This is a genomic window from Anabaena sp. WFMT (assembly GCF_051781005.1).
GTDB lineage: Bacteria > Cyanobacteriota > Cyanobacteriia > Cyanobacteriales > Nostocaceae > Anabaena.
Window position 1 is genome coordinate 115,343 of record NZ_JBPWOA010000016.1, and the last position, 170,744, is coordinate 286,086.

141 protein-coding genes, 1 tRNA gene, 2 pseudogenes and 1 other annotated feature (1 of these 145 cut by a window edge) are annotated in these 170,744 nt (G+C 40.2%); of the genes and pseudogenes, 62 read left to right on the forward strand and 82 right to left on the reverse strand.

Going from position 1 to position 170,744, the window contains the following annotated elements; all coding sequences use genetic code 11:
* Both ACSQ6I_RS08105 and ACSQ6I_RS08110 read left to right on the forward strand, forming a co-directional pair.
* A protein-coding gene (locus tag ACSQ6I_RS08105) for a DUF433 domain-containing protein (protein ID WP_438889843.1) crosses the window boundary here: on the forward strand, window positions 1-447 show its 3' portion. The gene continues 255 nt to the left of window position 1, outside the view; 447 of the gene's 702 nt are visible here — the last part of the coding sequence; its start codon lies beyond the left edge, outside the window; its stop codon occupies window positions 445-447.
* A complete protein-coding gene (locus ACSQ6I_RS08110) occupies window positions 444-899 on the forward strand; it encodes a hypothetical protein (protein ID WP_438889844.1) in 456 nt (151 codons plus the stop codon). Before ACSQ6I_RS08105 ends, ACSQ6I_RS08110 begins: the two co-directional genes overlap by 4 nt.
* A 106-nt stretch (window positions 900-1,005) precedes the next feature.
* Here the strand turns inward: ACSQ6I_RS08110 and ACSQ6I_RS08115 are convergent, their stop codons facing one another.
* Window positions 1,006-1,437 carry an NUDIX domain-containing protein gene (locus tag ACSQ6I_RS08115; RefSeq protein ID WP_438889845.1) on the reverse strand — a complete coding sequence of 144 codons (432 nt, stop codon included), beginning with the start codon at window positions 1,435-1,437 and terminating at the stop codon, window positions 1,006-1,008.
* Between the two features lie 141 nt (window positions 1,438-1,578).
* Here ACSQ6I_RS08115 and malQ point away from each other — a divergent pair, with 141 nt between their 5' ends.
* The gene (gene malQ, locus ACSQ6I_RS08120; protein ID WP_438889846.1) at window positions 1,579-3,087 is read left to right on the forward strand and encodes a 4-alpha-glucanotransferase; all 1,509 of its coding nucleotides are present in this window, start codon (window positions 1,579-1,581) and stop codon (window positions 3,085-3,087) included.
* 272 nt (window positions 3,088-3,359) lie between these two features.
* Here the strand turns inward: malQ and ACSQ6I_RS08125 are convergent, their stop codons facing one another.
* The gene (locus tag ACSQ6I_RS08125; RefSeq protein ID WP_438889847.1) at window positions 3,360-4,157 is read right to left on the reverse strand and encodes a helix-turn-helix domain-containing protein; all 798 of its coding nucleotides are present in this window, start codon (window positions 4,155-4,157) and stop codon (window positions 3,360-3,362) included.
* A 26-nt stretch (window positions 4,158-4,183) separates the two neighbouring features.
* Window positions 4,184-4,948 carry a pseudouridine synthase gene (locus ACSQ6I_RS08130; RefSeq protein ID WP_438889848.1) on the reverse strand — a complete coding sequence of 255 codons (765 nt, stop codon included), beginning with the start codon at window positions 4,946-4,948 and terminating at the stop codon, window positions 4,184-4,186.
* Between the two features lie 133 nt (window positions 4,949-5,081).
* Here ACSQ6I_RS08130 and ACSQ6I_RS08135 point away from each other — a divergent pair, with 133 nt between their 5' ends.
* Window positions 5,082-5,795, forward strand: a complete 714-nt coding sequence (locus tag ACSQ6I_RS08135; protein ID WP_438889849.1) for an LmeA family phospholipid-binding protein — start codon at window positions 5,082-5,084, stop codon at window positions 5,793-5,795.
* Between the two features lie 21 nt (window positions 5,796-5,816).
* Here ACSQ6I_RS08135 and ACSQ6I_RS08140 read toward each other — a convergent pair whose 3' ends face one another.
* Window positions 5,817-6,701, reverse strand: a complete 885-nt coding sequence (locus ACSQ6I_RS08140) for a phosphatidate cytidylyltransferase (RefSeq protein ID WP_438889850.1) — start codon at window positions 6,699-6,701, stop codon at window positions 5,817-5,819.
* A gap of 143 nt (window positions 6,702-6,844) precedes the next feature.
* A complete protein-coding gene (gene cbiT, locus ACSQ6I_RS08145; RefSeq protein ID WP_438889851.1) occupies window positions 6,845-7,447 on the reverse strand; it encodes a precorrin-6Y C5,15-methyltransferase subunit CbiT in 603 nt (200 codons plus the stop codon).
* Between the two features lie 158 nt (window positions 7,448-7,605).
* Here cbiT and ACSQ6I_RS08150 point away from each other — a divergent pair, with 158 nt between their 5' ends.
* The 4 genes from ACSQ6I_RS08150 (at window position 7,606) to tatA (ending at window position 12,319) form a co-directional block, all read left to right on the forward strand.
* Entirely contained in the window at window positions 7,606-8,985 is a 1,380-nt protein-coding gene (locus tag ACSQ6I_RS08150) for a serine/threonine protein kinase (RefSeq protein ID WP_438889982.1), read from the forward strand.
* A gap of 171 nt (window positions 8,986-9,156) precedes the next feature.
* A complete protein-coding gene (locus tag ACSQ6I_RS08155) occupies window positions 9,157-10,551 on the forward strand; it encodes a serine/threonine protein kinase (RefSeq protein WP_438889852.1) in 1,395 nt (464 codons plus the stop codon).
* A gap of 157 nt (window positions 10,552-10,708) precedes the next feature.
* Window positions 10,709-12,106, forward strand: coding sequence for a serine/threonine protein kinase (locus ACSQ6I_RS08160; RefSeq protein ID WP_438889853.1), 1,398 nt, complete (start codon window positions 10,709-10,711; stop codon window positions 12,104-12,106).
* Between the two features lie 39 nt (window positions 12,107-12,145).
* The gene (tatA, locus tag ACSQ6I_RS08165) at window positions 12,146-12,319 is read left to right on the forward strand and encodes a twin-arginine translocase TatA/TatE family subunit (RefSeq protein WP_438889854.1); all 174 of its coding nucleotides are present in this window, start codon (window positions 12,146-12,148) and stop codon (window positions 12,317-12,319) included.
* Window positions 12,320-12,359: 40 nt separating this feature from the next.
* Here the strand turns inward: tatA and cphA are convergent, their stop codons facing one another.
* The gene (gene cphA, locus ACSQ6I_RS08170; RefSeq protein ID WP_438889983.1) at window positions 12,360-15,062 is read right to left on the reverse strand and encodes a cyanophycin synthetase; all 2,703 of its coding nucleotides are present in this window, start codon (window positions 15,060-15,062) and stop codon (window positions 12,360-12,362) included.
* A gap of 172 nt (window positions 15,063-15,234) precedes the next feature.
* Entirely contained in the window at window positions 15,235-16,098 is an 864-nt protein-coding gene (locus tag ACSQ6I_RS08175; RefSeq protein WP_015214722.1) for a cyanophycinase, read from the reverse strand.
* A 743-nt stretch (window positions 16,099-16,841) separates the two neighbouring features.
* On the opposite strand from ACSQ6I_RS08175, the gene trmD reads away from it, so the two are divergent.
* The 8 genes from trmD (at window position 16,842) to argH (ending at window position 23,754) form a co-directional block, all read left to right on the forward strand.
* On the forward strand, window positions 16,842-17,564 hold the full coding sequence (gene trmD, locus ACSQ6I_RS08180) for a tRNA (guanosine(37)-N1)-methyltransferase TrmD (RefSeq protein WP_438889855.1): 723 nt from the start codon (window positions 16,842-16,844) through the stop codon (window positions 17,562-17,564).
* Window positions 17,565-17,588: 24 nt separating this feature from the next.
* Window positions 17,589-18,077, forward strand: coding sequence for a 2-C-methyl-D-erythritol 2,4-cyclodiphosphate synthase (ispF, locus tag ACSQ6I_RS08185; protein WP_438889856.1), 489 nt, complete (start codon window positions 17,589-17,591; stop codon window positions 18,075-18,077).
* Between the two features lie 34 nt (window positions 18,078-18,111).
* Entirely contained in the window at window positions 18,112-18,597 is a 486-nt protein-coding gene (locus ACSQ6I_RS08190; RefSeq protein ID WP_438889857.1) for a hypothetical protein, read from the forward strand.
* 51 nt (window positions 18,598-18,648) lie between these two features.
* Window positions 18,649-19,275 carry a PIN domain-containing protein gene (locus ACSQ6I_RS08195; protein ID WP_438889858.1) on the forward strand — a complete coding sequence of 209 codons (627 nt, stop codon included), beginning with the start codon at window positions 18,649-18,651 and terminating at the stop codon, window positions 19,273-19,275.
* A gap of 25 nt (window positions 19,276-19,300) precedes the next feature.
* Complete coding sequence (locus tag ACSQ6I_RS08200; protein ID WP_438889859.1) at window positions 19,301-21,085, forward strand: ABC transporter substrate-binding protein; 1,785 nt, start codon at window positions 19,301-19,303, stop codon at window positions 21,083-21,085.
* An 82-nt stretch (window positions 21,086-21,167) separates the two neighbouring features.
* Window positions 21,168-21,962 carry a nickel pincer cofactor biosynthesis protein LarB gene (gene larB, locus ACSQ6I_RS08205; RefSeq protein WP_438889860.1) on the forward strand — a complete coding sequence of 265 codons (795 nt, stop codon included), beginning with the start codon at window positions 21,168-21,170 and terminating at the stop codon, window positions 21,960-21,962.
* 99 nt (window positions 21,963-22,061) lie between these two features.
* The gene (locus tag ACSQ6I_RS08210) at window positions 22,062-22,274 is read left to right on the forward strand and encodes a hypothetical protein (RefSeq protein WP_438889861.1); all 213 of its coding nucleotides are present in this window, start codon (window positions 22,062-22,064) and stop codon (window positions 22,272-22,274) included.
* Between the two features lie 94 nt (window positions 22,275-22,368).
* Complete coding sequence (argH, locus tag ACSQ6I_RS08215) at window positions 22,369-23,754, forward strand: argininosuccinate lyase (protein ID WP_438889862.1); 1,386 nt, start codon at window positions 22,369-22,371, stop codon at window positions 23,752-23,754.
* Window positions 23,755-24,034: 280 nt separating this feature from the next.
* Here argH and ACSQ6I_RS08220 read toward each other — a convergent pair whose 3' ends face one another.
* Complete coding sequence (locus ACSQ6I_RS08220; protein WP_015214714.1) at window positions 24,035-24,214, reverse strand: hypothetical protein; 180 nt, start codon at window positions 24,212-24,214, stop codon at window positions 24,035-24,037.
* 481 nt (window positions 24,215-24,695) lie between these two features.
* Between ACSQ6I_RS08220 and ACSQ6I_RS08225 the strand changes: the two genes are divergently transcribed.
* Together ACSQ6I_RS08225 and ACSQ6I_RS08230 are read left to right on the forward strand one after the other, a co-directional pair.
* On the forward strand, window positions 24,696-25,163 hold the full coding sequence (locus ACSQ6I_RS08225; RefSeq protein WP_015214713.1) for an NUDIX hydrolase: 468 nt from the start codon (window positions 24,696-24,698) through the stop codon (window positions 25,161-25,163).
* Between the two features lie 269 nt (window positions 25,164-25,432).
* Window positions 25,433-26,248 carry an alpha/beta fold hydrolase gene (locus ACSQ6I_RS08230; RefSeq protein WP_438889863.1) on the forward strand — a complete coding sequence of 272 codons (816 nt, stop codon included), beginning with the start codon at window positions 25,433-25,435 and terminating at the stop codon, window positions 26,246-26,248.
* A 40-nt stretch (window positions 26,249-26,288) separates the two neighbouring features.
* On the opposite strand, the gene ACSQ6I_RS08235 is transcribed toward ACSQ6I_RS08230, so the two are convergent.
* The 3 genes from ACSQ6I_RS08235 to ACSQ6I_RS08245 all read right to left on the reverse strand — a co-directional run bounded on the left by ACSQ6I_RS08235 (window position 26,289) and on the right by ACSQ6I_RS08245 (window position 28,046).
* On the reverse strand, window positions 26,289-26,789 hold the full coding sequence (locus ACSQ6I_RS08235; protein ID WP_438889864.1) for a type II toxin-antitoxin system VapC family toxin: 501 nt from the start codon (window positions 26,787-26,789) through the stop codon (window positions 26,289-26,291).
* Between the two features lie 8 nt (window positions 26,790-26,797).
* Window positions 26,798-27,172: a hypothetical protein gene (locus tag ACSQ6I_RS08240; protein WP_438889865.1), complete on the reverse strand. Its 375-nt coding sequence runs from the start codon at window positions 27,170-27,172 to the stop codon at window positions 26,798-26,800.
* Window positions 27,173-27,257: 85 nt separating this feature from the next.
* Window positions 27,258-28,046, reverse strand: a complete 789-nt coding sequence (locus ACSQ6I_RS08245; protein ID WP_438889866.1) for a pantothenate kinase — start codon at window positions 28,044-28,046, stop codon at window positions 27,258-27,260.
* A 110-nt stretch (window positions 28,047-28,156) separates the two neighbouring features.
* On the opposite strand from ACSQ6I_RS08245, the gene ACSQ6I_RS08250 reads away from it, so the two are divergent.
* The 3 genes from ACSQ6I_RS08250 (at window position 28,157) to ACSQ6I_RS08260 (ending at window position 32,493) form a co-directional block, all read left to right on the forward strand.
* On the forward strand, window positions 28,157-29,905 hold the full coding sequence (locus tag ACSQ6I_RS08250) for a diflavin flavoprotein (protein ID WP_438889867.1): 1,749 nt from the start codon (window positions 28,157-28,159) through the stop codon (window positions 29,903-29,905).
* A gap of 111 nt (window positions 29,906-30,016) precedes the next feature.
* Window positions 30,017-30,421 (forward strand): endonuclease domain-containing protein, encoded by a 405-nt coding sequence (locus ACSQ6I_RS08255; RefSeq protein WP_438889868.1) that lies wholly within the window; start codon window positions 30,017-30,019, stop codon window positions 30,419-30,421.
* Window positions 30,422-30,780: 359 nt separating this feature from the next.
* Complete coding sequence (locus ACSQ6I_RS08260) at window positions 30,781-32,493, forward strand: diflavin flavoprotein (RefSeq protein ID WP_438889869.1); 1,713 nt, start codon at window positions 30,781-30,783, stop codon at window positions 32,491-32,493.
* Window positions 32,494-32,536: 43 nt separating this feature from the next.
* Here ACSQ6I_RS08260 and ACSQ6I_RS08265 read toward each other — a convergent pair whose 3' ends face one another.
* Together ACSQ6I_RS08265 and ACSQ6I_RS08270 are read right to left on the reverse strand one after the other, a co-directional pair.
* Complete coding sequence (locus ACSQ6I_RS08265) at window positions 32,537-32,794, reverse strand: BrnA antitoxin family protein (protein ID WP_438889870.1); 258 nt, start codon at window positions 32,792-32,794, stop codon at window positions 32,537-32,539.
* Window positions 32,795-33,522: 728 nt separating this feature from the next.
* Window positions 33,523-33,666 (reverse strand): hypothetical protein, encoded by a 144-nt coding sequence (locus ACSQ6I_RS08270; RefSeq protein ID WP_438889871.1) that lies wholly within the window; start codon window positions 33,664-33,666, stop codon window positions 33,523-33,525.
* A 227-nt stretch (window positions 33,667-33,893) separates the two neighbouring features.
* Here ACSQ6I_RS08270 and ACSQ6I_RS08275 point away from each other — a divergent pair, with 227 nt between their 5' ends.
* Window positions 33,894-34,457, forward strand: coding sequence for a Uma2 family endonuclease (locus tag ACSQ6I_RS08275; protein ID WP_438889872.1), 564 nt, complete (start codon window positions 33,894-33,896; stop codon window positions 34,455-34,457).
* A gap of 111 nt (window positions 34,458-34,568) precedes the next feature.
* On the opposite strand, the gene ACSQ6I_RS08280 is transcribed toward ACSQ6I_RS08275, so the two are convergent.
* Entirely contained in the window at window positions 34,569-34,907 is a 339-nt protein-coding gene (locus tag ACSQ6I_RS08280) for an RNA recognition motif domain-containing protein (protein WP_438889873.1), read from the reverse strand.
* A 399-nt stretch (window positions 34,908-35,306) separates the two neighbouring features.
* Window positions 35,307-35,849, reverse strand: coding sequence for a phycobiliprotein lyase (locus ACSQ6I_RS08285; protein WP_438889874.1), 543 nt, complete (start codon window positions 35,847-35,849; stop codon window positions 35,307-35,309).
* A 588-nt stretch (window positions 35,850-36,437) separates the two neighbouring features.
* Between ACSQ6I_RS08285 and ACSQ6I_RS08290 the strand changes: the two genes are divergently transcribed.
* The gene (locus ACSQ6I_RS08290) at window positions 36,438-37,778 is read left to right on the forward strand and encodes an efflux RND transporter periplasmic adaptor subunit (RefSeq protein ID WP_438889875.1); all 1,341 of its coding nucleotides are present in this window, start codon (window positions 36,438-36,440) and stop codon (window positions 37,776-37,778) included.
* A 15-nt stretch (window positions 37,779-37,793) separates the two neighbouring features.
* The gene (locus tag ACSQ6I_RS08295) at window positions 37,794-41,009 is read left to right on the forward strand and encodes an efflux RND transporter permease subunit (RefSeq protein WP_438889876.1); all 3,216 of its coding nucleotides are present in this window, start codon (window positions 37,794-37,796) and stop codon (window positions 41,007-41,009) included.
* A 271-nt stretch (window positions 41,010-41,280) separates the two neighbouring features.
* On the opposite strand, the gene ACSQ6I_RS08300 is transcribed toward ACSQ6I_RS08295, so the two are convergent.
* Both ACSQ6I_RS08300 and ACSQ6I_RS08305 read right to left on the reverse strand, forming a co-directional pair.
* The gene (locus tag ACSQ6I_RS08300) at window positions 41,281-42,336 is read right to left on the reverse strand and encodes a glycosyltransferase family 4 protein (RefSeq protein WP_438889877.1); all 1,056 of its coding nucleotides are present in this window, start codon (window positions 42,334-42,336) and stop codon (window positions 41,281-41,283) included.
* 481 nt (window positions 42,337-42,817) lie between these two features.
* On the reverse strand, window positions 42,818-43,756 hold the full coding sequence (locus tag ACSQ6I_RS08305) for a glycosyltransferase family 2 protein (RefSeq protein WP_438889878.1): 939 nt from the start codon (window positions 43,754-43,756) through the stop codon (window positions 42,818-42,820).
* A gap of 237 nt (window positions 43,757-43,993) precedes the next feature.
* Between ACSQ6I_RS08305 and rplS the strand changes: the two genes are divergently transcribed.
* From rplS to rplL, 8 genes are all read left to right on the forward strand, one after another.
* Entirely contained in the window at window positions 43,994-44,356 is a 363-nt protein-coding gene (gene rplS, locus ACSQ6I_RS08310) for a 50S ribosomal protein L19 (RefSeq protein WP_015214696.1), read from the forward strand.
* 151 nt (window positions 44,357-44,507) lie between these two features.
* Window positions 44,508-44,580: transfer RNA gene (locus ACSQ6I_RS08315), tRNA-Trp, on the forward strand.
* Between the two features lie 188 nt (window positions 44,581-44,768).
* Entirely contained in the window at window positions 44,769-44,990 is a 222-nt protein-coding gene (secE, locus tag ACSQ6I_RS08320; RefSeq protein ID WP_013190422.1) for a preprotein translocase subunit SecE, read from the forward strand.
* The gene (nusG, locus tag ACSQ6I_RS08325) at window positions 44,990-45,619 is read left to right on the forward strand and encodes a transcription termination/antitermination protein NusG (RefSeq protein ID WP_323313565.1); all 630 of its coding nucleotides are present in this window, start codon (window positions 44,990-44,992) and stop codon (window positions 45,617-45,619) included. The genes secE and nusG overlap by 1 nt, the downstream gene beginning before the upstream one ends.
* Before the next feature lie 6 nt (window positions 45,620-45,625).
* Window positions 45,626-46,051 carry a 50S ribosomal protein L11 gene (rplK, locus tag ACSQ6I_RS08330; protein ID WP_438889879.1) on the forward strand — a complete coding sequence of 142 codons (426 nt, stop codon included), beginning with the start codon at window positions 45,626-45,628 and terminating at the stop codon, window positions 46,049-46,051.
* A gap of 128 nt (window positions 46,052-46,179) precedes the next feature.
* The gene (rplA, locus tag ACSQ6I_RS08335; protein ID WP_438889880.1) at window positions 46,180-46,896 is read left to right on the forward strand and encodes a 50S ribosomal protein L1; all 717 of its coding nucleotides are present in this window, start codon (window positions 46,180-46,182) and stop codon (window positions 46,894-46,896) included.
* A gap of 60 nt (window positions 46,897-46,956) precedes the next feature.
* Window positions 46,957-47,123, forward strand: a sequence feature (ribosomal protein L10 leader region).
* A gap of 116 nt (window positions 47,124-47,239) precedes the next feature.
* Window positions 47,240-47,818, forward strand: coding sequence for a 50S ribosomal protein L10 (gene rplJ / locus ACSQ6I_RS08340; RefSeq protein WP_438889881.1), 579 nt, complete (start codon window positions 47,240-47,242; stop codon window positions 47,816-47,818).
* 82 nt (window positions 47,819-47,900) lie between these two features.
* Window positions 47,901-48,290: a 50S ribosomal protein L7/L12 gene (gene rplL, locus ACSQ6I_RS08345; protein WP_438889882.1), complete on the forward strand. Its 390-nt coding sequence runs from the start codon at window positions 47,901-47,903 to the stop codon at window positions 48,288-48,290.
* A gap of 126 nt (window positions 48,291-48,416) precedes the next feature.
* On the opposite strand, the gene ACSQ6I_RS08350 is transcribed toward rplL, so the two are convergent.
* The 16 genes from ACSQ6I_RS08350 to ACSQ6I_RS08425 all read right to left on the reverse strand — a co-directional run bounded on the left by ACSQ6I_RS08350 (window position 48,417) and on the right by ACSQ6I_RS08425 (window position 69,890).
* Window positions 48,417-50,258, reverse strand: a complete 1,842-nt coding sequence (locus ACSQ6I_RS08350) for a protein kinase domain-containing protein (protein ID WP_438889883.1) — start codon at window positions 50,256-50,258, stop codon at window positions 48,417-48,419.
* Window positions 50,259-50,427: 169 nt separating this feature from the next.
* A complete protein-coding gene (locus ACSQ6I_RS08355; RefSeq protein WP_438889884.1) occupies window positions 50,428-51,735 on the reverse strand; it encodes a hypothetical protein in 1,308 nt (435 codons plus the stop codon).
* 896 nt (window positions 51,736-52,631) lie between these two features.
* The gene (locus tag ACSQ6I_RS08360; RefSeq protein ID WP_438889885.1) at window positions 52,632-53,078 is read right to left on the reverse strand and encodes a hypothetical protein; all 447 of its coding nucleotides are present in this window, start codon (window positions 53,076-53,078) and stop codon (window positions 52,632-52,634) included.
* Between the two features lie 195 nt (window positions 53,079-53,273).
* Window positions 53,274-53,495 carry a hypothetical protein gene (locus tag ACSQ6I_RS08365; RefSeq protein WP_438889886.1) on the reverse strand — a complete coding sequence of 74 codons (222 nt, stop codon included), beginning with the start codon at window positions 53,493-53,495 and terminating at the stop codon, window positions 53,274-53,276.
* Window positions 53,496-53,756: 261 nt separating this feature from the next.
* The gene (locus ACSQ6I_RS08370) at window positions 53,757-56,411 is read right to left on the reverse strand and encodes a tetratricopeptide repeat protein (protein WP_438889887.1); all 2,655 of its coding nucleotides are present in this window, start codon (window positions 56,409-56,411) and stop codon (window positions 53,757-53,759) included.
* A 509-nt stretch (window positions 56,412-56,920) separates the two neighbouring features.
* Window positions 56,921-58,294, reverse strand: a complete 1,374-nt coding sequence (locus ACSQ6I_RS08375) for a calcium-binding protein (RefSeq protein WP_438889888.1) — start codon at window positions 58,292-58,294, stop codon at window positions 56,921-56,923.
* 298 nt (window positions 58,295-58,592) lie between these two features.
* Window positions 58,593-58,859 carry a hypothetical protein gene (locus ACSQ6I_RS08380; protein ID WP_438889889.1) on the reverse strand — a complete coding sequence of 89 codons (267 nt, stop codon included), beginning with the start codon at window positions 58,857-58,859 and terminating at the stop codon, window positions 58,593-58,595.
* Between the two features lie 226 nt (window positions 58,860-59,085).
* Window positions 59,086-59,424, reverse strand: a complete 339-nt coding sequence (locus ACSQ6I_RS08385) for a hypothetical protein (protein WP_438889890.1) — start codon at window positions 59,422-59,424, stop codon at window positions 59,086-59,088.
* Between the two features lie 384 nt (window positions 59,425-59,808).
* A complete protein-coding gene (locus ACSQ6I_RS08390) occupies window positions 59,809-60,591 on the reverse strand; it encodes a peptidylprolyl isomerase (protein ID WP_438889891.1) in 783 nt (260 codons plus the stop codon).
* 123 nt (window positions 60,592-60,714) lie between these two features.
* Window positions 60,715-60,912, reverse strand: a complete 198-nt coding sequence (locus ACSQ6I_RS08395) for a hypothetical protein (protein ID WP_438889892.1) — start codon at window positions 60,910-60,912, stop codon at window positions 60,715-60,717.
* A gap of 62 nt (window positions 60,913-60,974) precedes the next feature.
* Window positions 60,975-62,510 carry an HlyD family efflux transporter periplasmic adaptor subunit gene (locus ACSQ6I_RS08400; RefSeq protein WP_438889893.1) on the reverse strand — a complete coding sequence of 512 codons (1,536 nt, stop codon included), beginning with the start codon at window positions 62,508-62,510 and terminating at the stop codon, window positions 60,975-60,977.
* Between the two features lie 135 nt (window positions 62,511-62,645).
* Window positions 62,646-65,708: a peptidase domain-containing ABC transporter gene (locus ACSQ6I_RS08405; RefSeq protein ID WP_438889894.1), complete on the reverse strand. Its 3,063-nt coding sequence runs from the start codon at window positions 65,706-65,708 to the stop codon at window positions 62,646-62,648.
* A gap of 659 nt (window positions 65,709-66,367) precedes the next feature.
* On the reverse strand, window positions 66,368-66,997 hold the full coding sequence (locus ACSQ6I_RS08410; RefSeq protein WP_438889895.1) for a 2OG-Fe(II) oxygenase: 630 nt from the start codon (window positions 66,995-66,997) through the stop codon (window positions 66,368-66,370).
* 164 nt (window positions 66,998-67,161) lie between these two features.
* Entirely contained in the window at window positions 67,162-68,034 is an 873-nt protein-coding gene (locus tag ACSQ6I_RS08415; RefSeq protein ID WP_438889896.1) for a fructosamine kinase family protein, read from the reverse strand.
* A gap of 246 nt (window positions 68,035-68,280) precedes the next feature.
* The gene (locus tag ACSQ6I_RS08420) at window positions 68,281-69,558 is read right to left on the reverse strand and encodes a M16 family metallopeptidase (RefSeq protein ID WP_438889897.1); all 1,278 of its coding nucleotides are present in this window, start codon (window positions 69,556-69,558) and stop codon (window positions 68,281-68,283) included.
* A gap of 200 nt (window positions 69,559-69,758) precedes the next feature.
* Window positions 69,759-69,890, reverse strand: coding sequence for a hypothetical protein (locus ACSQ6I_RS08425; protein WP_438889898.1), 132 nt, complete (start codon window positions 69,888-69,890; stop codon window positions 69,759-69,761).
* A 366-nt stretch (window positions 69,891-70,256) separates the two neighbouring features.
* On the opposite strand from ACSQ6I_RS08425, the gene ACSQ6I_RS08430 reads away from it, so the two are divergent.
* Window positions 70,257-70,706: a DUF29 domain-containing protein gene (locus tag ACSQ6I_RS08430; RefSeq protein ID WP_438889899.1), complete on the forward strand. Its 450-nt coding sequence runs from the start codon at window positions 70,257-70,259 to the stop codon at window positions 70,704-70,706.
* 128 nt (window positions 70,707-70,834) lie between these two features.
* Here ACSQ6I_RS08430 and ACSQ6I_RS08435 read toward each other — a convergent pair whose 3' ends face one another.
* Window positions 70,835-71,554, reverse strand: coding sequence for a hypothetical protein (locus ACSQ6I_RS08435; protein WP_438889900.1), 720 nt, complete (start codon window positions 71,552-71,554; stop codon window positions 70,835-70,837).
* Window positions 71,555-71,713: 159 nt separating this feature from the next.
* Between ACSQ6I_RS08435 and crtD the strand changes: the two genes are divergently transcribed.
* Entirely contained in the window at window positions 71,714-73,228 is a 1,515-nt protein-coding gene (crtD, locus tag ACSQ6I_RS08440; protein WP_438889901.1) for a C-3',4' desaturase CrtD, read from the forward strand.
* A 156-nt stretch (window positions 73,229-73,384) separates the two neighbouring features.
* Here the strand turns inward: crtD and ACSQ6I_RS08445 are convergent, their stop codons facing one another.
* Both ACSQ6I_RS08445 and hslO read right to left on the reverse strand, forming a co-directional pair.
* Window positions 73,385-75,466: a chromosome segregation ATPase gene (locus ACSQ6I_RS08445; protein WP_438889902.1), complete on the reverse strand. Its 2,082-nt coding sequence runs from the start codon at window positions 75,464-75,466 to the stop codon at window positions 73,385-73,387.
* A 155-nt stretch (window positions 75,467-75,621) separates the two neighbouring features.
* Window positions 75,622-76,527 carry an Hsp33 family molecular chaperone HslO gene (hslO, locus tag ACSQ6I_RS08450; protein WP_438889903.1) on the reverse strand — a complete coding sequence of 302 codons (906 nt, stop codon included), beginning with the start codon at window positions 76,525-76,527 and terminating at the stop codon, window positions 75,622-75,624.
* 221 nt (window positions 76,528-76,748) lie between these two features.
* Here hslO and ACSQ6I_RS08455 point away from each other — a divergent pair, with 221 nt between their 5' ends.
* Window positions 76,749-77,135, forward strand: a complete 387-nt coding sequence (locus ACSQ6I_RS08455) for a hypothetical protein (protein WP_438889904.1) — start codon at window positions 76,749-76,751, stop codon at window positions 77,133-77,135.
* A gap of 111 nt (window positions 77,136-77,246) precedes the next feature.
* Here the strand turns inward: ACSQ6I_RS08455 and ACSQ6I_RS08460 are convergent, their stop codons facing one another.
* Both ACSQ6I_RS08460 and hisD read right to left on the reverse strand, forming a co-directional pair.
* The gene (locus ACSQ6I_RS08460) at window positions 77,247-77,675 is read right to left on the reverse strand and encodes a universal stress protein (RefSeq protein ID WP_438889905.1); all 429 of its coding nucleotides are present in this window, start codon (window positions 77,673-77,675) and stop codon (window positions 77,247-77,249) included.
* 176 nt (window positions 77,676-77,851) lie between these two features.
* Window positions 77,852-79,177 carry a histidinol dehydrogenase gene (gene hisD, locus ACSQ6I_RS08465; RefSeq protein ID WP_438889906.1) on the reverse strand — a complete coding sequence of 442 codons (1,326 nt, stop codon included), beginning with the start codon at window positions 79,175-79,177 and terminating at the stop codon, window positions 77,852-77,854.
* A 402-nt stretch (window positions 79,178-79,579) separates the two neighbouring features.
* Between hisD and rpsT the strand changes: the two genes are divergently transcribed.
* From rpsT to ACSQ6I_RS08490, 5 genes are all read left to right on the forward strand, one after another.
* A complete protein-coding gene (gene rpsT, locus ACSQ6I_RS08470; protein WP_438889907.1) occupies window positions 79,580-79,876 on the forward strand; it encodes a 30S ribosomal protein S20 in 297 nt (98 codons plus the stop codon).
* Window positions 79,877-79,949: 73 nt separating this feature from the next.
* On the forward strand, window positions 79,950-80,735 hold the full coding sequence (locus ACSQ6I_RS08475; RefSeq protein ID WP_438889908.1) for a TatD family hydrolase: 786 nt from the start codon (window positions 79,950-79,952) through the stop codon (window positions 80,733-80,735).
* Between the two features lie 867 nt (window positions 80,736-81,602).
* Entirely contained in the window at window positions 81,603-84,962 is a 3,360-nt protein-coding gene (rpoB, locus tag ACSQ6I_RS08480) for a DNA-directed RNA polymerase subunit beta (protein ID WP_438889909.1), read from the forward strand.
* A gap of 118 nt (window positions 84,963-85,080) precedes the next feature.
* Complete coding sequence (locus ACSQ6I_RS08485; protein ID WP_438889910.1) at window positions 85,081-86,958, forward strand: DNA-directed RNA polymerase subunit gamma; 1,878 nt, start codon at window positions 85,081-85,083, stop codon at window positions 86,956-86,958.
* 155 nt (window positions 86,959-87,113) lie between these two features.
* A complete protein-coding gene (locus ACSQ6I_RS08490; RefSeq protein WP_438889911.1) occupies window positions 87,114-91,241 on the forward strand; it encodes a DNA-directed RNA polymerase subunit beta' in 4,128 nt (1,375 codons plus the stop codon).
* Window positions 91,242-91,359: 118 nt separating this feature from the next.
* Here the strand turns inward: ACSQ6I_RS08490 and ACSQ6I_RS08495 are convergent, their stop codons facing one another.
* Window positions 91,360-91,740, reverse strand: a complete 381-nt coding sequence (locus ACSQ6I_RS08495) for a hypothetical protein (RefSeq protein WP_438889912.1) — start codon at window positions 91,738-91,740, stop codon at window positions 91,360-91,362.
* A 380-nt stretch (window positions 91,741-92,120) separates the two neighbouring features.
* On the opposite strand from ACSQ6I_RS08495, the gene ACSQ6I_RS08500 reads away from it, so the two are divergent.
* From ACSQ6I_RS08500 to ACSQ6I_RS08515, 4 genes are all read left to right on the forward strand, one after another.
* On the forward strand, window positions 92,121-92,444 hold the full coding sequence (locus ACSQ6I_RS08500; RefSeq protein ID WP_438889913.1) for a hypothetical protein: 324 nt from the start codon (window positions 92,121-92,123) through the stop codon (window positions 92,442-92,444).
* A gap of 81 nt (window positions 92,445-92,525) precedes the next feature.
* Window positions 92,526-93,071 carry a GIY-YIG nuclease family protein gene (locus ACSQ6I_RS08505; protein ID WP_438889914.1) on the forward strand — a complete coding sequence of 182 codons (546 nt, stop codon included), beginning with the start codon at window positions 92,526-92,528 and terminating at the stop codon, window positions 93,069-93,071.
* 128 nt (window positions 93,072-93,199) lie between these two features.
* Window positions 93,200-94,693, forward strand: a complete 1,494-nt coding sequence (locus ACSQ6I_RS08510; RefSeq protein WP_438889915.1) for a protein kinase domain-containing protein — start codon at window positions 93,200-93,202, stop codon at window positions 94,691-94,693.
* A 98-nt stretch (window positions 94,694-94,791) separates the two neighbouring features.
* Window positions 94,792-95,163, forward strand: coding sequence for a Dethiobiotin synthetase (locus tag ACSQ6I_RS08515; RefSeq protein WP_438889916.1), 372 nt, complete (start codon window positions 94,792-94,794; stop codon window positions 95,161-95,163).
* 134 nt (window positions 95,164-95,297) lie between these two features.
* Here the strand turns inward: ACSQ6I_RS08515 and ACSQ6I_RS08520 are convergent, their stop codons facing one another.
* From ACSQ6I_RS08520 to ACSQ6I_RS08550, 7 genes are all read right to left on the reverse strand, one after another.
* A complete protein-coding gene (locus tag ACSQ6I_RS08520; RefSeq protein WP_438889917.1) occupies window positions 95,298-95,909 on the reverse strand; it encodes a hypothetical protein in 612 nt (203 codons plus the stop codon).
* 262 nt (window positions 95,910-96,171) lie between these two features.
* Complete coding sequence (locus ACSQ6I_RS08525; RefSeq protein ID WP_438889918.1) at window positions 96,172-97,203, reverse strand: zinc-dependent alcohol dehydrogenase; 1,032 nt, start codon at window positions 97,201-97,203, stop codon at window positions 96,172-96,174.
* A 170-nt stretch (window positions 97,204-97,373) separates the two neighbouring features.
* Window positions 97,374-99,587 carry a CHASE2 domain-containing protein gene (locus ACSQ6I_RS08530; protein WP_438889919.1) on the reverse strand — a complete coding sequence of 738 codons (2,214 nt, stop codon included), beginning with the start codon at window positions 99,585-99,587 and terminating at the stop codon, window positions 97,374-97,376.
* Window positions 99,588-99,599: 12 nt separating this feature from the next.
* The gene (locus tag ACSQ6I_RS08535) at window positions 99,600-100,346 is read right to left on the reverse strand and encodes a DUF928 domain-containing protein (RefSeq protein WP_438889920.1); all 747 of its coding nucleotides are present in this window, start codon (window positions 100,344-100,346) and stop codon (window positions 99,600-99,602) included.
* Window positions 100,347-100,643: 297 nt separating this feature from the next.
* Window positions 100,644-101,801, reverse strand: a complete 1,158-nt coding sequence (locus ACSQ6I_RS08540; RefSeq protein WP_438889921.1) for a beta-ketoacyl-ACP synthase — start codon at window positions 101,799-101,801, stop codon at window positions 100,644-100,646.
* A gap of 83 nt (window positions 101,802-101,884) precedes the next feature.
* The gene (locus tag ACSQ6I_RS08545) at window positions 101,885-102,673 is read right to left on the reverse strand and encodes a peptidylprolyl isomerase (RefSeq protein WP_438889922.1); all 789 of its coding nucleotides are present in this window, start codon (window positions 102,671-102,673) and stop codon (window positions 101,885-101,887) included.
* Between the two features lie 202 nt (window positions 102,674-102,875).
* Window positions 102,876-103,445 (reverse strand): photosystem I assembly protein Ycf4, encoded by a 570-nt coding sequence (locus ACSQ6I_RS08550; RefSeq protein ID WP_438889923.1) that lies wholly within the window; start codon window positions 103,443-103,445, stop codon window positions 102,876-102,878.
* Between the two features lie 595 nt (window positions 103,446-104,040).
* On the opposite strand from ACSQ6I_RS08550, the gene psbD reads away from it, so the two are divergent.
* Window positions 104,041-105,096 (forward strand): photosystem II D2 protein (photosystem q(a) protein), encoded by a 1,056-nt coding sequence (gene psbD, locus ACSQ6I_RS08555; RefSeq protein ID WP_438889924.1) that lies wholly within the window; start codon window positions 104,041-104,043, stop codon window positions 105,094-105,096.
* Window positions 105,080-106,468 carry a photosystem II reaction center protein CP43 gene (gene psbC / locus ACSQ6I_RS08560; RefSeq protein WP_438889925.1) on the forward strand — a complete coding sequence of 463 codons (1,389 nt, stop codon included), beginning with the start codon at window positions 105,080-105,082 and terminating at the stop codon, window positions 106,466-106,468. Before psbD ends, psbC begins: the two co-directional genes overlap by 17 nt.
* A 223-nt stretch (window positions 106,469-106,691) precedes the next feature.
* Here the strand turns inward: psbC and ACSQ6I_RS08565 are convergent, their stop codons facing one another.
* The 4 genes from ACSQ6I_RS08565 to fabI all read right to left on the reverse strand — a co-directional run bounded on the left by ACSQ6I_RS08565 (window position 106,692) and on the right by fabI (window position 111,317).
* Window positions 106,692-108,125: an SLBB domain-containing protein gene (locus ACSQ6I_RS08565; protein WP_438889926.1), complete on the reverse strand. Its 1,434-nt coding sequence runs from the start codon at window positions 108,123-108,125 to the stop codon at window positions 106,692-106,694.
* Window positions 108,126-108,724: 599 nt separating this feature from the next.
* Window positions 108,725-109,699 (reverse strand): ABC transporter ATP-binding protein, encoded by a 975-nt coding sequence (locus ACSQ6I_RS08570; RefSeq protein WP_438889927.1) that lies wholly within the window; start codon window positions 109,697-109,699, stop codon window positions 108,725-108,727.
* A gap of 136 nt (window positions 109,700-109,835) precedes the next feature.
* Entirely contained in the window at window positions 109,836-110,432 is a 597-nt protein-coding gene (hisB, locus tag ACSQ6I_RS08575; protein WP_438889928.1) for an imidazoleglycerol-phosphate dehydratase HisB, read from the reverse strand.
* 108 nt (window positions 110,433-110,540) lie between these two features.
* Window positions 110,541-111,317 carry an enoyl-ACP reductase FabI gene (gene fabI / locus ACSQ6I_RS08580; RefSeq protein ID WP_438889929.1) on the reverse strand — a complete coding sequence of 259 codons (777 nt, stop codon included), beginning with the start codon at window positions 111,315-111,317 and terminating at the stop codon, window positions 110,541-110,543.
* Window positions 111,318-111,696: 379 nt separating this feature from the next.
* Here fabI and ntcA point away from each other — a divergent pair, with 379 nt between their 5' ends.
* The 3 genes from ntcA (at window position 111,697) to ACSQ6I_RS08595 (ending at window position 114,702) form a co-directional block, all read left to right on the forward strand.
* On the forward strand, window positions 111,697-112,368 hold the full coding sequence (gene ntcA, locus ACSQ6I_RS08585; protein WP_015214649.1) for a global nitrogen regulator NtcA: 672 nt from the start codon (window positions 111,697-111,699) through the stop codon (window positions 112,366-112,368).
* Between the two features lie 357 nt (window positions 112,369-112,725).
* Window positions 112,726-114,216 (forward strand): DUF3084 domain-containing protein, encoded by a 1,491-nt coding sequence (locus tag ACSQ6I_RS08590; RefSeq protein ID WP_438889930.1) that lies wholly within the window; start codon window positions 112,726-112,728, stop codon window positions 114,214-114,216.
* A gap of 42 nt (window positions 114,217-114,258) precedes the next feature.
* Window positions 114,259-114,702, forward strand: a complete 444-nt coding sequence (locus ACSQ6I_RS08595; protein ID WP_438889931.1) for a pre-16S rRNA-processing nuclease YqgF — start codon at window positions 114,259-114,261, stop codon at window positions 114,700-114,702.
* Window positions 114,703-114,723: 21 nt separating this feature from the next.
* Here the strand turns inward: ACSQ6I_RS08595 and ACSQ6I_RS08600 are convergent, their stop codons facing one another.
* The 3 genes from ACSQ6I_RS08600 to ACSQ6I_RS08610 form a co-directional block, all read right to left on the reverse strand.
* Complete coding sequence (locus tag ACSQ6I_RS08600; RefSeq protein WP_015214646.1) at window positions 114,724-114,987, reverse strand: DUF3146 family protein; 264 nt, start codon at window positions 114,985-114,987, stop codon at window positions 114,724-114,726.
* A gap of 240 nt (window positions 114,988-115,227) precedes the next feature.
* Window positions 115,228-117,678 (reverse strand): hypothetical protein, encoded by a 2,451-nt coding sequence (locus tag ACSQ6I_RS08605; RefSeq protein WP_438889932.1) that lies wholly within the window; start codon window positions 117,676-117,678, stop codon window positions 115,228-115,230.
* A gap of 219 nt (window positions 117,679-117,897) precedes the next feature.
* Window positions 117,898-120,054: a polyribonucleotide nucleotidyltransferase gene (locus ACSQ6I_RS08610; RefSeq protein WP_438889933.1), complete on the reverse strand. Its 2,157-nt coding sequence runs from the start codon at window positions 120,052-120,054 to the stop codon at window positions 117,898-117,900.
* 568 nt (window positions 120,055-120,622) lie between these two features.
* Between ACSQ6I_RS08610 and ACSQ6I_RS08615 the strand changes: the two genes are divergently transcribed.
* From ACSQ6I_RS08615 to ACSQ6I_RS08630, 4 genes are all read left to right on the forward strand, one after another.
* Window positions 120,623-123,838, forward strand: a complete 3,216-nt coding sequence (locus ACSQ6I_RS08615; RefSeq protein ID WP_438889934.1) for a DEAD/DEAH box helicase — start codon at window positions 120,623-120,625, stop codon at window positions 123,836-123,838.
* Between the two features lie 108 nt (window positions 123,839-123,946).
* Window positions 123,947-124,873 carry an Rpn family recombination-promoting nuclease/putative transposase gene (locus ACSQ6I_RS08620; protein ID WP_438889935.1) on the forward strand — a complete coding sequence of 309 codons (927 nt, stop codon included), beginning with the start codon at window positions 123,947-123,949 and terminating at the stop codon, window positions 124,871-124,873.
* A gap of 262 nt (window positions 124,874-125,135) precedes the next feature.
* Window positions 125,136-125,987 (forward strand): SWIM zinc finger family protein, encoded by an 852-nt coding sequence (locus tag ACSQ6I_RS08625; protein WP_438889936.1) that lies wholly within the window; start codon window positions 125,136-125,138, stop codon window positions 125,985-125,987.
* A 358-nt stretch (window positions 125,988-126,345) separates the two neighbouring features.
* Complete coding sequence (locus ACSQ6I_RS08630) at window positions 126,346-127,194, forward strand: SPFH domain-containing protein (protein ID WP_438889937.1); 849 nt, start codon at window positions 126,346-126,348, stop codon at window positions 127,192-127,194.
* A 99-nt stretch (window positions 127,195-127,293) separates the two neighbouring features.
* On the opposite strand, the gene folP is transcribed toward ACSQ6I_RS08630, so the two are convergent.
* The 3 genes from folP to ACSQ6I_RS08645 all read right to left on the reverse strand — a co-directional run bounded on the left by folP (window position 127,294) and on the right by ACSQ6I_RS08645 (window position 130,126).
* A complete protein-coding gene (folP, locus tag ACSQ6I_RS08635) occupies window positions 127,294-128,142 on the reverse strand; it encodes a dihydropteroate synthase (protein ID WP_438889938.1) in 849 nt (282 codons plus the stop codon).
* 95 nt (window positions 128,143-128,237) lie between these two features.
* The gene (gene tpiA, locus ACSQ6I_RS08640) at window positions 128,238-128,963 is read right to left on the reverse strand and encodes a triose-phosphate isomerase (RefSeq protein ID WP_438889984.1); all 726 of its coding nucleotides are present in this window, start codon (window positions 128,961-128,963) and stop codon (window positions 128,238-128,240) included.
* Window positions 128,964-129,304: 341 nt separating this feature from the next.
* Window positions 129,305-130,126 (reverse strand): class I SAM-dependent methyltransferase, encoded by an 822-nt coding sequence (locus tag ACSQ6I_RS08645; RefSeq protein WP_438889939.1) that lies wholly within the window; start codon window positions 130,124-130,126, stop codon window positions 129,305-129,307.
* Window positions 130,127-130,476: 350 nt separating this feature from the next.
* Here ACSQ6I_RS08645 and ACSQ6I_RS08650 point away from each other — a divergent pair, with 350 nt between their 5' ends.
* Window positions 130,477-133,422: a GAF domain-containing protein gene (locus tag ACSQ6I_RS08650; protein WP_438889940.1), complete on the forward strand. Its 2,946-nt coding sequence runs from the start codon at window positions 130,477-130,479 to the stop codon at window positions 133,420-133,422.
* A 232-nt stretch (window positions 133,423-133,654) separates the two neighbouring features.
* Here the strand turns inward: ACSQ6I_RS08650 and ACSQ6I_RS08655 are convergent, their stop codons facing one another.
* The gene (locus ACSQ6I_RS08655; RefSeq protein WP_438889941.1) at window positions 133,655-135,397 is read right to left on the reverse strand and encodes an EAL domain-containing response regulator; all 1,743 of its coding nucleotides are present in this window, start codon (window positions 135,395-135,397) and stop codon (window positions 133,655-133,657) included.
* Window positions 135,398-135,840: 443 nt separating this feature from the next.
* Here ACSQ6I_RS08655 and ACSQ6I_RS08660 point away from each other — a divergent pair, with 443 nt between their 5' ends.
* Window positions 135,841-137,298, forward strand: coding sequence for a GTP-binding protein (locus tag ACSQ6I_RS08660; protein ID WP_438889942.1), 1,458 nt, complete (start codon window positions 135,841-135,843; stop codon window positions 137,296-137,298).
* Window positions 137,299-137,336: 38 nt separating this feature from the next.
* Here ACSQ6I_RS08660 and ACSQ6I_RS08665 read toward each other — a convergent pair whose 3' ends face one another.
* The 8 genes from ACSQ6I_RS08665 to ACSQ6I_RS08700 all read right to left on the reverse strand — a co-directional run bounded on the left by ACSQ6I_RS08665 (window position 137,337) and on the right by ACSQ6I_RS08700 (window position 142,541).
* Complete coding sequence (locus tag ACSQ6I_RS08665) at window positions 137,337-138,335, reverse strand: permease (RefSeq protein ID WP_438889943.1); 999 nt, start codon at window positions 138,333-138,335, stop codon at window positions 137,337-137,339.
* A gap of 12 nt (window positions 138,336-138,347) precedes the next feature.
* Complete coding sequence (locus ACSQ6I_RS08670) at window positions 138,348-138,590, reverse strand: thioredoxin family protein (protein ID WP_438889944.1); 243 nt, start codon at window positions 138,588-138,590, stop codon at window positions 138,348-138,350.
* Between the two features lie 304 nt (window positions 138,591-138,894).
* On the reverse strand, window positions 138,895-139,752 hold the full coding sequence (locus ACSQ6I_RS08675; RefSeq protein ID WP_438889945.1) for a DUF6920 family protein: 858 nt from the start codon (window positions 139,750-139,752) through the stop codon (window positions 138,895-138,897).
* A gap of 46 nt (window positions 139,753-139,798) precedes the next feature.
* Window positions 139,799-140,461, reverse strand: coding sequence for a GIN domain-containing protein (locus ACSQ6I_RS08680; RefSeq protein ID WP_438889946.1), 663 nt, complete (start codon window positions 140,459-140,461; stop codon window positions 139,799-139,801).
* A 31-nt stretch (window positions 140,462-140,492) separates the two neighbouring features.
* A complete protein-coding gene (locus tag ACSQ6I_RS08685) occupies window positions 140,493-141,017 on the reverse strand; it encodes a hypothetical protein (RefSeq protein WP_438889947.1) in 525 nt (174 codons plus the stop codon).
* Between the two features lie 48 nt (window positions 141,018-141,065).
* Window positions 141,066-141,743: a DsbA family oxidoreductase gene (locus ACSQ6I_RS08690; protein ID WP_438889948.1), complete on the reverse strand. Its 678-nt coding sequence runs from the start codon at window positions 141,741-141,743 to the stop codon at window positions 141,066-141,068.
* A 12-nt stretch (window positions 141,744-141,755) separates the two neighbouring features.
* Window positions 141,756-142,292: a cytochrome b6-f complex iron-sulfur subunit gene (gene petC, locus ACSQ6I_RS08695; RefSeq protein WP_438889949.1), complete on the reverse strand. Its 537-nt coding sequence runs from the start codon at window positions 142,290-142,292 to the stop codon at window positions 141,756-141,758.
* A gap of 36 nt (window positions 142,293-142,328) precedes the next feature.
* On the reverse strand, window positions 142,329-142,541 hold the full coding sequence (locus tag ACSQ6I_RS08700) for a YgaP family membrane protein (RefSeq protein ID WP_438889950.1): 213 nt from the start codon (window positions 142,539-142,541) through the stop codon (window positions 142,329-142,331).
* Between the two features lie 297 nt (window positions 142,542-142,838).
* On the opposite strand from ACSQ6I_RS08700, the pseudogene ACSQ6I_RS08705 reads away from it, so the two are divergent.
* A pseudogene (locus tag ACSQ6I_RS08705) lies at window positions 142,839-143,325 on the forward strand (DUF4079 domain-containing protein).
* 297 nt (window positions 143,326-143,622) lie between these two features.
* On the opposite strand, the gene ACSQ6I_RS08710 reads toward ACSQ6I_RS08705, so the two are convergent.
* The 6 genes from ACSQ6I_RS08710 to ACSQ6I_RS08735 all read right to left on the reverse strand — a co-directional run bounded on the left by ACSQ6I_RS08710 (window position 143,623) and on the right by ACSQ6I_RS08735 (window position 150,623).
* Window positions 143,623-144,129, reverse strand: a complete 507-nt coding sequence (locus ACSQ6I_RS08710; RefSeq protein ID WP_438889951.1) for a rhodanese-like domain-containing protein — start codon at window positions 144,127-144,129, stop codon at window positions 143,623-143,625.
* A gap of 45 nt (window positions 144,130-144,174) precedes the next feature.
* Window positions 144,175-144,447, reverse strand: coding sequence for a hypothetical protein (locus tag ACSQ6I_RS08715; protein ID WP_438889952.1), 273 nt, complete (start codon window positions 144,445-144,447; stop codon window positions 144,175-144,177).
* A 142-nt stretch (window positions 144,448-144,589) separates the two neighbouring features.
* On the reverse strand, window positions 144,590-144,745 hold the full coding sequence (locus ACSQ6I_RS08720) for a lmo0937 family membrane protein (protein ID WP_438889953.1): 156 nt from the start codon (window positions 144,743-144,745) through the stop codon (window positions 144,590-144,592).
* A 545-nt stretch (window positions 144,746-145,290) separates the two neighbouring features.
* Window positions 145,291-145,740, reverse strand: coding sequence for a pyridoxamine 5'-phosphate oxidase family protein (locus ACSQ6I_RS08725; RefSeq protein ID WP_438889954.1), 450 nt, complete (start codon window positions 145,738-145,740; stop codon window positions 145,291-145,293).
* Between the two features lie 43 nt (window positions 145,741-145,783).
* Window positions 145,784-148,585 (reverse strand): cation-translocating P-type ATPase, encoded by a 2,802-nt coding sequence (locus ACSQ6I_RS08730; RefSeq protein ID WP_438889955.1) that lies wholly within the window; start codon window positions 148,583-148,585, stop codon window positions 145,784-145,786.
* Window positions 148,586-148,961: 376 nt separating this feature from the next.
* The gene (locus ACSQ6I_RS08735) at window positions 148,962-150,623 is read right to left on the reverse strand and encodes a mechanosensitive ion channel (protein WP_438889956.1); all 1,662 of its coding nucleotides are present in this window, start codon (window positions 150,621-150,623) and stop codon (window positions 148,962-148,964) included.
* 461 nt (window positions 150,624-151,084) lie between these two features.
* Here ACSQ6I_RS08735 and ACSQ6I_RS08740 point away from each other — a divergent pair, with 461 nt between their 5' ends.
* The gene (locus ACSQ6I_RS08740) at window positions 151,085-151,825 is read left to right on the forward strand and encodes a DUF429 domain-containing protein (RefSeq protein ID WP_438889957.1); all 741 of its coding nucleotides are present in this window, start codon (window positions 151,085-151,087) and stop codon (window positions 151,823-151,825) included.
* A 120-nt stretch (window positions 151,826-151,945) separates the two neighbouring features.
* Here the strand turns inward: ACSQ6I_RS08740 and ACSQ6I_RS08745 are convergent, their stop codons facing one another.
* The 5 genes from ACSQ6I_RS08745 to ACSQ6I_RS08765 all read right to left on the reverse strand — a co-directional run bounded on the left by ACSQ6I_RS08745 (window position 151,946) and on the right by ACSQ6I_RS08765 (window position 160,778).
* Window positions 151,946-153,268, reverse strand: a complete 1,323-nt coding sequence (locus ACSQ6I_RS08745; protein WP_438889958.1) for a hypothetical protein — start codon at window positions 153,266-153,268, stop codon at window positions 151,946-151,948.
* A gap of 17 nt (window positions 153,269-153,285) precedes the next feature.
* Window positions 153,286-154,191, reverse strand: coding sequence for a hypothetical protein (locus ACSQ6I_RS08750; RefSeq protein WP_438889959.1), 906 nt, complete (start codon window positions 154,189-154,191; stop codon window positions 153,286-153,288).
* Window positions 154,192-154,276: 85 nt separating this feature from the next.
* A complete protein-coding gene (locus tag ACSQ6I_RS08755) occupies window positions 154,277-156,790 on the reverse strand; it encodes a dynamin family protein (protein WP_438889960.1) in 2,514 nt (837 codons plus the stop codon).
* Between the two features lie 678 nt (window positions 156,791-157,468).
* Window positions 157,469-160,033, reverse strand: coding sequence for an alpha-glucan family phosphorylase (gene glgP, locus ACSQ6I_RS08760; protein WP_438889961.1), 2,565 nt, complete (start codon window positions 160,031-160,033; stop codon window positions 157,469-157,471).
* A 490-nt stretch (window positions 160,034-160,523) separates the two neighbouring features.
* Window positions 160,524-160,778: a TIGR03643 family protein gene (locus ACSQ6I_RS08765; protein WP_438889962.1), complete on the reverse strand. Its 255-nt coding sequence runs from the start codon at window positions 160,776-160,778 to the stop codon at window positions 160,524-160,526.
* 260 nt (window positions 160,779-161,038) lie between these two features.
* Here ACSQ6I_RS08765 and ACSQ6I_RS08770 point away from each other — a divergent pair, with 260 nt between their 5' ends.
* The 5 genes from ACSQ6I_RS08770 (at window position 161,039) to ACSQ6I_RS08790 (ending at window position 166,570) form a co-directional block, all read left to right on the forward strand.
* Window positions 161,039-161,362 (forward strand): hypothetical protein, encoded by a 324-nt coding sequence (locus ACSQ6I_RS08770; RefSeq protein WP_438889963.1) that lies wholly within the window; start codon window positions 161,039-161,041, stop codon window positions 161,360-161,362.
* 565 nt (window positions 161,363-161,927) lie between these two features.
* Window positions 161,928-162,053, forward strand: a complete 126-nt coding sequence (locus ACSQ6I_RS08775; RefSeq protein ID WP_438889964.1) for a hypothetical protein — start codon at window positions 161,928-161,930, stop codon at window positions 162,051-162,053.
* Window positions 162,054-162,719: 666 nt separating this feature from the next.
* Window positions 162,720-163,418, forward strand: a complete 699-nt coding sequence (locus tag ACSQ6I_RS08780) for an acyltransferase (protein ID WP_438889965.1) — start codon at window positions 162,720-162,722, stop codon at window positions 163,416-163,418.
* Window positions 163,419-163,728: 310 nt separating this feature from the next.
* Complete coding sequence (locus ACSQ6I_RS08785; protein ID WP_015209277.1) at window positions 163,729-163,845, forward strand: photosystem II reaction center protein I; 117 nt, start codon at window positions 163,729-163,731, stop codon at window positions 163,843-163,845.
* A gap of 205 nt (window positions 163,846-164,050) precedes the next feature.
* Window positions 164,051-166,570, forward strand: coding sequence for a DUF3769 domain-containing protein (locus ACSQ6I_RS08790; RefSeq protein ID WP_438889967.1), 2,520 nt, complete (start codon window positions 164,051-164,053; stop codon window positions 166,568-166,570).
* Window positions 166,571-166,664: 94 nt separating this feature from the next.
* Here the strand turns inward: ACSQ6I_RS08790 and ACSQ6I_RS08795 are convergent, their stop codons facing one another.
* From ACSQ6I_RS08795 to ACSQ6I_RS08820, 6 genes and pseudogenes are all read right to left on the reverse strand, one after another.
* Window positions 166,665-167,066, reverse strand: coding sequence for a helix-turn-helix domain-containing protein (locus ACSQ6I_RS08795; protein WP_438889968.1), 402 nt, complete (start codon window positions 167,064-167,066; stop codon window positions 166,665-166,667).
* A 139-nt stretch (window positions 167,067-167,205) separates the two neighbouring features.
* On the reverse strand, window positions 167,206-167,484 hold the full coding sequence (locus ACSQ6I_RS08800) for a type II toxin-antitoxin system HigB family toxin (RefSeq protein ID WP_438889969.1): 279 nt from the start codon (window positions 167,482-167,484) through the stop codon (window positions 167,206-167,208).
* A 330-nt stretch (window positions 167,485-167,814) separates the two neighbouring features.
* Window positions 167,815-169,404 (reverse strand): B12-binding domain-containing radical SAM protein, encoded by a 1,590-nt coding sequence (locus tag ACSQ6I_RS08805; RefSeq protein ID WP_438889970.1) that lies wholly within the window; start codon window positions 169,402-169,404, stop codon window positions 167,815-167,817.
* A 159-nt stretch (window positions 169,405-169,563) separates the two neighbouring features.
* A pseudogene (locus tag ACSQ6I_RS08810) lies at window positions 169,564-169,869 on the reverse strand (SWIM zinc finger domain-containing protein); the annotation flags it as partial.
* 7 nt (window positions 169,870-169,876) lie between these two features.
* Window positions 169,877-170,452, reverse strand: a complete 576-nt coding sequence (locus tag ACSQ6I_RS08815) for a hypothetical protein (protein WP_438889972.1) — start codon at window positions 170,450-170,452, stop codon at window positions 169,877-169,879.
* Between the two features lie 62 nt (window positions 170,453-170,514).
* Window positions 170,515-170,744, reverse strand: a 230-nt coding sequence (locus ACSQ6I_RS08820) for a hypothetical protein (RefSeq protein WP_438889974.1), incomplete at its 5' end; no start/stop codon positions are given.

Consider the following 170,744-nt stretch of genomic DNA (forward strand, 5'->3'; position numbering starts at 1 on the left):
CTAGATAACGTAAGAAAAGCTCTCGATTACATTGATGAGCATTTTCAAGTACCACACCCCTTAGCGCGTGAAGAATTCCGAACTGATGGTGTTGACTTATTTATTGAAAGATACGGTTCTCTAATTAACGCATCTAAAGCTAGACAAACAGACATGAAAGAAGCTTTAAATGCTCATCTTGAACGCATTGAACCTGATGATACTGGATTAGCAATCAAATTTTATCCTTTCACTCGCTCTCACGAGGAAGATAACCCTCGTATTGTTGTTATTGACCCTCGCATTGCTTTTGGTCGTCTTGTAATTGCTGATACAGGAATTACTACAAGTATTTTGGCAGAAAGATTAAAGGCTGGTGATTCAATCGAGGATCTGGCTGATGATTACGACTGCGACCCCATGATAATTCAAGAAGCTATCCGTTGTGAATTACCTGCTGCTGCATGACCGAACCTCAATCAATTACCTTTTTCATAGATAGATGTTTGGGTAAAAAATCTATTCCAGAAATACTCCGCACAGCAGGTATCACTGTTGAGATTCATGATGACCATTTTGAAAAAGGTGCTTTAGATGTAGATTGGCTACCACAAGTAGGTGAAAAAGGCTGGATTGTGCTAACGAAAGATGACAGAATCAGCAAAAATCAATTAGAACGAATTGCTGTAGCACGCGCTCAAATAAAAATGTTTGTACTGGCCTCACAAAACCTACAGGGGAAAGATATGGCTGCAATCTTTCTCAAAGCAATCGTCCCCATGCAAGAATTTGTCCGCAAACATCCTGCTCCATTTATCGCCAAAATCTATCGTGATGGCAAAATTAACCTGTGGAAAGACAGTAAGGAATTATTGGCAGAATTAAAGATTTTTGATGAATCTATCTCATCTGAGTCTTAACTAGTAGTCTGTCAAGAACTAATTGACTAATAAAAAAATTTTCCTTCTTCCTTTTTCCTTCTCCCCTCTTCCTTCGCGTCCTTCGCGCCTTCGCGGTTCGTTTCTCTTATCCTAATCTTGGACGAATCCCATAATTTCTATACCGCCAATAATCGCGCAAAATGCGATCGTGGTCAAAACACAAATTACCAGGAACAGACCAAGGCTCAAAAATACCCACACTCTTAGCATCATCACCCGCTAAAGGCTCACCCGTTGCAGTAGCCAAAAACACAATACTGATCGTATGCTGACGAGGATCACGACTGGGGTCAGAATATACCAACAACTGTTCAACCAACTCCACCTTTAAGCCTATTTCTTCCTCAGCCTCGCGCCGTGCTGCTACCTCCACCGGCTCACCATAATCGACAAAGCCACCTGGTAAAGCCCATCCTAAAGGCTGATTATGGCGCTCAATTAATACAATCGGTCGATGCGGTCTATCAATTAATTCGATAATAATATCAACTGTCGGCGCAGGATTCCTGTAACTCATATTTGTGAATCGTTATTTTTACCAATCTTCCCATTTCTTTACCGTTGTTTCTATTTCTTAATGAACAACAACAGTCAACGCTGACTATGCCATGATAAATTCGATGCGTGTTTTTACAGATTCCTATATTTCAGGTTCATTATGCCTTTTCCTAGATCAAGCGGTATTTTGTTACATCCAAGTTCCTTTCCCAGCCGTTTTGGTATCGGGGATTTAGGTTTAGAAGCTTATCGTTTTATTGATTTTCTCAAAAATAGTTATCAGCAATATTGGCAAGTTTTACCTCTTGGCCCTACTGGGTACGGTAATTCTCCTTATATGTGCTACTCAGCAATGGCAGGAAATTACTTTTTGATTAGTCTAGAAAAACTGGTAGATGAGGGTTTTTTAACTGAAGCTGATTTTGCTAATTTACCAGAATTTCCAGCAGATAAGGTAGATTTTGAGCGAGCTATCCCTATTAAAGTTAATCTGCTCAAAAAAGCTTGCGAAAGTTTTAAAACTCAAGCAACTGCTATCCAACGCAAAGCATTTCATCATTTTTGTAACACCAAAGGCTATTGGCTCGATAATTATGCCTTATTCATGGCGCTTAAAGATGCCCGAAATGGTGCAAGTTGGCACACTTGGGAACCAGAACTGGCAAAAAGAGAACCAACAGCACTATCCCAGATAGAACGAGAACTCACAGATGAAATATTTTATTACAAGTTCGTCGAATATGAGTTTTTCCGGCAGTGGTCAGAATTGAAGAATTATGCCAATCAAAATGGGATAGATATTATTGGTGATATCCCGATTTATGTAGCTCATGATAGTGCTGATGTGTGGGCAAATCCCGATAATTTTGCTTTAGATGCAGAAACGGGTGAAGCGGCTTTAATGGCGGGTGTACCACCTGATTATTTTAGCGCTACGGGTCAATTATGGGGCAACCCGGTTTACAACTGGGAGGAGTTGCAAAAGCAAGACTTTAAGTGGTGGGTGCAACGATTTGAGGCGATGTTAGATTATGTAGATATCATCCGCATTGACCATTTCCGGGGTTTTGAGGCTTATTGGGCTGTACCTCAAGGGGAAGAAACTGCTGTTAATGGTGAATGGATTGAAGCCCCTGGGATAGCTTTATTTGAAGTCATTAAACAGAAGTTGGGTAAGTTACCAATTTTGGCGGAAGATTTAGGGATTATCACACCTGCGGTAGAAGCACTGCGGGATCAGTTTGAGTTTCCGGGTATGAAAGTTTTGCAGTTTGCTTTTGGTTCTGATCCTGGTAATCCGTTTTTACCCTTTAATTACCTGCGTAATTCTGTAGTTTATACTGGTACTCATGATAATGATACGACCGTAGGCTGGTTTAATAGTGCCAATGATTACGAAAAGCAAAATTTGTTGCTTTATTTGGGATCTATTAGTCCTGATGGGATAAACTGGGATTTAATTCGATTAGCTCTGAGTTCCATCGCTAATCAAGCGATTATTCCTTTACAGGACGTTTTAGGATTGGGGACTCAAGCAAGAATGAATTTTCCCAGTACTGCTGAGGGAAATTGGGATTGGCGTTATCAGGCAGATGTTTTGAGTGGGGAATTGTGCGATCGCTTGCAAAATCTTACCAAACTCTATGGACGCGCTCCTAGAAATTCCTGATCAGGTCATCATAAGTGCTTACTGTAAATAATAGTAGGCTGGCATTACTCAAAATTCAGTAATCTGATCAGGGGCTGGTTTAACTTAGTTGCTATGCAAACATCAAAATAATTCTTCGTTCGTAATCACAATCAGTGTTAGCTCTGGGCTGATCACTAATTACACACCACCTTAATTCGTGATTATGGTAAGGGTTTGTACCCTATTCAAATTACGAATTACGAATTACGAATTACGAATTAAACCAGCCCCCTCACTAAATTCAGCACTTTTTAAGACCTGAATTTAGCCGCAATCCTGATTTCTTCCACTTTCCCTGTTTTTCCCATTTGTTTGGGTTTTTGCTGATTGACACTCATCAAAACACCACCAGCATTATTAGTTTTCACTGTGAGTTCCTCAGAGGCTTTCCAATTGCGGTGAGATCCTTCCGGTAAAACCCCCTCAAACTCGGTTTTACCATCAGCGACAACACGAAGCCAAGATGATGACTTCAACGTCACACCAATCTCTACTGCTTTATCTTCTGAAGTACTGCTACTAAATTGGGTTTTCTGCAACTCATTGGCTTGGAGTCTTTCTGTTGTTACATCAGAGTTACTTTCTGCCTTTTGTTGATTTTGGTTATTTGCTTGCAAAGCGGCCTTGTTCAATAATTGAGATAAGCCGTTGACAGAGCAGATAATCAGAAAAATGTAAAGTAAGTAAAGATGAAGAGGACGTAATTGAGCAACAGGTTTAGGTTGCCAGCTGCTTTGTAAACTCACCTGTTGAGAACCGAGGGGAAATTTGCTGGCTAATTCTGCTCCCTTCAGCCCTAGTGCATCAGCAAATTGCCTGATTAACCCCTGTATATAAATTGGTTCTGGTAAATCGTTTAAATCACCTGTTTCAATTGCGTGCAGCAGTCTTCGGGGAATTCTGGTCATTACCACAATTTCGTCTAGGGATAAACCCTGTTCTTGACGCAATGAACCAAGTTTATTGCCCAATTGGGTCAATTTTTCTACTTGTAATTGCTCTATTGACGGTTTGCTCGAATTTTCATCTTTCCTTCTCAGCCATTTCATGATTTCCCTACACTCCTTAACTCAACTTAATTGTTAATAGGTATCCGCTTTATCTGCTTGTTTAAAAAAATAATCTCTTCTGGTGTGAGATGACGATAGTCACCTAAACCGAGAAAACCGCTTTTTGATGTTTGTAATTGAATTGAACCTATGGCGGTGCGATGTAGTTGGATAACAGGATATCCTAATTGTTCAGCCACACGACGAATCTGGCGATTTCTTCCCTCCTGTAAAATAATTTCTAATTTGCTTTGGTTAGCTAAACTTTCAATTAAGCATACTTTAGCAGGTCGTGTTTTTCTATTGTCCAGAACTACACCTTTACGCCACATCCCTAGAACTGCTTCTGGGGGATTTCCTTTCACCACAACATGATATGTCTTAGAAATATTATGACTAGGATGAGTTAGCGCAAATGTCAAGTCCCCATCATTTGTTAATATCAATGCGCCTGTAGAGTCTGCATCTAAACGCCCAACCGGGTGAATACCTAAACCTTTTTGTAATTTTGGCGGTAGTAGCTCCAAAACAGTAGGTCTTCCTTGGGGATCATCGCAAGTAGAAAGTACACCAGCTGGTTTGTGTACCAACAAATAAATTAAAGACGGACGCTGGCTTTCAGAGACGGGTGTACCATCAATGCAGATTGTGTCTCGTTGGGGATCGACTTTTTGACCTAAATGTGCCAAAATCCCATTTATCTGCACTCGTGATTGTTTAATCATTTCTTCGGCCTCACGTCGTGAAGCTATCCCCAATTGAGAAATAATTTTTTGTACCCGTGCCTCCATGTGAAAATTGCTTCTTCCTTTAATACTTAAACTTAAATATTGGCATTTTGTAGTTAATAGTCATAAGTGCTACAGTTAAGAACTGTTTAAGGTTTGTGAATTTTTAAGCAAATACAGGCAATAAAGTTGTTAAATGACAGATAAAAGTTCCCCCGTTACGAATGGGAAGAAAATACGATTAATCACTCAAGTTCTGACTACAGCAATCAAGCTATGGCTGAGAACTCAATTAACTCAAGTATCTCAGATTGAGGTCGAGATTGGATCAAGCGATCGCCAACTCCTTTCTGGCTGTATCCCCTCGGTATCTATTTTTGCGACTAATGCAGTTTATCAAGGTGTTCATGTTACAAGGGTTCAACTTTGGGCAGAGAATATACGATTAAATATTGGAGCAATACTTAAGGGTAAGCCACTAAAATTGTTAGAAGTAGTACCAGTAGTTGCTGAATTGCTAGTAGAAGAACAGGATCTTAATAACTCCCTCTCATCTGAATTATTATCGACTGCTTTAAATGATGTACTGGTTAAATTATTACCAGAAGAATGCCAAAAATCCAAGCCCATTGCTTGGCAGGAAATTACCCTTGACAATCAGCGCTTGATACTGTTTGGTGTTTTATTACTTGAGAGCGAACCAACTGTCATAGAAATTTCTATGGGTTTAGAACTACTTAATGGGCAAGAGTTACAATTGTCACAAATTCAAATTAAATCAAATCAGGAAATTATTGGTGAAAGTAATTCTAAATACCATTTAGATTTAGGATCAGATGTCGATATCAAAGAAATAACTTTTACATCTAGTCAATTAGTATGTCATGGACGAATTAACGTCAACCCGTAAACTACTTGATTCGATAAACATTTACGCCCACTTACTTAGCAGTAGCGTCACGAAATAGTAAACTAAAGGAGCCGTAAAAATATAACTATCAGTACGGTCTAATATCCCACCGTGACCGGGGATCAATTGTCCTGAATCTTTGACTCCCGCATCTCGCTTCAACATAGATTCGGTCAAGTCACCTAAAAGACTAGCAATACCGATCAATAAACCCAATGCTGAACCAGTAATCAGGTAGTGAGGTAAATCGAGAAAATAAGCTCCTGCTAGGGCTACTATAACGCTGCCTGTGATCCCAAATACGGCTCCCTCTACAGTTTTTTTAGGGCTGATATCCGACAAACGAGTTTTACCGAAAAACTTGCCAATCACGTAAGCACCGATATCAGCAGCCCAAATACATAAGAAAGTCAGAATTGTAAATGTTAAACCTTGTGGTAGAGCGGTTAAATTTCCCTGGGTTAAAACATCGTTCCAGTTGCTGGGCCAGTAACCACCAAAGGGAAGATTGCTAATAGATAGACTATCGAGATTTCGCAACCTCACCCAGTAACTAGGTAAATAACCTACATAAAACAGCCCCATAATAGAAGCAGAAATATCAGCAATGGTGGCTAATTGGGGTTGAAACAGCAGATAAAAACAAATCAGTGTACCTGCTATTGGCATGACAGCATCAGCTAAACTGCTATCGAGAGTGCAAATTGCTAATAAAATTTGGCTGACCAATATGGTGGTTTTAGCAGCAGGAGCTATACCTCTGGCGCGTACTAAATTAAAATATTCTTGTTGACCTAAAAAGACAACGATCGCGATCGCCACAGTAAAATACCAACCACCTAATAGGGTTGCAGTCAAAGCAAGAGCGATCGCAACAATTCCACTAATAATTCGAGACCAAGGCATAATATTATTTTGGATTTGAGATTTTGGATTTTGGATTTAGTCCAAAATCGACCCTGGGAGGGAATATCAGACCCATAGAACTCTGTAGTTCTAGAGGCTATTCCCGATAAATTGGGAAGCCCCGTCCTATACGGTGGGGTAGTTCACTCTAGTTTCTCACCACTGAGAATAAAAATGGGATCAGCCGCTACAAAGGTTTGTGAAAAGCCTCGTGTTTCTAAGCGGTTAACAGCCGACTGCACAACTTCGATATTTCTAGCTCTTAACTGAGAAAAGCTTTGGGAAATAGCATACAGACTTTCTAGATTAGCAGCTGTAGCCACAACTCGACCGGATGTAGGTAAATAACGCCACACGGCTTGTAAAATATCCTGAATAGTGCGCCCTCCTTCAATGCAGACGCGGTGAGGAGCGAGCTTGATATCATGTAAACATTCAGGGGCGCTACCTTCAATTACCTCTACATTTTTGACCTCAAAGCGATCGCAGTTGCGTTTAATTAAGTTAGCAACTTCTTCATCTCTTTCCACAGCTATTACCCGTCCCTGTGGACATAGCAACCCCACCTCAACGGGAATCGTACCCGTCCCCGCACCAATATCCCATAACACCGAATCTGGTTTTAGTCGCAGTTGAGAAATCAACAGCAATCTTAATTCTCGTTGACTCAGAGGAATACCTGGTAAATTCTCAAATAATTCATCAGGAATACCTGGACTAATGTAAGGCCAAAGTTGGGAAGGCATAAAAGATTCAAAATAATAAAAGGAGTCAGAAGTCAGCCCTTCGGCTTCGCTCAGGGCAAGGAGTCAGGAGTCAGGAGGTATAAGAAAGCGAAATATTTCCTGTTTCCTTGCTTAAACCAAATCAATTTATTTTGCAAAACTACTTATAAACAATCATGATGAATAGCGAAATATTAGGAAATCGCTACGAAATTCAACAGCAGTTAGGCAAAAAAGCCGGACGACGGACTTTATTAGCGCGTGATTTAACAACTGGTGAATTAGTAATTATCAAATTACTCTCTTTTGGTAGCGACTTTGAATGGGATGATCTCAAGCTGTTTGAGCGAGAAGCCGAAACCTTAAAATCTTTATCACATCCCTGCATACCTCGCTATCTCGACTATTTTGAGGTAAATTCACCCACTTATAAAGGATTTGCTCTCATCCAGACTTATATCCCAGCCTCAACTCTAGAGCAATACTTACAAACTGGACGGACTTTTACAGAAATTGAAGTCAAAGCGATCGCTTCATCAGTTTTAGAGATTCTCATTTATCTACATGGGTTATATCCGCCTGTTATCCACCGTGATATTAAGCCTAGCAATATTTTGTTAGGAGAGCGATCGGGTAATAGTGTCGGTCAAGTGTATTTAGTTGATTTTGGCTCAGTCCAAACAGTCTTAGCCGCAGAAGGCTCAACCCGCACAGTAGTTGGTACTTACGGCTATATGCCACAAGAGCAATTTGGTGGGCGCACCGTTCCAGCTTCTGACCTTTATAGTTTAGGCGCAACTCTGATTTATTTAGCAACAGGTACTCAGCCAGCAGATTTACCCCAAAAAAATTTTCGCATTCAATTTCAGCAACTTGCTAACCTCAGTCCCACCTTGACTAACTGGTTAAAGCAAATCACAGAACCAACTTTAGAAAAGCGTTTTCCAACTGCAACCGAAGCACTCACAGCTTTAGAACAGCCACAAGTTCCTCACAGCACCGCTTTAACTATTGGTAAACCAGCGGGTAGTAAAATTCAATTAACTAAAAATGAAGAATTTCTAGAAATTACCATTCCCCCAGTTGGCTTTCAATCGTCAATGATGTTCTTAGGATTCTTTGCAGTAGCCTGGAATTCATTTATCTTAATTTGGACTATTGGCGCTCTTTCTGCCCCCTTTCCTGCCAACATTCCCTTTGCTTTATTCTCCCTACCTTTTTGGGGCGTTGGCTTTTCTATGATCTACGGTATATTGTACGGCTTATTTGGCAGTGTCAAACTACGTATAGATTACCAACAAATATTTCTTCATCATCAATTGGGGAAATGGAAAATTCCTCATCGTCGTTCAGCTTCTAGAGAAAGTATTAACAAACTGGTTTATACACCGAAATATTTTACTAAAGACTCTGACGGGGATAAAACTCAAATACCTGCAAAATTAGTGATTTGGGCAGGAGTAGAAAAATTTGAGCTTGATGTTAATAATGCCACTATCAAATCCGAAGCAGAATTAGAATGGTTAGCCCATGAATTGAGCCATTGGTTAAAAATATAAATCACCAGTTTGCAGGGGTTTAGCAATGTTAACCCCCTACTTGTGAAGGCAAGTAATAGGTTATAGGAAACAGATTTTTTAGATAATTTTCGGAATTTCTCTTCACTTACTTGGCCTTTAATAGTTATCTAATCCATGATAGATTTGTGACAACAACTGGGGTGTAAACTTATGGAAAATATCTTAGCCAATCGCTATGAAGTTCAAAAGCAGTTAGGCAAAAAAGCTGGACGACAGACCTTGTTAGCAAAGGACTTGAATACTGAACAACTAGTAATTGTCAAGTTACTTTCTTTTAGTAGTGATTTTCAATGGGATGATTTGAAATTATTTGAGCGAGAAGCAGAAACCTTAAAATCTTTATCTCATCCCTATATACCCAGCTATTTAGACTATTTTGAAATCAACTCATCTGAATTTAAAGGATTTGCTCTCATCCAAACTTATATCCCCGCTAAAACCCTAGAACAATACTTACAAATTGGACGCAAATTTACAGAAACTGAACTTAAGGAGATAGCTTCATCAGTTCTAGAGATTCTTATTTATCTCCACGGCTTAAATCCACCTGTAATTCACCGTGATATTAAGCCTAGCAATATTTTGTTGGGAGAGAGATCGGGCAATAGTGTCGGTGAAGTTTATCTAGTAGATTTTGGTTCAGTCCAAACTGTGATGTCTTCAGAGACGGTTACAAGAACAATTGTTGGGACTTATGGTTATATGCCACAAGAACAATTTGGTGGACGTACTGTTCCAGCTTCTGACCTTTATAGTTTAGGTGCAACTCTGATTTATTTAGCAACAGGTACTCAGCCAGCAGATTTACCCCAAAAAGATTTTCGCATTCAATTTGAACAAATTGCTCATCTTAGTCCTAGTTTGACTAATTGGTTGAAGCGGATTGCAGAACCAAGTTTAGAAAAGCGTTTTATTTCTGCAAGTGAAGCACTCACAGTTTTAGAACAGCCACAATATACCGATATCACAGCTTTAACTGTTGATAAACCAGCAGGTAGCAAAATTCAAGTTATTAAAAATGAGGAAGTTCTGGAAATAACCATGCATTCAGTAGGGTTTAAACCGTTAATGATATTCTCCTATTTATTAACCGTAGGTGGGAATTTATCTATCTTAATTTTGACAATTATATTTCTTTCCGACCCTTCTACTCGCAATTTCAGTACTTTGATCGCGCTACTCGTGTTCATACCCTTGGGTCTTTACATGATTTATGGTCTCATAGACGATTTATTTGGTAGTTTAAAAATATGTATAGATAACCGACAAATTATTCGTGATCATTATGTGGGAAAATGGCGAATCAGCCGTCGTATTTTAGTCCGTCGAGAAAGTATAAATAAACTTGTTTATATACCCAAATCTATCATTCAAAATGTTAAAGGGGTTAATAGAATGCAACTACCAGAACTGGTGATATGCGTAAAAGAGGAAAAATTTGCATTTAATGTTAATGGCACTACTATCAAATCTGAAGCAGAATTAGAATGGTTAGCTCATGAATTAAGCAATTGGTTAGGTATAGAAATAAGTCGTAATTTATAATAGTCCGTCCGGCACGCAGCGCGAACTTAATTCATAATTAAAAGACTCCTGCTTATTCCCTATTTCCTGCAACAAACGGACATGATATAACGTACTTGGCGATCACCCCTTACCTGAGCCATGATGGATTTGTTACAGCAACTGGGGGTGTAAACTTATGGAAAATATCTTAGCCAATCGCTATGAAGTTCAAAAGCAGTTAGGCAAAAAAGCTGGACGACAGACCTTGTTAGCAAGGGACTTAAAAACTGAAGAACTGGTAATTGTCAAGTTACTTTCTTTTAGTAGTGATTTTCAATGGGATGATCTCAAGCTATTTGAACGAGAAGCCGAAACTTTAAAATCTTTATCCCATCCCTGTATACCCTGCTATTTAGACTATTTTGAAATCAACTCACCTGAATTTAAAGGATTTGCCTTAATCCAAACTTATATCCCAGCTAAAACCCTAGAACAATACTTACAAATTGGACGCAAATTTACAGAACCAGAAGTTAAACAAATTGCTAAAGATGTACTCAATATTCTCGTTTATTTACATGGCTTAAATCCACCAGTAATTCACCGTGATATTAAGCCTAGTAATATTTTATTAGGAGATAGAACTGGTAATAGTGTCGGTGAAGTTTATTTGATAGATTTTGGCTCAGTACAAACAATTTTAGCAACAGAAGGTACAGGAACAAGAACTATTGTGGGAACTTATGGTTATATGCCACAAGAACAATTTGGAGGAAGAACTGTACCCGCTTCCGATCTTTATAGTTTAGGATGCACAATCATTTATTTAGTGACTGCTTCCCATCCCGCAGATTTGCCAGAAAAGGATTTTCGTATTCAATTTGAAGAAGTCACTAATCTGAGTCCAAATTTTACTAACTGGTTAAAATTAATGATTGAACCCAGTTTAGGAAAACGGTTGCGTTTTGCAAATGAAGCAATCACAGCTTTGGATAAACCACAGTATTTAACACAAACCAATACTAATTTAACTTTCAAAAAACCAACTGATAGTAAAATTAAATTGACCAAAAATCAGGATTTTATAGAAATTATTATTCCACCAGTTGGCTTAAAAGTATCTACATTAACATGGTTTTTAAGTAGCATTTTGCTAGTTTTTACTAATTGGATTTATCTGGCTTTGTACATCCAATATTCAGTAATGAATACATTCATTTTGACGATATTATTGATATTTTTAACAGCAGGATTGATATCAATATATAAGTTATTTTTTCGCTTGTTTGGCAGGATAAAATTAGTGATAAATCAACATCAAATTACATTAATTCGTGAATTATTTGGCACAAACATAAAAGTTCCTAAACCAGCGACAAAAGAGGATATTTGTCTAATACAAAGAATTAGGAAACCTGTTTATAAAGATCTTCGTGTTAGTACATTAGAAATTAAAGCTCAAATTATAATTTGGGCAGGTAAAAAGAAAAAATTTATTATTGGTAATGATAATGATTTAATATCTGAACCGGAACTTGATTGGCTGGTACATGAACTAAGTGAGTGGTTAGATATACCAATTAGGACAGAATAAATCTTATAGTTAGTTACAGTGGCTTAAAAGGAAACTTATATGTTTGGACTAGGATGGCCAGAAGTAGCGATTATTGCCATAGTTGCAATTTTGATTTTTGGACCCAAGAAAATTCCCGAACTTGGTAGCGTATTGGGAAAAAGCCTCCGGGGTTTTAAGGAAGAAATGAAAAATTCCGATGACGAGACGAAATTAGAACACGAAGAAAGATAATCACAAGTAGAGACGGGTTGATTCGCGTCTCTACTGTGGACTACAGTAGCGTATTGACCACAGAAGAAGGTGCTACTCCATTTGGGGAATCGTTAATAGTTGTTGTTGAGTTTTGTGGTTGTATTTCTTCCTGTACACCCCGCACCTTAATTAACTTAATCGCCCGGTTAACACTTTCTGGCAAAATGACTACCAGACTACCATCAGGAGCCATATCTAAGGCTTTGTTAATGGCTTGGGTTTCATCTAGAATTGATTCAAAGCGGCAATTAGGCTTGGCTTGAGTAATGCCTTGAGTAATCAAATCAGCAGCTGAACCGCGTAGCCGACCTCTGGTGTCATCATCCTCTTTGATAATGATGTAATCAAAGATATTTGCTGATAATTTACCCAGAGTCACAAAATCTTCGTCACGGCGATCGCCAGGACCACCAATGACACCAATTCTCTGTCCAGTCGTCCAATTACGCACAAATGATCCCAAAGCTTCATAACTAGCAGGATTATGGGCATAGTCCACCAAAGCGTGGTATTTACCCAAATCGAACAAATTCATTCGTCCCGGCGTTTGACTAACTGAAGCGCGGAAAGTCTTTAAGCCAGCCCGAATTTGCTCTATCGTTACATTCTGCACAAATGCTGCCAAACTTGCGGCTAAAGCATTGGCAATCATAAATGGCGCTTTTCCGCCCATTGTCAAGGGGATATTTTCGGCTCTTTCTATACGGTGTGTCCAATCTCCTTTGGCAATTGACAGATAGCCATTTTCATACACTGCTGCCACTCCTCCCTTTTGGATATGCTTTCGCACCAATTCCGAGTCTGGGTTCATGGTGAAGTAGGCAATATTGGCTTTAGTTTTTTCTGCCATGGCGGCAACGCGGAGATCATCAGCATTGAGAACTGCATAGCCATCAGGGTATACAGCTTCTGCAACTACACTTTTCAGGTTAGCTAACTGCTCAATGGTATCAATATCACCAATACCTAAATGATCCGCAGCTACGTTTAATACCACACCCACATTAGCCGACTCAAAACCTAAGCCAGAGCGAAGAATACCACCACGAGCCGATTCAAGTACAGCTACCTCAACAGTTGGGTCTTGGAGAATCACATGGGCGCTTTGGGGTCCGGTGTTATCTCCTGCCTCTACTAAATAATCACCGATGTATGTGCCATCAGTGGTCGTATAACCTACTACTTTGCCTGTCTGCTTATAAATATGTGCTAACAGGCGGGTTGTGGTAGTTTTGCCATTAGTACCTGTGATGCTGAGGATGGGAATTCGGCTGGGTTTTTCGTTGGGGAACAGCATATCCATGACTGCACCAGCAACATTACGGGGAGTGCCTTGACTGGGAGCGACGTGCATTCGGAAGCCAGGTGCGGCGTTAACTTCCACAATTACAGCATCTACCTCCCTGAGAGGGCGGCTAATATCCGAGGTAACAATATCTAAGCCTGCAATATCTAAACCGATAATTCTCACTACTCGTTGGGCTAACCAAACGTTTTCCGGGTGGATTTCGTCAGTGCGGTCTACAGCACTACCACCTGTACTGAGGTTAGCGGTTGCCCGTAGATAACAAATTGTTCCTTTGGGTGGCACACTGTTGAGTGTGTAGCCTTGCCTTTCTAATAATTGGTAACTGGTACGGTCTAGCTCAATTTTGGTGAGGACGTTATCGTGACCTTCTCCGCGATTGGGATCTTGGTTAGTTTCTTCAATTAGGTCACTAATGGAAGATCGGCCATTACCAATTATGTGAGCTGGTACCCGTTCAGCTACTGCGACAACTTTGCCATTTACTACTAGTACCCTGTGGTCGCGTCCGACATAATAACGCTCAACAATAATAGAACGGGAAACTTGTCTGGCTGCTTCATAGGCTGCTTCAGCTTCATCCCAACTGCGGATATCAATGGTGATACCGCGTCCATGATTGCCATCTAGAGGCTTGATCACGATAGGATAACCGCCAACATATTCAATAGATTCTTCCAAGTCGTCTAGGAAGTTGATGACTGTACCTCTGGGAACAGGTACACCGTTAGCAGCAAGGATGCGTTTAGTGGCTTCTTTATCACAGGCTAGTTCTACACCGAGAATGCCTGTGTTATCGGTCATTGTTGCCTGCATTCGCTTCTGGTTGACACCGTAGCCCAACTGAATCAGAAAGCGTGCGGCTAAGGGCATCCAAGGAATACCTCTTTTTTCTGCTTCTTTGACAATGGCTTCTGTAGAAGGACCTAAAGAAGCTTCACGCAAGAAGTCTTTCAGGTCTTGGATATCTTGCTCTAGTTCTGCCTTGGGATAACGACCCCGATCAACAATGCTTTGACATAGCCGTACTGCTGCACGTCCTGCATAACGTCCCGCTTCCTCATTTATGTACTCAATCACTACCTGATAAACTCCAGGTGTGGCAGTCTCACGGGTGCGGCCAAAACCTACGTGCATTCCAGCTAATTCTTGGAGTTCTAAAGCTACGTGTTCTACGATATGACCCATCATTGTGCCTTCTCGTACCCGCATCAGAAAACCACCACGACAGCCAGGAGAGCAATAATGACCCTCCAGACTTGGCAGCGCCTCAACTAATCCTTCATAAAAGCCGGAGATTTCATTTGAGGGCATCTCAGCCAGGTTTTCGAGATCTAGGCGCATGACGATCAGTTTATGGCGTCGAATGCTCCAGTAGTTTGGGCCGCGTAAGGTCTGGATCTTGAGGATTCTCATGGGAATAGGTAGATGGAGATTCGGAACCAAAATTCTAGTTTCTTACTGGAATTGACCGCTAAACTGTTCATTACAAACAGTTTTTTCTTTTCAGATAGTAATTGTTTAAATCTGGTGGGAGTAAGAAATAAAGGCGCGGTCAAGTCAGTGTAACCTCAGATACTCTATACCGTCAGCTGGAGATCCGATGCACAGCAGGTAAAACAGTCCGTTGGTAAAGATGGAAACGATCTCCGTAACTGAGGATATGTAAGCGTAAATTATGCACAGTTAAGGGTTCATTGGCACTGACATGAGGTTCGTTGGTATGGGTAAGTTCTGTGGGATCAACAATTGTGACGCTGCCTTTGCCCATGACTTGCAACCAACCGTCACGTTCAAATACAGCACAAGTGTCTTCATCAATGCCAATGCCTAGACGATCGGGATGTGCTGCGATCGCACTAATTAAACGTCCCATACGATTTCGGTTGTGAAAGTGCTGATCAACAACAACTTCAGGAATGAATCCTAAACCCGTTGCCATATCAACTAGGGAACGATTGGGTGCTTCACCACTCCCACCACCAGCAATCATGTGATGTCCCATCACTGCCGCTCCCGCACTTGTACCTGCTAAAGTCAATTGTCCAGCCCTTACCCGCTGCCGGATAATTTCCATTGCTGGTGTGTCTGACAGGACACCACAGAGACGTAATTGATCTCCCCCTGTTAAAAACACCCCTGTACAGGCTTCTAAGGATGCTTTAATTTGTGGGTTTTCGCATTGTTCCCGTTCTCGAATGTCTAAAATCTCAACCTTTTCAGCACCCATTTCTTCAAATATGCGAATATACCGACCACCAATAATGGCCGGTTCGCGGGAGGCTGATGGAATAATTGTAATATACGCCTTGCTAGCACCGGCACGAGCAACAAAAGTCCGCAGGATTTCGCGTCCGTGAACTTTGTCTTCTGCGCCTCCGATAACTAGAACAGCGGTTTTAGTTGCTTGGGGTGTCCTCATTTCCAGCGATTTAGCTTTTAATTGCTGCATTGTGTTTCTCCGGTCAACAACTTCAGAAGCCATCGCCTTGGACGGGTTTCCAAGGCACTCCGTTGGGCGGGCAATGCCCGACTTGAAGGAAGTGCCGTCGGCTTGTGGCGAATGGCGGGTGAATTTAACAAGGTTTACTAGCCTGTTGATTTTCGCCCTTTGCTTCTTTGAGAGGACACTTTTGATAAGTGTGGAGTGGCTAAAGCCCTTTTGCTACTCTTCTCCGATCGGAGACGTTACCAAGTGGCTTGCTTCCCTGGAAGGGTGCGGGTAAGGCTGTCACCTGAGACGGGCTAACCGTACTTTAGTGCTTTCTCACCTTCTCTCCAACTTCTCACTTAACGCACACGATACCTCAGTTTTCATGTGTCCGTTGCTGTTCCTCATCGCCAGAACCTTGTTTTTTGCCTATCCACTTGTTCCAGATTGGCAAAATAGTACTAGGGGCTAGATTTATCCTCTGGATTTGGGGCAAGCAGGTCTTGACACTCTTATTTCTGAGGATGGCTCGATGCATCCTGGAAGTTGTTAACTTTGGTTGGATTATTAATTTAAATTTAGTTGTGACAATATTTAAACATAAATTAAGTAATTAGAAAAACTTTTGATCGCACCAAAAAATATATAGTTCTGGTACTTTTAGATACTATTGATTAAGTTTCTCTATGGTCTTACCTCTCTTTGACTGCTTTTGTTGGCTAGATATTTAAATCTTAGTTTAGTGTCCTTGAATACGAATTACTGTGCGTTTTGATATAGTTACGCTTTTTCCTGACTGTTTTAGCTCGGTTCTGAGTTCCGGTCTTTTGAGTAAAGCCCTAACCAAACAGATTGCCCAAGTGCATCTGGTTAATCCCAGGGATTTTACAACTGATAAGCATCGGAAGGTCGATGATGAACCCTACGGTGGGGGTGTAGGGATGCTGATGAAGCCTGATCCCATTTTTGCGGCTGTGGAGTCGCTGCCGACTTTACCACGCCGAGAAGTGATTTTAATGAGTCCTCAAGGTCAAACCATAAATCAACCTCTGTTGCGCGAATTGGCGACCAATTACGACCAATTGATAGTGATTTGTGGACATTATGAAGGGGTGGACGACAGGGTGCTAAATTTAGTCACTCGTGAGGTGTCTTTGGGTGATTTTATTCTGACTGGTGGAGAAATTCCGGCTATGGCTTTGATTAATGGGGTGGTGCGTCTGCTACCGGGAACGGTGGGTAAGGTGGAATCTCTCAAAGCCGAAAGTTTTGAGGAGGGGTTATTAGATTTTCCCCAGTACACTCGTCCAGCCAATTTTCGGGGTTGGAAAGTCCCAGATGTGCTGCTGAGTGGAAATCATGCGGAAATTGCTAAGTGGCGTTTCCAACAACAAATTCAACGTACTGCTTCCCGCCGTCCCGATTTGCTGGAACAATGGCAACAGGAGAAGCAGGGGGGCAGGGAGCAGGGGGCAGGGGAGGAATGACTAATGACCAACGACTAATAACTAATGACTATGAACATCAGAATTGGTAATGGCTACGATATTCACAGATTAGTGAGCGATCGCAATTTAATTTTAGGCGGTATTCACATTCCTCATGAACTCGGTTTGTTAGGACACAGTGATGCTGATGTGCTAACTCATGCCATCATGGACGCGATGCTAGGCGCTTTATCTTTGGGGGATATTGGTCATTATTTCCCCCCCACAGATCCTCAATGGGCTGGGGCTGATAGTCTTGTACTATTAACCCAAGTACACCAGCTAATTCGTGACCAAGGTTGGAAAATAGGCAATATTGATTCTGTGGTTGTTGCAGAACGTCCGAAATTAAAACCTCATATTTCTAAAATGCGAGATAGGTTAGCAGCAGTTTTAGAAGTAGAACCCAATCAAATTGGTGTTAAAGCTACTACTAATGAAAAATTGGGGCCAACTGGGAGAGAAGAAGGTATTTGTGCTTATGCTGTAGTTTTGTTGGTGGCGAGTGATTAGTTAAATTATTTACTGAACTAGAGGAAACAATGATATGGATATCAAATTTTCTGATAATATTCCACAATATCTCCCTGACATTGTGTTTAGGAACAGGAATGAAAATATTGTTTTATTAGTTGAAACAAAAGCCGAAAAACTAGAAAATATTTTCAAGCAAAATGCTATTTCTCAATTAAAAACATACTATTTGCAGAATATTAAACAGGATATAAAAAAAGATATTCCTTTCGGTATGTTAGTTGATTTGGAAGAAATTAATATTTTTTCATTGACTGAAGAGCAAAATATCAAAGATTCAATATCTCTGAAAACAAATGATATACTCAGCATCTACGATCCGGAATTTAGTCAAAAAAGAATATTTAATTTTCATCTAGAAACTCTTGTTCAATCTTGGCTAAGAGATTTAGCATATCATTGGAATTCAGATAGGCCACCAGCATATAATGAAGTAGCCAAAATTGGGTTGTTGTCATTAATAGAAGGAGAAGAACATACTTACATAATTAGGAAGTGAGTAACATATTTACACTTAGATAATTTTTATTAGGTTATTAGGAAAATTTAGGTGCTGATACTATACATAGAAACTAATATTATCATGGCTGTCGCCAAAGGAAGAGACTTAGAAGCAGAAAAGTTACTGCGTGATCCTCTTCCATCAATGCGTATGGCCATACCTGCTATTTGTTATATTGAAGCAATTAATACATACAGGAAGGATAAGGAATATCAATTAAAATTTCAAGCAGAAATGGATAAACAAATTAACGAATCAATACGTGATCAAACATCTATTCACGCTAAATCTTTTTCTCGGCATTTACAAAAAGCATCAATTGAAAACACACTATTATTAAATAATATTCAAAACCGTTTCTCTGAAATCATAAATTTATTAATTGAAAATGCAGAAAATATAAATTTTAATGGCAGTATAATTAAGGCAATTTCAGAGCAGATTTTCCTAGAGAAAGAAACTTTATTAATCAAGAATGACCTGATGGATAACTTGATATTACAGTGTATTTTGAATCATGCAAATCAGCATCCTAACCAGCGAAAAGTCTTCATAAGTGGTAACACTAATGACTTTGGGAAACAGAATGTGCAACAAATTTTAAATATTGCAGGTATAGAATACTTTGGCAATACTAAAAACTTTCTGGGTTGGTTAGAGTCTCAATCATCATAATTTAATTATTTTAGGTTAATAGGTTATGGCATTTATTAAAAACCTGGTCAATCACACAAAACGCTTTTGGGTACTCATAACTCTCCTGTCATTTACAGCGATTTCAATTACTGCTTGCAACCCAACTAAGCTGAAAAGTGATGCTGCTCAAGTCCCCCAATTAGTAACGAGTATTCTTAGTGATCCAAAAACTTTTAACTATGCGCTAAATTCAGATGCAACCAATATTTTTGGATATACTTATGAAGGATTAATTAGTCAAAATCCTATTACAGGTAAACTTGAGCCAAACTTGGCAGAATCCTGGCAAGTTTCTGATGATAAATTAAAAATTGTTTTCACTCTACGCGAGGGTTTGAAATGGTCTGACGGAAAACCACTCACGGTTGATGATGTGGTATTTACATACAATGATGTTTATTTGAATGAAGCCATACCAACAGATGTTAGAGACATTTTAAGAATTGGCAAAAATCGTAAACTCCCTATTATCAAAAAACTTGATGGCCGTCGAGTTGAATTTAGCGTAACAGAACCTTTTAGACCATTTCTGCAAAATTCTGGTGTTCCTATTTTACCTGCTCATGCTTTGCGAGAATCGTTAAAAAATAAAGACCAAGATGGGAAACCAACTTTTCTGACAAAATGGGGTGTTGATACTCCACCTGAGCAAATAATTGTTAACGGCCCTTATAAACTCGAACGTTACGATACCAGTCAACGTGTAATTTTTCGTCGTAATCCTTATTATTGGCGTAAAGATGCTCAAGGTAATCCCCAACCTTATATTCAACGTATTATCTGGCAAATTGTCGAATCAACAGATACTTCATTACTGCAATTTCGTTCTGGAGGATTAGATGCTGTAGGGGTGACACCTGATTACTTTTCTTTACTAAAAGTCCAAGAAAAACAAGGTAATTTTAAAATCGAAAATGGTGGTCCATCTACTAGTACTAGTTTTGTGCTTTTTAATTTGAACAAAGGTAAACGCGCAGGTAAGCCACTTATCGACCCGATCAAGTCACGTTGGTTTAATAGTGTAGAATTTCGGCAAGCAGTAGCCTATGCTATTGATAGACAAACCATGATCAATAATACGTTTCGTGGTTTGGGTAAAACACAAGATTCTCCAATTTCTGTCCAAAGTCCCTATTATCTTTCTCCAGAGAAAGGGCTAAAAGTTTACAGTTACAATCTAGAAAAAGCGAAGCAATTATTACTTAAAGCTGGCTTTAAATACAATGCTCAAAATCAACTAGAAGATGCTCAAGGAAACCGTGTGAGGTTTGCTTTGCTTACTAATGCAGGTAACAAAATTAGGGAAGCAATGGGTTCGCAAATTAAACAAGACTTGAGCAAAATAGGTATCCAAGTTGATTTCACGCCTTTGGCATGGAATACTTTTGTAGATAAGCTATCTAATACTCTAGATTGGGAAGCATCTTTGCTAGGTTTGACTGGAGGTTTAGAACCAAATGATGGCGCTAATGTTTGGTCTCCTGAAGGTGGATTACATATGTTTAATCAGAAACCACAAGCAGGACAAAAGCCGATAGAAGGATGGGAAGTTTCACCTTGGGAAGCAAAGATTCATGAACTTTATATTCAAGGCGCACAGGAGTTTGATGAAGCCAAGGTTAAAGAAATTTATGCCGAAAGTCAACGATTAACACAGGAGAATTTACCATTTATTTATTTGGTGAATCCTTATTCTATGACAGCTATCAGAAATCGCTTTGAAGGTATAAAATATTCTGCTCTTGGTGGTGCATTCTGGAACATTCATGAAATTAAAATTACAAAGTAGAAAATAGGGGACTGGGTAAAAGTTTTTCCCAATTACCGATTACCAATTACCAATTACCAATTACCAATTACCAAAAATTGCTGTGACTCAACCTGAAGCTTTGCGATCGCTCTTAGCAGCCGTCGCCAATGGTAAAATAACCCCAGATAGGGCATTCGACTCACTCAAAGACTTACACTATGAATCTGTAGGTGACTTTGCCAAAATTGACCACCACCGTCAATTAAGAACCGGGTTTCCAGAAGTGATTTGGGGACAGGGTAAAACACCTGATCAGATTGCTCAAATTATGGAAGTCATGCGTCAACGCGGTTCCGTAGTCATGGCCACCCGAATTGAACCAGCCATTTATGCCACGCTGCAACAGAAAGTAAAAGAACTGCAATACTACGAAATGGCGAGAATTTGTGCCATTAGTCCTGCCAGTATTGAACCAAGATTCACCGGAACAATTACTATACTTTCAGCGGGTACAGCCGATTTACCCGTAGCCGAAGAAGCCGCAGTTACAGCCGAACTTTCTGGTTTCCGTGTCCAGCGTCTTTGGGATGTCGGTGTAGCCGGAATTCACCGCTTATTGAATAACCGTCACTTAATTGATTCCGCGTCAGTATTAATTGTGGTAGCAGGAATGGAAGGGGCTTTACCTAGTGTGGTTGCAGGTTTGGCCGATTGTCCCGTAATTGCTGTTCCCACCAGTATCGGTTATGGTGCAAGTTTTTCGGGTTTAGCACCTCTATTAACAATGCTTAACTCTTGTGCAGCTGGTATAGGTGTAGTTAACATTGATAATGGCTTTGGTGCAGCAGTTCTCGCGGGACAAATTCTCCGAACTGCTGAAAAATTAAGCTTGGCATCACAGAAATATGAAAGTTGACAAAATCAAATAGAGACCGAGCGTCAATAATGCGTAATGTCGCTTAAACTTTAGATGTCATCGGCTACTGTAAATTGTCACAACCAGACCATATAAAATATGAACTACCTAAGTGTAAGTGATTCAATCTCTCAGTTACTTTGGCATTTGCCTGTAGATATCACTTTCCTCGCGCAACAAGTTCGTGATGCTGATCTTATGGGTCAGGTACAACGAAATTGGAACCACTTTGTCCAGACTGGACAAATTTGGGCTTTATTGATTGGTTTGATTATTGGCTATATGCTCAAAAGTCTAACAAGTTACGGTTAAGGTAATTTTAGATTTTAGATTTTGGATTGGTACTGAATTCAAAGTCTAAAATCGCCAATTGTGATTTCCTCTTCCTTCTAATTTATGACCGAATATGACCGAAAAACAAACTTGGAGCCAGCGGTTTGAATCCGCGTTACATCCGGCAATCGCTCGTTTTAATGCCAGTATAAGTTTTGATATTCAACTTATAGAATATGACATCACTGGTTCCCAAGCTCATGCCAAAATGCTGGCTCATACAGGGATTATTTCTCCAGAAGAAGGAGAAGAATTAGTTACAGGTTTAGAACAAGTCCGCCAGGAATACCAAGAAGGCAAATTTCAGCCGGGTATTGATGCTGAAGATGTACATTTTGCCGTAGAAAAACGACTGACTGAAATTATTGGCGATGTTGGTAAAAAGCTACATACTGCCCGTTCTCGTAATGATCAAGTAGGTACTGATACCAGACTCTACCTCCGCGACCAAATTACCCAAATTCGTCAGTATTTACGGGAATTTCAAACTGTATTACTGGAAATAGCTGAAAAAAACGTTGAAACTCTGATTCCTGGCTATACTCACCTGCAACGCGCTCAACCAGTGAGTTTAGCCCACCATCTGTTGGCGTATTTTCAAATGGCACAACGTGATGGGGAACGCTTAGGAGACGTTTATAAACGAGTGAATATTTCTCCTTTGGGTTGCGGCGCTTTAGCGGGAACTACTTTTCCCATTGACAGACACTACACAGCAAAACTATTAGATTTTGATAGTGTTTATGCTAACAGTTTGGATGGAGTGAGCGATCGCGATTTTGCGATCGAATTCCTTTGTGCAGCAAGTCTGATTATGGTTCACCTCAGCCGTCTCTCAGAAGAAGTAATCCTCTGGTCATCAGAAGAATTTCGCTTTGTCACCCTCAAAGATAGCTGTGCCACAGGTTCCAGCATCATGCCCCAAAAGAAAAATCCCGACGTTCCCGAATTAGTGCGCGGGAAAACAGGACGTGTCTTTGGTCATCTCCAAGCCATGCTAGTAATTATGAAAGGGCTACCCCTGGCATATAACAAAGACCTACAAGAAGACAAAGAAGGTATATTTGACAGCGTTAACACCGTTAAAGCCTGTTTAGAGGCCATGACAATTTTAATGCGGGAAGGGTTAGAATTTCGCACCCAACGCCTTGCCCAAGCAGTCACAGAAGACTTTTCTAATGCTACCGATGTCGCAGACTATCTAGCTGCTAGGGGAGTACCTTTCCGGGAAGCTTACAACATGGTGGGCAAAGTTGTGAAAACCAGTATAGCCGCAGGTAAATTGCTCAAAGATTTGACATTGGCGGAATGGCAACAAATACACCCAGCGTTTGCAGCCGATATTTATGAAGCAATATCCCCCCGTCAAGTAGTTGCAGCCCGTAATAGCTACGGTGGTACTGGTTTTGCCCAAGTTAAGCAAGCTATCCTCGCAGCCCGGACTCAAATCAATACTTAGTCAGTACTGAGTATTGAGTACCGAGTACCGAGTACCGAGTACCGAGTGGTGAGTGCTGAGTTGTATTCATTTTCTGCCTCCTGCCTCCTGCCTCCTGCCTCCTGACTCCTGCCTGGTCACTGAGCTTGCGATGCCCTGAGCTTGTCGAAGGGTCGAAGTGCTGCCTCCTAGTCCTAACGAAAAGACTTATTCAGCAACCCCTAAATAAGTAAGGGCGTACAAATAAAATAAATGTACGCCCGAAGATAAAACATTAATTCAAGAGTAGTTATTTAAACAGTTAATTCATTTCAGCCCCATCAACTGCTGCTGCTCCTGTTCCTTCTTCTTCTTCACTCTTAGGTGGTCTTTGTTGGAACCTTCTTTGCATTCTTCCTGTAGTCGTCCGTTTACGAAACTTTCTGGCATAAGCCTGGTTCCGTAGCGCCTTTTCTTTTTTTGGATTACGGCGCTTGGCCATATTCACCTCATGAATAAACAACAAAAAAATCGGCATCTAGGCAATATCAGCTACCGATGTTATTGATATACTTTTAGCCTAGTGCAGAAAATCAATATACTTGAAACAGTATACTAGTCTACCGTATTACAGGAGTCTATGTCAAGCTAAATTTAGAATTATTTCTGCAAAAGTGAAAATTTAGATGTAATTCATCTATCCGTGAGATTACAAGTGGTTTCTTGATTTCCACAAAAATATAGATGCGATACAAACACCTGTTTAGTTAGAGAATTAGTCAATAATTCAAACCAGCAATACATTTGAGAAATTCAGCTTTTTGGGCAAATTTTCCTGAATTTATTTTGCTAACATATAGCAATCCTAAATCATAAACCCTAGTTCTTCGACTGCGGCAGCATAGGTCTATGTTCAGTACTAGGGAACTAGAAAGTACAGTACAAAAATTTGCAGTTTAAACATCCTTGCTATTTTTACACCAGTGATCCAGTCAACACGTTCTTTATGGCACTTTGGACAAACAGTATTGGGTATTATATTTCGACATCCCATTACTGGTACTAGTGTTATCCCGATTTTACCTGATGGTCGAATTGTGCTAATTCGACGGCGAGATGATGGTTGCTGGTCTTTGCCTGGTGGTATGGTGGACTGGGGAGAGGATATTCCTAATGCAGTCCGTCGGGAGTTAATGGAGGAAACCGGACTTGAGTTATTGAAAATTCGGCGTTTGGTTGGAGTTTACTCTGCACCAGATCGAGATCCTAGAATTCATTCAATTTGTATTGCGGTTGAAGCTGAAGTACAAGGAGAAATGAAGGTTAATGACTCCTTAGAAGTATTGCAAATTCAAGCTTTTTCTCCTAGTTCCCTACCTCAACCACAGATGTCTCATGACCATGCTCGCCAGTTACAAGACTATTTAAATGGTTTAACAACATTGGCATAATAAAAGGTAAGTATTCAGGATAGAGAATACTCCAAGTCAGGAGAATAAAGGCTTTATTAGTCAAATTTGATGATTTTGATAAAATCTCACTTCTCTCTATTCTGCATTTCATAAGCATTCTGAACCGCAGGTCTGCGTAGCGTCTCCTGACTCCTGACTCCTGAATTCTTACAATAAAAGTTGGAGATTTTAGATTTTGAATTTTAGATTTAATCTGTAATCTATCATTTAATATCTAGAATCTGTTAACAGTTAGTGCATAAGTTAATATGAGTATGCTATTTCGTAACTCCCGGAGAAAACTTTCTCAAGGGCTATTGTTTTGGCTTGAAGTTGGTGAAGGAACTCCAGTAATTTTTTTGCATGGTGCTTGGAATGATAGTAATCAATGGGTATCAGTCATGCGATTACTTTCTCAAGATATCCATTGTTTGACACCTGATTTATTAGGTTTTGGTGAATCAGAAAACCCTAATATTCACCATTCAATAGATTTACAAGTAGATTGTTTAGCTGAATTACTCCAAGCTGTGAAATTAGAAAAAGTCTTTTTTGTCGGAGATTCTATAGGGGCTTGGATTGCAGCTAGTTATGCTTTAAAGTATCCAGAACAAGTATCTGGTTTAGTACTGTTAGAACCAGAGGGTGTAGGGATATCAGGACAAGAACAAAGTTGGCAAAAAATGCTGCAATTGTTTAATTGTTCACCGCTCTTAGTCAAAATTTTACGCTTACTAAAACCTTTAATTAAATTAATTGGTTGGGAACAAAAAATTACTGAAGACTTACAACTAAGACAAAAATTGTTGCAATATCCTACAGCTTGTCACTTACTATTTAACCGACAGCAAGCAGAAATTGAGGCAGAGTTATTACAAAATCGTTTGTACTCCCTAGAAGTACCTTGTTTAATTTTGCAAGGTGGTCAAGATACAGCAAATGCTTTAGCTAAAAGTAATGCTTATGCGCGACTGATTCCTAAAGCTGAGTTAAAGATAATTGCCCATGCAGAAAATAATTTACCAGAATCTTGTGCTGGGGTTGTAGCTGGATATATTCGGGATTTTGTTAAGGAAAATTGGTAATTGCTAATTTATATGGTGGCTCGTTAAAGCAAGGCTCAAATTAAACAATTTTATCTAAAGTTTGCTGCCAATCTTCGACAAATATTCCTTCGCTTGCAAATCGTGATATGTGTTTTAAATTGGTTGTCACAACAATAACTTCATCAAAACTCTTTAATTGAATAATTGCCTGAGCAGCAAGAATAACATCACCGTCTAAACTGTCATTACTTGCTGTCGGTTTTCCTTGGTTTCTTACCCATGCCCATAACTCTGCTGCTTTTCGCATTGTTTCAGGAGTTATGGGAATCAGAAACATTTGGCTTAGTGCATCGAGACGCTCTAAACTCTTTTTCTTTTCTTCTCTGATTAGTTCACGTCGAAGCTCATAGTCGGCTATTTCTGGCACACGTATTGCAGTTTTATTCTCTCGTAAAGATTTCAACCATTGCTGTACTTTTGGGTCTATTTTTGGATGGCTAACTTTACTCAATGGATGAGTATCTAACAATACAACTCTACTTTTGGGTGGTTGGATAAACGGTAATGTCATTTCACTCATTTTTGCTGCTACAGTGAAACCCTATTTTGGTTTAAAGCAGCTTCGATCTGAGGATAGTTTTCTTGATCATAATTTGATTCATCAGCCATCCATTCATCTACAAGTTCTATAATTTTTTCTAATGAATTATCATTTTCTTGTTGTGTACTGCTGACTGGTTCTATTTTGAAGGGCATTCCGATGCTGTTAGTTGATATGGGTTGTGCCTTCCCTACATAGCATATAGCAGTGGGCGTGAAGCCTAAGCTAGATTGATTTTGATAGACGGAGGATATTTTATTGTGAATCAAAGCATCAACTTTTGCCCTAACATCTAGTAGCTCCTCTACAGAAAGAGCATCTAACTGCTGCATAATAACATCAATCATTAATGTTTTAGGCATAATTTCATGAGGTGTAAACTGCTATCTCTATTCTATGCTATCTGTAACTTGTTATGTTTATTTACTTTAAAAATTCATATTTCTATTAACTATTCCCAAATAAGATTTTTCCCATTCCTAAAAAAATCAAGTTTTTTTCGGCAATTAACCTTGCTGCTATGTCTGGAAATCTGGCTTGTAAATAGGTTGTTAACAAATTACTATCTCCTCCGGTAATTACGATTTTGCTGTCAGGAAATAAAGACAACCAAGATTCTACAAAATCTTTAATTCCTGCTAACAATGTGTAAATTACTCCACTTTGAATTGCATCTGGTGTGTTCATGGCAAAACGTGGTGGTAGTTCTATTATTTCCTTAATTTCTAATAATGGTAATTGTCCGGTTTTTTGACCGAGTGTTGTTAGTTGTAAACCTAAACCTGGCAAAATTGCGCCTCCAATTAAACGCTGATTTGCATCTGTACCTGTAAAAGTCAGTGCTGTACCGGCATCAATCACTAATATGGGAAATCCCCATTTTTTGCCGGCTCCATACAAAGCAAGGGCGCGGTCAATTCCTAGAGTGGGATACATACCCTGGAGAGGGATGTTGTTTAAGGTAATTAAGCGCACATTAGGGTAAGTTTGCCAAAGTTGTGTTTGGCTAGGAACTACGGAGGCTAAAACGAGAGTTATGGGGAGATGGGGAGAGAGGAAGATGGGGAGAGAAGAAGATGGGGTAAGAGGAAAAGTATTCGTTTGAGCTAACTGTTGTATATCAAACTCTGATATATGGGGTGTATGCCAGGTTGAGTGGAGAGTTTGGTTGATAAACAAAGCCCAATGCAAGCGGGAATTACCAATCATCAATGCTAACCAACGGTTTTCGTTCACAGTTTTAAGTTTCTTAAGTCAGCCATAGGTTTTTTAAGAAAAACTAACATTCAACCCGTGTCACAATAAAGCAAGAGGAATAAATACTCATTTTGTCAAGGAGGGGAGTTATGGTGTTACTCACCGATAAACATGAAGGGCAGGGAAATCCAGCCTCGGAAAAACGGCTCACCATACAGACTGTAGAGATTGCTGAAGATACGACGGCGATTAGGTCTTTGGATTGGGATCGCGATCGCTTTGATATCGAGTTTGGTTTGCAAAATGGTACAACGTATAACTCATTTCTCATCCGTGGTGAGCAAATTGCTTTAGTTGATACGTCTCACGAAAAATTTCGTAAGCTCTATTTTGATACACTCACGGGTTTAATCAATCCTGAAGAGATAAATTATTTAATTATCAGCCATACAGAACCAGACCACAGCGGCTTGGTTAAAGATTTGCTGCAAATGGCTCCTGATATTACTGTAGTCGGTTCTAAGGTAGCGATTCAGTTTTTAGAAGATTTGGTACATCGTCCTTTTAAACGCCGAATTGTCAAAAATGGTGATCGCTTGGATTTAGGAAACGGACACGAATTTGAATTTGTAATCGCTCCTAATTTACACTGGCCTGACACCATTTTCAGCTTTGACCACAAAACCCAAACTCTCTTCACCTGCGATGCTTTTGGCTTGCATTACTGCACAGAAAGCACTTTTGATGATGACTTGGCAGCAATTGAAGAAGATTTTAAATATTACTACGATTGCTTGATGGGGCCAAATTCCCGTTCCGTGTTGTCGGCGATGAAGCGGATGGCAGAATTGAAAACTATCAAGATGATTGCTACTGGACACGGGCCGTTACTCTACCATAATGTCGAGGAACTAACCGGACGTTATCGCAGTTGGAGTCAAGGACAAACCAAAGCCGAAACACCAGTGGGGATATTTTACGTTTCCGAGTATGGCTATAGCGATCGCTTGGCGCAATCAATCGCCAATGGTATCGCTAAAACTGGCGTAGCGGTGGAAATGGTCGATTTGGGTGGAACGGTTGATTTACAAGAGTTGCGAGAGCTTGTAGGACGCTGTACAGGTATAGTTGTGGGAATGCCCCCAGCCACTGAAAACCCCTCAATTCAAGCTGCACTTAGCACCGTTTTAGGTTCTGCAAAAGAAAAACAAGCGATCGGTATTTTTGAAACCGGTGGTGGAAATGATGAACCAACTTACCCACTATTAAATCAATTCCGGGCTGCGGGTTTGAGTGTTGCTTTCCCCGTGATTGAAATTCGGGAAACACCGACAGACAACACCTTCAAAAAATGCGAAGAAGCCGGAACCGACTTAGGACAGTGGGTAACAAGAGACAAAAGCATCAAAGCCATGAAATCCCTCGGTGCTGACTTAGATAAAGCCTTGGGGAGAATTAGCGGCGGTTTGTACATCATTACTGCCAAAAAAGGCGATGTATCTAGCGCCATGTTAGCTTCTTGGGTAAGTCAAGCCAGCTTTAAACCATTAGGGTTTTCCATTGCAGTAGCCAAAGACCGAGCGATTGAATCACTCATGCAAGTAGGCGATCGCTTCGTTCTCAATGTATTAGAAGAAGGCAACTATCAACCATTGATGAAACACTTCTTAAAACGGTTCGCTCCCGGTGCAGATCGTTTTGAAGGAGTCAAAACCCAACCAGCAGAAAATGGCGCACCCATTTTAGGTGATGCCCTAGCATACATGGAATGTGAAGTAGTCAGCAGAATGGACTGCGGCGATCACTGGGCAGTATTCAGCACAGTCTACGCTGGAAGAGTATCAAATCCTGACGCACTTACAGCAGTTCACCACCGCAAAGTCGGAAACCATTATTAAATCATTCTTTCTTGTCCCCCCTCCTCGCTTGCGGGGAGGGGGCTAGGGGGAGGGGTGTTATCGCTGTGGGAAAACGATTAGAGCCTAAATAACACCAACGATTAATATCAAATGATTCAATATCATAAGATAACGGGTTTAGGAAAAGGGGTTCCTGTCCCTTGGCAAAGTCCACCAGAACTCTGGAAACAACTTAAACCTTTAGCCCGACAGATGCGAACAGAAGCCACATTAGCAGAAAACCTACTTTGGCAAAAATTAAAAAATAAGCAACTGCTAGGTTTTAAGTTTCGTCGTCAGCAGGTTATTGATAGATTTATAGTTGACTTTTATTGCCATGAAGTCAAATTAGTAATTGAGGTAGATGGCGAAATTCACAATTACACTCAAGTAGAAGATGCTATTCGACAAGAGTTTTTAGAGTCTTTTGGTTTGCGGGTGATCAGGTTTAATAATGAGGATGTTTTGTTAAGGATAGAAGGTGTTTTAGAAGAAATTTCGCGTTGGTTGCAATAAAACCCCACCCCTAGCCCCTCCCCGCAAGCCTACGGTGTACACACAAGTCTGAAAATTCCTACTAGTACTTGGTTTCGTCATCTAGTTTGAGGTTGTGCGATCGCTCTGGAAGCCTGTCATTGCGTTCGCGTTAGCGTCTCGTAGAGAGGAAGAACGACGAAGCAATCGCAAAAGCCCACCGGATTATGTGATTACTTCGCTCCGCTCGTAATGACAATTCAAGGGGTCTATAACGCCTAAAACCCTTGCAGATAGTACTTGTGTGTACACCGTAGGCAAGCGAGGAGGGGAACAAGAAGGAAGACAGACTTTTATTCATAAATTCTTGATTTGATTGAATCTTTTAAGGAAATAAAACCATGCCAGAAAATACTAAGCCCCGTGATGTTCAAATATTGCCAATTGGAACAGATACAACAATATTAAGATCGCGCAGTTGGACAAGGTTACGATTTGAAATAGAATACGCTTTAGCTAAAGGTACAACGGCGAATTCTTTTTTAATTCAAGGTGATAAAATTGCCTTAATTGACCCACCTGGGGAAACTTTCACCGAAATTTATCTCCAAGCTTTACAACAACGGATTGATATTAAAGCTGTTGATTATGTAATTCTTGGTCACGTCAATCCTAACCGGGCTGCGACATTAAAAGCTTTACGAGAAATTGCCCCACAAATTACTTTTGTTTGTTCCAATCCCGGAGCGATAAATTTAAAAGCAGCATTGGAAAATCAGGATTTACCAATTTTGGTAATGCGGGGAGATGAGACCCTAGATTTAGGTAAAGGACATGATCTGCAATTTATTCCTACACCTAATCCCCGTTATGCAGATGAACTTTGTACTTATGATCCCCAAACAGAAATATTATTTTCTGATAAGTTATTTGGGGCGCATATTTGCGGCGACCAAGTATTTGATGAAGGTTGGGAAGTCTTTAACGAAGATAGGCGTTATTATTTCGATTGTCTCATGGCTCCCCATGCCAGACAAGTAGAAACAGCTTTAGATAAATTGGCAGATTTACCAATTAGATTATACGCCACTGGTCACGGACCCTTGGTAAGATATGCCCTACAAGAATTAACCCACTCTTATCGGGAATGGACTCAACAGCAAACCAATGCTGATATGAGGGTGGCTTTGATTTATGCTTCCGCTTATGGGAATACTGCAACTGTAGCTCAAGCGATCGCACGTGGTATAACCAAAGCAGGTGTTAGTGTCGAGTCAATTAACTGCGAATTTACCGAACCCGAAGAAATCAAAGCCGCAGTTGAAAAGTGCGCCGGTTTCGTCATTGGTTCTCCCACATTAGGTGGACACGCACCCACACCAGTCCAAACAGCTTTAGGAATTGTTCTTTCTACCGCCACAAATAATAAATTAGCTGGTGTTTTCGGTTCCTTTGGTTGGAGTGGAGAAGCGGTTGATTTAATTGAAGGGAAACTCAAAGACGCAGGTTACAGATTTGGTTTTGACACCATTCGCGTCAAGTTCAAACCCAATGAAGTCACCTTACAAACCTGCGAAGAAGCCGGAACCGATTTCGCCCAAGCACTAAAACGCGCTGCGAAAAGAGCAGTTGTGGCTAAACAACCTGCAACTAATGTAGAACAAGCGGTTGGTCGGATAGTTGGTTCTCTGTGTGTAGTCACCGCTACTCAAGGAGAAGTGAAAACCGGGATGTTAGCATCTTGGGTGACACAAGCCAGCTTTAACCCTCCTGGTTTAACCATTGCGGTAGCTAAAGAACGGGCTATGGAAACTCTAACCTACACTGGTAATCAATTTGTCGTCAATATTTTGGCTGAAGGCAGAGAAATACGTAAGCAGTTCATGAAGGTTTACGCCCCCGGACAAGATAGATTTGCGGGTTTGGAAACAGAAGAAGCTAGTAATGGCGGTATTATTCTCAACGGTGCTTTAGCTTACCTGGAATGTTCTGTTCAAAGTCGTATGGAAGCCGGTGATCATTGGTTGGTTTATGCGACTGTTAATGATGGGAAAGTGTTAAATCAAGATGCTGTGACTGCTGTACATCATCGGAAATCGGCGAGTTATTATTAAGAACCTCACCCCTAGCCCCTCCGCTGTTTCGTGGAGGGGTAATTTATTTACCCATTTGGCCTAATTCTTCTCGTAATACTCGCCGTAGGGTTGCTTCTAAGGGTTCACGGCTTTGTTGAATATACCCAAGCAAAGCATCATTAATCAATGTTTGGTAATTTCCCCCACCTGCTTGGTGTACTTGCTCACGAAACCATGCCAGTATTTCATCATCTAGGCGAATTGTAATCCGAGTTTTTCCCGGTGGTGTGGGTTCAATCGCACCCCGTTTACCTTGACTAAAATTATACTCAGTTTCCATAGTTTATTCTTCCTCATATTATATGCACATTTGTACATACTAACAAAGTAGGAATGCTCAGTTAATAAAATTGTAGCGACTGTCTTAATTGTCAAGCGATCGCTTTCCTCCCCCCAAGCATCGCATTTTTGGAGTTTGGACAAAGGTGATGTAAATGCAATATGCAGGAAACTAAAAAATATATTTCATAAATTTTATTTTTATGCTATGTTTACCAGCCTTGCAAAAAAATAAAATCATTAAACCGTGTTTAATCCCTCGTTCCCAGACTCCGGCTGGGAATGCCTAATTTACATTGTACAATGTGAATAACAGAACAATTCTATTGTCTACCAGAACGAACTGCCCCCAAACCCAGAAAAAAAGCCACTTTACCCGATTTTGTGCTGGTAGTTGTGATTGTAGAATCTCAAGAAGACAAGGAAAAAATATTTGCTCGTTTGCTCGTTCCCAGACTCCGGCTGGGAATGCCTATCAGGAGGCTCTGCCTTCAACCCCAGAATACAAGCCACTTTACCCGATTTTGTAATGGTAGTTGAATCAGATCCTCATCAACGTAAAGTTAGTCAAATTCTAGAATTAGATTAACAAATTAGTTTAGATTCTACAATATGAATAACAATGTGATATATTAAAGATGTCAATAAAAAAAGGGCAGACTGTTTCGCAGCCTACCCAGGTTCATTACAAAGATACGAAAAGTAGTTACAGCTACTTAGACGTACTTTTTATTTGTTGGTATTAATCCATCTCCCTAAAATTTGCTCAATTGAACTGAGCATCAAAACACCGGAGTTAGCAGTTTCAGCGAGCTTATTAAAGATGAAAGCTAAGATAAGCAAAGCTAAAACAACTAGAACATAGTTTTTCATTCTGGTTGTTCCTTATTTTAATTTTACCTCATTCAACATTCTGCTTGATTGAGGAATTCTGCGTAAATATAAAAATTTACACTAATAACAGTATAACTCAAATTCATCAAAATCGAAAAAGTAATTTTTTTATTTGATGTGCAAAATTGTGATGCGATGAAGTTTTGCTAAACAAGTCTGTTGATTCTGAAAATTTCAACCCAGAACAATTGCACTAATAACCTGAAATGAATACCGTCACCTTAAACCTAGATCCAATTATTCGCCTTACAGATGATCAGTTTTACCAACTCTGTATGGCCAATAAAGATGTAAGCTTAGAACTTAATGCACAGGGAGAATTAATTATTGTGCCACCAGTAGGAGGAGAAAGCGGCCGTAGTGAATCTGATTTAAATTTTAAAGTCAGTCTTTGGAATCATCAAACTAAATTAGGAATAGTATTTAGTTCCTCAACAGTATTCCGACTTCCCAATGGTGCAAAACGTTCACCTGATGTAGCTTGGATAAAACTAGAACGCTGGGAAGCACTAACAGCAGAAGAACGGGAAAAATTTCCCCCACTCACACCAGATTTTATTATTGAACTGAGATCAAAAACCGATAGATTGAAAACCCTGCAAGAAAAGATGCAGGAATATATAGATAATGGTTTGCGTTTGGGCTGGTTAATTAATCCCCAAGACAAACAAACAGAAATTTACCGACCTGGAAAACCTGTAGAAATCGTTCAACTTCCTGCTGTACTTTCTGGAGAAGACGTTTTACCAGGATTTGAATTACAGCTTTAAAATTAAATTTAAAATTAAAAACCAAAAAAGTAACCCACCCCGCAGCCGGAATGGGTTACTTTTATTTAACGCAATTTAACGGTTTGGCCGATAGAGCGTCGTAGTTACTACTTAGTAGCGACCACGACCGCCGCCACCGCCGCCACCACCGCCGTATCCACCGCGACCGCCGCCGCCGCCGCCACCGCCGAAGGAACCACCACGGTCTTCTTTGGGCTTGGCTTTATTAACTTTCAAGTCGCGACCCATCCATTCAGCACCGTCAAGTGCTTCGATAGCCGCTGTTTCTTCTGCTTCTGTACCCATCTCTACGAAAGCAAAACCGCGTACACGGCCTGTTTCACGGTCAGTGGGGATCTGAACACGCTTTACAGAACCGTATTCTGCAAAGACCTGTGTTAAAGCATCCTGTGTAACTTCGTAAGAAAGATTACCTACGTAAACCGACATATTATGTCTCCAAAATCACGGGTTTGTAGAGATTTAGATTTCGGAGAGCAGTCTGTAAATACCACAAGTGGAAAGCCTGTCAATACTAACAACAAAACACTAATCGCCGAATTAATTCTCTCCACAATCATTACATATAAACCGGCTTTTTGGGTGAAAATTTCACAAAATTTTTATAAACTTTTTTATCAGCCCTTGCAAACTGCTTACTGGCTGGTATTTCAACCCAATTGGTGAGCGGTGAAGACAAGCCTAGCCAGGATAGATAAATAGAAGTTTTCCGCTAAATTATCCATTGATTCCCTCATAAGTTCCAATTTTAGCGGAGGCCAAGGATTTTATGCCTGGTTGCAGAATGAGGTTATTGAATTGCAACCAATTGGCTAGAACTGGCAACACCTAACTGCTAATCCGCTTTTCCAAGTATTGCCCAATCATCAGTTGCTCACCAGCACGGGAAATTATACTCTGTCTGGTGCGGTATTTATTACCAATGAGTTTGATTTCTTCTTCAAAGACTGAGTTGTTGTACTCAGTTCGCAAACACATGGTTTGGGGATTGGGGAAATAAAATTGGGCGGTAACTGGTTTAGTTGTAGCAAAACCGCGATCGCGATACAAAATCTTTCCCAACACACCAAACACCGTCATCCCAGTCGATTCTTTTCTGGTTGTGTGTATATCAGTGCTTTCCCAAGTGACTTTAGCACCACAAGTCAAAATCTCTAAATTTGGCAAATCATGTAACTGAGCCAGTTTTTGCAATTCATCTTCCCCCTGTTCTAAAAACCGGATGGTAATCATACTCACCATCTCTTGAGTTTCTCCTTGGGGTAGGGTGTAATAGCGCCGTTCAGATCGCCAATCACCTACTGATGCTAGGAAAAACTCTGCAATCTCCTGTTGATCAGCAGTTTGGATAATTTTAAGCGGTGATGTCACTTATTACCTTCCTCATCTAAACAGTGAATAAGTTGCTTTCGTGCCTGTATTTTTTCTGCTCCGTAAGTCCATATCCTTGTGATGATTCTGGACTTATCCTATGATGGCAACAAAGGCAATAATTGTTTACTATTTGTAATGTTTACACAAAATACTCAAAAATACTAGTCCTGGAGGCACATTTCGGATAAGGAAATAGAAATGGTAAAACCGCTAACCAATTAAGTAGAAAGAACGGCGTAAGCCTTACTGCTGATAGCACAGCATGGCAAAAGCGATGGTTTGATATTTTTGTTTTTTCATCCCACCTACTCAAATCATGACTAATTACCTATTACCTTTTGCTGACAAAATCTTTATACTTATTTTATAGTTTCTGGGATCATTAGAAATTATATACATCTATATCCTCTGGATATAGTAAAAATTCTGTCAGTTTTATTTAGTAAAAAAAGTAATTGGGGATACATAAGTAGCATGAAAAATCTAAATTTTTATCGCTATTTTTTGTCATTCGTATCTATTGAAAATTACTTGCTAATAAACTGCGATTTGAGTGCAAAGACTCCCTCAATTGGAGAAAGATTCATGATTTTGGACGGAAATAAGTCAGAAAAACAGGTGAAAAGCCCCACTTCTCTAGTTGCCAGCCCAGTCATGAATGGCCATAGTTTATTAATATTCTGTTTACTGGGATTATTGACAGCAAGTTGTGGTTCATTGCCAAAAGAATCAGCTGAAGCGCAGTCTAGGCAACCGGGTGGTAGAGAAAGAGGTAACAATGAAACTGCTGTAGATGTAGCGATCGCACAGACAAACTTATTAAGCCCCTCAGCAGAATATATAGGTAACACCACAGCATTTCGGATAGTTTCAGTGCGATCGCAAGTAGAAGGGCGACTACTAGCATTAAATCTAGACGTTGGGGATACAGTCCAACGAGGACAAATCATCAGCCAGTTAGATGATGTTCTCCTCAAGACAGGATTACAGCAAGCAGAAGCAGAACTAGCATCCCGTCAATCAGAAGTCGCCAGGGCGATGACCCAGGTAAGTAATGCAAACGCCGAAGTAGAAAAAGCGCGGTTAGAAGTAGTACAAGCCAAAGCAGATTCCCAAAGACAACAAAAATTATTGAAAGAAGGCGCAATTTCCGAACAAGTCGCCCAACAAGCTCAAACCAAAGCTCAAACCGCAGCCCAAGCCCTACAAGCCACAATTGAACAAGTCAGAACCGAAAAGCAAGCCGTCGCAGCCGCCCAAGGTATAGTATTTGCCCAACAAGCAGCAGTTTCTGCCGCCAAAGAACGCCGTTCATACTCCCGCTTAATTTCCCCCATTACTGGCATAGTCACAGAAAAAGTCACAGAACCAGGTAATCTCCTCCAACCAGGTAACGAAGTCTTAAAAATTGGTGACTTCAGTCGAATTAAAGTCGTAGTCCAAGTATCTGAATTAGAACTAGGAAAAATTCAGGTTGGACAATCTGTAAAAGTGCGACTAGATGCTTTTCCAGAGACAAATATCATGGGTAGAGTTACCCGTATTTCTCCAACCGCCGATAGTACAGCCCGTTTAGTACCCATAGAAGTAGTAATTCCCAATAGCGGTGGAAAAATTGGTAGTGGACTACTAGCGCGAGTCAATTTTACTTCTGGGACACCACAGCGAGTCGTAGTGTCACAAACAGCAATTACTGATTCCCAAAGACAAACACGACAAGAAGAAAACAATGGCAAAATATTTGTCTTGGATGAAAAAGACGGTAAACCCAAGGTCAAAGAAAGAACAGTAACTTTAGGGAAAACAGCAAACGGTAAAGTAGAAATTCTTTCTGGCTTACAACCAGGAGAAAGTTATGTTGTTCGCAGTAGTCAGCCATTAAAAGATGGTGCAGTTGTGAAATTATCAATTTTGTCAGAAAAATAACAACAAGCTGGAAAAATGCAGACAACAAACACTAACAACGGCTTTAGTATCAGTGCTATTTCTATCCGCCAACATATTGGCACACTCATGCTCACCTTGGCTGTGATTGTCATGGGCGTATTTTTCATCATTCGTTTACCTGTAGATTTACTTCCATCTATTACCTATCCCCGCATTGGGGTGCGGATAGAAGCCCCAGGGATTTCTCCAGAGGTAGCAGTTGATGAAGTCACCAAACGTTTAGAAGAGGCCTTTTCCGCGACTGAAGGTGTAATTCAGGTTTTTTCCCAAACCCGTGAAGGTCAAATTAGTTTGGATTTATACTTTCGACCGGGAGGAAATATTGACCAAGCCCTCAATGATGCCACAGCATCCTTTAACCGGTCTAGAAACCAATTACCAGATAATATTGGAGAAGCACGGGTATTCAAAATTGATCCTTCCCAATTACCTGTTTATGAATTTGCCATCACTTCACCCACCCTTAAAGGTGTTGATTTACGAGTTTTTGCCGAAGAAGAACTAGCCCGTGAATTGGGTGTGGTAGAGGGAGTTGCCGGGGTCAGTGTATCGGGAGGAGTGAAGGAAGAAGTCAGGGTAAATATTGATTTAGACCGCCTCCAAGCCGTTGGTGTGGGTTTGACAGATGTACTCAATGAACTCCAAAACCGCAACCAAGATATTTCCGGTGGTCGGATTTTAGGAACAAATTCAGAAGCTTTAACCCGGACTGTGGGACGCTTCCAAAGTGCTGATGAACTTAATAATCTTTCTTTTGAAGTATCCGCGCCAAATTCTGCTATCAAAAATCGTGTTTACTTGCGAGACTTTGCTGAAGTTATTGATGGCTCAGAAAAACAGCGAGTCTATGTTTTTCTCAATGGCGAAGAAGCAGTAAAAGTCAGCGTTCAAAAACAGCCAGATGCTAACACCATCAACGTTGTCGATGGCGTGAAAAAACGTCTAGCAGAACTGCAAAAAGGGGGTGTGATTCCTCAAGAAGCAAGTCTCACAGCTACCTTAGATGAATCGAAATTTATCCGTGATTCCATAGCGAATGTGACTACTTCTGGGTTAATTGGCTCAGGTTTAGCTGCGATCGCAGTTTTACTCTTTTTGGGTTCTCTACGCCAAACCTTTATTATTGTTGTCGCCATTCCCCTAGCATCTTTGACAGCAATTATCTTAATGGGTTTATTTGGCTTGTCACTTAACGTTTTTAGCTTAGGTGGTTTAGCATTAGGCGTGGGAATTGTGGTTGATAATTCCATCGTCATGTTAGAAAACATAGCTGAGGGAATTAATCAAGCAAAAATTCGCAATCAAGACTCAAAATTATCAGTTTCGTCAATTATTCAGCAATCTGAAGACAGCAGCCGAGAAGTAGAATCAGCTTTAGTTGCTTCCACCAGTACTAATTTAGTTGCAGTATTGCCATTTTTATTAATTGGTGGTTTTATCTCATTACTCTTCAACGAGTTAATTCTCACCATCAGTTTTTCCGTAGCGGCTTCAATTTTAATTGCCGTTACCGTTGTTCCCATGCTGACATCGCGCTTATTAAGTCTACCCTTTTCCAGTTCCCTCAATAATTTTTGGCCACTGCGGGTATTTAATAGCCGTTTTGAGGCAGCAACAAGAGCTTATAGTAGTTTTTTAAGTGGTATATTGCGCTGGAGATTGTTGACAATTGCGATCACAATTATCTTATTAGGTGGTGGTAGCTTTTGGATAGCGCCTCAACTTCCCCAAGAAATTCTCCCCCGCATCAATACCGGACAAGTCAACTTAATTGCTCAGTTTCCCCCCGGTATACCCTTAGAAACTAACCAAAAAGTCATGAAAGCTGTAGATGACATTCTCCGTCAACAGCCAGAAACGGAATATGTATTTTCTACAGTTGGCGGTTTTCTTTTTGGTAACAATAGCAGTGCTAACCCTCTGCGAAGTTCCAGTACTATTACCCTTAAACCAGGCTCAAACGTAGAGACTTATGTTGAAAGTGTCACCAAAGAATTTAGCAAGCTTAACTTAGTAGATATTCGTCTCCGTCTCACCCCTGGTCAAGTGCGGGGTTTAATTCTTAACAACTCCCCTATCCGCAACGCTGATGTTGACATCATTCTCCAAGGAAATGACTCCGACACTTTAGAACAAGCCGGTCGGGAATTATTAGCAAATTTAGAACAAAAAGCCACCGCAGTCCGTTTCCGTCCTGACGCAGATGCACGTCAACCAGAAATTCAGATATTACCCGACTGGGAACGAGTTGCAAAAGTTGGTTTAAATACCAAAGATATTGGAGACACAATCCAGACCGCAATTGAAGGTAGTATACCCACCCAGCTACAACGCAATAACCGTTTAGTTGATGTCCGGGTACAGTTAAACGAAACTTCTGTACAATCAACTTCTCAGTTAGAGAGATTACCTCTATTTGTGGAAGGTAATCAACAAATCCGCTTGAGTGATGTAGCGAAAATTGCCGAAGCTCAAGCACCAGGAGAAATTCAACGGATTAATCAGCGTCAAGTCTTCCTAATTGCGGGTAATTTGGCCGAAGGAGCAAGTCTAACTCAAGCACTAGAACAGGTAGATCAAGTCCTCAACAGTGCAAATTTCCCTCAAGGGGTGAGTCTTTTACCCAGTGCGACAGCTGAATCTAATAAAGAACTACAAAACTCGCTGCAAGTTTTAGGGGGATTAGCCATCTTCTTAGTCTTTGTCGTCATGGCTGTACAATACAATTCCCTCGTAGACCCTTTTGTAATTTTGTTTACTATTCCTCTAGCATTAGCTGGGGGTATTTTTGGGCTTTATATTACTGAAACTGCCATTGGCGCAACAGTAGTTGTTGGTGCGGTCTTGTTAGTAGGTATTGTGGTTAACAACGCCATTATTATGGTGGAACTGGCTAATCAACTTCGGGAACGAGAACATATTGACCGCAAAACCGCAATTTTAAAAGCCGCACCCCAACGTTTACGCCCTATTTTGATGACAACCATCACGACTGTTTTAGGTATGTTCCCTCTCGCGTTGGGAATTGGAGAAGGTTCAGAATTTCTCCAACCATTGGGTGTGGTCGTATTTTCTGGTTTGTCTTTAGCAACAGTGCTAACACTGTTTATTATCCCCTGTTTCTATACGTTGCTACACGATTTAATCGGTGGACGTTGGGCAAAACCCATATTTATCAGGTTGCGGATTTGGAAGAAGAAGTACCAGTAATATCTAGGACTTGCTGAAAAAGTCTTTTGGTTAGGGCTAGGAGTCAGGAGTCAGGAGTCAGGAGGAAGAATTAGAAGAAGAGAAGAATAGTCTTGAATCTGGTCAAGTAATAGGTTTTTGGTAGTTCCAACGCTTATTCCTTGCACCTGATTCACCTTTTTAACCTTCAAACTCTTGATATATCTAAGTTTTAGATTTATATGCCTAACGGCACGCTCCGCGAACAGCAAGCCCTATCTAGTAATTTATAGGGGTGTATTGCAATATGCCCCTACAGTAATTCCTGATAAACTGCCAATGTTTCCTGATTTACACGGGCAATACTGAGCGACTCTAGATTTTCCTGTGACCGATGTTTCCACCCTTGGAGGATATCTGGGTTACTTAATAGCTTAACTAAGGCTTCAGCTAAAGCTTGACTATTTTTAGCTGGTACTAAAACGCCAGCTTGACCATGATCTAAGGCTTCGGGGATGCCGTCTACCTCTGTTGCAATAATGGCAGTCCCGGCTTCCCTGGCTTCTGAAAGTACAAGGGGACATGGGTCACGGTGAGAAGCAAGAACAAAAATATCACAAGAGAGTAAGTAGCCTTGCGGTTCTGATTGGAACCCTTCAAAATGGATACGACTGCTGACAGAAGTTGCTTGTGCTTGGGTTTCAAATATTTCTTTATCGGGACCATTTCCCACTAGATAAAGATGTGCTGTGGGGAAATCCTGGGCAATTTGCTCAAAAGCAGCAATTAATTCAGTGATACCTTTACGTTTATACATTCCCGCTACAGTTGCGATCGCAGGATGTTGTAAATTTAAAGGTTGATAATCCGATATTTGTCGGGTACGAGGACTACCTAAAGTCCCATTGCGAACTACCCGCAACTTATTTTCTGGGATACCACGTCGCACCATCGAAATTTGCACAGACTTACTAACAGCAATTACCCTTTGAGCTAAACCCATCAGTAAACTAGCACGCTGAAATTCGTTATGTACTGTAGAGACTAAAGCATACTTATTTCTGAATCTTAAACTATGTGCTAAAACCAAGCCCGTCATCATATGGGCATGAACTATATCCGGCTTAAATTTTTGTACAATTTCCCGATAAGCCACTGCTGCTTTTATGATATTTACTGGCTGGCGATTTTGGTCTATTTGGTAGTGTCTAACACCAAACTTATGCAATAGTTTCTCATACTCTCCCCCACCTGAAATTATTGCTACTTCATCACCATTTTTTGCCTGCAAACACGCAAGATCAACAGCTACATTAACAATACCATTACCTATTTCTTGAATATGATTCAATATATGTATGATTCGCATAACCTGTAAAAGGCTTGTTTTAATTGTACAGTTTTTTAAATAAAATAGAAGGAAATTAAAACTCCTCCTAAGAGGATATCTAAGAAGTTTACTTCAGGCTTTTTTGTCAAGCGAAAGGAAGAATCTCAATCGTTCGTTAATTTATAAGATGCTGAAGTTTATGCCTCCCTACCCTGAAGAAAGTAAGCTAGAGCATGACATTTTACACTTCTCAGATATCCTCTAAGCTTCCTTATATCTTATTCCTCATAAGTTTTATGTTATTGTAGTTTCTATTTCTGCTCTATCATATACAAGATGATTATATTGTCTCTATTCCTATATGGGTATTTTTTGTTAGCTTTAATTGTCACCTGTAAATAAATAAAACTTTCATTAACGGCACCAATAATCAGCAATCAAATTAAAAGTAGTATGTTTTTATCCACAGTATATTGAACTCAAAATGGTACATCAATAATTGAATTACCAAAATTATTAACTAAATCAAAGGTATTCGGCGGACTGGAGAATTTCGCCATTTGAAGCGACGTATAAACCTAACTGATAGCAAAATTTTCCAAGCCTGAAAAGACAAGATGCTTAAATCTAGTATTGGTAATAAACTTTTAAAATTTCTTTGCTTGATTGCTACCAAAATCCAATGCAATTTTAAGTATTTCTGGATATCCTGAAAATCAGGTATTTTAGAGCGATGCTGTACATCCACTAATGTGTAAATTTTCTTCTTCATCAGAATATTTGTAGCTAATCGTTGCGATAAAGAAATTTTTTGATTATAAGCACCAGTCCAAATAGTACGATAGGCAAGACATTGATTTAGGAAAATAGCATCGCCAAACTGGGCGATATGAATCCATGAATCAATATCATCACAGTTAGTATTAAGTGTCGAGTCCCAACCATGTGTTTTCACCAAAGCATCACGGCGGCAAGCTACCTGGGCAGGTGTGCCAAAAGGCACAAGTTCTAGGAGCATACCGTAGTGAATATCAGCTTGCGGAATATAGCAAGCTAAACCGCTACCAGATGGTCGAGTGCGACTGAGTTCTACTTCTTTGCTATCTACTTGAGCCGCAATACAAGAACATATGACAGCATCAGGATGGATAGCAATAGCTTTTTCCATTTCTTCTAGACAATTGGGTGCTAAGTAATCGTCATCATCCAAAAACTTAATCCATTCACCGTTAGCTTTTGCTATACCAGCATTTACAGATGCAGCATGACCCTGATTAACTGGGTTACGATGGTAAACTATACTATTTCCCAAGCTTTTAACAAAAACACCTGTATCATCAGATGAGCAGTCGTCCACAACAACTACTTCACAATCAATCGTCTGGTTCAGCGCCGAGTAAATCGCTCTTTTCAGCAAATGTAAACGGTTGTAAGTGCTGATGAGAATGGTAAATTTCATAAATAATACTGAACTGAATTCAGAAATACAACAGATATTGTGATATCAACAGGATAAATTAGCGCTACTTTATTTAGTGTTCCCAATTAAAAAGCTAAAATTGACCTCTATTTTCTAAGATTTAGCTACTAAGTGTTTTCAATACAAAAAATCAACAATCGCAAATATCTGGACTGTCAGGCAGTTATGGATTTATGATTGATGATTGTGGGTTTTTTTCAGAAATATAGATAAATTATGAACGCTCAAGAGATTATCCGCTCTATTGAAGCGGAACACCTAAAATCAGATATCCCCATCATTTATGTGGGTGATACAGTTCGGGTGGGAGTCAAAATTAAAGAAGGCGATAAATATCGCGTCCAACCCTATGAAGGAGTGGTAATTGGGAAACGTAACGGCGGCATCAACGAAACAATCACCGTCCGTCGAGTTTTTCAAGGTGTGGGAGTTGAGCGAGTATTTTTGCTGCATTCTCCCAGAATTGACAACATCAAAGTCCTACGCCGTGGTAGAGTACGACGCGCTAAACTATATTATCTGCGCGATCGCGTCGGTAAGGCAACCCGAATTAAGCAACGGTTTGACCGCGCCTTGTGATTCATTCTCGCCAACCTTAGGCGAGAAATCTCAACCTGCAAGCGGCATCTGCCGCTAACTTGCATCTCAAACAAAAATAGGTTATAATCAAAGTCGAAATTGCGTTAAACTAAAAAAGTTCAGCGCAATGACTGAAACAAAGACAGCTTGTGCGCTCTTAGTTCAGTTGGTAGAACGCAGGTCTCCAAAACCTGATGTCGGGGGTTCAAGTCCTCCAGGGCGCGCTCAAAAGCAAAAAATATTGCCCGAAGCAAAAACGCATCTGTTGAACAAGCAGTCAGCGTTGATTATTTCGGGTATAATTATTTTTTACTTGCAGCTTTTTTGTTTCCATGTAAATGGGGTTGAAGCTGTAAACCTTGTCGAAAAATAGCAAGGTGTAGCTATGTAAGAAACGGGGGGAATAACGACCGTGGCCAAAAAAAATGAAGCAGAAATGCCAGAAACCGGAAATGGGTTTAGCTTAAACAACTTCTTCCAAGGAACAAAAGAAGAACTTGAGAAAGTAGTTTGGCCTAGTCGGAAGCAGTTGGTGAGCGAATCAGCAGCTGTGTTGTTAATGGTGACACTCTCCGCATCTTTGATATATTTGGTCGATGGATTGTTTGCTTGGGCAGCAAAACAGGTATTCTGATGACTTCTGCAACAGATGAACCACGGAACACTTTGCAGTCGGAGGAAGCGCTAGAAACAGCGCATAAGGAAGCACGCTGGTATGCAGTGCAAGTAGCCTCAGGCTGTGAAAAGCGCGTGAAGACAAACTTAGAACAGCGCATCCAAACTTTTGATGTAGCTGATAAAATCATCCAAGTGGAGATTCCTCACACACCGACGGTGAAAATCCGTAAGGATGGTAAACGCCAGCCAGCAGAGGAAAAAGTATTCCCTGGTTATGTGTTGGTGCGAATGTTGATGAATGATGATACTTGGCAGGTGGTACGTAACACCTCCCACGTGATTAATTTCGTGGGAGCAGAACAAAAACGTGGCACAGGTAAAGGTCGCGGTCACGTCAAACCATTACCCCTGAGTCATTTAGAAGTTGAACGCATCTTCAAACAAACCAGTGAACAAGAACCGATAGTCAAAATTGATATGGCTACAGGTGATAAGATAATGGTGCTTTCTGGTCCATTTAAGGACTTTGAAGGAGAGGTGATTGAAGTTTCGCCAGAACGAAGTAAGCTAAAAGCTCTACTCTCGATTTTCGGAAGGGATACACCAGTAGAATTGGAATTTAATCAGGTAGAAAAACAGAGCTAAATCCAAATGGCGAAGAAAGTAGTAGCGGTCATTAAACTGGCCCTGAATGCTGGAAAAGCCAACCCAGCACCGCCAGTAGGCCCAGCATTGGGTCAACATGGCGTTAACATCATGATGTTTTGTAAAGAGTACAATGCCAAAACAGCAGACCAAGCTGGAATGGTAATACCTGTAGAAATTTCGGTTTTTGAAGACCGGAGCTTTACATTTGTACTCAAAACACCACCAGCATCAGTATTGATTCGCAAGGCAGCGAAAATAGAAAGAGGCTCTAATGAACCCAACAAAAAGAAAGTTGGGAGCATCACCAGAGCGCAATTACGGGAAATTGCTCAAACCAAACTTCCTGACCTCAATGCCAATGATATTGATGCGGCAATGAACATTGTGGAAGGAACAGCCAAGAACATGGGTGTTACCATCACAGACTAAGAACTTAATAAATTTTGAGTTTTGAACACTGGGTTAAAAATTAGACTCAATCCAAAATCCAAAATTTAAAATCCAAAATTGTATCGGGGGAGAGGCTAAAAACTTCGGAATTACCCCAGGAGAAAAAAATGGGCAAGAAATTATCACGGCGCTTGCAGGCATTGCAAGACAAGGTTGAAGATAGGGACTACACACCGGTAGAAGCGTTAGCTCTGTTGAAAGAAACAGCAACAGCAAAATTCGCGGAAGCCGTAGAAGCTCATATCAGACTAGGAATTGACCCGAAGTATACAGATCAACAGTTGCGGACAACTGTTGCACTGCCTAAAGGAACAGGACAAATTGTCCGAGTGGCAGTTATTGCTAGAGGTGAAAAAGTTACAGAAGCAACCAACGCTGGTGCTGACATAGCTGGTTCAGAAGAACTGATTGAAGATATTCAAAAAGGGATGATGGACTTTGACAAGCTAATTGCTACACCAGATGTAATGCCACAGGTGGCAAAACTGGGTAAGTTGCTTGGGCCTCGTGGTTTAATGCCATCACCTAAAGGTGGAACAGTAACATTTGACGTAGCAAGTGCGATCGCTGAATTCAAAGCTGGTAAATTAGAATTCCGTGCTGATCGGACTGGGATTGTCCATGTTATGTTTGGTAAGGCAACTTTTGCGCCTGAAGATTTGTTAGTCAACCTCAAAGCTCTGCAAGAGACCATTGACCGTAACCGTCCTTCAGGAGCTAAAGGTCGTTACTGGCGTACATTGTATGTGTCCGCGACTATGGGACCATCCATTAGAATAGATATCAGCGCTCTACGAGATTTAAAACTGACTGACGCTGCATAATTTGGTAATGGTAATGGGTAATTGCTGAATATTATCGCCAATTACTAATAACCAATAACCACAATTTAATAAGCAAAGCCGGAGACAGCAGGTGCTAATAGCTTAATATCCTGCCGAGGTTACTACTTTCATGGCATAAAGTTTGACAAAAACAGTTTAACAACTGCGCCATCAAAAGTACTACTGTGAAACCCCGGCAAATGTAGCTGGGGTTTGTTGTTTTCGGCTGGTCAGGATAGAAAGTGACAGGTTACAAATTACAGGTGACAGTGAAAAGTGAACAGTAATAAGTAACTGAATCACTAGTCACTAATAAGATTTTGCCCTTGGAGGTGAAACGAGTATGGGTAGAACGTTAGAAAACAAAAAAGAGATTGTAGCTGACCTCAAAGTTTCTTTGAGTGAGTCAACTTTAGCACTGGTAATTGATTATCAGGGTTTAACAGTTGCCGAAATCACTGACTTAAGACGGCGGTTACGTCCTAGCGGTACTGTTTGTAAGGTGACAAAAAACACCTTTATGGGCATTGCCATTCAAGACGAAGAAAAATGGCAGCCTTTGTCAGAATTGCTCAACGGCGCTTCTGCCTTTTTGCTAGTCAAAGAAGATTTTTCATCGGCAATTAAGAGTTACCAAGAGTTCCAAAAAGTTACCAAGAAGACAGAACTTCGTGGTGGCGTTATGGACGGTCGCTTGCTGAAAGAAACTGATGTCAAGGCTTTAGGAGACTTGCCATCTAAGGAACAACTCATGGCGCAAATTGCTGGAGCTATCAACGCTTTGGCTACCAAAGTTGCTGTGGGTATCAACGAAGTTCCCAGTTCTTTGGCTCGCGCTATTCAGGCTATTGCTGATAAAGAACAAGGTGGTAGCACCGAAAGTACAGAAAGTACAGAAAGTGCTGAAAGTGCTAGTGAGTAATCGGTAATGGGTAATAGTTTTTTTACAATTACAAATTACCAATCATCAACAAAAAATTCAAAATTATTTAGGAGTCATATCCATGTCTGCTGCAACCGAACAAATTTTAGAACAATTGAAATCCTTGACTTTGCTGGAAGCTTCTGAATTAGTTAAGCAAATTGAAGAAGCTTTTGGTGTGAGTGCTGCTCCAGCTGCTGGTGGGATGATGATGATGGCTGCACCTGGTGCTGCTGCTGCTGAAGTAGTAGAAGAAAAAACCGAATTTGATGCAGTTCTGGAATCAGTTCCAGCTGATAAGAAGATTGCTGTCCTGAAGATTGTCCGTGAAATCACAGGTTTAGGTCTGAAAGAAGCTAAGGACTTAGTAGAAGCTGCTCCTAAGGCAATTAAGGAAGCTGTAGCTAAGGAAGCTGCTGAGGATATCAAGAAGCGTGTTGAAGAAGCTGGCGGTAAGGTAGTAATCAAGTAATTTGTAATTCGTAATTCGTAATTCGTAATTGAACTTTTAATTATGAATTATGAGTTAGTAATTATAAATTACCTTTTTATTTAAGGAGCCTAAATCAGGCTCCTTTTTTTGTGAAAGTTTGAATTTTTAACATTTTTTAGCTGATGAGGGATTGACAAAATCGTGTAAGTCTTGATCCCAAATACTAATGTAAATAAAATCGCAGTTTTGCCGCACTATTTGACCTTTAACAGAACCTTGACTAAACTGAAAATTATCTTTTTGGCGCTGTTGTATTTGTTGTAGTCCTTGCTGAATTTCTCCCGTCGCTTGTCCGCCTAGCATTCCATTCAATGTAGTCTGCATTACTTGAGGGTCTACGGATTGGGCAAAAGCTGCCTCCGTTTGGCGCAGTTTTCCAGAATTACGGTCAAATAAGTAGCCGAGATCAATTTGGTTAGGTACTACCTCATAAGTTACAGCACGGGTATTAGGCCACAAGCCTCTTAAATCTTTATTCTTACCAAGAGTTGCTTCTACGGTGCTTCTTGATGTGCCTGTAGGAAAGGCTGGTACATTTTGCCTGGTATTAGTAGTACTTAATTGCTCACGTGACTTCTTTTTTTTCTGATCTGGCTTTTTCTGAGAATCTGAGAATACTTCCGCTGTGGAAACTATATCCGGTTGCTGCTGTTGATTTTCTGGTTCTACTTGAGGTGTTGATGGAATTGGGGGTACTGGAGTGTTTTCAATAATAGGCTCTTGATCTGGTGGTGGTGTAAATGCTGTAGAGGGATTGGTTTCTGGTAGAGACTGAGAAGTGATTCGTTGCTCAGTGGAGGGAGTAGGTGTCAGCGGAGTTGGGGTTGGCTCCACCACGGGGGAAGTTGTTGGTAAGGTATTGGGAGTTTGTGATTCTATAGCAACAGTAGTTGTAGATGGCTGCTGACGGGTAATGTTAGAAATTGCTACTGCACCAATTAAACTTCCTACTAGCACACTACCAAAAATCACAGCAGGTTTTTGCCAGTTTGTGGGATTGTTCGTTTCTCTAATAAAGGGAGTTTTTGCAGGGGAAGATATTGACTGGGTTGGTTGAAGAGTAGCAGCAGGTGGACTCAGGCTAATTGTGGCGCTGGTAGCGGGAGATGGGCGAGAAATATTATGGGCTGATTTTAAAGCATAGAGCATCTTATTAGCTGTGGTGAAGCGATCGCTCGTTCGTGGTTCAATTGCCTGAGTAAGTGCGATCGCTAATTCTGGAGACATCCCAGCAGCGTATTGTTGCCAGAGTATTTGCCCCGTCTGCGGGTGAGTTTCTAATTCTTGGGGTTGTTTGCCAGTTAGCAAATAAATCGCCGTTAAGCCTAAACTATAGATATCTGTGGCGTAAACTGGACGGCCGATAGCTTGTTCACTTGGCATATATCCAGGTGTGCCTATAACTATTGATTGTACGGGATTTCCCGAAGGATTGATGACGGTACGGATGGTTTCTTTAACAGCACCGAAATCAATTAAAACAGGTTTGTTATCTTGAGAGCGCAGGATAATATTATCTGGTTTGATATCTCTATGAATGATGCCTTTGCTGTGGACATAATCCAAGACTGACAGCAAACTCAACAAAATTTCCCGAACAATAGTTTCAGATATATATCCTTTCGCTTCCACCATCTGGGTTAGCGTTTGTCCATGAATCCATTCTTGGACAAGGTAAAACTGCCCATTTTCAGGAAAGTAAGCGTAGAGTTTAGGAATTTGGTCACTAGCTTCTCCTAGATTTTCCAAGATTGCGGCTTCCCGTTCAAACCTTTGCTGAATTACATTATAGGTTTGTGGGTCATTGCTAATCGGTTTGAGTTGCTTAATAACACATCGACGACGGGAAGGCATATGGGTATCTTCTGCGAGAAAGGTTTCACCAAACCCACCTGCACCGAGTAGTTGGATAACTTGATAGCGATTGTTTAGCAGCGTTTGTTTCATGAAATCTTACACGCGAGATCCTTCCCAATGTATATCAGATACTCTGACGAAATAGCGATGGGATGTTTCCTGGTGATTTACGATTTTGCAGAAATCAATAGAGTGTGGCTCTTTTGATCAGACAATTTTAATCCTGGTATCAAGCCTAGTGTGTTTACTTAATTAAGTATTAAAGAAGAACAGAACTACAACGTACGTCAGCAAAGATGTAATCCTCAAATCCAGTAGTTTTCATGGTAGTGCCATCTAACTCAAACACAGTAAAACCATTCTTCATGTATATATTAAAGTCGCTTTTGTTGTAAGAACCAAGACAGAGTATATCGAACCCTTCACCACCATTTACTGTAGCGTCACCAAAACCTTGAACAAAGTCCTGGCCTTTACCCATTTTTATGTTGACACCACCTCCAAAACTGGAGGCTTCTAGCCTATCGTCTCCATCACCCATATTAATAATGCCGCCAAAGATTCCACAAGATTCCGTTCCGATTGCCTTGGCAATGATAGTATCGTTTCCTTTTTCAGTACGAATCTCGCCGTTAGTATTGTCAATAGCGATCGCTTTGTTAGAAGCCTTGGCTGTGGCAAAGATATTATCGGCTCCACTCCCGGTATTAACATAACCTCTAGTGTTGTCAATAGCGATCGCTTTGTCCTTTGCCTCAGCAAAAGCATTGGCAACAGCCTCAGCCAATGCTTGATTTTCAGGAGCAGCACTAGCTAAAGTAGAAGCATAAGTATCAGCAAAAGTCCCAGTCCTAGAAGTGGCTGTCGCATGGATAGTATCATTACCCTCGCCCGTAGTAATTTCGCCTTTTGTGTTATTAATACCTCTAGCAATGATATTTGCCTTAGCTAAACTTGTAGCCATTGCTCTTGCAAAAGCTGTCAGACCTTCAGACATAGGGGCTTTGCAGATAGCTTCAACTATGCCCGATGCGTCTGCATAAGCGGTAGCAACTGAGGAGATAGAACCTATGACATTGCCATAAATACCATCATTACCCTGACCGGTTTTAATTTTACCATCGGAGTTATCAATGCCGTCGGCAGTAACATTAACTTTAATGGAGGCAAAAGCATTGGTAATAACGGTAGCATCTGCGTACCTAGCAATAGCGATCGCTTGAGATACTGTTGCTGCGGTAACGGAGATATTGGCTGTTGCGGTGCCAATGACTTGATCGTCTCCTTTACCTGTATTGATACTTCCTTTGTTTTGAATACCTTCGGTAGCAACATTAGCCCTCTGACTAAATTCGGCAGAGGCAATAATAGAACTCAGGTCTTTGGCTTTTATCCCAACCAGAACTCCGAAACCAAAATCACCAGAAACAGATTCAGTACCAATGATTTGATCGCCACCGTTAAATGTATTGACAGTGGCGTTGGTGGGATTGAGGATTCCATGATTTGACCTGACTTGATCAGCGTTATTAGTAAATTTTACCTGGCTTAAATTTAAAGATCGCATGAAATCTTCCTTTTAATTGAGAACTTAATGGAAATTCGGCAAAATTTATCGACACATAAAGCCCAATATGGCTTTATGAGCAACAAGCAAGTAATGATTCAGGTGGAAATATATAGCGGTTTTCATATCAGTGAGATACATACGCAGAACTTGTAGGCACGGGTAAACACTGCCCTCAAGGTCTTGCCTCCGACTGATCAGCGCTATATATACAAAGCACACATTACACAAACAACAAATCGAACAGATACAGATGTTTTAAAACTGCTCAATTATCAACATCAAGTATCAGTAAAGGTATTTAGGATGTTTAAAGGTTTGTTGACATACCTATATCTTAAGCCTTCTATGCCCTGAGGCAAAAGAATAACACCATAGGAACATAACACCAAAATCAAATATATCAGTAGACTTATTCTGGCTGAGATTTGATATTATTTCCATCCTAACTAACCGATATCAAACCTCCACTAAACTGCATTGAAAATAAGTGTTTACTCTACTGCATCGTAAAGTAGCACTAATGTATGAGTTATTGTGGACAAAGTGGCAATATTTCTGTAGATTCTCAATTTAGTAAAAATTTTTATAAAATAGTCGATATCAATTGCTTTTTATGTCCTGTAGGATAATTACTTATAATAAATACAGCAGAATTCAGGAGTCAGGAGTAAAACTGGCTTGGTGTCTGGCTTTGAATTTAGATTCTGTACCGTATGGCTACGCCACGCAAGCTATCGGACTTCGGCGTGAGCGCTCAGTCGAACGCTGACGCTCACGGAAGCCTCATTGATCTGCAATCCGCTGTGTTTAAAAACAGATGATATTATACCTCTACTTTTAATGAGCCTCAGTTACAAATTGGGTGTGTGCGCCACCATAAACAGGTTTAAAAATTACTTTTTTGTGAGTTTGAATAATTCTCTGATCTCATCTGGATCGTTACTTATTATAGTTGTTATAGCTGCTGGAATTGTCACTCCTATTTGTTTTGCTTTAGCAAGTTGTAGGGGTTTTTCTTGATGAAATTGATATGCTTGCCAGGAATTAATCCATTTTGCTGGGCAAGCTTGGATGAGCGATCGCACTGTACTCATGGAGTCGCTAAATGCAACTTGTTGTTGATTTGAGTCTTTTAACGGTGGAACGTGAACCCCGGAGAAGTTGCCTTCTTGCTGCCACCATCGGCAATCTCTGCGAATAGAACAGGGTGGTAGTTGTTCTACTACGGTAGGCAATTTCTCGACAATTCGCACTGCTAAGTAAGTCGGCACGATAAAACCGATGTATGTTGAGTTTTGTAAAAACCGTGAAATGACGTATTGATAACTGACATCTTGCACCTTCTCAAGAAGCAGGTGGTGGGTAATGCCCACTCTACGAAATCATAAGGGTTTCGGTCTTCAATTTTTGCAATAAGAGCGTGGTGCAAGATATAAGATAAGGTATTGATTGAATTTACATTTTGTTACATGAGTATAAATTTTCCCGCTGACTTACTTAAGTTGAAAATTTTTAACACCAATTTGGTTTTTTATCTAATCAGAACAAGATATAGAACTAGAAGCAGATTGTGAAGAACTGCTAGAACTATATCTGATGTAACTACTAGAGTTATTACTAGATGAAATTTTTACAGAAACACTTTGACTAATCTCACTTTCACCATCAGAGGATTTCTTAATAAAACTTTTTAATTCACCAATAATCTTGCCATCAGGTGAGACGATTCGTTTGACTACAACTTGTTCGTGGTTCATTATCTTACTGCCTATTATTGTTGATAAAAATTTCTGCCTAAATCACCAAGAGGCTGAGGAAAATAATTATCTAATTCCCTTTATTTTTAACTTGGTAATTCAAAGCAGAAATACTTATTAAGTTTTTCTTTGGGACTACTAATTTATTTTGTCAATTGATTTGATTGACGATTCGCTTAATTACTTTACTCTACATATTTATCATATAACTTTTTTTCTGAAAAAAACAATAAGAAGAGAGATATTGTTGGTATCGTGTCCCTATATTTTTTCCTTTAAGTTGTGCTGACTGTCGTCAATTTCTCCTAAACTTGTGTAAACTTCCCCGTAGTTAGGATTGAGTTCTAAGGCTTTTTGAAAGTAAAGTTCAGCAGTTTGTAAATCCCCTGATTTTTTTCGAGCATTACCTAATTTATTATTTAATTGTGCATAGTAGAGTTTTTGTTCATTGGATAGTTTACCTTGGGCGTGTAGTGCATTGCCCAAATTCGCATCAGTTTCTATGAAGTCTGGCTTCAACTCTAGGGCTTTTTGATAGCAGTTAATTGCTTCGTCAAATAGTTTTTTTTGTTGCAGAGCATAGCCCAAGTTGTTGTAAATTGGCAGTGAGTCTGGTCGTAGAGCTAGAGCTTGACGGTAAGCTATCACTGCTTCCGAAAACTGCTCTTGCGCTAAACGTAGATTACCTAAACTGAACCAAATTTTCACAGAATCAGGCTGAAATTGACAAGCAGCACTTAGCCAGTTTTCAGCACTTTTGGTTTGCCCCAACTGCTGCGCTAACATCCCTAAACTGAATAAAGCTTCCGGGTGCTCAGGATGTTTTTCCAGTATCTGACGGTATAGCTGTTCAGCTTCGACTAGGCGATTAGCTCGTTGATATTGAACAGCAAGTTGGAGGATTTCTGACGTTTCTGCCGTACCAAATCTTCTGGGTTTGTTGACTAGTTTTAAAAGAAATTCCTCCAAGGCTCTGACTGGTTTTAAGTCGCCATATATCTTAGGTTTATTTTCAGCAACTTGCTGGGAGATGTATTGACGATATTGAGTATCTTGCCCCAGACGGACTGCAATTTTCACATATTCATCTTTAGTTGCGGCGATCATTTCTTCTATGCCCATCATTTTGAGGATGGCCATCGTATGCCGCCCCCGCATCATCTCTCCGGGAAATGTCATAACCGGAATGTTATGAGCGATCGCTTCCAGGGTAGTATTACCTCCAGACCAACCGATGCTATCTAGGAAAACATCAGCTATGGCTGTCGTTCCATCGAACGTCCTGGTATCCATGTGAGGCATAAAGATGCAATGGTTTTGATAATTCAGCCCGAATTCCTCAAAAACAAGACTCAACCGTTGACGAAAAATTTCTGTTATTCGTTTACTGGCAGGATGTTCAATAAATACAAACTTGCAATTGTCTAACTCCTTAGCAATTCTGGGAAAAACATCATCATGCTGTGGTAAATACTTGAATAAGGATTGACAGCACCAGAACATAATGTCATCATCAGCAATGCCGATATCCTGTTTAGTGATTGCTGGAGATTGAATTTCTAAAGCTGTGTAATAGATGCCTAAATTGGGCAATCTGACTAACTTCTCAGTGTAATGGTCTTGTGCATTTTCAGGTTCCATTAAATCACTAGTCAAGTAATAGTCAATAGTTGGTAGCCCACTGGTCTCCGGATGACTCCAAGATGTCATTTGAATGGGAGCAAGTCTTAAGCAACCTAGTCTCACCGTCATGGGGTCCATTCCAAATTCCAGAAAAATCAGGATGTGTAACTTGTCTTGCTCAACAATCTCAGCCCATTTCTCAATAGGCAAAGGACCTTGAGTAAATTTATCAAATGCTTTCGCGGCTCTGACAGTCTCCTGATCCTGTTGCGATCCTGTGTGATATCCAAATAATTCAAACTCACTTTTATCTAGGTTTTCTATCCAACCCTTCATTAATTTCCAACAGGAATGATCGCGAAAATATCCAGTCAGAAACCCAACACGAACTTTTTCGTTAGCTTGTAAATTGGGGAGAGATATTAGCTGGCTATATTGAGGATAGCGGCTTGACATTAACTGACAAATCATTTCCCCATAAATTTGCTGTAAATGTCGATCATTGTAACCTTGATAAGCCAGATAAAAAGGTTGCAATGAACCGATTGCTTCTGCCGCATCTGCTCTTTCTTCAGCAGTAACAATTTGATAATGGTGGGCTAAATTCTGGAGATGTTGCTGATACTGATTTCTTCTTAACTGAACTTCATCAACATTGGTATAGATAATTGGCAGTTGAGTCATACAAATGCCAAATTTAGCTAAATCATAATTAGGTTTAATATTTAAGGCTTGCTGGTAAGAAGCTACAGCATCCTCTAACTGCCCTTGTCCCTTGAGTGCATTTCCTAAATTGTAATGTGCGTCAGCCCAGTTAGGTGTAATTTTTAAAGCTTTCTGATAGCAATTTATAGCGGCTTCTAATTGATTTAGTTCTTGGAATATATTTCCCAAGTTGTTATGAGGCAGAGCCAAGTCAGGTTGAATCTTTAAGGCTTGTTGGTAGGAGGCTACAGCCGCCTCTAACTTGCCCTGTGCGAAAAAAATATTACCCAAGTCGTTATAAACTTGTGCAAAATTCGGATCAAGACTTAAGGCTTGTTTATAAATCTGGGTTGCTTCATGGAACTTTCCCTGATTCTGGAGAACATCTCCATAGTTAAGTACGATTAGATGATATAGGTCTTCTAAGGAATTTTTTGTGACTTGATCATCATGTTGGGTTTGTGATATCTGATTATATATTGATCTGTATATTGATTCAGCCTCACTCCATTGCCCTAACTGATGCTTCTGCACCGCCATTTGAATGAGAGATTTAATATTCAATTCTGAAATATTTTCGGTATTCATTATATCTGTCTTAATGCACTCTGATGAATTTGCTCTAAGAGGATGTCTGAGAAGTATCAGAATTGATCAAGATCCCCCCTTACCCCCTTAAAAAGCTACGGTGTACACACATCTTTCAAGAAGTTCGGATTTGTAGAAAGTGATTTTCCGTAACCCTTAATATTTCGTTAGTGATTCTCGATAAAGTTTGTTTATTGAGAATACATGGGAAATCCCAAAGCCTTATTTAGTCAAGGTTAAACCTTATCAAGTAAAGAATCTAGGACTTGTGTGTACACCGTAGCTTCTTAAAAAGGGGGGATAAATTACTCAAAGTCCTCCTTAAAAAGGAGGATTTAGGCGGATCTACAAGTGTTAGATACCACACGAAAAAGTGTATGGCTACTCCACGCAAGCTATCAGACATCCTCTAACTAGGATTTGATTTTTTTTGCAAGAGATGGAAAGGAATACACCCTAAAAAAATTACTAACTTTACAACAATGCGGTGCATCCTTTCCTAAACTCTGCTACACAGCAGGAATAAATGTGCCAGGTGCAAATGTACCAGTAAATCCGACTACCTGACCAATAACTTCCAAGTTGCTGCCGGACGCAACCAAAAGCAGTTTATTTCCGTTGTAATTCGCGGTAGTTATACCACCAGGGTTATTCACCTGGATTTTATCTACACCATTCTCAAAGTCTAGAATATCCGCGCGATCGCCAAATCCGACCACGTTACTGACCAGCACGCCACCTGTACCACCAGCATAGAAGTTAGCACCCGTACTCCCCAGCACAAAAGTATCTGGTGTGGGTACCCCAATAATCTCTCCCTCTGAGAATGGTACTCTTTGACCATTTATCAAAAGGTTTATACCACCAATTAACACATCGTACTCACCCGATTGACCGCCACCATTGAGGATGTCACTACCAAATCCACCAACAAGGGTGTCATTACCACCACTTCCCAAGAGTACATCATTGCTACCAAAATCCACTAAAGCCAGATTTAAATCTGCGTTAGGATTAATACCCCAGCCACCATAACCACCATCAATATAGTCATTGCCCAATCCTCCGTTGATGGTATCATTACCGCCACCACCAAAAATACTGTCATTACCTGATCCTGCATTAATGGTGTCATTGCCATCAGGGTTGTTAGGGTCGTCACTATAACTGATAAAATTCCCTCCAGTGTCTACATCTGCGTAAAAGTCTCCAAAAATCCGATCATCTCCCACACTTCCAGAGATGGTGTCGTTTCCACTCTCCCCTACGAATAAGACAAGACCACGGGGAAGGTTAGGATCATTGGTCGGGTTTCCATTGATTCCATTGGATATGTCGTCATCGCCAGATCCTCCATAGATGGAGTCATTGCCATTACCACCTCTCAGGGTATCATTGCCGCTTCCTCCATCAAGTAAGTCATCACCAAACCCCGCATTCAAAAAATCAGCCCCAGCGCCCCCAAAAAGGAAATCATTCCCAAAACCGCCATTAAGATTATCACTACCATCACCTCCGTTGAGGAAATCATCCCCAAAGCTACCACTCAACCTGTCATCTCCAGAACCTCCATAGAGAACATCATTATCATTGCCCCCGTCAAGGATATCATTCCCTCCTCCACCCCAGATAAAGTCATTGCCATTGCCCCCATAGAGTTGATCGCTGCCATCGTTAGGGCTTTCGGTGAATATGGGGTTGTTGGGATTAGTCAAGTCAACGGCAAGGTCGCCGGAGATAATGTCATTACCATGATCTCCTGAGATGTAGTCATTGCCAAGCAATCCCACCAAGAAATCATCACCATTAGCACCAGATATCTGATCGTCGCTAGATGTACCTTGCAGTCGATCATTATTAGCTGTTCCTTTGATGTAAACCATATATGATTTGTCTCCTAAAATATTCAACATTAGAAATATTTGAAAAGAATCGTCCCTCTTTCATCAATCTTGGCAGAGCCAAATCTGAACTCTTTATTTAACAAGGTGTTTAGCGATTTATCAAGATTTTAAAATGTTGGAAATCTTTTGTTAGCAATAAAATCTTGAAACCTTGAGAATATCTGGATTTTCAAATAAGGGAATTATTTTTTTAACCCTCACTTGAAAAGAAGAGGGTTAGCCGCTCATTAAATTGGAAATTTATTGCTGGCAAAGTGGGAAAAAAATTATCTAACCACTACTTTGAGCTTGAAGATAATGAAGAAGCAGAAGCACTAGAGGAAGTATTGCCACCAGAGGCTATTGAAATAACACGAATAGAACTGCTAGCAACGGAACCATTTGGTTGATAGCTTGCTAGATTATTAATAACAGTACCAGTGTAAGTTGAACTACCAAAGGCTGCTGCTGAAAATCTAGATATTGCTATAGCACCACCGCCATTTAAACCAATGGTAGATGTTTCAGGAATGAAGTCCAAATAATCGAGATCAGAAATTATCATCGCTTCTCACTTTTGATTTTTATACTTCTAAAAAACAAGAATTTTATTTTTATCAAAAAACTCTTTTGACTAACTGTAGAAAAAGGCTTTAGATAATCGGAGTTAGATTTTTACAAAAGTGGGATTATCTCAGTAAAAGTTGCCCTTAATTGGGCAACTTTATTCAGATGCTCATGAGCTTTTATTCGGAAAAAATTGCCCAATTAAAGACAACTTTTTAGTCTATTTAGTAGCCAGCACTAGCAACAATGATCCCAGATTGGTTGGAGCTTTGTCCAGCCTTAACTAGTTGAGAAACTGAGACTTGAGTGTTGCTTGCGTTACCGACTGCTTCGTTATCGAAAGAGACGGAAGCGGAATTACCTGTTACGGTTGAGGTAACAGCGTAAGTACCTGTCTTTGAGAAAATATCAGTAACGTTGCTGCTACCAGTAATTGCATAATTGTTGTTGAAGGTAGCATTCACATTCTTGGTGAAGTTATAAGTGTTTGGTAGAAATATCAATCCACCAACAACTTCAGCAGCTTCAACAACTTCCAAAACGTTTAAATCAGAAATAATCATTGGATTTTTCCTTGTAGATACACCTTGATGTTTGCTTTTTGTCTAGCCAATTTGTTTGCGTTGGCTATATTTCTAATATAGTTAGTTATTTAAAAAAGTCAACACTTTTTTGGAGATTTTTTTAGATAAAAACTAATAGTAACTATTTAAATAAATACAACATTTGCTAATATTTTAATTTAAAAAAAGGCACTAAAAATCTGGACAATAATTAGGTTTTTATTGCCCAGATTAGTTATAAGTAATTTTTTTAATCACTTACAGCTTATATTTAATTTAATAAACAGCACATTTCAAAAATATGAATGCACAACAAAAATTAGGTATATTTCACATTTTTAAATCACACCATAAAGGTATTGTTAATTAAACAAGCTATAAAAATTAAGCTTGTTCTATTAGTTTTTTCTGTGGTTGTACATTATCATCCGAATCTACCTTAGTAACTATCTCTAAGTACTCAATTTGTTGTTTTAACCAATCAGAAAATAATTCAGTAATGATTTTTTCCCGTAACTGCTCATCTAATTGTGGTTGAATAATTTCCTCAACCCAAATTAAATACACTCCCTTTGGTGTAGTAATTGGTTTGAGAATCTGTGGTGGTGTTGACGCAAATACAGCCGCTGCAATTTCTGGGCGAAAATCTTTTCGGTGTTGGAGTCCCTGGTATCCATACACACGACGAAGTTCTGGTTCTTGGATATATAAACGGGCTATTTCTGGAAAAGTAATTTCGTCTTCTTGCAGGGCATAAAACATTTCTAAAGCCACGTCTCTACTATCAAAGATAACTTGATATGTGACAGCTACAAAATAATCTAATTTGTGTTCATAAAAGAACTTTTCCACCTGATCTGAAAATAAATGATTAGCTAAATTTCTAGAAAGAACATTTTTATAGACTAATTCTTCAAATTCATTCACAGACAGAAGGTGTTTTTCTAACCATGTCCAAGTATCTTTAGCTTTGACGAGTTTTTTTTCTAACCGCAGTTTGTCTCCTTCTTGTTGTAGTTCTGCTGGTGTGACCGTAATTCTTCGTTCTTCGGCTGCTTCCGTAATGATTTTTTGAGTGGCGATAGTTTTCACTACATCAGGAATTTGGCAGGTAAGTTTGATGGTATGAATAATATCTGAGGTGGAAATGGTAACAGATTCAGACATAATGCAATGCCTCTATAGGGTATTTGTGATCTAAAAGCTAAATAAAAACTTAACTGAATTATTTCCTTATTAAACCCCCACTTTATAGCAGGAGTCTAGGTCACTTTGGTAGTAACAATGGTTCTATGCTGATGCAGATATAGTTGATAAATCCTTATCAATTCTTTCGGCTAGTTTGTAAGCCATTAACGGAGGATTTCGGTAGTTGCTGGCAGTTTTTCTAAATGCCCATCGTCTGGCTTCAACTTCTGATACTCCAAACTCTGCGGCTAGGTTGTGGTAAGACCAGCCATATTTCCTCATTAGCTCAATTGGGTGCATATAATAAATTTGCTCCTAGTGTGGGTTTAATAGTTATCAATGGGTTAAATATTTGACTACATTTATAAACTGTCTTTTTGCAGTTTCTGAAATGGATCTAATACAAAGTCAATTATGCGTCGCTGACGGATAATAATTTCAGCTGTTGCTGTCTGACCGGCAGTTAATAGAATACGTTTGCTACCATTTTGAATATACGGCTGATCTGGAGTGATTTCTAACTCAAAGCTTTCTACATTTCCTTGGGGTGTTTGGCTAACTTTAGAGTCGGGAGAGATGCGAGTAAGTTTCCCTGGGAGGATGCCATACTCTTGGAAGGGATAAGCATCAAACTTAATTTTGACTAGCATTCCCACCTTCAAGAAGCCACTATCTTGAATAGGTATCTGAGATTTGAGTACAAATGAAGTATTTTGAGGTGCGATTTGTGCGACCATTTCACCAGGTTGTAATACAGATCCCGGTTTAGTGATGGGTAATTGGTATATAGTTCCATTAATAGGCGATCGCACTATTCGTTGCTGCATCTGAAGTTTTATAGACTTGATCTGGCTTTGAGTTTGAGCAGTTTCTGATTGCACTGCTGTTATTTGTGTCTGTAAATCTTTTAGTTGTTCCTGACTTTTGAGTACAGTCAGTTTCCCAGCTTGGACTATACTTTGATAGTTGTTTTCTGCTTCTTGCAGTTGCAATTGTGCTTGCTTGATTTCAGACTCTAACTGAGTAATAGTTGCCTGATAGCGATTTTCTTCTTCAGCTAATTGCAATTGTGCTTGTTTAATATCTGATTCCGTTTTTTCATAGACTCGTTTGCTTTCTTGTGCTTCTTTTTTGAGTTGGTCAACTTGGTTGGCAGAAACTGCCCCATCCTCTACAAGGTTGCTAAAACGTTCTACTTGTCTTTTATCTATACTCAAACGAATTCGCACTGAGTTACGGTCATTTTGAGTAGATTTTATTTGCTGTTTAGCCTGACTAACTAATGCCTGTTTTTCTAATTTTTGGAGGGTATAAATAGTCTGTTTAACATCAAGATTTTGCTGTGCCTGATTAACTTGAGCAATTTTTTCCAATTCTTGGGATTTATTTTGTCGTTTCTGAATATTAATGGAAAATTGCAGTTGTTTTTTGAGTAATTCTAATTGCTGTTGGCGATTTTGTAGACCTTCTAACTTTGTTTGTGCCTGTTGCAATTCTGTTTGCAAAATATCAGAGTCAAGTTCTAGCAAAACCTGTCCTGAGGTTACGGTGTCGCCTTCTTTAACTCTAACAGTTTTGACACTACCACTAGCAAGACTATCTAATTTTTGTGTTGCTCCTTGAGGTTCTATCTTTCCTCTGGCACTTCCAGTTTCATCCACTTTGGAGAATACTGCCCAAGGTACACCAAGAGCCATAAATCCTATTAGCACATATAATATACCATGCGTCCAAATTCTAGGTAAAGCATTCAGCAATTCTTCTGTGCCGTAATATAAATCTTTGACATTATCTATTGTTTCTGTCTGCTCCTTAATATCTATCTCTGCGTAATCTTCATAGTTATCCCGCTCATCTTTTGGAAGTGCAGATGAGGAATTAGGAGATATATATGGCATAGTTTTATGTCCCAAAACAGTAGATGCGGTGGGGAGAAATCAATTCAACAAGAGGCAAGGGAGTAGAGAGCAAGGGGGAAAATTCCTCTGCCTCTTTTTCAAAATTCAAAAACTCCCATTCCCTATTACCCAGTTTTAACCAGCCTGAGCTAGTTGTTGTTGATTCAAATAGTAGTAATGACCTTGCTTGGCGATTAATTCATCATGAGTACCGCTTTCCACTAATACGCCGCGATCTAAAACGAGGATTAAGTCGGCATTGCGGACTGTGGAGAGACGATGGGCAATAATTACACTCGTGCGCCCTTGGAGAATTGTTTTGAGGTTGTTCTGAATAATCCTTTCTGATTCCGAGTCTAAATGACTGGTAGCTTCATCAAAAAGTAATAAACGCGGATTTCCAAGTAAAGCACGGGCAATGGCTAGGCGTTGGCGTTGTCCACCAGAGAGCATTCCACCACCTTCACCGATTTGAGATTCATAACCCAATGGTAGTTGCTGAATAAATTCATCTGCCCCTGCATATCGTGCTGCTTGAATAATTTCATTTAATGAGGCTTCTGGGTGTGCGATCGCGATATTTTCCCGAATTGTACCACCAAACAGAAATGTGTCTTGATCGACAACGCCGACTTGAGAACGGAGCGATCGCAAAGCAACACTTGTCACATCATGACCATCAATTAAAACTTTACCGTCTGTCGGTGGATATAAACCCAAAATCAATTTACTCAGGGTAGTTTTTCCAGAACCACTCCGCCCTACTAAAGCCACCATTTGCTCAGGTTTGATTTCAAAGCTGATATTTTCTAGGACGTTGGTTTTACTTTCTGGGTGATAGCGGAAGGTGACATTTTCAAAACAAATTTTACCGCGTAATTTACCCAAGTTTTGGCGGGGTTTATTGTGTAAATCTTCTTCTGGTTCAGCTTCTAAAACATCATTGAGACGTTCGGTAGAAATAATGATTTCTTGTAATTCATTCCACAATCCTGAAAGTCTTTGAAAAGGACTCAAGACGTTACCCACTAACATATTAAAAGCCATTAATTGTCCAACTGTAAGTTCTCCTTGAATGACTTGTAATGCTCCAAACCACATCAATGCGGTATTCACAAAAGTTGAAATCACACTACTGATCATCGAGAGGCGGATACCAATTACTTGAGCATTAAAACCTTTTTTAACTAAATCATTCAATAATTCCTCCCAATGCCAACGCACTGTTTGTTCAATTGATAATGAGCGCACCGTGCGAATTCCTGTCAGAGATTCGATGATATAACTGTTTTCTTTGGCTCCAGCATTAAAAACTTCTCTAGAGATGCGGCGCAAAATACCTGTACTAGCCAGCGCTACAATAAAAAATGGTGGCACAGTTACTAATACAAATAGTGCCATTTTCCAGCTATACCAAAACATCAGGCTTAAATAAACCACTAATGTCAGCATATCTAGCACAATTGAAAGCGTCTGACCTGTTAAGAAGCTTTGAATTTTCTGGTTTTCTTGGATGCGGGAAATAACATCCCCAACGTAACGGGATTCAAAATAGGATAGAGGCAAACGGAAGGTATGTTTGATAAAACCTACCAGTAGAGAAATGCTGATGCGGTTGGCTGTGTGACTGAGTAGATATGTCCGTACTCCATTCATGGCAATGCTGAACAAACCAAAAACAATCATTCCCAAACCAACAGCGTTTAAGGTAGTCAGGCTACGTTGTACCAGCACTCGGTCTAGTAATAACTGGGTGAAAATAGGCGTTACCAGTCCAAATAGCTGCATGACTACTGAAGCGATAAAGACTTCTATCAGGACTTTATAGTGGGGTTTAACTAATTCAAAAAACTTCCATAAACCAACATCATTATTTTCGACATCTTTGAATAAAGATGTAGGTTCTAGAAGTAAGGCATAGCCAGTCCAATCTGTGGTAAATTCCTGACGGGTGAGGGTGCGTTGGCCAAGTGCGGGATCGCCGACAATTACTTGCTTTTTGGTGATTTCATAGACAACGATGAAGTGTTTACCTTGCCAATGAGCGATCGCAGGTAGAGGTTGTTCTGCAAATTTATCCAGGGTAGCTTTGACGGGACGGGTGGAAAAACCAAGATTTTCTGCGGCAGATGCGATCGCTCTCAAAGAAGCACCACTACGACCAACGTTGGTCATCTCCCGCAAACGATTGACACTAAAGTATTTGCCCCAATACCTACCAATCATCACCATACAAGCAGCACCACAGTCAGAGGCACTTTGTTGGGCATAGAAAGGATAAAGTTTGCTGAGTCGTCCCCACCAATGCCCGATTTGCACTTTCGGACTGGGAAAGTAAGGGCGTGATTTTTTGGGCTTTTTTTCTGACTGGGAATCTGGCTGGGGAAAGGGAATAATTTTGGCCTTCAACTCTAACCGTTCGGTTTTAGATTTACCCTTTCGTGGCAGTTGCTTCACAGTAAAAGATGGGTCTTCAGTGAGGAATGACTCTAACTCCGGGCAATGTTCTAATGCTATTTGCCAATCTGAATTCTTGAGAATGTAAGCGATCGTTGGTTGTGTCGCTTGCCAATTAGCCCGTTTTGGTTCAGCATAAATTTTGCCAATTTCTAATGTGTTACCCTCAGAATGCAGTAGTTGACCCCGGTACAGCAGCCACAGTTTGCAATCTTTGAGTACAGGCATTTTCTCTGATGTGTTGAGATTGTGCCGTCCAAAGAGGGATAAGGCTTTGAACATCCCTGGAACTTGTGATGTGTAGGGTGGAAATTGTGAGTTCTGGCGACATAACAGCAGCAAATCCCAAAGTTCTGCACGGGCTTTTAAGCGATCGCCAATGCTAGGAGATTCCTGAATCACATCAGTTAAGCACTCGTCGCTTAAATAGCATAACTTTAAGTTTGTCGAAGCTCTAGCAATGTAAGGTTTAAAGTCCTCTTCAGGAAATAGACTCAGTTCACCATAAGATTCTCCTGCTGAGAGGGTGGTAATTAAGTTTTCAAAGTTATCCAGCAGTCTAACTTTACCGTCAAGGATAATGTAGATACCTGGTTTTACCCCTGTTGCTTGCCACAACAGCTTTGCTGGTGAGGGCTGTAATATTTCTAGTCTTAACAGGCATCTCTGAAACCAACTTTCAGAAAGTTTTTCACCCAAAATATTGGTCAGTTGTTGATATAAATCATGCTCTGAAAACACAGATTTCCCCTGAAAATTTTATAATTAAAAACATTATTTTTTAACCTTCTTATGAGAAATATTTTGGTTTCTTCAAAGAAGATATATAGCCGGATTTAGGCTTCGCCGTGAGCATCAGCCGAACGGAGCCAAGAGTCAGGACTAAAACCCTTTTGTGGACAGAGTTTCTTCATCGCCTGATGTCCTAACTTTCTTGTCAGTTGCTATAACTAATAATTATTGACAAATAAGATTTTTAAATCTAATTTGTATTAATAAGCAATTAATGTAAAGCGCAAGTTTTTTAAAATACGCTATAGTCGTATCCCTTAAAAGCCTCGTCTTTCCGTCTTTCCAGAAATTCTATCAAATAGTTATTTATAGTTCTCGTCAAATTGGCAAATTTTTATATCTGATAAATTCAATAGTTTCGCACCGGGAAATAGTCTATTTAGACTAGTAGTGACTTATCGCCATGATTATCCGCTTCACTCCAACAAAAAAACTTTGCTGAAGTAGGATGCTGTCACTTCTGCACTAAGGAGAATGGAATTATACCATCACGAAAATTTGAGTTATCAATGTTATGTGGAGATTTTTCTTTTCTTTAATCTCTTGCCTATCATCTTTGATACAAATCAAGATTATCTGCGTATTTACGCCGAGAACGATGATTCAGATCAGGGTTTTGGTAAGGCATATTTTCGTTTTTTATTTGTAGATTGACTAGCTCTTGATTCTAAGGTAAATATGGGAATTTCCTCAAGTTCAGCATCACTTAAATTATACTGTTCACAAACTAAACTTAAGCGATTTCCGTTAGTTTTAACTGCATTAACAGCATGGGTTAAATCGCCTTGAAAGTAAACTAGGGTATTAGTTTGGGGTTTAACTTGCCCAACTTGGCGTTTAGTTGATTTCAGCACCAATTCCCCTCCCTCCATATTTTCTGGTACACGCACATAGAGAACACTAACAATGTTGGGTGGTTCAATAGTTTTGCAATAGGAACGCAAAGAACGATCTATGTGTGGATCAACACGGGAACCTTCTTTTAACAGTAAAGGATTTAAGTAAAAAGCATTACAATTCGACTGAAGAGCCAAATCTAAATAAGGCTTAAAAAAGGGGAATTTTTGTTCAACTGTTTTTAAGCCCCCACGTTGAAACACCACAGAAAATCCCTTGGTATTGATAAAATCGCGGTTGAGGTTGTTGATAGAAAAGTAAGGACTAGCCTGAATTTCTCCCCACAAATCATTTAGGTAATTATTAGGTAAAACGTTGGTTTCTAATTGATAGTATTTCACATTCCGTAAATCACAAATTTATCTATTTAGCTTGGGTGTGGGGAATCAAACAAAACTTTTTTGTAAGGATTCAGGTGTGATGATTCTGAAAAATATCACTTCTCTCTATTCCTGATTTCATGAGTATTTTAACTTCTGACTCCTGAATTCTTACATTTTTAACTTCATACACTCCGCAAAATTCTCTCAATCATCTGATTAGCTTGGGAAGCATAACCACCACCAAACAAATTAAAATGATTTAAAACGTGATAAAGATTATAAAGTGTTTTCCGTTTTTCATAACCTTCATCTAAAGGAAATACTTCCGCATATCCTTGATAAAAAATCGGTGGGAATCCACCAAATAATTCTGTCATGGCAATATCAACTTCTCTATCACCAAAATAAGTCGCTGGGTCAAAAATCACGGGTTCACCGTCAATAGTAAAACCTGCATTTCCTCCCCATAAATCACCATGTACTAAGGAAGGTTGTACTTGATGATCTGCTAATAATTCGGGAATAGCGGCTAATAATTTATTTTCTAGAGGAAAACTTCCTCCTTGTCGCTTTGCTAATTGAAATTGATAACCTAAGCGATGTTGAGTATAAAATTCTATCCAGTCAGATTTCCAAGTATTAATTTGGGGTGTGGAACCAATAGTATTATTCATTTTCCAGCCGAAACCTTCGTTACTACTGGTTTTGTGCATTGCTGCTAAATTATGCCCCATTTTTTGCCAAAATTTGCTATTCCCATCGGTCATTTCTAGCCATTCCAGCACAATGTAGCCAGAATTACTTGCTGTACCCCAGCACAGAGGTTGAGGAACACGGATAGTTTTTGTATTACGCATCTGCTGTAAGCCCAGCATTTCAGCTTCAAACATCGCCACTTGGGATGCTTGGTTAAATTTGACAAAGTAGGTGAGTTTGCTATCACTAACTGCATAACCTTGGTTAATACAGCCGCCACTGACGGATAAATGTTGTGAAGAGTGAAATTTTTGGCCAGTTACTTGGCTAATATGAGTATCAATTTCTTGCCAAATCATAGTTTTTTATGGGGGCGAATTGTAATTCGCCCTTGCTTATCAATTAAGAAAAATTACCAATGGATAATGAAAATCAAGGGCGGAGAAACCAAGGAAACTAAGGGACTTCCAAATAAAAAAATGTACAAAAATTTCTTGTGGTGCGGGCATCCTGCCCGCAAATTATCAAGGACGGGCAGGATGCCCATCCCACAAGATTGGATAATTTATTTTCTGGTGTTCCCTAAGGGCGGGGAAACCCCTCCCCTACGCTGGTTTGATGATAACTACACCATAAGCATCTGGAGAAAGATAGTCTGTTGCAGCTTGCATCAAGTCAGTTGCATTCTGGGCTTGAATATAATCTGGGTAATTAAATGCTGGTTCTAAATCGCCAATTAAAGATTGATAATAACCATATAAGCCGGCGCGATCGCTTGGGGTTTCATTTCCAAACACAAATCTATTCGCCACACGTCGCCGTACACGGTCAATTTCCGACTCTTTCACCAATTCTGTTTGTAATTTTCGCAGATGTTGTGCGATCGCATCTTCTACTTTTGCTAAATCTTCCACTTCACATTTAGCCGAAACAGAAAACGCACCCTGTAGCAAATGGCTCATATTGCTGACAGAAATTGTACTCACCAATCCCCGTTCTTCCCGTAAATCATACACCAGTCTTGATGTCCGTCCATGTCCTAAAATTCCCGCTAAAACATCCAGCGCATAAGTTTGATTTAGTTCCATTAACCCAGGAACTCGCCAAATCATCACTAACCTTGCTTGCTGGAGAGTTTCATCAATAAATTCTTGTCTAACAATTTCTGTAAATGCTGGTTCAGGAACAACTTTTGATTGCTGACTATTAACTGTTGACTGCGGATTATTTTTGATGAAGCCTTCAGCCACAATTTCTACTAATTCCTCTACAGGTAAATTACCCACAGCTACAGCAGTAACTGACTGCGGTTGATACCAATGAGCATGGAAATCCCTCATTTGCTGTGGCTTAAGTTGAGAAATCACATCTTCTGGCCCTAGTACCGGACGACGGTAAGGTAAAGAATCAAAAGCAGTTTCCATGATTCGGCGAAAAATACGCCGACGGGGATTATCCTCTGAACGTCTAATTTCTTCCAAAACTACCAAACGTTCCCGTTCAAAGGCATCATCAGGAATACTGGCATTAAATACCACATCCATTTGCAGTGGTGCTAATTCTGCAAAGTCTTGAGGCGCACTATTTATATAGTAATGAGTATAGTCTTGGCTCGTGGCCGCATTAGTCACCGCACCCCGTTCTTCAATTCGCCTTTCAAACTCGCCACTTACCAATTTCTGTGTTCCCTTAAAAATCATATGCTCTAAAAAATGAGCCATACCGTTAATAGGATCTGATTCTATAGCAGAACCAATTTTTACCCATAAGCTGAGATTAACGGCTTCCACCGGCATTTGTTCGGCGATGATTGTTAAACCATTAGGTAAATGGTGTAGCTTTGGCGCATTCAGGCGAGGAAATTTCAGCAAAGTTGATGTCATTGGTAGTGGCGAGTGAAAGGCTAGGTTACTTCTTATATCTTACAACCACCTTAATGGTGTAAACCTTGTAGAGACGTTTCAATTCAAATTACTGGCTTCTTTAAGAAGTCGGGGATCTTTATTTTGTGATCAAAGTCCTGTCTATCTAAATAATCTTATTGATTGCAAACTGCTAACTAACTGAGTAATACCTTGTGCAGCTAGTTCCACACCAACAGCTTCGCCAACAAATCATCACTTTGCTTCAATCTTTCCCTAATATCTGTATCTTTAATTTTGCCAAAAGCCTGAATAGTTAAAGCTATTACTGCTTCTAACTTAACATTTCTCAATATCTCTAAAACGCCTCAACAGATGATGGATCACTTATCGCTAAAGCTTCAAATAAATCAATTTGTTCACCTGCGTTTTGACATTTACGAAAAGCGTTAATGATATCAGCAGTAGTTTTGAGGTTTGAGTAATCTATACTTATTGTAGATATGACGATTTACTTGCATTTAAAATATCACAGAAATAAACGTGAGTATATAGTGCTTATACTTAATTAACAATAGTTGTTTATATGTTATCATCTAAAAAATACCAAAACTACTAAAAATAGGCTTCATCGCAGATTTACAATCTCAATTAAAAGAACTTTCTGAGAACAACAAAGCAGGAATACTAACTTCAAAAAAAGAAGAAGTATTGACACCATGATAACTGTAAAGACCTTGTACGAAACTGACTTTAATCTTTGGTTAGAAGAAACTGCAATTCTCCTGAAAACAGGAAAACTAGACCAATTAGATATCGAAAATTTACTCGAAGAAATTGAAGGGATGAGTCGCAAAGAAAAAGATGCTTTAGAAAGTAATCTAATTCTGGTAATTCAACATTTACTTAAGTGGCATTATCAAATAGAAAAACGCTCTCCCAGTTGGTCTTATACCATTATTGAAAAATCTCGCAGACTAAATAAAGCTTTTAAAAATAGTCCTAGTCTGAAGCCTTACTTCGATGCTGTATTTAATGAATGTTATAATGAAGGTTGTAAAGCTGCTGCTGTTGAAACTCAACTCCCTTTAACTACTTTTCCTGAATCATGTCCCTTTACCAAGTCTGATGTTTTGGATATTAATGTTGATGATTATTTGATTGAATAAAATCTAATTACTGAGATTTTACATAAAATTATTTTCGTTTTAAATTTGATTATTTTTGGGCAGGCAAGACTTCGACGAACTCAGTCCAAGGATGCCTACCCTACAAGAATTACAAATCTACATTTTTATCAACTTTTTGCCATTGGTGGAAAAACAGAAATACTTCTTGGTGTTTCAGATGAGGGTAGAAATTTCTCGGTCAATAATTGTTGAAAAGTCTTTAATGAATCTTGCCAGTTCTGAATTATATTTTGCAAGTCTTGCAGTTTTTCTGCGGGAATATTTCCTAACAAGGGATAATTAAAGTTACCTGAAAATAAGATTGCTGAGGCTTGTTTATCAGGAAATTGGACATTTACCTGATTGATGCCTAAGTTTAGTGTTCCCCGTTTCAAAGGATAAGTTAACTGTAAGGCAGCATTTACTTTTCCTCCTCCAAACTCCTGCCATGAGCCGGGTGATAAAAGTTTACCGCATATGTATTCATAGGCATCGGCATCTGAGTTAAAGGTGACAAATCCTCTGGGGTTAATTCCTACTCGTTGATACTCTACTTGGGATAGTTTTTCTATTAAGTTTAAAGTGATTTTTGGTACTTGTATTTCTGCGATTGGTTTTGTGATTATGCTCTCTAATATGCTCACACTATTGGGCTGGGCAACGATTCCTAAACCACTGTTAAAAAAAAGCTGAACTACACCATTTGCATAAACTGGTTGTTTTGCCAACTCCCAATCGGAGGGAATAATGCCTGTGTATTTCAAGAAGTCGGGGGTGAGAACAGTGGGATTAAGATTTTTGGCGGTAATAGCGATCGCAAATTCTTGAATTTCAAAATCTTTGCTCATAAACCTATGTATTTTTTGACAGTACCAATACTGTATAACCAAACATAAGTACAAATATAGCGTTTCCTAAAATTGATTTTCCTCACTTCCCCCTTTTCCACGCCCAATTTAATTTAAAATTATGAGTAGTAATATTAAGAATTGTAAAATTAAGTATCAATGCCTAGTCTTTCTCTTAACAAAAATAAATCCCGCGTCATCGTTATCGGTGCAGGTATAGGTGGACTTACAGCCGGTGCATTATTAGCACATAGAGGTTACAACGTCTTAATTCTCGACCAGGCTTTAGTTCCCGGTGGTTGTGCTTCAACTTTTAAACGTCAAGGCTTTACCTTTGATGTGGGTGCAACTCAAGTTGCAGGGTTAGAACCTGGGGGAATTCATCACCGCATTTTCTCAGAATTAGAAATTGAGTTACCAGAAGCAACGCCTTGTGATCCTGCTTGTGCGGTTTATCTCCCTGGGGAGTCTACACCGATTAATGTCTGGCGTGATTCTCAGAAATGGCAGGAAGAACGCCAAAGACAGTTTCCTGGAAGTGAACATTTTTGGCAATTATTAGCAACTTTATTTCATGCTAGTTGGGAATTTCAAGGACGTGATCCGGTTTTACCACCGCGTAATTTATGGGATTTAGGACAATTAATAAAAGCGGTGCGTCCGAGTACTTTCATAACTGCACCTTTCACATTATTTACTGTGGGGGATGCTTTACGGTTATGTGGTTTAGGGAATGATTACCGACTGAGGACGTTTTTGGATTTACAACTCAAGTTGTATTCTCAGGTTAGCGCGGAAGAAACAGCTTTGCTTTATGCTGCAACAGCTTTGAGTGTTTCCCAACTACCCCAGGGATTGTTTCATCTCCAGGGTAGTATGCAGGTTTTGAGCGATCGCTTACTATTTGCCTTAGAACGAGACGGTGGTAAGTTATTAATGCGCCACACCGTCGAAAAAATCAACGTTGAAAATGGTAAAGCTAACGCTGTAGTTATCAGAAACCAGAAAACCGGGGAAACTTGGACAGAAACCGCAGATCATATAGTTGCTAACGTCACCGTCCAGAATTTAGTAGAGTTATTGGCAGAAAATGTCCCATCTGGATATAAACAAAGAGTAGAAAAACTCCCCCCAGCTTCCGGTGCATTCGTGGTTTATTTGGGTGTAGATGCCAGCGCGATTCCTGCTGATTGTCCACCTCATCTACAATTCTTATATGATGCTAATGGATCGATTGGTGAGAATAATTCCCTATTTGTATCTGTAAGTCATCAGGGAGATGGACGCGCACCGCAGGGAAAAGCCACAATTATCGCTTCTTCCTTTGTTGATTTTACTCCGTGGTGGGAAACTCAAGATTATGAAGGGTTAAAACAAAAATTTACCCAAGAAGCAATATCTAAACTTTCACAATATTTTTATTTAAAACCAGAAACTATCATTTATGTAGAAGCAGCTACACCTCGCACCTTTGCTCATTTTACCGGAAGAGAACGAGGTATTGTTGGTGGTATTGGTCAAAGAATTCCTACTTTTGGACCCTTTGGTTTTGCCAATCGTACTCCTATTAATAATTTGTGGTTAGTTGGTGATTCTACTCATCCAGGTGAAGGAACTGCGGGAGTTAGTTATTCAGCTTTGACGGTAGTTAGACAAATTCAAGCTCAAAATTAATGGTTAAGTAAAGGAGATCATGAAATTTCAACCTTTTCAACTTTGATTCTTTGCGCCTTTGCGTGAGCCATATTCATATTTTTGATCAGCAACGCCAATATTATTAAACAAAAAAAAGGGGCTGATTTTACACAGTCCCCAATTACCAATCACCGATTACAACCCATCGCTAATCGGTGATGGCGGGGATTGCTCAATTTCAGGTGATGACTCAGGTGATGGCTGAGGTGATGACTTAGGAAGAATAAATTGTCGCCAAGTCCTAATTTGTTGTTGGGCATCTCTGTAAGCAGAACTACCTTGTGGAATCAACCTGGCTGTCTCGATACTTTTAGCAACATCAAACTCGCTTTGAGAACGCGCCATTTGTAATAACTGTTGACTCCATTGATCAATAGCCACGTTCGCATCCATACGTAAGACGTTACGATTTGATACCCGATTAGCTAACTTGATTGCTTCAGCTAAAGCTTCTGGTGTGCCAGTAATAGCGACTTCTCTGGCTTTCTTCCAGTTTTCTCTGGCACGGATTTGCTCTTGCCAACTATCAACGGCTGTTTGTGCTTCTCCTGCCAGCGCTCGTCCTGATGAGGCAATTTTTTGAGCTTCCCTCACAGCAGCAGTTAAATCACCACTATCAGCGATGATGCGTGCTTGATCTAGATAAGGTTGATCTTGAATTCGCTGAATTTTAGCCGTCCAAGTGCTGATTTTTTTCCGTGCGTCTGGATATAAGGAACGACCAGATCGAATTTGACTTGCCTCTGCGATCGCAGCTTGTAATGAGTTAATATCCTCCAATAGAGCTATCTGTTCAGCACGATCTAAAAAAGGTTGATCTTCAATAGACTCCACTTTGCTACGCCACCGTCCCATTTCTTGCCGCGCTTCTTGAGAACGGGGGTTATTATCGGGAATCAGCTGCACTTCTGAGATTGCTGCCGTTAAATCGTTAATTGTGCCTTGACTAGCTAAATTTCGCGCTTTTTCCAAACGAGCAACATCTTCAATCTCTAATTGCCAACGAGCAATCAGTTGTTGGGCTTTACCATATACTTCCCTAGAAGCATCAATTTGTTGGGCTTGGTAAATAGCTGCCTCTAAACCAGCAACAGTACCTACCCAAGCATTCCTTTGTGCTTCACCCAAAACCACAAAATCATCTATTTCTGTCTGTAATGAAGTAATTGGCGGAATTTGTCTGACAATTTCTAACGCTGTATCGGCATCCCGTCTGTCCATTTTGGCTTGTGCCAATTGCAACATCTTGCGCCCAAATTCAGGAATCAACTCCTGAGCTTTTTGATACAAATAGCTGTCTGACTTAATCGACTCAGCGAGCTTAATAGCCTCAAGTAGTTGATCGACTGAGCGACTTTTTGCTATGCTTTCAGCTTTATAGAGCTTGTCACCATCTTCTCTCGCTGTCACAATGATGCGATTTAATTGGTCATATTTGGTAGTAGACCAATATTTATTGTTGACGCGTAGGAGTTTAGATGACAGCATAAAAGCTGATTGCCAATTCCTTTGCCGCAGTTCCTTTTCCGATTCTTGGTAAATTTCCTCTGCCTTTGACCAGATAGACTGCCATTTACCAATTTGTTCTTCTACTAGTTTACGTACTTCTAAGTCTTCAGGAATTTGGCGAGCCGTTGCGATCGCTTCTTCTAAATTTCCCGCTTGAAAACTCTGATCAGCTAACTGTAAAATATCCCGTGACCACCCCTCTAACAAACCATTAATTTGTCCTCTGAGGGGGTGATTTTTTGGCAGTTCCTTTACCAGTGCGATCGCTTGCAATAAGTCATTTATAGTCTGCTTAGAAGCTGCCAACTGAGCGCAGTGCAACCTTACCGAAGCACTAGCCAAAGGCCAAAAAATTTCTGGACAATTCGGTGCTGATGGTAATTTAAGCAGCATCGACATTGATATAAATCCTATAGTGCTGGGAATCAACGTTAATAATATTGACCACAGCACCCAATTTTTCATCCAGCGTGGTATTCTCTCAGTAATATAACTGAGCTTAAAATTTCGCTCTGAATGATTATCTATAGGTAATCCTTCTGTATTGTTGTCTTGTTGCTGCTTCACTGATTTATAGTTAGAACCAGTAGCTGGGACACCAGATGTTTCAGTAGTCCCGACTTCTCCAGTTCGGGATAATCTTGTTGTTTGATCTGGTTTTTCTGCTCTGGCTGGAGACCAACTGTCTGAAATATCCCGTTCTGTCATCTCACACACCAAAGTAATTGAATAGCAGTCCGCGTCAGACTGATAATTCCATTGTTGCCATACTAACTTTCTTTCTCATTATTAAAAAGCTATTTTTTCCTGTCCTATCTCCACAGATACCATTTGCGATTACTGAATTTAGTAGCTTTTTATACTTATTCCCCAACAGAAGCTTCCGTCTGCAAATCAACAATTAGTTTCGCTAGATTATCACTACTAGCTTGATAAACTCTGCCGCAAAAATCACAAGTTGCTTCCGCGCCATTATCTTTAATAATCATATCTTGCAGTTCTGCTTCTCCAAGCATTTTTAATGCTCCTAGCACCCGATCAAAGGAACAACGACAGTGGAAGCGCAACATCTGACTTTCAGGAAAAATTGTCAGACCCATATCCCCTAGCAAATCACCAAAAATTTCAGTCAGCGTCTTTCCTGCTTGCAATAATGGCGTAAACCCTGATAATGCAGATACCCTTGATTCCAAAGTAGCAACCAAGGCTTCATCTCTTGCAGCTTTGGGTAACACTTGTAATAGTATCCCTCCAGAGGCTGTAACGCCACCGGAACCAACGAATACACCTAAAACCAAAGCTGAAGGTGTTTGTTCCGAATTTACGAGGTAATGGGCGACATCATCACCAATTTCCCCAGAAACAAGTTCAACTGTACTAGAGTAGGGATAACCATAGCCAATATCCCGAACAACATACAAGTAGCCACTACCTACTGCACCACCAACATCTAGCTTACCTTTAGCATTAGGAGGCAATTCCACTGATGGGTTCTGTACATAACCCCGTACCGTGCCATCTAAGCCCGCATCTACCAATATACCACCTAAAGGCCCATCGCCCTTGACTCGCACATTGACCCTAGACCCAACACGCTTCATACTAGAAGCCATTAACAAGCCTGCTGACATAGTTCTTCCTAATGCGGCTGTAGCTACGTAAGAAAGTTTATGACGCACTCGTGCTTCCTCAGTTAAGCGTGTGGTAATCACACCAACCGCCCGAATACCCCCATCGGCCGCTGTAGCCCGAATTAATTGATCCGCCATGAAAACCCTTACAATTCTTAACAAAATTACTTTTCTATTGTAAGTTCTCTGGGGACTGGGGACTAGGAACTGGTGACTGGCGACTAGGAAAAATAGGGGAATATTTATCTTTCTCCTACCACCAATCACCAATCACCAATCACCAATCACCAATCACCAATCACCAATTACCAATTACCAATCACCAATTACCAATCACCAATCACCAATCACCAATCACCATGCTAGGAACTTTTCAACAAAGCCAACTGCGAATCGAAATTGAAGCATCAGCTACTGCCATTCACGATAGTCTATTGCGTCCAGCACAGCTAGAAAAATGGCTATTAGGACAAAGTTTTTCACCGGGAATGCCAGAAGAACTGCAAACCGGATTTCAGTTTACTACTTCCACTGGGCCAGTCCAAATACATCATCAAGTCGATGTCGTCAAACCTAATTGTCTGCGCTTGCTACTCAGTAATGGTATTGATGGCTTTCATGAATGGTATTGGGGAGAAGGTTGGGTACAGTCACGCTTGGAAGGCGTGTCAATTTTGCCTGTTAAGTTGGCTCAAACTCTAAGTTTGTTGAGTTTACGTCAGTTTTTGGTAACTCAGAAAGTGTAAATCTATAAATATTCCACCCAATATAGGAATTTAGCCTTCTCATTCCCGTACTCTGTATGGGAATGAATTCTAAAAGGATCTGTCTAGAAGTGACAATATACAAATTACGAATTATTTACCTGGTTTTACCACCAAGACTGAACAATTAGCTTCTTCCATGACTTGAGTGCTAACAGAACCCTGGACAATTCTCTTCATCCCCGTTAATCCACGACTACCAATCACTACTAAGTCGGCTTTGTAAATATTGGCTAGTCGCACAATTTCGTCAGCAGGATCACCAGTTACCAGTTCTAATTCACTTTCAAATGACAATTTTTCTTGATAGGATTGCAGCTGCTTTTCAATCTGGAAATAAGAAAACTTTGGTGACTCAGGGTGAGGACGATCAGCGGGTAATTCTATTTCTGAATCTGGTGTAGGAAATACATGACAAAGAATGACTTTGGTGTTTGATGACAAGACCAAATCACCTAAAGCCTGAATTACTCGTTCGGCAATTTCCGAGCCATCCAGAGCTACTAAAATAGTTTTTAACACCGCTTTTGTCTCCTCAAAAGTAGACCCCTTAAATCGTCACATAGGGATTTTTATTGGTGCTAACACCAATAAAAATCCCAAATGTAAACTTTAGTTTATTAAAATCACAAACTTACTACTGTCAACTAAAGAGTAACTTGTGTCAACAGTATTCAGTAAAGGTTATGCATTCTAAATTACTCATTTTCCTCAACTCGCCGTCGTACTGAATCAGCGTGGGAAGGTAAACCTTCAGCAGTGGCTAGTGCGTCAATTGCCCCAGCTACTTTATGTAGTGCAGTTGGTGAGTATTGAATAATACTGGAGTGTTTGAGAAAAGTTTCTACACCTAAGGCAGAAGCATAACGGGCTGCACCGGAGGTTGGTAAGGTATGGTTAGGCCCTGCTAAATAGTCACCTACAGCTTCTGGTGTTGAATAACCCAGGAAAATAGCTCCAGCATGGCGAATCTGAGAAATTAAAGCCCAAGGATCTTTAACTTCTAATTCCAGGTGTTCAGGAGCAAATTCATTTGAGAGTTCTGCTGCTGCGGTGAGAGATTCGACAACGACAATTAAGCCGTAATGAGCGATCGCTTTTTCTGTGTCTATCCGTCGTGGGTGATCTACCAATTGTCTATCTACAGCTACTTGGACTTTTTTCGCTAAACCAGCATCTGTTGTCAACAAAATCGCCGCCGCCATTGGATCATGTTCCGCTTGGGCTAACAAATCCGCTGCCACGTGTGCAGGATTAGCTGTTTCATCAGCAATAATCAGCACTTCGCTGGGGCCTGCTAATGAATCAATACCCACTGTCCCATAAACTAATTTTTTGGCTAAGGTGACATAGATGTTACCTGGTCCAGTAATCACATTCACTTTCGGAATCGTTTCTGTACCGTAAGCTAAAGCAGCGATCGCTTGAGCGCCCCCAATGCGATAAATTTCCTGTACCCCCGCCTCTTGTGCAGCTACTAAAACTGCGGAATTAATCGTTTTTTCTCCTCGTGTTGGTGTTACCATCACTACACGGGGTACACCTGCCACTTTGGCTGGAATAGCATTCATCAGCACCGTACTGGGATAGGAGGCGCGACCACCTGGAACGTATAAACCTGCCCGATCTACAGGGGTATAACGTTTACCAAGTACTATTTCATCCTCGCCAAAGTGTACCCAGCTTTTTGGTACTCGCTGTCGGTGAAACTCTTCAATTTGGCGACAAGCCAGTTGAATAGCTGCCAACAAATCCTTTGATACCTGTTGGTAAGCCGCATCCAGTTCTGAACCTGTCACCCGTAGTTCTTCTGGCTGCAAGGTTTGGTGGTCAAACTCTGAAGTATAATGCAATACAGCTTTGTCGCCTTGGCGCTTAACTGCTTGCAACACTTCCCTCACTGTTGCTTCTTTGTGAAGCAATTGTTCATCCTGGGTGCGTTCGCCTTCGGCGCGTTGGAGACGTTCGCAGATACGTTGTAGTTCGGCTCTAACGTCTGCCTGCTGAGTAATAATTCGCAGCATGGAATAAGGACAATGCCAAAATTTAGAATGTTCCCGCTTGAGAATTAGTTTTGCTCTTTACCCACTAAGAGATCAAGCTTTCCTAACTCTCTTCTCTAGCTTAACCTGGATTTTTTTGATACTCCCAGGATTGCCGTTTCCTTTTTCCCCTGGGGTTATTGATTTTAGTACCCTATCTTAACCTATTTTCCCCATGTGAAAACATATCCTGGTATAGGGATTTCTTAAGATTACAGGGGTGATAGAGGATGATTGGTGAGTAATTATTTTTCTCCTGTTCCCTATTTCCTGTTCTCTGTAACTTATTTTTTGCAGAAATTATAACATTGGCAATTTGGATGCTATATTAGTAAGTCTAGTAGTGTGTGTACATATTAATTAATAGTTTTTTTGGAATTGACTGTGGCGAATACAAAGTCTGCTCTCAAGCGTGCTCAAACTTCAGAACGCAACCGACTGCGTAACAAAGCATATAAATCAGCTGTAAAAACGCTGATGAAGAAGTACATTAGTGCTGTTGAAGTCTATACAGCTGATCCTACTCCCGAATCCAAACAAGCAGTAGATGCTCGGATGTCAGAGGTTTACAGCAAAATTGATAAAGCAGTGAAGCGTGGGGTGTTGCATCCCAACAACGGAGCTAGGAAAAAATCAAGATTAGCTCATAAACTCAAACCACTGACTCAAACTGCACAGTAGTCATTAGTCATTAGTCCTGAATCTAATGGATTAATGACTTAATAAATTCTCGTCAATGACTTCTGAGTAACCCATGCAGCTAATAGATACTCATGTACATCTCAACTTTGACCTGTTCCAGCCAGATTTAGCAACAGTGCGATCGCATTGGCAAAAATCAGGGGTAGTGCGTTTGGTACATTCCTGCGTTCACCCTGAAGAATTTGCCAGCATTCAAGCCCTAGCCCAGCAATTTCCTGAACTCAGTTTTGCCGTTGGCTTACATCCTCTAGATGCTGCTAAATGGAATCAAGAAACAGCCGAGAAAATAAAAACTCTAGCCAGTTCTGATGCCAAAGTAGTAGCGATTGGGGAAATGGGGTTGGATTTTTATAAAGCCCAAGACTATGACAACCAGCACATAGTATTTGAGTCTCAGTTAGCGATCGCATCTGAACTGAATCTACCAGTGATCATCCATTGTCGTGATGCCGCACCAGAAGTAAGATCAGTCTTGCAAAAATGGCGAGAGAGTCAAGGAGAAAAAGCACGGGGTGTCATGCATTGTTGGGGTGGAACACCAGAAGAAACCCAATGGTTTCTTGATTTAGGCTTCTACATTAGTTTTAGTGGGACAGTAACCTTTAAAAACGCGCAAACTATACAAGCATCAGCTGCTATAGTAAACAGCGATCGCCTACTAATTGAAACAGATTGCCCCTTCCTAGCTCCCGTCCCCAAACGAGGAGAAAAACGCAATGAACCTGCCTATGTCCTTTATGTAGCAGAAAAATTAGCCCAGTTGCGGGGGGAAACTATAGAAGCCATAGCCCATCAAACCACCCAAAATGCTTGCAAATTATTTGGACTGGCATTATGAAGGGCAAAACATGAAGGTAAATTACTAGGGTCTGGCTAACCATCAAAGAAAGCACATTTTGTACCTGCTTTTAGGATCATTCCCTTGATCAATTGTATTAATTAAAAAAATAAGACTCTAGGAGGACAAAAGTGTGCTAATATTATTCCCTCCAAAACATTTTACTTGCGCCATAATAATGATAAAGGAAGGAATTTATAACTTCTGAAAGCCACTTAATTTCAGGCGGGTATAAAACTATACTGGGCTGATTAGGGATTTGTGAATATAAAAACCAAAATTTCACGGACATCTAAAACTATCTCTACAAGCAGATGCTCTCAATAGATAACAAATCCTGGCAGACTAGGTTGATATGGACTTTTGCACAACAGCGGATCTGGTGTGAATTGAACCTATAGAAAATTGTTAAACATAAAGTGCCTTGTGACTAAAATTCAGCAACATAAATCCATCCTGATTCAGAGCCGGCTCTCCCGGATTCTTCAATTTTGGGATCTCACTGTGAGTATAGATAAATTCTTTTAAAGATACAACAGTGTGGATGTGCATAGATTAATGAAGGCGCTGTTTTGGAGGCGAAGTGAGGAAAAAAAATAAAACTCAGCAAGACATTAACAATCTGTTCTGGTTGAGTAAATCCCCTAGCTGGATTTTAGCAAACCTCGCTTCTCCACAAGGGCGATTACCCCCTTGTCAAAAGCGCCCATTCCAGATTTAATTGCTGCGGACAGCTTTTTTACCTGTTAACAGCAGGTAGTTTAAGAAGGAGTTTCCCAGCAGCTTGCACGCACGGGCGCTTGGGTCGGGAACATAATCACAGCAGCATTCAAGGGAAAGTTTAACCAGGTTGACAAAGGTAGAGGCATGACTAACGAAACATATATGGAACCCGCCTTTCTGTTACCCGACTTAATTGAAATCCAGCGTTCAAGCTTTCGCTGGTTTTTAGAAGAAGGGCTAATAGAAGAGTTGAACTCCTTTAGTCCAATTACAGACTACACCGGGAAACTAGAACTGCACTTTTTAGGTAATAACTACAAACTCAAAGAACCTAAGTACAGTGTCGAAGAATCCAAACGGCGGGACAGCACTTATGCAGTCCAAATGTACGTACCCACACGTCTTTTAAATAAAGAAACAGGGGATATTAAAGAACAAGAAGTATTTATAGGTGATCTGCCGTTGATGACGGATCGCGGTACGTTTATTATCAACGGAGCCGAACGGGTCATCGTCAACCAAATAGTGCGATCGCCTGGAGTTTACTACAAATCAGAAATTGATAAAAACGGAAGACGGACTTATTCTGCCAGCTTAATCCCTAACCGGGGGGCATGGCTAAAATTTGAAACAGACCGTAACGACTTAGTTTGGGTACGCATCGATAAAACCCGCAAACTCTCAGCCCAGGTACTTCTCAAAGCATTAGGATTATCAGACAACGAAATCTTTGATGCCCTACGTCACCCAGAGTACTTCCAAAAAACCATCGAAAAAGAAGGGCAATTTTCCGAAGAGGAAGCCCTGATGGAGTTATATCGTAAACTACGTCCAGGTGAACCACCAACAGTCTTAGGTGGACAACAACTTTTAGATTCCCGCTTCTTTGATCCTAAACGCTACGATCTAGGTCGTGTAGGACGTTATAAACTCAACAAAAAATTACGTCTCTCAGTCCCCGACACCATGCGTGTCCTCACACCTGGAGACATCCTCGCCGCAGTAGATTACCTCATCAACCTAGAATATGATATCGGTAGTATTGATGACATCGACCACCTCGGAAATCGCCGAGTTAGAAGTGTTGGCGAATTACTGCAAAACCAAGTCCGAGTTGGATTAAATCGCCTAGAGCGAATCATTCGGGAACGGATGACTGTATCCGATGCCGAAGTTTTGACACCAGCATCCTTGGTTAACCCCAAACCACTAGTAGCAGCAATCAAAGAATTCTTTGGTTCCAGCCAACTTAGTCAGTTCATGGATCAAACCAATCCCCTGGCCGAACTGACCCATAAACGCCGTCTGAGCGCCTTAGGTCCAGGTGGTCTGACACGAGAACGGGCAGGCTTCGCCGTGCGAGATATCCATCCCAGCCACTACGGACGGATATGCCCCATCGAAACCCCAGAAGGACCCAACGCCGGGTTAATTGGCTCTTTAGCTACCCATGCCCGTGTTAACTTATACGGCTTTTTAGAAACCCCTTTTAGACCAGTAGAAAATGGCAAAGTGCGGTTTGATGTCCAACCAGTGTACATGACCGCCGATGAAGAAGACGATTTGCGGACGGCAACTGGTGACATTCCCGTAGACGAAAATGGCTACATCAAAGGACCTCAAGTTCCAGTCCGCTATCGCCAAGATTGGGCTACAACTACACCGGAACAAGTGGACTATGTAGCAGTATCACCAGTGCAGATTGTATCTGTAGCTACGAGCATGATTCCCTTCTTGGAACATGACGACGCTAACCGGGCCCTAATGGGTTCCAATATGCAACGCCAAGCAGTTCCTCTACTCAAGCCAGAACGCCCCCTAGTCGGCACAGGCTTAGAAGCTCAAGGCGCTAGAGACTCCGGGATGGTGATTGTCTCGCGGACTGATGGGGATGTTGTGTATGTAGATGCGGCAGAAATTCGCGTCCGAGTCAGAGAACAAACAACAGACAAAACCCTAACCCAGTCACCAGCCTCTAGCAAAGAGTCGCCAACAGGCAAACCCCAAGAAGTTACATATTATCTTTCCAAATATCAACGCTCTAACCAAGATACCTGTCTCAACCAAAAGCCCCTAGTCCGCATTGGGGAAAAAGTTGTAGCTGGACAAGTGTTAGCAGATGGTTCTTCCACCGAAGGGGGAGAGTTAGCACTAGGACAAAACATCGTCGTCGCCTATATGCCATGGGAAGGCTACAACTATGAAGACGCGATTTTGATTTCTGAGCGGTTAGTACAGGATGATATCTACACCTCAATTCACATTGAAAAATATGAAATTGAGGCTAGACAAACCAAACTCGGACCAGAAGAAATCACCAGAGAAATTCCCAACGTCGGGGAAGATGCCCTCAGACAACTAGATGAACAGGGGATTATCCGCATTGGGGCTTGGGTAGAAGCTGGGGATATCCTGGTGGGCAAAGTTACCCCCAAGGGAGAATCTGACCAACCACCAGAAGAAAAACTACTACGGGCGATCTTCGGGGAAAAAGCCCGCGACGTGCGCGACAACTCCCTGAGAGTTCCCAACGGTGAAAAAGGGCGCGTCGTTGATGTGCGGCTGTTCACCAGAGAACAAGGTGACGAACTGCCACCAGGGGCAAACATGGTCGTGCGGGTGTATGTAGCCCAAAAACGCAAGATCCAAGTCGGCGACAAAATGGCAGGGCGACACGGCAACAAGGGGATTATTTCCCGGATTTTGCCAGCTGAAGATATGCCCTACTTACCTGATGGATCTCCAGTCGATATAGTCCTCAACCCCTTGGGTGTACCCAGCCGGATGAATGTCGGTCAGGTGTTTGAGTGTTTGTTAGGTTGGGCAGGTCAAAACCTCGGAGTGAGATTCAAAATTACTCCCTTTGACGAAATGTACGGCGAAGAATCTTCCCGCCGGATTGTTCATGGCAAACTCCAAGAGGCCAGGGACGAAACAGGTAAAAACTGGGTCTATAACCCCGATGATCCTGGCAAAATTATGGTCTATGACGGACGCACAGGGGAACCTTTTGACCGCCCAATTACCATTGGTGTGGCTTATATGTTGAAACTGGTGCATTTAGTCGATGACAAAATTCACGCCCGTTCGACAGGACCTTACTCCTTGGTGACACAGCAACCCCTGGGTGGTAAAGCTCAACAAGGCGGTCAAAGATTCGGAGAAATGGAAGTGTGGGCCCTGGAGGCATTTGGCGCAGCTTACACCTTGCAGGAATTGCTAACAGTCAAATCTGACGATATGCAAGGTAGAAATGAAGCCCTAAATGCGATCGTCAAAGGCAAAGCCATTCCCCGTCCGGGAACTCCAGAATCCTTTAAGGTATTGATGCGCGAGTTGCAATCTTTGGGATTAGATATTGCTGTCCACAAAGTAGAAACCCAAGCAGACGGCAGTTCCTTAGATGTAGAAGTCGATTTAATGGCAGACCAAGCCACCCGTCGCACCCCTCCACGACCCACCTATGAGTCACTTTCTCGTGAGTCGTTGGAAGAAGAAGAGTAGTAATTCGTAATTGATAATTCGTAATTCGTAATTGCATGAAAATTACGAATTGCGAATTACAAACTACAAATTACTAATTGTTAATTACGAATTACGAATTACGAATTACGAATTAATTATGAGACCTGCCCAGACTAATCAGTTTGACTACGTAAAAATCGGACTAGCTTCTCCTGAACGTATTCGTCAGTGGGGTGAGCGAACTTTGCCTAATGGCCAGGTAGTTGGTGAAGTCACCAAGCCGGAGACTATCAACTACCGAACTCTGAAGCCAGAGATGGATGGTTTGTTCTGCGAACGCATCTTTGGCCCAGCTAAGGACTGGGAATGCCATTGTGGCAAATATAAAAGAGTACGTCACAGAGGCATTGTCTGCGAACGCTGCGGTGTGGAGGTAACAGAGTCACGGGTGCGACGACACCGCATGGGCTTTATTAAGTTAGCTGCCCCTGTTGCCCACGTTTGGTATCTCAAGGGCATCCCCAGCTACATTGCTATCTTGTTAGATATGCCACTGCGGGATGTAGAACAAATTGTTTATTTCAACTCTTATGTTGTTTTAGCTCCTGGTAATGCCGATACCCTCACTTACAAACAACTGTTGAGTGAAGACCAGTGGCTAGAAATTGAAGACGCTATTTATAGCGAAGACTCCCAACTGGTGGGGGTAGAGGTAGGTATTGGGGCAGAAGCGCTCTTAAGGTTGCTCTCGGATATTAATTTAGAGCAAGAAGCGGAAAATCTCCGAGAAGAAATCGGCAACGCTAAAGGTCAAAAACGAGCCAAGCTGATTAAACGGCTGCGGGTGATTGATAACTTTATTGCCACCGGTTCTAAACCGGAATGGATGGTGATGGCTGTGATTCCGGTCATTCCTCCAGATTTGCGCCCCATGGTACAGCTAGATGGGGGTAGATTTGCTACTAGCGATTTAAATGATTTATACCGTCGGGTAATTAATCGCAATAACCGTTTAGCCAGACTGCAAGAAATTTTAGCTCCAGAAATCATTGTCCGTAACGAAAAACGGATGCTGCAAGAAGCAGTGGATGCTTTGATTGATAATGGTCGCCGGGGACGGACTGTGGTGGGAGCAAATAACCGCCCGTTGAAGTCTTTGTCAGACATTATTGAAGGTAAACAAGGACGTTTTCGTCAAAACCTGTTGGGTAAACGGGTTGACTATTCAGGACGTTCGGTAATTGTCGTGGGGCCAAAGCTGAAGATTCACCAGTGCGGTTTGCCTAGAGAAATGGCAATTGAGTTGTTTCAACCTTTTGTGATTAACCGCTTGATTCGTTCGGGCATGGTGAATAACATCAAGGCAGCGAAAAAGCTGATTTCTCGCAATGACCCCAGTGTATGGGATGTGCTGGAAGAAGTGATTGAAGGGCATCCGGTGATGTTAAACCGCGCTCCCACACTGCACCGTTTGGGGATTCAAGCTTTTGAACCAATTTTAGTAGAAGGTAGGGCAATTCAACTCCATCCTCTGGTATGTCCGGCTTTTAACGCTGACTTTGACGGCGACCAAATGGCGGTACACGTACCTCTATCGTTAGAAAGTCAAGCAGAAGCACGGCTGTTGATGTTGGCTTCTAATAATATTCTTTCACCAGCAACAGGTAAACCAATCGTTACCCCTAGCCAAGACATGGTACTAGGGGCGTATTACCTGACAGCAGAAAATCCGGCAGCAACTAAAGGGGCTGGTGGATTTTTTGCCTCTCTTGATGATGTGATTATGGCTTATCAGCAAGACCAGGTTGACCTGCATTCCTATATTTATGTGCGGTTTGACGGAGAAATGGAAACAAGCGTTCCAGATACCGAGCCATTAGAAATCGTAGTTAACGAGGATGGTACTCGGACGTTGCTGTATAAATACCGTCGTGTCCGCCAAGATGCCGAAGGAAATTTACTTTCTCAGTATATCTACACCACCGCTGGTCGAGTGATTTATAACAACGCAATTCAGGAAGCTTTAGCAAGCTAAAAAAAGTACTGAGTACCGAGTACCGAGTAAAGAGTAACTAGTAGTAGAAAAGTTATATAGCGTCTCTACAGAGATTTTCACTCAATACTTATCGCTCAGTACTCAATACTCATTACTTATCACTCGGTACTCAGTACTCAATAATGGAGAGACTAATGACTGAAAAAATGATTTTTCGCAACGTTGTCGTCAACAAGGGTCAACTGAGAAACTTGATTTCTTGGGCATTTACCCATCATGGGACGGCGCGGACAGCGGTAATGGCGGATAAATTAAAAGAGCTAGGATTCCGTTATGCCACCAAAGCCGGGGTATCTATTAGCGTTGATGATTTGATGGTTCCACCTTCCAAGCGATCGCTCCTAGAAGCAGCAGAAGAAGAAATTCTCAGCACCGAAGCCCGATTCAAACGGGGAGAAATCACCGAAGTGGAACGGTTCCAAAAGGTAATTGATACCTGGAACAGCACCAGCGAAAGTCTCAAAGACGAGGTGGTGACTCACTTCAAAAAAACCAACCCCCTCAATTCCGTCTATATGATGGCCTTTTCGGGAGCGCGGGGTAACATCTCCCAAGTCCGGCAGCTAGTAGGTATGCGGGGACTAATGGCAGATCCCCAAGGGGAAATTATTGACTTGCCCATCAAAACCAACTTCCGGGAAGGGCTAACAGTTACAGAATATATTATTTCTTCTTATGGAGCCAGAAAAGGGTTAGTAGATACTGCCCTCCGCACCGCCGACTCTGGTTATCTCACCCGACGATTAGTAGACGTATCTCAAGATGTAATTATTCGGGAATTTGACTGCGGCACCACCAGGGGTGTCCCTGTCCGGGATATGACCGAAGGCGCTAAAATTTTGATTCCCATCGGTAACCGATTAATGGGAAGAGTGGTAGGAGAAGACGTAATTCACCCCACCACAGGAGAAATTATTGCTACCCGCAACACTCCCATCTCCGATGACTTAGCCATAGAAATTCAAAAAGCTGATGTCAAAGAAGTGATAGTGCGATCGCCCCTCACCTGCGAAGCCGCCCGTTCTGTGTGTCAACACTGTTATGGCTGGAGTTTAGCCCATGCCAAAATGGTAGACCTGGGAGAAGCAGTGGGGATTATTGCCGCCCAGAGTATCGGTGAACCAGGAACCCAGTTGACCATGCGGACTTTCCACACCGGGGGTGTATTCACCGGGGAAGTAGCCCAACAGGTGAGATCCAAAATTGACGGTACGGTCAAGATATCCCGCAAGCTCAAAACCCGTCCCTATCGCACCCGTCACGGTGAAGACGCACTCTATGCCGAAACCAATGGCACTTTAACCTTAGAAGCCAAGGGTGAAGCTGAGAACCAAGAAATTCAGATCACCCAAGGTTCGACACTGTATATTGTTCCTGGTCAACAGGTCAAAGCTGCCCAACTATTGGCAGAAGTAGCCCTGGGAGGCAGAACCACCCGCACCAATACAGAAAAAGCTGTTAAAGATGTAGCCTCTGACCTAGCGGGAGAGGTGCAGTTTGCCGATGTTGTTTCTGAACAAAAAACTGATAGACAAGGCAACACCACCACCACAGCATCAAGAGGGGGATTAATTTGGATTCTTTCTGGTGAAGTTTATAACTTGCCACCAGGAGCAGAACTAGTAGTTAACAACGGTGATGCGATCGCCTCCAATGGTGTATTAGCAGAAACCAAATTAACCTCCGTGCATGGTGGGGTAGTGCGGTTGCCAGAAGCAATTCCCGGTAAAGCCACCAGAGAAATCGAAATCATCACCGCCTCTGTGGTATTAGACCAAGCCACGGTGACAGTCCAGAGTTTCCAAGGACGCAACAACTACTTAGTGCATACAGGAAACAGAGAACGGGTTCCAGGGAGCAGTGAACAAGAAGAAACTGCATCTTCTGCTCAAGTCTTTAACCTCCGAGCTACACCAGGCACAAAAGTCCAGAATGGGCAAGTAGTCGCTGAGTTAATAGATGACCGTTATCGCACCACCACCGGAGGCTTCTTGAAGTTTGCTGGTGTGGAAGTGCAGAAAAAAGGCAAAGCCAAATTAGGTTATGAAGTAGTCACCGGTGGCACACTGCTGTGGATTCCTGAAGAAACCCACGAAGTCAACAAAGATATATCCTTGTTGTTAGTCGAAGATGGGCAATTTGTCGAAGCTGGCACTGAAGTCGTCAAAGACATCTTCTGTCAAACCAGCGGTGTCATCGAAGTCACCCAGAAAAACGACATCTTGCGGGAAGTGGTGATTAAACCAGGTGAACTGCTGATGGTCGATGACCCTGAAGCAGTATTAGGGCGAGATAACACCCTAATTCAACCAGGTGAAGAATTCCAAGGCACGGTAGCCACAGAACTGCGCTACATTCAGTATGTAGAGTCACCAGAAGGTCCTGCTCTGTTGAGTCGTCCGGTAGTAGAGTTTGCCGTTCCTAGCAACCCAGACCTACCTTCTACCACCTCAGTTAGTCAGCAAACAGGCCGCTCAATTCAGTTGCGAGCAGTACAACGACTGCCCTATAAAGATTCCGAGCGAGTCAAATCTGTAGAAGGGGTGGAACTACTTCGGACTCAACTGGTGTTAGAAATTGAGCAAGAGGGTGAACAAGACCACACAGCCTCACCTCTGGCAGCAGACATTGAATTAGTCACTGATGCAGAAAATCCAGAACTTCAGCGCTTGCAGTTGGTAATTCTGGAATCGTTGGTAATTCGCCGCGATATTTCTGCTGATGCCACCCAAGGCAGCACTCAAACCACTTTGGAAGTAGAAGATGGTTTAAGTATTGCTCCTGGTGCTGTGGTCGCACGAACACAAATTTTGTGTAAAGAGGGCGGTATAGTCCGTGGCGTGAGAAAAGGCACAGAAGCTGTGCGTCGCTGTTTAGTCTTGCGCGACAGTGACATGATCACCATGACTACCAAAACTGCCCCCAAAGTCAAGAAAGGTAATTTGTTGGTCGAAGGTACAGAAATTGCGGCTGGTGTGTTTGCAGCCGAATCTGGACAAGTGGTAGAGATAAAAGCAGGTGACAAGGAACTCTTAACGGGTGACAGAGACTCTTCTTCACTATCACCTTCTGCTTATACTCTTACTTTGCGGGTAGGTCGTCCCTATCGCGTCAGTCCTGGTGCGGTGTTGCAAATAGAAGATGGGGATTTAGTGCAACGGGGTGACAACTTGGTGTTATTGGTGTTTGAAAGAGCCAAAACTGGAGACATTATCCAAGGTTTGCCCAGAATTGAAGAACTGCTAGAAGCTCGCAAACCCAAGGAAGCCTGTATTTTGTGCCGTCGTCCGGGAGAAGTGAAGGTGGTTTATGGAGATGGGGATGAAAGCATAACTACATCTCGCGAAGCTTACGCTATCAAGGTTGTGGAATCTAATGGCGTTATCACCGACTATCCCCTGGGACCTGGACAAAACTTAATGGTTTCTGATGGGGTTCAGGTATTAGCAGGTCAACCCCTGACTGATGGCCCTTCTAATCCCCATGAGATTTTAGAAATTTTCTTTAGTCTTGGTTCTGATGATGGCATCTATGCCTGTGCTAGTCATGCACTGCAAAAGGTACAGAGCTTTTTGGTTAACGAAGTGCAGATGGTATACCAGTCTCAAGGCATTGAGATTGCTGACAAACACATTGAGGTGATTGTCCGCCAAATGACTAATAAGGTGCGGATTGATGATGGTGGGGATACTACCATGTTGCCTGGTGAGTTGGTTGAGTTGCGCCAAGTTGAGCAGGTAAATGAAGCAATGTCAATTACAGGTGGTGCAAAGGCGCAATATACCCCCGTGTTGTTAGGTATCACCAAGGCATCTCTTAACACTGATAGCTTTATTTCTGCTGCCTCTTTCCAAGAAACAACCAGAGTCTTAACGGAAGCTGCTATTGAAGGTAAGTCTGATTGGCTGCGGGGATTGAAGGAAAACGTGATCATCGGGCGGTTGATACCTGCTGGTACTGGTTACAATACCTATGAAGAAACTACCATCGTTGAAGACTATGGAACTGATTTGGGTAACAGCGTCTTAGATGAAGTCGATGACCCGTTGGATATGGTGTTAGATGACCGCACGGCCAAGCTCTATAGTTTAGATACTCCTGCTTTGGGAGATGGTAGCTATGGGGGAAGAAAGGCAGAAAAGTCGTCAATTTTGGATGATGATGATGATCTGATTGCTGATGAAGTCAGCGACCTTGTAGAAGAGGAAGAAGAAGACGACGACTACGAGGAAGAAGAGGATGATGATTACGATGAAGACTAAAACCGTTGACCTACGTTAGTAACGTTCGTAGCGTACTAAAAGTAAAAGGTAATAGTTGGAAAGGGCAAAAGATTAATTTCTTTTGCCTTTTTGTATGATTTCTAATTAAAGGATTTAATCAAAAGTTAGTAACGGTAACACTTAGACCAGAATCAAGCTTGGGAACCTTTAAATACTCGATTGGCTCATAACTTTGACGATTTGGGTTATTTGTTGCGGAGCATGGTTGAAAGAAAGTCTCTGGGTTGTTGATATACTCCAGTGGTTTAATTTTTGTGCATTCTGGATCGCTTACTCTCAAGCTTCCATCAGTATTATGAGTCTGATCGCTCACAATATTATTCCATTTACTAGTAATTGTGGCTGCTTCCGTTACCAAATTAGCTGACTGATTACGTTTACCTGTAATATCAGAAGTTTGTTTTGGGTTAGCATAAGCACTAGTAGTAATAGCTACCGTACTAATAGAAACGGCTAAAGTTAAAAGATATAATTTCATAATTAACGGAATTAAGATTTAGAACTAGTGAAAAAATTACCATTAACTCAGCACAAACACTGGATACTGTAGAACTAGTTTAAAGCGCATTTCCTGTTTATTCTAGAACTAGTAGGCGTTTTCGCTGTTTTTCTTCTTAAAAGTCTGTCAAACTTCAAAATTCTTAATTTTAATATCGTCTTCCAATGGCTGACATAAGTCCCAAAATCCCATAGGCTAATTTAAAGTGTGCAGTTCCCACAAAGTCATCCACAAGATATACTTAACCTTGTTGTAGGCTTTACTAATCTGTTTCTAGTAGAGGTAAAAATGCCTCTCAAAGTGCAAAATATTGCTATCCTCAATCATTACTCATTTGTCGATCACAATTTGTAACCAAAATGTCTTTAAAAATTGTTCAGAATTTTGATAGTAGTTTTACACTCGCACCAGAAGCTCAAGAAACTCTGTTTAAATTATTGACTAGTGAATCATTTTTAAGCCAAATTTGTCACAATTGGCAATGTGAAAAAATTGAATTTACGGAAATGCTTTTTCAACCAGTTCCCTACAGTCCAGCGACTCCCAAAGGGATGCCACCAGAATTTGAAGAATATCATAAATCTGAAGATTACACCATCATTAACGTACCACCAAATTTTATGTTTAATGCTAAAATTTTCAGACCAAGCCGCCTTTGTGCAATTTACAGGAAAAAGCTTTAAGCAGTGGTGAAGAAAATATGTTTTGCTGCCATTACAAACTATCCGAGCAAATAGTAAATTATTAACTTATAAAGTTCCATCATGACTACTGAAACTAATATTCCTTCTTTAGCTAATCTAGAATATGTTGCTTACATTGATGATAATGGTGAATTTCCAGCACAATTTCAGGGTAAAATAGGAGTTTATGCTATTTTTAATCAAGAAAAAATTCTCCAATTTGTGGGTTATTCCCGCGATATTTATCTTAGTCTTAAACAGCATTTAGTTCGTCAACCTGAACAATGTCATTGGGTGAAGGTACAAACTATTGAACGACCTAACCGCACGATTTTAGAAAATATTGAAAATGCTTGGATGACTGAAAATGGCAGTCTTGATTTAGGTAATGTGGAAAATAAGCAAAAATGGACTAATCCTATTGATGCTAAGGCACTCATGACAGATGAAGAAAAGGCTAAATATCAAAATCCATTAATTGATGATTTAGTAAAAATGAAACTTATTAAAAATGTAGCGCGGCGAGTTGAAGAAGAAATTCTAGCAGTATTAGTAGCACGAGGTTTAAAAACTCAAATTCGCTTTAATCCTAAATTAAAAGAAGATGGATTACTGGATTTGAAATAGGTCTAAAGCTACTTTTCGCACTACAATGTGTCTTATACGGTGTGCCAGATGCTGAAAATAGAAACTGGCATTTTTGACTCAGTACTCAGCACTCAGCACTTTTCCAAGTCAGTTGCTTGTAACCTGTTATGACACTACAACTACTAAACGATCGCTATCAAGTTCTCCAAGTCCTTGGTGCTGGAGGGTTTGGGGAAACCTTTCTAGCAGAAGATACTTATTTACCATCAAAGCGTCGCTGTGTAGTCAAACAGCTACGACCAATACAAAATAATCCCCAGATTTACCAATTGGTACAAGAGAGATTTCAACGGGAAGCAGTTATGTTAGAAGCACTTGGTGGTGCAACTGAGCAAATTCCCGGCTTGTATGCTTACTTCTCCTCTGAGGGACAATTTTACTTGGTACAAGAGTGGGTTGAAGGGGATACTTTAACAGCAAAAATCCAACAACAAGGATTATTTACTGAAAGCGGTATTCAAGAATTATTAGTAAATTTATTACCCGTTCTGGATTATATTCACTCACAACATATTGTTCACCGGGATATCAAACCAGATAATATTATTTTGCGTCATCGTGATGGTAAACCTGTGCTGATTGATTTTGGTGCAGTGAGAGAATCAATGGGGACGGTGTTGAATTCTCAGGGAAATCCTACTAGTTCAATTGTAATTGGTACGCCGGGATTTATGCCCAGTGAACAAGCAGCAGGTAGACCAGTTTATTCAAGTGATTTGTATAGTCTAGGGTTGACAGCAATTTATTTGCTCACTGGTAGACAACCACAACAATTAGAGACAGATTCTCAAACAGGTGAGATTGTATGGCGAGAGTATGCTGGTCATCTTAGTTCAATGATGGCAGAGATTCTTGATAAAGCGATCGCCTATCATCCACGCGATCGCTATCCTACAGCAAGAGCAATGTTAGATGCTTTACACAGCAGCCTAGCCAAACCTATTCCGTCCACGCTACCACCAACCATTCCCACGCCTATAGTACCGATATCACCAACTATTCCCGCTCATCCCCAACTAGTTGCTAAAACTAATAATCAGAATGGTATCCTCATTGGTAGTTTAATTGCAGGTGGGTTAATCGGTGCATCTGTAATTATTGGTCAGGTGTTAACAAAATCTCTCGAATCTGGCACAGATACGGAGGTGTCAGTTTCCACAAAGAGATCAAATACAACACCCCAAGTGCAGGATACTCCCAGTATTTTACCAACTTCAGAAACTGCACCAAATCCTACACCCCAAGTTATTGCAACTCCTGAAATTACGACCACTGTTATAAACAAAAGGCTAAAAATAGAAAGCACAAATAAAAATATTAATAATTATGCTTGGCTTTCAGAAAGACAAGTTACAGATACAGATTTAGAAGATAAAAATGGCTTTGAACTAGATATAATGAGGAATACAATTTTTGCTGTTCATGGTCGCCGTTTTGATACTCCTGGTTTACAAGATTACTTTGATCAACAGCCTTGGTATAATCCCCAATATTCACCCAAGGAATTTCCGGTTAAATTATTATCGAAATTAGAGCAAAGTAATATAGATTATATTGCCAAATATCAAGACCGTTATAATATCAGATATTTTAGAAAATGAATTGTTCCAATGAGGTTTAAATTTTGATAAGCGTCTTTGCTCCTATCTTCAATGTCAGTAAGAGCAAATATTTAGAGAAACTACGATAAGCTGGATGCATGAACTACGAAATAGCCCGAAAATTACTCATAGACCAAACAATAAACGACGAAAATCCAGATACTTTCTTAAATCGTCTCAAACAAGGAAAACCTCCAGTACCAGGTCAAATAACTTCAGTTTTGTTAGCTTTGAAGGTAGTGTTTGAAGCCTTGAAAGAAACCTCTAACGTAGATAAAGAACTAGCTTATGCTTTATATAAACTAGGTATTAGAGCCTTGCAGTTATTTGCTACAGGACGCAAAGCGGGTATTGACTGGCCACCACTGTTGAAAGAAGATTTGCAACGCATTTCCCTCGCGGCAGAAAGTATATTTTCTGGTACATGGCAAACTCTGACTATTGGAGGCTATTTGAAGGATGAAGGATGAAAGCTTTATCTTCGTTAATCAGATGTTTCACGTTTAAATTCTATAATTAGGGCGGGCAAGATGCCCACCCCACAAGAGTTTCATCAAATTTAGATATGCAAAAATTAAGTATGTAGGTGTGTTTGAGCTTACTTTTAACGTGTTCTCAGTTCTGCCTCTAATTTGTCGAGATCGGCTTTAAGTAAAACTGTTATTTGACCGGCCAAAGCATTACCCTGTCTGGGTTGAGCGATTTCCACCCAATAAGCATAGCGATCGCCTAACCGCAATTCTCCCTTCAATGCTTCCCGAATTGGAGTTTTTGCCAAACGTGCCTGATTAATTGCACTCTCGTTAGGATAATCGTAAACTACCTGAGCGCGATTATAGTCTTGGTAGATATCCAAGCTATAAATTACCCGTAAAGACTCCTCAAGACGCTGAGTTGTAACGCCATTCACACCATCATACATAGTCATCCGCTCAGTACGAATTGTACTGCGGTCTTTAGTAAATGTCACCTTACCTGGAGGCAATACTGACGCTTGAAAGGTGAATCTTTGGGCTGCTGTATCACTTTTACTTACAAACAATCGCTCGCCACTTCTAGGTTTCAGCGTTGGATGGGCTTTAATCCAGGTGGTTACTTCCTCTGTGCTTTCTCCTGGTAACGCCTGGGCTGGAGAATTCAGTATAATTTCCCCAGATAAGCAAGGTATAAGGGAACAAGACAAAATTGAAAAATTACGCAGATATTTTTTTAGCATTTTTCTATTGAGATCGCAATTACCCCTAAAAAGGGAACAAAAAGGATAAGTATTCAGCTATCAGCGGTCAGCTTTTTAACGGTTACAAAAAAGATCACTAACCGATCATCTACCGATTTATCAAACATTCCGACTCCTGACTCCTGACTCCTGAATTCTTACAAAAAAGGGATGAACATAGTTTTCCCAATTTTTCCATAGCAATGAACTTTATCCCCAGATTGATCTATTATTCAGTACTACAAAGCTAAAATAATTACCATTAACACGGTAACATTGCCACTTTAATTACCTTACGTGCCTTCATATCAGCAAACACCTGTTCTAAATCTTTTAATGGGCGATGTTCACTAATTAGCAATTCAAAAGGAATCTTTCTACTAGCTATCAGTGACAATGCTGATCGTACATATTTTGGTGTATTATGAAACACGCCTTTGAGGGTCAATTCACTATAATGTAGTTGTTCTGTATTCACCGTAATTGTCGTATCTTTGGGACAACCACCAAATAAATTTACAGTTGCACCAGGACGGGCGCAAGCGATCGCTTTTTCCCACACACTCGGAACACCAGTAGCCTCTATAACTACATCTGCACCCCAACCCGCCGTTAATTCCTTCACCACACCAGGAATATCAGCAACTTGATGATAATTAAAAATCTCTGCTGCACCTAATTTTTTGCCAATTTCTAACCGTTGGTCATTTCCTCCCCACAGCAACACCTCAGCTTTTGTCTGATTACTTAAAACCCCCACAAACATCAACCCAATTGCCCCATCGCCCAAGACAACTACCCGGTCTTGAGGTTTGACATGAGAACGCCCCACCCCATGCAAAACACAGGCTAGAGGTTCAGTCATTGCGGCCAATTCAAAGGGTAACTCATCGGGAATCCGCAACATATTCTGCTGGACAATAGCTGCGGGAATTTTTAGATATTCCGCAAAAGTACCATTATTCCATGTCAAATTTGGACAGAGGGAATATTCTTGACGTTGACAAAAAAAGCATTTCATGCAGGGAGCAGAATTATTAGCGACAATGCGATGTCCCACCTGCCAATTATGCACACCAGCACCCACAGCCACAATCGTTCCCGCCGCTTCATGACCAAACAGCGTAGGGGGAGTCAACATTTTTGCATGGCCACCACGCCGCCAAACCTTCAAATCCGTACCGCAAGTAGTTGCAGCCCCCACCTTAATCACCACTTCCCCATCTGTTGGAGTGGGTTCAGGGACTGTTTCTAGGCGTAAATCTTCCTGTCCATAAAGTAACGCTGCTAACAAAGCTTTTCACCTAAGAATGAAGCTGCTAAATGATTTTACAGGATATCGTGAAAACTCGGAGCAATCAATTAAGCCTGAATCAGGATTTACAAGATTTGAGCATTTTCAAGATGAAACTAATATCCAAAAATGGCATTTGTTTGAAATAAGGAGTTTTGGACTGCTATATTTTAATCCAAATCCTGTCTTACTCTCTTGAGTCTTTGAATTCCCTTGGGAGGAATCCCTGTAAATCGAATCAAGAAATGATTATCAACAGCAGATTTTTTCATCACCTTGCCATATATGTCTGGCTCTTCTGTAAACAATGCTGTTTCTGTTAATAACTTGAGTTTGATGTTAGTTAATTTTTCTAAATCATATTCACACCGAATTTGTGCGCCATTTTGTGAAAGTCCAACTAATGACCCCGGCAAAAATTTTCCATCTACGTGTTTACCATGTAAAACGATAAATTCAATCGGTAGTTCTTCGCTTAACATCTCTATATTTTCGTCAATGTGAGGCAAAAATAGATTATATTTGCCACCGATACCACCAATTTCGTAAAGAGTAACGAGATGTTTAATCCCTTTTGGTTCTACCTGTAATTGACTATCAATTCTCAAATCAATTTTGGCATCTTTCCAAGTATGTTCAGAAATAAAAATTTGTCCTCCTACAGAATAGGATTCAATTCGCGCAGCTAAATTTACATGACTACCAATAACGGTATATTCAGCGCGTTTTTGAGAACCAATATTGCCGGCGATAACTTCACCTGTATTGATACCAATTCCCATTTCTAGAATTGGTAAATTCATTTCCTGATTTTTGGCATTTACCTGTTGCATTGCTAACTGCATCGCCACAGCACAAGCGATCGCTCTTTGAGAGTCATCATCTCGATGAATAGGCGCACCAAACATCACCAAAATGCCATCACCCATAAAATCATTAATCGTACCTTTGTACTGATTAATTACATCTGTCATCACCTCCAGATAAAGATTGAGAATTTCTACAACGGTTTCCGGGGGATATTCTTCAGAAATAGCCGAAAACCCTCTGACATCAGATACTAAAACTGTAACCTTTCTCCTTTCTCCTCCTAGCTTTAAACCAGTAGGTGTTTCTATTAAACTAGTCACAACTTCATCTGTCAGATAACGTCCAAAAGTTTTTTGCATATTGGCCGCACTACGAGCCATATACTGGGTAATAGCAATAGTTGATCCTGCTAATGCCAACATTGGCGGCACTACAGGAATCCACCAGCCAGCTAAGAATGCTAGAAAAGAACAGGCAATCAAAGCACTACCAGCCAGCAAAATATTAACAGTAATTAGAGATATATTATGACGTTGCTGCCAACACAATAGAGCGCTAATAGTTGACCATAGCAAAATCCACAGCCATTCTACAGTGTCACTCCAAGACTGAATTAAAGGACGACCATCTAAAGCTGAACTCAAAATTTGACTAGTTAAATTAGCATGAATTGTTACACCCGCCATCCTTTCTGGAGCAGCGAAAACTTGACTGGTGTAAGGTGTCAAAAAGCTATCTCTTAAACTCTCAGCAGTTGAACCAATTAGTACCACTTTTCCTTGCATCAGATTTGGTGAAATTTGGTTCTTTAAAACTGCTGTCAAGGAAACTGTGGTAAATTGCTGTTGACGACCCCGGTAATTCAATAGTATTTGGTAGCTACCAGCTTTTGCTCTCACATAAGCACCATCATTAGTCTGAAATCTAGGAAAAACACTCCCACCTAATTGTAGATAATTGGGATTATTGGTTGCTGCTTTTTCAGTAATACCTTCAGATTGCAAGTACAACAAAGCCAGTTTTAGACTAAAACTTTCTAAAATATCATCATTATCTAAATATAGGTAAAGCATTCCTCTGCGGATTTTACCATCCCCATCTGGAGGTAAATCATTTCCTCCCACTTGTTGGCGTTGCTTCAAAATAGGTGATGGTTCAACTAAAGAACTATCTATACTTTCAAATACTTTTTGGATGCCAATCAAGTTGCGGGTAGATTCAAATAACTTAACCAGGTTTTGATGACCAGGATTAACTGCTAAGTTACGATAAACGTCTAAACCGATAGCTCTTGGTTGTTGCTGCTTAATCTTCTCTAATAAATCAGTCAGCACTGCATCAGAGATAGGCCAACTTCCCTGATTACTGATGTCTCTTTCATTAATTTCAACTATAACTATGCGATTATCAACTGGTTCTTGTGGGCGAAGAATAAACAATTGATCTAAAGCTGTTAATTCTAGAGATTGAAGCAATCCAGTCAAACGTAGTGCTATGACAATAAATGTGACATTGGGAACGGCAATGAAAACACCCCGCCATTCCCACATTACTCTTTTCAGTGTTTCCCACATAAGAATTGTTGTTTAATTCTTGGTTGTGCAAGAATCAATTAATGGCTCAGATGCGATGTTAATCAATTCTACAGAGTCCAAAAATTTTCGCCAATTCCGCTTGACTGTTAAATCATTTGGCTGAGTGCAACGTAATTTAACTAAAGAAGTTAATGCTTCGTGCCAAATTCCAGCTTCTGCATAGAGTGTTGGTATCTGGTGTAAGTCTGATTTGGCTAGGGAATCTGATAAAGTTAAATCTGGTTGGGTACGTTTTACAAAACCTTCTACATAAGGATTGTTGCTAGATTCTTCAGAATCGCAAATCAGGGTTAGATACCAGTGGTAAGTAGTATTTATTTGCAGTGCAGGAGCATTTGTCGGCAGAGTAAAACTGATAATTCCTGGTTGGTCGGGAAGAGTTAAAGTTGTTTTATAAATTACTTGTTCGTCTCCAGAAGCCAAAATTGTGAACTCAGCAGTTTTAACTGGAGTTGGAGGCACAGACCAATAAAAAGTAGGATATTCATTGAAGGTCAACCCTGATTGATTGGTAGGGAGTAAGGGCTTTATTACTCGTTTATCCTTGATACATGAGGAGCTACGAGTTGCAGCACCAATGGTGGGAGGATTAGGTTGATTATCTACTGGAGGTTTAAATTTTTGACTTATTTGCCAAGTTTTTTGTGTTGGGTATGACTGAGCCAGTACGGATGGTGCTTGAGAATATACGGTGAAAGAAAATGCCAAAAAACATAGAGATGCCTGGAGCCATTTCATGGTTCAATAATCTCCTTGATTAATTATTTTATACTTTACTACGGTATTTTTATTTGATTTTTGTTGGCGTGTGCGCTCTGCAATTAAAAACTGAGTACAGCGTTGAATTCTCCTCTTCCCTTCTAGGAGTTGCCTTTGGCAATGACTTGAATGAGTGAATATTATGTAATACAAGGCGTTGATTGCGATTTACGAACTGCCTTAATGAATTGGTATTTTTTATACAGGGATTAAAGTTTTGTAGACGTAATATTTAACAGCGGTGTTCCCACTAACAGGGTTAAATATAGCACTTCATTAAAATTTATTTTTATGACTTAAAGCGATCGCAGTATTTTGTCCACCAAAACCAAAACTCAAACAGAGTATCCGCTGCACTTCACTATCTCTTGCGGCTGTGACGAAATTTAAATCAAATTCTGGTTGCTGTAATCCCACACAAGGGGGTAATTTTTTATGTTTTAAAGCCATGAGCGAAAAAGCCACACCCAAGGCTCCTGATGCTCCTAGTGTATGACCTGAACTGCCTTTAGTGGAGCTAATTGCTACTTTTGAAGGAAATAAATGCTGGATAATTTTGCCTTCGATCCGGTCATTGAGGAGCGTGGCCGTACCATGAGCATGGATGTAGTCTATATCAGCAGGGGTGAGGCAACTACGTTGTAAACATTGCTTGATGGCTGCGATCGCACTTTTTCCTTGATGTTCTGGTTGATTGCTATGAAATGCGTCTGCTGTCAAACCAAAACCCAGAATTTCACCATAAATATTTGCTTGACGTTGGTTTGCTAATTCTGCTGATTCCAGAACAAACACTGCACCACCTTCTCCCAAAACTAACCCTTCACGGTGTATATCAAAGGGATAAGCGCCTGTTTTTGCTAAAGCACCCATTTGTTGAAATCCACAGATAGTCAAAGGGGTAATTGGTGCTTCCACTGCACCTGCGATCGCTCTTTGACATTGCCCCGTTTGAATTAACATAGCCGCTTGGGAAATTGCCCAAATCCCTGTAGCACAGGCCGCCATTGGTGCTAAAACAGTACCTGATGCGCCGATTTTTCGAGCTACAGCGATCGCATTCATGTGTGGTAAGGTATCCAACCAATTCTCTAAATTTAAGGCTCCTGGAAGGCAATCTTGACCATACATTTTCTGCGCTAACTTCTCCCAATCTGCTTGATAACCACGACTAGAACCAATTACCACAGCACAATCAGGTAAAGGCGTTACTAATTCAGCATCTTGCAAAGCAGAATTAACAACCATCTGAGTTAACGTCTTTAAATCGGATGGTTGTTGAGCTATTAAACCTAGAGGAATTTTTAAGAGTTCTGGAAATGGCTGATGTAATTTAATACCAGTTTTACCTAGGAGCAAATTTTGCCAGCTATCCTCTAAGCTTTCACCTAAAGCAGAAACTAAACCAATACCAGTGACAACAACCCTAACCAATTTTAGATTTTAGATTTTGGATTTTAGATTGTGCCAGTTGTCAGCGTTTTTATAACAACCGACAACTGACAACTGACAACTGACTACTTACCGGGGGTTTTTAAGTTTTCAGCACCTTGAGTGACTTTCGCAGAGTTAATGCGATCGCCTTGCTGAATTTTATTAACTACATCAAAGCCATCGGTGACATAGCCAAACACAGCATAATTACCATCCAAGAAGCCCAAATCTGCCAATGCAAAGTAAAACTGAGAAGAAGCAGAATCAGGTGGTTGCGATCGCGCCATTGCTACTGCACCTAGTTTGTGCGTCAACACAGGTTTATTAGTAATTGTTTTACTGTAAACAGGCTGTTCTGCACCTTCTGGCTTAATTTCCAGTGGTATACGGCGTTCAGTCCCAATTTTTGGGTCTATATAGCCACCTGTTCCCCATCTTTCTGGTGAACTCTTGGGATCTTTACTTTGGGGATCACCACCTTGAACTACAAACGGCTGAGGTTCTCGCACAACCCGATGGAAAACTAAACCGTCGTAAACACCTTTTTGGACTAAATCAACAAAGTTGCCAGCAGTAATGGGAGCATTAGTACCATCTACTTCGATGGTAATTGGTGCGCCATTAACTGTCATCACAACAGTAGCCTTACCTTCGAGGCGTGGTAAATCTTTCATTCCCGCAATACTCTCACTACTAGTTTCTGATACCGTCGTCGCTTCAGTATTTGACTTGGAGCTTTCCTCAGTTGTATTTGAGGTAGCTGTGGAAGTTGGAGATGTATTAGAAGCTACTTTTTCTGTTGTACATCCTCCCAGCATCAAACCACCAATCATCAACAGAGCAACTAAAAATTGTGAAAATTTTAACCGCATTGCCAGTTACTGATTCAACCAGAGTATCTTAGCCTCTCTTCGCAATTTTAGATTTTGGATTTTAGATTTTAGATTGAGAATTCTCGCAGTCATTCCGTTACATAGGTTTAAACTAATAGACACTATTGGGATTTTGTATCCTGAGACGGTAGATTTTTGATTTACCACCAATTCAAAATCCAAAATCTAAAATCCAAAATTCTTAGAGTCCTTCTAAAGGTACTGACAAAAAGCGGGCTAAATCAGCACCTTGAGTTTCTAAATCAGCTAAAGATAACGGTTGACCTACTCGTGTCAAAGGAATATCTCGTCGTCCTTTAACTCGTAGATAAAGTGCGCGTTGGGGATTTAGACCTTCCTTAATAGAGATGCGTACAGATTGCACGTCTTGGATACGGTTTTCAATCTCAATTTGGCGGTTTTTTCCAGGAAAACCCCATCGAAAGATTTTGAATTTACCAGTTTCCTGATTGAATTCGTTATAACCCCCACCAACATCCCATAGAATAACTAGCCACAGGTATAAAGCTAAGAGCAACCCAGCTAGTCCATACAAGCCCATAACCAATCCTTGGGGTACAAATATCAATTGAGTTGGATCGGTGACAATGAGTAAATTGACTTTGAGATAGCTGGAGATACCAGCCAATAAAAAGCCAGATGCCCCCAAACTAACGATAGTTGCCCACCAGTAGTTACTAAACCGACGAGAACCGAGGACGCTTTGATGCAGGAGTCCATCGCCTTTATTAATCGTTGTTGATGCCATCATGGAACTACCTTGGCCTGTGAGATATTCTCTTTAGAAGTCTGCCACTTGAACAGTCGGTATTGCAAGTTTTGACCGAAGAAAGACAGAGGGTAGGAAGCAGAAGGTTTTAGAGAGCCACTCATGGTTCGAGAGCAAGTGACGTACTCATAACAATGAAGCAACTTTTATCCCCAGAAAAATTTTTGTAAGATTTATGAGAAAATGTGTGTCAGATTGTTAAAATTTTGGTATTCATATTAATATCAAACCCAAACAAGACAAGAATCCTTAATTACAATTACCACAGATAAGTTGTAGCACGTCAAATACCCCATTGATTTGCGTGTCCCCAGCGCAAACCCTGATTAATGTGATAAGTTAAGAATCATTAAGTTACCACAATCTAGAGTTTTAGTTAGTGGTACGCGTAATGGCATAATCCTGAGAAATGCCTAATTGTCAGGCATTAGCTTCTCAGAATTACAGCCACGCACAAGTGGTAAAAAGTCTCAAAAAACGTTTAATTCCTCGCGGTAGTTGCCCCAAATCAGTAAATCTGACTAAGGTACAGCCCTAAAAACGTGGCAATTTTAGTAAAAAAGAGGATTTTAATTCAATGACCATCGCAGTTGGACGCGCCCCAAGTAGAGGGTGGTTTGACGTATTAGACGACTGGTTAAAGCGCGATCGCTTCGTATTCGTAGGTTGGTCAGGAATATTATTATTCCCCTGCGCCTTCCTCGCACTAGGCGGCTGGCTAACCGGCACAACCTTCGTCACCTCCTGGTACACCCACGGACTAGCATCCTCCTACCTAGAAGGAGCTAACTTCCTCACCGTAGCAGTATCCACACCAGCAGACAGCATGGGACACTCCCTGTTGTTACTCTGGGGACCAGAAGCCCAAGGCGACTTAACCCGTTGGTTTCAACTAGGTGGCCTATGGCCATTTGTTGCCTTACACGGAGCCTTCGGTCTAATTGGCTTCATGTTGCGTCAATTTGAAATCGCCAGACTAGTAGGAATTCGTCCTTACAACGCACTTGCGTTTTCAGGACCAATTGCAGTATTCGTCAGCGTTTTCTTGATGTACCCCTTAGGACAATCAAGCTGGTTCTTTGCACCCAGCTTTGGTGTAGCCGCAATCTTCCGGTTCTTACTATTCCTGCAAGGGTTCCACAACTGGACACTCAACCCCTTCCACATGATGGGTGTAGCCGGAATCTTAGGTGGAGCATTACTGTCGGCAATTCACGGAGCCACAGTAGAAAACACCCTGTTTGAAGATGGCGAAGGTTCCAACACCTTCCCTGGATTCAACCCCACCCAAGCCGAAGAAACCTACTCAATGGTGACAGCAAACCGTTTCTGGTCACAGATTTTCGGTGTTGCTTTCTCCAACAAACGTTGGTTGCACTTCTTCATGTTGTTCGTACCAGTCACAGGCTTATGGATGGCATCCGTAGGCATTGTCGGCTTGGCACTCAACCTGCGGGCTTATGACTTCGTTTCCCAAGAATTACGGGCAGCAGAAGACCCAGAGTTTGAAACTTTCTATACCAAAAATATTTTGCTGAACGAGGGTATCCGCGCTTGGATGGCTCCTCAAGACCAACCCCACGAACAATTTGTATTCCCTGAGGAGGTATTACCTCGTGGTAACGCTCTCTAATAGATCATCAGTTATTGGCGGCGGACGAGACCTAGAATCAAGCGGTTTTGCTTGGTGGTCAGGTAACGCTCGTTTAATTAACCTATCTGGTAAACTACTTGGCGCTCACGTAGCCCATGCTGGTTTAATCGTCTTCTGGGCTGGAGCAATGACTTTATTTGAAGTTGCTCACTTTATCCCAGAAAAGCCCATGTACGAACAGGGCTTGATTCTTCTACCTCACATCGCCACTTTAGGTTGGGGCGTTGCCGCAGGCGGTGAAGTTATCGACACCTTCCCCTACTTTGTTGCTGGTGTACTGCACTTAATTTCTTCTGCCGTACTGGGTTTTGGCGGTATCTATCATGCCGTTCGTGGCCCAGAAACCTTAGAAGAGTACTCCTCTTTCTTTGGTTACGACTGGAAAGACAAGAACAAGATGACCAACATCATCGGCTTCCACCTCATCATCTTGGGATGTGGTGCGTTGCTGTTAGTGCTGAAGGCTATGTTCTTCGGTGGTGTATACGACACTTGGGCTCCCGGCGGTGGTGATGTTCGCGTCATTACCAACCCCACACTCAACCCAGCGGTGATATTTGGTTATTTAATCAAATCTCCCTTCGGTGGGGAAGGCTGGATTGTTAGCGTCGATAACATGGAAGATGTTATTGGTGGTCACATCTGGATTGCCTTAATTTGTATTGCTGGCGGGATTTGGCACATCTTCACCAAGCCTTTTGCTTGGGCTCGTCGTGCTTTTATCTGGTCTGGTGAAGCTTACCTCTCTTATAGCTTGGGCGCTCTATCCTTGATGGGTTTTATCGCCTCAACTATGGTTTGGTACAACAACACTGTTTACCCCAGCGAATTCTTCGGTCCTACTGGTCCCGAAGCTTCTCAAGCTCAAGCTTTAACCTTCTTGATTCGTGACCAACGCTTAGGTGCTAACGTTGGTTCTGCTCAAGGACCGACAGGTCTAGGTAAATACTTGATGCGCTCTCCTACCGGTGAAATTATCTTCGGTGGTGAAACCATGCGTTTCTGGGATTTCCGTGGCCCTTGGTTAGAGCCTCTACGTGGTCCCAACGGACTTGACTTAGAAAAAGTCAAGAACGATATTCAGCCTTGGCAAGCTCGTCGCGCTGCTGAATACATGACTCATGCTCCTCTGGGTTCTTTGAACTCTGTAGGTGGTGTGGCTACTGAAATCAACTCTTTTAACTATGTATCTCCCCGTGCGTGGTTAGCTACCTCTCACTTCGTGTTAGGTTTCTTCTTCCTCATTGGTCACTTGTGGCACGCTGGACGCGCTCGTGCAGCTTCTGGTGGTTTTGAAAGAGGTATTAACCGCGAGACTGAGCCAGTTATGTTTATGAATGACCTTGACTAACGACTAAGTTGTGATCAGGTTTTTTCATCACTGACAATTAATTTTCCTGCTCTTGCTCATAGCAAGAGCTTTTTTTATCACTGAGTTTAAAAGATTTAAGGATTTCACTGAATGAACGCTTTTTTGATAGCTGTTATAAAAAACTAAGCCTGCTCATGCAGGCTGAAATCTTATATTCTCAATGAGGGGAATTGAAAAATTTTCCCCAATTGTCAACCTTAATCTAGAATCCAAAAAACAACCTAACAATACCCAAAATAGTACCCAAAGGACCAGCTACAGTATTTACTGTATCACTGGTTTTAGCAATACCAGAACGGCCGACTACGACAACATCATTATTGCGAAGTATGGGATTGCTTTCTTCATTAATTTCTTTTGAGAAATCTATTTTAACTATACGTTTAGATACAGTACCATTGGGATTGAGGCGAATTAAATCTACCGCAGCACTACTAGCTCTAGCATCATTAAACCCACCAGCGGCAAGTAATGCCTGATTTAAAGAGCTATTGGGCTGTAAATCTGTTAATCCAGGTTTTTTAACTTCTCCTACTACCCCAACTTGAATTTTTGCTGGTGACAAAGTAGTGGTAGCTAATTGAGTAGCTTCGGCTGTGTTAATATCTGTTGCTGTGGGAACAACGATTGTGTCTCCATCTTGCAACACTACATCTTGATTCAGATCCCCAGTCTGCAATAATTCCCAGAGATTAACATTTAAGCTTTGTTCTGAGCCGATTCTTGTAGGACGACGGATTTTAATACTACGAACATCCGCTTGTGATGTAATTCCCCCTGCTAGTTGAATTGCTCGCATGACAGTTGGTAAACCACTTCCAGGGGCTACAGTACCTCCTTCCGTAGCAGAAGCACCTGAAGTAACAAGATAGGAACCGGGTCGGTAAACTTGACCTGTAATGGCTACGGTGCGGGGTGAACTTTGACTAGCTGCATAGTTAGTTGCAAATAAATTGCGGGCTTCAGCAACGTTGAAATCCGTGGCGGTGGGTACAACGATGGTGTCTCCATCTCGTAGGGTAATATCTTGCGATATCCTGCCTGTTTGAGTGAGTTCCTTCAAGTTAAAACTGACAACTTGCTCACCAGAACGTCCTATTTTACGGCGTAATTGTACTTTAGTGACATCTGCTGCTAGTGTTACCCCTTGGGCTGTGGTCAGTGCAGCTAATACGGTTGGGTATTGTACACCTGGAGTGTCTCCTCCACTTCCTTCTAAGCTAAGAGTGTAAGATCCTGGTCGTGTTACTTCTCCGGCTACAAACACATTGATGGGACGAGAGGATAACAAATTCACAGAAATCAGGGGACGTTTAAGAAAACGAGCATATCTTCTGGCTATTTCGTCAGATGCCTGTTCTGTTGTTAATCCCAGAACGGAGATGCTGCCAATTAAGGGCATATTAATCGCACCACCAGGGGGAACTTGGTATTCACCTGTATATTCTGGTACTTCAAATACATTAACGCGAATGCGATCGCCACCCCCTAACAAGTAATCTGTAGATATACTCGAAGATGATACTGGTTGTTGCTGCGCTAGACTAACAGATGGTAAAGCGATATTGACAGTCGTTAATAAAACTACAGCCGTAGTTGAATGGGTGAAAATTTTCCACAAATGTATATTAAGCATATTTACCTGAGACTCAGAGACTACGATCTGTAAAGTATTGTCTAGACATTTTAACGTTGACTTTACTTATTTATTGAAGTTCCTCAACACTGCTATTTTCCTAAGTAATCTTGATTTTCCGGATATAATTTAACGGGGAATTCTGAATTTTTAGTGAAGTTAATTTAAAGCGGAACTCAGTGAGAACAATTTAATTGATAACGATTAGAGCAATTTTTATGCAAATAGTCAATAGTCAAGAATCAAAATTTATATTTATAGTTCATACTACTCTGGCAATTTATGCAAATAGTAAATAATCAAATTAATTAATGGCTATTAACACTACAGTTTAAATGATTTTTTTAACTTCGATGCAGTAGCTAAAATAACTATTGTAAATTATCAGTCAGGTTCAAAATAGCAGTGTTAGACAAAACATAATCCTTACTTATGCTGTTTTACTACCTGCAAAGGAAAATTAATTATACATTTTTGCAATATTATTCAGGCGATAACATCCGGCAAATGTTATCAATAATAGAGACTAACTCAAGTTTCGCTAAACAAGGCAAACTAGTGCAACGAGGCTAGAGGTAAGAAAGCGGTACTTAGTTGGGTTAATGATTTTGTTTTTGGATCTGCTGGATAAAGAATGCCTCTAGAGATTGACGAGATAAGTTCATGTTGATGATTTCACCTCCCATTAACCGGAGACTGGCTAGAAAATCATAGTAATCGTCTTTTAATATACCGTGCCAAGAACCATCAGGCTTAAATTCTAGATCGGGTATCCTTTTTTTGAGAGTTGCTCCATCTCCCCCTTGACCTTTAACATGATATGAGTTTTCTGTACCTAAGAGTTCATTGAGGGAACCAGAGCAAATTAATTCTCCTTGATCTAGGATAGCTACGCGATCGCATATTTGTTCCACTTCACTCAAAACATGACTGTTGAAAAATATCGTTTTTCCAGCAGCTTTCAAAGAAAGGATAATTTCTCGCATTTGGTAACGTCCCAAAGGATCAAGTCCAGACATGGGTTCATCCAGAAATACCAAATCTGGATCATTAATTAATGCCTGAGCCATGCCAACACGCTGAAGCATACCCTTAGAATAACGACGCATCAGCTTTTTGCGAGCATCAATTTGAGATAAACCAACTAATTCCAGAAGTTGGGGAATACGTTGACGTTGTATCTGGGGAGGAATTTGGAATAAACCCGCTGCTAACTGCAAAAATTCCCAACCAGTAAGATAGTCATACAAATAGGGATTCTCTGGCAAATAACCAATTCTTTGCTTCACAGAGCGATCGCCAATTGGCTTCCCTAATAATAAACCCCTACCAGAAGAAGGACGGATAATTCCCAGCAACAGTTTTAACAGCGTAGTTTTACCAGCCCCATTAGGGCCTAGTAAACCAAAGGTTTGCCCTGGATAAACTTGTAAAGAACAACTTTTGAGGGATACAACTTTTTGATTCAGCCAAAACCCAGTACGATAGACTTTCCGCAACTCAGAAGTTAGGACTACTGGTGGTTGATCTAAAGGATTAAGTTGAGGTTCAGGGGTGTCGGCAACAGAATTCATTGTAGTTAAATGATCAATTCCCGGCTAGGTGTGATTAATTACAGAATATCTGGTAGGACGATAATAAATAGCACTCATTATTTTAATGTGTCATTTATCGCCAACCAATGAGCTTTTTAACATTTTTCCTAGCAACTTATAAAACACCTTTAGAACTAGGAATAGTCTCTGCACGACGAGGATCTATTTCTACTGCCATTCGCATGGCTCTAGCAAAAGCTTTAAAAGTTGCTTCAATAATATGATGTGAATTTATACCATCTAACTGGCGAATATGCAAGGTCATTTGGCTATGATTTACCAATGCCACAAAAAACTCGCGTACCAATTGAGTATCATAAGTTCCTACCCGTTGAGTAGGAATTTCTAAACTATAGCTAAGATGAGGTCTTCCAGAAAAGTCTAAAGCCACCTGGATTAAAGCTTCATCTAAGGGTGCAAGAAAATTACCAAAGCGGACAATACCTTTTTTATTACCTAGTGCTTGATATAAAGCTTGACCTAACGTAATACCCACATCTTCATTAGTGTGGTGATCATCAATTTCCCAGTCACCTTGAGCTTGAATATCTAAATCAAACAGCCCATGAGAAGCTATTTGATGCAACATATGATCCAAAAAAGGAATACCAGTCGCAGCCTTACAGATGCCTGTACCATCAAGATTGATAGTAACTTGAATATCTGTTTCCCCAGTAGTGCGGTGAACTGTCGCAATGCGTTTGTTAGTCATTGGTCATTGGTCATTGGTCATTGGTCATTGGTCATGGTCATTAGAAATAGGGAGATGAGGGAGAGAGTATTGAGCTTTCTTCTGTCCCCCTGCTTCTTCTGCTTCCTATTACATTCCCATAATTTCATATCCTGCATCTACATACAGGATTTGTCCAGTAATGCCGCTTGCCAAATCACTGCACAAAAAAGCTGCTGTATTACCCACTTCTAGCTGAGTAACAGTCCGACGCAAAGGAGCGACTTCTTCAACGTGATGAATCATATCCAAAATACCACCCACCGCTGAAGATGCCAAGGTGCGGATAGGGCCTGCGGAAATACCATTAACGCGAATATTTTGGGGGCCAAGTTCAGCTGCCAAGTAACGTACACTTGCTTCTAATCCAGCTTTAGCTACGCCCATAATGTTATAGTTAGGGATTGCCCGGACTGCGCCCAAGTATGTAAGAGTGACAATACTCCCACCATCTGTCATCAGCGGTTTAGCAGCACCACTTAACTGCACTAGTGAATAAGTACTAACTTCCAAAGCTTTATTGAAACCAGAACGGGAGGTCTGGCTAAAATCTCCAGTTAAATCATCTCTGTTTGCAAAAGCTAGGCAATGAATGAGGATGTCTATCTTACCCCATTGCTGGCGGACTGTTTCAAAGGTAGATTGAATTTGCTCTTCGTTTTCTACGTTACAGGGAAGGAACAAGCTGGGATTGAGGGGTTCTACTAATTCTGAGACTTTTTTCTCAAATTTGCCTTTTTCATCTGGCAAATAGGTAATACCCAAGTTAGCACCTGCTTTGTGGAGTTGTTGGGCAATACCCCAGGCGATGGAGCGATTATTGGCAATACCTGTTACTAGGGCGTTTTTTCCGGACAGATTCAGCATAGAAATTGTTAATTTGATCAATCAATAGGAGCATACTAGAATCTGAGCCTATTTTGACTTTGTTGGCGGCGTGATTTTCAATAAATCTAATTAATTAGGGTGCTGAGTGCAACAAAATTTTTGCTGATTGTTTAAGAAGTTATAAAGATATCGGAAATTTTTATAGAAAAAAACCTTTTAACTTGAGGTTTTGAAACTACTTATCAACAATTGATGGCTAAAAATAACAAGAATTAGGTATCATAATAAACAAATGACTATAAAGCAGTAAATTTGAGTATAGGAAAAAACAAAAAGGTTGACGGTGCTTTCTTGATTTTTCAGGTGTATTCTTAGGTAATCAGTTTTTGTTTTTCCGGCATTGGGTAGGGGAAGGGAGATGATCGTGACACAAGATAAAGCCCTAGCAAATGTTTTTCGTCAGATGGCGACCGGAGCGTTTCCTCCGGTTGTGGAAACGTTTGAACGCAACAAAACGATCTTTTTTCCCGGCGATCCTGCCGAACGAGTTTATTTTCTTCTCAAGGGTGCTGTAAAACTTTCCAGGGTATACGAGGCAGGAGAAGAAATAACGGTAGCGCTGCTGCGGGAAAATAGCGTTTTTGGTGTGTTGTCGTTGCTAACGGGCAATAAATCAGACAGATTTTACCATGCGGTGGCATTTACCGCTGTAGAATTGCTTTCAGCGCCAATTGAACAAGTGGAGCAAGCGCTCAAGGAAAATCCAGAATTATCTATGTTAATGCTGCGGGGTCTTTCTTCGCGGATTCTTCAGACAGAGATGATGATTGAAACGCTTGCTCACCGAGATATGGGTTCTAGATTGGTGAGTTTTTTATTAATTCTTTGTCGAGATTTTGGTGTACCTTGCGCTGATGGCATCACAATTGATTTGAAATTATCTCATCAAGCGATCGCTGAAGCAATTGGTTCTACTCGCGTTACTGTCACCAGGTTACTGGGAGATTTACGTGAGAAAAAAATGATTTCGATCCACAAAAAGAAGATTACTGTGCATAAACCTGTAACTTTAAGTAGGCAATTTACATAAAGTTAGGGAACAGGGGGCAGGTGATAGGGGGCAGGCTTGCCGTGAGTTTCGACTTCGCTCAACTACCGCGTAGTCGAAGGGGAGCAGGGAGCAAGGGGCAGGGGAAATTTATTTATAACCTCTTTCCCAGTCCTTAATCCCCAGCGATGCACTGAGCAGTTCGACAAGCTCACTGTAAGACTTGTCAAAGTGTCCCCAGTCCCCGATCCCCAGTCCCCAAACAATTAGAGGTAAATCTAAAAATTGAGTAATTCATGCTTTTGTCAATCTTCTTTTCCCCACAGACTATGGTTGAAAGTAGTAGGCTGTATCTGGAAAGATTATGCCTCCGGCACGCTACGTGAACGGTAGTTAAAGATGGCCACTGGGTACATCCTCATTGCAGCAATTTTAATTTTGGGAGGCGTAATTGCCACCGTGGGCGATCGCATCGGCACACGAGTTGGCAAAGCACGTCTCTCACTTTTCAACCTGCGTCCCAAAAAAACGGCGGTACTAGTCACTATTTTTACAGGTGGCTTGATTTCAGCATCAACTCTAGCGGTTTTATTTGCTGCTGATGAAGGATTGCGGAAAGGAGTATTTGAATTAGAGGACATTCAAAATGACCTCAGAAATAAGCGAGAACAACTCAAAACCGCAGAAACGGAAAAAAGTCAGGTAGAAGATAAGCTCAATCAAGCCAGGAAAGAACAAACCCAGGCACAACAAGATTTACAGAAAATTAATCAGTCCTTGCAAGCAGCAAATGCCAAACAACAGATAACACAAGCCCAACTTAATCGCACCATTAGCCAACAAGCTAAAACACAAGCTCAACTCCAAGGGACTCAAAGCCAACTTGGGGAAGTGGTGAGTCAGTACCAACAAGCCACAGGGGAATTAGAAAACCTTTATAATCAGCGCAAGACATTACAGGCAGCGGTTGAACAGTTAAAAATAGAACGCCAGCGATTGTATGTGGAAGCGAAAAAAGCGATTGACGAAGCGAAGACAGCTATTGAAAAACGCGATCGCGAACTTGCTAATCGCCAAGAAGCGATTGAAAAGCGTGATCAGAAAATTACTCAGCTAGATAAACTTATTCAAAATCGTAATCTAGAAATTAAAAATCGAGAGCAAGTCATTGCTACTAGAGAATCTCGTCTCAAAGAGTTAGAAAAACAGCAAAAATATTTAGAACAGGAAGTAGCACGGCTAGAAAAATATTACCAGTCATACCGTGACTTGCGTCTGGGTAAATTGGCTATAGTGCGGGGTCAAGTTCTAGCAGCTGGTGTGGTGCGTGTAGCTCGACCTACGGCAGCTCGTCAGGTAGTAATACAAATTTTGCGGGAAGCCAACCGCAATGCCAACCTAGAATTAAGTGAACCTGGCACAAATCCGGCAAATGCAGAGTTATTGCGTGTTACTCAAGATAGGGTTGATCAACTCATCAAACAAATTAATGATGGTCGAGAATATGTGGTGCGAATTTTCTCAGCGGGTAATTACGTTAGAGGAGAAAATCAGATAGAATTCTTTGCTGATGCCACGCGGAATCAATTAGTGTTTTCCACAGGTGAAATACTGGCGACAACTTCTGGCGATATGAAAAATATGACATCATATCAACTAAGGCAACGCCTAGATTTATTAATTTCTGCTTCCCAATTCCGCGCTCGAAATGCGGGAATTATTGAAACTGTGCAGATAGATGGTACATTCCTCCGCTTTTTTGCCCAATTGCAACAGTCTGACCAACCGCTGGAAATTAAAGCTATAGCCGCTGAGGATACTTATACAGCAGGTCCGTTGAGAGTCAAGTTGGTTGCTCTACTCAACGGACAAATTTTATTTAGTACTTAGGGTAGGGGAAGCAGCAGCAGAAGAATAATTAACCAATGACCAATGACTAATACACAACCTGCAATTTTAGGCTTTGATCCCGGTCGAGATAAATGTGGTGTAGCCGTGATGGGACTAGATCGGCAATTGTATTATCATCAAGTTGTTCCTGCTGGTGATGCGATCGCTCAAATTGAGACACTACGACAAAGATTTCCTATTTCCTTAATTGTGATGGGCGACCAAACAACGGCGAAAAAGTGGAAACTGCGGCTAAATCAGGAATTAACAGATTCACTGAATATTATTTTAATAGATGAGCGATATAGTACCTTAGAAGCACGCGATCGCTATTGGCAGATGTTTCCACCCAGAGGACTCACCAAACTCTTACCAAAGGGAATGCGTCAACCTCCACGACCAATAGATGACATTGTGGCCATTCTCTTAATTGAAAGATACTTAAATCGTCTGACTGCTAGTATTTCTAATGCCAATTACAACTGATGACTGTAGCGATCGCATAACCTACAACTCAGCCCGAATAGTAAAAGCATAATCGCCTCCTGGTTCTAACTGGTAATCTTGTGTTTCCAGAAAGCGGCCGAGAGGTTCTTTGATTAAAGCCCGACCTTGGGAAGGCTTGACAGAAAGTTCTCCCCGACGGAAATGCCACTGAAAATGCCATTCAAAATCGCCGGCGCTGACTTCACCTTCAAGAAAGCCATGTTGCCAAGATTGACGGGTAATTCTGACATTGGCTGTTGTTTCTGGTAGACGTTTAGCACTCACTATGCTTGATGTCAAGTATGGGATAAAAGTAAACCATGTAGGCTACTTAATCTTTATGTACCAAAAATACCTGAAATTGACAAATTGGCAAAGAGGAGCAGGATAAGGGCAATTGCAGCGGCTACACGAACATATAAACCTAGGACTTACGCACCAGTCACGGAAAATCGAACCGCAGAGGGCGCAGAGGACTCAGAGAAATAAGAGTTTGAGAGGTTTTTTGCATAAGTCCTAAAACCTTTAAAATTCTTGCTTCCAGCATTCCAGTAAGTCTCTATTTACCAGCTGATCTCCCTCGTTCCAACTATATACTCTTACAGGTTCTCCTACAGATACATCTGGATTCTGTGGCAAGTCCTTTTCTGGAACTAGAAGATCCATCACATTTAGTTGCCATTGTTCTGTTACCGCGTTCTCTTGTTGACCCCATAGATAAAACGTATCATTGAGCAGGAGATGTACTCCAATTTCTTTTTCGATTGCATTTTGTGCCACATCACTCACAAGGGAATGTAAGTCACAGGTAACTAATGTAGTTACAACACCTAAAACTACTACTTTGGCGCTTACAAGGACTGCTGTTTCAATTACTCTTTCAAGATGCTTGATTATATCGTTAGCTTTGGATTCATCTATTACACGGCAAGACTTACATTCAACAAGTATTAAAACATTTTTAACAATAATAAATAAATCAATTTCTGCAAAGGACTGCTTTTCTCCTAAGTGTGAAATGTCTCCTCCTAGTTGAATATATCCAGAAGAAGCAAGCCAGGATAAAAAAACTGCTGTTGAAAGTACAGCCTGTCCACCAGTCTTGAGAAACCGGGTTGCTAATTCATTAGGTTTATATGCAAATTCTAAACTAGTCAAGCTTTCCAACTGGAAATTTTCTGCACAACCATTACATTCAACAAATTCGTTAACTTTTTCAAGCTTGTACCAGTCTTCTAATCCACAGGTTGGGCATTTTAGAGGGTGTCCTCGGTATAATAACCCTGCTTCCAATAATGCCGGAAGATTTTGCTTGACTATCTTCCTTGCATCTCCCTGACTTAGATTTAATTTTTGTTTTAAAAAACCCTCTATTTGTGAACACTTTAATCCACTTTGTTCAGATTTATGTGAATGCTTTAATTTATTTCCATCTAATTTATTGATTTCCGAGGATTCACTAGTACCAAAAGCCAAAAATATTTTGGCTCCACCTGACATAATTAAATCTCTAGTTTTATCAAAACCTCCAAAACGTTTAATAAATCCTTTAGCATAGCGAGTATGATCATTTAATTCAAAAAATAAACCTTTACTTTTTAACCATCTTGCAATAATTTCTTCACTTTCAGGGAAATATATACGGCATTCTTCGTTAGAGTAAACTAACCCCGTAACACCCTTTTCAGCAGGTCGTACAGGTTGTGTTTTCCGCTGTTGCCAATCTTTTAATAGAGGATATTGAGAATTTTCTGAATATTTAATTTGTTGTATGTGATTAGATAGGAGTACAGCAGAAGTTTGTGTAAAAGGTGCAGAAAATGATTTACCAGAGGCAAAGTCAATTTCTGCATCATATCCAAAAAGATAATTAGAATTTTCGTGTCCAGAGGGTATGATAGGACTAAAGCGTATAGATTTATCTAATGATGAAATTTCTCGTGTTGTAATAACTGGTTTGCTAGAGTAAACGCTTCCTGGCTTAAAGTCAAAACCGGAATTTTGATAAAATACTCTTACAAAAATATCTCGTTCAAATTTGTTAAAAATAGTATTAATTTGGTTGGCTAAATCTATCGCTTCCTCATGGGAGAAGTTCACATAAATTATCAACTCTTGCATTGATAGAAAAAAATTATCCAAAATTGAAATACATTCTTCTAATTTTTCAATGAAGTCTTTTTTAGGCAAAAGGAATTTATTACTATAACCTATGTCTAAACGGCGGTAGTTCCAAAAAATAGCTGCAATATTAATATCATTAGATTCATAAAGGAATAAATTGCAAACTTTTTCATGATCGCCAATACCATCAAAAACTGAATATTCTGTATAGATAATCTCCATTTTCGTCATAGAGAGTGAGTTTCTGAATATTCTTGTTGCTGTTAGTAAGCTTGCCTTTAGTAAAGCTTCAATAGAATTGATGGGAATTAAACGAGCATTGAGATAATTGCTTAGGTATCCTTGATATTGGTTCGATGGTTTACCAAATTGCAAAAATATCTCATGTTCAAATATAGAATTATCTGAAATTAAACAAATATTAGTGTCAGATAAGGAATTTTTGTATATAGAATTTACTACCCTAAAAATGTGTGGAAATTCTCTTTTTTGAGAACCATTTACTGTCTGCAATGGAAGACCAGGAAGATAATCATTAAGATTAGCTATGTTTTCAATTCGGTCGGATGAAAGTTTTAAGCAACGACTTGGAAACTGATCTAAAATTTCAATGACATTTTCTGGAAGGTTTTGCTCTGGCAAGAAAATATAATCAGGATTAATTGACTGTAAGGCGTACTGCAAGAGGATAAGTTTATCAGTATCATCAGGTACTGGAAAGATAGCATTTGAGAAGCCACCCCATAAATGCGTGTAAAGTGTCACAGCATTTTTTAGGTCTGTTGTTGTATTTGCTAAATAAACTAAGCGGAGAGGACGCGGCTTTAGTTTCAGTATTGCCTCATTTTGCATATCTTATAAATTCTCACTGAAAAGTTTTGGGTACTTGATAGTACTCGTAATAATACTAACTTATGTGTTAGTGTAGCCGCGACTTCAGTTTTTCGGCTTCTGATGATTCGGCTATTCAAAAATAATTTAAAGATCGTACAGCGATGCCTACTGTACAGGCATCGCGGATTTTAGATTTGCGATTCATCCCTAATCCAAAATCTAAAATCCTCAATCAATTTAATGATTTACTGCCGCAGCTTCCCGCGCCGCAGCTGCTTGATCTGGGTGGATACCCAAGCGTGTCAGGTTAATTCTACCTTTATTGTCAATTTCGCGCACTTTGACAATCACTTCATCACCAACTGCTACTTCATCTTCAACTTTGCCAACACGATAGTCAGCTAATTGAGAAATGTGAATCATGCCTTCTTTTCCTGGCAAAAATTCCACAAACGCACCAATGGGTATAATCCGTGTTACACGTCCTACGTAAACATCTCCCTCATGCAACTTGCGAGTCATGCCTTGGACAATGTTACGCGCTCTTTTCGCCTTGCTTTCATCAACTGCGGAAATGGTGACTGTGCCATCGTCTTCGATATCAATTTTTGCACCAGTTTCTTCAGTGATACCTTTAATCGTTTTCCCACCGGGTCCAATGACTAGACCAATCATGTCGGGATCAATCTTGATCGTCAACAGGCGTGGGGCATAAGCTGAAGTTTCCGCCCGTGGAGTGTCGATAGTCTGGAGCATTTTATCCAGAATATGCAATCGAGCCGCTTTGGCTTGATGAACAGCTTGAGCAATAACTTCCAAAGACAAACCAGATATTTTCATATCCATTTGCAAAGCAGTGATACCAGTATCAGTACCAGCAACTTTGAAGTCCATATCACCTAAAAAGTCTTCAATACCCTGAATATCGGTGAGGATTCGCACTTCGTCCCCTTCCTTAATCAGACCCATAGCAGCACCGCTAACGGGTTTAAGAATGGGTACACCAGCATCCATAAGAGAAAGGGTGGAACCACAAACTGAACCCATTGAGGTGGAACCGTTAGAAGAAAGCACTTCCGAAACTATGCGGATCACGTAGGGGAATTGTTCTTTTGTCGGTAGCACAGGTAAAATTGCTCTTTCTGCCAATGCACCGTGACCGATTTCTCTTCTTCCTGGCGCACGCATTGGCTTAGTTTCCCCAACCGAGAAGGGAGGGAAGTTGTAATGATGCAGGTAACGCTTGTGTTGGTCTGCTTGCAAGTCATCATTGAGGTTTTGAGCATCTCCTGGTGTGCCGAGAGTGCAACAGCTTAAGACTTGGGTTAGACCCCGGTTAAATAAACCGCTACCGTGAACCCGTTTGGGTAAAACGTCAACTTGGCAAGATATAGGCCGGACTTCATCTAGTTTGCGACCATCAACGCGAACGTTGTCTTCAACGATTTGACGGCGCATAAAGTATTTGGTAATGTCCTTGAAGGTATTACCAAGGGCTTTACTATTTGCAGATGCGGCAGTACGAATGGGATCTTCTTCGGGAAGAGCTTGAATTTCAGCTTTTATGCCATCCTTGACAACATCTAAAGCGGAATCGCGTTGTGGTTTAGTTAACTCAAATTGCGCCAAGATTTTTTTAATTTCAGCACTAGCGCGATCGCGGATATAGTTTTCTAGTGTTTGGTCTACTTCTGGTGGTTCTTCCTTAACAATTTTTAGACCCAGTTCATCCAACAAATCTAACTGCGCTTGGATTAAATCCCGCACTGCTTCGTAGCCAAAATCAATTGCCTCGATAATATCTCGTTCTGGTAACTGATTGGCTCCAGCTTCCACCATGATCACACCATCTGGAGAACCCGCAACTATCAGATCCAAATCTCCGGCTTCAATTTCTGCGTAGGTGGGGTTAATAATAAAATCATCACCCACTAAACCTACACGGACTGCTGCCATTGGCCCATTAAAGGGAATTTGGGCAATTAGGGTAGCAATTGAAGCACCGGTTACAGCTAATACATCAGGTGGTACTTGCTCATCCATTGACAAGGTGAAAGCAATAACTTGCAAATCATCCCGCAACCATGAAGGGAACAAGGGACGTAAAGGACGGTCGATGAGACGGCTGGTAAGAATCGTTCTTTCTGGTGGACGACCTTCTCGGCGCATGATCCCACCGGGAATTCTTCCCGCTGCATACAATCTTTCTTCGTAATCTACAGTCAGGGGAAGAAAATCAATGCCTTCTCTGGCTTGCGATCGCGTAGCTGTGACCAAAACAGCCGTATCTCCCGATTGTATCAACACCGACCCGCCAGCTTGGGGGGCTAATAGTCCAACCTTCAGCCGAATATCCCGTCCATCAAAGGATATTGACTTATCAACTTCTGCCATTCAGTTTTTTTTCCTTCTATGCACGCTATTCTCTTTCTGTGGCAATCCTAACATTTATGTACTATAGACGGCTTCTGTTAAATACAAAGATCCTTACTTAGTCAGCCGCAGCAAATCCCAATACATAAATACTGCGTATGATACATCGCCACCTTCCAACTTCGCAGTCAAGAGAATTTGCTCAATAATTTCAAATGCCAACGACTGCTAAAGCCTAATAGAAGGTATATTATATTTGCAAAGACTAAATTAAACACCTCTCATCACCCAAGTTAGCCGCAACCAAAAGCATCCCCTATTCCATCTTGAACCCGTAAATCAGGTTGTACAATAAAACCAGCGTTAAAAATATGACTAAACCTACTAGGAAACTTTAGCTTTAAAACTACAATGCTCTTGACAGGATAATTGCTAATTTATATTAAAAAAAATAAATATTCTAATTTAATCAAAAAAATATTAGAGCTTAAATTAATTAATTTAGATGATTTTAAAATTAAAATGAAATTAAAAATTCAATCTAGCTTGTTTAACTTAGTTTCAAACAGAAAATTGGTGTAATAGAAATATGGCGATTTTACATGGAAATTGGTTACTTAAAGATCAAAATCATTGTTTATTTATTTGGGGAGAAACTTGGCAAAATCATCAAATCAATATTGAATCTCTAGCCTCAACCGAAGTGCCATTAAATCCATTGGCAATGCAATCAACTGAGTTAAGTGAATATTTAGAATCAAATAATATAAAAATTGCTAATTACCTGCAATCATCTCCTCTTATTAATGTTAGTAGTACCAAAACAAATAAAAGTACAAATAAAGTCAAAGAATCCTTACCTACCCAGCTTCAAATCATTGCTTTACCAACTAATTTTCTCAAAAAAGATACCTTAATTTATCCAGTACATTCTGCTAGTTTAGAAATTGATGTAGATGCGCCAAAATATCTCCAGCCTTGGCAAATAGAGGGTTTTTGCTTGCCCCCCACCGCAGCAATCAAATTTCTCACCTCCCTACCCTTAAGTTCCAGCGATGACAAATATGCCTTTTTGGGTGGAGATTTACGTTTTTGGGTACAAATAGCTCGTTGGAGTTTAGACTTAATCTCGCGCTGTAAGTTTTTACCAACTATTCAAAAACAATCAGATGCTTCTTTAATTGCTAAATGGCAAGTACTTTTAGATAGTGCTGTAGATGCAACTCGGTTGGAAAAATTTGCTGCTAAAATGCCCTTAGCTTGTCGCACATATCAACAAGAAGCAAGAGATATTGAATCTCACTTAGCTATTGATATACCTATAGAACCACAAGCATTAATTCTGGGATTTCTCAACAGTATAATAGATGCCCAAATCCGCGATATGGTTGGTTCTCAATCTCCCGTTGAAAATAGGGTCATGATATCTTTACCTTCTGCGGTACAGCAGTGGCTACAAGCTTTAAACGGTGCATCTAACATCATTAATGCTGATGCAATTGGATTAGAACGACTAGAAGCTGCCCTGAAAGCTTGGACTCTGCCATTGCAATATCAATTAACAGGAAAAGCTTTATTTCATACTTGTTTTCAACTACTTCCCCCAGAGACAGGAGAAACAGATTGGATATTAGCTTATTTTCTGCAAGCAGCCGATGATTCTGAATTTTTAGTCAATGCAGCAACTATTTGGGATCACCCGATTGAGAAATTAGTTCATCAAAATCGCACAATTGAACAACCCCAAGAAACATTTTTGCGGGGTTTGGGGTTAGCTTCTCGATTATATCCAGTTATAGCCCCTAGTTTAGAAACCGAATCTCCTCAATTTTGTCACCTCACACCCATGCAAGCTTATGAGTTTATCAAATCTGTAGCTTGGAGATTAGAAGATAGCGGTTTAGGAGTGATTTTACCACCAAGTTTAGCCAACCGTGAAGGCTGGGCTAATCGCTTAGGTTTGAAAATTAATGCCGAAACACCGAAGCAAAAACAAGGACGTTTAGGTTTACAAAGTTTGCTAAATTTTCAGTGGCAATTAGCAATTGGTGGACAGACAATTTCTAAAGCTGAATTTGATAAATTAGTAGCCCTGAAAAGTCCTTTAGTAGAAATTAATGGCGAATGGGTGGAATTGCGTCCCCAAGATATTAAAACAGCCCAAACCTTTTTTGCCTCTCGAAAAGACCAAATGGCACTTTCTTTAGAAGATGCTTTACGGATTAGTAATGGAGATACTCAAGTAATTGAAAAATTACCTGTTGTGAGTTTTGAAGCTTCTGGTGCATTACATGAATTGATTGGGGCATTAACCAATAATCAAGCTATAGAACCTTTACCCACACCTGCAAATTTCCGGGGACAATTACGTCCTTATCAAGAAAGAGGTGCAGCTTGGTTAGCCTTTCTGGAACGGTGGGGTTTAGGTGCTTGTTTAGCGGACGATATGGGACTGGGTAAGACCGTACAATTCATCGCTTTTTTACTTCACCTGAAAGAAGAAGAAGCACTAGAAAATCCCACGTTGTTAGTTTGTCCCACTTCTGTTTTAGGTAATTGGGAAAAAGAAGTAAACAAATTTGCCCCCACACTTAAAGTTTTGCAATATCACGGTGATAAACGCCCCAAAGGCAAGGTATTTACAGAAATAACTAAAAAACATGATTTAGTGATTACCAGTTACGCACTTATTCAACGAGATATTAAGCAATTTCAAAGCGTTTCTTGGCAGATAATTGTTTTAGATGAAGCCCAAAATGTTAAAAATTCAGATTCCAAGCAATCCCAGGCAGTACGGCAGTTAGAAACTACTTTTCGTGTCGCTTTAACAGGGACACCAGTTGAAAATAGATTGCAAGAGTTGTGGTCTATTTTAGATTTTCTGAATCCTGGGTATTTGGGTAATAAACAATTTTTTCAACGACGGTTTGCCATGCCAATTGAAAAGTATGGTGATACATCATCTTTAATGCAACTGCGTTCATTAGTGCAACCGTTTATTTTACGACGATTGAAAACTGATAAAGATATAATTCAAGACTTACCAGAAAAACAAGAAATGACGGTGTTCTGCGGACTTAGTACTGAACAAGCACAATTATATCAAAAATTGGTAGATGAATCCTTAGTAGAAATTGAATCTGCTGAAGGAGTACAGCGACGAGGGATGATTTTAGCTTTGTTAGTTAAACTCAAACAAATTTGTAATCATCCATCACAATATTTGAAATTAGCAACTTTAGCAGAACATCATTCAGTTAAATTACAACGTTTGGAGGAAATGTTAGAAGAAGTTTTAGCAGAAGGAAATCGAGCTTTAATTTTTACTCAATTTGCAGAATGGGGAAAATTACTAAAACCCTATTTAGAAAAGCAGCTAGGTCGAGAAATATTCTTTTTATATGGTAGTACAAGTAAAAAGCAGCGGGAGGAAATGATTGACCGTTTCCAACACGATCCACAAAGTCCACCAATTATGATTCTTTCCTTGAAAGCTGGTGGTGTGGGGTTGAATTTAACGAGAGCGAATCATGTATTTCACTTTGACAGATGGTGGAATCCGGCTGTGGAAAATCAAGCCACAGATAGAGTATTTAGAATTGGACAAACTCGGAATGTACAGGTTCATAAATTTGTGTGTACTGGCACATTAGAAGAAAAAATTAATGACATGATTGAAAGTAAAAAACAACTAGCAGAACAAGTTGTTAGTGCGGGCGAAGAATGGTTAACAGAGATGGATACAGACCAACTCCGCAATTTATTGTTACTAGACCGTAATGCAGTAATTGATGAGGATGAATAATAAAGAACAATACGGTAGTGACGATTTCTGTAAAAATGAATAAAGTTAGCTTGTATTTATAATGGGAAACTAACTCACACAACGTAAATCTTGACTTAGATAAAATCTATGACAGAAAACATAGACCATGACCGCTTATTTAAAGAACTAATATCAACTTTTTTCATAGAATTTATAGAATTATTTTTTCCTCAAGTTCTCGAATATATAGATACCAAATCAATTACATTATTAGACAAAGAAATATTTACTGATGTCACCGCAGGAGACAAACATGAAACCGACCTAATAGCCAAAGTTAAATTTTTATGTCAACCTTCTTATTTTGTGATTCATATTGAAGCCGAATCAGGTGCAAGACCGAAATTTAATCAAAGAATGTTTCGTTATTTTGCGAGATTAAATGAAAAATTGGACTTGCCAATATATCCGATAGTTATATTTTCTTACGAATCACCCAAAACCGTAGCTGTGAATAAGTATCAAATCAACTTTCCTGATTTTGAAGTGCTAAAATTTAATTATCAAGTTGTGCAACTGAATCAACTCAACTGGCGAGACTTTTTAACTCGTCTAAATCCAGTTGCATCAGCTTTGATGTCAAAAATGAGCATAGCACCAGAAGATAGGCCAAAAGTCAAAGCAGAATGTTTAAGGTTATTAGTCACCTTAAAATTAAATCCAGCTAAAATGCAATTAATATCAGGGTTTATTGATACATATTTGAGATTGAATAAAATAGAAGAAGAGAAATTTAAAATAGAAATAGGTACATTAATCAAAGAAGAGAAGGAGGAAGTTATGCAAATTGTCACCAGTTGGATGGAAGAAGGAATTGAAAGAGGAATTGAAAGAGGAATTGAAAGAGAGAAAAAATTAATTATTCGTTTAATTAATAGGAAGTTTGGACAAATTGATCTAGAGTTAGAAACCAAAATTAAAAGTTTAAATATAGAAATCATTGAAGCTTTGGGAGAGGCAATATTTGATTTAGATAATTTGGAAGATTTGCAAAATTGGTTAGAGAATGTTTGATACAGGAATCTTAAATAATACAGCGGATTTCGCTGTCACGAAGTACATACCTAGCGGGCAAGACTTGTACTGAGCTAGTCGATAGCGTAGCGTGGCGTTAGCCATAGTATGCCCGCACTACTACAAGAGTTTCATGATTCAAGTTTGTATCTCATTTAAATGAAATCTGCTGTATGTGATACGTAAAAAATTGGAACTAGGGTGACATTGCCCAAAATAATACTTTTTTATAAGATAAAATCATATTATTTGTGAATTAGTTATGACTAACGATACCTTACAAGCTAGTAGAGAATGGTGGTCACAAAGGTGGCTTGATTTACTAGATTCCTATCGCTTTAAAAAGCGTTTAGAACGGGCGAGAAACTATTCTAGACAAGGTAATGTTTTAAGTATTGAGTTTAAAGGAGCAAAGGTATTAGCTAAGGTACAAGGTAGTGAAGTTGAACCTTATAAAGTTTCTCTTTCTCTTGACTCTTTCACTGATGAAGAATGGGGTTATGTGATTGAAACTATGTCCCAAAAAGCTAGTTATGCTGCTAAGTTACTAGCGGGAGAAATGCCACAAAATATAGAAGATGTATTTACAAGTAATGGACTGTCATTATTTCCTTTTACTCTAGGAGACGTTCATGGTAAATGTTCTTGTCCTGATAAAGCAGTACCTTGCAAACATATAGGTGCTGTATATTATCAGTTGGGCGATCGCTTTAGTGAAGACCCTTTTGTTTTATTTCAGCTACGAGGACGTACTAAAGAACAAATTATTAGCGATTTACGACAGTTACGGAGTAAGAAATCTGGAATTAAATCGGAAGAAGCATCGTTAAAACAGGAAAAATCCGCAAAGAAACAGGCAAATATTAATTCTCAATCTTCCATCAATCTAGATAGTTGTTGGCAATATAATGAACCATTAGAATCCTCTTTAGTAGTAATTGTGCCTTCAGTTAATGAGACAATATTAGATGTTTTAGGTACAATTCCCCTAGCTAAAAATGAGGAAGTTTTAGTAAATTCATCAGCGGGTGATGTCGCTATGAATTATTTGCAAACAGTTTACAAAGATGTTAGTCAGAAGGCTGTTTTATTAGCGATGAATGTAGGTGGATGAGTTAAAATAATTCGTAATTTGTAACGGAGATTTAGAGGAAAACCGAGTTACTTGTATCCTTTTTTTACGTAGCATCTCCACAGGAGATTCTGGATCTGGATAATTCAGAATGGAGATTTTTTTGGTAAAGTTAATAACAAGATTACTACTTGCCAGCTTGTAATCAAGGTGCTTTAATAGCTAGGCGCTGCGTAGAAATACCATCCCGCTAAAGTTTCCAATCTGTACGATATTTATAAAATTTACAGCTACTCATGTTCATAAAGTTACAAACTCAAAACATTTAGACTTACAGGTAAGAAAAGCCATTACCATACTCTTGACACTAAATTCTACCAACCGCTGAAGAGGAACATATATGGAGCCAATCATTGCTATAGTTTTAGCGCTCATAGGTTACGCCTTAGGATCTGCAAAAATAATTAATGAAGGGAATGAAGCCCTTGTCGAACGGATGGGGCGGTATCATCGGAAACTTTCACCTGGGCTTAACTTCATAGTTCCCTTCCTTGACCAAATTGTCATGGAGGATACAACAAGGGAACAGGTTTTAGATATTAAGCCTCAAAATGTGATCACTAAGGATAATATCTACTTAGAAGTTGATGCAGTTGTTTACTGGCGCATTACTGAGATAGAAAGAAGTTTTTATGAAATTGACGATCTCCAACAGGCACTGTCAAATTTGACTACAACTACGCTCAGAGAAATTATTGCCCAGAACAGCTTAGACGAAACCAATATGTCTAGAGCAAATTTGGACAAAAGCATACTAGACCTATTGAATCCAATTACAAAAGGTTGGGGAGTTAATATTATCCGCTTAGACATTCAAAGAATTACACCGCCAGAAAGTGTAAGGAAGTCAATGGAAGATGAACGGGCTGCGGAAATAAAAAAACGGGCGGTGATTACCGAAGCGGAAGGGGAGCGACAAGCAGCGGTTAAAAAAGCGGAAGGAACTAAGACTTCGATGGAGATCATTTCTGAAGTTTTACGTTCCCATCCTGAAAGCAAGGATATTTTACGGTATCTTGTGGCTCAAGATTATGTACAAGCCAGCCAAAAACTTAGTGAAAGCAATAACGCTAAAATTGTTTTTGTAGATCCAGCTAACTCCACAGATATGTTTCAGGAATTGATTGCTGAATCAGTTACTAAAGAAGAACCGAAGACAACTTCTGGTAATGGTAATGGTGCTGGTTAATATTTACAGCAGATTGCAGATAAATGAGGCTTCCGTGAGCGTACTAGGGCTGACTCCGTTCGACTGAGGCTCACGGCAAAGCCTGATTTCTGCTGTAAGTTATGCTGACTGTCGATAGATAGCATCAGCAACTAGGGAGACATCGCGCATTTCTGAAACATCGTGAATGCGGAGGATGTCAGCACCATTAAAAATAGCGGCACAACAAGCTGCTGCTGTTCCCCAAACTCTGGCTTTAGGATTTGGTTGGTTTAAAATGTTGCCTATAAAACTTTTACGGGAAGCTCCTACTAGTATTGGACAATTCAGCATTTTTAATGATGGTAAGCGGCGAAAAATTTCTAAATTTTGCTCATAGTTTTTAGCAAAGCCAATACCAGGATCAATAATGATTTTATTTTGTTTAATCCCCGCAGCAATTGCGGCTTTTTTTTGCTGAGATAAAAAACTATAAATATCCTGTATTAAATCCTGATAATTAGTTTGTTGTTGCATTGTCTGGGGAGTTCCCCGGATGTGCATTAAGATAATTGGCACATCTAAATGGGATACTGTTGCCAGCATTTCTGGGTCAAATGTACCGCCAGAAATATCATTGACGATATCGGCTCCAGCTTCTACAGCTGCTTTAGCTACATTTGCTCTAGTTGTATCTACAGAAATGGGAATTGAAATTTCTGGTCGGATTACTTGTAAAACCGACAGTACTCTGTCAAGTTCTTCTGTGAGGGTGATTTGTTTTGCACCTGGACGAGTTGATTGACCACCAATATCAATCATATCAGCACCAGCAGCTACCATTGCTTGGGCTTGAGTTAAAGCGGTTGAAGCTGTGTTAAATAGACCACCATCACTAAAGCTATCAGGGGTGACATTTAAAATCCCCATCAAATAGGTGCGCTGTCCCCAGATGAAACAGCGTTCTCGAATAATTAATTGCTTTGACATAAGTTTCATACCGCCCCGGAATGAATTCCGAGGCTAATAGCAAAAATCCGTTTTAGAGGACTAAATTGATTTGTCAAAAAGTTGTAAATGGCGTTCTACTGATAATTAACAATCCTGGCAAAACTATCAGCTTCTAGACTCGCACCTCCGACGAGAGCGCCGTCAATTTCTGGTTGAGCCATGATCTCATCAATATTATTGGGCTTAACTGAGCCACCATATTGAATTGAGACGTTGGGATTAGTCAATTGAGAGCGAATTAAGCCAATTACCCGATTTGCTTCTTTGGTTTCACAGGTGTCACCGGTTCCTATCGCCCAAATTGGTTCATAAGCAATAACCAAATTATTTTGATCAACATCGATTAAGTCTTTTTCTAGCTGGGAGATAATCAGTTTTTCGGTTTCTCCTGCGTCTCGTTGTTGTTTGGTTTCACCAACACAGAGAATGGGGATGAGTCCATGCTTTTGGGCTGTTTGGAGACGGAGGTTAACGGTTGCGTCTGTTTCGCCAAAATATTGCCGTCTTTCGCTATGACCAACGATGACATAGCGGACACCAATTTCTGTGAGCATGGGAGCAGCAATTTCACCAGTATAGGCTCCATTGTCTTCCCAATGGACGTTTTGTGCGCCCAGTTGGATTAGGCTACCGTGCAAATATTTGGACATGACGCTTAGGTCGGTGAAGGGAGGACACAGTACTACTTCTCGTTCTGAGGGTGTTTCCTCCAGGTGGGGCAGAAATCCGCGTAAGAATTCTTCGGACTCTGACCGGGTTTTGAACATTTTCCAGTTACCGGCTATAACTATTTTTCGCACAGGTGATTTTGTCAAGATGCTAACGCTACTAGATGCATTTTTCACTCTACTACTTTTTCGGACACTCCTTGTCTACCGGGGGGGGAAAGTGCTTTGGTTTGGCGATCGCTCTCTCAACCTTAAAAATGCGTTAATGCTTGACCTCCAGTAGGTGATTGCGCTTCTTTGCCTTGATTCTAAAAGCGATCGCATAAGTGCTGTCTAAGATTCGCCAAGTTATACTGCCAAACAAATTGATTTCGCTGAAAATCAATAAAATAAGGTGCGTTAATGAAATGTAACGCACCCTACAGGATCTGATTTTTTATAAAAATTGGGGATCTGATAGCGAGCAACCTCACCTAAACTTTTCTCATCACCTGAAAAGCCGAAATATATGTAATCTCAATACTTCCCCCATAAAGCTCATTAATTTTCTCTCGCAAACCAGCAAATAAAGCATTCTGAATAGAAGCTTCTAACTTTAAATATGGTGAAAGAGTGCCTAGGAGCAGCAAATAATCATCAACACTGTAAGTTACCTGACAGATAATATGATCAGATACTAAATCTTTAAACTTACCGGAAGCAAGGGCTTTTTCTCCGAAAGATTTAACTATTTTTTCTTGAGTTGTTATATCTTCATATCTTCCTGAAGATGGAGCATAAATTTTATAAACTTGATGTAAAGTTTGGTATACTTCATAATTAGGTTGAGGTGTCATATTCCATAACAAAATTAAAGCCCCGCCATCCTCTAAAGCATCCGCAGTTTTTGTATAAGCTGTTTCAGGGTTCATCCAATGAAAAGAAGTTGCTGCTAAAACCGCATTAAATTTCCCTGGTGCTAATTTCCATTCTTCAAAAGTTGTCTGCTGAATCTCTATATTTGGATATGCTGCACAATTTTGTCTGGCAAACTGACAAGCTACTGGACTCGGTTCTAGACAAACCATTGAAAATCCTAGTTGAGCAAAAGATATGGTTGCATTTCCTGGACCACATCCTAACTCAAGAATCCTACTATCAGAGCTAAGTTTAGCGATTGCAACAGCAGTTTTAATTATTGCTTGAGGATAGCCTGGTCTAACTTTGTTATATGCTTCTGCAACAGGAGAATACCAGTTTTTTCTTAGTTCTAAATTTTGAGGATATAATTTTTTGAGTTGCTCTAATTTTTGCATAAGTATTCAAGTAGTGGTACAAAATAAAGTATCTATTTGGGAGAGGGAACTCTTAAAGGTAAACCGGAAAAAATACCTAAATTTTATACACATTCAAAAATAGCTGGATATTTTACCATAGGCGCTTATGATATGATAAAGTTTGTTCTATTTATAGCAGTAAATATGTGTTTAGGGAAACTCAACTTACACAGCACACAGAAATAATAATTTCTTGTTCTATAGGTTTATAAGAACACTTTGTTAGTACTTGATTTGTCAGCGAAACGCTTTAAGTCTTGTATATTCATTATATTCAATTTAATTGAAAGAGTCATTATCCAAAAAGCAATAAATATGCCTTTCTAATAATGTTTATACCTGCAAATGCTCAAACTCAAGCTGAACTAAGGTTGGCTATAGTTCGTAACCCGTTAGTAGTAACACCAGAGACAATGGTGATGGAAGCGATCGCTATGCTCGCCGCAGGCATCACTCAAATGAGTGGTGTTAGATCAGTGTGTTCAGTTTCTCAAGCCACTGACAGCAAACAAGAAAGCTTGCTAGTGGAGGCACGTTCAAGCTGTGTCGTGGTTGTAGAAAATAATCAACCGGTAGGGATTTTCACAGAAAGAGATGTGGTACGACTAAGCGCCCAAAGACGAAATTTAAACAACCTAGCCATCCGCGATGTCATGGCGCATCCTGTCGTCACCTTGCACGAGTCGGAGTTTACTGACCTCTTTTTTGCCGTTAATCTGCTCCAACACCACAAAATTCGCCATTTACCATTGGTTGATGAGCAAAATCAACTGGTGGGACTGCTAACTCATGAGAGTTTGCGGCAAAAATCACGGACTGTGGACTTGTTGGGGTTGCGTCTTGTTAGTGAAGTGATGACAACAAAGGTGATTTGTGCTGCTCCTGATATTTCCATATTAGCGATCGCTCGCTTAATGGCAGAAAACCGCATCAGTTCTGTCGTGATTGTGCAAACACAGGCATCTCTAATCATTCCCATCGGCATCGTCACTGAGCGTGATATTGTCCAGTTTCAAGCCTTAGACCTGAATTTTGAAACCTGTCTAGCAGAGGCTGTCATGAGTACGCCGATTTTCTGTGTCAACGCCGATGAATCTCTGTGGAATGTACAGCAGATAATGGAGCAGCGATTGATTCAGCATTTAGCGGTGACAGGAATAAACGGAGAATTGTTAGGCATCGTTACCCAAAGCAGCATATTAAAAGTTCTTAACCCCTTAGAGTTATATAAATTAATAGAAATTTTAGAAAAAAAAGTATTGCAATTAGAAGCCGAGAAAACAGAACTGCTAGAAAATCGCACCGTTGAACTAGAAGAGAAAGTAGTTGAGCGCACCATTGCACTCAGAAAAAAAATAGTGCGCGAGCAGTTAATTACTAAAATTGCTGCTCAAATTCGGTCATCTTTAGATTTACAAGATATTCTCAATACCACAGTTGCAGAAATGCGATCGCTCTTGCAATGCGATCGCGTCATTATTTACCAGTTCCGTCCTGACTTTAGCGGTACAGTTATCGCCGAATCCATAGTTGCAAATGGAGTGTCTATCCTCAATAGTGAGCCGCAAGATCCCTGTATTACCCCAGAATGGCTTGAACCTTACCGTCAAGGGAAGATTCGGGTTATTAATGACATCCAGTCCGAATCCATGAGTGATTGCTATCAGAATATGCTCATCGAGTTAGATATTCGCGCCAAACTCATGGTTCCTATCGTCATAGCAGAGCGGCTTTGGGGATTGATATTAACAAATTACCGCGATCAGCCCCACAATTGGGAACTTGAGGAAATCGAACTGGTGCGGCAACTGTCGATTCAACTTTCAATTGCTATTCAACAAACAAACACTTACCAACAGTTATATCAACTCAATCAAGACTTAGAAAATCAAGTTCAAGAACGCACCAAAGCTTCAGTCCTCAAAGATGCCAGCGGTGTAGTTATAGGATCTCAAGGCATACTTCTTGATATTAGCGAACAGCAAGCTGCACTTCGTGAACGCAAGCAAGCAGAACAAATAATTAAGCAGCAAGCAGAAAGAGAATATTTGCTACGTAAGACCACCCAAAATATTCGTCAATCTCTGGATTTGGCAACTATTTTTAATACTGCTGCTCAAGAAATCCGGCAATTAATGAATGCAGATCGGGTAGGAGTGTTCAAATTCGATTCGGAAAGTAATTTTACCGTTGGTGAAATAGTCTCTGAATCTATAGTTGATGGCTTTAAATCTGCCCTAGCGACTAAAATTCATGACCACTGTTTTAGTAACCAATATGCCGCTTACTATCAGCAAGGCAGAATTTTAGTAGTAGATGATATTGACACTGCTGGACTTGCAGATTGTCATCGAGATTTTTTGGCACAATTTCAGGTTAGAGCTAATTTAGTTGTGCCATTGCTACATGGAGAAAATTTGTGGGGTTTGCTGTGTATTCATCAATGTTCTCAACCCCGTCACTGGCAAGAGTTTGAAGTTGAGCTTGTGCAACAAATAGCCAATCAATTAGCGATCGCAATTCAACAAGCGGATCTATTTGAGCAATTGCAACTGTCTCTAGTGCAAGAAAAAGAAGTCAGCAAAATGCGATCGCGCTTCATTACTATGGCATCCCATGAATTTCGTACACCTTTAGCCATTATTGCCTCATCTACAGGCATTTTACAAAAATTTAAAGAGCGTCTGACTCTAGAAAAACAACAAGAACATCTAGCAACAATCCAAAAAACGGTAAAGCATATCGTCCAACTTCTTGACGATGTTCTCATGATTAATCGCGCTGAAGTAGAGAAGATGGAATTCAAACCAGAAGCATCAGATATCATTGCCTTTTGTCATCATCTCACACAGCAAATAGAAGCCACTAGTAACAAACACATAATAGAATTTTCCTTTCATGCGAGTCAGCCAATATTAGAAAATTCTTTCATAGTGCAGTTTGATTCAAAAATCCTCCAACAAATTCTTACAAATATCCTGAAAAATTCTATTAAATATTCTCCTCAAGCAAGTTTAATTAAATTTCATCTGACTATAGAAAATGACAAATTAATCTTTAAAATCAAAGATTATGGCATCGGTATTCCCGAAGAACACAAAATTAATTTATTTGCACCTTTTCATCGAGCTTCTAACGTTGGCAGTATTTCTGGTACAGGCTTAGGGCTATCCATAGTCAAAAAGTGTGTTGATCTGCACAAAGGAGAAATTGCCTTAGATAGCAAATTAGGAAATGGAACAACATTTACAGTCAGTATTCCTTATTCACAGTGATAAAAAATCTCAGAAAATCAATAAAGTAAGAGAACTCCACAAAAAGAAATGCCCAATGTCATTCTGTTCACGAAGTGTAGTGTTCGCGCAGCGTGCCGTAGGCTTTAGAATCCTCCGAGATGCTAGAGCCTCCGGCTCCCGTAAGGGATACGTTTCGCTTTGCTACACTCAGCATGACAAGACAGGATCATTTATTTTATGGCTTACTCTAAAGCTTGCGGATCTAAAGACCTTAATTTTCTAAAGCAGAAGTTGAGTTTTTCAACAATAAAAATTTTTTCAATTCTTCTATTGAGAGAGGGGGACTAAAAAAATAGCCCTGAATTACATAACAACCATTTTGCCTCAGCCAATCTAACTCATTTTTTGTTTCTACTCCTTCCGCAATAATATTAAGATTGAGATTATTAGCCATCTGAATCATACTTTTGACAAGCGCTTGTTTATTTTTGAATTGGTCAATATTAGTAATAAAATAACGATCTATTTTCAGGCTATGAAAAGAAAAATCTTGCAGATATTTAAATGATGAGTAACCTGTACCAAAGTCATCAATTGATATTATGATACCCTGATTGCTTAAAGTATCTAATTTATGCTTTACTAATTCAACATCTTGAATAAACACCGATTCAGTCAATTCTAATTCTAGAGACTCAGGGGCAATTCCTATCTTTGTAATAATTTCAATAATTCTTTCACTAAAATTTTCTGTTCTGAACTGACAAGCTGATATATTTACAGCCATATTAAAATCATTAAATTGTTCAGATTGTAAAATCTTAAGTTCTCTACAAGCTGTTTCAATTATCCATTCTCCCAAGGGAATAATAAAACCAGATTTCTCAGCAATGGGAATAAATTCTGCTGGAGAAATTTTTCCATGTTCTGGATGCTGCCAACGGATTAATGCTTCTAGACAAACAACTTTCCCAGTTATAATATTGATTTGAGGCTGATAATAAAGCTGAAATTCGTTTCTCTCCAGAGCAGGTATTAAATCAGCTTCCAAAATAACTTTTATGCAGAAATTATCTAATATCTCTTGATTATAGAAGTGATATAAATTCTTGTCTTGAGATTGATAATGTTCAAGAGCAAATTCTGCATGAGTTAATAATTGACTGAGTTGTAATCCATCATTTGGATAACAAGAAATTCCGATTTCAGCTTGAAGAAAGATTTTTTGATTACTAATAAATAATGGTTGTAATAAATTATCTAAAATATTTTGGGCAACATCAGTTATAGTTTTAATATCTTGAGTTGGTTTTAATAAAATTACTAATTGATTCGTTTTTAAATGAGCTATTATATCAATTAGATTATTGTGTAAATTTAGATCGCTTAATCTTCCAGATAATATTTTAATTAAAAAATATTTTAAACTAGTTTCAAAACATAATTTATTAGGATGGATAATATCTATATCAATAAGTAAAAATGGCAGCATTTGTTGCTTATTATAAACTTGAAAACGAGTTTTATTAAATTGTTCTTCTAAATAAAGTTGATTAGGTAAACCTGTTAAGCTATCATGACGAGCTAAATATATTAGTTCAGTTTCCATCTGCTGAACCTGATTCATATAGTGTTGGGTAACAGCTTGGCGTTTTTGGAGTTGTGTCTTAATTGCTTGGAGGAGTTCAGAGGCTTCAAAAGGCTTGGTTAAGTAATCATCTGCACCAAGTTCCATTGCTTGACGCAGATCACATCGCTCGGCTTTAGCCGTCAAAAAGATAAAAGAAATTGTGGCATTGACTGGATTTTGACGCAATATTTGAATTAAGGAATAGCCATCTAATCGAGGCATCATCACATCGCAAATAATCAGATCTGGCTGATATTGTTCAGCCATCTGTAAGCCGATTAATCCATCTTCTGCGGTCATCGTAGAGAATCCTTCTAGACCGAGAATTTGCTGAATCAGCTCTCGTAATAGAGGATCATCTTCAATTATCAAAATCTTATTCATTTGCTAAATTTTAATTATAGGTAATAATTTAGATTTTTAGTCAATGTTGATGCTTGATTATTAACAACACCTCATTTTCTATATTCGGGGAAAACGGATGGATAGTCAACTACTGTAATCTCAGGAATTACACAAAATTATTTTTGGGAACTTTACTGTAACTTTAATTAAAATTCAGTAAAATTGCAAAAACAACGGAAAACGGAGATTATCAGTGATTAGGCAAGGATTATAGGACTTAAGCAATGAATACCTCTGGTAAGGTGTGTCAGACTTAATAATGCGGTAACAATCAAAATATTTTCGACATCTGACGCACCCGACTAAATATGTCAGTTACGTAAGTTCTGGATTATAGTAATTTTCTCTGTCCTATTTTCTCAAACTCCTGCTAAAAGTTACTAAGATCAGAAGCGAGGTCAATTCAAAATTCATAAATCAACATGACATCAACATTACCAGAACCCTCTGCAAACGAATTACCCAACTGGGAAGAAGAATTGGACAGTGCCATTTTTACCTTTGAAGATATTCAGTCTGAACTCAACTATAAACAAGCCAAAACAGCGCTGAGAAATTTAGTTAATAATCTCGACCTCACTGTCCAAGAAAAATCTGGATTGGAGGCAGAAATTGCCGACCTAGAAATCATGCTCTTAAAATTAGAAAGTATGGTGGTGCAAATTGCTGCTTTTGGGATGGTGGGACGTGGTAAGTCTTCTTTGCTTAATGCTTTGGTTGGTGAATCAGTTTTTGAAACTGGCCCTTTGCATGGTGTTACCCGTACCGAACAAAAGGTGAATTGGAGAATTACAGAAGAAACAATTGGTAAAAAGGAAAAAGCTTTGCGAGTGACTTTAGGTACTAGTAGTCAGTCCCAAGTTGAATTAATTGATACTCCTGGATTAGATGAAGTTGATGGGGAAACCCGTGCGGTGTTGGCTGAACAGATAGCAAAACAAGCAGATTTAATTTTGTTTGTGATTACTGCTGATATCACAAAGATGGAACATGAGGCGCTTTCTCAACTGCGGGAAGCTGGTAAACCGATTATTTTGGTGTTTAATAAAGTTGACCAATACCCAGAAGCTGACAGGATGGCAATTTACCACAAAATCCGGGATGAGAGGGTGCGTGAACTGGTTTCACCGGATGAGATTGTGATGTCTGCGGCTTCACCTTTGGTAAAAACGGCAGTGCGTCGTGCTGATGGGACTAGGGGCGTACAATTGCGTTCAGGTGATGCTCAAGTTGATGAATTAAAGTTGAAAATTTTAGAGATTCTCCAACGTGAGGGTAAAGCATTAGTGGCTTTGAATTCGATGCTTTATGCTGATACGGTGAATGAGCAGGTTGTGCAGCGAAAATTGATGATTAGGGAAGAGAATGCGAATCAGTTGATTTGGAAAGCGGTGATGACTAAAGCAGTTGCGATCGCACTCAATCCTGTGACTGTAGTTGATATACTTAGTGGTGTAGTTATTGATATTGCTTTAATTCTCGGTTTATCTAAACTTTACGGCATCCCTATGACCGAAAGCGGTGCTGTGCAGTTGCTACAAAAAATTGCCCTGAGTATGGGCGGTATCGGTGCGAGTGAACTACTAGCAAATTTAGGTTTGAGTGGTCTAAAAAGTTTATTGGGTATCTCTGCATCAGCTACAGCCGGAATTGCCCTAGCCCCATATTTATCAGTAGCCATAACTCAAGGAGGAGTAGCTGGAGTGTCGTCTTATGGCATTGGACAAGTCACTAAAGCTTATTTAGCTAATGGGGCAACTTGGGGGGCAGAAGGGCCAAAAGCGGTAGTTAGTCAAATTTTGGCAACTTTGGATGAAACTTCAATTCTCAACCGGATCAAAGATGAGTTGTTAACAAAGGTGAAAGTTAGGAGAAGGTAGATGACCAGCATTTGATCAGATTTGGAGATGCGATCGCTTCAATTAATTATGGCGTTGAATATGTAGCCAATGCTGATAATACCAACGGTCATTAACCCGACAAATACGGCTAATAATTGGGGTCTTAGCACTTTTTTGAGAATCACCATTTCCGGAAGAGATAGTGCTGTTACCGCCATCGTGAAGGCTAAAACTGTACCCATAGGCATTCCTTTATTTACCAAAGCTTCAGTAATTGGCATTACACCCGCGATATTTGCATAGAGTGGAACACCCAAAATTACCGCGATCGGCACTGCAAAAGGATTATTCGCGCCTGCATATTGGGTAATAAAATCTGTCGGCACATAACCATGAATCCCTGCACCAATCGCAATTCCACCCACTACATAGAGCCAAACCGATCGCACAATTTCACTGGATTGGAATCTTCCTTGCTCAAATCTTTGTCCCCACGTTAACGCCACTGGTTCTAGGGTGTCTTCACCTTCTAGAGGTATTGCTTGACGAGATTTTTGCAGTTCCCAAACAAATGGTTCTACCCATTTTTCTAATTTCAGGAGTCCGATGATATATCCAGAAGCGATCGCTAAACCCACGCCAAAGCCAATGTAGATCAGCGTCACCTTCAACCCAAACAATCCCCAGAGAAGGATAACAGCAACCTCATTTACCATTGGTGCTGCCATCAAATAAGAAAAAGTCACACCTAAAGGTACACCTGCTTCTAAAAAGCCGATAAACAAAGGAACCGCAGAACAAGAACAGAATGGTGTAACTATTCCCACCATTGCTGCCAAAATATTTCCTGCAAAAGTGCGCTTTCCTTCTAGCAAAGAGCGAACGCGCTCTGGTTCTAAAAAGCTTTGAAATGTCCCAACAATAAAGCTAATTACAATCAGTAATGTTAAGACTTTTGGCACATCATAAAGAAAGAAGTGCAGACTTGATCCTAAATGCGATGAAATCGACAAGCCCAAGAGTTGGGTAACGATCTGGGTTGCTAACCAATCAAACGGATAAAACGGATCGAACATCAATTTGCCTCTTTAACGCTGCAATAGGGGCTGAATTTGTTCGGGACTGATGACTTGACCTTTGCTGACAACTTTGCCATTGATTGTCATAGCGGGAGTAGACATCACACCTCGTTTAGCAATTTCGATTGGGTCGGTAATGTGCAGAACTTCAGCAGTTAAATTCAGATTTGCCACAGCTTCTTGAGCGTTTGCCTCTAACTGTTGGCATTTTTTGCAGCCTGTACCCAAAATTTCAATCTTGATAGCATTCATGACATAACTCCTTTTTTGTATTCTCTAATTCAGCTTAGTTAACTGCCAGATTCTCTTTTTCGTTTTTCTCAAAGTAAGTATGACTCCATAGCAATTTAGTAAACTAATGCTAAATCCTATACCAAGATATAAAGTGAGAGTCTAGACCAACAAGTTGAGGAACTTGTGAGGGATATTAAACATGGCTTTCTGGTTCTCAATGGCATGGATAATCTTGATCGCCTGTTTCGATTGTAAGGTTGAGTTATCAATGTCAAAATGAGCATAAAGTGCTTAACAGGTGTTGGTGAGCGATCGCTGTTGCTCACTGTGCAAACTCATAGTTAATCTCTGCAATCTTTCCTTGGAAATAGAGCCGAGTGCCTTCTGGATGCTCCCATCCCACTTCACCTTCCAAGGGAATAAGCATCCCATTCTGAACTGTATAGTTCCAAAACCTGCCATTCCAGGGCATGGCAGTCAGCTTGTCACCATCCATTCGATAACGAGCCTCAGCCCGAATAGTAGAGATAGCACCTTCAGCATTAAACTGAAATACAAGGGAGACTGTGGTTGTACCGTTGGTCAGAGTACCACGAGCGGAAGTGTCATCAATCGCTTCCCAGGATACGCCCTGGCTGGGTAATAGGGCGGTGGGATACCAAACTGCCTCAGCAAATAACCTTAACAATTCACCTTGATTTAATTCAGGTGTAACGCTCATTTTCATAACAGTGAAAAGACCGAGCAATGATGCGTGCAAATTGCCCTCTCCTAACAGATATGTATCATGGACAAATGCATTTAGTCCTGGAGCCATTTGGATACGTGCATCCCAATCAAAACCCAGACGTTGAGTAATTACAAATTGGGTGGCGGTAAATGGACTCCACTTGGCTTCAGTTTCACTCAAATTAAACTGTCCTTGCTGAGAGAATTTGACCGCAGCCACAATTGCTTGTCCATCCTTGAGTACTGTCCGAAAGAATCTTTGTACGGGGGCTGGCAAGCCTTCAATTTCTTTTTGATCGTAGATTTGGGGCTTAATTGTCCGCCGTCCATTTGTTAATTTGGCGCGTAATTTATCAGTATCCAACTGCCACCGATAACCACCATAAATGGCAGCAATTACAAGGCAGACTATAATAAAAATACCTGTATTTGCAATCCATTTTATCCACATAATACTTACCTATATTTGTTAATTCAATTATCAATAAATGAATTAGCTAACGTTTCTTGACTGACCCCACGCCCCGCCCAGATTCCCGGACTTGAGGAGAGCCAATATACTCTACTGAACCCACACCGGATACAGTCGCATCCAACTGCTCACTCACATTAACCACCGCACTCCCCACGCCGCTGTGGCGAACCGTAGCTTGCTTAGTCTTGAAATTCTCACCTTGGAAACTTCCAACCCCGGAAAGATCGAGTTCCAGCACATCAACACTGCCAGCGATCGCTAGGCTAACCACCCCATCAAGGGAAACTGACAACCGTTTACCTTGGATATCCTTGACTTCAATACTACCAACACCATCTATATTCAAGCTCTCTAGGCTCTTCACCTCCACAACGAACTCAATGGGCTTGGTGGGATTCATATTGGTATCTTTCATGATGGTGAGATACAGAACATTGTCAGCTACACGACTTTCTAGCAACGGCAGAATGTTGTCGTCGGCGGTAATCGTGAGAGACTCTTTTCCTGTTTGCTGTATCGTGATTTTGCCGATGGATTTACTAGAAATAGATGAGAATCCAGCCACCTCTCTAGATTCAGTCTTCGCTATTCCAGAGCCTCTCAGCCCACCCAAACTGAGAGAGCAACCTGTTAACAGGCTCAAAGCTGTTAAACACGCAACCAAACCGTATAGCTTCGATCTCATTGTTTTGCCTGCTATATAAATCCTGATTCGTTCACTTTTCATCCAAAAGATTTCTGGAAAGCTTCTGGCTTAACACGAGGCGATTCTTGTATTTCGTATAAGCAAAGTAACTAGCAATAATCATCAGAAATCCTGGAGCTGCAAGCCATAACCAGAAACCAGGAAGTAACTTAGTTAATAGAAGATGACTATAGGGATTACTACCATTGGGTAAAGTCAGCCAGTATGCTGATATTGTTCCTGTAAAGCCGACAATAATTGCAATAAAAGCAGAAACTATTGAGAATTTGTATTTTTTCTGTACAAACAATTTACAGGAAAACCAATAAAGGGGATTGGCTAACCAGCCAATAGCTGGAATTTGAAGAAAGAATAATCCAAGTAGTCCCCAAATTGTAACTTCAGCCCCCTTCATAACAGAAATAAAACTTGTCTGCTTTGTCTGGTTATCAACTATATCAAAAGCAAGTGCTGGCAAGCTAAGTGCTATTATGTAGAGCAATAGAGATATTCCCAATACAACCAAGCGTTTATCAAATAAAAGTGGTTTTTTCATGGGGTGCATTTTGATGGCAATCGCATCTTTTCATTAATGCTTGCATTTCTAACACCAGGATTGTTCTCCTGGAGGATTGTGTAGTAACTCCCGAATATTGGCTTCGATGACCCGGTAGCCCACATTGCCGTTGAGTCTCTGTCTTCCTTCGTTAAAAATCAGAGTGGGGCTGACTGTAACCGTATGTTCTTTGACTAATTCCAAATCCTTGGATAGCTGGGCATAAGCCTCACCACTATCGATCTGAGCTTCAATAGCAGCGATCGGCAGTCTTAACTCCTCCGCAATTCCAAATTGTACCTTACGATCAGAAATGTTTGCCAGTTGGGTAAAAAAAGCCTCCCGAAATGCCCAGGTTGCTTTTTCAAATCCCTGTTGATCTCCCTCTACCAAACCTTTCGTTTCTAGTAGTTGAATCGCATGGAGAAACAAATGACAGGATGTGGATGAAGGCGGTGTAACGTTAGTCCAAATATCAGGATGAACGGTGATGTGATCGAACTTTTTCGCAACTTCCTGGACATGATGGCTGTATCCTGGCAAACCACCGCGTTCGCGCCATCGGTTCTCCAGCTTTTCACGAGCAACACCAAAGACGGGGACAAAGTGCTGTGCGATCAGAATCTTGTCTTCAAAGGTTGTTTTCAACTCATCCAAACGAACCTGGGCAATATAAGCCCAAATGCAAAGAATATCGGAAAAGTAAAAAATACGAATGGGTTCCATATCACCTTATCCTTATACCCACCAGGGCTTTTTTCCAGTGCGGGGATCAGTTTCTATCCACGGCGAGATTAAAATGCTGTTGTCGATGACTGCAACCTGGACAATTTTCAGCGGTAGAGGAGCCGGACCACGCACCACTGACCCATCAGGGGCATAGCGGGAACCATGACAGGGACATTGAAACTGCTCATCCAGGGGATTCCAGGGAAAGGTACAACCGAGGTGAGTGCAGTTATCGACAAGCCCGATATGATCCAGGGTGTGATCTTCTTTGACAACCAGATAGGTGGGTTCTCCTGCCAAACCAGCAACTAGGGCGCGGGTTTCTGGCGGTTCAGCCAAGATTTGCGAGGCTGGGATTTGATTCCCTAAAATATCTTTAGCAAGAATAGCACCTCCCGCTCCTGTTTTTTCTGCTGGAGCAATGAAAAACTTTCCCAGCGGATAGAGTGCGGAACCTGCGGTTACAGCAACAGCGGCTCCAGTAAGAAAGTTGAGAAGTTGCCGCCGTGATAGGGATGGACTTTCGATGGGAATACTATTGTCCATGTATGGATCTCCTTAAGAGCAGATGAGTGAATTCTTCTAAAGTTGCTCGTTGATCTGGCTGGTACGAATTCCCAGGAGGCTATAAATACCGCAAAATCCTACTAAAGCTGTTACCAGCAATACGCTACCTGCGAAGACAAGAATCATACCCAATCCTGTACTGCCGTAAGGGAATATTCCTATATAAAACAATGCCGAAGCCAACAACAGACGGATCAGGCGATCTAACGAACCAACATTCGTTTTCATAACTGTAATCTCCGATATTGAATGCATTACAAAAACCTTGGTGCAATAATGCAAGAAGCGACTCTCAAGGTATTGCAATACTTTTCTTGTAACTGTCTTTAATATAACAAGTTAGTTATGACAATCCATCTATCTGAATTGTGAGAATAAATGATGTTTGTTCAAGAGCGTTTCCACAAAATCTGTCTGAAGACTGACTGGGGATTTCTAAATACTATATCTCATGAATGACTGGGGATTTATACATACTATGGCAAACTAAATTAAGTATAAGCAACTACTTAGGATATCAAAGTTATGAGCATGGAAAGTTTAGCGGCTTTCAAACCCTATCTCAGCTTTTTCCACCCTGTTACTATGTGGATATTGCTGGTCGTTGCGCTCTATGCCATGTACCTGGGTGTGCAAGTCCGACGGACGAGGCTGGCAGATGGAGATATCAAGAAAGAATTGGTGAAGGGTCGGTTCGCCATCCGGCATCACCAAATTGGCTCCATCCTCCTGGCGCTGATGGTAACGGGTGCGATCGGGGGAATCACTGTTACCTATCTCAACAGTGGCAAGATTGTGATTGGCCCCCCATCTGTTTGCTGGCTTAGGGATGGTGGGGTTAATTTCTACTTCTGCGGCGTTGGTTCCCTTCATGCAGAAGCATGACTGGGTTCGCAGCATCCACGTTTCGCTGAACCTGATTCTGTTGGGATTGTTTGGCTGGCAAGCTGTGACAGGAGTGCAAATTGTGCAAAAGATTTTGAGCCAAATGATAAAGAACGGTGCAGCGTAAGTAGGGTTTGCTGAAAAAGATTTTTGTCGGCATCCAATATGAATCGTTATTAATCTGCGATGGCGTATCGCGCTCAGTTATATTCAAAACAGTTAAAAAATTAACTTTTTCAAACAATATTGATCGTTTTATTCCATAAGGTAGGGGTTGAGCAATGCTAAACCCCTACGACAAGTTTAGGTTTTTTCGTAATCTTGTAAAAGTTCAAATTTCAGGCATCTGAAGCATAATTTAGATGGAAAAATTACTGCCTATTTTGGTATTGTTTCTCAGTCTTTCCTGCCTCATTTCACACAGTTATGATTTGGCGATTGCCTCTCCTGCTGCTTGCCAACCTGCAAAGCTAGGTGGAAAACCCTGCACATTCTCATAACCCTCAAGGTGCAGCGTCATTACCCCCATTGCGGAGCGATAACCGGAAGAACAGTACAGCACCACTTCGCTATCATGCGGAATTTGATCCAGATTATGAGTCAGGGTTCGGAGGGGAATATTGATCGCGTTCGGTATATGTCCAGACTTATACTCAGAGGGTTCTCTCACATCCACCAACAGGGTTTGAGGGTTCTTTAATAGGTTTTTTAACCCTTCCACACTGGCGATCGTGTAATAGCCTGGTGGAATTGATGTCAGAAAGCGATCGACTCCTGATTGCAGATTCGGTGAAACTGCTGCAAACTCTACTCCCAATGTAGATGGAAGGAAGGAAGCAGCAGAGATGGAAGGTTGTCCAAGGCTAAAAAAGAGGTAGATCGATAATGTGAGTCCGAGCAGAATTGTTGAGAACAAATTTTTGAACAGCATATATTTTCTTGGATTTTTAGGTTGAGTTTATTTATGCTTATCTATTTATTGAATTTTCAACGCCATAAGACCAACAAGTACAAGGAAACCTAATGTTCTACGAAAGTAATTAACGCCTTGAAATAATTCTTCCCAAGCCCAAGTAAATAACGCGCCAAAAGCTAATAAATCCAATCCTGTATTAATTTTACCTGTTGTAAAAATTATCTTTAATAAACTAGCTACAATCCAGAAAATGAGTGGTAGATTTGGCATCTGAGCTAGAACTATTTTGCCTTCACTGTCTCGAAACACTTGATTTAACAATGTATTCTCCATTAAATCACTCTCTTACAATAAAAGGGTCAGTCCCACAATACCATCCAGGTAGATTTGTCATAGTGTTTGTTACTAAGTGTTTTCGATATTGCGATCGCTCTGACTTGCAAACCAGTCAGAGTTTTCTTAGTTAAAACAGTTATTAGACAATACGTCGCCCTATAAATAAGTTGTAGACAATGCCAATCAGCGCCAAAACTAAAAGCAGGTGAATTAAGCTGCCGCCAATGTGAATTGAGAATCCTAACAACCAGAGAATGAAAAGCACAACAACAGCAGTCCAGATGAGATTCAACATATTTTCCTTTTTTATTCAGATATAAAGTGATGAAAATTCATTACTTTTTTGAGATGATGTCTCTGAAAGCCAAATTGAGGAAGCGAAGATCAACCTATAAATTCCCAAAACGTCTATTCTATAATTAATTCTTTCTTTACTCAACCTTCTAATTCTAGAATTAAAATATTTAAATATCATCTATAGCTAGAAACAGTTTTGATTGGGATGTTATCTATAATTAGACATACATCAGTGAATTATGAACATAAATTCGGGCGGGTAAAAATTGGCTTGCTCAAGGCTATTTTTTTATCAAAGTAAGAAAAAATTTACAATATTATAATTTCAGTGAAAATAAACATAACTATATTGAGAAGGATAAAGGGTGAGAAGAAAGGTTTTCCCCTTTTTCCCTTACCCTCTACATAGTTCGGTTTAATCACGCCTACTTACTTGTTTAATAAGCCTACTCAGAGAGTATTTCTAACTCAATGAATGTCAAAGTTATTTTGTGATAAGCTCTAACTCTTTCAAACGTCTCAACGGTTGAGGTATCCCGGTTCTTACCGACTGCTGACTCCATCAGTCGTGCGTCCGCTCATTTCACTTTCGTGGATGCGGTAGATTGCAATTACTTCTGCACGTCCCCAAGAGTCAATCCACGTTCGATTGATCGCCGGAGAAAGGGTTGCATTGCGCTCTTTGATGAATTGTATAGCGTTGTCAATTTCTTGCTGCTCTGTGAGGCGCTCGGCTCGACCATTAACAATCACGCTGCGCCAATGGAGTGGATTTTGAATTTCTTCCACCTGTAGGCAGATTTCTGGATTCGCATCTATGTCATGAGTTTTCATGCCGACCGTTGTAAACAAGTAGATGTCGGAATCTTTGAGATAATAATACATTGGCATTACGTAGGGTTTGCCTTCGTGTACGCAGCCAAGATGACCGTATCCTACTTGATGTAGCAGTTCGTGTATTTCTTTTTGTCCCATTTCGTCGATATCTAACATTATTATTCTCCTAAAGATTCAGTTGATTGTAGAATTAGCCATCTCAAACTGATAAGCTACCGCGCTTTCGTAATTCATCAGCCATGAGTATCAATGGTGGACAAAGGAGCAGCATTAACCATTGCACGGGAGCTAAGGGTGCGGTTGCAAAGATTTTTTGCAAAGGTGCGACATAGATAATAGATAGAATCAGCGCCCACTCAACAGCGATACCTAACCAAATCAAACGGTTGCTAAAAAAGCCCAAGTGAAAAATTGAGACACGCTCACTGCGGCAGGCAAAAACGTTACCATCCTGACAAGCAACGATCGCTGCCAGTGTCACAGTTGTGGCTTGATGATAAATTGCCATCTGGGTTGCAGTCGCCGAGTGCGCCAGAATAGCTGAATTTATCGCTTGCAACTCGGTAATTCCGTAGCCATTTGCCCACCAAACCAGCAGAAAACCGATCATTCCTGCCAAGCCTTCCAGTAACCCTAAAAAGCAATAAGCACGCAGCAGTAACGACTTATCCAGTAAGGGTTTCGACTTTTTGCGGGGTGGTTGTAGTAAGATGCCTGCTTCCGGTTGTTCTGCACCCAAAGCTAGGGCAGGAAGCATATCTGTACCCAAATCAATCGCTAGAATTTGCAGAATTACCAAAGCTGGGGGAATCTTTAAAAAGACCATTGCCAGAAAGGGGATAAATTCTGCCATGTTGGATGAGAGGATGTAGGTGATAAACTTTCTAATATTTTGATATACAGCCCGTCCCTGTTCGATCGCACTGACGATGGTGGCAAAGTTATCATCAATCAGCACGATATCAGCGGCTTCCCGCGCCACATCTGTACCACTCATCCCCATCGCAATGCCAATATTGGCGGCTCTCAAAGCTGGAGCATCATTCACACCATCACCCGTTACGGCGACGATATGACCCATTGCAATGTAAGCTTGAACCAGTCTTAACTTCTGTTCCGGCATCACCCGCGCAAAGACTAACCCGGATTTTTGATGTAAGATTTGACGCAGTTGGGCATCTGAGAGATGTCCCATATCTTCACCTGTAACCACCCTAGCTTTACCATTCACTAAACCAATTTTACGAGCGATCGCTTCGGCTGTGAGTCCATAATCCCCCGTTACCATCGTTACTTGGATACCCGCTTGATGGCATTTAGCGATCGCATCTGCAACTTCTGGCCTAGGCGGGTCAATCATTGCCACTAAACCAACGAAAATCAGATTTTGCTCTAGTTCCTGGGCATTTTGTGGCTGAATTTCCTGCTTCTGCTGGGTAGCAACTCCCAAAACTCGATAACCCCGACTGGCAAAAGCATCATTAGCGGTAGTCACTTCCGCCCTTTCTGCTGCTGATAATTCTTCTATCTGCCCATCTTTAAGAATTTGTTGACAGTGTTGCAGTACATCCAATGGTGATCCCTTGGTAAAAATTAGATAGGGAGCCGTGAGCGGTTTGGACTCCAACTCTAAACCTGAATCCTCCCCAGTTCTTTCTAGGACGACACTCATCATCCGACGGCGGGAATCAAAGGGAATTTCCTGTTTTCTGGGAAGTTGATGCTGTAGTTCTTCCAGATTCAATCCCTTTTTTAGCGCCACTACCAACAGTGCGGCTTCGGTAGGATCGCCAATTTCTTGCCACTGACTAGAACCTGCTGGATGGTTCAGACGAGCATTGCAACATAGAGCCGATCCTGCCAACAGTAGCTTTACCTGTGACTCCTGGCGTGGATTTTTGACTCGTATCTCTCCGTTTGGTTCGTAACCTGCTCCCGTGACTTCAATCTCATCTGTGGGAATCCAGAGTTGGCGCACTGTCATCTCATTTTTGGTCAGTGTCCCGGTTTTGTCTGTACAGATGACAGTTGTTGCACTCAATGTTTCCACTGCCGAAAGACGACGCACCAAAGCATTACGTTTAGCCATGCGTTTGACACCAATTGCCAATGCCAGGGTAACTGTGGGTAGCAGTCCTTCTGGGACAAAGGCCACAATAATGCCGATCGCAAAAATGAAGCTTTCTTTGGTTCCCATCCCCACCAATAGATGAGTCAGCAAAAACACCAAAATACCCATTCCCAGAGCGATCGCTGTGATGATATGCACGACTCTGTTGATTTGCACTTCCAGGGTGCTGGGTTCTCGCTTCAAGTTTGCAGTTAGATGGGCAACTTGACCAAATTCTGTTTGAGTTCCTGTAGCATAAACAACCGCTAAACCACGCCCAGCCGAAACCGTAGAACCCGCAAAGATGAGATTGCTGGCTTCAGAAGCACGCATCTTTTCCGTGACCACAGGTTCGGCATTTCTCGCCACCGGTAGCGATTCTCCAGTCAGCACCGAGACATCAACATACAAAGACTGGGCGGAAACCAATCTGGCATCGGCGGAAATGCGATCGCCCTCTTCCAACTCCATCACATCTCCCGGCACCATTTCCCTGACAGCAATCTCACAGAGTGTCCCATCTCGATAGACTTTAGCCTTAGCGGGCAACATTTTATTAAGTGCTGCTAACGCTTGTTCAGCCTGGAATTCTTGCCAAAAACTAAACCCCGCATTAATCCAGATTACTGCCCAAATTGCCCAACCGAGTTCAGGTGTACCGGAGATAAAAGCCAGCGTCCCTGCAACCCAAAGTAAGAGTGCCATGAAATGGGTTAGCTGGTCTGTGAAGCGGAGAAATAGAGAGCGTCGGGCAGGTTCGGGCAGTTCATTAAACCCGTAATGCTTGATTCTGATTGCGGTTTCTGCCTCGGAAAGTCCCTGTGACGAAGTTGACAGAGTTTCGTAGACTTCCTGAGTTGATAGTGTCCAAACAGGTGAATGAGATACCATAGAGAATCAACAAGTTGCCTGTCATAGATTTGCAGTTGGACGGTTAACCAAATAATTACGAATTATTTTAACTGCTGACTCCATCAGTGGTTCGTCCACTCATCTCCTAGGATGGATATAGTAAGGGACTCGCAAATAAAAATATCCAAAAATTTCTTGAAAAATTTCTTTTGGTGCGGGCATCCTGCCCGCTAATCATTGATACAGCCTATGATGGTTTTTGAGACTTCACCCTCTAGCTAAAGTTAGAAAAAACTACTTAACTAGGTTGATTTTGGGCATTTTTCAGGAAAGGATGATATTTATCCCCTGCGTCAGTCCTGATGATGATATTTTGGGAAATATTTGATTTTTTAGAAGTCCCTAACTGATTTTCCTATTCCTTATTGCCTGTTTCCTTGAAAGAAGCTAACCATTCTCTCATTTGTTCTTGGGCTACATCACGGCCACCTAAACCAAATGCTAAGGCAATAGCGACTGCGATCGCACCAAATAACAACCCAAAGGCTAAATTCACGATATCAGGAGCAACGCCAATCTGTTGCAGTGCCATTGCTGAAACTAAGGCAATGATAGAAATCCGCGCTACTTGAGCCAAAACTCTGGCTTGGGAATTTCCAGAACTGCTAATAATGCTAAAAGCCAGATTTGCCAAAAACAACCCAATCGCAAATACTATCAATCCCGCTAAAATTCGTCCCAAGATAATGACAATACCTGTCACTAATGATGTCAGTGCGGGAATATTTAAAATATTCACAGCTGCCACAGTTGCAAACAGCATGATCCCAACTAAGACGATAATTCCAGCTACTTCTGATGGAGTGCGCGTTGGGGCTGTGGATGCTGTGGGTTGTTCGGAATAAACTGCTTGCTGGTTGAGTGATGGCAAACCCAGGATAGTGAAAATGTTGTTAAAGCCTAAGCTGGTGAGGATAGTTGTCACCAACTCTGAGACAAACCTACCGAGAAAATAGGCAACAATTAAAATTCCGGCTGCGGTGAAAATGCTGGGTAAAGTATTGAGAACCTGTTGCAGCATGACAATTGCTGGTGCAGAAATCGCCTCAATTTTTAGAGCATTGAGTGATGCGATCGCTACAGGAATCAAAATCAAAATATAGACAATTGTGCCGATGATCTTTGATAAAGACTGCACCCCCGCAGCGGGAGACAGTCCAAACCGACTCCCTACATGATCAATTCCCGTTGTACGTAATAAATTTGTGACAATCCGCTGCACTATATTGGCCACAAACCAGCCAACTGTAGCAATGAGAATTGCCGCTAAAATGTTGGGTAGAACTGAAAGAATCTCTGTAGTTAAAGCTTGTACTGGTAGTAGTGCCTCCTGAAGTCCCAAAGTCTCCAGAAGTAAACCCAGAAACAATAAAAAGATGAACCAATACAAAGCATTACCAATAGTCTCACTGAGAGACAATTGATTCGTGCTGGGTGTACCATCTTGGGTTTCTTGACTTAGACGCTCATCAAATCGTAACGTCCGTAATGTCCGAATAGTCAACAACTTGACGATAGTTGCTAAGAACCAAGCCACACCCAAAATTATGCCGGCACCAACCACCTGGGGCAAAAAGCCAATCAGTTGATTGAGGAAATTATTCAGTGGTTGAGAGGCTACTTCTAGACCTAAACTCTGTAAAACAGCCACTACTGTCAACAGAAATATACTCCAAAAGACCAGCCCAGAGATTAGTTTCTCAATCTGGGGAGCATCTTGACTACCAGTGATTCCAGCAGCAATTCGGTTATCTATGTTTGTGCGATTGAGGATTTTTTCTATGGCTTTGGATGCGATCGCTGCAATCAGCCAACCAACTAACAAAATCACAGCCGAACCGAGTAAACGGGGAGTAAACAGAATTAGCTGTTCGACAACTCCTTGAACATCTGCAACTCCTTTACTGACTTCTGATGTCTGAGTTTGCAAGCTTGACGATTGTGCTAAAAATTGCTGCACCCGGTTCGACAAACCAACTGCTGTCAACTGGGTTATTCCTTGCCAAGTTGTGTTCATGGTTTTTCGATATTTTAAGTTTTCGTTGAATACACTGAAAAATGTTTACAGTATCAATTGCCAACTGCAATTGTTAACTTCCGTAAATCCACTACTATTTACTTATCTATTTACCAGTAAGTGCATAAATTGGGATTTATATCAAGTATATTTGCTGGATTTTCTGAATTAATTTCTAATAGACATCAACCGAATTTAAATATGCATGACCCAGAACCCTTGTAGAGACGTTCCATCGGTAGGGATTCTTGGATATACATTCTTTTTCGCAGATGTCTAATTGAGTCGAGGTAATGATTGTAAAAAAAGGCATCATTTTTGTGAACTACACAGTAAATATTCTGAACCTATGACACCATACAAGAATCAGCGTCTAAAACGAAACGTCTAAAAGATAGATTTATTTCCTTTAGGCATTACTGGTAAATGCGATAATAAATGCATATTTAAGCTGAAAAATCATGAAATTTGTCGGCATTGATTTTGGCTGGAAATCCCAACCCAGTGGACTATGCTGCTTAGAATTAATAGATGAAAAACTCCAACTACTGGATTTAGATCGCCAAGAAGCGATTGCAGACATCCTCACTTGGATAGATAAAACTGTACAAGCAGATGAAGCTGCTATCATAGCCGTAGATGCACCCACCCTGATCCCCAATTCTACAGGGAGTCGTTTACCAGATAAACTGAGTCATAAATACTTTGGTAAATATCACGCTGGCTGTTATCCCGCTAACCAAAACTTACCATTTGCCGAACGGACAATCAACTTTGGTTTAGAATTAGAAGCACGCGGTTTTGCACACGCACCAAGCATCGAACCTCAAAAACCCAACAGATATCAAATCGAAGTTTTCCCCCACCCAGCCATAGTAAATCTATTTAAATTAGAACGCATCCTCAAATACAAAAAAGGACGAATTAGCGATCGCCGTTCAGAACTAATCAAACTATATAACTACATCCTCAATATTCTCCCTTCACTTTCTCCTCCTCTGCGTTCTCTGCGCCTCTGCGGTTCGTTTCCTTCCGAAATACCCTATACAGGTGCAGCACTCAAAGAAACAGAAGATAAACTAGATAGCCTAATTTGTGCTTATGTAGCTGCTTACTGGTGGTATTGGGGAGAAAAACGTAACCTAGTATTAGGAGATTTAACCACAGGTTATATAGTTGTACCGGAGAGAATTGGTAGCTGAATTTTTTAGATATTTAAAATATTAATAGTGTCAGTTGCTAGTTAGGGAATTTGTCTGAATCAGGATATCCAGGATTAAAGGATTTACAGGATGAAAAGAATTTTTATTTTTGTATGATAGTCATTTTAATTTCTTCTCATCAGGTAAAAGATACAAACCAGGTGGTGTATTTTCATCAGGCAAAATATCTTTACTACTTTTGACATTTTCACTTTCACATAAAACGGCAAAAGATTGTAAACTATCTAATCTGGCTAAAAGTTCGCTCAGGGTATCTAAATATTCAGCTATAGCTATTTGCCGATGTGTCCAGATTTTATCCCATTTTCCACTATAGGACATTTCAAATTCGACATCTATATTAGTTTTTTTCCGGCGGATATCTTCAGGTGATAATGTAGAATCTTGGGGACAAATTTGGGTGATTCTTTCTACTCGTTCCGGTGTAATATAGTCTTGAAAACGAGAATGTGTAAAACGATAAGTTGTAGATAAATAAGGGTTTTCATTTGTAATTAATTGAGTTGCCCAGTTTTGGGCTATTTGTTGAAATTTATCTAGTTCTATGGTTAATAATTCTCTCGCTTCTTGATGTTGTCCAATTTCTAATAATAAGTTAGCTTCTGTTGCTGTCGCTACTGCCCAACCTTGAATAGCAATATCTGTATTTAGCATTAATTCCGCGTCTAATGCTGGGTTAATTTGTAAGGCTTGATTTGATAAAAATAATCGTACTCTGTTAGCAACTTTTAAACATTCTCTTGGTGATTCGTTGGAGAATAGTTTTCTGTCGTTTAATTCGGCATTTAATGAGGCAATTTCTTTTATTATCATTGCTTGTTGAATATGAGAAATTGCTTTGGCTAAATTTTGTTGTTTTTGACGATTATATTCTACTAAAAGATATAAATAGGCAAGTTGTCCAGAAATTATATCTAAATTATTTTCAACTCTATTTAAACTTACTTCTACTCTGTTAAAACCTTGGGTTAATTTATTTTCAATTCTATTTAAGCCAGATTCTAATCGTTCAAATCCTGCTTCCATTGACTGTTGGATTTGACCTAATTTTTTTTGAATTTGATGTAATTTGTAACCCATGTAAGCAAAACCAGCAATACTTACTCCCAGGTTTAAAACACTTGCACCAGCAGCTATTTGAGTTAATCCCATCACTGATGATAAGGTTTTTTCTATTCCCATTAATTTATGATAGGTTAATCCATGACCTACGACATCTATTCCTCCTAAGATGGGGGAAAATCCAATATTAACTAATTTGTTAGTTAGTCCTGGAGTTTCTGCCAAATGGCGAACTATTTGACCTGCTTTTTCTGTACCAACAGCCCAGCGAATAACGCTACCATAGCGTTGCATTGAACCATTTAATAAACATTGGATAATTTCTGGACTATTTAATAAAAGAGTAGTATCAATTAACATTATATTATCTCCTAATTTTAACGATTATAAACTGCAAAATCTCCGTAGGCTTCCATTTGCAGTCTAGATGATATTTCAAAATTAACTGTTAAATCACCTAATTTACGAAAAGCATCATATCTATCAAGTTGATTAACATTAGGTTGAAAAGCTGGATCAATTCGTTTTAGTTCAATATAGACTAAACAAATATCATATTCTGATTGTTGTTCAGGATATATTTGATAACGGCTAATATTAGATTTTATTTGTTGATAATCTGCGTCTGAACCCGTCCATAAATATTTGGTTAGTTCATAAAGTTTTTCTCCATCAATAACGTCAATTTGTCTTTTTGCTGATAGTGAGTTGAGAAAATCTATTTGTGAGGCTGAAATTACTAAAACTAAAAATTGTCTAGTAATTCTTTGTACTGGAGAAGATGGAGGATTAGAAACAGATTCAGGTGGTCTTATTTCTGGTTTATTTGTTTCTTGTTGTGGTTCTTTTTTGTGGTTAATTATGTAAACCCAATAACCAACTGCTACAGTAACAAAGCCGATAAGTACAATGATTTTCATGTTGTCACTCCTTATAGACATCTGATATAAAAATGAATTAATATGATTATAGAAATCATTTTTCGTCTTAAAAATTGTTGGTAAATCACCCAATGGACTTGGTAATTTAAAAGTTTTTTCCTTCGTTGTACTTTCTGTTTTTAGATATTCAGTGAGTTCTATCACTGCATCTAATTGAGAATTTTTAAGAATAAAGTTAGTTATATTTTCATGTTCAGATATTTTCAATTTAATAGTCCAATATTGAACAGCATAATATAACTTTAGATTAAAAGGGATATTCTGTAACGGACGGTTATATCTTCTTTGTAGTTCGTAACTAACTTGATCAGAAACTTCTTCTAGTAGTTGAATAAAACTCATGATGTGTTAATCATCAAAATTGTATAAAGAAAAAGATTATTGAGAGTGAGAACAGGATACTCTCACTGATTCTATCAAATCATAATTAAGATTCACTAAAATCTTCTTCTAATTTTTGACAAAGTGCATTTGCTTTATCTTTTTGTAATTCAAAATTTTGCCAAAATAGTTTTTCCTGTTCAAAGTTTTCCTCAATAATCCTTAACTGCTGTTCTAAAGCACGTTCAGCTAAATTAGTAATATCATTAACTGACTCCTCAAAGATGCTACTAACATAATCTAACCTTTGAAGAATCCAATCTAGTAAAATATCCCATAAACTACCTTTTCCTTTCTCAATTCCACTTGACCATTGTTTAGCCATTAAATCTGGAGATGGTAAAAACAATTCCACATATTCAACATCCGCAGTAATATCACGAGTTACTGTTTCTGTGTAATTACGTGTGACTGGTCTGCTTTTAGTTCTACTTTTTGTGCTTTTATAACACGAACCACTTTGATAGTATTCTGTGTAATTTTCATATTCTGTTTTAGTGCGTGTTTCATATTCTGTTTTTTGTCCAACAACCTCTTTTTTCTTAGTTTGGTTTTGTTTAATGTTATCTTCTAAATCAAAAAATTTCTCTGGTAAGGTTGGTAAATTCTGAGATAATTTCTTACGTAAATCACTAATTGCCGCTTGTTCAAGATTAATTGAAGATGCAAAAGTTTCTTCTGATAAACAGATTTTCAATCTTTTAACTTGTTCCTCAACTAATGATTCTAAAGCCTGTTCAAAATCTTTAGCTTTTCCTTGGAGAAAAAACTCTGCTCTTTTTGATATAGCCTCTCTCATACAGTGATATAACAATCTAACATGACGTTCATCATGTTCAAGTTCTTTCTTACCATTGTTATCATCAGCCCTAACACTTTTGAACAAATATTCTAATTGTGTAGAAAATTTACTCAGTCTGCGACTAACATTATCATAGGTTTTAGCAATGTCATCCGCTAATGTAGGTGATGTCACTTCCTGAAGTTTATCTCTTAATTCAAAAGCTCCTAAATTCTTCTTTAAAGAGTCACGAACTGGAACAACTAAAACTTTAGTTAAGTCACCTTCTACTTCGCTGACAGCATCAAAAATCAAAGAAAACCCTTTACGTCCTTTTTTTTCAGCATCTTGTTTAATCTTAATTCGAGCTTGAGGATCATCTGTTTTTAATCCTCCTATTAATTGTTCAATTTCTGAACTAAACTCTTTACCTATTTTATTGATATTTGCCTGTAAATCTTGACGAATTTTAGCTATTTTATTCTTTTCTAATTCAACTTGTTCCTGATTATAAATTTTTCGAGTTTGAGTCAGAACATCTAATACTTGTGATAAAGCAGAATAGTTTTCAAATACTTCTACTAATGCTGGAAATATTACTAACTTATCAAATGATTCTTCTACTCTAACCTGAAAACGTCGCCATAGTTCCTTACCACCACTCCATTCTAAAGAATGAATAAGGATTTTTAACATAGTTTCATCATCAATTATTTCATTATCTTCTACCTGATCTTCAACATCACGAAACCAATTTTTTAAATCTCTGTTTTCTTTTACATTTAATTTAATTACTCCAGCACAATCTTGAAACATAGCTTTCAATAATTGTGATCTTGTCTTTTGCTCAACTGTTGATGGTTCATTTAAAGCACCAGCACCCCAAGCACATTGGGCATAATATAAAAGACGAGCATTAAATGGTAAAACATCTGGCAGTTCAGGAAGTGATAAAACTTCTTTAATTTCTGCTCTTAACTTATTAATTCTCACATCTAAAGGTAAATCATCCGCACCACGTTGATCAACTCGATTTAAAATAAAAATCATCGAGTCTGTACGACCTTGTAAATATTCAACAACCTTTTTTAATTCTTCTAATAATCGTTTTCTATGACTATTATCTATCTGCATATAGTCCAAAGCAACTAAACTAAAAGCCTTATTAACTTGCTGTTGAATAGTTGCCAAATTAGCCCGATCTTGCACTGATTTTAAACCAGGTAAATCAATTAATTCTACTCCTATTCCTGGAGGTAAACCTAATAAAAAAGGATCACAGGCTGGTAATAAAGGAACATAAGCAGTTATTTGGGGTGCAACATATTCGCGTTTTTGTCTTGCTTCATGATAGGAGTGCATAACTGAACGAATACGTTGATATAGATCATCATTAGTTAATCCTGTCCATTCTCCAGTTTCCCAAGCTGCATCTGTGGTTTTTTCAATAATTAATTTTGACTCTTGAGAATGTTTGAGTGTTAAAACTCCTCCACTCATTTCTCCTGCTTCTATGGGGGCAATTTTTCGCCCTATTAAAGCATTAACTATGGTTGATTTTCCAGAAGATGTTGTACCAATGGTAGCTATGCGAAAACTGGGATTTTCCAATCTTTCTACCGCTTCTTCAAAAGCATCTAAAAAACCGTCTAAAGCTGATTTAATTCCCGGATCTGCAAATACATCAGGAGAGGAATTAACTAAATTCGCAATTGAGTTACCTAATTCGTTTAATAGAGTGCGGGCGTTGTTTAATTTGGCATCAATATTCATTACCATTGAGTTTACCTTTTTATAATCTTGGTTAATTAGGTGTAATAAGAAGCAGATTTTTATAATGTTTTAAATCAAGGATGTAAATAGATTGAATGAAACATATAAGCAAGATTGAAAACACGGATACAAGTAATATCCTTGCAACACTAAATATCATAAGTGTGTTTAAGTGTGATTGTAAATACTTAATTGGTAAATTTTTTGATAAATTTGTTAGAAAAAATACATAAAGATTAAATTCTTTTAATAATCCAGGTAATAAATCCCCTATCTCAAAGCTAGAGTCGGTTTTAACCGACTAAAATCTAGTGTAATTGACTGTTTAACAATCACATCCTGTAAATCCTGAAATCCTGGACATCCTGATTCAGACAAAAGGAAAATAATAAATTATGCAAAGTATGTATTTGTGATATTGTCAAATTTGAGCTTTATTATGGTGCATATAATTGTCATTCTGAATGTAAAAAAGTGGAAAGAAGAATCTAGGGTTTCAGGCACATACTGAGATGCTTCACTCCGTTCAGCATGACATTAAAAGACCCTTTTAAAACATTCTCTTAAACCCTTTCATTTACTGTCATATCCTTCATTCCGTGAAATCCTTAAATCGGTTAAATCAGTGATAAAAAAAGCGTTGCCAATTTCCATCAGCAACGCCTAATTTTAAAGATTCAAAAACTATTCAGCCCAAGCAATTAACCTGGGTTCATAAGGACTAGAGAGGTATGGATTTTGTGGTAACACACGCAAAGATAAGCCTTGTAAACCAGAGGTGGTGTAGGTGATATCTACTGTGTAAATACTCAAACCTTGATTATCTTCTCCTTGATAATCCATCACCACTGGCACAGCGTTGACAATATCGCCGTTAGCATCAATGGAACCTTGGTATAATTCCACCCGCACGTCATCTTTTTTCAAAGTTGCTAAATCAACTTTGGCCTTAACAGCAACAGTTTGATTAACTTCAATATCCGATGCTGCGGATACATCAATATCTTTGATTCTGATGTTAAACCAGTGTTCACCTAGTTTTGCTTTCCAAGCTGCTAATTCTTTAGCTGGGGCGTAGTTATCAACGGTGAGGGTGTGATAGCGATCGCTTGCTGGGAAATAAGCTCGTTGTGCATACTCCCGCACCATGCGGGCTGTATTAAAGAAAGGACAATTCAAACGAATTGCATCTTTCATTTTAGCCACCCAAGGACGGGGTAAACCATCCTCATCACGATGGTCATAGAATAGAGGTACAACTTCCTTCTCTAATAACTCATAAAGAGCGTTGGCTTCTACCTCATCCTGATAATTAGGATCATCGTAATTTTCACCATGTCCAATAGCCCAACCAGTGCGGACATAATCAGCTTCATCCCACCAGCCATCTAATACGCTTAAATTTGGCAAGCCATTCATAGCTGCCTTCATACCGCTAGTACCAGAAGCTTCACGGGGACGACGGGGGGTATTTAACCAGATATCACAACCTGCAACCATCAAGCGGGCAATGTGAATATCGTAGTTAGGAACAAACACCACCTGTTTTTCTAAGTTTTGTTCGTGGATGAAGTGATTGATATCCCGAATCAGTTCTTTACCGGGGATATCTTTGGGGTGTGCTTTCCCAGCAATCACAAACTGCACTTTCCGGTGTTTATTACTCAACAAAATCCGCTTGATTCTGTCCAAATCACGCATCCATAAAGTAGCGCGTTTGTAGGTAGCAAAGCGACGGGCAAAGCCAATAGTGAGAACTTTAGGATCAAGTACTTCTTGGGCTTGGGCGATTTCTGAAGCTGAAGCACCGCGATCGCGTAAATGCTTCACTAAATGCTCCCGCACATAGAGAACCATGTCCAACCGGCAGCGTTCGTGATTGCGCCATAACTCCTCATCGGGAATAGAATCCATCCGTTCCCACAACTGATTATCTGGTGGTGCTGATGACCAATTTGGGCCAAGATAGCGATCGTACAACTCCTGAGTTGATTTAGCCACACAACTGCGAGCATGAACCCCATTGGTAATTGCCGCAATTGGTACTTCCTCCACAGGAACTTTTTTCCACAAACCTTGGAACATCTGCCGCGATACCACACCATGTAGCTGTGCCACACCATTAGAAAATGTTGCCATCTTCAGGGCTAACACCGCCATACTGAAAGGCCCAGATAAATCTCCAGTATTTTCCCTTCCCAGTCCTAAAAATTGCTCTTTAGGTAAATTGAAAATATCAGCGTAGTAACCCAGATAATACAAAACTTTGTCGGGCGCAAATAAATCAATGCCCGCTGGTACAGGAGTGTGGGTAGTAAAAATATTACTAGAAGACACTACCTGTTTAGCTTGATCATAACTTAAACCTTTTTCCTGAATCAGAACGCGAATCCGTTCTAAGGCAGAAAACGCCGCATGACCTTCATTCATGTGGTAAGCAGTGACTTCATAGCCCAACGCTTTCAACATTTGTACACCACCAATCCCCAGCATGATTTCCTGGTGGATACGCATATCTATATCACCACCATACAGCTGATCTGTAATGTCGTGGTCATAGGCCTTGTTAGGCTCAATGTTGGTGTCCAGCATATACAGTGGCACTGTTCCCACTTGTACACGCCACACCCTAGCGTATACCTTGCGTCCTGGATAATCTACCGCAATCCGTAGCTCTGAGCCATCAGGATTACGTTCCAAATGCAAAGGCATATTATAAAAATCATTGATGGGGTAGCGTTCTTGCTGCCAACCATCAGCATTAAGATACTGGGCAAAGTAACCTTGTTGGTAGAGTAAACCCACACCAACGAGAGGTAATCCCAAATCACTAGCAGACTTGAGGTGATCTCCAGCCAGAACACCCAAACCACCAGAATAGACGGGTAGACAATCTACTAGTCCAAACTCAGCCGAAAAATAAGCGTAGCATTCTTTTGGGTTCTGACCGCGCTGTTTGTGATACCAAGTCCGTTCCTGCAAATAATCTTCTAATTGACGCGCAGCGCGATCCATTTGCGCCAAAAAGCCTTCATCTTCTACGACTTCCAATAGTCGTGCTTGGCTAATAGTACCCAGCATCAACACTGGGTTATGCCGACTTGATTCCCACAAGTCAGTATCTAAGCGACGAAATAAGTCTTTACTCTCAACATTCCAATCAAAGTGCAGATTGTATGCCAGTTTCCGCAAGGGTTCTAGTCGCTGCGGTAATGAAGGTGAAACGTTAAATGTGCGAATTGGCTGCATAATGTAGCAAAATTTTAAATTTCAGATATGGTTATTGTTGACTGTCTTTACGCAATGTTGCCAATTCTTTATACTATGTTTGTGGATTTTTGATGACTTTGTTAAGTATTGAGAATAATTCTCTCATACTTGGCTAGACTCTACAGTAAAACAAGTTTGCGGTCTATCGACTTATTTTGTATGTTACCTAAGATTAGTAAAATTTAATTATTTACTAATACTTGTATACAAAATGTCTTTCCACAAACTTATATCTACCATTGAATCTATCAATAATTTAGTCTAACGGTTTTATTTACCGTATATATTAACTAATTGCAGAAATTTTAATTATTTCTTAATGAGTAAGTTGATTCCCCCAGTCATGTTAGTGAGGACATCCCCCTCAGGAATAATAGTCTTATTCAACACATCTCAAGCTGATTCTAGAAAAATCTCTCTGGTAGCATACCTGGCTAACAATTCTTCAACATCCATTACACATTGATATTTATGTTTTTTGATTCTGAGACTTAAACCTACCTGCAATAAACTCTCGTTGATATAGATGCTTCGTCTGACGATTGCTAACTCTCTCTCTCCACATACGGAAACTAGATTGCTTCATTTCCCGTTTCATTAAAGCAATTACCTGTTTTTCAAGAAGACCAAACTGAGCGTCAATAGCATCAAAAGTTGTTCTATCTTCCCATGCCATTTCTATGATGCGATCTATAGTTTCAGAATCTAAGTTAGGTAGCTTCATTGCTTTATTTAAATGATTATTTAATATTTTTTGAAATAAACATAATTACAATTATCTTCAATAATATCATAGATTTGAGCTTGAGAAACAGGGTTTTCAAGAAAGAGTGGTAAAAATCTGGTTACTGTTTTTGACTTTCTATCATTTCATCTTCCTGGAGTATAGGAGATTTTAATTACGAATTAAGTTTCATCCGGATAAATCAAAACATAACTGAAGAGAAAATTATATTGCTATCTTCAATCTTAATGTCAAAACTCATGGAAATGCCGCAACGTATATCAATTCGTTACAAAGATTCTGCATACAACATTCATGAAATCCGCTTAAAAACCTTTCGACTTGGATTCCAACTCTGGGAAGAACAAACTAAACCTAGAAAAACCGAGCTTTACGAATTTATATTGTGTTGCTTAAAACAGGTTGACCGCCAAGATCGATTTATGTTTTCTTTGCTGTTTATAGAATTAGCAGATATGATCCGTAATTCTGCAATTGAGAGAGGAATGAAAGAGATTATTATTAAAACAGCTTTTAGTGAGTTTGCTTCTGCATTAACAGACTTTGAAGGTACTGCCAAATAACTCTTTATTAGAGACCATAGCATTTTTTATCAGGTTGCACTCAACTGTAAGTATCAAACTAGTATGTCAGACAATTTTGGATTTGAGACTTATTCGTGACACTTCCCTATGGAACGCTACGTATTCGCATAGCATCTCGAAGAGAACAGCAAGCTCAGTGGAGCCGTTGCACGATTTTGAATTGACTCCACAGATAAATCTGGGAGCTTTTACCATCAAGGGATCATTTGTCAAAAAAAATACTTTATAATTAGATATTTTAGTACAAAACTATGATTAATAATTAAATTAAACCCATAAAATATATGATAGATCGAATACTTTTCTAGATTGATTATTAGAGTTTTTAACCAAATTGCCAAGAAATATATGACAGATTATGGCTGTAATAAAATATGCCATATCCCAATTGTTACAGATACCAATCATAGAGAATTAACGGATTTTTGATTGACAATAGTCCATTAAAAATAAAGTATGCTATCGTTATTGTTAATTGTTATTCAAAGTCGATAATGTCCTTAAAAGCGTGATTTCTTTAGCCCTTACATTTGTGTGCAACATAATGAAAGCAGCATACTTGATAAATTCGTTGCCAGACAAACGTCATAGTAGTCGAGGAAGCGCTTACTTGTTTGCACCGATGATAAACTTTAACGTGATGGCAGAAGTTGGTGATAATCCACCTTAAATTACTTATACTTAAAAAATAATAGAAATTTACCACAGATTACATTATCTGCTAGATCAAAAGGTGATTGTAGTGATAAAAACCTTGATAAGTAGATGTGGTTTTGTTGAAATGTAGCTTGTTCATCTTCAGTTATAAGAGGATGTTTTAAAAGTATTTTTGGTAACATCAAATCCCCAACTCCTTCCCTAACAGAGAAGGGGATTAAGAATCAAAGCCTCTATCCTTGTGGGGGAGATGTACCCTGCGGGAAAACACTCTACCGTCTATGGAGAGGGTTTTCTATTAAGGAGCATCCCAAATGTGTAAGTTTAGTGTCATGCTGAACGGAGCGCACCGCATGGCTAACGCCACACTTCGTGAACAGAATGACAATTTTCGATGTTTTTGCTTTCCTTAGGATGCTCCCTTTCTAGTATACCTTGCGACTTTTCAAACATCCTCTAAGAGAAGTATGAAAACCGTCTTATAAAAATTGGTTTAGAAGACGCATAACCTTATCTATGGTTGCATAACAAGCTTGGCAATTTTTGCTGCTCAACAAAATAAAAATTGAACTAAAGCTGTAAGTTAATTAGCCATTACCAGACAGATCACAAAAGCAAAAATACAAGTTTGAGCAAATTTCAAGCTTGTGAAAAAATTTATTGGAGAGATTTTGTAACCATGATTAACCAGAATATTTCTGCTAGATTACAGCGATTTCAAGAACTTTTAATAACTACTTTGTTAGGAGATATTCCCACAATTAGTCTAGGACCACGCCTCCGAAGGTTAGTATATCGCCATATTTTTGGGGCTATGGGTGACAACGTGTATATTCAGCATGGTGTGGAGTTTATCAGTACTTCTGCCATTGAACTTAGTGAGGGGGTACACATATTTAAAAATGTCCGTTTAGATGCTCAAGGACACCAAAATAATAGAATTCATCTAGGAAATCGAGTAGCAATTGAGCGCAACGTGGATATAGGCTGCATGGAAGACACTTACATACATATTGATGATGAAACTTTCATTGCGCCTAATGTTTGTATTGCTGGGCCAGGAGATATCAAAATTGGCAAGCACTGTATGATAGCATCTCACTCTGGCATATATGCCAACAATCATAATTTTGCTGATCCTTTGTTACCCATGAGACAGCAAGGCGTTACTCGTCAAGGAATTGTCATTGAAGATGACTGTTGGCTAGGACATGGAGTAACTGTATTAGATGGTGTAACTATTGGTAAGGGTAGTGTTATTGGTGCAGGTGCAGTAGTGAATAAAGATATTCCTCCCTATTCCGTTGCTGTGGGTATACCAGCACGAGTTATCAAAAGTCGAATTGCCAAGGAATTAGTAAAATCTTCTGAGTATTGACCAATGATTCCTTGATGGTACAAGCTCCTGGATTTATCCGTGGGGTCGATCTAAAATCCAAAATTGTCTGACAGAAAACAGGGGTGAATAAGGTGTCAAAATATTTAGTTGGGAAACCTTTAGAATCAAGCAACGTCAATATCTGTTAGATTAGTTATCTCAAACAATTACCGAATAACCTCAATCTAAAATTAGCCCGGTCAAGAGATACCTCCAAAAAGGAACCAGATATGGGTAAGATAGAGGAGCTATCTTTTCTGCCTAGCAGATTGCTGAGAACTTTTTTGTCATACCCCTGGGAGATATTTCTATGGTGACTTTAAAAATCGCTGTTTATATTGTTGTTGCCTTCTTCGTCGGAATTTTTGTGTTTGGGTTTTTGTCGAATGATCCTGCTCGTAACCCCGGTCGTCGGGATTCAGAGTAAAAACGCAATAAATTATCCGCAACTGCTGGAAGGTGGAAGACACTAAACGCCCGAAACCTGGCGAAAAGTCTGGAAAAATGATACTGTGTCATCCTCTTGGCGGCTTACTGCAAGTCAGCAGAAGGCGAAAGTCGGAAGGCATCATGTGTACTGAATCCTTCCGGCTTAAATATCTGCCTTTTTGTTAGCTTGATTGTCCTGAGATATGCTTCATCCAGTTTTGCCACCTGATTCACCCCCCATTATCGAATACTTACGGACGGACAATTCTGTCTCTTCAGCTTTAGTTGTAGAGGCCAAGACTGATGTGCAGCAACTGGCAACTTCAGGAAACATCGAGATTTCTCATGATCTGCCAACTCCTAAACGGGCAAATCAAGATAACTTAGTAGTTGCTAATGAGTTATCTCCATCCCCTCAGCCAGAAATTTTACCTCCTGAACTTTCCCCTGGTGATGCTTCTGGGAAGGCTTCAGATTTAGGAACATCCTTGGGAGTTGATGATCCCAAGATCGAAAGTTCTGATCGTGACAACAAATCAGCCGCTACATCTCCACAATTTGCTGATGAAGTTGGTAACAAAAATAGTTTATGGTTGTCTGATTCACCAGTTGTGATCAAAAAATTAGTCCTACCACAACAGCCAAATGCTGTTACTTTACAAGAATCAGAAGGTAAGATTAATCTTTTTGGAACATCTACGGCACAGAATATACCGAGTTCTCTTCCAGTCCAAAATATTATTGAGTTCAAACCACGTAATCCCAATAACCAACCTTCAACTTCTACTACGGTAGAATTTCCACCTCCTCCAGAACCTGTTTCACCACCAGATCAACCTTCTGGGAATACTCCACAAGTGAGAAAAAGAGTGGTGGAGGTGATTGCCGACCGTCAAGAATATGATGAGCAAAAGCGAATTGTTACGGCTGAAGGAAATGTGGTGGTGAGATTTGATGGGGCGGTTGTAGATGCCGATCGCTTGCAGGTTAATTTGGATAATTTAATTGCGGTAGGGGAAGGTAATGTTGCCTTAACTAGGGGTAATCAGGTATTGCGGGGACAACGCTTTACTTATAACTTTATCCAAGACAGTGGGGATTTGGAAAATGGTAGGGGAGAAATTTATGTCCCTACAACTCAAACAGATTTTGCTTTTTCGCCCTCTGCTACTACAGATATTACAGCCGGTGGTGTACCCGCTCGCCCATTGAGCGATCGCATTCGTGCTAATCAGCCAGTTTCTGGGATCAGTAGTCCTGGCGGCGTTGATGTTACTGTTGGTGGTCAAGCAGATGCCAGAAATATTCCCCCTCCAAAAACAGGTGGTGTTGTTAAGCGGTTGCGATTTGAAGCCCAACGCATTGATTTCTATCCACGTGGTTGGCAAGCTGAGGATGTGCGGATTACTAATGATCCTTTTTCACCACCAGAATTAGAATTACGAGCTTCTAAGGTGACGTTGACGCGAGAAGCACCTTTGGTAGACCGTGTGACTACTCAGAATCAACGTTTAGTATTTGACCAAAAAGTGACATTGCCTATCCCCATTGATAACCAAACAATTGACCGTCGGGAAAGGGATGTGAATCCATTTATCGTCTCTCCCGGCTTTGATGGTGGTAAACGGGGTGGTTTGTTTGTTGAGCGCAATTTTTCAGCTATCAATAATGATCAGACACGTTGGAGTATTACACCACAGTTTTTTGTCCAAAAGACTTTTGAGGACAGTAGTAATATTGCCGATTTATTTGGTGTAAAAACTAAGCTGAATAGTGTTTTAAGTCCCAGAACTATAGTTGAAGGCAAAGGAGAATTAACCAGTCTTGATCTCAATAAGGTAGAAGATAATTTACGGGGTAGTTTGCGGTTACGTCAGACATTAGGCGATGTCAATCCACATACATTGAATCTAGAATCTAGCTACCGCGATCGCCTTTACAATGGTACTCTCGGTTTCCAAACCGTGCAGAGTAGCTTGGGTGGAGTGATTATTTCCCCGAATATTCCTTTAGGAAAAAGTGGGGTTAACCTTAGTTATCAAGGAGGCGCTCAGTATATTAATGCTAACACTGACCGCCAAGACTTACTAGAACCACAACGCAAAAATGACCGCATTTCTCTAGGTCGTTTACAAGGTAGCGCGTCTCTCAATAAGGGTTTCTTACTGTGGCAAGGAAAACCATTACCAGCGACTCCCACAGAGGGATTAAAATACACAGCCAATCCTGTTGTCCCTTACTTGCAAGCGATCGCAGGTCTAACAGGCACTACAAGTTATTACACCAGCGGTGATAATCAAAGCACCTTAATTGGAACAATCGGTTTAGTCGGGCAAATTGGTCATTTTTCTCGTCCATTTTTAGACTACACTGCTTTTAATGTTAGTTATTCCCAAGGTTTCAACAGCGGCTTATCACCATTTTTGTTTGATCGTTCAGTTGATAACAGAGTCTTGAGTGCGGGCATTTCCCAGCAAATATACGGGCCATTTCGGTTAGGTTTACAAACCTCAGTTAACCTAGATACAGGTGAAGCGAGTAGTACAGATTACATTATTGAATATAGCCGCCGCACCTATGGTATTACATTGCGTTACAATTCGGTGTTGGAGTTAGGTGGCTTTAGCATTCGCATTAGTGACTTTAACTGGACAGGTGGTACTGATCCATTTTCTGGAGGAGACGTTAAGCCAGTTGTGGGTGGTGTAAGTCAGGATAATTAAAGTAATTCGTAATTCGTAATTCGTAATTCGTAATTCGTAATTCGTAATTACAGAAAGTGAATTGAGATATCTTTAGTTTCAGGATTTTTTTAGCCTATAAAAACAGCGCAGGTGAGACGTGAAAAAACTCACCCAGTGCTTTGGCTTGATTTTTGCTTATACTTCTTTTACCGTTTATTACTTCAGAAGTAATACCTTTTGAGCCAAAAACCTCCACTATATCCTTTTGTTTGAGTTGTCTTGCTGACATTAACTCATGTAATATATCTAGGGGAGTTGCAGCTTTGAGTTGATAGTGTTTATCTTCATACTGCTCAATTAGCGTTACTAGCAGTTGTAAAACTTCAACTTGCTCTGGTGTCAGGTTTTCACCCAAAGCTATGAGTTTACTTACCTCATTTAGTAGGCGCTCGTTCTCTTCTTCTGTGTTAATGACTCGTGGCACAGTTTCAGAAAGCAATCGAGTGTATTCTACTTTATTCAGTGTGTTAATCATGTCAAAAATCCCTCTAGGGATAAAATTTTATTTTGTGTAGGGTACATTGTACTGTTATGTACCCTACTAAACTTGATCAAAAAACCTGTCTACGGTGGAATTTTGAGGGAGTTAAGAACCATACCTAGCGTCATTTATTCTATGTTCCTTTGCTATACTCTGCGTGTGTTTCGATTAATCTGATAAAAATAGTTTGACTGTTATAGTTAATTTCTGTGGTTAATCGATAATCATTGTGTTTAATATCAAATATCGTGTAGCCATTTGCGAAATCAGCGTCAGGACGTACCTTTTTTACATCCATAATATTTTGCCAACTTTGCGACTTTGCAATCCTATACCACGCATCAAGAGGAGCCTCAGCATCAGCATGAATCTTACTAAACTCAGCTAATGCTTTACGGCTGATGATATGCATCGTTTATAATGCTCCTTGTTTTGGAATAAATGTGCTGTACCACTAGCCTGTATTGCTTTACATCACCCATGCAGTAGCCTTTGCTTAACAGTTTCTTCTATGTTCTCATAAAGAGAACCAAATGTCAAGCTTCTGTACAAGAATTTTTGGAACTGCATTTCAAATTAGGTGAACTGTTTAAATTAGCAGCACTTTTTTATGCATATTCCCAGTTACGTCATCCTGTTAATATTTAATCATGCAGGCTTAGGGGAGGCCGAACAGCCTACCCCCAAACATAAGATACTTATGTTCTACGGAATATTTAGGTGATTTTTTATTTGAAAGTCCCTAAACTAAAACTTCTGCTTTTTCCTCTTCCAGTTTTACCTCAGCTTCTGCTTTCAGAAATTCAGCTACTTGAGCCTCAATTTCATCGCGCACAATCTGACGATATTCCAGGAAATGCTCAATTTGAGCGCAAACGGCTAAATAACTACTGATACCACCTGGATTATGCTTGTACATACTCCATAGATTGCGCCAGAATTGCCAACGGGTATTACGTAAAGCACCTTGTCGCCAGCAAATAGTCAACAGCGCCCGTAATACTTTCCAATTCAATGGTTTTTTAGCACCTTTGCCCTTTTTCGGATAGGTTGCTTCACCTAAAATGCGGAAGTGTCGGTAAGCACGATCTAAAAACCGAGATGGTTCGTATAGTTCCCAAAACGCTTCTACATATTCGCTGGCGATTTCTGGTAAAGGCCGGGTAGGGACAAAATTCATCAATGTGGTTTGATTGATATTTGCCGATTTACTACGGAGTCGGTTTTCCTTTGCTAATCTATGCCACAATGCTGTATCAGGAAGGGCTTGGAGCATACTAAATAAAGCGGTGGGGATTGATGTCTGTTCCACAAATTTAACGATTCTGCCCCCAGCACCTGTTTTTTCGCCATCAAATCCAATGATAAAACCTGCCATGACTCGCAACCCAGAGCGTGTAATTTTATGTACCGCTTCACTGAGTGAATCTCGCGTATTTTGGAATTTTTGAGTAAAAGCGAGGCTTTCTTCGTCGGGGGTTTCAATACCCAAGAATACAGAACCGAAATTACACCTTACCATTGCATCCATCAATTCTTGATCTTGGGCTAAATCAACGGAAGCCTCTGTCGCAAAGGAGAAAGGATAGTGATGTGCAACCATCCAAGGTTCTAATTCTTTCAAGAATAATTTGACGTTACGCTTATTGCCGATGAAGTTATCATCTACCATAAAAATACTGCGTCGCCAACCTAATTCGTAGAGATAATCAAGTTCTGCGAGGAGTTGGGCTGGTGTTTTGGTGCGGGGTTTGCGACCATAGAGAACGATAATATCGCAGAATTCACACTGGAAGGGACAGCCACGGGAAAACTGCACCGACATTTCCGCGTAAGCATCAAACTCCAGCAAGTCAAAGCGAGGAATGGGAGTGGTGCTGACATCGGGTTTTTCTCCACCAGAACGAAACATCCCTGAAGATTCACCGCGTGCGATCGCATCTACAAATAATGGTAAGGTAATTTCTCCCTCATCCAAAATCAAATAATCTGCACCCACATCTGTGACTTCATTGGGTAACGCCGTCGGATAAGGGCCACCCACAGCCACACGCTTACCGCGACGCTTCGCTTCCTGAATCTGTGCGAGTAAATCCTCTTTTTGGACAATCATCGCCGACAAAATCACCAAATCAGCCCAAGCCCATTCTGCTTCCGTAATTTGGCGAATATTGCGGTCTACCAGCTTAAAATTCCATTCTTGGGGTAAAATTGCTGCTACTGTCACCAAGCCCAAAGGTGGTAACATCGCCTTACGGTCTAGCAGAGCCAGTGTTTTTTCAAACGACCAAAAACTTTTGGGAAACAGAGGATATATAAGTAAAACATTCATTATCTTAATTGCAAACCCTGAATTTTGCTTGTAGGTTTATTTCAAACAAAGACTGAAAATAGGGCAATATTGTTCGCACTTGTATAACAAAGCAGTGAAAATTTGTTTATCTGAATTATAGGATAATTACTGGTGTCTTTGTTGTTAAACTGCATCATTTTACCCCATAACTTTTTGCCTCAACAATTCCATCAATTTACGCTTACGACCGTGGATTTCCATCAAATGGTGATAATATTTTTTCCATTCAGCTTGCTGATTCGATGCCAAATAGGCAGCACGAGCTTTTTTCAACCACTCAACTGCATAACGATAATATTCTGATTTTCCTGCATCCATAATTTTTTCAGCACGACGAGAATTTTCAATTACCCATTCAGGATTGACAGAAATTGCTGCATCCATTACCTGATAAATTAATTCAGCATCGTAGGAGTGAAGTTCGCTGACACAAGAAATTGCATCAGATTATTTAATGTAATTCATAGAAAGATTCTTTGTCTAAATGCTTTACATATTTTTCGACGAGTTTCTGGAGAGTATCTGGAGATCCTATTTCTATCCAATCATCAATTGAGCCTAAAAAACAAAATCTTTCAGTTTGAAATATTCGCTCCTTTTCATCACAAAGAACAAATCGCAGCATTGATGAATAAGATATGGATTGAGCAATATTACTCTGTACATCTGTAGCTTTGGCTAATGGAAAAGACGAGTATAGTTCTGATAGACGAGTTACATTTTGATCGGGAGTATAAACATAAATTGTGTTTTTCTTTACGTTTATTTGATAGTACTGCAAACAGGAGAATTTCTTCATCCCTGACTCTACAGTGGCGACTTCATCATCGGTAATAAGTTTGGGTTGGATTTTTTGTAAGAAAACCTGAGCGTTAGGATTTTCATATATTTCAAAGCCATCTGGTATGCTTGTAACCAGACTCCCTTCATTTTTCATAGAAAAGAAATATTTTGGTTTCCCTGTTTTAGTTGTACCTTGATGGAGATAATATTTCTTACCTTTTCTATTAATATGTTCTACAGCCATTTAATTCCACCTCTAGCTATGTTTTGTTTATTAAAATATCCTCAAAATTCCAAAATTTAAATTTATGCACGTCTGGCTAAAAATGTAGAGCTATCTCCTCGATGAATTTTTATATTTCCTTCTAGTGTATTTTTATCTTTTATTTTCAACCAACCACTACCAGAAGCTGGATCACATTCGTCGCTTCCTTCCCAAGTAAATTCTAATTTTTCGACAGAACCATCTTTGATATTAGTACCATCAATATCTCCTACAACTAAACCAAATTGAAAATCTCCACATCCTTTTTCAT

Bases quoted from the DNA above. Each gene is read 5' to 3' on its own strand.
- ACSQ6I_RS08110 (WP_438889844.1), top strand. From the start codon at position 444: ATGACCGAACCTCAATCAATTACCTTTTTCATAGATAGATGTTTGGGT.
- ACSQ6I_RS08115 (WP_438889845.1), bottom strand. From the start codon at position 1,437: ATGAGTTACAGGAATCCTGCGCCGACAGTTGATATTATTATCGAATTA.
- malQ (WP_438889846.1), top strand. From the start codon at position 1,579: ATGCCTTTTCCTAGATCAAGCGGTATTTTGTTACATCCAAGTTCCTTT.
- ACSQ6I_RS08125 (WP_438889847.1), bottom strand. From the start codon at position 4,157: ATGAAATGGCTGAGAAGGAAAGATGAAAATTCGAGCAAACCGTCAATA.
- ACSQ6I_RS08130 (WP_438889848.1), bottom strand. From the start codon at position 4,948: ATGGAGGCACGGGTACAAAAAATTATTTCTCAATTGGGGATAGCTTCA.
- ACSQ6I_RS08135 (WP_438889849.1), top strand. From the start codon at position 5,082: ATGACAGATAAAAGTTCCCCCGTTACGAATGGGAAGAAAATACGATTA.
- ACSQ6I_RS08140 (WP_438889850.1), bottom strand. From the start codon at position 6,701: ATGCCTTGGTCTCGAATTATTAGTGGAATTGTTGCGATCGCTCTTGCT.
- cbiT (WP_438889851.1), bottom strand. From the start codon at position 7,447: ATGCCTTCCCAACTTTGGCCTTACATTAGTCCAGGTATTCCTGATGAA.
- ACSQ6I_RS08150 (WP_438889982.1), top strand. From the start codon at position 7,606: ATGAATAGCGAAATATTAGGAAATCGCTACGAAATTCAACAGCAGTTA.
- ACSQ6I_RS08155 (WP_438889852.1), top strand. From the start codon at position 9,157: ATGGAAAATATCTTAGCCAATCGCTATGAAGTTCAAAAGCAGTTAGGC.
- ACSQ6I_RS08160 (WP_438889853.1), top strand. From the start codon at position 10,709: ATGGAAAATATCTTAGCCAATCGCTATGAAGTTCAAAAGCAGTTAGGC.
- tatA (WP_438889854.1), top strand. From the start codon at position 12,146: ATGTTTGGACTAGGATGGCCAGAAGTAGCGATTATTGCCATAGTTGCA.
- cphA (WP_438889983.1), bottom strand. From the start codon at position 15,062: ATGAGAATCCTCAAGATCCAGACCTTACGCGGCCCAAACTACTGGAGC.
- ACSQ6I_RS08175 (WP_015214722.1), bottom strand. From the start codon at position 16,098: ATGCAGCAATTAAAAGCTAAATCGCTGGAAATGAGGACACCCCAAGCA.
- ispF (WP_438889856.1), top strand. From the start codon at position 17,589: ATGACTATGAACATCAGAATTGGTAATGGCTACGATATTCACAGATTA.
- ACSQ6I_RS08190 (WP_438889857.1), top strand. From the start codon at position 18,112: ATGGATATCAAATTTTCTGATAATATTCCACAATATCTCCCTGACATT.
- ACSQ6I_RS08200 (WP_438889859.1), top strand. From the start codon at position 19,301: ATGGCATTTATTAAAAACCTGGTCAATCACACAAAACGCTTTTGGGTA.
- ACSQ6I_RS08210 (WP_438889861.1), top strand. From the start codon at position 22,062: ATGAACTACCTAAGTGTAAGTGATTCAATCTCTCAGTTACTTTGGCAT.
- argH (WP_438889862.1), top strand. From the start codon at position 22,369: ATGACCGAAAAACAAACTTGGAGCCAGCGGTTTGAATCCGCGTTACAT.
- ACSQ6I_RS08220 (WP_015214714.1), bottom strand. From the start codon at position 24,214: ATGGCCAAGCGCCGTAATCCAAAAAAAGAAAAGGCGCTACGGAACCAG.
- ACSQ6I_RS08230 (WP_438889863.1), top strand. From the start codon at position 25,433: ATGAGTATGCTATTTCGTAACTCCCGGAGAAAACTTTCTCAAGGGCTA.
- ACSQ6I_RS08235 (WP_438889864.1), bottom strand. From the start codon at position 26,789: ATGAGTGAAATGACATTACCGTTTATCCAACCACCCAAAAGTAGAGTT.
- ACSQ6I_RS08240 (WP_438889865.1), bottom strand. From the start codon at position 27,172: ATGCCTAAAACATTAATGATTGATGTTATTATGCAGCAGTTAGATGCT.
- ACSQ6I_RS08250 (WP_438889867.1), top strand. From the start codon at position 28,157: ATGGTGTTACTCACCGATAAACATGAAGGGCAGGGAAATCCAGCCTCG.
- ACSQ6I_RS08255 (WP_438889868.1), top strand. From the start codon at position 30,017: ATGATTCAATATCATAAGATAACGGGTTTAGGAAAAGGGGTTCCTGTC.
- ACSQ6I_RS08260 (WP_438889869.1), top strand. From the start codon at position 30,781: ATGCCAGAAAATACTAAGCCCCGTGATGTTCAAATATTGCCAATTGGA.
- ACSQ6I_RS08265 (WP_438889870.1), bottom strand. From the start codon at position 32,794: ATGGAAACTGAGTATAATTTTAGTCAAGGTAAACGGGGTGCGATTGAA.
- ACSQ6I_RS08270 (WP_438889871.1), bottom strand. From the start codon at position 33,666: ATGAAAAACTATGTTCTAGTTGTTTTAGCTTTGCTTATCTTAGCTTTC.
- ACSQ6I_RS08275 (WP_438889872.1), top strand. From the start codon at position 33,894: ATGAATACCGTCACCTTAAACCTAGATCCAATTATTCGCCTTACAGAT.
- ACSQ6I_RS08280 (WP_438889873.1), bottom strand. From the start codon at position 34,907: ATGTCGGTTTACGTAGGTAATCTTTCTTACGAAGTTACACAGGATGCT.
- ACSQ6I_RS08290 (WP_438889875.1), top strand. From the start codon at position 36,438: ATGATTTTGGACGGAAATAAGTCAGAAAAACAGGTGAAAAGCCCCACT.
- ACSQ6I_RS08295 (WP_438889876.1), top strand. From the start codon at position 37,794: ATGCAGACAACAAACACTAACAACGGCTTTAGTATCAGTGCTATTTCT.
- ACSQ6I_RS08300 (WP_438889877.1), bottom strand. From the start codon at position 42,336: ATGCGAATCATACATATATTGAATCATATTCAAGAAATAGGTAATGGT.
- ACSQ6I_RS08305 (WP_438889878.1), bottom strand. From the start codon at position 43,756: ATGAAATTTACCATTCTCATCAGCACTTACAACCGTTTACATTTGCTG.
- rplS (WP_015214696.1), top strand. From the start codon at position 43,994: ATGAACGCTCAAGAGATTATCCGCTCTATTGAAGCGGAACACCTAAAA.
- nusG (WP_323313565.1), top strand. From the start codon at position 44,990: ATGACTTCTGCAACAGATGAACCACGGAACACTTTGCAGTCGGAGGAA.
- rplK (WP_438889879.1), top strand. From the start codon at position 45,626: ATGGCGAAGAAAGTAGTAGCGGTCATTAAACTGGCCCTGAATGCTGGA.
- rplA (WP_438889880.1), top strand. From the start codon at position 46,180: ATGGGCAAGAAATTATCACGGCGCTTGCAGGCATTGCAAGACAAGGTT.
- rplJ (WP_438889881.1), top strand. From the start codon at position 47,240: ATGGGTAGAACGTTAGAAAACAAAAAAGAGATTGTAGCTGACCTCAAA.
- rplL (WP_438889882.1), top strand. From the start codon at position 47,901: ATGTCTGCTGCAACCGAACAAATTTTAGAACAATTGAAATCCTTGACT.
- ACSQ6I_RS08350 (WP_438889883.1), bottom strand. From the start codon at position 50,258: ATGAAACAAACGCTGCTAAACAATCGCTATCAAGTTATCCAACTACTC.
- ACSQ6I_RS08355 (WP_438889884.1), bottom strand. From the start codon at position 51,735: ATGCGATCTTTAAATTTAAGCCAGGTAAAATTTACTAATAACGCTGAT.
- ACSQ6I_RS08365 (WP_438889886.1), bottom strand. From the start codon at position 53,495: ATGAACCACGAACAAGTTGTAGTCAAACGAATCGTCTCACCTGATGGC.
- ACSQ6I_RS08370 (WP_438889887.1), bottom strand. From the start codon at position 56,411: ATGAATACCGAAAATATTTCAGAATTGAATATTAAATCTCTCATTCAA.
- ACSQ6I_RS08375 (WP_438889888.1), bottom strand. From the start codon at position 58,294: ATGGTTTACATCAAAGGAACAGCTAATAATGATCGACTGCAAGGTACA.
- ACSQ6I_RS08380 (WP_438889889.1), bottom strand. From the start codon at position 58,859: ATGATAATTTCTGATCTCGATTATTTGGACTTCATTCCTGAAACATCT.
- ACSQ6I_RS08385 (WP_438889890.1), bottom strand. From the start codon at position 59,424: ATGATTATTTCTGATTTAAACGTTTTGGAAGTTGTTGAAGCTGCTGAA.
- ACSQ6I_RS08390 (WP_438889891.1), bottom strand. From the start codon at position 60,591: ATGTCTGAATCTGTTACCATTTCCACCTCAGATATTATTCATACCATC.
- ACSQ6I_RS08395 (WP_438889892.1), bottom strand. From the start codon at position 60,912: ATGCACCCAATTGAGCTAATGAGGAAATATGGCTGGTCTTACCACAAC.
- ACSQ6I_RS08400 (WP_438889893.1), bottom strand. From the start codon at position 62,510: ATGCCATATATATCTCCTAATTCCTCATCTGCACTTCCAAAAGATGAG.
- ACSQ6I_RS08415 (WP_438889896.1), bottom strand. From the start codon at position 68,034: ATGATTTGGCAAGAAATTGATACTCATATTAGCCAAGTAACTGGCCAA.
- ACSQ6I_RS08420 (WP_438889897.1), bottom strand. From the start codon at position 69,558: ATGACATCAACTTTGCTGAAATTTCCTCGCCTGAATGCGCCAAAGCTA.
- ACSQ6I_RS08430 (WP_438889899.1), top strand. From the start codon at position 70,257: ATGATAACTGTAAAGACCTTGTACGAAACTGACTTTAATCTTTGGTTA.
- ACSQ6I_RS08435 (WP_438889900.1), bottom strand. From the start codon at position 71,554: ATGAGCAAAGATTTTGAAATTCAAGAATTTGCGATCGCTATTACCGCC.
- crtD (WP_438889901.1), top strand. From the start codon at position 71,714: ATGCCTAGTCTTTCTCTTAACAAAAATAAATCCCGCGTCATCGTTATC.
- ACSQ6I_RS08445 (WP_438889902.1), bottom strand. From the start codon at position 75,466: ATGACAGAACGGGATATTTCAGACAGTTGGTCTCCAGCCAGAGCAGAA.
- hslO (WP_438889903.1), bottom strand. From the start codon at position 76,527: ATGGCGGATCAATTAATTCGGGCTACAGCGGCCGATGGGGGTATTCGG.
- ACSQ6I_RS08455 (WP_438889904.1), top strand. From the start codon at position 76,749: ATGCTAGGAACTTTTCAACAAAGCCAACTGCGAATCGAAATTGAAGCA.
- hisD (WP_438889906.1), bottom strand. From the start codon at position 79,177: ATGCTGCGAATTATTACTCAGCAGGCAGACGTTAGAGCCGAACTACAA.
- ACSQ6I_RS08475 (WP_438889908.1), top strand. From the start codon at position 79,950: ATGCAGCTAATAGATACTCATGTACATCTCAACTTTGACCTGTTCCAG.
- rpoB (WP_438889909.1), top strand. From the start codon at position 81,603: ATGACTAACGAAACATATATGGAACCCGCCTTTCTGTTACCCGACTTA.
- ACSQ6I_RS08485 (WP_438889910.1), top strand. From the start codon at position 85,081: ATGAGACCTGCCCAGACTAATCAGTTTGACTACGTAAAAATCGGACTA.
- ACSQ6I_RS08490 (WP_438889911.1), top strand. From the start codon at position 87,114: ATGACTGAAAAAATGATTTTTCGCAACGTTGTCGTCAACAAGGGTCAA.
- ACSQ6I_RS08495 (WP_438889912.1), bottom strand. From the start codon at position 91,740: ATGAAATTATATCTTTTAACTTTAGCCGTTTCTATTAGTACGGTAGCT.
- ACSQ6I_RS08500 (WP_438889913.1), top strand. From the start codon at position 92,121: ATGTCTTTAAAAATTGTTCAGAATTTTGATAGTAGTTTTACACTCGCA.
- ACSQ6I_RS08505 (WP_438889914.1), top strand. From the start codon at position 92,526: ATGACTACTGAAACTAATATTCCTTCTTTAGCTAATCTAGAATATGTT.
- ACSQ6I_RS08510 (WP_438889915.1), top strand. From the start codon at position 93,200: ATGACACTACAACTACTAAACGATCGCTATCAAGTTCTCCAAGTCCTT.
- ACSQ6I_RS08515 (WP_438889916.1), top strand. From the start codon at position 94,792: ATGAACTACGAAATAGCCCGAAAATTACTCATAGACCAAACAATAAAC.
- ACSQ6I_RS08520 (WP_438889917.1), bottom strand. From the start codon at position 95,909: ATGCTAAAAAAATATCTGCGTAATTTTTCAATTTTGTCTTGTTCCCTT.
- ACSQ6I_RS08530 (WP_438889919.1), bottom strand. From the start codon at position 99,587: ATGTGGGAAACACTGAAAAGAGTAATGTGGGAATGGCGGGGTGTTTTC.
- ACSQ6I_RS08535 (WP_438889920.1), bottom strand. From the start codon at position 100,346: ATGAAATGGCTCCAGGCATCTCTATGTTTTTTGGCATTTTCTTTCACC.
- ACSQ6I_RS08545 (WP_438889922.1), bottom strand. From the start codon at position 102,673: ATGCGGTTAAAATTTTCACAATTTTTAGTTGCTCTGTTGATGATTGGT.
- ACSQ6I_RS08550 (WP_438889923.1), bottom strand. From the start codon at position 103,445: ATGATGGCATCAACAACGATTAATAAAGGCGATGGACTCCTGCATCAA.
- psbD (WP_438889924.1), top strand. From the start codon at position 104,041: ATGACCATCGCAGTTGGACGCGCCCCAAGTAGAGGGTGGTTTGACGTA.
- ACSQ6I_RS08565 (WP_438889926.1), bottom strand. From the start codon at position 108,125: ATGCTTAATATACATTTGTGGAAAATTTTCACCCATTCAACTACGGCT.
- ACSQ6I_RS08570 (WP_438889927.1), bottom strand. From the start codon at position 109,699: ATGAATTCTGTTGCCGACACCCCTGAACCTCAACTTAATCCTTTAGAT.
- hisB (WP_438889928.1), bottom strand. From the start codon at position 110,432: ATGACTAACAAACGCATTGCGACAGTTCACCGCACTACTGGGGAAACA.
- fabI (WP_438889929.1), bottom strand. From the start codon at position 111,317: ATGCTGAATCTGTCCGGAAAAAACGCCCTAGTAACAGGTATTGCCAAT.
- ntcA (WP_015214649.1), top strand. From the start codon at position 111,697: ATGATCGTGACACAAGATAAAGCCCTAGCAAATGTTTTTCGTCAGATG.
- ACSQ6I_RS08590 (WP_438889930.1), top strand. From the start codon at position 112,726: ATGGCCACTGGGTACATCCTCATTGCAGCAATTTTAATTTTGGGAGGC.
- ACSQ6I_RS08595 (WP_438889931.1), top strand. From the start codon at position 114,259: ATGACTAATACACAACCTGCAATTTTAGGCTTTGATCCCGGTCGAGAT.
- ACSQ6I_RS08605 (WP_438889932.1), bottom strand. From the start codon at position 117,678: ATGCAAAATGAGGCAATACTGAAACTAAAGCCGCGTCCTCTCCGCTTA.
- ACSQ6I_RS08610 (WP_438889933.1), bottom strand. From the start codon at position 120,054: ATGGCAGAAGTTGATAAGTCAATATCCTTTGATGGACGGGATATTCGG.
- ACSQ6I_RS08615 (WP_438889934.1), top strand. From the start codon at position 120,623: ATGGCGATTTTACATGGAAATTGGTTACTTAAAGATCAAAATCATTGT.
- ACSQ6I_RS08620 (WP_438889935.1), top strand. From the start codon at position 123,947: ATGACAGAAAACATAGACCATGACCGCTTATTTAAAGAACTAATATCA.
- ACSQ6I_RS08625 (WP_438889936.1), top strand. From the start codon at position 125,136: ATGACTAACGATACCTTACAAGCTAGTAGAGAATGGTGGTCACAAAGG.
- ACSQ6I_RS08630 (WP_438889937.1), top strand. From the start codon at position 126,346: ATGGAGCCAATCATTGCTATAGTTTTAGCGCTCATAGGTTACGCCTTA.
- folP (WP_438889938.1), bottom strand. From the start codon at position 128,142: ATGTCAAAGCAATTAATTATTCGAGAACGCTGTTTCATCTGGGGACAG.
- ACSQ6I_RS08645 (WP_438889939.1), bottom strand. From the start codon at position 130,126: ATGCAAAAATTAGAGCAACTCAAAAAATTATATCCTCAAAATTTAGAA.
- ACSQ6I_RS08650 (WP_438889940.1), top strand. From the start codon at position 130,477: ATGTTTATACCTGCAAATGCTCAAACTCAAGCTGAACTAAGGTTGGCT.
- ACSQ6I_RS08655 (WP_438889941.1), bottom strand. From the start codon at position 135,397: ATGAATAAGATTTTGATAATTGAAGATGATCCTCTATTACGAGAGCTG.
- ACSQ6I_RS08660 (WP_438889942.1), top strand. From the start codon at position 135,841: ATGACATCAACATTACCAGAACCCTCTGCAAACGAATTACCCAACTGG.
- ACSQ6I_RS08665 (WP_438889943.1), bottom strand. From the start codon at position 138,335: ATGTTCGATCCGTTTTATCCGTTTGATTGGTTAGCAACCCAGATCGTT.
- ACSQ6I_RS08670 (WP_438889944.1), bottom strand. From the start codon at position 138,590: ATGAATGCTATCAAGATTGAAATTTTGGGTACAGGCTGCAAAAAATGC.
- ACSQ6I_RS08675 (WP_438889945.1), bottom strand. From the start codon at position 139,752: ATGTGGATAAAATGGATTGCAAATACAGGTATTTTTATTATAGTCTGC.
- ACSQ6I_RS08680 (WP_438889946.1), bottom strand. From the start codon at position 140,461: ATGAGATCGAAGCTATACGGTTTGGTTGCGTGTTTAACAGCTTTGAGC.
- ACSQ6I_RS08685 (WP_438889947.1), bottom strand. From the start codon at position 141,017: ATGAAAAAACCACTTTTATTTGATAAACGCTTGGTTGTATTGGGAATA.
- ACSQ6I_RS08690 (WP_438889948.1), bottom strand. From the start codon at position 141,743: ATGGAACCCATTCGTATTTTTTACTTTTCCGATATTCTTTGCATTTGG.
- petC (WP_438889949.1), bottom strand. From the start codon at position 142,292: ATGGACAATAGTATTCCCATCGAAAGTCCATCCCTATCACGGCGGCAA.
- ACSQ6I_RS08700 (WP_438889950.1), bottom strand. From the start codon at position 142,541: ATGAAAACGAATGTTGGTTCGTTAGATCGCCTGATCCGTCTGTTGTTG.
- ACSQ6I_RS08710 (WP_438889951.1), bottom strand. From the start codon at position 144,129: ATGCTGTTCAAAAATTTGTTCTCAACAATTCTGCTCGGACTCACATTA.
- ACSQ6I_RS08715 (WP_438889952.1), bottom strand. From the start codon at position 144,447: ATGGAGAATACATTGTTAAATCAAGTGTTTCGAGACAGTGAAGGCAAA.
- ACSQ6I_RS08720 (WP_438889953.1), bottom strand. From the start codon at position 144,745: ATGTTGAATCTCATCTGGACTGCTGTTGTTGTGCTTTTCATTCTCTGG.
- ACSQ6I_RS08725 (WP_438889954.1), bottom strand. From the start codon at position 145,740: ATGTTAGATATCGACGAAATGGGACAAAAAGAAATACACGAACTGCTA.
- ACSQ6I_RS08730 (WP_438889955.1), bottom strand. From the start codon at position 148,585: ATGGTATCTCATTCACCTGTTTGGACACTATCAACTCAGGAAGTCTAC.
- ACSQ6I_RS08735 (WP_438889956.1), bottom strand. From the start codon at position 150,623: ATGAACACAACTTGGCAAGGAATAACCCAGTTGACAGCAGTTGGTTTG.
- ACSQ6I_RS08740 (WP_438889957.1), top strand. From the start codon at position 151,085: ATGAAATTTGTCGGCATTGATTTTGGCTGGAAATCCCAACCCAGTGGA.
- ACSQ6I_RS08745 (WP_438889958.1), bottom strand. From the start codon at position 153,268: ATGTTAATTGATACTACTCTTTTATTAAATAGTCCAGAAATTATCCAA.
- ACSQ6I_RS08750 (WP_438889959.1), bottom strand. From the start codon at position 154,191: ATGAGTTTTATTCAACTACTAGAAGAAGTTTCTGATCAAGTTAGTTAC.
- ACSQ6I_RS08755 (WP_438889960.1), bottom strand. From the start codon at position 156,790: ATGGTAATGAATATTGATGCCAAATTAAACAACGCCCGCACTCTATTA.
- glgP (WP_438889961.1), bottom strand. From the start codon at position 160,033: ATGCAGCCAATTCGCACATTTAACGTTTCACCTTCATTACCGCAGCGA.
- ACSQ6I_RS08765 (WP_438889962.1), bottom strand. From the start codon at position 160,778: ATGAAGCTACCTAACTTAGATTCTGAAACTATAGATCGCATCATAGAA.
- ACSQ6I_RS08770 (WP_438889963.1), top strand. From the start codon at position 161,039: ATGGAAATGCCGCAACGTATATCAATTCGTTACAAAGATTCTGCATAC.
- ACSQ6I_RS08775 (WP_438889964.1), top strand. From the start codon at position 161,928: ATGAAAGCAGCATACTTGATAAATTCGTTGCCAGACAAACGTCATAGT.
- ACSQ6I_RS08780 (WP_438889965.1), top strand. From the start codon at position 162,720: ATGATTAACCAGAATATTTCTGCTAGATTACAGCGATTTCAAGAACTT.
- ACSQ6I_RS08785 (WP_015209277.1), top strand. From the start codon at position 163,729: ATGGTGACTTTAAAAATCGCTGTTTATATTGTTGTTGCCTTCTTCGTC.
- ACSQ6I_RS08790 (WP_438889967.1), top strand. From the start codon at position 164,051: ATGCTTCATCCAGTTTTGCCACCTGATTCACCCCCCATTATCGAATAC.
- ACSQ6I_RS08795 (WP_438889968.1), bottom strand. From the start codon at position 167,066: ATGATTAACACACTGAATAAAGTAGAATACACTCGATTGCTTTCTGAA.
- ACSQ6I_RS08800 (WP_438889969.1), bottom strand. From the start codon at position 167,484: ATGCATATCATCAGCCGTAAAGCATTAGCTGAGTTTAGTAAGATTCAT.
- ACSQ6I_RS08805 (WP_438889970.1), bottom strand. From the start codon at position 169,404: ATGAATGTTTTACTTATATATCCTCTGTTTCCCAAAAGTTTTTGGTCG.
- ACSQ6I_RS08815 (WP_438889972.1), bottom strand. From the start codon at position 170,452: ATGGCTGTAGAACATATTAATAGAAAAGGTAAGAAATATTATCTCCAT.